The organism is Nocardioides litoris, assembly GCF_006346315.1.
Taxonomy (GTDB): Bacteria; Actinomycetota; Actinomycetes; order Propionibacteriales; family Nocardioidaceae; genus Nocardioides; species Nocardioides litoris.
On record NZ_VDMR01000001.1, the window covers coordinates 168887 to 396815 of the forward strand.

At 73.8% G+C, this 227929-nt stretch carries 218 protein-coding genes, 6 tRNA genes and 1 pseudogene (2 of these 225 cut by a window edge); 130 read left to right on the forward strand and 95 right to left on the reverse strand.

Translation table 11 applies throughout. From position 1 onward, the window contains the following. A protein-coding gene (locus tag FJQ57_RS00830; protein ID WP_139977367.1) for a TIGR03943 family putative permease subunit crosses the window boundary here: on the reverse strand, positions 1-573 show its 5' portion. The gene continues 198 nt to the left of window position 1, outside the view; the window shows 573 of its 771 coding nt (coding positions 1-573); it begins with the start codon at positions 571-573; its stop codon lies off the left edge, out of view. Further along, entirely contained in the window at positions 561-1574 is a 1014-nt protein-coding gene (locus FJQ57_RS00835; protein ID WP_139977368.1) for a permease, read from the reverse strand. Before FJQ57_RS00835 ends, FJQ57_RS00830 begins: the two co-directional genes overlap by 13 nt. An 88-nt stretch (positions 1575-1662) precedes the next feature. Here FJQ57_RS00835 and FJQ57_RS00840 point away from each other — a divergent pair, with 88 nt between their 5' ends. From FJQ57_RS00840 to FJQ57_RS00860, 5 genes are all read left to right on the forward strand, one after another. Beyond that, the gene (locus FJQ57_RS00840; RefSeq protein WP_139977369.1) at positions 1663-2088 is read left to right on the forward strand and encodes a Fur family transcriptional regulator; all 426 of its coding nucleotides are present in this window, start codon (positions 1663-1665) and stop codon (positions 2086-2088) included. A gap of 250 nt (positions 2089-2338) precedes the next feature. Then, positions 2339-3607 carry a flavin monoamine oxidase family protein gene (locus FJQ57_RS00845; protein ID WP_139977370.1) on the forward strand — a complete coding sequence of 423 codons (1269 nt, stop codon included), beginning with the start codon at positions 2339-2341 and terminating at the stop codon, positions 3605-3607. Positions 3608-3611: 4 nt separating this feature from the next. Beyond that, on the forward strand, positions 3612-4019 hold the full coding sequence (locus FJQ57_RS00850) for a DUF1772 domain-containing protein (protein ID WP_139977371.1): 408 nt from the start codon (positions 3612-3614) through the stop codon (positions 4017-4019). Between the two features lie 59 nt (positions 4020-4078). Further along, entirely contained in the window at positions 4079-5023 is a 945-nt protein-coding gene (locus FJQ57_RS23490; RefSeq protein ID WP_281284209.1) for an NAD(P)/FAD-dependent oxidoreductase, read from the forward strand. A gap of 102 nt (positions 5024-5125) precedes the next feature. After that, complete coding sequence (locus FJQ57_RS00860) at positions 5126-5563, forward strand: SRPBCC family protein (RefSeq protein ID WP_170219209.1); 438 nt, start codon at positions 5126-5128, stop codon at positions 5561-5563. Between the two features lie 11 nt (positions 5564-5574). Here the strand turns inward: FJQ57_RS00860 and FJQ57_RS00865 are convergent, their stop codons facing one another. Further along, positions 5575-6303 carry a response regulator transcription factor gene (locus FJQ57_RS00865; RefSeq protein ID WP_211348709.1) on the reverse strand — a complete coding sequence of 243 codons (729 nt, stop codon included), beginning with the start codon at positions 6301-6303 and terminating at the stop codon, positions 5575-5577. 176 nt (positions 6304-6479) lie between these two features. Between FJQ57_RS00865 and FJQ57_RS00870 the strand changes: the two genes are divergently transcribed. Then, positions 6480-7466, forward strand: coding sequence for an LLM class F420-dependent oxidoreductase (locus FJQ57_RS00870; protein ID WP_139977374.1), 987 nt, complete (start codon positions 6480-6482; stop codon positions 7464-7466). A 76-nt stretch (positions 7467-7542) separates the two neighbouring features. On the opposite strand, the gene FJQ57_RS00875 is transcribed toward FJQ57_RS00870, so the two are convergent. Next, complete coding sequence (locus FJQ57_RS00875) at positions 7543-7989, reverse strand: Hsp20/alpha crystallin family protein (RefSeq protein ID WP_281284210.1); 447 nt, start codon at positions 7987-7989, stop codon at positions 7543-7545. Positions 7990-8114: 125 nt separating this feature from the next. Here FJQ57_RS00875 and FJQ57_RS00880 point away from each other — a divergent pair, with 125 nt between their 5' ends. The 5 genes from FJQ57_RS00880 to FJQ57_RS00900 all read left to right on the forward strand — a co-directional run bounded on the left by FJQ57_RS00880 (position 8115) and on the right by FJQ57_RS00900 (position 11118). Further along, positions 8115-8429, forward strand: a complete 315-nt coding sequence (locus FJQ57_RS00880; protein WP_139977375.1) for a MerR family transcriptional regulator — start codon at positions 8115-8117, stop codon at positions 8427-8429. Between the two features lie 66 nt (positions 8430-8495). Next, positions 8496-9146, forward strand: coding sequence for a helix-turn-helix transcriptional regulator (locus FJQ57_RS23165; RefSeq protein ID WP_139977376.1), 651 nt, complete (start codon positions 8496-8498; stop codon positions 9144-9146). Between the two features lie 161 nt (positions 9147-9307). Continuing rightward, positions 9308-10033 carry an ANTAR domain-containing protein gene (locus tag FJQ57_RS00890; protein WP_170219210.1) on the forward strand — a complete coding sequence of 242 codons (726 nt, stop codon included), beginning with the start codon at positions 9308-9310 and terminating at the stop codon, positions 10031-10033. Between the two features lie 10 nt (positions 10034-10043). After that, a complete protein-coding gene (locus FJQ57_RS00895) occupies positions 10044-10451 on the forward strand; it encodes a hypothetical protein (protein WP_139977378.1) in 408 nt (135 codons plus the stop codon). Further along, positions 10444-11118: an HAD family hydrolase gene (locus FJQ57_RS00900; RefSeq protein WP_139977379.1), complete on the forward strand. Its 675-nt coding sequence runs from the start codon at positions 10444-10446 to the stop codon at positions 11116-11118. Before FJQ57_RS00895 ends, FJQ57_RS00900 begins: the two co-directional genes overlap by 8 nt. A gap of 66 nt (positions 11119-11184) precedes the next feature. Here the strand turns inward: FJQ57_RS00900 and FJQ57_RS00905 are convergent, their stop codons facing one another. Further along, positions 11185-11823: a LuxR C-terminal-related transcriptional regulator gene (locus FJQ57_RS00905; protein ID WP_139977380.1), complete on the reverse strand. Its 639-nt coding sequence runs from the start codon at positions 11821-11823 to the stop codon at positions 11185-11187. A gap of 115 nt (positions 11824-11938) precedes the next feature. Between FJQ57_RS00905 and FJQ57_RS00910 the strand changes: the two genes are divergently transcribed. Beyond that, positions 11939-12568, forward strand: coding sequence for a methyltransferase (locus FJQ57_RS00910; RefSeq protein ID WP_211348710.1), 630 nt, complete (start codon positions 11939-11941; stop codon positions 12566-12568). Between the two features lie 85 nt (positions 12569-12653). On the opposite strand, the gene FJQ57_RS00915 is transcribed toward FJQ57_RS00910, so the two are convergent. Then, positions 12654-12869 (reverse strand): CDGSH iron-sulfur domain-containing protein, encoded by a 216-nt coding sequence (locus tag FJQ57_RS00915; protein ID WP_246081527.1) that lies wholly within the window; start codon positions 12867-12869, stop codon positions 12654-12656. Beyond that, positions 12866-13831 (reverse strand): iron-containing redox enzyme family protein, encoded by a 966-nt coding sequence (locus tag FJQ57_RS00920; RefSeq protein WP_139977382.1) that lies wholly within the window; start codon positions 13829-13831, stop codon positions 12866-12868. Before FJQ57_RS00920 ends, FJQ57_RS00915 begins: the two co-directional genes overlap by 4 nt. Before the next feature lie 168 nt (positions 13832-13999). Between FJQ57_RS00920 and FJQ57_RS00925 the strand changes: the two genes are divergently transcribed. The 3 genes from FJQ57_RS00925 to fadD1 are packed head-to-tail and all read left to right on the forward strand — an operon-like array spanning position 14000 to position 17125. Then, positions 14000-14632: a helix-turn-helix transcriptional regulator gene (locus FJQ57_RS00925; protein WP_139977383.1), complete on the forward strand. Its 633-nt coding sequence runs from the start codon at positions 14000-14002 to the stop codon at positions 14630-14632. A 19-nt stretch (positions 14633-14651) separates the two neighbouring features. After that, positions 14652-15515, forward strand: a complete 864-nt coding sequence (locus tag FJQ57_RS00930; RefSeq protein ID WP_139977384.1) for an LLM class F420-dependent oxidoreductase — start codon at positions 14652-14654, stop codon at positions 15513-15515. Beyond that, complete coding sequence (gene fadD1, locus FJQ57_RS00935; protein WP_139977385.1) at positions 15512-17125, forward strand: fatty-acid--CoA ligase FadD1; 1614 nt, start codon at positions 15512-15514, stop codon at positions 17123-17125. The genes FJQ57_RS00930 and fadD1 overlap by 4 nt, the downstream gene beginning before the upstream one ends. Positions 17126-17431: 306 nt before the next feature. On the opposite strand, the gene FJQ57_RS00940 is transcribed toward fadD1, so the two are convergent. Then, positions 17432-18598 (reverse strand): PP2C family protein-serine/threonine phosphatase, encoded by a 1167-nt coding sequence (locus FJQ57_RS00940; RefSeq protein WP_170219211.1) that lies wholly within the window; start codon positions 18596-18598, stop codon positions 17432-17434. A gap of 84 nt (positions 18599-18682) precedes the next feature. On the opposite strand from FJQ57_RS00940, the gene FJQ57_RS00945 reads away from it, so the two are divergent. Beyond that, positions 18683-19204 carry a hypothetical protein gene (locus FJQ57_RS00945; RefSeq protein WP_139977387.1) on the forward strand — a complete coding sequence of 174 codons (522 nt, stop codon included), beginning with the start codon at positions 18683-18685 and terminating at the stop codon, positions 19202-19204. Here FJQ57_RS00945 and FJQ57_RS00950 read toward each other — a convergent pair. Then, positions 19156-20616, reverse strand: coding sequence for a phytoene desaturase family protein (locus tag FJQ57_RS00950; RefSeq protein ID WP_139977388.1), 1461 nt, complete (start codon positions 20614-20616; stop codon positions 19156-19158). The genes FJQ57_RS00945 and FJQ57_RS00950 overlap by 49 nt on opposite strands. A gap of 45 nt (positions 20617-20661) precedes the next feature. On the opposite strand from FJQ57_RS00950, the gene rlmC reads away from it, so the two are divergent. Next, complete coding sequence (gene rlmC / locus FJQ57_RS00955; protein WP_246081528.1) at positions 20662-21813, forward strand: 23S rRNA (uracil(747)-C(5))-methyltransferase RlmC; 1152 nt, start codon at positions 20662-20664, stop codon at positions 21811-21813. A 12-nt stretch (positions 21814-21825) separates the two neighbouring features. On the opposite strand, the gene FJQ57_RS00960 is transcribed toward rlmC, so the two are convergent. Further along, the gene (locus tag FJQ57_RS00960) at positions 21826-23304 is read right to left on the reverse strand and encodes a protein adenylyltransferase SelO (RefSeq protein ID WP_139977389.1); all 1479 of its coding nucleotides are present in this window, start codon (positions 23302-23304) and stop codon (positions 21826-21828) included. Between the two features lie 232 nt (positions 23305-23536). On the opposite strand from FJQ57_RS00960, the gene FJQ57_RS00965 reads away from it, so the two are divergent. After that, positions 23537-24940 (forward strand): DUF1800 family protein, encoded by a 1404-nt coding sequence (locus tag FJQ57_RS00965; RefSeq protein ID WP_170219212.1) that lies wholly within the window; start codon positions 23537-23539, stop codon positions 24938-24940. Positions 24941-24965: 25 nt separating this feature from the next. Here the strand turns inward: FJQ57_RS00965 and FJQ57_RS00970 are convergent, their stop codons facing one another. Beyond that, positions 24966-25760 (reverse strand): SDR family NAD(P)-dependent oxidoreductase, encoded by a 795-nt coding sequence (locus FJQ57_RS00970; RefSeq protein ID WP_246081529.1) that lies wholly within the window; start codon positions 25758-25760, stop codon positions 24966-24968. A 161-nt stretch (positions 25761-25921) separates the two neighbouring features. Between FJQ57_RS00970 and FJQ57_RS00975 the strand changes: the two genes are divergently transcribed. Next, positions 25922-27151 (forward strand): alpha-hydroxy acid oxidase, encoded by a 1230-nt coding sequence (locus FJQ57_RS00975; RefSeq protein ID WP_139977392.1) that lies wholly within the window; start codon positions 25922-25924, stop codon positions 27149-27151. Positions 27152-27318: 167 nt separating this feature from the next. Here FJQ57_RS00975 and FJQ57_RS00980 read toward each other — a convergent pair whose 3' ends face one another. Both FJQ57_RS00980 and FJQ57_RS00985 read right to left on the reverse strand, forming a co-directional pair. After that, entirely contained in the window at positions 27319-28395 is a 1077-nt protein-coding gene (locus FJQ57_RS00980) for an NADH:flavin oxidoreductase (protein WP_139977393.1), read from the reverse strand. Further along, complete coding sequence (locus tag FJQ57_RS00985; RefSeq protein WP_139977394.1) at positions 28392-29123, reverse strand: FkbM family methyltransferase; 732 nt, start codon at positions 29121-29123, stop codon at positions 28392-28394. The genes FJQ57_RS00980 and FJQ57_RS00985 overlap by 4 nt, the downstream gene beginning before the upstream one ends. Positions 29124-29225: 102 nt before the next feature. Here FJQ57_RS00985 and FJQ57_RS00990 point away from each other — a divergent pair, with 102 nt between their 5' ends. Further along, positions 29226-29648 carry an organic hydroperoxide resistance protein gene (locus FJQ57_RS00990; protein ID WP_139977395.1) on the forward strand — a complete coding sequence of 141 codons (423 nt, stop codon included), beginning with the start codon at positions 29226-29228 and terminating at the stop codon, positions 29646-29648. Between the two features lie 77 nt (positions 29649-29725). Here FJQ57_RS00990 and FJQ57_RS00995 read toward each other — a convergent pair. From FJQ57_RS00995 to FJQ57_RS01005, 3 genes are all read right to left on the reverse strand, one after another. Then, a tRNA-Phe gene (locus tag FJQ57_RS00995) sits at positions 29726-29799 on the reverse strand. A 52-nt stretch (positions 29800-29851) separates the two neighbouring features. Further along, positions 29852-31447 (reverse strand): TerD family protein, encoded by a 1596-nt coding sequence (locus tag FJQ57_RS01000; protein ID WP_139977396.1) that lies wholly within the window; start codon positions 31445-31447, stop codon positions 29852-29854. 9 nt (positions 31448-31456) lie between these two features. Continuing rightward, the gene (locus FJQ57_RS01005; protein WP_139977397.1) at positions 31457-32824 is read right to left on the reverse strand and encodes a TerD family protein; all 1368 of its coding nucleotides are present in this window, start codon (positions 32822-32824) and stop codon (positions 31457-31459) included. Positions 32825-32930: 106 nt separating this feature from the next. Here FJQ57_RS01005 and FJQ57_RS01010 point away from each other — a divergent pair. The 5 genes from FJQ57_RS01010 to FJQ57_RS23700 all read left to right on the forward strand — a co-directional run bounded on the left by FJQ57_RS01010 (position 32931) and on the right by FJQ57_RS23700 (position 34381). After that, positions 32931-33006: transfer RNA gene (locus FJQ57_RS01010), tRNA-Glu, on the forward strand. A 20-nt stretch (positions 33007-33026) separates the two neighbouring features. After that, a tRNA-Glu gene (locus FJQ57_RS01015) sits at positions 33027-33110 on the forward strand. 20 nt (positions 33111-33130) lie between these two features. Next, a tRNA-Glu gene (locus FJQ57_RS01020) sits at positions 33131-33211 on the forward strand. Between the two features lie 94 nt (positions 33212-33305). Further along, positions 33306-33379, forward strand: a tRNA-Asp gene (locus FJQ57_RS01025). Between the two features lie 180 nt (positions 33380-33559). Next, positions 33560-34381, forward strand: a complete 822-nt coding sequence (locus FJQ57_RS23700; RefSeq protein ID WP_342775348.1) for a metallopeptidase family protein — start codon at positions 33560-33562, stop codon at positions 34379-34381. Here FJQ57_RS23700 and FJQ57_RS01035 read toward each other — a convergent pair. The 3 genes from FJQ57_RS01035 to FJQ57_RS01045 are packed head-to-tail and all read right to left on the reverse strand — an operon-like array spanning position 34372 to position 36139. Next, the gene (locus tag FJQ57_RS01035) at positions 34372-34710 is read right to left on the reverse strand and encodes a fluoride efflux transporter FluC (protein WP_139977398.1); all 339 of its coding nucleotides are present in this window, start codon (positions 34708-34710) and stop codon (positions 34372-34374) included. The two genes, FJQ57_RS23700 and FJQ57_RS01035, sit on opposite strands and share 10 nt — an antisense overlap. Then, positions 34707-35102, reverse strand: a complete 396-nt coding sequence (locus FJQ57_RS01040; protein WP_211348711.1) for a fluoride efflux transporter FluC — start codon at positions 35100-35102, stop codon at positions 34707-34709. Before FJQ57_RS01040 ends, FJQ57_RS01035 begins: the two co-directional genes overlap by 4 nt. After that, the gene (locus FJQ57_RS01045; protein ID WP_211348712.1) at positions 35099-36139 is read right to left on the reverse strand and encodes an ATP-binding protein; all 1041 of its coding nucleotides are present in this window, start codon (positions 36137-36139) and stop codon (positions 35099-35101) included. Before FJQ57_RS01045 ends, FJQ57_RS01040 begins: the two co-directional genes overlap by 4 nt. A 381-nt stretch (positions 36140-36520) precedes the next feature. Between FJQ57_RS01045 and FJQ57_RS01050 the strand changes: the two genes are divergently transcribed. Further along, positions 36521-38053, forward strand: coding sequence for an NAD(P)/FAD-dependent oxidoreductase (locus tag FJQ57_RS01050; protein WP_139977400.1), 1533 nt, complete (start codon positions 36521-36523; stop codon positions 38051-38053). A gap of 150 nt (positions 38054-38203) precedes the next feature. On the opposite strand, the gene FJQ57_RS01055 is transcribed toward FJQ57_RS01050, so the two are convergent. Further along, on the reverse strand, positions 38204-38881 hold the full coding sequence (locus tag FJQ57_RS01055) for a PaaI family thioesterase (protein WP_246081530.1): 678 nt from the start codon (positions 38879-38881) through the stop codon (positions 38204-38206). Between the two features lie 91 nt (positions 38882-38972). Here FJQ57_RS01055 and FJQ57_RS01060 point away from each other — a divergent pair, with 91 nt between their 5' ends. Next, positions 38973-39539 (forward strand): GNAT family N-acetyltransferase, encoded by a 567-nt coding sequence (locus FJQ57_RS01060; RefSeq protein ID WP_139977402.1) that lies wholly within the window; start codon positions 38973-38975, stop codon positions 39537-39539. Here FJQ57_RS01060 and FJQ57_RS01065 read toward each other — a convergent pair. After that, entirely contained in the window at positions 39505-40302 is a 798-nt protein-coding gene (locus tag FJQ57_RS01065; RefSeq protein WP_139977403.1) for a hypothetical protein, read from the reverse strand. The two genes, FJQ57_RS01060 and FJQ57_RS01065, sit on opposite strands and share 35 nt — an antisense overlap. Positions 40303-40409: 107 nt before the next feature. Between FJQ57_RS01065 and FJQ57_RS01070 the strand changes: the two genes are divergently transcribed. The 4 genes from FJQ57_RS01070 (at position 40410) to FJQ57_RS01085 (ending at position 44614) form a co-directional block, all read left to right on the forward strand. Beyond that, positions 40410-41714: an acyl-CoA dehydrogenase family protein gene (locus FJQ57_RS01070; protein ID WP_246081531.1), complete on the forward strand. Its 1305-nt coding sequence runs from the start codon at positions 40410-40412 to the stop codon at positions 41712-41714. Continuing rightward, entirely contained in the window at positions 41711-42862 is a 1152-nt protein-coding gene (locus FJQ57_RS01075; protein WP_139977404.1) for a zinc-binding dehydrogenase, read from the forward strand. Before FJQ57_RS01070 ends, FJQ57_RS01075 begins: the two co-directional genes overlap by 4 nt. Before the next feature lie 96 nt (positions 42863-42958). Next, entirely contained in the window at positions 42959-43642 is a 684-nt protein-coding gene (locus FJQ57_RS01080; RefSeq protein ID WP_139977405.1) for a helix-turn-helix transcriptional regulator, read from the forward strand. A 78-nt stretch (positions 43643-43720) separates the two neighbouring features. Next, positions 43721-44614: a DICT sensory domain-containing protein gene (locus tag FJQ57_RS01085; protein ID WP_139977406.1), complete on the forward strand. Its 894-nt coding sequence runs from the start codon at positions 43721-43723 to the stop codon at positions 44612-44614. 37 nt (positions 44615-44651) lie between these two features. On the opposite strand, the gene FJQ57_RS01090 is transcribed toward FJQ57_RS01085, so the two are convergent. Beyond that, positions 44652-44724, reverse strand: a tRNA-Lys gene (locus tag FJQ57_RS01090). A 323-nt stretch (positions 44725-45047) separates the two neighbouring features. Here FJQ57_RS01090 and FJQ57_RS01095 point away from each other — a divergent pair. After that, positions 45048-45251 carry a cold-shock protein gene (locus FJQ57_RS01095; protein WP_056863399.1) on the forward strand — a complete coding sequence of 68 codons (204 nt, stop codon included), beginning with the start codon at positions 45048-45050 and terminating at the stop codon, positions 45249-45251. A gap of 257 nt (positions 45252-45508) precedes the next feature. Further along, positions 45509-45682, forward strand: a complete 174-nt coding sequence (locus tag FJQ57_RS22135; RefSeq protein WP_170219213.1) for a hypothetical protein — start codon at positions 45509-45511, stop codon at positions 45680-45682. Positions 45683-45715: 33 nt separating this feature from the next. On the opposite strand, the gene FJQ57_RS01100 is transcribed toward FJQ57_RS22135, so the two are convergent. Beyond that, a complete protein-coding gene (locus FJQ57_RS01100) occupies positions 45716-46768 on the reverse strand; it encodes a hypothetical protein (protein ID WP_139977407.1) in 1053 nt (350 codons plus the stop codon). A 49-nt stretch (positions 46769-46817) separates the two neighbouring features. Between FJQ57_RS01100 and FJQ57_RS01105 the strand changes: the two genes are divergently transcribed. From FJQ57_RS01105 to FJQ57_RS01135, 7 genes are all read left to right on the forward strand, one after another. Then, entirely contained in the window at positions 46818-47693 is an 876-nt protein-coding gene (locus FJQ57_RS01105; protein WP_139977408.1) for an NUDIX hydrolase, read from the forward strand. A gap of 181 nt (positions 47694-47874) precedes the next feature. Further along, complete coding sequence (pstS, locus tag FJQ57_RS01110) at positions 47875-49005, forward strand: phosphate ABC transporter substrate-binding protein PstS (protein WP_246081532.1); 1131 nt, start codon at positions 47875-47877, stop codon at positions 49003-49005. Between the two features lie 127 nt (positions 49006-49132). After that, the gene (pstC, locus tag FJQ57_RS01115; protein WP_139977410.1) at positions 49133-50077 is read left to right on the forward strand and encodes a phosphate ABC transporter permease subunit PstC; all 945 of its coding nucleotides are present in this window, start codon (positions 49133-49135) and stop codon (positions 50075-50077) included. Between the two features lie 5 nt (positions 50078-50082). Beyond that, on the forward strand, positions 50083-51222 hold the full coding sequence (gene pstA, locus FJQ57_RS01120) for a phosphate ABC transporter permease PstA (protein ID WP_139977411.1): 1140 nt from the start codon (positions 50083-50085) through the stop codon (positions 51220-51222). Between the two features lie 37 nt (positions 51223-51259). Beyond that, entirely contained in the window at positions 51260-52039 is a 780-nt protein-coding gene (gene pstB, locus FJQ57_RS01125; RefSeq protein WP_139977412.1) for a phosphate ABC transporter ATP-binding protein PstB, read from the forward strand. 4 nt (positions 52040-52043) lie between these two features. After that, the gene (locus FJQ57_RS01130) at positions 52044-52745 is read left to right on the forward strand and encodes a response regulator transcription factor (protein WP_139977413.1); all 702 of its coding nucleotides are present in this window, start codon (positions 52044-52046) and stop codon (positions 52743-52745) included. A 179-nt stretch (positions 52746-52924) separates the two neighbouring features. Then, positions 52925-53968, forward strand: a complete 1044-nt coding sequence (locus FJQ57_RS01135) for a hypothetical protein (protein WP_139977414.1) — start codon at positions 52925-52927, stop codon at positions 53966-53968. 122 nt (positions 53969-54090) lie between these two features. On the opposite strand, the gene FJQ57_RS01140 is transcribed toward FJQ57_RS01135, so the two are convergent. The 3 genes from FJQ57_RS01140 to FJQ57_RS01150 form a co-directional block, all read right to left on the reverse strand. Next, the gene (locus tag FJQ57_RS01140; protein WP_139977415.1) at positions 54091-55125 is read right to left on the reverse strand and encodes an inorganic phosphate transporter; all 1035 of its coding nucleotides are present in this window, start codon (positions 55123-55125) and stop codon (positions 54091-54093) included. A 4-nt stretch (positions 55126-55129) separates the two neighbouring features. Next, entirely contained in the window at positions 55130-55747 is a 618-nt protein-coding gene (locus tag FJQ57_RS01145; RefSeq protein WP_139977416.1) for a DUF47 domain-containing protein, read from the reverse strand. A 90-nt stretch (positions 55748-55837) separates the two neighbouring features. Next, a complete protein-coding gene (locus FJQ57_RS01150; protein WP_139977417.1) occupies positions 55838-58024 on the reverse strand; it encodes an RNA degradosome polyphosphate kinase in 2187 nt (728 codons plus the stop codon). Positions 58025-58094: 70 nt separating this feature from the next. Here FJQ57_RS01150 and FJQ57_RS01155 point away from each other — a divergent pair, with 70 nt between their 5' ends. Further along, a complete protein-coding gene (locus FJQ57_RS01155; protein WP_246081533.1) occupies positions 58095-59123 on the forward strand; it encodes an alpha/beta hydrolase in 1029 nt (342 codons plus the stop codon). A 3-nt stretch (positions 59124-59126) separates the two neighbouring features. Here FJQ57_RS01155 and FJQ57_RS01160 read toward each other — a convergent pair whose 3' ends face one another. The 5 genes from FJQ57_RS01160 to FJQ57_RS01190 all read right to left on the reverse strand — a co-directional run bounded on the left by FJQ57_RS01160 (position 59127) and on the right by FJQ57_RS01190 (position 64662). Then, positions 59127-60410, reverse strand: a complete 1284-nt coding sequence (locus tag FJQ57_RS01160) for an MFS transporter (RefSeq protein WP_139977418.1) — start codon at positions 60408-60410, stop codon at positions 59127-59129. A 32-nt stretch (positions 60411-60442) separates the two neighbouring features. Then, a complete protein-coding gene (locus FJQ57_RS23495) occupies positions 60443-61123 on the reverse strand; it encodes a hypothetical protein (RefSeq protein WP_139977419.1) in 681 nt (226 codons plus the stop codon). Continuing rightward, entirely contained in the window at positions 61120-63357 is a 2238-nt protein-coding gene (locus FJQ57_RS22835) for a hypothetical protein (RefSeq protein ID WP_211348713.1), read from the reverse strand. The genes FJQ57_RS23495 and FJQ57_RS22835 overlap by 4 nt, the downstream gene beginning before the upstream one ends. A gap of 79 nt (positions 63358-63436) precedes the next feature. Next, the gene (mshD, locus tag FJQ57_RS01185) at positions 63437-64300 is read right to left on the reverse strand and encodes a mycothiol synthase (protein ID WP_139977420.1); all 864 of its coding nucleotides are present in this window, start codon (positions 64298-64300) and stop codon (positions 63437-63439) included. Beyond that, positions 64300-64662 carry a DsrE family protein gene (locus tag FJQ57_RS01190; RefSeq protein ID WP_139977421.1) on the reverse strand — a complete coding sequence of 121 codons (363 nt, stop codon included), beginning with the start codon at positions 64660-64662 and terminating at the stop codon, positions 64300-64302. Before FJQ57_RS01190 ends, mshD begins: the two co-directional genes overlap by 1 nt. A 71-nt stretch (positions 64663-64733) precedes the next feature. Between FJQ57_RS01190 and ygfZ the strand changes: the two genes are divergently transcribed. Then, positions 64734-65666: a CAF17-like 4Fe-4S cluster assembly/insertion protein YgfZ gene (gene ygfZ / locus FJQ57_RS01195; protein WP_139977422.1), complete on the forward strand. Its 933-nt coding sequence runs from the start codon at positions 64734-64736 to the stop codon at positions 65664-65666. A 101-nt stretch (positions 65667-65767) separates the two neighbouring features. Here the strand turns inward: ygfZ and FJQ57_RS23735 are convergent. Together FJQ57_RS23735 and FJQ57_RS01205 are read right to left on the reverse strand one after the other, a co-directional pair. Continuing rightward, positions 65768-66292, reverse strand: a pseudogene (locus FJQ57_RS23735) (acyltransferase family protein); the annotation flags it as partial. An 85-nt stretch (positions 66293-66377) separates the two neighbouring features. Then, positions 66378-67118 carry a response regulator transcription factor gene (locus FJQ57_RS01205; protein ID WP_139977425.1) on the reverse strand — a complete coding sequence of 247 codons (741 nt, stop codon included), beginning with the start codon at positions 67116-67118 and terminating at the stop codon, positions 66378-66380. A 117-nt stretch (positions 67119-67235) separates the two neighbouring features. Between FJQ57_RS01205 and FJQ57_RS01210 the strand changes: the two genes are divergently transcribed. From FJQ57_RS01210 to FJQ57_RS01250, 10 genes are all read left to right on the forward strand, one after another. Beyond that, positions 67236-67508: a MoaD/ThiS family protein gene (locus FJQ57_RS01210; protein ID WP_139977426.1), complete on the forward strand. Its 273-nt coding sequence runs from the start codon at positions 67236-67238 to the stop codon at positions 67506-67508. Positions 67509-67660: 152 nt separating this feature from the next. Further along, complete coding sequence (locus FJQ57_RS01215; RefSeq protein ID WP_139977427.1) at positions 67661-71452, forward strand: alpha/beta hydrolase family protein; 3792 nt, start codon at positions 67661-67663, stop codon at positions 71450-71452. 183 nt (positions 71453-71635) lie between these two features. After that, positions 71636-71971 carry a TlpA family protein disulfide reductase gene (locus FJQ57_RS01220; RefSeq protein WP_246081534.1) on the forward strand — a complete coding sequence of 112 codons (336 nt, stop codon included), beginning with the start codon at positions 71636-71638 and terminating at the stop codon, positions 71969-71971. A 16-nt stretch (positions 71972-71987) separates the two neighbouring features. Continuing rightward, on the forward strand, positions 71988-72737 hold the full coding sequence (locus FJQ57_RS01225) for an ATP-binding protein (protein WP_139977429.1): 750 nt from the start codon (positions 71988-71990) through the stop codon (positions 72735-72737). 13 nt (positions 72738-72750) lie between these two features. Further along, positions 72751-73008 (forward strand): hypothetical protein, encoded by a 258-nt coding sequence (locus FJQ57_RS22145; RefSeq protein ID WP_170219214.1) that lies wholly within the window; start codon positions 72751-72753, stop codon positions 73006-73008. Continuing rightward, entirely contained in the window at positions 73005-73910 is a 906-nt protein-coding gene (locus tag FJQ57_RS01230) for a nucleotidyltransferase family protein (protein WP_170219215.1), read from the forward strand. Before FJQ57_RS22145 ends, FJQ57_RS01230 begins: the two co-directional genes overlap by 4 nt. Continuing rightward, positions 73903-74184: a hypothetical protein gene (locus FJQ57_RS01235; RefSeq protein ID WP_139977431.1), complete on the forward strand. Its 282-nt coding sequence runs from the start codon at positions 73903-73905 to the stop codon at positions 74182-74184. Before FJQ57_RS01230 ends, FJQ57_RS01235 begins: the two co-directional genes overlap by 8 nt. Positions 74185-74369: 185 nt before the next feature. Then, the gene (locus tag FJQ57_RS01240; RefSeq protein WP_139977432.1) at positions 74370-74843 is read left to right on the forward strand and encodes a DUF4395 domain-containing protein; all 474 of its coding nucleotides are present in this window, start codon (positions 74370-74372) and stop codon (positions 74841-74843) included. 25 nt (positions 74844-74868) lie between these two features. Continuing rightward, a complete protein-coding gene (locus tag FJQ57_RS01245; protein ID WP_139977433.1) occupies positions 74869-75723 on the forward strand; it encodes a sulfurtransferase in 855 nt (284 codons plus the stop codon). After that, positions 75723-76022 (forward strand): DUF1416 domain-containing protein, encoded by a 300-nt coding sequence (locus tag FJQ57_RS01250; RefSeq protein WP_139977434.1) that lies wholly within the window; start codon positions 75723-75725, stop codon positions 76020-76022. Before FJQ57_RS01245 ends, FJQ57_RS01250 begins: the two co-directional genes overlap by 1 nt. Positions 76023-76346: 324 nt before the next feature. Here the strand turns inward: FJQ57_RS01250 and FJQ57_RS01255 are convergent, their stop codons facing one another. Both FJQ57_RS01255 and dtd read right to left on the reverse strand, forming a co-directional pair. Further along, complete coding sequence (locus tag FJQ57_RS01255; RefSeq protein WP_139977435.1) at positions 76347-77516, reverse strand: nucleotide sugar dehydrogenase; 1170 nt, start codon at positions 77514-77516, stop codon at positions 76347-76349. Positions 77517-77544: 28 nt separating this feature from the next. Beyond that, entirely contained in the window at positions 77545-77970 is a 426-nt protein-coding gene (gene dtd, locus FJQ57_RS01260; RefSeq protein ID WP_139977436.1) for a D-aminoacyl-tRNA deacylase, read from the reverse strand. A gap of 25 nt (positions 77971-77995) precedes the next feature. Between dtd and FJQ57_RS01265 the strand changes: the two genes are divergently transcribed. Both FJQ57_RS01265 and FJQ57_RS01270 read left to right on the forward strand, forming a co-directional pair. Further along, on the forward strand, positions 77996-78217 hold the full coding sequence (locus FJQ57_RS01265; protein WP_139977437.1) for a hypothetical protein: 222 nt from the start codon (positions 77996-77998) through the stop codon (positions 78215-78217). A 275-nt stretch (positions 78218-78492) separates the two neighbouring features. Further along, complete coding sequence (locus FJQ57_RS01270; RefSeq protein WP_170219216.1) at positions 78493-79284, forward strand: alpha-1,2-fucosyltransferase; 792 nt, start codon at positions 78493-78495, stop codon at positions 79282-79284. A 582-nt stretch (positions 79285-79866) separates the two neighbouring features. Here FJQ57_RS01270 and FJQ57_RS01275 read toward each other — a convergent pair. Beyond that, entirely contained in the window at positions 79867-80949 is a 1083-nt protein-coding gene (locus FJQ57_RS01275) for an acyltransferase family protein (RefSeq protein WP_170219217.1), read from the reverse strand. A 152-nt stretch (positions 80950-81101) separates the two neighbouring features. Here FJQ57_RS01275 and FJQ57_RS01280 point away from each other — a divergent pair, with 152 nt between their 5' ends. From FJQ57_RS01280 to FJQ57_RS01315, 8 genes are all read left to right on the forward strand, one after another. Further along, positions 81102-81959 (forward strand): beta-keto acid cleavage family enzyme, encoded by an 858-nt coding sequence (locus tag FJQ57_RS01280; RefSeq protein WP_139977440.1) that lies wholly within the window; start codon positions 81102-81104, stop codon positions 81957-81959. 21 nt (positions 81960-81980) lie between these two features. Continuing rightward, complete coding sequence (locus FJQ57_RS01285) at positions 81981-82475, forward strand: heme-binding beta-barrel domain-containing protein (protein WP_139977441.1); 495 nt, start codon at positions 81981-81983, stop codon at positions 82473-82475. After that, a complete protein-coding gene (locus FJQ57_RS01290) occupies positions 82468-82902 on the forward strand; it encodes a Fur family transcriptional regulator (RefSeq protein WP_139977442.1) in 435 nt (144 codons plus the stop codon). The genes FJQ57_RS01285 and FJQ57_RS01290 overlap by 8 nt, the downstream gene beginning before the upstream one ends. Before the next feature lie 196 nt (positions 82903-83098). Next, the gene (locus FJQ57_RS01295) at positions 83099-84829 is read left to right on the forward strand and encodes a DUF4012 domain-containing protein (protein WP_170219218.1); all 1731 of its coding nucleotides are present in this window, start codon (positions 83099-83101) and stop codon (positions 84827-84829) included. Positions 84830-84965: 136 nt separating this feature from the next. Then, positions 84966-85394 carry an Ig-like domain repeat protein gene (locus FJQ57_RS01300; RefSeq protein ID WP_139977444.1) on the forward strand — a complete coding sequence of 143 codons (429 nt, stop codon included), beginning with the start codon at positions 84966-84968 and terminating at the stop codon, positions 85392-85394. 78 nt (positions 85395-85472) lie between these two features. Beyond that, complete coding sequence (locus tag FJQ57_RS01305) at positions 85473-87221, forward strand: DUF4012 domain-containing protein (protein WP_139977445.1); 1749 nt, start codon at positions 85473-85475, stop codon at positions 87219-87221. Positions 87222-87406: 185 nt separating this feature from the next. After that, positions 87407-87958 carry a hypothetical protein gene (locus FJQ57_RS01310; RefSeq protein ID WP_139977446.1) on the forward strand — a complete coding sequence of 184 codons (552 nt, stop codon included), beginning with the start codon at positions 87407-87409 and terminating at the stop codon, positions 87956-87958. A 263-nt stretch (positions 87959-88221) separates the two neighbouring features. Next, positions 88222-88755: a hypothetical protein gene (locus FJQ57_RS01315; protein WP_139977447.1), complete on the forward strand. Its 534-nt coding sequence runs from the start codon at positions 88222-88224 to the stop codon at positions 88753-88755. 151 nt (positions 88756-88906) lie between these two features. Here FJQ57_RS01315 and FJQ57_RS01320 read toward each other — a convergent pair whose 3' ends face one another. The 6 genes from FJQ57_RS01320 to FJQ57_RS01345 form a co-directional block, all read right to left on the reverse strand. Continuing rightward, positions 88907-90169 carry a sulfate adenylyltransferase subunit 1 gene (locus FJQ57_RS01320; RefSeq protein WP_246081535.1) on the reverse strand — a complete coding sequence of 421 codons (1263 nt, stop codon included), beginning with the start codon at positions 90167-90169 and terminating at the stop codon, positions 88907-88909. Further along, positions 90169-91083: a sulfate adenylyltransferase subunit CysD gene (cysD, locus tag FJQ57_RS01325; RefSeq protein ID WP_139977448.1), complete on the reverse strand. Its 915-nt coding sequence runs from the start codon at positions 91081-91083 to the stop codon at positions 90169-90171. The genes FJQ57_RS01320 and cysD overlap by 1 nt, the downstream gene beginning before the upstream one ends. Before the next feature lie 244 nt (positions 91084-91327). After that, the gene (locus tag FJQ57_RS01330; protein ID WP_139977449.1) at positions 91328-92758 is read right to left on the reverse strand and encodes a tyrosine-protein kinase domain-containing protein; all 1431 of its coding nucleotides are present in this window, start codon (positions 92756-92758) and stop codon (positions 91328-91330) included. A 108-nt stretch (positions 92759-92866) separates the two neighbouring features. Continuing rightward, positions 92867-93886, reverse strand: a complete 1020-nt coding sequence (locus FJQ57_RS01335) for a glycosyltransferase family 4 protein (RefSeq protein WP_139977450.1) — start codon at positions 93884-93886, stop codon at positions 92867-92869. After that, positions 93883-94737: a glycosyltransferase gene (locus FJQ57_RS01340; RefSeq protein ID WP_139977451.1), complete on the reverse strand. Its 855-nt coding sequence runs from the start codon at positions 94735-94737 to the stop codon at positions 93883-93885. Before FJQ57_RS01340 ends, FJQ57_RS01335 begins: the two co-directional genes overlap by 4 nt. Then, on the reverse strand, positions 94734-96098 hold the full coding sequence (locus tag FJQ57_RS01345; RefSeq protein WP_139977452.1) for an O-antigen ligase family protein: 1365 nt from the start codon (positions 96096-96098) through the stop codon (positions 94734-94736). The genes FJQ57_RS01340 and FJQ57_RS01345 overlap by 4 nt, the downstream gene beginning before the upstream one ends. Positions 96099-96406: 308 nt before the next feature. Here FJQ57_RS01345 and FJQ57_RS01350 point away from each other — a divergent pair, with 308 nt between their 5' ends. Then, positions 96407-97327 (forward strand): glycosyltransferase family 2 protein, encoded by a 921-nt coding sequence (locus FJQ57_RS01350; RefSeq protein WP_170219219.1) that lies wholly within the window; start codon positions 96407-96409, stop codon positions 97325-97327. A 98-nt stretch (positions 97328-97425) separates the two neighbouring features. On the opposite strand, the gene FJQ57_RS01355 is transcribed toward FJQ57_RS01350, so the two are convergent. The 4 genes from FJQ57_RS01355 to FJQ57_RS22150 all read right to left on the reverse strand — a co-directional run bounded on the left by FJQ57_RS01355 (position 97426) and on the right by FJQ57_RS22150 (position 103172). Continuing rightward, a complete protein-coding gene (locus tag FJQ57_RS01355; protein ID WP_170219220.1) occupies positions 97426-98196 on the reverse strand; it encodes an alpha-1,2-fucosyltransferase in 771 nt (256 codons plus the stop codon). A gap of 109 nt (positions 98197-98305) precedes the next feature. After that, positions 98306-100042, reverse strand: a complete 1737-nt coding sequence (locus FJQ57_RS01360) for an ABC transporter ATP-binding protein (protein WP_170219221.1) — start codon at positions 100040-100042, stop codon at positions 98306-98308. 104 nt (positions 100043-100146) lie between these two features. Continuing rightward, complete coding sequence (locus FJQ57_RS01365) at positions 100147-101892, reverse strand: glycosyltransferase family 2 protein (protein WP_170219222.1); 1746 nt, start codon at positions 101890-101892, stop codon at positions 100147-100149. Beyond that, a complete protein-coding gene (locus FJQ57_RS22150) occupies positions 101889-103172 on the reverse strand; it encodes a glycosyltransferase family 4 protein (RefSeq protein ID WP_246081661.1) in 1284 nt (427 codons plus the stop codon). The genes FJQ57_RS01365 and FJQ57_RS22150 overlap by 4 nt, the downstream gene beginning before the upstream one ends. 480 nt (positions 103173-103652) lie before the next feature. Between FJQ57_RS22150 and FJQ57_RS01375 the strand changes: the two genes are divergently transcribed. Next, a complete protein-coding gene (locus FJQ57_RS01375; RefSeq protein WP_342775375.1) occupies positions 103653-104534 on the forward strand; it encodes a glycosyltransferase family 4 protein in 882 nt (293 codons plus the stop codon). A gap of 103 nt (positions 104535-104637) precedes the next feature. On the opposite strand, the gene FJQ57_RS01380 is transcribed toward FJQ57_RS01375, so the two are convergent. Then, positions 104638-105861 carry a glycosyltransferase family 4 protein gene (locus tag FJQ57_RS01380; RefSeq protein ID WP_139977459.1) on the reverse strand — a complete coding sequence of 408 codons (1224 nt, stop codon included), beginning with the start codon at positions 105859-105861 and terminating at the stop codon, positions 104638-104640. A gap of 101 nt (positions 105862-105962) precedes the next feature. Here FJQ57_RS01380 and FJQ57_RS01385 point away from each other — a divergent pair, with 101 nt between their 5' ends. The 6 genes from FJQ57_RS01385 (at position 105963) to FJQ57_RS01410 (ending at position 114895) form a co-directional block, all read left to right on the forward strand. Further along, positions 105963-108251: a glycosyltransferase gene (locus FJQ57_RS01385; protein WP_170219224.1), complete on the forward strand. Its 2289-nt coding sequence runs from the start codon at positions 105963-105965 to the stop codon at positions 108249-108251. Further along, entirely contained in the window at positions 108248-109342 is a 1095-nt protein-coding gene (locus FJQ57_RS01390) for a glycosyltransferase (RefSeq protein ID WP_211348716.1), read from the forward strand. The genes FJQ57_RS01385 and FJQ57_RS01390 overlap by 4 nt, the downstream gene beginning before the upstream one ends. A gap of 61 nt (positions 109343-109403) precedes the next feature. Then, entirely contained in the window at positions 109404-110126 is a 723-nt protein-coding gene (locus FJQ57_RS01395) for an ABC transporter ATP-binding protein (RefSeq protein WP_139977461.1), read from the forward strand. Beyond that, positions 110123-110926: an ABC transporter permease gene (locus FJQ57_RS01400; protein ID WP_139977462.1), complete on the forward strand. Its 804-nt coding sequence runs from the start codon at positions 110123-110125 to the stop codon at positions 110924-110926. The genes FJQ57_RS01395 and FJQ57_RS01400 overlap by 4 nt, the downstream gene beginning before the upstream one ends. Positions 110927-111000: 74 nt before the next feature. Next, entirely contained in the window at positions 111001-113541 is a 2541-nt protein-coding gene (locus FJQ57_RS01405) for a non-ribosomal peptide synthetase (RefSeq protein ID WP_139977463.1), read from the forward strand. After that, positions 113531-114895, forward strand: a complete 1365-nt coding sequence (locus FJQ57_RS01410) for a wax ester/triacylglycerol synthase domain-containing protein (protein ID WP_139977464.1) — start codon at positions 113531-113533, stop codon at positions 114893-114895. The genes FJQ57_RS01405 and FJQ57_RS01410 overlap by 11 nt, the downstream gene beginning before the upstream one ends. A gap of 51 nt (positions 114896-114946) precedes the next feature. Here FJQ57_RS01410 and FJQ57_RS01415 read toward each other — a convergent pair whose 3' ends face one another. The 4 genes from FJQ57_RS01415 to cysC form a co-directional block, all read right to left on the reverse strand. After that, positions 114947-117979 carry a M1 family aminopeptidase gene (locus FJQ57_RS01415; protein ID WP_139977465.1) on the reverse strand — a complete coding sequence of 1011 codons (3033 nt, stop codon included), beginning with the start codon at positions 117977-117979 and terminating at the stop codon, positions 114947-114949. 443 nt (positions 117980-118422) lie between these two features. Beyond that, positions 118423-118821, reverse strand: coding sequence for a hypothetical protein (locus tag FJQ57_RS01420; RefSeq protein WP_139977466.1), 399 nt, complete (start codon positions 118819-118821; stop codon positions 118423-118425). Positions 118822-118873: 52 nt separating this feature from the next. Beyond that, on the reverse strand, positions 118874-119863 hold the full coding sequence (locus FJQ57_RS01425; protein ID WP_246081536.1) for a sulfite exporter TauE/SafE family protein: 990 nt from the start codon (positions 119861-119863) through the stop codon (positions 118874-118876). After that, on the reverse strand, positions 119863-121701 hold the full coding sequence (gene cysC / locus FJQ57_RS01430) for an adenylyl-sulfate kinase (RefSeq protein WP_139977467.1): 1839 nt from the start codon (positions 121699-121701) through the stop codon (positions 119863-119865). The genes FJQ57_RS01425 and cysC overlap by 1 nt, the downstream gene beginning before the upstream one ends. A 149-nt stretch (positions 121702-121850) precedes the next feature. Between cysC and FJQ57_RS01435 the strand changes: the two genes are divergently transcribed. From FJQ57_RS01435 to FJQ57_RS01465, 7 genes are all read left to right on the forward strand, one after another. After that, complete coding sequence (locus tag FJQ57_RS01435) at positions 121851-123377, forward strand: sulfatase-like hydrolase/transferase (RefSeq protein WP_139977468.1); 1527 nt, start codon at positions 121851-121853, stop codon at positions 123375-123377. A gap of 21 nt (positions 123378-123398) precedes the next feature. Beyond that, complete coding sequence (locus tag FJQ57_RS01440) at positions 123399-124337, forward strand: asparaginase (RefSeq protein WP_139977469.1); 939 nt, start codon at positions 123399-123401, stop codon at positions 124335-124337. A 185-nt stretch (positions 124338-124522) separates the two neighbouring features. Then, entirely contained in the window at positions 124523-126019 is a 1497-nt protein-coding gene (locus FJQ57_RS01445; protein WP_170219225.1) for an exopolysaccharide biosynthesis polyprenyl glycosylphosphotransferase, read from the forward strand. Between the two features lie 103 nt (positions 126020-126122). Then, positions 126123-126569 carry a helix-turn-helix domain-containing protein gene (locus FJQ57_RS01450; protein ID WP_139977471.1) on the forward strand — a complete coding sequence of 149 codons (447 nt, stop codon included), beginning with the start codon at positions 126123-126125 and terminating at the stop codon, positions 126567-126569. Between the two features lie 2 nt (positions 126570-126571). Further along, a complete protein-coding gene (locus tag FJQ57_RS22840; protein WP_139977472.1) occupies positions 126572-127105 on the forward strand; it encodes a hypothetical protein in 534 nt (177 codons plus the stop codon). A 96-nt stretch (positions 127106-127201) separates the two neighbouring features. Then, complete coding sequence (locus FJQ57_RS01460) at positions 127202-127489, forward strand: DUF2516 family protein (protein ID WP_139977473.1); 288 nt, start codon at positions 127202-127204, stop codon at positions 127487-127489. Between the two features lie 91 nt (positions 127490-127580). Then, positions 127581-127961: a phosphomannose isomerase type II C-terminal cupin domain gene (locus FJQ57_RS01465; protein ID WP_139977474.1), complete on the forward strand. Its 381-nt coding sequence runs from the start codon at positions 127581-127583 to the stop codon at positions 127959-127961. Here FJQ57_RS01465 and FJQ57_RS01470 read toward each other — a convergent pair. The 5 genes from FJQ57_RS01470 to FJQ57_RS01490 all read right to left on the reverse strand — a co-directional run bounded on the left by FJQ57_RS01470 (position 127913) and on the right by FJQ57_RS01490 (position 133871). Further along, entirely contained in the window at positions 127913-129325 is a 1413-nt protein-coding gene (locus FJQ57_RS01470; RefSeq protein ID WP_246081537.1) for a sugar nucleotide-binding protein, read from the reverse strand. The genes FJQ57_RS01465 and FJQ57_RS01470 overlap by 49 nt on opposite strands. A gap of 114 nt (positions 129326-129439) precedes the next feature. Beyond that, positions 129440-130441 carry a dTDP-glucose 4,6-dehydratase gene (gene rfbB, locus FJQ57_RS01475; protein ID WP_139977476.1) on the reverse strand — a complete coding sequence of 334 codons (1002 nt, stop codon included), beginning with the start codon at positions 130439-130441 and terminating at the stop codon, positions 129440-129442. 11 nt (positions 130442-130452) lie between these two features. Next, the gene (locus FJQ57_RS01480) at positions 130453-131400 is read right to left on the reverse strand and encodes a GDP-mannose 4,6-dehydratase (RefSeq protein ID WP_139977477.1); all 948 of its coding nucleotides are present in this window, start codon (positions 131398-131400) and stop codon (positions 130453-130455) included. After that, the gene (gene gmd, locus FJQ57_RS01485) at positions 131397-132380 is read right to left on the reverse strand and encodes a GDP-mannose 4,6-dehydratase (protein ID WP_139977478.1); all 984 of its coding nucleotides are present in this window, start codon (positions 132378-132380) and stop codon (positions 131397-131399) included. Before gmd ends, FJQ57_RS01480 begins: the two co-directional genes overlap by 4 nt. 45 nt (positions 132381-132425) lie before the next feature. After that, positions 132426-133871, reverse strand: a complete 1446-nt coding sequence (locus FJQ57_RS01490; protein WP_211348717.1) for a sugar transferase — start codon at positions 133869-133871, stop codon at positions 132426-132428. Positions 133872-134081: 210 nt separating this feature from the next. On the opposite strand from FJQ57_RS01490, the gene rfbA reads away from it, so the two are divergent. Continuing rightward, a complete protein-coding gene (gene rfbA, locus FJQ57_RS01495; protein ID WP_139977479.1) occupies positions 134082-134948 on the forward strand; it encodes a glucose-1-phosphate thymidylyltransferase RfbA in 867 nt (288 codons plus the stop codon). A 158-nt stretch (positions 134949-135106) separates the two neighbouring features. Here the strand turns inward: rfbA and FJQ57_RS01500 are convergent, their stop codons facing one another. The 3 genes from FJQ57_RS01500 to FJQ57_RS22160 all read right to left on the reverse strand — a co-directional run bounded on the left by FJQ57_RS01500 (position 135107) and on the right by FJQ57_RS22160 (position 139157). Continuing rightward, positions 135107-136564, reverse strand: a complete 1458-nt coding sequence (locus FJQ57_RS01500) for a sugar transferase (protein ID WP_139977480.1) — start codon at positions 136562-136564, stop codon at positions 135107-135109. Positions 136565-136711: 147 nt separating this feature from the next. After that, complete coding sequence (locus tag FJQ57_RS01505; RefSeq protein ID WP_139977481.1) at positions 136712-137599, reverse strand: lysophospholipid acyltransferase family protein; 888 nt, start codon at positions 137597-137599, stop codon at positions 136712-136714. Positions 137600-137654: 55 nt separating this feature from the next. Continuing rightward, complete coding sequence (locus FJQ57_RS22160) at positions 137655-139157, reverse strand: tyrosine-protein kinase domain-containing protein (protein WP_170219226.1); 1503 nt, start codon at positions 139155-139157, stop codon at positions 137655-137657. Positions 139158-139394: 237 nt separating this feature from the next. Here FJQ57_RS22160 and FJQ57_RS22165 point away from each other — a divergent pair, with 237 nt between their 5' ends. Beyond that, positions 139395-140450 (forward strand): SGNH hydrolase domain-containing protein, encoded by a 1056-nt coding sequence (locus FJQ57_RS22165; protein ID WP_170219227.1) that lies wholly within the window; start codon positions 139395-139397, stop codon positions 140448-140450. Further along, positions 140443-141603 carry an acyltransferase family protein gene (locus FJQ57_RS22170; RefSeq protein WP_170219228.1) on the forward strand — a complete coding sequence of 387 codons (1161 nt, stop codon included), beginning with the start codon at positions 140443-140445 and terminating at the stop codon, positions 141601-141603. The genes FJQ57_RS22165 and FJQ57_RS22170 overlap by 8 nt, the downstream gene beginning before the upstream one ends. Here FJQ57_RS22170 and FJQ57_RS01520 read toward each other — a convergent pair. Beyond that, on the reverse strand, positions 141536-142930 hold the full coding sequence (locus FJQ57_RS01520) for a hypothetical protein (RefSeq protein ID WP_139977483.1): 1395 nt from the start codon (positions 142928-142930) through the stop codon (positions 141536-141538). The genes FJQ57_RS22170 and FJQ57_RS01520 overlap by 68 nt on opposite strands. Positions 142931-143026: 96 nt before the next feature. Here FJQ57_RS01520 and FJQ57_RS01525 point away from each other — a divergent pair, with 96 nt between their 5' ends. The 11 genes from FJQ57_RS01525 (at position 143027) to FJQ57_RS01570 (ending at position 154362) form a co-directional block, all read left to right on the forward strand. Further along, entirely contained in the window at positions 143027-144316 is a 1290-nt protein-coding gene (locus tag FJQ57_RS01525; RefSeq protein ID WP_139977484.1) for a hypothetical protein, read from the forward strand. A gap of 134 nt (positions 144317-144450) precedes the next feature. Beyond that, on the forward strand, positions 144451-145587 hold the full coding sequence (locus tag FJQ57_RS01530) for an NAD-dependent epimerase/dehydratase family protein (protein ID WP_139977485.1): 1137 nt from the start codon (positions 144451-144453) through the stop codon (positions 145585-145587). Beyond that, a complete protein-coding gene (locus FJQ57_RS01535) occupies positions 145584-146606 on the forward strand; it encodes a WaaS/CpsH family glycosyltransferase (RefSeq protein ID WP_139977486.1) in 1023 nt (340 codons plus the stop codon). Before FJQ57_RS01530 ends, FJQ57_RS01535 begins: the two co-directional genes overlap by 4 nt. 55 nt (positions 146607-146661) lie before the next feature. Further along, complete coding sequence (locus FJQ57_RS01540; RefSeq protein ID WP_139977487.1) at positions 146662-147687, forward strand: glycosyltransferase family 4 protein; 1026 nt, start codon at positions 146662-146664, stop codon at positions 147685-147687. Then, positions 147684-148781: an acyltransferase family protein gene (locus FJQ57_RS01545; RefSeq protein ID WP_139977488.1), complete on the forward strand. Its 1098-nt coding sequence runs from the start codon at positions 147684-147686 to the stop codon at positions 148779-148781. The genes FJQ57_RS01540 and FJQ57_RS01545 overlap by 4 nt, the downstream gene beginning before the upstream one ends. An 8-nt stretch (positions 148782-148789) precedes the next feature. Continuing rightward, complete coding sequence (locus FJQ57_RS01550) at positions 148790-149992, forward strand: CDP-glycerol glycerophosphotransferase family protein (RefSeq protein WP_139977489.1); 1203 nt, start codon at positions 148790-148792, stop codon at positions 149990-149992. Between the two features lie 70 nt (positions 149993-150062). Next, entirely contained in the window at positions 150063-150203 is a 141-nt protein-coding gene (locus FJQ57_RS22175; protein WP_170219229.1) for a hypothetical protein, read from the forward strand. A 91-nt stretch (positions 150204-150294) separates the two neighbouring features. Then, complete coding sequence (gene galE / locus FJQ57_RS01555) at positions 150295-151299, forward strand: UDP-glucose 4-epimerase GalE (protein ID WP_139977490.1); 1005 nt, start codon at positions 150295-150297, stop codon at positions 151297-151299. Continuing rightward, positions 151296-152102 carry an N-acetylmuramoyl-L-alanine amidase gene (locus tag FJQ57_RS01560; protein ID WP_139977491.1) on the forward strand — a complete coding sequence of 269 codons (807 nt, stop codon included), beginning with the start codon at positions 151296-151298 and terminating at the stop codon, positions 152100-152102. The genes galE and FJQ57_RS01560 overlap by 4 nt, the downstream gene beginning before the upstream one ends. A gap of 90 nt (positions 152103-152192) precedes the next feature. Next, positions 152193-153104 (forward strand): alpha/beta hydrolase, encoded by a 912-nt coding sequence (locus tag FJQ57_RS01565; RefSeq protein ID WP_139977492.1) that lies wholly within the window; start codon positions 152193-152195, stop codon positions 153102-153104. 37 nt (positions 153105-153141) lie between these two features. Then, entirely contained in the window at positions 153142-154362 is a 1221-nt protein-coding gene (locus FJQ57_RS01570; protein WP_139977493.1) for a glycerophosphodiester phosphodiesterase family protein, read from the forward strand. Here FJQ57_RS01570 and FJQ57_RS01575 read toward each other — a convergent pair. Next, a complete protein-coding gene (locus FJQ57_RS01575; protein WP_139977494.1) occupies positions 154359-155264 on the reverse strand; it encodes a dihydropteroate synthase in 906 nt (301 codons plus the stop codon). The genes FJQ57_RS01570 and FJQ57_RS01575 overlap by 4 nt on opposite strands. Before the next feature lie 5 nt (positions 155265-155269). Then, entirely contained in the window at positions 155270-155998 is a 729-nt protein-coding gene (locus tag FJQ57_RS01580) for a dihydrofolate reductase family protein (RefSeq protein ID WP_246081662.1), read from the reverse strand. Positions 155999-156164: 166 nt separating this feature from the next. Between FJQ57_RS01580 and FJQ57_RS01585 the strand changes: the two genes are divergently transcribed. The 5 genes from FJQ57_RS01585 to FJQ57_RS01605 all read left to right on the forward strand — a co-directional run bounded on the left by FJQ57_RS01585 (position 156165) and on the right by FJQ57_RS01605 (position 163226). Beyond that, positions 156165-158807 (forward strand): reprolysin-like metallopeptidase, encoded by a 2643-nt coding sequence (locus FJQ57_RS01585; RefSeq protein ID WP_139977496.1) that lies wholly within the window; start codon positions 156165-156167, stop codon positions 158805-158807. A gap of 118 nt (positions 158808-158925) precedes the next feature. After that, a complete protein-coding gene (locus FJQ57_RS01590) occupies positions 158926-160266 on the forward strand; it encodes an MFS transporter (protein WP_139977497.1) in 1341 nt (446 codons plus the stop codon). 57 nt (positions 160267-160323) lie between these two features. Continuing rightward, the gene (locus FJQ57_RS01595; RefSeq protein ID WP_211348718.1) at positions 160324-161262 is read left to right on the forward strand and encodes an LLM class flavin-dependent oxidoreductase; all 939 of its coding nucleotides are present in this window, start codon (positions 160324-160326) and stop codon (positions 161260-161262) included. 9 nt (positions 161263-161271) lie between these two features. Next, positions 161272-162567: a glycoside hydrolase family 6 protein gene (locus FJQ57_RS01600; RefSeq protein ID WP_139977498.1), complete on the forward strand. Its 1296-nt coding sequence runs from the start codon at positions 161272-161274 to the stop codon at positions 162565-162567. Then, positions 162564-163226, forward strand: a complete 663-nt coding sequence (locus tag FJQ57_RS01605; RefSeq protein ID WP_246081538.1) for a rhomboid family intramembrane serine protease — start codon at positions 162564-162566, stop codon at positions 163224-163226. Before FJQ57_RS01600 ends, FJQ57_RS01605 begins: the two co-directional genes overlap by 4 nt. A 90-nt stretch (positions 163227-163316) precedes the next feature. Here the strand turns inward: FJQ57_RS01605 and FJQ57_RS01610 are convergent, their stop codons facing one another. From FJQ57_RS01610 to typA, 6 genes are all read right to left on the reverse strand, one after another. Continuing rightward, positions 163317-164906, reverse strand: coding sequence for a fatty acyl-CoA synthetase (locus tag FJQ57_RS01610; RefSeq protein ID WP_139977499.1), 1590 nt, complete (start codon positions 164904-164906; stop codon positions 163317-163319). Between the two features lie 23 nt (positions 164907-164929). Further along, positions 164930-165289: a hypothetical protein gene (locus FJQ57_RS01615; protein ID WP_139977500.1), complete on the reverse strand. Its 360-nt coding sequence runs from the start codon at positions 165287-165289 to the stop codon at positions 164930-164932. Positions 165290-165313: 24 nt separating this feature from the next. Further along, positions 165314-166696, reverse strand: coding sequence for an MFS transporter (locus tag FJQ57_RS01620; protein WP_139977501.1), 1383 nt, complete (start codon positions 166694-166696; stop codon positions 165314-165316). Between the two features lie 86 nt (positions 166697-166782). Next, entirely contained in the window at positions 166783-167478 is a 696-nt protein-coding gene (locus FJQ57_RS01625; RefSeq protein ID WP_139977502.1) for a DsbA family oxidoreductase, read from the reverse strand. A 6-nt stretch (positions 167479-167484) separates the two neighbouring features. Then, entirely contained in the window at positions 167485-167889 is a 405-nt protein-coding gene (locus FJQ57_RS01630; RefSeq protein ID WP_139977503.1) for a hypothetical protein, read from the reverse strand. Between the two features lie 14 nt (positions 167890-167903). Continuing rightward, positions 167904-169793 (reverse strand): translational GTPase TypA, encoded by a 1890-nt coding sequence (gene typA / locus FJQ57_RS01635; RefSeq protein WP_139977504.1) that lies wholly within the window; start codon positions 169791-169793, stop codon positions 167904-167906. Positions 169794-169966: 173 nt separating this feature from the next. Between typA and FJQ57_RS01640 the strand changes: the two genes are divergently transcribed. Beyond that, complete coding sequence (locus tag FJQ57_RS01640; RefSeq protein ID WP_139977505.1) at positions 169967-171295, forward strand: protealysin inhibitor emfourin; 1329 nt, start codon at positions 169967-169969, stop codon at positions 171293-171295. A gap of 109 nt (positions 171296-171404) precedes the next feature. Here FJQ57_RS01640 and FJQ57_RS01645 read toward each other — a convergent pair whose 3' ends face one another. Then, on the reverse strand, positions 171405-172094 hold the full coding sequence (locus FJQ57_RS01645) for an aspartate/glutamate racemase family protein (RefSeq protein WP_139977506.1): 690 nt from the start codon (positions 172092-172094) through the stop codon (positions 171405-171407). 212 nt (positions 172095-172306) lie between these two features. Then, entirely contained in the window at positions 172307-173065 is a 759-nt protein-coding gene (locus FJQ57_RS01650) for an SDR family NAD(P)-dependent oxidoreductase (RefSeq protein ID WP_139977507.1), read from the reverse strand. A gap of 59 nt (positions 173066-173124) precedes the next feature. On the opposite strand from FJQ57_RS01650, the gene FJQ57_RS01655 reads away from it, so the two are divergent. The 3 genes from FJQ57_RS01655 to FJQ57_RS01665 are packed head-to-tail and all read left to right on the forward strand — an operon-like array spanning position 173125 to position 175340. Next, entirely contained in the window at positions 173125-173541 is a 417-nt protein-coding gene (locus FJQ57_RS01655; protein WP_139977508.1) for a hypothetical protein, read from the forward strand. An 18-nt stretch (positions 173542-173559) separates the two neighbouring features. Then, complete coding sequence (gene mshA / locus FJQ57_RS01660) at positions 173560-174843, forward strand: D-inositol-3-phosphate glycosyltransferase (protein WP_139977509.1); 1284 nt, start codon at positions 173560-173562, stop codon at positions 174841-174843. After that, positions 174840-175340 carry a type III secretion system chaperone family protein gene (locus FJQ57_RS01665; protein WP_139977510.1) on the forward strand — a complete coding sequence of 167 codons (501 nt, stop codon included), beginning with the start codon at positions 174840-174842 and terminating at the stop codon, positions 175338-175340. Before mshA ends, FJQ57_RS01665 begins: the two co-directional genes overlap by 4 nt. A 31-nt stretch (positions 175341-175371) precedes the next feature. Here FJQ57_RS01665 and FJQ57_RS01670 read toward each other — a convergent pair whose 3' ends face one another. The 4 genes from FJQ57_RS01670 to FJQ57_RS01685 form a co-directional block, all read right to left on the reverse strand. Further along, entirely contained in the window at positions 175372-176691 is a 1320-nt protein-coding gene (locus FJQ57_RS01670) for an EAL domain-containing protein (RefSeq protein ID WP_139977511.1), read from the reverse strand. After that, positions 176688-177131, reverse strand: a complete 444-nt coding sequence (locus FJQ57_RS01675) for a response regulator (RefSeq protein ID WP_139977512.1) — start codon at positions 177129-177131, stop codon at positions 176688-176690. Before FJQ57_RS01675 ends, FJQ57_RS01670 begins: the two co-directional genes overlap by 4 nt. 259 nt (positions 177132-177390) lie before the next feature. Beyond that, entirely contained in the window at positions 177391-178200 is an 810-nt protein-coding gene (locus tag FJQ57_RS01680; protein WP_246081539.1) for a prepilin peptidase, read from the reverse strand. Between the two features lie 180 nt (positions 178201-178380). Next, the gene (locus FJQ57_RS01685) at positions 178381-179775 is read right to left on the reverse strand and encodes a putative bifunctional diguanylate cyclase/phosphodiesterase (RefSeq protein ID WP_170219230.1); all 1395 of its coding nucleotides are present in this window, start codon (positions 179773-179775) and stop codon (positions 178381-178383) included. A gap of 152 nt (positions 179776-179927) precedes the next feature. Between FJQ57_RS01685 and FJQ57_RS01690 the strand changes: the two genes are divergently transcribed. Together FJQ57_RS01690 and FJQ57_RS01695 are read left to right on the forward strand one after the other, a co-directional pair. Beyond that, positions 179928-180431 carry an RsiG family protein gene (locus tag FJQ57_RS01690; RefSeq protein WP_246081540.1) on the forward strand — a complete coding sequence of 168 codons (504 nt, stop codon included), beginning with the start codon at positions 179928-179930 and terminating at the stop codon, positions 180429-180431. Between the two features lie 150 nt (positions 180432-180581). Beyond that, positions 180582-181334, forward strand: a complete 753-nt coding sequence (locus tag FJQ57_RS01695) for a FliA/WhiG family RNA polymerase sigma factor (protein WP_139977514.1) — start codon at positions 180582-180584, stop codon at positions 181332-181334. 6 nt (positions 181335-181340) lie between these two features. Here FJQ57_RS01695 and FJQ57_RS22180 read toward each other — a convergent pair whose 3' ends face one another. After that, positions 181341-181781, reverse strand: a complete 441-nt coding sequence (locus FJQ57_RS22180; RefSeq protein WP_170219231.1) for a hypothetical protein — start codon at positions 181779-181781, stop codon at positions 181341-181343. 149 nt (positions 181782-181930) lie between these two features. On the opposite strand from FJQ57_RS22180, the gene FJQ57_RS22185 reads away from it, so the two are divergent. Then, on the forward strand, positions 181931-182269 hold the full coding sequence (locus FJQ57_RS22185; protein ID WP_170219232.1) for a hypothetical protein: 339 nt from the start codon (positions 181931-181933) through the stop codon (positions 182267-182269). A 30-nt stretch (positions 182270-182299) separates the two neighbouring features. Then, positions 182300-182980: a hypothetical protein gene (locus FJQ57_RS01705; RefSeq protein ID WP_139977516.1), complete on the forward strand. Its 681-nt coding sequence runs from the start codon at positions 182300-182302 to the stop codon at positions 182978-182980. 92 nt (positions 182981-183072) lie between these two features. On the opposite strand, the gene FJQ57_RS01710 is transcribed toward FJQ57_RS01705, so the two are convergent. From FJQ57_RS01710 to pilM, 4 genes are read right to left on the reverse strand one after another with little or no spacing between them, the layout of a single operon-like run. Next, positions 183073-183873: a hypothetical protein gene (locus FJQ57_RS01710; protein WP_139977517.1), complete on the reverse strand. Its 801-nt coding sequence runs from the start codon at positions 183871-183873 to the stop codon at positions 183073-183075. Between the two features lie 11 nt (positions 183874-183884). Further along, the gene (locus FJQ57_RS01715; RefSeq protein WP_139977518.1) at positions 183885-184592 is read right to left on the reverse strand and encodes a type II secretion system protein M; all 708 of its coding nucleotides are present in this window, start codon (positions 184590-184592) and stop codon (positions 183885-183887) included. 20 nt (positions 184593-184612) lie between these two features. Next, positions 184613-185521, reverse strand: coding sequence for a hypothetical protein (locus tag FJQ57_RS01720; protein ID WP_139977519.1), 909 nt, complete (start codon positions 185519-185521; stop codon positions 184613-184615). Between the two features lie 7 nt (positions 185522-185528). Then, on the reverse strand, positions 185529-186662 hold the full coding sequence (gene pilM / locus FJQ57_RS01725) for a type IV pilus assembly protein PilM (protein WP_170219233.1): 1134 nt from the start codon (positions 186660-186662) through the stop codon (positions 185529-185531). 255 nt (positions 186663-186917) lie between these two features. Between pilM and FJQ57_RS01730 the strand changes: the two genes are divergently transcribed. The 11 genes from FJQ57_RS01730 to FJQ57_RS01780 all read left to right on the forward strand — a co-directional run bounded on the left by FJQ57_RS01730 (position 186918) and on the right by FJQ57_RS01780 (position 198752). Then, the gene (locus FJQ57_RS01730) at positions 186918-188066 is read left to right on the forward strand and encodes a type IV pilus twitching motility protein PilT (RefSeq protein WP_139977521.1); all 1149 of its coding nucleotides are present in this window, start codon (positions 186918-186920) and stop codon (positions 188064-188066) included. 97 nt (positions 188067-188163) lie between these two features. Next, entirely contained in the window at positions 188164-189915 is a 1752-nt protein-coding gene (locus FJQ57_RS01735) for a GspE/PulE family protein (RefSeq protein WP_139977522.1), read from the forward strand. A 75-nt stretch (positions 189916-189990) separates the two neighbouring features. Further along, positions 189991-191742, forward strand: a complete 1752-nt coding sequence (locus FJQ57_RS01740; protein ID WP_139977523.1) for a type IV pilus twitching motility protein PilT — start codon at positions 189991-189993, stop codon at positions 191740-191742. Positions 191743-191792: 50 nt separating this feature from the next. Continuing rightward, entirely contained in the window at positions 191793-193019 is a 1227-nt protein-coding gene (locus tag FJQ57_RS01745; RefSeq protein ID WP_139977524.1) for a type II secretion system F family protein, read from the forward strand. A gap of 132 nt (positions 193020-193151) precedes the next feature. Next, on the forward strand, positions 193152-193631 hold the full coding sequence (locus FJQ57_RS01750; protein ID WP_139977525.1) for a type II secretion system protein: 480 nt from the start codon (positions 193152-193154) through the stop codon (positions 193629-193631). A gap of 204 nt (positions 193632-193835) precedes the next feature. Then, positions 193836-194285 (forward strand): prepilin-type N-terminal cleavage/methylation domain-containing protein, encoded by a 450-nt coding sequence (locus FJQ57_RS23500; RefSeq protein WP_139977526.1) that lies wholly within the window; start codon positions 193836-193838, stop codon positions 194283-194285. Positions 194286-194439: 154 nt separating this feature from the next. After that, a complete protein-coding gene (locus FJQ57_RS23505; RefSeq protein ID WP_139977527.1) occupies positions 194440-194847 on the forward strand; it encodes a prepilin-type N-terminal cleavage/methylation domain-containing protein in 408 nt (135 codons plus the stop codon). Positions 194848-194970: 123 nt separating this feature from the next. Further along, positions 194971-195366, forward strand: coding sequence for a hypothetical protein (locus FJQ57_RS01765; RefSeq protein WP_139977528.1), 396 nt, complete (start codon positions 194971-194973; stop codon positions 195364-195366). Positions 195367-195414: 48 nt separating this feature from the next. After that, positions 195415-197352: a CpaE/TadZ family protein gene (locus FJQ57_RS01770; RefSeq protein WP_139977529.1), complete on the forward strand. Its 1938-nt coding sequence runs from the start codon at positions 195415-195417 to the stop codon at positions 197350-197352. 22 nt (positions 197353-197374) lie between these two features. Then, entirely contained in the window at positions 197375-197872 is a 498-nt protein-coding gene (locus FJQ57_RS01775) for a hypothetical protein (protein WP_139977530.1), read from the forward strand. A gap of 136 nt (positions 197873-198008) precedes the next feature. Beyond that, positions 198009-198752, forward strand: a complete 744-nt coding sequence (locus FJQ57_RS01780; RefSeq protein ID WP_170219234.1) for a DUF4232 domain-containing protein — start codon at positions 198009-198011, stop codon at positions 198750-198752. 43 nt (positions 198753-198795) lie between these two features. Here the strand turns inward: FJQ57_RS01780 and FJQ57_RS01785 are convergent, their stop codons facing one another. From FJQ57_RS01785 to FJQ57_RS01815, 8 genes are all read right to left on the reverse strand, one after another. Further along, positions 198796-200205 (reverse strand): hypothetical protein, encoded by a 1410-nt coding sequence (locus tag FJQ57_RS01785; RefSeq protein ID WP_139977532.1) that lies wholly within the window; start codon positions 200203-200205, stop codon positions 198796-198798. A 7-nt stretch (positions 200206-200212) separates the two neighbouring features. Then, the gene (locus tag FJQ57_RS01790) at positions 200213-200914 is read right to left on the reverse strand and encodes a PilW family protein (protein WP_139977533.1); all 702 of its coding nucleotides are present in this window, start codon (positions 200912-200914) and stop codon (positions 200213-200215) included. Next, on the reverse strand, positions 200911-202635 hold the full coding sequence (locus tag FJQ57_RS01795; protein WP_139977534.1) for a type IV pilus modification PilV family protein: 1725 nt from the start codon (positions 202633-202635) through the stop codon (positions 200911-200913). Before FJQ57_RS01795 ends, FJQ57_RS01790 begins: the two co-directional genes overlap by 4 nt. Continuing rightward, positions 202619-203092: a GspH/FimT family pseudopilin gene (locus FJQ57_RS22190; RefSeq protein ID WP_170219235.1), complete on the reverse strand. Its 474-nt coding sequence runs from the start codon at positions 203090-203092 to the stop codon at positions 202619-202621. Before FJQ57_RS22190 ends, FJQ57_RS01795 begins: the two co-directional genes overlap by 17 nt. A gap of 43 nt (positions 203093-203135) precedes the next feature. Continuing rightward, entirely contained in the window at positions 203136-203636 is a 501-nt protein-coding gene (locus tag FJQ57_RS22195; protein WP_170219236.1) for a DUF2892 domain-containing protein, read from the reverse strand. A gap of 104 nt (positions 203637-203740) precedes the next feature. Further along, positions 203741-204214: a hypothetical protein gene (locus FJQ57_RS01805; RefSeq protein WP_139977536.1), complete on the reverse strand. Its 474-nt coding sequence runs from the start codon at positions 204212-204214 to the stop codon at positions 203741-203743. A 96-nt stretch (positions 204215-204310) separates the two neighbouring features. Further along, the gene (locus FJQ57_RS01810) at positions 204311-204661 is read right to left on the reverse strand and encodes a DUF1304 domain-containing protein (RefSeq protein WP_139977537.1); all 351 of its coding nucleotides are present in this window, start codon (positions 204659-204661) and stop codon (positions 204311-204313) included. Between the two features lie 9 nt (positions 204662-204670). Next, positions 204671-205594: a DMT family transporter gene (locus FJQ57_RS01815; RefSeq protein WP_139977538.1), complete on the reverse strand. Its 924-nt coding sequence runs from the start codon at positions 205592-205594 to the stop codon at positions 204671-204673. 93 nt (positions 205595-205687) lie between these two features. On the opposite strand from FJQ57_RS01815, the gene FJQ57_RS01820 reads away from it, so the two are divergent. After that, positions 205688-206275, forward strand: a complete 588-nt coding sequence (locus FJQ57_RS01820) for a TIGR03086 family metal-binding protein (RefSeq protein WP_170219237.1) — start codon at positions 205688-205690, stop codon at positions 206273-206275. A gap of 82 nt (positions 206276-206357) precedes the next feature. Here the strand turns inward: FJQ57_RS01820 and FJQ57_RS01825 are convergent, their stop codons facing one another. Both FJQ57_RS01825 and FJQ57_RS01830 read right to left on the reverse strand, forming a co-directional pair. Further along, the gene (locus tag FJQ57_RS01825) at positions 206358-207035 is read right to left on the reverse strand and encodes a response regulator transcription factor (protein WP_139977540.1); all 678 of its coding nucleotides are present in this window, start codon (positions 207033-207035) and stop codon (positions 206358-206360) included. After that, a complete protein-coding gene (locus FJQ57_RS01830; RefSeq protein ID WP_139977541.1) occupies positions 207032-208210 on the reverse strand; it encodes a sensor histidine kinase in 1179 nt (392 codons plus the stop codon). Before FJQ57_RS01830 ends, FJQ57_RS01825 begins: the two co-directional genes overlap by 4 nt. Before the next feature lie 121 nt (positions 208211-208331). On the opposite strand from FJQ57_RS01830, the gene phoU reads away from it, so the two are divergent. Beyond that, positions 208332-208988 (forward strand): phosphate signaling complex protein PhoU, encoded by a 657-nt coding sequence (phoU, locus tag FJQ57_RS01835; RefSeq protein WP_139977542.1) that lies wholly within the window; start codon positions 208332-208334, stop codon positions 208986-208988. A gap of 76 nt (positions 208989-209064) precedes the next feature. On the opposite strand, the gene FJQ57_RS01840 is transcribed toward phoU, so the two are convergent. The 3 genes from FJQ57_RS01840 to FJQ57_RS01850 form a co-directional block, all read right to left on the reverse strand. Further along, positions 209065-209808 (reverse strand): phosphoglyceromutase, encoded by a 744-nt coding sequence (locus FJQ57_RS01840; RefSeq protein ID WP_139977543.1) that lies wholly within the window; start codon positions 209806-209808, stop codon positions 209065-209067. Beyond that, positions 209805-210464: a copper chaperone PCu(A)C gene (locus FJQ57_RS01845; protein ID WP_139977544.1), complete on the reverse strand. Its 660-nt coding sequence runs from the start codon at positions 210462-210464 to the stop codon at positions 209805-209807. Before FJQ57_RS01845 ends, FJQ57_RS01840 begins: the two co-directional genes overlap by 4 nt. Before the next feature lie 160 nt (positions 210465-210624). Next, positions 210625-211584: a UbiA family prenyltransferase gene (locus tag FJQ57_RS01850; protein WP_139977545.1), complete on the reverse strand. Its 960-nt coding sequence runs from the start codon at positions 211582-211584 to the stop codon at positions 210625-210627. A gap of 199 nt (positions 211585-211783) precedes the next feature. Here FJQ57_RS01850 and FJQ57_RS01855 point away from each other — a divergent pair, with 199 nt between their 5' ends. Continuing rightward, positions 211784-212269 (forward strand): CarD family transcriptional regulator, encoded by a 486-nt coding sequence (locus FJQ57_RS01855; RefSeq protein ID WP_139977546.1) that lies wholly within the window; start codon positions 211784-211786, stop codon positions 212267-212269. Between the two features lie 69 nt (positions 212270-212338). After that, complete coding sequence (locus tag FJQ57_RS01860) at positions 212339-212905, forward strand: 2-C-methyl-D-erythritol 4-phosphate cytidylyltransferase (RefSeq protein WP_246081541.1); 567 nt, start codon at positions 212339-212341, stop codon at positions 212903-212905. Here FJQ57_RS01860 and FJQ57_RS01865 read toward each other — a convergent pair. Continuing rightward, complete coding sequence (locus FJQ57_RS01865) at positions 212858-213547, reverse strand: IspD/TarI family cytidylyltransferase (RefSeq protein ID WP_139977547.1); 690 nt, start codon at positions 213545-213547, stop codon at positions 212858-212860. The genes FJQ57_RS01860 and FJQ57_RS01865 overlap by 48 nt on opposite strands. Positions 213548-213627: 80 nt before the next feature. Between FJQ57_RS01865 and FJQ57_RS01870 the strand changes: the two genes are divergently transcribed. Beyond that, the gene (locus tag FJQ57_RS01870; protein ID WP_139977548.1) at positions 213628-213885 is read left to right on the forward strand and encodes a hypothetical protein; all 258 of its coding nucleotides are present in this window, start codon (positions 213628-213630) and stop codon (positions 213883-213885) included. A gap of 64 nt (positions 213886-213949) precedes the next feature. Continuing rightward, positions 213950-214312: a nitrite reductase small subunit NirD gene (gene nirD / locus FJQ57_RS01875; protein WP_139977549.1), complete on the forward strand. Its 363-nt coding sequence runs from the start codon at positions 213950-213952 to the stop codon at positions 214310-214312. Positions 214313-214331: 19 nt separating this feature from the next. Here the strand turns inward: nirD and ispF are convergent, their stop codons facing one another. Continuing rightward, positions 214332-214853: a 2-C-methyl-D-erythritol 2,4-cyclodiphosphate synthase gene (gene ispF / locus FJQ57_RS01880; RefSeq protein ID WP_281284214.1), complete on the reverse strand. Its 522-nt coding sequence runs from the start codon at positions 214851-214853 to the stop codon at positions 214332-214334. 32 nt (positions 214854-214885) lie between these two features. Between ispF and FJQ57_RS01885 the strand changes: the two genes are divergently transcribed. Further along, on the forward strand, positions 214886-216406 hold the full coding sequence (locus FJQ57_RS01885; protein WP_139977550.1) for a molybdopterin-dependent oxidoreductase: 1521 nt from the start codon (positions 214886-214888) through the stop codon (positions 216404-216406). A gap of 40 nt (positions 216407-216446) precedes the next feature. Here the strand turns inward: FJQ57_RS01885 and FJQ57_RS01890 are convergent, their stop codons facing one another. Beyond that, positions 216447-217745 carry a C39 family peptidase gene (locus tag FJQ57_RS01890; RefSeq protein WP_139977551.1) on the reverse strand — a complete coding sequence of 433 codons (1299 nt, stop codon included), beginning with the start codon at positions 217743-217745 and terminating at the stop codon, positions 216447-216449. A 103-nt stretch (positions 217746-217848) separates the two neighbouring features. Between FJQ57_RS01890 and cysS the strand changes: the two genes are divergently transcribed. The 8 genes from cysS to FJQ57_RS01930 form a co-directional block, all read left to right on the forward strand. Next, positions 217849-219255, forward strand: a complete 1407-nt coding sequence (gene cysS, locus FJQ57_RS01895) for a cysteine--tRNA ligase (protein WP_139977552.1) — start codon at positions 217849-217851, stop codon at positions 219253-219255. Next, complete coding sequence (rlmB, locus tag FJQ57_RS01900) at positions 219245-220207, forward strand: 23S rRNA (guanosine(2251)-2'-O)-methyltransferase RlmB (RefSeq protein ID WP_139977553.1); 963 nt, start codon at positions 219245-219247, stop codon at positions 220205-220207. The genes cysS and rlmB overlap by 11 nt, the downstream gene beginning before the upstream one ends. Positions 220208-220595: 388 nt before the next feature. After that, positions 220596-222110 carry an ABC transporter substrate-binding protein gene (locus tag FJQ57_RS01905; RefSeq protein ID WP_139977554.1) on the forward strand — a complete coding sequence of 505 codons (1515 nt, stop codon included), beginning with the start codon at positions 220596-220598 and terminating at the stop codon, positions 222108-222110. Positions 222111-222128: 18 nt separating this feature from the next. Continuing rightward, positions 222129-224150, forward strand: coding sequence for a branched-chain amino acid ABC transporter permease (locus tag FJQ57_RS01910; protein ID WP_139977555.1), 2022 nt, complete (start codon positions 222129-222131; stop codon positions 224148-224150). Further along, positions 224131-224937: an ABC transporter ATP-binding protein gene (locus tag FJQ57_RS01915; RefSeq protein ID WP_139977556.1), complete on the forward strand. Its 807-nt coding sequence runs from the start codon at positions 224131-224133 to the stop codon at positions 224935-224937. The genes FJQ57_RS01910 and FJQ57_RS01915 overlap by 20 nt, the downstream gene beginning before the upstream one ends. Further along, a complete protein-coding gene (locus FJQ57_RS01920) occupies positions 224934-225641 on the forward strand; it encodes an ABC transporter ATP-binding protein (protein ID WP_139977557.1) in 708 nt (235 codons plus the stop codon). Before FJQ57_RS01915 ends, FJQ57_RS01920 begins: the two co-directional genes overlap by 4 nt. Further along, positions 225638-227455 carry a hypothetical protein gene (locus FJQ57_RS01925; RefSeq protein WP_139977558.1) on the forward strand — a complete coding sequence of 606 codons (1818 nt, stop codon included), beginning with the start codon at positions 225638-225640 and terminating at the stop codon, positions 227453-227455. Before FJQ57_RS01920 ends, FJQ57_RS01925 begins: the two co-directional genes overlap by 4 nt. Then, on the forward strand, positions 227452-227929 hold the 5' portion of the coding sequence (locus FJQ57_RS01930; RefSeq protein WP_139977559.1) for a hypothetical protein. The gene runs 119 nt beyond the window's last position; only the first 478 of its 597 coding nucleotides appear in the window; it begins with the start codon at positions 227452-227454; its stop codon lies beyond the right edge, outside the window. The genes FJQ57_RS01925 and FJQ57_RS01930 overlap by 4 nt, the downstream gene beginning before the upstream one ends.

A 227929-nucleotide genomic window follows, 5' to 3' on the forward strand; every position in this document is an offset into this window, starting at 1 on the left:
CCGGGTGACGTACCAGCCGCCGTCCTGGTCGTAGGAGACGAACCCGCTCAGCTCGACCGGGCGGTCCTCGAGGGTCTGCCCGCCCTCCTGGGCGCGCCAGATGAACTCGGTGACCTCGACCGGCACGACCTCGTCGGGCGAGCCCGACAGGTCGGAGAACGACGCCGGGGTGGCCACGACGGGCGTCTCGTCGGAACGCCGCTCGGCGAGGTAGGACCCCAGCTGCGGCGGGCTGATGACGAAGGTGACGAGGCCGGGCAGGACCAGCAGCCAGGTCACGACCGGCACCGGGCCGTGGCCGTGCCCGTCGCCGCCGTCCCCGTGGCCGTCCCCGTCGCCGTGGTCGTCACCGGGGTCGTGGGGGGCCAGGACCAGCCCGACCGCCAGGAGCACGAGCACCACGCCGCTGACCAGCAGCGGCCACTTCATCCACGGCGTCACGTAGCGCAGGTAGGCGTCGCTGAGCGCGAGCCGCACGAGGACCGCGCCGAGGAAGGCCATCAGCAGGCCCTGCGTCGGGCGGGTCAGGGTGCCGCCGGCCAGGCGCCGTCGCAGCCCGTTCACAGCAGCCACCAGCCCACCCCGACGGCGGAGAGCATGGCGGTGAGGATCACGACCGGCACGAACTGCCGGGCGAACGGCACGCCGAAGGTGCCCGCCTCCATGCTGGCCAACTTGACGTCCATCGCCGGGCCGACCACGAGGAAGACGAGCTTGGCGGTGTCGGAGAACGCCGTGAGGCTGGCCGCGACGAACGCGTCGGACTCCGAGCACAGTGCGACCAGGAAGGCGAACAGCGCCAGCGTCACCACGCCGAGCACGGCCTGGCCGGCGACGGAGTCGACGATCGCGCGGGGCACGAAGGTGTTGATCGCCGCGGCCAGCATCGCGCCGATGACGAGGAAGCCGGAGGCGTGCAGGAAGTCGTGGCGCACGGTCTCGACGAACTTCTCGCGCTTGGTCATGCCCTCGCCGAACTCGGCGATGCGCTGGGCGATCGGCAGCCGGTCACCGCGCGAGAGCACCCACCAGCCGACGAGCACCGCGGTGGTCAGCGAGGCGAGGAACCGCGCCAGCACCATCTCCGGCTGGCCCGGGAACGCGACCGCCGTGGAGACCAGCACCGCCGGGTTGATCGCGGGCGCGGCGAGCAGGAACGTCATCGCCACGGCCGGCGCGACGCCGCGTCGTACGAGGCTGCCGGCGATCGGCACGGCCGCGCACTCGCACCCGGGCAGCGCGACGCCGGCAGCGCCGGCCACCGGCACGCCGAGCACGGGCCGCGTGGGCAGCACCTTCTTCAGCAGGTCGTCGGAGAGCAGCGCCGCGATGACGGCCGAGAGCAGCACGCCCACGAGCAGGAACGGCGTCGACTGCACGACGATCGCCACGAAGATCGTCGACCAGGTCGACAGCGACGGGTGGTCGAGCAGCGGCACCAGCCAGCGGCCGCCGACGAGCACCAGCAAGATGGCGACAGCGACGAGCTCGACCTGGCCGACGGCCCGCCGGCGGGGCCGCTCGGGTGGCGCGGCCGCCCGGGCGGACGACGCGGACGAGGTGGAAGGGGACACGAGGCGTTAGTGAACATCATTATCGGACGCGACGCGAGCGTCGTCGCCGTCCGTCCCCCGGCCGTGACCTGGGAGTAACGTGGACGTCGTGAACGACCAGGCCGCCACCCGCCCCGCCGGCACGCGGTCGACCCGGCAGAAGCGCGCCGTCGAGGCGGCGCTCAGCTCCTCCGGTGACTTCCGCACGGCGCAGGAGATCCACGACGCCCTGCGCCGCGACGGCGAGTCGGTCGGCCTGGCCACCGTCTACCGCACCCTGCAGACCCTCACCGACCTCGGCGAGGTCGACGTCGTCAAGACCGACGGCGGCGAGGCGGTCTACCGTCGCTGCAGCCCCACCCACCACCACCACCTCGTGTGCCGCCAGTGCGGCCGCACCGTCGAGATCGCCGGCCCCGCCGTCGAGCGGTGGGCCTCGGCGCAGGCCGCCGAGCACGGGTACGCCGACGTCTCCCACACCGTCGAGCTCTTCGGCACCTGCCCGGAGTGCCAGAAGGCCCTCACCTCCTCCTGACGCTGCGGCCCGAGACAGGACTCCGTCCTTCCTCGACCACCGTGTGCTCGCCTCCGCGGTCGACCGTGCCCCACGGTGGTGACGGTGCTCGCGCCCGACCGGGCCGCACGGTGGTCGAGGAAGGCGCCCTGGCGCCTGTCTCGAGACCACTCCCAGCCGCCGCGGTCTGGAGGCACTCCCGTGTCGCCGAGGCACCCCTCCGGCCGCCGGGGTGAGCAGGGGCGGCGCCGCGCGGTGACATCGTGCCGCCGTGGGACCTGACACCTCGACCGAGACCGACGTCGTGGTCGTCGGCGCGGGCCTGGCGGGCCTGCGCTGCGCGCTCGCCCTGCACGAGGGCGGCTACGACGTCACCGTGCTCGAGGCCGCCGACGCGGTGGGCGGGCGCATCCGCACCGACGTCGTCGACGGGTTCCGGGCCGACCGCGGGTTCCAGCTGCTCAACCCCGCCTACCCCGCCCTGGCCGGCTGCGTCGACGTCGACGCGCTGCACCTGCAGTCCTTCGCCGCCGGTGTCACCGCGCTGACCGACGACGGTCCGCGCCGCCTCGCCCACCCGCTGCGCGAGCCGCGACTCGTCCCGACCACCCTCGCGACCGGCGTACGACGACCGGGCGAGCTGGCCGCGGTGGCCCGGTGGCTGCGGCCGCTGCTCACCCCGCGGCCGCGGCGCACGCTGTCGCAGGTCCTCGACGGGCGGACGCAGCGCAGCCGCGCCGAGGCCCTCGACCGGGCCGGCGTCGACGGGCTGCTGCGCCGCGTGCTCGACCGGTTCCTGGCCGGGGTGCTGCTCGAGGACGGGGGCTCGACGGCCGACGACTACGCCCAGGTCCTGGTCTGGATGTTCGCCAAGGGCGTGCCGGGCCTGCCCCGCGACGGCATGCAGGCCCTGCCCGAGCAGCTCGCGGCCCGCCTCGCCGGCCGGGTGCGCACCGGCGCCCCGGTCGAGGCGGTCGACGGCACCACCGTGCACGCCGGCGGCACGGCCCACGCCGCCCGCGCGGTGGTCGTCGCCACCGGCGGTCCCGAGGCGGCCGGCCTGGTCGGGGTGCCGGCACCGGTGACCAAGGGCGTCGTCACCACCTGGTGGGCGGCCGACGACGCGCCCCGCACCGGCGGGCTCCTGCACGTCGACGGCCGCACCCGCGTCGGTGGCCCGGTGGTCAACTGCGCCGTCGTGTCCGACGCCGCCCCGAGCTACGCCCCGCGCGGGCGCCGCCTGCTGCAGGCCTCGGCGCTGCTCGGGCCCGACCGGGTGCCGACCGAGGCCGACGTCCGCCGCCACACCTCCGAGCTCCTCGGCGTCCCGCTCGCCGAGGCCGCGCGCTGGGAGGTGCTGGTGCGCCACGAGGTCCCGCACGCCCTCCCGGCCCAGCCGGCGCCGTACACCGCGACCAAGCCGGTCGACCTCGGCGACGGCCGGTTCGTCTGCGGCGACCACCGCGACACCGGCTCCATCCAGGGCGCCCTGGTCAGCGGCCGCCGCACCGCCGCCGCGGTGGCGGCCCGGCTGGGCTGAGGCCGTGACCGCCTTCGCGCTGGCGGCCGCGCTGCACGCGGGCTTCCAGCTCACGGTGACCGTGCTGGTCTACCCCGCGCTCGCCGAGGTGCCCGCCGACGGCTGGGCGCGCGCCCACGACCGGCACTCGCGCCGCATCGCGCCCGTCGTCGGCCTCGTGTACGCCGCCCTGCTGGTCGCCGGGGTGGTCGCGGTGCTGGAGGGGCCCGGCGTCCTGGGCTGGGTCGGGCTCGCGGCGACGGCGGTCGCCCTGGGGGTGACCGCGACCCTGGCCGCGCCGATCCACGGCCGCCTCGGGCAGCGGGGCGCCGGTGACGACCGACTGGTGCGGCGGCTGCTCGTGGTCGACCGGGTGCGCTGCGCCGGGGCGGTCGTCGGGGCCGTGGCTGCCGCGCTGGCCGTCCTGGGCTGAGCACGGCCTGACCCCTCCGGATGTCCCGCCCACGCCGTGGGTCGGCCACGATCGGGCCCGTGACCAGCAACGGGGGCAGCAACGAGGTCGTGGTGGTCGGCGCGGGCATCTCGGGGGTCGCCTGCGCCCGCGAGCTGGTGGCGGGTGGGGTGCCGGTGCGGCTGCACGACCGCGGCCGCAAGGTCGGGGGCCGGATGGCCTCGCGCCGTCTCGACGGCCGCCCGGTCGACACCGGCGCGTCGTACTTCACCGTCGGTGACGACGACTTCGCCGCTGTGGTCGACGACTGGCGCGAGCGCGGCCTGGCCACCCCCTGGACCGACACCTTCCACGTCCTGGCGCCGGGCGCGGAGCCGGAGGCCAAGTCCGGCCCGGTCCGCTGGGGCGCGCCGGGCGGCCTCCGCTCGCTGGTCGAGGACCTCGCCCGCGACCTCGACGTCCACCACGGCGAGCTCGACCGGGCGCCCGACGACGGCGCCGCGCTCGTGCTGGCCATGCCCGACCCGCAGGCCGTGCGCCTGCTGGGCGACGACCACCCCGACGTACGACGCCGCCTGGACCGGCCGTGGGAGCCGGTGCTCGCGCTGGCCGCCCGCTGGCCCGAGCGGGCGTGGTCCTTCGACGGCGCGTTCGTGCACGACGACCCGGTGCTGGAGTGGGTCGCCGACGACGGCCGCCGCCGCGGCGACGGTGCCCCGGTGCTGGTCGCCCACTCGACCCCGGCCTTCGCCGAGCCCCACCTGGCAGACCCGCAGGCCGCGGCCGGCCCGATGACCGAGGCCCTGTGCGCGCTGCTCGACCTGCCGGCGCCGACGTCGACCCACCTCCACCGCTGGTCGCTGGCCAAGCCGGCGGGCGAGCGCGAGGACCCCTTCCTGCTCGTCGAGTCCGACGGCCGGGCGGTCGGGGTGTGCGGCGACGCGTGGGGGCCGACCTCGAAGGTCGAGACGGCGTGGCTCTCGGGCCGGGCGCTCGGCCGGGCGCTGGTCGACCGCCTCGCCTAGGGACTCGTCCTGGTGCCGCCACCCCGCGGGGTGCGGACGGACCCCGTCGCTCCGCTGCACCCTCGAAGCACTGGTCCCGCCACTCGAGGAAAGGGTGACGACGTGCCCGTCGTGGAGCGCACGATCGCCGTCGACCGGCCTCCCGAGGTCGTCTTCCGGTTCCTTGCCGACTTCACCACCACCGAGGAGTGGGACCCGCCGACGGTCTCCACGGAGCGCACCGGGGGCGACGGCGGCGTGGGCACGACCTACCACAACGTGGCCAAGTTCCTCGGGCGTCGCACCGAGGTCGACTACGTGGTCACCGACTACGTCGAGGGCCGCCGGTTGTGCCTGCACGGCGCCGCCATGGGCCTGCGGATGGTCGACACCATCACGGTCGAGCCCACCACCGACGGTGGAAGCGTGGTGACCTACGAGGCCCGCTTCACGCCGGAGGCCGAGGACGACCCGGTCACGCTGCCGTCGATGGCGAGCCTGGGCGACTTCCTGGCCGAGAGCCTGCGCGACTCGCTCGAGCACCTGCCCTCGGCGGTCTGAGGGCCCGCCGGTCAGGTGGGGTCGAGGTCGCGCGACCGGTCGGCCTCGAAGCCGTGGGCATGGCCCCACAGCACGGCCTGCGTACGCCGGGTGACGCCGATCTTGCGGTAGAGCGTGCGGATGTGGGTCTTGACGGTGTTGATGCCGATGAAGGCCTGCGCGGTGATCTCCTCGTTGCTCAGGCCCCGGCAGATCAGCGCCAGCACCTCCGCCTCGCGCTGGCTCAGGCCCAGCTCGTCGCCGGGCCAGCGGCCGGCCTGGGCCAGCACCGCGTCCACCGCGGCCACCCGGCCGGTCAGGTCGGTCAGGTCGGTCAGGTCGGCCAGGTCGGCCAGGTCGGGTGGCCCGGTCTCGACCACCACCGGCTCCCCGCGGTGCACGTGCTCGAGGGCCTCGACCAGCTCGAGCGCGGTCGTGCCCTTGCCGACGAACCCGTGCGCACCCGCGGCCAGCGCCTGCTCGACCGCCCCGGCACCGGCGTCCCAGCTGAAGACGACCAGCCGCGGCGCGCCCTGCGCGAGGTCCGGGGGCAGGAGCGAGTCGGCGCTGCGCCGGGCGAAGGTGTCGAAGAGGACCACGTCGACGTCGCTGACCACCGGCAGTCCCGCGGACAGCTCGACCACGCGCACCCGGTCGGCGTATGGCGCGAGCACCGCGGCGAGCCCGGCGACGACGATCTCGTAGTCGTTGACGATGGCGACCCGGATCGGGCCGGCACCGTCCTGGGCTGCGCTGCTCACAGCCGACCAGCCTCCCAGAGCGGCCGCGGCCGGGTCGCACCGCGAGGCTCACGCCTAGGGGTGATCGTCGCCCGGGCGCGGGGGAGACATGCCGGAGGGTGGTGACCGGGGGGCGGGTCCGGAGGACCGTCGAGGGGTCGGCCCGCGTCCGGTGCGGGCCCCGGTGGAGGGAACCCATGACGCGCTTCGGCTACACGTTGATGACCGAGCAGAGCGGCCCGAAGGAGCTCGTCCGCTACGCGCGGGCGGCCGAGGACGTCGGCTTCGACCTCCTGGTCTCCAGCGACCACTACTCGCCGTGGCTGACCGAGCAGGGCCACGCGCCGTACGCCTGGACCGTGCTGGGCGCGGTGGCCCAGGTGACCGAGCGGGTCGACCTGATGACCTACGTGACCTGCCCGACGCTGCGCTACCACCCGGCCGTGGTGGCCCAGAAGGCCGCGACGCTGCAGATCCTCAGCGACAACCGGTTCACCCTCGGCCTGGGCAGCGGGGAGAACCTCAACGAGCACGTCGTCGGTGAGGGCTGGCCCGCGGTCGGCGTGCGCCAGGAGATGCTGGTCGAGGCGATCGAGATCATCCGGGCCCTGCACGCCGGCGAGCTCGTCGACTACCGCGGCGAGCACTTCGACGTCGAGTCCGGTCGGGTCTGGGACCTGCCCGAGGTCGCCGTGCCGATCGGGGTGGCGGTCTCGGGGGAGCGGTCGATCGAGCGGTTCGGCCCGCTCGCCGACCACCTCGTCGCCGTCGAGCCCGACGCCGACCTGGTGCAGGACTGGAACGCCGCCGACGGCACGCAGACCATCGGCGACGGGGCGCGGGCGATCGGGCAGATCCCGATCTGCTGGGGCCCCGATGTCGAGGAGAGCACCGCTCTGGCCCACGAGCAGTTCCGGTGGTTCGCGGGCGGGTGGAAGGTCAACGCCGACCTCCCGACGCCGGCCGGCTTCGCCGGCGCGACCCAGTTCGTGCGGCCCGAGGACGTCGCCGACCAGATCCCGTGCGGGCCCGACCTCGACGCGATCGTCGAGGCGGTCTCGGCCTTCTGGGAGGCCGGGTTCACCGACGTCGCCCTGGTGCAGATCGGCGACCGGCACCAGCAGCGGTTCCTCGACGAGGCCGCCGGGCCGCTGCTGGAGAAGCTGCGCGCCGCGTCGGCCTGACGCCACACCGACCCCGAGCGCGAGCACGACGGAGCCGGCCCCGAGACTCCCCGGGGCCGGCTCGCGGACGGTTCGGTCAGGCCTCGATGGCGGTGCGCCCACCGTCGTGGGCGCCGGCGACCTCGATCTTGCGCGGCTTCGCCTTCTCGGCCACCGGCACGAGCAGGCGCAGCACGCCCGCGTCGTACGACGCCTCGATGCGCTCGAGGTCGAGGTTGTCGCCCAGCACGAGCTGGCGGCTGAACGAGCCGCGCGTGCGCTCGGAGGCGAGCATCTGCCAGTCGCCGTTGGGCGCCAGCCGCTCGGCGCGGACGGTGAGCACGTTGCGCTCCACGTCGAGGTCGATGGTCTCGGGCGCCACGCCCGGCAGGTCGAACTCGATGACGAAGCGGTCGCCCTCGCGCCAGGCGTCCATCGGCATCACGGCCGGCCGGCTGGAGGTGCCCACGCCCGGGCCGGAGCCCAGCAGCTGCTGGGCGAGGCGGTCGAGGTCGCGGAACGGGTCGGTGGTGCGCAGCAGCACGGTGTCCTCCTGTACGTGTGTCTCGGTGGGGCCGGAGCAGGTCCACCGCCACGGTGGACGTGCTCCGTATCTGTATCAACGGTTATAGGTTGTTTGTATTCCAGGGATCAGGCATTGTCAAGCGGGTGACCGCGAGCAGCCAGGGTGTCTTCGCCATCTCCGTCGCCGCCGAGATGGTCGCGATGGAGATCCAGAACCTGCGCGTCTACGAGCGCCGGGGCCTGGTCAGCCCCGACCGCACCGCGGGGGGCACCCGGCTGTACTCCGCCGACGACATCGAGCGGTTGCACCGGGTGCGCGAGCTGCTGGCCGAGGGCCTCAACCTGGCCGGGGTGGCCCGGGTGCTGGCCCTCGAGGGCGAGGTGGCCCGGCTGCGCCGTGACAACGCCCGGCTGCGGCGGGCCGAGCGAGCCCGGCGGGAGCCCGAGCGCGCGGAGTAGGATGTCTGGACCGGGCCAGGGCCGAAACGCGACCCCGACGGCTCGGTGCACGCGAAGAGGCGACCCATGCGTCACCCCCGTCCGTCCTTCCTCTCGCTCGTCACCGGCCCCGCGGCCGCGGCCCCCACCGCGACCGTCGACGCCCCGGTCGACGACGCCCCACCGGTCCGGGTCTCCCTCGAGGTGCCCGCCCTGCTCGCCGCCGGCGTGACGGTGCTGCTGCGCCCGTACGCCGACCGCGTGCGGATCGTGCCGCGGCACGGTCCGGAGGTCCCGGACGTCGAGGTGCTCGACCCCGCCCTCGCCCGCACGGTCGACGGGAACCCCGCCGGCGCCGGGCCCGACGACCTGCCGGCCGTGCCGCGGGTCGCCCTGGTCTGGGAGAGCGGGTCGGCCGCCGTCGCCCGGGCCCGCGACCTCGGCGCGGTCGCGATGGTGCCGGTCAGCGCCGGGGCCGAGGCCCTGGTCGAGGCCCTCGAGCGGGTGCACCGGCGTGACCCGCTCGTCGACCCCGACGCCCCGGCGCCGGGCGGGCTCTCGCCGCGGGAGGCCGACGTGCTGCGCGGCATCTGCCGCGGGCAGTCCAACCTCGAGATCGCCGAGGAGCTCTACGTCTCCATCAACTCCGTCAAGACCTACGTCCGCAGCGCCTACCGGAAGATGGGCGTCAGCAGCCGGTCTCAGGCCGTCCTGTGGGGGCTCGAGCACGGCCTGTGAGGGGTCTGCCGCCCGGCGCCGGCGGCACGGCGAGTCACCCTTCGGGGTAGTGAGGTGGGCGCTGCTAACTTGTGCGGCGTTCCCGGCGGAGCCCAAACAGTGACTCGCGCCTGTCGGGGGTCCGGTCCCACGGATCCCCCGGTCCTCCGACGGAGCGGTCCTTGTCCCGACCCCTCGACGTGGTCAGCGCGCTGACGCGGGTCCTGCGCGACCTGCAGTCCCCCACCGACGTCGATGTCCGCCTGCGCGCCCTGGTGGCCGCGGCCCGTGACCTCGCCCCCCTCGTCGACCACGCCGGTCTGGTCGCACCCGGCGACGACGAGGACGGCCAGCCCGTGGTGCGCGCCGGCACCGGGCCGCTCCTGGAGCGCCTCGTCGCCGCCGAGCACGAGACCGGCGAGGGGCCCGTGCGGGCCGTGCTGGGCGGGGAGCCGGCGACCCGGCTCGACCAGCTCGGCGGCGCGACCCGCTGGCCGTCGTACGCCGCGCAGGCGGACGCCGCTGGCCTGTGCTCCCAGCTCGTGGTGCCGGTGGTGGTCGAGGAGCAGGTGGCGGCCGCGCTGGTGCTCTGCGCGACCGACGACAGCGTGCTCGACGAGCGCACCCCCGCCATCGCCGAGCTGGTGGCCGAGCTCGTGGCCCTCGTGCTGGGCCACGACCGGCGGGTGGAGAACCTCGACGCCGCGCTGTCGACGCGCACCACGATCGGCCTCGCGCTCGGCATGGTCATGCAGCGCCTGCAGATCGACCAGGACACGGCCTTCGCCTACCTGACCCGGCTCTCGGCGACCTCGGAGACCAAGCTGCGCGACGTCGCCGCGGGCATCGTGCAGCAGCACGGGGAGACCGCCCGGCGGGATGGGTCGGGGCCGACGCCCGGCGCCTAGCGTCGGGGCGGTGACCGCGACCCGCTTCGACTTCGCCTTCGCCCGGTCCTACCGGGTCCCCGCGCTCGCGCTGGGCATCACCGGGTCGACCGCCTGGGTCGAGCTCGGGACCGACGGGCTGCTGGTCCGCTACGGCCTGTGGCGGCTCCGCACCCCGCTGGCCAACCTCGGCGAGGTGCAGCGCACCGGTGGGTTCAGCTGGTTCAAGACCGTCGGGCCGCCGCACCTGTCCTTCGCCGACCGGGGCGTCAGCTTCGCGACCAACGGGGACGACGCGGTGTGCGTGCAGTTCCACGAGCCGGTGCGGGTGCTCGACCCGACCGGGCGGCTGCGGCACCCGGGCGCGACGATGACGCTGCGCGACCCCGACCGGTTCGTCGCCGAGCTCGACGACCTGCGCGGGAGCGGTCGTGGCTGAGCGCTCCCGCGTCGACGCCGTCGTCCTCGACCTCGACGGCACCCTCGTCGACTCCGTCTACGCCCACGTGCTGGCCTGGCACGCCGCCTTCCGCGACGTCGGGCTGCACGTGCCCACGGCGCGCCTGCACCGGCTGATCGGCATGGGCGGCGACCGCCTGGTCGCGGCCGCGGCGGGGGAGGCGACCGAGCACGCGCTCGGCGACGAGCTGCGCCGTCGCCACCCGGAGCGGCTGGACCAGCTCTTCGGGTCGATCGTGCCCACCGAGGGTGCCGGCGACCTCCTCCAGGCGCTGCGCGACCACGGCCTCACCGTCACCCTGGCCAGCTCCAGCGAGCGCGACCTCACCGACCGGCTCCTCGACCTCCTCGGCGCCGACCGGCACCTGCTCGACGAGCTGGTCACCGGCTCCGACGCAGAGCGCAGCAAGCCGTCCGGTGAGCTGGTCTCGGTGGCGCTGGAGTCGGTCGACGCCGACCGGGCCGTGGTCGTCGGCGACGCCACCTGGGACGTCCGCGCCGCCGCCGATGCCGGCGTCCCGTGCGTCACCGTGCTGACCGGCGGCATCGGCGAGGCCGAGCTGCTCGAGGCCGGCGCCGCGGCCGTCCACGCCTCCCCGGCCGACCTGGCCGCCCACCTCCGCGCGACCGGGTCCCTCCTGGGCTGACCAGGCCGCCGTCCGGCCGCCGCCGCGTGCCGGGTGGGTCCGGCGGCTTCAGCGCCCTCAGCGCCCTCAGCGCTCGCCGTCGACGACGACGCGGGTGCGGTCGGGGGAGAAGCCGTGCTCCATGCCCCAGAGCACGGCCTGGGTGCGGCTGCCGGCGCCGATCTTGCGGTAGAGCGTGCGGATGTAGGTCTTGACGGTGTTGATGCCGATGAAGGCGCGCTCGGCGATGTCCTGGTTGGACAGGCCCTGGCAGATCAGGGCCAGCACCTCGGACTCGCGGGCGCTCAGGCCGAGCTGGTCACCGGGCCAGCGGCCGAGCTCGTCCCCCTCGGGGCCGGGCGTCACCTGCTCGCCGGCGTGGGTGCGCTCGATGGCCTCGACGAGCTCCTCGACGGTGCTGCCCTTGGACACGTAGCCCGACGCGCCGGCCGCCAGGGCCCGCTTGACCAGCTCGGGGTCGGTGTTCCAGCTCAGCACGAGCAGCTTGGCCCGGCTGCCGTCCATGATGTCGTCGATCTCGATCGCGTCGCCCTGGACCTGGCCGTAGGAGTCGTAGAGCACCACGTCGACGTCGCTCACGACCGGCTCGCGGCTGTCGAGCTCGACGACCCGGATGCGGTCGTCGTGCCGGGCCAGGACGGCGGCGATGCCAGCGACGACGATCTCGTAGTCGTTGACGATGGCGACGCGGACGGGCGTGGACATGCGAGGCATCGTAGTGCGCCCGCGCCCACCCGTGCGGGCGGTCGCCGCGCCGTTCACCCCTGGGCAGGGATCCCCCGCGGCCTGCGGCGCGACAGGCTGGGGTGGTGATGCCGCAGTGACGCACGAGCGCCGGTCGACCCGCATCGGGGGCCTCCTCGTCGAGTACGACGACCGGGTGCTGGAGCCCCGCCCCTGGACCGAGCTGCAGGCGGCCTGGGCCGTCGAGCTGCTGGACGACGCGCCCCCGGGACCGGTGCTCGAGCTGTGCACGGGCGCGGGCCACATCGGCCTGCTGGTCGCCGCCCGCACCGAGCGCCACCTGGTGGCGGTCGATGCCGACCCGACGGCGTGCGGCTTCGCCCGGCTCAACGCCGAGGGCGCGGGTGTCGAGCACCGCGTCGAGGTGCGGGAGTCACCGCTGCAGAGCGCGGTGGCGCCGGGCGAGCGGTTCGCCCTCGTGCTCGCCGACCCGCCGTGGGTGCCGTCGGCCGACGTGGGCCGGTTCCCCGAGGACCCGCTCACCGCCATCGACGGCGGACCGGCCGGGCTCGACCTCGCCCACGCCTGCGTGGAGGCCGCGGCCCCGTGCCTCGAGCCCGGGGGCGACCTGCTGCTGCAGCTCGGCGACGCCGAGCAGGCCGACCTGGTCACCGAGCGCGCGGAGGCCTCCGGCGCCTGGGCGGCTGCCGGCCGTCGTACGGCGGCCCGCGGGCTCGTCCTGCGCCTGACCCGCCAGCCGGGCTAGTCCCTGACGATCTGGTCGTCGATCGCGCCGATCCACGACCACTTCGTCAGGGACTACCCCCGGGTCGGGGCTCGGAGGGTGCCGGTCAGCGCCAGCCGGGGAGCAGCTTGTGGGTGCCGTCGCACCAGGGCTTGCGGGCCGACTTCTCACAGCGGCAGACGGCGCTGACGGGGCGGGTGCTCTCGTGGCGCACGCCGTCCTCGGTCTCGATGACCACGTCGCCGCGCACCAGCATCGGCCCGCCGGGGCACACGACGATGTCGGCCCGCCGCTCGGGCCGGCCGGACGCCTCGGCGCTCACGCCGCGGCCCACAGGCCGAGCACGGCCTCGGCCGTGCGGCACTCGAGGTCGAGGCAGGCCCAGGCGCCGAAGCGCACCAGCTCGGCCTGGTCGGGCTCGTCCTTGGCCAGCACCAGGCACACGTCACGCAGCGCGACCTGCTCGTGCACGGCGTCGGCCTCGACGTGCTCGTCGTAGTAGGCCGTCATCTCCTCGGGGAACCCCAGGCGCCGCAGCCCCTGCGCCAGCTGGCGCGACGGGATCGAGCTGGTGGCCTCGAACGCGGCCAGGTGGCCCAGCGCGGCACCCCGCAGCCGCCGTTGCAGGCCGAACATCGACAAGGTGGTGTTCTGCTCGAGCACCTCGGGCAACGCCTCGTCGACGTAGTCGCCGTACGTCGCCGAGAGCCCGGAAGCGACCAGGCCGCGCTCGAACAGGGCGTGGTGGAGCCGGCCCGGGTCGCCGTTGCCGTACTCGTCGAACTGCACCTCGAGCAGTGCCGCCTTCGGCCCGGCACCCAGCCGCGGCACGACCCAGGTCGTCGGGTCGGCCTCCTTGAGGTGGTAGACGGTCCGCTGGCGCAGCAGCGTCTCGGTCTGCTCGCGCGAAGCGTGCTGCTGCACGTGCTTGGCCAGCGAGGGCCCGTCGTGCTGCTCGATCATGGTCTGCACGTCGTCGACGAGGTCGTCGCTGCGCGGCACGTCGGCCACGGCGTACCGCTCGCGCAGCCGGCCCTCGAGCGCGCGCTCGAGCCGGCCGCGCAGGGCGATGGTGGTGGGGTCCCACTCCCAGCGGTCGTCGACGTCGTCGAACCCGCGGTAGTGGAGCTCCTGGAGCACCCAGAGGCTGAGGGCCTCGTCGGCGGAGGAGTCGGCGGAGACGGGCCAGACCGGCGCCGGCGCGGTCCGGTCGGGGTCGGGGTCGCGGCGCAGGAGGTCGAGGAGGGCGGCGCTCAGCGCACCGCGGGCCTGGGGGAGAAGCACCTCTCGATCGTGTCCCGGTCCCGGGGGGCTGCCCGACACCTCCCGGGGTGACTGGCCCGGATCGGGGCCAGAACCACCCCGGTGGGCGTAGTCGAGCCGCCCGCCGAACGTCACCCGGACGGGTGAAAGTCGGACCACATCCCCGCAGGGTGGGTCAAGAATGGCCCCATGACGGCACGCGTCGCGGTGGTCAGCCCGCTCGAGGTCGTCTCGACCGGGCTCGCGGCGATGCTCGGCCACCACCCGAGCGAGGTCGAGGTCGTGCCGCTGGCGACCGGGCGCGACGCGGTCGACCCCGACGTGGTCCTGTACGACGCCGCCGGGCTCCACCAGGGCGACGGGGCCGACCTCGACTTCCTCGTCCGCGAGACGACCGCGGCCGTGCTGGTCGTCTCCCAGGACCTGCGTCCCGACCTCGCCTCGCGCGCCCTGGCCCGCGGGGCCGACGGGCTGCTGCCCCTCGGCGTGCACGAGGCCGAGCTGCTCGACGCGGTGCTGGGGGCCACCCGTGCGGACGGCGAGCGCGGGACCGCCGCCCCGCGCGTCGACGCCGTCGAGCACCGCCTGGGCCACGACGTCGGGCTGACGCCGCGCGAGGTCGACGTGCTGGCCCTGATCACCCAGGGCCTGTCCAACCAGGAGATCGCCGAGCGCAGCTACCTGTCGATCAACTCGGTCAAGACCTACGTCCGCAGCGCCTACCGGCGCATCGGCGTCGCCACCCGGTCTCAGGCGGTCGTGTGGTGCCTGCAGCACGGGTTCTCCGTCGACCTCGACGACAACCCTGGCCCGCGAAACTAGAACCTGTTTCAATTCGGCCATGCGCAACGGCCTCGTCCTCTTCACCTCCGACCGCGGCATCACCCCCGCCGAGCTCGCCGTGGCCGCCGAGGAGCGTGGGTTCGACACGATCTACGTGCCGGAGCACACCCACATCCCGGTGCGCCGCGACGCCGCCCACCCCACCGGCGGCGACACGCTGCCCGACGACCGCTACCTGCGCACCCTCGACCCGTGGGTCTCGCTGGCCACCGCGGCCTCGGTCACCTCGCGCATCCGGCTGGCCACCGCGGTCGCCCTGCCGGTCGAGTCCGACCCGATCACCCTGGCCAAGCAGGTCGCGACCCTCGACTTCCTCTCCGGCGGCCGGGTCACCATCGGCGCCGGCTTCGGGTGGAACACCGACGAGCTCGAGGACCACCACGTCCCGCCGGGCAAGCGGCGCACCGTGCTGCGCGAGTACGTCGAGGCGATGCGTGCGCTGTGGACGCAGGACGAGGCGGCCTACGACGGCGAGTTCGTCTCCTTCGGACCCTCGTGGGCCTACCCCAAGCCGGTGCAGGCGCACGTGCCGCTCGTCATCGGGGCCGGCGGCGGGCCGAGGACCTTCGAGTGGATCGCCCGCACCGCCGACGGCTGGATGACCACCCCGACCGAGTCCGGCATCGGCGAGAAGGCCGACGCGCTGCGGGCGGCGTGGTCGGCCGCGGGCCGCGCGGGCGAGCCGCAGGTGCAGGTGCTCATCGCACGGCGCCCCTCGCCCGAGGACCTCGCCGGCTGGGCCGAGGCCGGCGCCACCGACCTCATCTGGGGCGTGCCCGACAAGCCGGCCGAGGAGGTCGTGGCCTACCTCGACCGGCTGGCCGAGCGGCTCGGGCTCACCGCGGGCGCTGCGGTCGGGTGACCCTCCAGCAGCGCCTGCGGGAGCTCGCCGACGGGCCCGGCGCCGACCGCCTCGCCGTCCTGCGGGTCGACGAGGCCGGCCGCGACGAGGTCCGGCAGACCTGGCGCGAGCACCTCGCCGAGGCGACGGCCGAGGCGGCTGCCCTCGCCGACCTCCTCGACCCCGACCGCCCGCCCCACGTCGGGGTGCTGCTCGGCAACAGCCCGGCCATGCTGCGCTCGATGGCCGCGGCCGCGCTCGGTGGCCACGTGCTCGTCGGCCTCAACACGACCCGCCGTGCCGACGCGCTCGCCGCCGACGTACGCCGCTCCGACTGCCAGGTGTTGCTCGTCGACGCCGAGCACGCCGCCCTGCTCGACGGGCTCGACCTGCCCGCCGGCGTCCGCGTGGTCGACGTCGGCCGCGCCGACTGGGCGGCGGCCGTCTCGGCGGCGGGCCCGCTCGCGCCGCGCGAGGTGGGCGACGCCGACACGTTCATGCTCATCTTCACCTCCGGCACCAGCGGCGACCCCAAGGCGGTGCGGGTCGCGCACACGATGGTGCTGCTCTCCGGGCACACCCTCGTCGCGCGCTGCGAGGTCACCGCCGACGACACCTGCTACGTCTCGATGCCGCTGTTCCACTCCAACGCCGTCGTCGCCGGCTGGGCCGTCGCGGTCGTCGCGGGCGCGACGCTGGTGCCGGCCCGGTTCTCGGCCTCCGGCCTCATCGACGACGTACGCCGCCACGGCGCGACCTACCTCAACTACGTCGGCAAGCCGCTGGCCTACGTGCTGGCGACGCCCGAGCGGCCCGACGACGCCGACAACCAGCTGCGGGTCGCCTTCGGCAACGAGGCGAGCGACCGCGACATCGCCGAGTTCTCCCGTCGCTTCGGGTGCCGGGTGGTCGACGGGTTCGGCTCGACCGAGCTGGCCATCGTGGTGACCCGCGCGCCCGGCACCCCGCCCGGCTCGATCGGCGTGGGGCTGGAGGGGGTCGCGGTGTACGACGAGGCGACGGTCACCGAGTGCGAGCCCGCCCGCTTCGACGAGCACGGGCGGCTGCTCAACGCCGACCGCGCGATCGGGCAGCTGGTCAACACCCAGGGCGCGGGGTTCTTCTCCGGCTACTACGGCGACGACGCCGCGACCGACGCGCGGATGCGGCACGGCATGTACTGGTCGGGCGACCTGGCCTACCAGGACGCCGACGGCTGGGTCTACCTCGCCGGCCGCACCGCCGACTGGATGCGCATCGACGGCGAGAACCTCGCCGCCGCCCCCGTCGAGCGCGTCCTGCTCCGCCTGCCCGCGGTCTCCCAGGCCGCGGTGTACGCCGTCCCCGACCCCAGCGCCTCGGAGGGGAGCTGGGGCGACCAGGTGATGGCCGCCCTCGTGCTCGTCGACGGCGCCGACCTGCTGCCCGAGGAGCTCGAGGCCTTCCTCGACGCCCAGCCCGACCTGCCCCGCGTCGCCCGCCCCCGCTGGGTCCGCCTCGCCGCCTCCCTGCCCGCGACGGCCACCAACAAGGTGCTCAAGCGCGAGCTCGTCGCCCAGGGCGCCACCGCCGGCGACGGCGTGCTGTGGGCGCGGGCCGAGCGCGGCACCGCCTACGCCCTCGCCCCTTGACCCGCGGCGACGGTGTCGAGGAGGGCCGGAGCCCCGTCTCGAGACCACGCAGCCGCAGCGGGAGAGGTGGTCTCGAGACAGGCGCCAGGGCGCCTTCCTCGACCACCGTGTGGCCGGCCCCGCACACGCAGCCGGTGGAGTGGCCTCGCGACAGGCGCCGGGGCGCCTTCCTCGACCGCCGTGCGATCCGGCCTGACCCACGGTGGTCGAGGAGGGACGGAGTCCCGTCTCGAGACCACGCGACCGCAGCGTGAGAGACAGGCGCCGGGGCGCCTTCCTCGACCACCGTGTGGCCCGGTCGCGCCGTCAGGTGCTGCCGTGCCACTCCACGAGCAGGGCGGTCGCGTCGTCGGCGAGCCAGGCGTCGTCGCGGGCCAGCAGGTCGAGGCGGAGCCGGCGCAGCCGCTCGGCGAGCAGGCCGCCGACGGCGAGCTCGGTGTGCAGCACCTCCAGCCACCCCTCGGTGCCGAGCTGGGTGCCGTCGAGGTCGCGGGCCTCGGTGATGCCGTCGGTGTGCAGGGCGAGCACGTCGCCCGGCTCGAGGTACTCCTCCTGCACCTCGGGCGCGACGCCGAGCCCGGTGCCGAGCGGCGGGGCGGGGTCGCCCTCGAGCTGCGCGGCGTCCCCGTCCGCGCGGACGACGACCGGGAAGGGGTGGCCGGCGCTGACCCACGCCACCCGGCCCGTGCCGAGGTGCACCTCGACGAGCACTGCGGTGGCGAAGCGCAGGTCCTGGTCGGTGGTGCCGATCTCGCCGACGTGCCGCTCGAGCGCGGCCCACGTGCCGAGGAGGTCCTCCCCGGCCCGGCGGGCGGAGCGGTAGGCCGCGACCGCGACGGCGCTCACCACCGCCGCACCGTTGCCGTGGCCCGTCGCGTCGACCACCATCGCGCGCAGCAGGTCGCCGTCGAGGGCGTGGTCGAAGGCGTCGCCCCCCGCTGCGTAGCTCGGCTCGGCGACCGCGGCCAGCGACACCCGCTCGTCGACGTACGACGCGGGCGGGGCGAGGGAGCCCATCAGCTCGGCGCCGGCGGTCAGCTCCTGCGTCCGGCGCACGGCGTCGGCGGTGTCGTCGCTGCGGCTGTCGGCGACCAGCAGCAGGGCGACGGCGTCGGCGAACGGCCGCAGCTCGACCTCGGGCGGTGAGGCGGCCGCCACCAGCCCGAGCAGCCCGAGGCGGTGGCCGCGGTGGGTGAGTGGCGTCCAGGTCGTGACGGGCTGCCCGGGCTCGACGACGGTGCGGCCGAGGGTGAACGAGCGGCAGGCCGGCCCGTCCTCCAGCGTGAACGCCTCACGCCGCGACAGCCCCAGGGGCACCAGCTCGGTCTGCTCGAGCGTCACCAGGTACACCGCCGCGCCGCCGGCGCCCCAGACCTCGTGGGCGACCTCGCTCACCACGCGCGCGAGCTCGCCCGCGGGGCGGCGGGCCGCCCGCTCGAGCAGCAGGGCGACGGCGTGGGGAGACGTCGGCACGGAGACCATCATGGCCGGTTCCCCGGCGCGGGGTTGAGCACCCGTACCCAGGGTGCGCCGCGGTCCGCCGGGAACGTTCCGGACGTGACCGCCACGACGCCGTACGTGACCGCCCCGACCAGTCCCGCCGACCTCCCGCCGTCGCGGTGGCACGTCTGGCTGCCGGTCGCCGCCTGGCTGGTGGGCGGGACGCTGGCGGTGGCCGGCGTCGGCGCTGCCGGGTCGGCCGCGCCGGCCGAGGGCGAGGGCGGGTGGTGGCCGGTCTACGCGTTCCTCCTCGTGGCGGGGCTGCTCGCGCTGGCCGCCCTCCCGCTGCTGGTCGCCGTGGTCCTCAGCCTGCGGGCGACGCGTGACCACCGCGCGACCGGCGTGCTGGTCCTGGGCGTCGGCACCGCCGCGACCGGCACCCTCGTCGTGGGTGGGTTGCTGTGGGTCACCCCGGAGGTGTTCTGGGAGTCGACCGACGCCGGGCTCGCGCTCGCCTCGGCGTCGTACGTCGCCGCGGGGGTCGTGCTCTGGTCGCCGCTCCTCGTCGAGCTGCGGCGACGGTCGCGGGCTCAGGCCGGGGAGTCCAGGGAGGCCAGCGCCCGCTCGGCGGCTCGGTAGCCGCACATGCCGTGCACGCCCGCGCCGGGCGGCGTGGAGGAGGAGCACAGCCAGACCCCGGGCGCGCCCGTGGCGTACGGGTCGGGCGCGAGCCGCGGCCGGCCGACGAGCTGCAGGAGGTCGGTCGCGCCGCCGGCGATGTCGCCGCCGACGTAGTTGGCGTTCTCGTGCTCGTGGTCGGCCGGGGTGCGCGAGGCCGTCGCCACCACCCGCTCCCGCACGCCGGGGGCGAACCGCTCGAGCTGGTCGAGCACCACCCGCTCCCCGTCGCCCTCCCAGTGGGCGGGCACGTGGGCGTAGGCCCACACCGGGTGCAGGTCCCGCTCGGGGTCGCCCCCGGGGTCGCGGACGACGCGCGTCGGGTCGGCCACGGTCGGCTGGGCGACGAGCACGAAGGGGCGCTCGGGCATGCGGCCGGCGTACACCGCGGCCTCGGCCTCGGCGACCTCTGCCGCCGTGCCGCCGACGTGCACGGTGCCGGCGCGCCGGGAGTCCTCGTGGGTCCAGGGCACGCCGCCGCGCACGGCGAGGTCGACCTTGAACGACCCGGGACCGTAGCGCCAGCGGCGGTAGGCCCGGCGCACCCGTCGCGGCAGCCGGTCGCCGAGGATCTCCTCGGCCGCCTGCGGCCCCGTGTCGAGCAGGGTCAGGTCGGCCCGCGGAAGGTCGGCAGCGGTGCGCACCGGGCTGTCGGTGACGACCTCGCCGCCGAGCTCGCGCAGCAGCGAGGCCAGCGCGTCGGTGATGGCCCGCGACCCGCCTTCGGGCACCGGCCAGCCGTGCCGGTGGCCCGCGACGGTCAGCATCGCGCCCACCGCGGAGGTCACCGGTCGGCCCAGCGGCTGGAAGGCGTGCGCGGCCGACCCGGCGAACAGCGCGCCCGCCTGCGGGGTGGCGAAGCCCCGCGCGAGCACCGTCGCCGGCAGCGCCGCCCGCAGCCCGAACCGGGCCAGCCGCACGGGGTGGTCGGGCCAGCGCAGCAGCGGGCCGAGCACGTCGCCGGTCAGCTCGTCGAGGTCGCGCACCAGGGGCCCGAACACCGCCCGCCAGCGCCGCCCGTCGCGACCCAGCCGCCGGCAGGTCTCGTCGAGGTCGCGCACCAGCACTCCCGCCGTGCCGTCGTCGAGGGGGTGGGTCAGGTCGATCTCCGGCCACCGCCAGACGAGTCCGTGCTCGGCCAGCGGCAGGCGGGAGAAGAAGGGCGAGGCCAGCGCGAACGGGTGCACCGCCGAGCACACGTCGTGCAGCATGCCCGGCACCGTGAGCTGCTCGGTGCGGGTGCCGCCACCGATGGTCGGCGCCGCCTCGAGCACGGTGACCCGCACCCCGGCCTGCGCCAGGCGCACGGCTGCCGCGAGCCCGTTGGGGCCTGACCCCACCACCACCGCGTCGCGTCCCGCCCGTGCCGCCATGGCCTCGACGGTGCCAGACCCGCCGAGCCCACAGGGGTGAGCGCCGTGCGCCGCCGTACGCTGGCGGCCGTGCGGTGCGGGTACTTCGAGGCGGGCCGGTGCGCCTCCTGCACCCACCTCCTCCTGCCGTACGCCGACCAGCTGGCCGCCAAGGACGCCGCGGCCCGCGACGCCCTGGCCGACCACCCCCACCTGCGCTGGCACCCGCCCGTCGCGAGCCGGGAGGGGGGGTTCCGCAACAAGGCCAAGATGGTCGTCGCGGGCACCGTCGAGGAGCCGACGCTCGGCATCCTCGACACCGACGGCCGCGGCGTCGACCTCCGCGCCTGCCCGCTCTACTCGCCCGCGATGCACGCCCTGCTCCCCGCCCTGGCCGAGCTGGTGACCACCGCCCGCGTGCCGCCGTACGACGTGCCGAGCCGCCGCGGGGAGCTCAAGCACCTGCTGGTGACCGAGTCGCCCGCGGGTGACTTCCTGGTGCGGTGGGTGCTGCGGACGAGCGAGGCGCTGCCGCGGCTGCGCAAGCACCTGCCGGCGTGGCTCGCCGCGCGCCCCGAGGTCGCGGTGGTCAGCGCCAACCTGCAGCCCGAGCACAAGGCGGTGCTCGAGGGCGCGGAGGAGGTGGTGCTGACCGAGCGGTCGACGCTGCGGGTCGAGGTCGACGGCATCGGCCTGCACCTGGGCCCCCGCAGCTTCTTCCAGACCAACACCGAGGTCGCGGCCGCCCTCTACCGACAGGCGCGCGCGTGGGCCGACGAGGCGGCGCCGCGCATGGTGCTCGACCTCTACTGCGGCGTGGGCGGGTTCGCGCTCCACCTCGCCGCCCCGGGCCGCCGCGTGCACGGCGTCGAGGTGAGCGAGCAGGCCGTGGCCAGCGCCCGGACCACCGCCGCCGAGCTCGGCGTCGACGACGCCGTCACCTTCGCCGCCGGCAACGCCACCGCCGTGCCCGACCTCCTGCGCGACGACGTCGACCTCGTCGTGGTCAACCCGCCGCGGCGCGGCCTCGGCCCCGACCTCTGCGCAGCCCTCGACGCCTCGCCCGCGAGCACGCTGCTCTACTCCAGCTGCCACAGCGGCTCGTTGGCCCGCGACCTGGCCGCGCTGCCGTCGTGGCGCGCCGTCGACGCCCGGGTGCTCGACATGTTCCCGCACACCGCTCACCACGAGGTGCTGGTGCGGCTCGTGCGCGGCTGAGCCGGCCCGGCGTCAGGTCCCGCAGTAGGTCGTGTAGTCGCCGAACGAGTCGGGGGCGGGCTCGGCGTAGCGCTCCATCCCGGCCGGGGTCGACCCGTCGACGTCGTACGGCGACGTCACGGCGGCGAGCAGGGGGCCGAGCGGGCCGAGGTCGCCGGCCGTGGCCGCGTCGAGCGCCTCCTGCACCAGGTGGTTGCGGGGGATGCGCACCGGGTTGGTGCGCCGCATCAGGTCCACGTCGGGACCGAGGGCCTGCCAGCGCGCGTGCCAGGCGTCGTGTGCCGCCAAGTCGAGCACGAGGTCGCGGGCGCGACCGTCGGCGAGCGCGACGAGGAACGACGTGAGGTCGACCCGGTCGGCGCGCATGAGGTCGGTCAGCCCGGCCACGACGGCCTTGACCTCCTCGGACCCGCCGGCACCGTCGGCCCCGAGCCCGAGCTTGCGGGCCCAGCCGTCGTCCCAGGCCTCGGCGTACGCCGTGCGGAAGGTGCCCAGCGAGGCGGTCGCGAGCTCGATGGCCGCGGCCTCGTCGACGCCGTCGCCCTCGACCAGGGGGAGCAGGGCCTCGGCGAGGCGCGCGAGGTCCCACTCGGCGATGGCGGGCTGGTTGCCGTAGGCGTAGCGGCCGCCCTCGTCGATCGAGCTGAACGACGCCGCGACGTCGAACACGTCGAGGAAGGCGCAGGGCCCGTAGTCGATGGTCTCGCCGGAGATCGTCACGTTGTCGGTGTTCATCACGCCGTGCACGAACCCCAGCTGCATCCAGGCCGCGACCAGCCGGGCCTGGGCGGCGGCGACCGCCTCGAGCAGCGCGAGCGCCGGCCGGTCGGCCTTGGCGGCGTCGGGGTGGTGCCGGTCGATGGCGTGGTCGAGCAGCCGCTGCAGCACGCCGGGCGACCGGTCGCCGGAGTGCTGCGCCTCGAGCGCCCGGGCGTACTGGAACGAGCCGACCCGGAGGTGGCTGCTGGCCACCCGCACCAGCAGCGCGCCGGGCAGCGGCACCTCGCGCTGCACCTCGCGACCGGTGGCGACCACGGCCAGCGACCGCGTCGTCGGGACGCCCAGGGCGTGCATCGCCTCGCTGACGACGTGCTCCCGCAGCATCGGCCCGACGGCGGCCCGGCCGTCGCCGCCCCGGGCGAACGGCGTGCGGCCCGAGCCCTTGAGGTGCAGGTCGCGGCGCCGGCCCTCGCGGTCGGTGAGCTCGCCCAGCAGCAGCGCCCGGCCGTCGCCGAGGCGCGGGCTCCAGCCGCCGAACTGGTGGCCGGCGTACCCCTGCGCGACGGGGCGCGCGCCCTCGGGCACGAGACCCCCGACGAGGAAGCGCAGCCCGTCGGGCGAGCGCAGCCAGTCGACGTCGAGGCCGAGCTCGGCGGCCAGCGGCTCGTTGAGCACGAGCAGCTGCGGCGCGGCGACCTCCTCGGCCTGCCAGGGGAGCGCGAGCTCCGGCAGCTCGTCGGCGAACCGGTGGCCGAGTGTCGGGAGACCCATGTCTCCGAGGCTACGACCGACCCCGACGGCCGGCCGGCCACTGCCCGCCGGCGCGGGCGCTCTCGGCGTCCATGGCCCGATCGGACCATGCCCGGCCGACCCGATCGGACACAAGTTGCCAGCTCCTGGGCCCGGGGTCGCGGGGAACCCTGGGCAAGGACGCTCCGGGTCCCTAGCGTGGGGGACACGCCGATCGCACCCCCCACCGACGTCGTACCGAACGGAACCCCCGTTGAGCCAGAGCACCCTGCAGGCGGTCGCCCCCCACCGCCACGAGCCCTCCAGCGAGCACCCGGCGCCGCGCCTGCGCGCGCCCCTGCCGGCCGCCGACCAGCACCTGGTCCGCCGGTTCACCTGGGGCCACTCCGTCGACCTGGTCAACCAGGTGCGCGCCGCCGGCAGCGGCCGGGCCTGGCTCGAGCGCCAGCTCGCCCCCGACACCGTCGCCGACCCCTGGGGCACCGCCATCGACGGCTGGTTCCCGCTGCTGCGCCGTACGCCGGAGCAGCTGTTCGCCGCCCAGCGCGACGGCGCGCTCGGCCCGTGGGACGTCGAGGCCGACCTCGGCCGCTGGACCACTGCCCGCCGGGTCCACAGCACTCGGCAGGTCGAGGAGGTGGTGGTCGCGGTCTGGTCGGAGCTGTTCGACGTCTCCGGCCACCCCGACGCGACGCCGTGGCGGGTCGACCACGACCGGGTCCTGCGCCGGCACGCCCTGGGCCGCTTCAGCGACCTGCTGCACGCCGCCGCCACCCACCCGGCCTCCCGACTCGCCCTGGGCGACGGCCTGGGCCGGGCGGTCCTCGAGCGCTGGACCGCCGGGCCCGGCGCGGGCTGGACCGTGGCCGACGCCGGCGCGGTCGCCCGGGTGCTGGCCGGCTACCGGGCCACGACGTGGTGGCCCGGCTTCCGGGCCTGGTACGACAAGGCGTCGTACGACGCCGCGCCGGTGCGCGTGCTCGGCTTCCGGCACGAGGGCGGGACCGCCGACGGCCGCGCGGTGGCGCGCGCCTGCCTCGACCACCTCGCCGCCCACCCGACCACCGCGCGTCGGCTGGCCGACCTGCTGTGCCGCCGGTTTGTCTCCGAGAGCCCCAGCCCGTCGATCGTCGAGGCGGTGCTGCGGGCCTACCTGCGCCACGGCACCTCGATCCGCCACGCGATCCGCGCGATGGTCTCCCACCCCGACTTCGAGGCGGCCGCGCTGCGCCAGGAGCGCTGCCCGGGGGAGGACTGGGTGGCCACGGTCCGCGCGCTCGGCCTGCGGATGAGGCGTCCCACCGACCACGACAGCCTGGCCAGCGTCGCCCACCGCGCGAGCCTCGCCGGCCGCTCGCCCCACGAGGTCCACCACGACCTCGCCGGCCGCTGGTGGGCGGCCCACGACGTCTCGCTGCCCGCCGAGGCCACGCTGCTGCCGGCCGCGATGCCCTGCCCGCTGCAGGACCTCGTCGACCACCTCGCCCTGCGCCTGGTCGGCCAGCGCCCCGGGCTCGCGGTCAGCCGCGACGTCGCGGCCGCCCTCGGCTGGTCGCTCGACCGCACCGTGACCCGCGCCGAGGTGCTCGGCGAGTCCTGGCGGCTGCGGCTGCTGCAGGCCGCCCTGCTCGACTCCCCGCTGCACCGCCTGCGCTGAGACCTCCCGGCGGTGCCGGGGTCGGTCACATGTGGGTGCCGCCGTCGATGCGGATCTCGGTGCCGGTGACGTAGCGACCGTCGTCGCTGACCAGCATGGCCACGACGCCGGCCACGTCGTCGGGCCCGCCGAACGTGCCACGCCCCAGCACGGGCATCAGCTTGGCGAACTTGTCCCAGTCGACGTCGGCCGGCAGGTTGGCCGGCGTCTGCCCGGTGATGGGGGTCTCGACGCCCCCGGGCACGACGCTCACCGCGCGCAGCCCGCGGTCGGCGTACTCCAGGGCGAGGGCGTGGGTGAACGACATGATCGCGCCCTTGCTGGCCGAGTACGCCGCCATGTAGGGGTGGGCGAAGAAGGCCGAGGTCGAGCTGAAGTTGACCACCACGCCGCCGTGCGGCGACTCCAGCAGCGCGGGCAGCGCCTCGCGGGTCACCAGGAACGTGCCGGTGAGGTTGACGGTGAGGATCCGGTTCCACCGCTCGAGCGTGGTGGCGTGGGTGTGGTCGCCGTAGTGGATCGCTGCGGCGTTGACCAGCGCGTCGAGCCGCCCGTGCGCGGCCACGGCCGCGCCGACGGCCTCGACCACGGACCCCTCGTCGGCGATGTCGACCGGCGCCGTCCGCACCCGTCCGCCGTACGCCGCCGCGTCGGCCGCGGCCTCGGCGGCCAGCGACTCCAGCGACGCGGGCACCACGTCGAGCGCGGTCACCGCGGCGCCCTCGGCGGCCAGGCGGAGGGCGGTGGCGCGGCCGATGCCGGAGCCCGCGCCCGTGACGACGGCCGCGCGGCCGGCCAGGCGGTCGGTGAGGGTGTGCACGGCCCCCAGCATGGCGGGTCTCGTGGACGCGAGACAGGACTTCGTCCTTCCTCGACCACCGTGTGGTCGGGCCGTGTCGTCGGGCCCCGCGGTGGTCGAGGAAGGCGCCCCGGCGCCTGTCTCGAGACCACCCGCCCGCAGCCTCGTGCCAGGCTCGACCCATGACGACCTCGCGCCGCCTGCCCCGCCGGCACGACCTCGCGCCGCTCCTCCGGTTCCGCGAGCCGGTGCTCTCGGCCAAGCGCCGCCGCCTCGAGCGAGCGCTGACCATCGACGACCTGCGCACGGCCGCCCGCCGTCGTACGCCGCGGGCCGCGTTCGACTACACCGACGGCGCGGCCGACGGCGAGGTGTCGCTGGCCCGGGCCCGGCAGGCGTTCGCCGACCTGGAGTTCCGGCCGGCGGTGCTGCGCGACGTCTCGAGGGTCGACACCTCGGTCGAGGTGCTGGGGCAGCGGTCGGCGCTGCCGTTCGGGATCGCGCCGACCGGGTTCACCCGGATGATGCACACCGAGGGCGAGGTGGCCGGGGCGACGGCCGCGACCGCGGCGGGCATCCCGTTCGCGCTGTCGACGATGGGGACGACGTCGATCGAGGACGTCGCGGCGGCCGACCCGGGTGGGCGGCACTGGTTCCAGCTGTACATGTGGAAGGACCGCGACCGCTCGATGGCGCTGGTCGACCGGGCCGCGCGGGCGGGCTTCGACACCCTCCTCGTCACCGTCGACGTGCCGGTGGCCGGCGCCCGGCTGCGCGACGTGCGCAACGGCATGACGATCCCGCCGACCATCACCGCCCGGACCGTGCTCGACGCGCTGCCCCGGCCGGCGTGGTGGTTCGACCTGCTCACCACCGAGCCGCTCGCCTTCGCCAGCCTCGACTCCTGGCCGGGCACGGTGGCCGAGCTGCTGGACACGATGTTCGACCCCACCGTCACCTACGACGACCTGGCGTGGATCCGACGCCAGTGGCCGGGCCGGGTGGTGGTCAAGGGCGTGCAGACGGTCGCCGACGCCTGCCGCCTCGCCGAGGCCGGGGTCGACGCGGTGCTGCTGTCCAACCACGGCGGCCGCCAGCTCGACCGCGCGCCGGTGCCGTTCCACGTGCTGCCCGACGTGGTGCGCGAGGTCGGCGACGATGTGGAGGTCTGGCTCGACACCGGCATCACCTCCGGGCAGGACATCGTGGCCGCGATCGCCCACGGCGCCCGCTTCACCCTCGTCGGCCGGGCCTACCTCTACGGCCTCATGGCCGGCGGCCGCGATGGCGTCGACCGGGCCGTCGAGATCCTCCGCGGCCAGCTCGAGCGCACGATGCGGCTGCTCGGCGTCACCTCGCTGGCCGAGCTGACCCCCGACCACGTGGTCCGGCTGGACCGAGCCGGAGGCTGAGCTCCGCGTGGCCGGCCGGCGGCCGCGCGGGGTGGGGTGAGCCAGCGACCGTCCTCGGCACGGGATGCGTCGCCAGGTCACCGCTGCCGGGGGCCGGGCCGGGGGGAGGGGTGAGCCAGCGACCGTCTGGTGGGTGCGAAGGGTCGCCACGTCACCGCCGCCCCGGGTCAGGCGATGAGGTCGTCCCAGCCCCGGGCCAGGTAGTCCAGGAACGCCGGGCCGACGGCCTCCTCGTCGGCCAGCACGGCCCGCGGCACCGGCCGCGGCCGCACGACGAAGGCGGGGTCGGCGATCGCCCGGGCCGCGAAGTCGTGGTGCAGGATCGCGCCGGTGCCGACGGTGACCACGTCGGCGCCGCGCTCGAGGCACCAGGCGGCGTCCTCGGTCGAGACCACGCCGCCGGCCACGCCGAGCAGCGCGCCGTGGCGCGGCAGGTCGGTGAACCGGTCGATGAGCAGGCCGTCCTCGCCGGGGGTGCGCGGCGCCATCCGCACGTCCCACAGCGACATGTCCAGGGCGTCGACCAGGCCGGACGCGAGCACCTGCCGCGCGGTCTCGCGGCCCTCGTCGAGGGTGATGCCGCTGCCCTCCGGGGTCAGCCGCAGCGCCAGCTGGAAGTCGTCGCTCGTGCGCTCGCGGATGCCGCGCAGCACCTCGAGCAGGAACCGGGTGCGGTGCTCGAACGACCCGCCCCACCCGTCGTCGCGGCGGTTGTGGCGCCCGTCGAGGAACTGCCCGACCAGGTACCCGTGCGCGCCGTGCACCTGCGCGCCGTCGAACCCGGCCCGCTCGGCCCGCACCGCCGCGGACACGAAGTCCTCCACCGACTGCTCGACCTCCGCGGTGGTCATGGCCACCGCGCCCTTGTCGGGGTCGTCCCACGGGCACTGGTTGGGTCGGCCGTTCAGGGTCGCGTCGGAGCGCCGGCCGCCGTGGTGCAGCTGCACCGAGGAGCGGGTGCCGGTCGCGCGCAGGCTCTCGGCGAGCCGGGTCAGCCCGGGCAGGTGCTCGTCGGAGGCGATGCCCAGCTGGCCGCCCCACGCCCGGCCCGCCGGGGCGACGTACGTCGCGCAGGTCATGGTCAGGCCGAACCCGCCGCGCCCGCGGGCCACCAACCAGTCGTGCTCGTCGTCGGACAGCGTGCCGTCGGGGTGGCTCTGGGTGTTGGTGAGCGGGGCCAGCGAGAAGCGGTTGGGCCAGGCGGGGCCGTGCGGGAGGGTCAGCGGGTCGGCGAGCGAGGTCACCGCTCCATCGTGCCGGAGGCCGGGTCGCGCACGAGCAGCGCGTCGAGCTCGATGGCGCGCAGCGTGGGCGGGTCGAACGAGACCGGGGTCAGCCCGGCCAGCGCCCAGCCCGCGGCGGCGAGCTCGGCCAGGTGCTCGGTCATCGTCGGTACGCCGTCGTAGATCGGCACGAGCGCGACCTCGGTCAGCACCGCGACGACCGGCCCACCCGCCCGCACGAGGTCGCCCGCGCCCCGGAACGCCTCGAGGTCGTGGCCCTGCGTGTCGAGCTTGAGCAGCACGCGCCGCGCCGGCGGGTCGCCGGCGACGTCGGCCCACGCGCCGTCGAGGCGGCGCACCACCACCGTCTCCGACCGGGTCCGGCCCATCACGTCCTTCCACGCCCGGCCGAAGTCCGATGCCGGGCGCAGCGACCCCAGCTCGGTCTGCTCGTCGACCGCGTGCAGCTCGGCCTCCGCGTCGGCCGACCCGAGGGCCCACGGCCGCACGTCCCAGGCGGGGTCGGCCGCGGCCGCGTCCTCGAGCGCGGCCCGGGGCCCGGCGGCGGGCTCGAAGGAGACCACGCGACCGGCGTACCCGAGGTCGCGCAGCGCCCGACCGAACTGCCCCTGGTTGGCGCCGACGTCGAGCACCAGGTCGACCTCGAGCGCGTCGAGCAGCCAGGCCAGGTGGGCGTCGCGCGCCTCCTCCGACAGCCGGCGTTGGCGGCGCAGCGGGTCCTCGCTCATGGGAGCAGCATCCACGGTCGGCCGTCGCGCCGCAGGGGTGAGGCCGGCTGCGGTAGACCGGACGGGACGCCCGTCCTCACCGACCCCCGCAGGAGGCACCCCGTGCAGACCGTCTACACCGCCAGCGCCACCGCCGACGGCGACGGCCGCTCCGGCCACGTCCGCAGCAGCGACGGCCTGGTCGACACCGACCTCGCCGTGCCCACCGAGATGGGCGGCCCAGGCGGCGCGACCAACCCCGAGCAGCTCTTCGCCGCCGGGTACGCCGCCTGCTTCCTCTCCGCGCTCAAGGGCAGCAAGAAGGAGCACGGCGTCGACATCCGCGACGCCGCCGTGACCGCCGAGGTCGGCATCGGCCCGCGCGACGAGGGCGGCTACGGCCTCGCCGTCGTGCTGCGCGTCGAGCTCGGCGGCGTGAGCAAGGCCGACGCCGAGCGCGCCGTCGAGACCGCCCATAGCGTCTGCCCCTACAGCAACGCCACCCGCGGCAACGTCGAGGTGCGCCTCGAGGTCGAAGTCGCCTGACCGCACGCCCTGGCTCGACCCCGTCGTGGGACGAGCGACGCCCCCGCCGGGAGACCCGGCGGGGGCGTCGTGCTCGGTGGGCAGGGGCGGGGTCGAACCGCCGACCTATCACTTTTCAGGCGATCGCTCGTACCAACTGAGCTACCTGCCCGCGAACGGGGAGCAGACTACCCGAGGCCGCGGGCACCCCGAAACCGAGGTCGTCAGGGGCGCGCGTCGCGCTCGGCGACCCGCCGGTCGAGGACCGAGCGCACCCGGTCGGCGGTGAACGGGTCCTCCGGGCCCAGGTCGGGGTGAAGAACCCAGCCGACGCCGCCGAACCCGTCGACCAGGTCGCCGCCCGGCGCGGTCGGGACCCGCAGGCACGCGTCGTGGATGAGGTCGAGGACGCCGATGCCGAGGCTCTCGGGCCGCCGGCCCGACAGCAGCACCGACACCCCGTGCTCGGCGCCGGTCATCACCAGGCGGTGCACCACGACGACCGAGGACTCGTCGAGCGCGCCCGGTACGTCGGGGAGCAGGACGAGCCGGCCGGGCCGGTGCTGCGGGGGCAGGTCGTGCAGCGACCCGGCCTCGCGGGCCATGGCGACCATGCCGAGGTGCTCGGCCTGCTCCTGCAGCAGTCGGGAGGCCTCGGCGGGATCGGTGGCAGGTGGGGCCGAGAGGGGCAGGTGACCGAGCTGCGCCCGGCCGCCGATGTCGACCACCGTCAGGTGCGGGGCGCGGGGGAGGCCCACGGCGATCCGGGTGGCGAGGGCCGCCATCATCCGGGCCGCGGTGACCTCGCCGCCCTGCTCGGTGTCGATCCACACCGGCGGGAGCAGGGGCAGGGTCCGGACCATCGGCAGCCGGAAGTGCGGCGCCGCCTCGGGCGACAGCTCGCCGACCCGCACCGCCCACGTGGGCTCGGCGTCGGGGCCCTGGTGGCGCGGCTCGGTCCAGCCCGGCGCGTCCCACGGCGCCAGGGCCGGCGGCAGCGCACGGGTCATCGCGTCGACCTCGGCCCGCAGCTGGGCCAGGTCGGCGTCGTACCGCTCGCGGGCCTGGCCGAGCAGCTCGTCGCGACGGCGGGCCGCCTCGGCCCGGGCGGCGTCGGCGGCCGGGCCCTGGCGCATCCGCGGGTCGCCGACGAGCACCTCGAGGTCCTGCTCGAGCCGCCGCTCGGCGTAGGCGCGGGAGGACTCGAACGCGGCCGTCGTGCGCGAGGCGTCGTCGAGGATCATCCGCACCTGGCGCACCGGGTCGTCGAGGACGGGCGGCCCGGCGGAGGGTGCTGGCGTCGCGGCCGGCGTGGCGGGCGGCGGCGGGGGCGGGGGCGGGGGCGGCGGGGGCGCCGCCGAGGTCGGTGCGGTAGCGCCGTACGCCGCGGCGAGGGCGGGCAGGCCGCCGACGTACCCCTGGGCGAGCGCGCGGACCTTCCAGCCTCCCCCGCGGCGGTAGACCTCGACCATGACCAGCGCCCGCTCGGTCGTCAGGGCCGCCGGCGTGACCTCGTGCGCCACGGCGCCGTCGGCCGTGAGCAGCTGGGCGGTCGGGGCGGAGGTGAAGTCGGCGGCCACGACCACGACCCGCGTGACCGCGGGCTCGACGTCGGCGAGCAGCACGGTCACGCCCTCGACCGGCCCGGCGAGGTGCTCGACCCCGCCGCGCGCCGGGGTGTCGGCCCCGACCCAGGGAGCGGGGTCGACGGCCCGGCCGTCGGCGCCGAGGAGCAGCGCGGAGACGCGGCAGCCCGCGACGTACGCCGTGACGCGCGGCTCCGGCCAGGGCCGGTTCTCGCCGCTGCGCAGCGCGGGCACGAGACGGTGCTACTTGCCGACGTAGGGGCCGAGCTGCTTCATCGCGTCGATCGGCGTCTTGGCCTGGATGCCGTCACCGATGGCGGTGAACTTCCACGCCCCGCCCTCGCGAGCGATCTTGGCCAGGATCATGCCCGTGAAGGGCATGCCGCCGGCGAGCGTGTAGCGCAGCAGCTCGCCGTCCTGGTGGTCGACCAGGCGCACGAAGGCGTTCTGCACCTGCTCGAAGGTCTGGCCCTGGTAGCTGGTCACCACGAAGAACACCGTGTCGACGTGCACCGGCACCCGGGTCAGGTCGACCGCGACGACCTCGTCGTCGCCGTCGCCCTGGCCGGTGAGGTTGTCCCCCATGTGCTGGATGGACCCGTCCTTGGTGGTCAGGTTGTTGTAGAACGCGATGTCGGCCGGCTGCCCGCCCGCGAACAGCACCGCGGCGGCGTCGAGGTCGATGTCGACCTCGCGGCTGCCGAAGAACCCGCCCTTCTTGACCGGGTCCCAGCCCAGGCCCATGCGGACCATCGTGAGCTTCTGGTTGCCGTCCTTGACCAGGCTGACGCTCTGCCCCTTGGTCAGGCTGACCGGACGGCCCTTGGTCAGGTTGACCCCGCCCCCCGAGGCGGCGGGAGCGGCGGGGGCGGCGGGGGCAGCCGGCGGCGGGGGCGGCGTCGGCGTGCCCTGGGTGGGGGCCGGCGGCGGGGGCGGCGTGGGGGTCGACGGCGGCGTCGGCGGCTGGCTCGCGTACGTCGGCGCGGGCGGCGGCGGGGGAGGGGCGCTGCTCTGGGTGGGGGCCGGCGGCGGGGGCGCGGCGGCGGGAGCCGCAGGCGCGGTCGGGGCGGCGGGCGCGGCGGAAGCGGCGGGCGCGGCCGAGGCGGGCTCGTCGGTGGCGTCGATGCCGTGGTCCTGGAGCAGCGCGACCAGCCCACCGGCGTACCCCTGGCCGACGGCACGGACCTTCCACGCGCCCTGGCGGCGGTAGAGCTCCAGCGGCATCACGATGATCTCGGACGACAGGTCGGTCATGGCGAACTCGACGAGCGGCGTGCCCGAGGCGTCGGCGACCCTGGCCACGGGCTGGCCGACCTGGCCGAACGTCTTGCCGCCGTCGTCGATCGAGGTCACCAGCCGGACGATCTCGACGTCGGCCGGCACCGCGGCGAGGTCGACCACGACCTGCCAGCCGCTGCCGCCGGCCGGCGGCCGGCAGGTGACGCCGGGTCCGTCGGGGGCGTTGTAGAAGACGAAGTCGGACTCGCTGCGGACCTTGCCGCCCGGGGCGAGGAGGAGCGCGGACAGGTCGGCGTTGGCCCCCACCTCGACCGTCACGGTCACCTGGGTGGCGTCGAGGGGGGCGTTGGTGCCCTTGGTCAGCTGCTTCATCGCTCGGGTGGTCTCCGCTGGCTGGGGGGTCGGGTGCCCCGAACCTACCGACCGCCCGCCCGACCCGCGAGCGGCCAAGCGCCACTACACTCCCTCCCGTTGTCCTGCCCCCATCGTCTAGCGGCCCAGGACCCCGCCCTTTCACGGCGGTAGCACGGGTTCGAATCCCGTTGGGGGTGCCAGACCTCCTGTGCGGGCCGGGGCCCCCATCGTCTAGCGGGCAGGCCACCAGCGACCCCGCCCTTTCACGGCGGTAGCACGGGTTCGAATCCCGTTGGGGGTGCCAGACCTCCTGTGCGGGCCGGGGCCCCCATCGTCTAGCGGGCAGGCCACCAGCGACCCCGCCCTTTCACGGCGGTAGCACGGGTTCGAATCCCGTTGGGGGTGCTGGTCGGAGTACCGATTGGTCCGCTCGGCCCGCCGTGCGTTACTGTTCCACCGCTCCTCCGGGAGCGCCCAGCAACACCTGAGCACCACACCTGGCCCCGTAGCGCAGTTGGTTAGCGCGCCGCCCTGTCACGGCGGAGGCCGCGGGTTCGAGTCCCGTCGGGGTCGCACTTCCTCTCCTCACGCAACGCCCCGGACCACTGGTCCGGGGCGTTCTGCGTCCCCGGGGCGCCCCGAGCGCACAGGCCGTCTGCCAGCGCCTGCCAGCCGGCCGCAACCAAGCGGCCAGCGCGTGCGTCTTTCCTCCTGGTGGCAACCCCCATCGACGACCACCCAGAAGGAACTGCCATGAACGCCCTGACCTCCCGCACGACCCGCCGTGCTCTCGCCACCGTCGTCACCGCGGCCGCTCTCACCGGCACCGGTGCCGCCCTCGTCCCCGACGCCGCGCACGCCGCGACCACCACCCGCATCACCGTGGCGGCCTCTGACACCTCGGTGTCCTCCGGTGAGCAGCTCCGCCTGTCCGGCACGCTCTCCGAGCCGGGCATCGTCACGGTCCAGAGCCGCTCCGGCTCGACCTGGACCACGCTTCGCGGCGCGGTCGTGCACACCCGCCGCGACGGCGGCTACTCCGTCCGCGTCGTGCTCGGCCGCACCGGCTCCCGCGTCCTGCGGGTGCTCGGCAACCCCGACGCCGCCGGCTTCGCCACCAGCACGGCCAAGGTGACCGTCCGCGTCCCTGACGACCGACCCCCGCCGCGTGCCCGACGGCTCACCCCCTGCCCTGGGGCCGTCGGGCACGATGGCGTCGTGCCGATGGAGATGGACCGCGCCGCCTTCGAGGACCTCGTCGACCGCGCCCTCGACACGATCCCCGACGAGCTCGCGCAGCACGTGCGCAACGTCGTGGTGCTGGTCGAGGACGTGCCGCCCGACGGCGAGCCCCGCGACCTCCTCGGGCTGTACGACGGCGTCGCGCTGACCGAGCGCAGCTACCTCGACCCCGGCGGGCTGCCCGACCGCATCTTCGTCTTCCGGCTGCCCCTGCTCGACTACTGCGACGACGAGGCGCAGCTGGAGGAGGAGGTCCGGATCACGGTCGTCCACGAGGTCGCCCACCACTTCGGCATCGACGACGACCGCCTCCACGACCTCGGCTACGCCTGACCGACCCACCAGCCGAGCGAGGCGGCCGCCAGCGCCCCGAGCACCGTGGCCGCGGCGTACGTCGCCCCGCGGCGGGGTCCACGCTCAGCGGCCTGCACCGCGAACGACGAGTACGTCGTCAGCCCCCCGCAGAACCCCACCCCGAGCAGGGCCAGCACGTCGCCGCGCACGGCGGCGCCGGCCAGGAGCCCCAGCACGAACGAGCCGACCAGGTTGACCAGCAGGGTGCCGGCCGCCACCGTCCGTCCGGGCGCGTCGAGCCGGGTGGCCACCACGAACCGCAGCGCCGCGCCCACGCCCCCGCCGAGGGCCACGAGCAGCGGCGTCACCCGAGGTCCTCCTCCGGGACCTGCCGGCGGGTGGCCGCAGCGCCCAGCAGCACGGCGACCCAGCAGGCCGCGAGCGTGCCGAGCAGGTAGGCGAGCGCCGTGCCGGTGGAGCCGCCGGCCAGCAAGGCCCGCCCCTCCTCGGCGTACGCCGACAGCGTGGTGAACCCGCCGAGCACGCCCGGCCCGAGGGCGACCGCCCACGCGCGCGACCCTCGGGCCAGGGCCAGGGCCGGCAGCAGGGCCAGCAGCAGCGAGCCGGTGACGTTGATGGCGAAGGTCGTCCACGGGAAGCCGTCGGCGGCCGGCGCGAGCTCGCCGGCCGACCAGCGCAGCACCGCCCCCACCGCCCCGCCGGCGGCCGCGCACGCGACCAGGCGTGGGCGGGGCGTCACGAGACGATCGAGCGCCGCTCGACCGCCGACGGCACGGACTGTCCGGCCTGCGGGGCCGAGGGCTCGCGCCACGCCCGGGGCGGGTCGCCCTCGGCCTGGCGGACCAGCTCACCGAGGAACCAGGACTGGAAGGCCACCTGCCGCGGGGTGCGGGCCAGGGCCAGCATCCGCTCCTCGCGCGCGAAGGCGTCGGTCAGGTCGAGCAGCTCGACGAGCCGGGCCACGTCACGGGCGTCGGAGCGCGCCATCACGACGTCGAGGTCGGTGGTGGAGCGGCCCTCGGCGGCCGCGCGGTCGACCGTCCGGCGCACGCCGTCGTGGGTGAAGGGACGGCCGAGCTGGTGGAAGACCTCGGCGAGGTCGCGGGCGAGGGGGTAGTCGTCCTCGTTGGCCAGGGCCAGCAGCCGGACCTCGCGGCGCAGCTCGCGGAAGTGGTTGTGGAAGGAGATGTAGTCGCGGGTGGGGGTGCCGAGCAGGTGCAGCTCGACCGGGTCGACCGGCAGCTCGCCGGTCGTGACGCCGAGGTCGGGGGCGCCGGTGATGACGCCCTCGCTGCCGAGGTCGGAGAAGTCGGGGGCCGGGGTGAACCACACCGTCTTGCCGTCGGGCTCGATCTCCGCACCCCAGGCGTCGGCCGCGCGGGCGACGATGCTCAGGCCGCGCCCGAAGGTGAGCAGCATGTCCTCGACCCCGTCGAGGTCGAGGTCGTCGAGGTCGTCGAGCCCGAGCAGGTCGTGGGAGTCGTCGTCGGCCGCGCTGCCCACGGAGTGGCCGGGCAGGTCGGGCAGGGCGGGCGGCTCGACCGAACCGTCGCTCACCTCGACGCGCGGGTGCTCGCGGGTGCCGCGGACGCGCACCTGGATCGGCGGAGCACCGTGCAGCAGGGCGTTGGTGACCACCTCGGAGACCGCCATCTCCGCGCACTCCACGAGGTCGTCGCGGTCGATGTCGTGGAAGGTGTCGGTCACCCACTTGCGTGCGTCCTGCACCCCGCGCGCGCCGCTGCCCAGCGACAGCGCGGGCTTGCTGAGCGGCACGGGTGTCTCCGGGGTTCGGGCGGGTCGGGTGCGGGCGGTGCGGGCGGTGCTGGCGGTGCTGGTGGAGCGCGGGCCTGCGTGGGGTCAGGGGCTCGGCGGACGGTGCGTGGGGCACCGGTGAAGATGTGGCAACCCGTGCTGGATACCCGGGAACCCCGGGGGCAAACCAGGACGGTTGAACTTTCTCCCACCCCGTGCATGTGATGGAGCAGACGCGCGCAGGGATGGGGTGCCGCGTCGCCCACCGCGGGACGATAGGACCAGCAGCAGCCGTGTGGGAACCCGTCTCGCGGCCCGCTACCAGCCCAGCTCAGCCACAGGCCGAGCCCAGTCCAGCCCCAGCCCAGCCCTCCCTGACCTCGACGAAGGAGCACCGCCGCCATGTCGACCACCCCCACCTCCGCCGCCGGCCTCGCCGCCACCGCGGACGCACCGCCGACGTCCCCGTCGCGCCACCAGGTGGTGGTGATCGGTTCCGGGTTCGGCGGCCTCTTCGGCACCAAGGCGCTGCGTCGCTCCGACGTCGACGTCACGATGGTGGCCAAGACCACCCACCACCTCTTCCAGCCGCTGCTCTACCAGGTCGCGACCGGCATCCTGTCCGAGGGCGAGATCGCGCCGCCGACCCGCGAGGTCCTGGCCCGGCAGAAGAACGCCCGGGTGCTGCTCGGCTCGGTGACCGACATCGACCTCGACGCCCGCACGGTCACCTCCCACGTGCTGGGCCGCACCACCACGTCCCACTACGACTCGCTCATCGTCGCCGCGGGCGCCGGCCAGTCCTACTTCGGCAACGACCACTTCTCCGAGTTCGCCCCCGGCATGAAGACCGTCGACGACGCCCTGGAGCTGCGCGGCCGCATCTTCGGCGCCTTCGAGATGGCCGAGCTCGGCGCGGCGCGCGGCGACAACGTCGACCACTTCCTCACCTTCGTCGTCGTGGGTGCTGGCCCGACCGGCGTCGAGATGGCCGGCCAGATCGCCGAGCTCGCCCAGCGCACCCTCAAGCGCGACTTCGACGCCATCAACACCCGCAAGGCACGCGTCGTCCTCGTCGACGCCGCCCCGCAGGTGCTGCCGCCGTTCGGCCGCAAGCTCGGCCTGTGGACCAAGGCGCGGCTGGAGAAGCTCGGCGTCGAGGTCATGCTCGGCGCGATGGTCACCGACGTCGACGAGCGCGGCCTGGTCGTGAAGTACAAGAACGACAGCACCGAGCGCATCGAGGCCGTGACCAAGGTCTGGGCCGCCGGCGTGCAGGCCTCCTCGCTGACCAAGACGCTGAGCGAGCAGACCGGCGCCCCGCTCGACCGCGCCGGCCGCATCGGGGTCAACCCCGACCTCACGCTGCCCGGCCACCCCGAGGTCTTCGTCGTCGGCGACATGATCGCCCTCGACAACCTCCCCGGTGTCGCCCAGGTCGCCATCCAGGGCGCCAAGTACGCCGCCAAGGAGATCGACGGGCGGCTCAAGGACAAGCCCGCCCAGAAGCCGTTCAAGTACTTCGACAAGGGCTCGATGGCGACCATCAGCCGCTTCAACGCCGTGGCGACGATCGGCAAGATCCGCCTCTCCGGCTTCATCGCCTGGTTGATGTGGCTCGCCGTCCACCTCGTCTACATCACCGGCTTCAAGAACCGCGTCACCGCGGTCCTGCACTGGTTCGTCTCGTTCCTCGGCCGCGGCCGGTCCGAGCGCACCGCGACCGAGCAGCAGATCTTCGGCCGCGTCGCGCTCTCCAAGCTCCGGCGGGGCGCCACCGACCTCGTCTCCGAGCCGGGCACCCACCCGCTCGACGGCGACGAGGAGGACCACAGCACCCGCCGCCGCGCGGAGCTGGAGGACCAGGCCGCCGAGGAGGTCCGGCTCACCGACGAGAGCCGCCGCGGCGTCAAGGTGCCCGCCGGCAAGGTCTGAGCCCGCCTGGGTCCCGGGTCGGCCCGGACGGGTGCACCGACGAACCTCCGGGTTCGTCGACAGAGCGTCGCCGGTGGACCCTGGGATCCACCACTCGAGTGGTGGTTCTCGGGCGCTACCCCGGGTGACCCCGGTGACCAGCCGCCACCCTCAGTCGCCGACCTCGCTGGCAGCCCGCCGCTCGCGCTCGTCGACGAGCGCGCGGGCCCACCGCGGCAGGATGAACACGCCCTCGGCCTCGACGGTCACGCCGTCGGGGCCGACGACGTGGCCGCGGGCCCACGTCTTGTGGCCCTCGGTGCGCTCGATCCAGGCCTCGGTCCGCAGGTCGCCGAGCGGGGTCGGGCGGCGGTAGGTCAGGGTCAGGGTGCCGGTCATGCCGGGCCGGCCGCCGGCCCCCGCGGCCTCGCCGAGCACCTGGTCGAGCACCAGCGCCAGCACTCCGCCGTGCACGAGCGTGGGCGGGCCCTCGTAGGCGGCGCCGAGGTGGAAGTCGCAGGTGACGCGGCCGGGCTCGTCGGGGTCGGGCACCGGCCGGAGGGGAGGCGCGACGGGGTTGCGCAGGCCGACCACGGCGTTGCCCCAGGGACGGCCGCGGCCCTCGGCGCCGATGCGGACGCCGTACGACCCGGGGAGCTGCGAGGCCCGCAACCGGGCGGTGAGCGCCTCGACCTCGGCCTGCACGGCCCGGACCTCGTCGTCGTCGACCGTGGTGCGGACGGTGGCGTCGACCAGCTCGCGCACGGCGTCGGTGAACGGGCCGTAGAGCTCGGCCTGGCGGTCGATCTCGGCGGCGGGCAGGTCGTCGATCTCGAAGCCGGCGGGCACGCTCCGCACCCTAGAACACGTTCTCGACAAGACCAGGTCTCGATCCGGCAAACTCGGTTGCCTGGCCGCGGCGCCCTTGCTTCGATGCCGCATGGACACCGCCCTCGCCGTGCCCGACGCGCGGCTGCACGCGTCGTGGGCGGCGACGCTGCGCGACTTCGGCGAGACGTTCCCGCACGGCTCGGGCCTCGACCCGGAGGACCCACCGACCCTGGACGCGGTCGGCTGCGCCGCGTTCGCCGCCGACAAGCGGCGCTGTGCCGACCCGGCCGCCGGGCTGCCGCCGGGCATGGTCTCCTGCACCTACTTCTGGCTGCTCGAGCTCGACGAGGTGGTCGGCTTCCTCGCCGTCCGGCACCGGCTCGACGACGTCCTGCTCGAGCAGGGCGGCCACATCGGGTACTCGGTGCGGCCGGCCGCCCGGCGGCGCGGCCACGCCTCCCGCGCGCTGCGCCTGGCCCTGGCCCACGCCGGCGGGCTCGGCCTCGACCGCGTGCTGCTGACCTGCGAGGCCGACAACCGCGCGTCCCGGCGCACCATCGAGGGGGCGGGCGGGGCCTACGAGGACACCCGAGCGGGCCGGCGGCGCTACTGGATCGGCGTCGCGGGCGCGGGAGAGCCGCTCAGCGCGGTCGGTGCCGTTCCAGGGCGGCGGTGAAGCCCGCCGGGTCGACCATCGAGGAGTCGATGACGAGCGGGTCGCGGCCGAAGCGGGCCAGCAGCACCTTCCAGCCCCGCCGCCCGGGCTGACCGACCACCTCGAAGCGGGTGAAGCGGCTGGTCAGGTCGAACACCTCGCGGCTGCTGCCCCGCACCACCTCGAGCTGGCCGCTGTGGATCGCGAGCCGGGTGGGCGAGGCGCTGACCCGCACGGCGTAGAGGACCAGGGTGAGCACGAGCAGGGTGCCGGCCACCCCGAGGGTGAGCGTCGTGGGGTCGTCGTAGGCCCGCCAGCCGGCGTACGCCGTCGCGAGGAGCGACAGCAGCACCAGCACGCCGACCAGTCGGCGCAGCAGGGTGCGCGGCGCGAACACGACGTCGGTCGACTCCCCGACCGGCGGAGGACCGGACCGGACGGGCCGCGGCGCCGGCGCCTCCGGCTCGGGGCCGGTCGGCGCGGCCACGCCGAGGGCCTCGACGACCTCGCGAGCGACCTCGTTCTGGTCGGCGACGCGGGGGGCCTGCCGTGCGCGGGCGCGACGAGGGGTCGCCGTCCGCGCGGAGGACTCCAGGGGGTCGGTGGGCCGTCCCGCCCCGCTGCCCGCGGACTCGGTCGCCGAGCGGACGTCGTCGTCCGCGCGGTCGTGGGAGGGGTCGTGGGGGGCCGGGTGCGGGTCGGGCTCGCCCGCGTGGTGGGCCTGCCACCTTCCCAGGAGCTCCGCGGCACGGTCCGGCTCGTCGCCGGGCTTGCGCGCAGCCATGGCCCCCAGGGTACGCCGGTGGGTCACCACCGTCCGTCGCTTTGCCGAACTGTGACCGGGCGCCCTGCGAGACTGGCCGGACCCGTCCTCGACCCACCAGGAGCGACATGTCCTTCGGACCGTCCGGCCAGTACCCCGCCTACCCGGCCCCGAGCGAGGCCGCACTGCGGCACCACGGCGCGATGGTGGCCTTCATGCGCGAGGAGGTCTTCCCGGCCGAGGCGGCGTACGACGCCCACCGGGTGCGCGCGGGCGAGCACGACCACTCGGTGCCGCCGGTCATCGAGGAGCTCAAGGCCAAAGCCCGCGAGCGCGGCCTGTGGAACCTCTTCCTGCCGTCCGAGAGCGGGCTGACCCAGCTGGAGTACGCCCCGATCGCCGAGCTGTCCGGCTGGAGCAACGAGCTGGCCCCCGAGGCCATCAACTGCCAGGCGCCCGACACCGGCAACATGGAGCTGCTGCACCTCGTCGGCACCGAGGCGCAGCAGCGCCGGTGGCTCGACCCGCTGCTGGCCGGCGAGATCCGGTCGGCGTTCGCCATGACCGAGCCGCGGGTGGCCAGCAGCGACGCGACCAACATCGAGACCCGCATCGAGCGCGACGGCGACGAGTACGTCGTCAACGGCCGCAAGTGGTGGATCTCCGGCGCCGCCGACCCGCGCTGCCGGCTGCTCATCGTCATGGGCAAGACCGACCCCGACGCGGCCACGCACCGCCAGCAGTCGATGCTGCTCGTACCGGTCGACACCCCCGGGGTCGAGGTCCGGCGCTCGCTGCCCGTCTTCGGCCGGCAGGACCAGCACGGCCACTGCGAGGTGGAGCTGACCGACGTCCGGGTGCCGGTCGACCACCTGCTGGGCGAGGAGGGCGGCGGGTTCGCCAACGCCCAGGCCCGCCTCGGCCCCGGCCGCATCCACCACGTGATGCGGGCCCTCGGCGCGGGGGAGCGGGCCCTGGCCATGATGGTGCGCCGAGCCCAGGAGCGGCACGCCTTCGGCGGCGCGCTCGCCGACCAGAGCGCGGTGCGCGAGCGCATCGCGGAGTCGCGCATCGAGCTCGAGCAGGCCCGTGCGCTGTGCCACCACGCGGCGTTCGTGGTCGACAGCGAGGGCAACAAGGCCGCCCGCCACCTCATCGCCGCCGCCAAGGTCGCGGTGCCGCGGGCCGTGCTGTCCGTCGTCGACCGGGCCATCCAGCTGCACGGCGGCGCGGGCGTCACCGACGCGACGCCGCTGGCCATGCTCTACGGCTGGCACCGCGCGATGCGCATCTTCGACGGGCCCGACGAGGCCCACCTGACCACCCTGGCCCGGGCCGAGCTGACCCGCGAGCCGCTGTTCGACCTGCCGCCGTCGGTGTTCGACCAGATGCGCGAGGACACCCGGGTCGACGCGCTCCCGGACCCGGCGTGAGGGCGGTCGTCTGCCAGGAGGGCGCCCTCGAGGTCCGCGACGTCCCCGCACCCCGTCCGGCCCGCGGGCAGCTGGTCCTCGACGTGCTCGCCTGCGGCATCTGCGGCTCCGACCTGCACGCCCGCCACCACGCCGACGCCGCGGCCGACGCCGCGCAGGCGGCGGGGTACGACGACCTCATGCGACCCGGCGACGCCGTCGTCCTCGGCCACGAGTTCTGCGGCGAGGTCGAGGGCGGTGGCCGCCGCTGGCGCGGCCCCGTGGTCGCGATGCCGATGGTCCGCGCCGCGGGTGGCGTGCACCTGACCGGCCTGACCACCCACGCCCCCGGTGCCTACGCCGAGCAGGTGCTGGTCCAGGAGTCGCTGACCTTCGCCGTGCCCAACGGCCTCGCCCCGGACGCCGCGGCGCTCACCGAGCCGACGGCGGTCGCGCTGCACGCCGTCGACCGCGGGCAGGTGGCGCGGGGTCGCCCGGCGATCGTGGTGGGCTGCGGACCGGTGGGCCTCGGGGTCGTGGGCGTGCTCAAGGCGCGCGGAGTGCGCACCGTGGTGGCCAGCGACCCCTCCCCGGCCCGGCGTGCGCTCGCCCGGGCCCTCGGGGCCGACGTGGTGGTCGACCCGGGCGAGGAGTCGCCCTTCGACGCCGCGGTGGGGGCCGGGGCACGGTTCCTCGACGCCCAGCAGCTGTTCGGCCTGGCCGTGGGCTCGATGGAGAAGCTGCGTGCGGTGCCCCTGCTGCCGTGGCAGCACGTCTTCCGGCTGGCCGAGGCCGCCGGCGCCGGGCCGCAGGGACCGGTGGTGTTCGAGTGCGTCGGCGTGCCGGGGATCCTCGACACCCTGATCACCTCCGCGCCCCTGGCGACCCGGGTCGTGGTGGTCGGCGTGTGCATGGCCGACGATGTGATCAAGCCCTCGATCGCCATCAACAAGGAGGTCGACCTGCGCTTCGTCCTCGGCTACACCCCGGCCGAGTTCCGGGCCGCGCTGCACCTCCTCGCCGAGGGCGAGATCGACGCGAACGTGCTGGTCAGCGGGCGGGTGGGCCTCGCGGGGGTGGAGGAGGCGTTCGCCGCGCTCGCCGACCCCGAGACGCACGCCAAGGTGCTCGTGGACCCGTCGGCCCCGGGGCAGCTGGTCCGTACCTGAACAAGGAATTCCACCCGTGTGGGCGTCTGGTGTGGACAACGTGTTGAAGTTCGGCGTAGATTCTTCAACATCAAGTCCAAGAGCCCGGGAGGCACCATGAACGCCACACCCCTTCGCATCACTCTCGTCGACGACTCCGACCTGGCGGCCGCCGGCCTGCGCACCCTGCTGGAGCCCTACGCCGACCGGGTTGCCGTCATCGACAACCGCGACGCCCTCGCCTCGCCCGCTGACGTCGACGTCGTCCTCTACGAGCCGATGGGCCAGAGCAGCATGTCGCGCTCGCTGCTGCGCGACCTGCAGACCCTCGGTGCGGCGCAGGCCGCGGTCTTCAGCTGGGCGGGTCCCGACCAGCTGCCCGCTGCGCCGGCCAACCCCCACCTCGCCAAGTCCCTGACGGCCTCGCAGATCGTCGTCTCGGTCGAGCGACTCGTCGAGGGTCGCTTCGAGTCGGCCCCGGTGAGCCGTCCCACGGTCGACGCCCCGGTCGAGCCCGTCGCGGTGATCGAGGAGGCCCCGAGCGTCCGCGCCGCGGAGGCCCACCGCCTGCCCGACGTCGGTCTCACCCCGCGCGAGGCCGAGATCGTCTCGCTCATCGTCTCCGGACTCAGCAACCGCGAGATCAGCGAGTCGCTGCAGCTGAGCATCAACTCGGTCAAGACCTACATCCGCAGCGCCTACCGCAAGATGGGTGTCGAGCGTCGCACGCAGGCCGTGCTCTGGGGCCTCGACCACGGCATCGGCGCCACCCGCGAGACCGCCGAACCGCTGGTCGGCTGATCCCGGCACCCCTGCGGGTGGACGGGATCTCCACCGGTTTCTCCACACTTTGTGCAGATCTAGCGGAGCGGAGACGACGTGGTGTCGAAGAGCGGTGAGGGAGCCACCCTGAGCATCGGCGACCTCGCCGAGGCCACCGGGGTGAGCGCTGCGACGCTCCGCGTGTGGGAGGCCCGCCACGGCTTCCCGGTGCCGCACCGCCTCGAGAGCGGTCACCGGCGCTACGACGACGAGCACGTCGCGGCAGTCCGCGACGTCCAGCGACGCCGTGACGACGGCGTCCGGCTCGACGTGGCGATCGAGCAGGCCATCGCCGCGCGCGACGTGCCCGACCCGGTCGAGGTGTCGACCCCGTCGGTCTTCGCGCGACTGCGCCAGACCCACCCGGGCCTGCAGCCCCTCCGGCTGACCAAGGGCACGCTGCTCGGCCTGTCCTGGGCCATCGAGGACGAGTTCGCGGCGCGTGCGCACCGCTCCCACCTGTTCGGGGCGTTCCAGCGCACGCGCCACTACCGCTCTGCCGAGTCGCGGTGGAACGACCTGGCGCGCACGATGGGGTGCACCTTCGTGTTCGCCGACTTCCCCGCCGACGCCGAGCACGCCCCGGAACCGGGTCGGCCCATCAAGGTCCCCGTGCCGGCGCAGCACCCGATGGCCCGCGAGTGGGCCGTGGTCTGCGACAACCCCGACCTCCCCGTGGCCCTCACGGCCTGGGAGCTCCCGGGCCAGGAGGGCGTGCGTGACGCCGACCGCCTCTTCGAGTCCGTCTGGACCGTCGACCAGTCCGCCGTCCGCGAGGCCGCCCTGGTCTGCGCCCGCACCGCCGACGCCCTCGGCGTGAGCGGCGCCGCCGGCGTCGCCGACGAGCTCGGCCGGGCCGACTCGCGCGGCCAGGCCGACCTGGCCCAGGTGACCTCGCTGTTCAACCGCGTCGTCTCGTACGTCGACAGCCGGACCGTCGTCCACCCCTGACCGGCCCGCGGGTGGGCACGTGCGGCCGGCTGACGCGTAGGCCCCGTGGGACTCGAACCCACAACCCTAGGATTAAAAGTCCTCTGCTCTGCCCATTGAGCTAGGGGCCCTCGTGGCGCCGGGCCTACCCTGGCGCCCGCGCCCTGCCAGTATCGCAGGGCCTGGCGCGGCCCCCGTCACCCCGCCGACGCGCACTGTTCACCGGTCCGCGACAAAGGAAGGGCCCGCAGGGGTTTCGTCCGGGGACACGGTTGGTAGTGTCGGTCCTGCAACAGGTGCAGAGTTCCAGCTGGTCTGACGCCCGAGGGAAGTTTCGTGATCCAACGGCGTTTCTGGTTTGTGGTGTTCCCATGGGTCGGAGCGACGTGTCACCGCACCTGTTGTGGGTCGTCGATGTGGCGGCTCTCGCCCCGATACAAGGAGAATTGAGCAGATGGCTCAGGGCACCGTGAAGTGGTTCAACGCTGAGAAGGGCTTCGGCTTCATCGCGCAGGAGGACGGCGGCGACGACGTCTTCGTGCACTACTCGGCGATCCAGACGCAGGGCTACAAGTCCCTCGACGAGAACCAGAAGGTCGAGTTCGACGTCACCCAGGGTCCCAAGGGTCCCCAGGCCGAGAACGTCCGCCCGGTCTGATCCCGGCTGGTCACACGACCACACCCGAGGCCCCGTCGGCAACGGCGGGGTCTCGGCATTTTTGGCCGCGGGAAGCGGGGCCTGTGACAGTGTTTGACCACGGCCGGGCAGGGTACTGGCTGTCCACGAGTCGCACCGGCGGCTCTCGGGAGTCGCGGAACGTTCCGAACCACCCGGATTGACCATGCTCCTCCTCAGGCCCCCCGGGTAACCTGAAGGGCACGGTCATTCGGGCGATCGGGAGCAGGGAGGCCACGGTGTACGACCAGTTCGACGTGTCGTTGGAAGACGTCGACCTCCTCGGCGAGGTCGAGCTCACGACCAACTTGATCATCGCGGCCAGCGAGTCCGACGACCGCCTGCCGACCGACGAGATCGACCGCATCCTCGGGGTCGTCCCCGACCCCCCGCGGCCGCGCCGCGAGAGCTGACGGCCGGTTCGCACCGGCCGTCGCGACCAGCAGTCAGCAGGTCGCGAACAGCACGGGCCCGGTGCTCAGGTCCGAGAGCACCGTCGCGTCGTCGACGGGGTCGAGGGCCAGCGTCACCACCTCGCCCTCGGCGCTGGCCCGCCGGAGCGTGAAGCGGTCGGCGAACTCGCCGCCCTGCCCCGGGGCCGGGCCCGACGCCAGGGCCGCCCGGCTGTCGGCGTTGGCCCGCGCCTCGTCGTCGTCGTCGAAGCCGAGGGCCACCCGCACCGTGCCGTCGGAGAGCGCCCCGATGGCGAACCCGGTGACCGGGTCGACCGGTCCCGCCGCGGCCACGAGGCGGTCGGCCTCCGCCTGCGCGTCGGCGTCGGCCGAGGTCATGGCGAGCGCGCCGCACGCATCGGCGCCGGTGTAGGCCGCAGCCGAGAGCGCCGGCCCGAGCGAGGCGAGCACGTCACCCGGCACGTCGCCGGGCTCGTCGGCCCGCAGGGCCTCGAGCGCGCGGCGTACGCCGTCGGCGGTGTCGCTGGCCAGCACCGTGCCCGTCTCGTCGTCGAGCACGATGTTGCCGAGCTCGGGCGTCAGGTCGGCCGCCACGGGCGAGGTGTCGACGTTGCGGGTCCACACCCCGTCGGGCTCGTCGGGGGCCACGAACTCGACGGCTCGCAGCGCCTCGGCGACGTCGTCGGTGGTCACGCCCTCGGCGAGCCGCATGGTGAGCGACGCCGCGGACTCGGACTGGGCGTAGACCTCCCAGTCGAGGGTGGCGGGGGAGAAGCCCAGCCGCTGCTGCATCAGCGCGGCCGACTCCACCAGTGCGCTGGTGCTCGTCAGGTCGGCGTCGAAGGCGTCGTCGAGCATCGACTCCACCTGCTGCGGCGAGGAGGCGACGTCGAGGTCGGCCCCGACCTCGGCCCGGACCCCCGACCAGTCGGTCCAGAGCAGCCGGGCGCTGTCGTCGGGCGCCGAGCGGAGCGCGGCGACCAGGCGCGGGTCGTCGCCGCGGGAGCGCACGAGCACGACGGCCACGGCGACGCCGAGCAGCACCAGCACCGTGAGCCCGGCCATCCAGGCGCGCCTGCGCGTCACGTCGGGACCGTCCTTCGTCGTGTGCCGTGGTGGTGCGAGAGTAGTCGCCGTGCCCGCCCCTCCCGCCAAGGACGTGCTGGCCGCCGGCGTCGTGGCGTTCCGGCCCGGACGGCGCGTGCTGCTCGTGCACCGGCCGAAATACGACGACTGGTCGTTCCCCAAGGGCAAGCTCGACCGCGGGGAGCACCGGGTCGCGGCCGCGGTCCGCGAGGTCGCGGAGGAGACCGGTCTGCACGTGCGGCTGTGCCTGCCCCTGCCCGACCAGCGCTACCCGGTCGGCCACGGCCGCAAGACCGTCCACTACTGGACCGGCCGCGTCGTCGGCGACCCCGACGTCAGCGGCTACCGGCCCAACGACGAGATCGACGCCGTCCGCTGGGTCGAGGCCGACGAGGCGGCCGACCTGCTCACCTACGAGCGCGACCGCACGACCCTGGCCGCCGCGGTCCGCCGTCGCCGCCGCACCGGAGCGGTCGTCGTGCTGCGCCACGGCCCCGCCCGCTCCCGGCGGGCCTGGCGGCGCGACGACGCCGAGCGGCCCCTGCTGCGCCTCGGGGAGCACCAGGCCCTGCGCCTGGTCCCGCTGCTCGCGGCGTACGGCGTGACGCGGGTCCTCAGCTCCAGCAGCCGGCGCTGCGTGCAGACCGTCGAGCCGTTCGCCTCGACCACCGGCTGGGATCTCGAGACCCGGCGGCGCCTGAGCGAGGAGCACGCCTCCCGTCCCGGCGTCGCCCGGGTCGTGGACGACCTCGTGACCGGCCTCGCCGAGCACGCCGGTGCCGTGGTGTGCACCCACCGGCCCGTGCTGCCGCACGTGTTCGACGCCCTCGGCCTCGACGACCCGCACCTGGAGACCGGCGAGATGTTCGTGGCCCACCTGCGCAAGGGCCGCGTGGTCGCCAGCGAGCGGCACCTCCCGGCCTGACCGCCCGTCGTGGGCCCGGGGTGACGCGGGACACGCGCCAGCGACGGATGCTCCCGTCCCGTTCACCTGCTGTTCAGGTCGGTCGACGAGTTGCGTTACCCACCGTCCCTACCGTCCTGGTCGTCCAGTCTTCAACGAGGGGCCCACGATGCGACGGCCCCTCAGCTCTGAGAGGCATCACGTGAACCTCACTCCCACCTTCCGCCGCGCGATCGTGCCCAGCATCGCGGCGCTCGCCCTGGCCCTGTCCGCCTGCGGCGGCGACGACACCTCCGGCAGCGGTTCCGGCAGCGGCGGCGAGGGCGGGTCGGTCGACCTCGCCTCGCTGTCCGGTGAGCTGACCGCCGGTGGCGCCACCTCGCAGCAGTCGGCCCAGGAGGCCTGGCTGGTCGGCTTCCAGGAGGCCGCCCCCGGCGTGACCTACACCTACGACGCCGTCGGCTCCGGCGACGGCCGCACCAACTTCATCAACGGCGGCTACGCCTTCGCCGGCTCCGACGCCTACCTCACCGACGACGAGGGCGAGCTCGCGGGCGCCACCGAGCGCTGCGCCGGCCAGGCCCCGATCGAGATCCCCGACTACGTCTCGCCCATCGCGGTCATCTTCAACGTGCCGGGCGTCGACGACCTCAACCTCTCGCCCGAGGTCGTGGCCGGCATCTTCGCCGGTGAGATCACCAGCTGGGACGCCCCCGAGATCGCCGAGCTCAACGACGGCGTCGAGCTGCCCAGCGCCGACATCACCCCGGTGCACCGCTCCGACGAGTCGGGCACCACCGAGAACTTCACCGACTACCTCGACGCCGTCGCCGGTGACACGTGGACCGCCGGTGTCGTCGAGACCTGGCCGGGCGAGTACGGCGGCGAGGCCGGCAACGGCACCTCCGGCGTCGTCCAGGTCGTCTCCGAGAACGAGAACACCATCGGCTACGCCGACGCCAGCCAGGCCGCCGACCTCGGCCAGGCCAACATCCAGGTCGGCGAGGAGTTCGTCGCCCCGTCCGCCGACGCCGCCGCGCAGATCCTCGAGGTCTCCCCGCGCGTCGACGAGGCCTCCGACGTCAACCTCGCGGTCGACATCGACCACACCACCGAGGAGGCCGGCGTCTACCCGATCGTCCTCGTCTCCTACATCCTGGCCTGCACGCAGTACGACGACCAGGCCACCGCCGACCTGGTGAAGGGCTTCCTGGGCTACATCCTGTCCAGCGAGGGCCAGGAGGCGGCCTCGGCCGACGCCGGCAACGCCCCGCTGTCCGACTCGCTCTCGGAGCAGGCGCAGACCATCGTGGAGACCATCTCGGGTCCCTGACCCGCGACGCACCACCGCACCGCGCGGGGGTCGGGCACCGCAGCCCGGCCCCTGCGCAGGTGTGTGGAGCACCCGCTCCACCGCTCAGCCCGTTCCACCCGTCCTCGACCCGGAGGTAGCTCCGCCCGTGACCGCCACCCTCGACGAGAAGTCCACGGACTCCTCCCTCAGCGGGAAGCGACCCGGTGACGCGATCTTCCGCGGCACCACGCTCGCCGCCTCGCTGCTCGTCATCGTCTTCCTCGCCGGCGTCGCGATCTTCCTGGCCGTCAAGGGCGCCCCGGCGCTCGACGCCGGGCCGGAGAACCTCCGCGACAAGGCCAACGTCTTCGCCCTCGTCGGCGCGCTCCTCTTCGGCACCGTGCTGGCGGCCGCCATCGCGATGATCATCGTGGCGCCGCTGTCCATCGGCCTGGGCCTCGTGATCTCCCACTACGCGCCGCGCCGCCTGGCCAAGCCGGTCGGCTTCCTCGTCGACCTGCTCGCCGCCGTGCCGAGCGTGGTCTTCGGCCTGTGGGGCATCTTCGTGCTCGCCCCGCGGATGCAGCCGGTCCACGAGTTCCTCGTCGACTGGTTCGGCTGGATCCCGCTGTTCGCCGGGCCCGCGAGCGGCACCGCCCGGACGCTGCTCACCGCCTCGATCGTGCTGGCCCTGATGGCGCTGCCGATCGTCACCGCGATCATGCGCGAGGTCTTCTCCCAGACCCCGCGGGCACACCAGGAGGCCGCGCTGGCCCTGGGGGCCACGCGCTGGGAGATGATCCGGATGACGGTGCTGCCCTACGGGCGCTCCGGCATGGTGGCCGCGCTGCTCCTGGGCCTCGGGCGCGCCCTCGGCGAGACCATGGCCGTGGCCATGGTCCTCTCCACCACCGGCGTCATCACCAGCTGGAACATCGTCTCCAGCCAGAACTCCAACACCGTCGCGGCGTTCATCGCCCAGGGCTACAAGGAGGCCTCCCCGATCCGGGTGGCCGTCCTGATCTTCGCCGGCCTCGCGCTGTTCGCGCTCACGTTCCTCGTCAACTTCCTGGGCCGCGCCATCGCGACCCGGGGCACCGTGAAGGGCTGACCGCCATGTCCGACCACGACGACCTCTCCGGCCCCGACCTCGCCACGAGCTCCTCCGGCGTCCCCGTCGACGTCCTCGACGGCGACATCGTGGGCCCGCGCCCCGGTGACACCGGCGGCCAGGGCCGGCTCCCGCGGATGGCCGCCGCCCTCATCGGCGTCGGCGCGGTGGCCGTCGCCGGCCTGCTGTGGCTGCTCGGCCTCGGCCTCCTGCCGGCCGTGCTGCTCGGCTACGTCGCCTTCCTCGTCGCCTTCCCGGTCTGGAGCCTGGCCGTGGAGAACAGGCGCAAGGCCACCGACCGGCTCGTCACCGTGCTGGTGTGGACCGCCTTCGCCCTGGCGATGATCCCCCTGGGCAGCCTCATCTGGACCGTCGTGCGCCGCGGTGCCCCGGCGATCAGCGTCGGGTTCCTCACCGACGACCTCAGCGGCCGCGCCCTGATCGAGGGCACCGGCGGCATCGCGATGGCCCTGGCCGGCACCGTGCTCGTCACCGTGATCGCCGCGATCATCGCCATCCCGATCGGGGTCCTCACGGCCGTGTGGCTCGTGGAGTACGGCAAGGGCAGCCGGCTGGCCACCGTCATCACGTTCCTCGTCGACGTCATGACCGGCATCCCGTCGATCGTGGCCGGCCTGTTCGCCTTCGCCTTCTTCCAGGTCGTGCTGGGCGCCCCGCTGCCGCGCCTCGCGGTCGGCGGCGGCGTCGCCCTGGCCCTGCTGATGATCCCGACCGTCGTCCGTGCGGTCGAGGAGATGCTCAAGCTGGTCCCCGACGACCTGCGCGAGGCCTCCTACGCCCTCGGGGTGCCGAAGTGGCGCACCATCGTCAAGGTCGTGCTGCCCACCGCGGTGGCCGGCATCGTCACCGGTGTCACCCTGGCGATCGCCCGCGTCGCCGGCGAGACCGCACCGCTGCTGCTGATCGTCGGCACGGCGTACACGACCAACTGGAACCCGTTCGACGGGGCCGTGAGCACGCTGCCGACCTTCATCTACGGTTCGCTGAACCGCACCGGCGGCCAGTACGGCGCCGCGTGGACCGACGCGGTCTGGGGCGCGGCCCTCGTCCTCATCGTCATCGTCATGGCGCTCAACGTGGTGGCCCGCGTCATCGGCTCCGTGTTCGCCCCCAAGACCAAGTAACTCCGAGACCCGAGCCCCAGCACAAGGAGCACCACGCATGGCCAAGAGCATCGACGTCTCGGACGTCAACATCTACTACGGCGACTTCCTCGCGGTCGAGGGCGTCAACATGACCATCCGGGCCAAGTCGGTCACCGCCTTCATCGGCCCGTCGGGCTGCGGCAAGTCGACCGTGCTGCGCTCGCTGAACCGCATGCACGAGGTCATCCCCGGCGCCCGCGTCGAGGGCAAGATCGTCGTCGACGGGCAGGACCTCTACGCGCCCGAGGTCGACCCGGTCGCCGTGCGCCGGCAGGTCGGGATGGTCTTCCAGCGGCCCAACCCGTTCCCGACGATGTCGATCTACGAGAACGTCATCTCGGGCCTGCGCCTGAACAGCAAGCGGATGAACAAGTCGACCGCCGACGGCGTGGTCGAGAAGTCGCTGCGCGGCGCCAACCTGTGGAACGAGGTCAAGGACCGGCTCAACAAGCCGGGCGCGGGCCTGTCGGGCGGCCAGCAGCAGCGGCTGTGCATCGCCCGGGCGATCGCCGTGCAGCCCGACGTCCTGCTGATGGACGAGCCGTGCTCCGCGCTCGACCCCATCTCGACCTCGGCCATCGAGGACCTCATCCACGAGCTGAAGTCCGACTACACGATCGTCATCGTCACCCACAACATGCAGCAGGCGGCCCGTGTCTCCGACGAGACCGGCTTCTTCAACCTCAAGGCGACGGGCGAGCCGGGTCGCCTGGTCGAGTTCAACCCGACCAAGAAGATGTTCAGCAACCCCGACGAGTCGGCCACCGAGGCCTACATCTCGGGTCGCTTCGGCTGAGCCGATGTCCTCAGCCCCTCTCTGGGGGGTCGCGACGAGCCCGCAGGTGCTCGTCGTGGACCCCGCCGAGGAGGACCCGGCGCTCACCGCAGCGCTGTCCCGGCGGGGGGTCGGGGTGACCTGGGTGCGTCGTCCGGCCGACGCGCTCGTGGTCTACGGCCACCTCCTGCCCCACGCCGTCGTCGTGGCGCCCGAGACGGGCGACCCGGCGATGCCCCCGGCGCGCTTCGTCGCGACGATCCGGCGCTACGGCTCGCCGTACGTCGTCGCGGCGGTCGCCGGCGCCCCCGACCGCGAGGCCGCCGAGCTCCTCGAGGCCGGCGCCAGCACCTGGGTGTCGTGGCCGTGCTCGGCCACCGAGCTCTGGGAGCGGCTGGCCAGCGCGCCCGTGCCGCTGCGCGACCGCTCCCACCTCGTGGTCGGCCCCCTCGAGCTCGACACGGCGTCGTACCAGGTGCACGTGGCGGGCGAGCGCATCCCCGACCTCCCGCTCAAGGAGTTCGAGCTGCTCCACGCCCTGATGCTGCGCGCCCCCGACGTCGTCGACGACGACGACCTGCGGGTCGCGCTGTGGGGCGCGGCCGAGCGCGCGCCGTCGGGCAACACCATCGCCATGCACGTCGCCCGTCTCCGCGCCCGCCTCGCCCCCGCCGCCACCCTCCGCCGCATCCGTGGCCGCGGCTACGCCCTCACCGTCGACGACTGACGAATTCTCCCGGGTCGATCTCGCTGGGCCGGATCGCGATAGTCCCTGGCAAGGATCACGGGTGGGGAGGTCAAGACCCGTGATTCTTGCCAGGGACTATCGACCTCTCCCCGCATGCCCCGAGGAGGGCCTGTGGAGAACCCGTCGGCCGACGCCGGAAGTCGTCGACACTCGGCGTCGTGTTCGTCCCGGAGCCCTGGCACCCGGCGCGGCCGGGGGTGTTCCGGCCGGCCGGCATCGACGCGACGGGCCAGCGCGGCCCCACCCGGTCGCAGTCGCAGCGCAAGGCGGTCCGGCGCACGTCGTACGGCTTCTACCTGCCGGGTGACATCGACCGGACCACCGAGCAGCGCATCGTCGAGGCCGCGCACAACCGGAGCGACCCGCCGGTCGTGACCGGGTGGGCGAGCCTGCACTGGCATGGCGGTCGATGGTTCACCGGACGCGCGCCCGACGGGTCGGAGCTGCCGGTCCAGGTGGTCGTCGGCACCCGCGACTTCCGCCCCCGCCCTGGGGTGGCGTGGTCCGGCGAGAGCATCCGGCCCGACCAGCGGTCGGTCGTCGACGGGCTCCTCGTGGCCCACCCGGCCGCCGCGGTGTCGTTCCTGATGCGGTACGCCGGCTCGGAGCGCGAGGCGGTCCGCGTGGTCGACATGGCGGCGTACGACGACCTGGTCTCGCTCGAGGAGATGCAGGCGCAGCTCACCGGACAGAGCTCGTGGACCGGCGTCCCGCAGGCCCGTCGAGCGCTGGCGTGGGCGAGCGAGGGAGCCTGGTCGCCCCCGGAGGTCGACATGCGCCTGCTCTGGGGCCCGTTGTCCGGACGCGCGATGCCGGAGGCCAACGTTCCGGTCTTCGACCGTGCCACCGGTGCCCACGTCGCCACGCCGGACCTGATCGACCCCGTGCTCGGCGTGTGCGGCGAGTACGAGGGCGCGGTCCACCTCGACCGGGCCACCCGCAACCACGACGTACGCCGGGAGGGCCTGCTCCGTGCCTACGACCTCGAGCCGGTCACGATGGTCGCCGACGACCGGCACGACCAGCGTCACTTCCTCGCACGGCTCGAGGACGGCTGCGCACGAGCGCGACTGCGCAGGGGTCGGCCGCGGCGGTGGACCACCGACCCGCCGTCGTGGTGGGTGCCTACCACGACGGTCGCCCAGCGTCGCGCCCTCACTCCCGACCAGCGCCAGCGGTTCCTGCGCTACCGGGCCGGCTGACGCGCGGACAGGGCGATAGTCCCTGGCAAGGATCACGGGTCGAGCCCGCCGTACCCGTGATTCTTGCCAGGGACTATCGCCGTTCCCCCGGGTCCGGTTCCTGCGCTACCGACCGCGAGGGGTCAGAGGACCTCGAGGAAGAAGTGGGCGACGTAGTAGCAGAGGGCGGCGACGAGGGCGGCCATCGGGATGGTGAGGACCCAGGCGGTGGCGATGGAGCGGGCCATGCCCCAGCGGACGGCCTTGAAGCGCTTGGTGGCGCCGGCGCCCATCACCGCGGAGGTGATGGTGTGGGTGGTGGAGACGGGGGCGTGGAAGCCGATGGCGGCGATGTAGAGGCCGGCGGAGCCGACGGCCTCGGCGGAGAAGCCGCGGGCGGGGTCGAGGTCGATGATCTTGCGGCCGAGGGTGCGCATGATCCGCCACCCGCCGGCGTACGTGCCGGCCGCGATCGCGGTGGCCGCGGCGATGACGACCCACAGCGGCACGTCGTCGGTGGTGTGGCTGGCGGGGTAGGCGATGACGAGGGTGAGCACGATGACGCCCATCGTCTTCTGCGCGTCCTGCAGGCCGTGGCCGAGGGCGAGCCCGGCGGCCGAGACCGTCTGCAGCACCCGGAAGCTGCGGTTGATCTTGTGCGGGTTGCGCCGCCGCAGCGCCCACATGATGCCGAGCATCAGCGCGAACGAGACGCCGAAGGCCAGCACCGGCACGACGACCATCGGGATGAGGACGCGCTCGAGGATGACGTCCCACTTCACGCGTACGCCGCCCACGAGGGCCGCGCCGACGAGGCCGCCGATGAGCGCGTGGGAGGAGGACGAGGGGAGGCCGAACCACCAGGTGATGAGGTTCCAGGTGATGGCGCCGAGGAGGCCGGCCAGGACGATGACGAGGCCGTGGTTGACGCCGACGAGCAGTTGTTCGTTCTCGTCCTGGATGGTGATCGTGTCGGCCACCGTCTTGGCCACGCCCTGGCCGAGCAGGGCGCCGACGAAGTTCATGATCGCGGCCAGGACGAGGGCGATGCGCGGGGTGAGGGCGCGGGTCGAGACCGAGGTCGCGATCGCGTTGGCCGCGTCGTGGAAGCCGTTGGTGTAGTCGAACGCGAGCGCGACGACCACGACGACGATGACGATCGCCAGGGTGAGGGACACGAGGTCAGCTCTCCTTGACCGCGATCGTCTCCACGATGTTGGCCACCTTCTCGAAGGCGTCGACCGCGGCCTCGAGGGACTCCACGATGTCCTTCAGCTTGAGCACCTCGATGGTCTTGAACTCCCCGGAGAACAGCTTGGCCAGGGTGCGGCGGTGGTTCTTGTCGCCGGCGTTCTCGAGCCGGTTGATCTCGATCCAGTACTCGTCGAGCGTCTGCGGCGACTGCAGCTTGGGCATCGCGGCCGCGGTCAGCTCGGCGCAGCGCTGCAGCACCTCGACCTGCTGGGACAGCTCGGGCGGCAGCACCTTCACCTCGTACAGCAGGATCAGGTCGACCGCCTCGTCCATCTCGTCCATGACGTCGTCGAGCGCGGAGGCCAGCGCGTAGATGTCCTCCCGGTCGAACGGCGTCACGAACGTGCTGTTGACGCGGCGGATCAGGGCGTGGGTCGTCTCGTCGGCGTCGTGCTCGGCCGCGCGCATGCGGGCCGCGACGTCCTCGTTGGGCGAGGTCTCGGACAACATCTCGGCGAGCAGGGCCGCGCCGACGACGAGGTGCTGCGCCTGTTCGGTGAACAGGTCGTAGAACGCCGAGTCGACCGGACGGAACCGGAAGGCCACGTGAACTCCTGGTGAGGTGGAGGCAAACGACCTCAGACTAGGGCGTGGCGACGCCCCGGGCGCAACTCGCGCCCGACGGCCCCCCGCACCTCAGCCCGCCGTCGTACGACGACGCCGCTGGCGCTCGATGAGGGACTCCTGCAGGTGCTCCTCGCCGTGGGTGCGGTGCCAGTCGCCGCTGCTGCCGAGCTCCCAGGCGTCGGTCGTGGGGGCGAAGGCGAGGTCGAGCAGCTCGCGGACCTCCTCGACGCTGTCGGGGTGGGGCAGGCGCACCAGGACCTCGACGCGCCGGTCGAGGTTGCGGTGCATCATGTCGGCCGAGCCGATCCAGGCCTGCGGCTCCCCGCCGTTGTCGAACCAGAAGATCCGGCTGTGCTCGAGGAAGCGGCCGAGGACCGACCGGACGGTGATGTTCTCCGAGAGCCCCGGCACGCCGGGCCGCAGGGCGCAGATGCCGCGGACGAGCAGCTCGACCCGCACGCCCTCCTGGGAGGCCAGGTAGAGCGCGTCGATGACGGCCTCGTCGACCACCGAGTTGGCCTTGAGCCGGATGCCCGAGGGGCGGCCGGCGGCGTGGTGGGCGATCTCGCGGTGGATCTGGGCGACCAGGCCGGAGCGCACCGAGTCGGGGGCGACCAGCAGCTCGTCGTACGACGCGTTGCGCGACCAGCCCGAGAGGTTGTTGAACAGGTGGGCGACGTCCTCGCCGATGGCCTCGTCGGTGGTGATGAGGCCGAGGTCCTCGTAGAGCCGGGCGGTCTTGGAGTTGTAGTTGCCGGTGCCGATGTGGGTGTAGCGACGGATGCCCTCGGGCTCGTCGCGCACCACCATGGCCAGCTTGCAGTGGGTCTTGAGGCCGACCAGGCCGTAGACCACGTGGCAGCCGGCCTGCTCGAGCTTGCGGGCCCAGCGGATGTTGGCCGACTCGTCGAAGCGGGCCTTGATCTCGACGATCACCAGCACCTGCTTGCCGACCTCGGCGGCGTCGATGAGCGCATCGATGATCGGGCTGTCGCCGGAGGTGCGGTAGAGCGTCTGCTTGATGGCGAGCACGTGCGGGTCGGCCGCGGCCTGCTCGATGAACCGCTGCACCGAGGTGGCGAAGGAGTCGTAGGGGTGGTGCAGCAGCACGTCGTGGCGACGGGCGGCCTTGAACACGTCGACCGGCGCCGAGGACTCGACCTCGGCCAGCCGGGCGTGGGTGGTCGGCACGAACGCGGGGTACTTCAGCACCTCGTGGTTGAGGTCGGCGATGCCGTGCAGGCCGCGCAGGTCGAGCGGGCCGGGCAGCCGGAAGACCTCTTCGTCGCTGACGTCGAGCTCCTCCTTGAGCAGCTCGAGCACGCTGTCGGAGATCGACTCCTCGACCTCCAGGCGCACCGGCGGGCCGAAACGGCGGCGCAGCAGCTCCTTCTCCAGGGCGGCGAGGAGGTTCTCAGCGTCGTCCTCCTCGACCTCGAGGTCCTCGTTGCGGGTGACCCGGAAGGTGTGGGCCTCCAGCACCTCCATGCCGGGGAAGAGCCGCTTGAGGTGGGCGCCGATGACGTCCTCCAGGGGCACGAAGCGGGCGCCCCGGCCGGACCCGCCGGGGGAGCCGAGCGGCACGAACCGGTCGAAGATCGGCGGCACCTTGACCCGGGCGAACAGCTCCTTGCCGGTCTGCGGGTTGCGGATGACGACGGCCAGGTTGAGCGAGAGGCCGGAGATGTAGGGGAAGGGGTGCGCGGGGTCGACGGCGAGCGGGGTGAGCACCGGGAAGATCCGGTTCTTGAAGAGCTTCTTGCAGCTCTTCTGCTCCTCGGGGTCGAGGTCGTCCCAGCGGACCAGCTCGATCTCGTGCTCGGCCAGGGAGGGCACGATGGTGTCGCGGAACAGCCGCGCCTGCCGCTCGCTGAGCTCGCGCGTCGTCGTCCAGATCTGCTCGAGCACCTCGCGGGGCATCAGGCCCGACGCCGCGCGCACGGCGAGGCCGGCGGCGATGCGGCGCTTGAGGCCGGCCACCCGGACCATGAAGAACTCGTCGAGGTTGCTGGTGAAGATGGCCAAGAACCGGGCGCGCTCGAGCAGTGGGAGGTGCTCGTCCTCGGCCAGCTCGAGCACCCGCTGGTTGAAGCGCAGCCACGACAGCTCGCGGTCGAGGAACCGGTCGTCGAACTTCTCCACCGCGGCCACCAGCTCGGGGTCGGGCACGTAGGGCACGTCGACGTCGTACGACTCGTCCGGCACGCCGGTGCTGCTGGCCTGGGACGACGGGTCCGGCACCATCTCGAGCGACATGGTCGTGAGTCTTCCACCGACTGGTGAACGCCCGGTGACCATGAGGGATACCCGGCAGTAGGTTGCCCCGGTGAGCTTCCGCGACACCGTCGACGCCGCCGCGCTGCGGGCCACCATGGGCCTGCCCGAGCGCGTCCAGCGCGCCCTGGCCGGCCGCCCCGTCGTCCTCGACGGGCAGACCCTGGCCCCCGAGACCCAGCTGATGCTGCGCCTGCAGCGCGTGGCCCGGCTGCCCGGCGCCGAGACGCTCCCGATCGACCAGGGCCGCGCCGCGATCAGCCACCAGTCCGCGATCGCCGGTCGCACCCAGCCCATCGGCGAGACGCGGGGGTTGCAGGTCGCCGGCCGACCGGCCCGGCTCTACGTCCCGCGCGGGGCCGACCCGGTCACGCCGTTGCTGGTCTTCTTCCACGGTGGCGGGTTCGTCTTCGGTGACCTCGACAGCCACGACGCGACCTGCCGCCTGCTGGCCGAGCGGGCCGGCGTCCGGGTGCTGGCGATCGACTACCGGCTCGCGCCCGAGGAGCCCTTCCCGGCGGCGTACGACGACTCGCTGGCGGCGCTGCGCTGGGCCGTCGAGCACGCGGGCGAGGTGGGGGCCGACCCGGCGCGCCTCGCCGTCGGTGGCGACTCCGCCGGCGGCAACCTGGCCGCTGCGGTGGCCAACGCGGCGGCGCGCGAGGGGCTGCCGCTGGCGTTCCAGCTGCTGGTCTACCCCGCGACCGACAGCTTCGAGCGGCGCACCCGCAGCGCCGAGCTGTTCTCCGAGGGCTTCTACCTGACCCAGCGGTTCATGGACCTCGCGACCGAGTCCTACCTGCCCGACCCGTCGGTGCGCGAGGACCCGCGCGCCTCGCCCCTGCGCGACGACGTGCCGTCCGGGCTCGCGCCGGCGTACGTCGCCACGGCGGGCTTCGACCCGCTGCGCGACGAGGGCGAGGCCTACGCCCGCAAGCTGGCCGACGCCGGGGTGGCGGTGGAGCTCAAGCGCTTCCCCGACCAGATCCACGGGTTCTTCAACGTCGTCGGGGTGGGCCGGCGGTCGCGGGCCGCGGTGCTCGAGATCGGCGACGCACTGCGCCGGGGCGTGTCGGCCTGAGGGCTACTCGGGCAGCGGGCGGCCCGCCGTCTCGGGCAGCCGCAGGTAGACCAGCAGCGACCCGACGCACAGCAGGGCGACGTACCAGCCGAACAGGCTCGGGTGGCCGAGGTCGGCGAACAGCGTGCCGACGTACGGCGCGGTGCCGCCGAAGAGGGCGACGGTGAGGGAGTAGGGGAACCCGATGCCGGCCGCCCGGACGTGGCCGGGGATGAGCTCGGCGTTGACCGCGGCGCTGACCGAGGTGAAGAGGCCGACGACCACCATGCCGACCGCGCTGACCGCGAGCAGGCCGATCGGGGTGTCGGCCGCCCGCACCAGCGCGAGGCCGGGCACGACGCCGAGGGCCGCGAGGCCGGCGAAGCCCAGCAGCACGGGCTTGCGACCGACGCGGTCGGACAGCGCGCCGAGCGCGGGCTGCAGGAGCCCGAAGAAGACCAGCGCGATCGTGGTGACCAGCAGGACCTCGTCGGCGGGGAGGTCGCCGTTCTGCTGGGCGTACGTCGGCAGGTAGGTCGTCCAGGTGTAGTAGGCGATCGTGCCGGCCATGGTGACGCCGCACAGCAGCAGCGTCTGGCGCGGGTAGAGCCTTACCGCGTCCAGGAGCCCGGGCCGCTCGGAGGCCTCGGGCGCCTCGCGGGTCTCCTCGGCGCCCTTGCGGATCCACAGGCCGGCCAGCGACAGCAGGGCGCCGACGGCGAACCCGATGCGCCAGCCCCAGCCCTCGAGCTGGGTGTCGGTCAGGGCGAAGGCCAGGACGGTCGCGGTGAGCGAGGCGAGCAGCTGGCCGGCGGTGGTGGTGACGTACTGGAAGGAGGAGAACAGGCCGCGCCGGCCCGACGGGGCCGACTCGATGAGGAAGGTGGTGTTGGCGGCGAACTCGCCGCCGACCGAGAAGCCCGACAGCAGGCGGCCGAGCACCAGCACCACGGGCGCCCAGACGCCGGCCGCGTCGTGGGTCGGCGTGCAGGCGATGGCGAGGCTGCCCAGGCCCATCAGCAGGATCGTGAGGGTGAGGGTGTTCTTGCGGCCCCACCGGTCGGCGAGCGCGCCGATGAGGAGCCCGCCGATCGGGCGGAAGAAGAACCCGACCGCGAACACCGCGAACGTGCTCAGCACGTCGGAGACCTGGTCGCCGGAGTCGAAGACCTGCGCCGCGAAGAACGGCGTCAGGAACGTGTAGATGTACCAGTCGTACCACTCGACGGCGTTGCCGACGGACGCCGCGGCGACCTGTCGCCGCTGCTGCCGGGTGCCCAGCGGGCGGGTCGTGGTGTCCGAGCTCACCGGCTCGACGCTAGACCTCCGGGGTGCTGCCGCTACAGACCCGGTCGGTGCTGGCGCAGCACCCGCAGGAACTCGTCGGGGTCGGTCATCGACTCGTCGACGTCGACGGGGTCCAGGGCGCGCCGGTAGAACCGGACCCGCCAGTCCTGGCCCGGGGTGCCCTGCACGTCGACCTTGACGCCGTCGTTGCGCAGGTCGAACCGCTTGGCGTCGTCGCCGACCTTGACGACCACCACGCCGTCCTCGACCGTGACCGACCGTGGGACATAGCGGGTGCGGTACGCCGCCCAGCCCAGCACGCCGGCCAGGACCAGCAGGACGACGCCGAGGATCGAGAAGCCGCTCACCACGACGCTGAGCACGCAGACCAGGAAGGCGACGAGGGCGACGGCGCCCAGCCCGATCGGCAGCACCGACCGGTCGCTGCCGTCGAGCGCGTAGCGCGCCCCGACCCGGGGTGCGCTCGACCCGTCGAAGAGGCCGAGGTCGCTGGCGCCGGAACCTGCCGGGGCCGCGGCCGGGGAGGGCTGGTCGGCCTCGGCGGCGTGGGCGGCTTGGTCGGCCTGGGCGGCCCGGTCGGCCAGGCGCCGCTGGGCGTCGGCCAGCTGCTCGGCGAGCTGCTCGGCCATGAGCTCGGCCTCGACGGCGCGCGCCTCGAGCGCATTGCGCTCGGCCCAGAGCGCGGCCAGCTCGTCGTCGCGGTCGGCGCTCACAGGCCCGGCCGCCACTGGCGCAGGGCCTCGGTGAACCGGGGCGGGTCCACCTCGGCCGCGGTCACCCGCACCGGCTCCCCGTCGGCGGGGTGCGCCTCGACGGCCCAGCCGCGGTCGCCCGTCGCGCCGCCCGCATGCACCGTGGTGCGCTCGTCGGCGAGCGAGACCGACCGCTCGGTGCCGGCCAGGGTCACCCGCAGCACGCCGTCCGCGGACAGCTCGACGCGGCTGGTGCGACCCAGCCGGCGCTGCACGAACACCGCGGCGAGCACGCCCACCGCCCCGATCGCCGCCGCCAGCACCGGCCGGCCGCCGAGGTCACCCGCGGCGCCCAGGACGAAGATCAGGACCGCCGACCCCACCGCCACGAGCACGGCGACCCAGGCGGACAGGTTGGTCCGCCGGGCGACGTACGGCGCGTGGCGGGGTGCGTCTGGCGCGCTCGGCTCGGGCTCGGGTTCGGGCTCGGGCTCTGGCTCGGGCTCCGGCTCGGGCTCGGGCTCGGGCTCGGGCTCTGGCTGGGGTTCGGCCACCGGCTCCGGCTCGGGCTCCGGCTCGGGCTCGGGCTCCGGCTCCGGCTCGGGCTCCGGCTCGGGCTCCGGCTCGGGCTCGGGCTCGGGCTCCGGCTCGGGCTCGGGCTCGGGCGCGACGACCGGCTCGACGACCGGCTCAGGCTCGGCCGGGGGCTCGGGCTCGACGGGCTCGGGTCCCGGTGCTGGCTCGGGAATGGGCTCGGCGACGGGCAGCGGCTCCGGCTCGGCCGCTGGCTCCGGGTCGACCGCCGGGACTGTCTCGTGGGTGGACCCGGTCGCGCGGGCAGGCGCGTCCGGCTCGGCCGCGGTCCGGGCCGGGCGGGCGGAGGGCAGCTCGGGCGGCAGCGCCGCTTCCATGCGTTCCGCAGCCGCGCGGCGGACTCGCTGGAGTCGCTGCGACAGGCGAGACCGCGGGGTCGATCGTGCGGGCGGCTGCGCCACCGCGGGCTCGGCCACTGGCTCGGGCTCGGCCACGGGCTCCGGCTCGGCCACGGGCTCCGGCTCGGCCACGGGCTCCGGCTCGGCCACGGGCTCGGGCACTGGCTCGGCCACCGGCTCGGGCTCGACTACTGGCTCGGGCTCGGGGTCCGCCACCGGTTCGGGCTCCGGTTCGGGTTCCGCCACGGGCTCGGGTTCCGGCTCAGGTTCGGGCTCTGGTTCGGGCTCCGGTTCGGGCTCGGCCTCGGGCTCGGGCTCCGCGACCGGCTCGGGCTCCGCGACCGGCTCGGGCTCCGCGACCGGCTCGGGCTCGGCCACCGGGTCGGGCTCGGCCACCGGGTCGGGCTCGGCCACAGGTTCGGGCTCCGCCACAGGTTCGGGCTCCGCCACCGGTTCGGGCTCGGCTACCGGGTCGGGCTCCGCCACCGGTTCGGGCTCGGCTACCGGGTCGGGCTCGGCCACCGGTTCGGGCTCGGCGGCCGCGGGTTCCACGACGACGGGTTCGGGGAGCGGCTCGGCCTCGACGAAGGGACGGACCTCGGGCACGGCCAGGTCGACGGGAGCGTCGTCGGGGCGGGCGAGCAGCGCGGCGAGCTCGGCGTTGCGGACCTCGGCCTCGCCGCGAGCGCGCGACTGCTCCTCCAGCGCCGCCTGCGCGCGGGCCAGCTGCTCGCGGAGCACCTCGACGTCGCTGGTGGAGGACAGGGCGGCTGCAGCGGCGGTGGCCCGGGCCTCCGCGGCGTCGGCGGCGGCGGACGCGGCGGCGGCCTGGGCCTCGACCGCCGCGCGCTGCCTGGCCACCAGGGCGTGCTCGGCGTCCTCGACGTCGTAGGTCAGCTCGGCGCGCTTGGCCGGGCCGGAGCGCGGGTCGTGGGCGGCGAGCGCGGCCCGGGCCCGGACCAGGGCCTCCGCGGCCTCCCGCGCCGTCTGGGCACGCTCGGCCGCCTGCTCGTGCGCGACCCGCGCACGAGCCTCCGCGGCCGCGGCCGTGCTGGTGGCGACCTGGAGCGGGTCGCGCGGACCCGGGTCGGCGGCCGCGGCCCGAGGTGCGTGGCCTGGCTCGGGATCCGGGGCGGTGACCGGGGCGAGGCCGGGGGCGGGGGCGGGGGTCCCCGCCGCCGTCCGCAGCACGTGCTCCTCCGCCGCCTCGGCCTCGACGGCGCGGCGGGTGGTGCCCCGGTCGTCGGAGGAGGCCCGGCGCCCGAGGAGTCGCCGCCGAGGGCGGTCCCCCGGGCGCGACGAGTCGTCCGGCGGGGGCGTCATGCGGCGGATGCTATCGGCGGCGGGGCCGCGGTCCGGGCAGCCGGTCCGTGCGGTGTCGCAGCACGTCCCGGCGAGCGGGTCACCGGGCGTACTGGGCGTGGGTGTCGCGTCGGGCGTGGGTGAACCCGAGGCCGGAGTAGAGGTGCACGGCTGCGGTGTTGTCGGACTCGACGTACAGCAGCACCTCCGCCACCCCCAGGCCGGCCAGGTGGTGCAGGCCGGCCAGGGTGACGACCCGCCCGAGCCCGCGCCCCTGGGCCGCGGGCGAGACGCCCACGACGTACACCTCTCCGTGATCGGCGTCGTGCTGCTTGGTCCAGTGGAAGGCGAGCAGCCGGTCGTCGGCGTCGACGGCCATCACCAGCCCGGCGGGGTCCCACCAGGGCTCGGCCATGCGCTCGGCCAGGCCCTCGGCGTCGAGGTCGCCCTGCTCGGGGTGGGAGGCGAACGCGGCCGCGTTGACCGCGAGCACCTGCTCGGCGTCGGAGGCGTCACCGTCGCGGAAGCCGCGCACCTCGACACCGTCGGGGACCTCCACCTCCGGCAGCGGTACGGCGACCGCGCGGCGCATCACCCACAGGTCGCGCACCCGGCGCCAGCCCCCGCGCGTGGCCAGGGCGGCCGCGGCCGGGTGGTCCCCGTGCGACCAGGCCAGCACGGGACCGGCCGCGTCGACGGCCCGGTCGAGCAGCCGACCGCCGACACCTCGGCCGCGGGCGTCGGGCGCGACGGCCAGCACGAGGTCGTCGCCGCGCACCAGCGCGAACCCGCCGCCGTCGGGGGCGTCCTCGACCCACAGCGACGCCCCCGCGAGGCCGCGGTGCTCGAGGGCGAGCGAGGCCGCCTCGTCGAGCGGGTCGTGGCCGTCGGCCTCGACGCAGGCGGTGCGCACGCGGCGCACGACCTCGAGATCGGCGGAACGGTCCTCCTCGTGGGCGGCCATCAGTAGACCAGCGCCTGCACGCCGTCGCGCAGCGCGAGCTCCACGAACGCCACCGCGCCGGCGATCCGTGCCCCGGGCACGAGGTCGGCCTCGGTGAGCGAGCGGCGGGCGGCGCACTGGGTGCACACGGTGACCGTGCCGCCCGAGCGCACCGCCTCGAGGAGGTCGGCGGCGGCGGTGGCGTGGTCGAGCCCGAGGTCGGGGCACCGGTCGGCGACCCCGAACCAGACCGCCTCGCCCGTCAGCCACAGCTGCACCTCGGCCCCGGCGGCGACACCCGCGGCGGCGACGGTGAGCGCCTGGTTGGCCCGTTCGGGCGCCTCGGCGCCGCTGGTGAGCTTGACGGCGAGGGTCCGGGCCATGCCGTCACCCTAGTGAGCGCGGGCGGGAGGAAGAGGCGGGGCTCCACCGGCGTTCTGCCATCGTGGACCCCATGCGCAGCCCCCTCCTCGACCTGCCCGGAGCCGTCGCGGGCGACGGCGTCGACGCGCCCGTCGCGGCCCACTACGGCTCGTTCAACGGCGAGCAGCGCACGCTCGCGTCGGGGGAGGGGTTCGTCGACCTCTCCCACCACGACGTGCTGCGCGTCGCCGGCCCCGACCGGCTGACCTGGCTGCACTCGCTCACCACCCAGCACCTCACCGACCTCGCGCCGGGACAGGAGACCGAGGCGCTGGTCCTCAGCCCGCAGGGCCACGTGGAGCACTACTTCCGCGGCCACGACGACGGCGAGGCGCTCACCGTCTGGACCGAGCCCGGCCGTGGCGCGGCGCTGGCGGAGTTCCTGGAGCGGATGAAGTTCATGATGCGCGCGGAGGTCAGCGACCTCACCGCCGACCTCGCGCTGACCTGGCGCCCGGCCAACGGCCACCGCCTCGTGCCGCGCGCCGACCTGCCGACGTACGCCGAGGCGGCCGGCCCTGCCGCCGGCCTGTGGGCCTACGAGGCGCTGCGGATCGAGCGGGGCGAGCCGCGGTTCGGCATCGACACCGACCACCGCACCATCCCCAACGAGGTCGGCTGGATCGGTCCGGCCGTCCACCTCGACAAGGGCTGCTACCGCGGCCAGGAGACCGTCGCCCGCGTGCACACCCTCGGCCGGCCACCGCGCCGGCTGACCCTGCTCCACCTCGACGGCTCGGAGAACCGGCTGCCCGCCCAGGGCGCCGACGTGCTGCACGGCGAGAAGTCGGTCGGGTTCGTCGGCTCCAGCGCCCGCCACCACGAGCTCGGTCCCATTGCGCTGGCCCTGCTCAAGCGCAACGTGCCCACCGACCTGGAGCTCATGGTCGACGGCGTCTCAGCGGCGCAGGAGGTCGTCGTCGACCCCGAGGTCGGCCTGCACGTCCGCCCGCGCCTGCGCTGACCGCGCTGACCGCCGCAGAGCCCGCCACCCGCGGCGCACGTCGAAGAGCAGCCACGCCTCCTCGTGCCGTCGTACGACGGCGCCGGCGGGTCGGCCAGCACGGCGCCGGTGAGGAAGCAGCCGTAGTAGAAGAGGAAGTGCCAGTCGGTGTCGGCACCGCCGAGCTGCAGCCAGGCCAGCACGCCCACGCACGCCGCGGTCCGCGCCCACGCGCTGCGCAGCGGCAGCGAGAGCGCGACGTACGCCGTGAGGTAGGCCAGGAACCACAGCGGTGTCTGCGGCACCACGATCTCCACCCACCACCGGTTGGTCGGGCGGTGGGTGCCGGCCAGCAGCACGCCGTATGAGAGGAAGAACCACCCGACGTACGGCACGAGCAGCGCGCTCACCTTGCCGGCCCAATAGCGACGGGCGCCCTTGGCCAGGCCCCGGGGCAGGAACATCCCGGACAACAGCATCAGCACCGGCATCCGCACCGGCTCCAGGCCGCGGATCGCGTCGTCCAGCCAACCCGGCACCGCGACGCCGGCGCCGGTCGCGCCGTTGCGGACGTGGTAGGCGACGACGAGCAGCACGAGCGCACCGCGGGTGACGTCGACCCACGCCGTACGCCGTCCGCTCGACACCCGGCCGACGCTAGGCCGATACCAGGCCGACGCTAGGTAGGTGGCGTGCCGCGTCGGTGAGGCCCCGGCGAACGGCGGGTGAGGGCTAGGCGTCCTGGCTGTCGCGGGCCGCCGAGCGGGACGCGTCGGCCGCGGCCTCCTTCTCCTTGGCGGGGAGCACGAAGCGGTAGCCGACGTTGCGGACGGTGCCGATGAGGGTCTCGTTCTCGACGCCGAGCTTGGCACGCAGGCGGCGCACGTGGACGTCGACGGTGCGGGTGCCGCCGAAGTAGTCGTAGCCCCAGACCTCCTGCAGCAGCTGCTGGCGGCTGAACACCCGGCCCGGGTGCTGGGCCAGGAACTTCAGCAGCTCGAACTCCTTGAACGTCAGGTCGAGCGGCCGCTTGCCGATCTTGGCGGTGTACGTCGCCTCGTCGACCACGACCTCGCCGGAGCGGATCACGTGGGCGTCGGGGTCGGCGGCGTCGCGCGCGGCGGCGAGGCGACCGGTGGCCAGCCGGAGCCGCGCCTCGAGCTCGGCCGGGCCGCAGGTGTGCAGCACCACGTCGTCCATGCCCCAGTCGTGGGCCACCACGGCCAGCCCGCCCTCGGTGACCACGAGCAGCACGGGGGCGTCGCTGCCCGTCGCCCGGATGAGGCGGCACAGGTCGCGGGCGCCGGCGAGGTCCTGGCGGCCGTCGACGAGGAGGACGTCGGAGTCGGGCGCCTCGAGCAGGGCGCTGCCCTCGGCGGGCAGGATCTTGACCGAGTGGCCGAGCAGCGAGAGCGCGGGCAGCACCTCGGCCGAGGGCTGCAGGGCACTGGTCAGCAGCAGCAGGGCGCTCATGTGGTCTCCTCCGCGGGTCACGCGTGGCGAGACCGGGACACGTCGTCGGGCACCGGCCGGGTTAACTGGTCCAACAGGTTACCGAAACGCGCGGGACACACGAGGGGAATGTCGGAGATGGAGACGAACGTCATCCGGGTGCGCTACTGGGCCTCGGCCCGGGCCGCGGCCGGCACCGACGCCGAGGACGTCGCCGTCGACGGCCCCGTCACCCTCGCCGACCTGCGCGCCCGCCTCGCCGAGGCCCACCCCGGTACGACGCTCGCGCGCGTCCTCGACGTCTGCTCGGTGCTGCTCGGCGACCGGCCGGTCAAGGGGCAGGACCCCGCCACCGTCACCGTCGACCCCGGCACGACGGTGGAGTTCCTGCCGCCCTTCGCCGGCGGCTGAGGAGCCACGATCGGCCCCGGGTGACGAGTTGTGACCGGGCGGCCGACCGAAGTCCCTCCCGGTGACCGCGCAGAAACCTCGGGGTAATCGCGCGTCCCTACGGTCGCCGGGCCGGGGTCGTCCGACCCGGGTGGAATCCCGGAGGAGACCCCGTGCCCAAGCTGTGCCCGCGCGCCCTGAGCCTCGCCCTGGGTGGCGCGCTCCTCGCCGCACCCCTGGTCGGCATCGCGCCGTCCCCGGCCCGAGCGGCCGACCCCACCGTCGTCTCGGGCGACGACTGGACCGTGAGCCAGGTGGCCGGTGGCTACCAGGTCGTCGTCGACCTCGACACCCCGTTGGCCGTCCGCAGCGACGCGCCCACCGTCGTCGTGGACGGCGCCCCGGTCGGCATCGCGACCGAGGCTGCCGACGGGCGGTCGCTGTCGGTGTTCACGACCGACCCGGCCGTGCTCGACGCCACCGACGTCAGCCCCGGCTGGGCCAGCGAGGCAGAGACGGCGAGCGCCTCCCCGTCGGCCCGCACCCTCGAGGTGCCCGCGCAGCAGCGCCGGGCTCGTCGCGCGCTCGACGTCGACCCGGCCGAGCCCGGTGACTACGAGTGGACCGAGTCGATCTACCTCTTCGGTGACCAGTCCGTGCCGCTGGCCGCGATCGGTGGGATCCGCGGCGAGCTCGAGGGCAAGCTCTACCTGCCCACGACCGGCGGCCCCCGCCCGACCGTCGTGCTCCTCCACGGCCGCCACACCTCCTGCTACGGCACCGGCCCGAGCAACCCGCTGCGCTGGCCGTGCGCGGTCTCGCCCGACAGCACCGACCGCAAGTCGATCCCCAGCTACGCCGGGTACGACGGCACCGCGCGGGCGCTGGCCAGCCGCGGCTACTCGGTGGTCTCCATCTCGGCCAACGCCATCAACTCCAACGACAACCAGCTCGCCGCCGACCAGGGCGCCCAGGCCCGCGGCCAGCTCGTCCTCGACACCCTCTCCATGCTCGAGAAGGCCACCGCCGGCGACCCGGTGAGCCACTACGACGCCTGGCAGGACCGCACCCGCACCCTCGACGAGGCCCTCGCCGACGGCACCGCGTCGTACGCCGCCCGCGCGGACGGGTTCGTCGGCGGCGCGCCCGAGCTCGACACCGTCACCGCGGCCGACCTGGTCGGCAAGTTCGACCTGAGCACGATCGGCCTCATGGGCCACTCCCGCGGCGGTGAGGGCGTCACCTCGGCCGCGGTCCTCAACCAGGCGCTGGCGGAGCCGTGGGCGATCGAGTCGGTCCTGCCGCTCGCGCCGGTCGACTTCGGCCGGATGACGGTGCCGGGCGTGCCGATGAACGTGCTGCTGCCCTACTGCGACGGCGACGTGTCCAACCAGCAGGGCCAGCACCTGCTCGACGACTCCCGCTACGCCTTCGGCGACGACGTGCTCCGCGCCGGCACCTGGGTGATGGGCGCCAACCACAACTTCTACAACACGGTGTGGACCCCCGGCCGCTACGCCTACAGCGTCAGCGACGACTGGTCCGGCAGCACCGCGCGCCGCACCGAGCCGATCTGCGGCACCGACCCGACGGTCGCGGCCACCTCGATCCGGATGACCGCCGCGGAGCAGTACGCCCAGGGCACGTCGTACATGACGGCGTGGTTCCGGCTGACCCTCGGCGGCGAGACCGCCTTCCTGCCGATGTTCGACGGCACCGGCCAGGTGCCGGCCGCGCTCGGCGGCGAGGACGTGCGCACCCAGGCCACCGCGCCGTCCTCGGCCCGCTCGACCATCACGACCTTCGAGGCCCCCAGCTCGCTCGTGCGGACCTTCGGCACCGCCACGGCCACGCCGTGCGCCAGCACCGGTGGCCGGACGACGTCGCAGGTGCTCCCGCCCTGCGCCACCACCCTGGGCACCGCGCAGGTGCCGCACTGGACCCCGGCCTCCAACGGCGGCAACGTGCCGGCCTCGCCCATGACCCGGATGGCCTGGACCTCCGAGACCGGTGCGGTCCGCGTCACCGTCCCGGCCGCGCGCCGCGACGCCTCGGGCTTCGAGCGGCTCTCGGTCAAGGTCGCGGCCGACGAGACGGTCACCACCGGCACCGAGCTCACCATGACCGTCGTCGACGGCGCCGGCGCCACCTGGTCCTCGCCCGTCTCGGCGCTCAACCCGCTGGCGCTGGTCCGGCTCCCCACCTCGGCCAGCACCTCGGCCACCTCGACGCTGAAGAAGATCGTGCTGCAGCAGGTCAACGTCCCCGTCGCCACCCTGGCCGGGGCCGGCCTCGCCACGACCGACCTGCGCGAGGTGCGCTTCACCGCCGGCACGGGTGCGGACGGCACGCCGGCCGGGGCGGCGTACCTCTCCGACCTCGCGTTCGAGCGGTCCTCCGTCGGCACGGTCGACAACTCCGCCCGTCCCGTCGTCGACGTCTTCGCGCCGTCGGTCGACGAGGGCTCGGCGCCCGGGACCTACGACCTCGCGGTCTACCTCGACGGTCCGGCCACGACCCCGGTGACGGGCTACGTCTCCCTCCTCGGCTCGAGCACCAACCGGGCCGGCGCCACGATGGAGCGGGTCACCTTCGCCCCCGGCGAGACCTGCGCGGTCGTGACCGCCGCGATCCAGGGCGACACCGTCGCGAGCACGACCAACGGGTCGGTCGTCAAGGCGAGCGTCATCAACGTCTCCGGCGCCCTGCAGGGCACGCGGGCCATCGTCAGCACCACCTTCCGCGAGGACGACGGCACCGTGGCCCCCACGACCCCGGCGGGCTCGGAGGCCCCCGCGGTGCTGCCGCCGGTCGGCGTCCCGGCCGCCGACGTGTGCGCCGAGCGCGAGACAGCCCTCGCCGGTGGTGAGGTCGTCACGGCAGCGACCGCCGCCCCGGGGAGCACGACGCCCGTCAGCGCCGCCGGCTTCCGCTCCGGCGAGTCGGTGACCTTCGCGGCCGCAGGCATCGCCCCGGTCAACGTCGTCGCCGACGCGACCGGCCTGGCCAGCACCGAGCTGGCCCTGCCGGCCGACCTCGCCACGGGCCCGCTGCCCGTCACGGCCACGGGCTTCGGCACCGGCCGGGTCGCCGCGGGCACCCTGGGCGTCCGGGGCGCCAGCACCACGACGCTGACCCTCTCGCCGGAGGCGCCGACCCTGCGGACGCCGGTGACGTTGACCGCCACGGTCACCGCCGCCGACACCGCGGGCACCGTGGAGTTCCTCGACGGCACGACCTCGCTCGGCACGGCCGAGACCGTCGACGGGGTCGCCACGCTGACCGTGCCGGGCTTCGGCGGCGGGGAGCACACCCTCACCGCGGTCTTCGCCCGCACCGAGAGCACCGAGGGCTCCACCTCGGCCCCGGTCGCCTTCACCCTCGACCCGCGGGCCAGCACCGCCGTGCTGACCGTGGCGCCGGCCCGGGCCGTCTTCGGCACCCCGGTGACCGTCGACGTCGCCGTCCCCGGCGAGACCGAGGGTGACGTCGCGATGGCGATCGCCGGCCGCTACGTCACCGTTCCGCTCGACGCCACCGGGCACGCCCGGCTGCCGCTTCCGGCCTCGACCCCGGCCGGTACCTATCCGGTCGCCGCCCGGTTCACCGGCAACGCCGACGCCGCTCCCTCGGCCGTCGTCACCGGCTCCGTGGTGGTCGCCCCCAAGGCGACGACCACCGCCGTCCGGGCGGCGCGCACCGTGCGCCCGGGCCGTGCCGTCAAGGTCACGGTCGTCGTCGGGGGCAAGGTCGCCGGTGTGGCCCCGACGGGGCAGGTGACCCTGGAGGTCTCGGGCGCGATGTCCCGGACTCGGGTCAAGGCCCTGCCGGCCTCGGGCACGGTGACCTTCACCGTCACCGCACCGCGCAACGGGCGCAAGCTGGACCTGCGGGCGTCGTACGCCGCTCGCGGCAGCTACGCCCCGAGCACCTCGAAGGCCACGGTGGTGCGGATCCGCCGCTGACCCCGCCCACCACGGGAGCCCGGACCGACGCACGTCGGTCCGGGCTCCTGCGCGTGGGAACAAGCCTGCGCACCGACCCGTTCACCCGACGTGAGCACGGGTGCGTACGTCGTCGTGGCCGCCGTGGTCCTCGCCGTGGCGTTCGGCCTGTGGCGGCGGCATACCGACGGGAGGTTCGGAGCGGTGGGTGCGAACGAGTCGCAGGAGCACTCGGTCCTGGCGGGCACGCCCTGGCAGGACGACCTGGGGGAGCGGGCGACGCTGCTGCAGTTCTCGAGCGCGTTCTGCGCGCCGTGCCGCACCACCCGCGTGGTCCTGGCCGACGTCGCGACCCAGCACGACGGGGTGGCGCACGTCGAGGTCGACGCCGAGAAGCACCTCGACCTCGTGCGCACGCTGGGCATCACGCGGACCCCCACGACGATCGTGCTCGACCCCGCCGGTCGCGAGCTGGGTCGGGCCTCGGGTGCCCCGACCCGGGAGCAGGTCCTGCGTTCCCTGCCCGGCGGAGCCGCCTGAGACCTACGATCACGAGGTGATCGAGGTGCCCCTGCGGGTGATGGACACCCGTGTCGTGGCCGAGGTCTCGGGCGACGCGGCCGAGGTGTTCGCCGCCGACGTGCGCCGGGCCTGGACCCGCTGCCTCGACGACGACGACGCCCCGGGCGAGCCCGACGTCCGGGTGCCGGCGGTCCTCGACGACGAGGCCGGGCTGCTCCAGGCGATGGACGCCCTGTCGCCGGCCGTCACCGTGGCCGCGATCGGCCACCAGGCGGGGCAGGTGCTGATGCTCCACGCGGCCGGCCTGGCCGACGCCGAGGGCCGCACGGTCGCGCTGGTCGGGCCCAGCGGCACGGGCAAGACCACGGCCTCGCGCCACCTCGCCACCCGGCTGGGCTACGTCACCGACGAGACCGTGGCGGTCCGGGCCGACGGCTCGATCGCGGCCTACCCCAAGCCGCTCTCGGTGCGCCTCGACGGTGACGTCTTCAAGACCCAGGTGGCGGTCGACGACCTCGGCGCCACGCCCGAGCGGCCCCACCTGCACCGGGTGGTCGTGCTGCGGCGCGACGGCGCCGAGGAGGCGTGGGTCGAGGACGTGCCGCTGCTCGAGGCCATGGCCACCGTGGCCACCGAGACCTCCTACCTGGCCCGCATGGAGCAGCCGCTGCACCACCTGGCCGAGGTGCTGGAGGCCCGGGGCGGCCTGCGGGTCCTGCACTACCGCGACGCCGACCAGCTGGGGCCGATGGTCGACGCGCTGCTGGCCGAGGACGGGGCGTGAGCGGCCGATGCACGTGACCCGCACCCCCTGGACCGACTGGTACGTCGACGGCGACCGCTCGGCGGTGTTCGTCGACGGCGAGGTGCTCGTGCTCTCGGAGCTGGCGACCGAGGTGCTGCACCACGTCGCCCCCGACGCCGGCGCGGACCTCGCGGCCCTGGCCGAGGCGCTCACCGCCGCGTTCGGCGCGCCGCCCGACGGCGACGCCACGGCAGCCACCGAGGGCGTGGTGCGCGAGCTCGCCGACCGCGGCGTCCTGGCCGTCTCGTGACCGACGCGCCCTCGCTCACCCTCGACGAGGGCGTCGAGCTCGGCTACGCCCTCGTCCTGCGGGTCGCGGCCGACGCCGGCGTACGCGCCCTGCCCATCAAGGGGCCGGTCCTCTCCCGGCAGGGGCTGCGGGCGCACCGCTCGTCGGCCGACGTCGACGTGCTCGTCGACCCGGCTGGCCTCCCGCGGGTGCAGGCCGCCCTCGAGGCGATCGGCTGGCACGACGACGGGTTCTACGACACCCCGGGCATCGTGCCGTGGCACTCGGTCAACCACCGCCACCCGCAGTGGCCGTGCGAGGTCGACCTGCACCACTGGTTCCCGGGCTTCCTGGCCGACCCCGGCGTCGTCTTCGACGTCCTGTGGGCCCGTCGTACGACGGTCGAGCTGGCCGCCCGGTCGATCGACGCCCCCGACGTGGTGGCCCACGCCGCGATCATCGCGCTCCACCACCTGCGCGACGGCCACGACACCTACAAGCAGGGCCTGCTCGTCGACCTCGCCGCGGTCGTCGCGGGCTGGACCGACGACCGGCGTGACGACCTCGCCCGGCTTGCCGCCGCGACGGGGGCGAGCCACGCGCTGGCGCCCTTCCTGCAGCAGGTGGGCGTGCCGGTCCTCGCCGCGACCGTGCCGCTGGCCATCCCCACCCGCGACTGGGACCTGCGCTCGCAGACCCACACGACCGAGGTCTTCCCGTGGCTGGTCGGCCTCAGCCGCACGCCGTGGCACCGTCGGCCCGCTTTCGTGTGGCAGGCCTGGCGCACCGGTGACCAGGCCGTCCGCCGGGCAGGCGAGTCCGACCGCCGCGCGGTGGCCGCCGCCCGCCGGGCCCGGCTGCGCCGGGCCGCCCGGGCGATGCCGGACGCGGTGCGCGAGTACCGGAGGCTGCGCCGTGGTTGAGGTCGTGCGTCGCGCGACCGAGGTGGCGTGGGTCGAGTCCGCCGACCGGGTGGTCGTGTGCCGGCTCGACGAGCCGGGTGCCGACCCGCTGGTGCTGGCCGGGAGCGCCGCCGTGCTGTGGCTCGCGCTCGGTGACGGGCTCGCGCTGGACGCGCTCGTGGCCGAGGCCGCCGCGGCGTACGACGAGAGCCTGGACGTCGTGGGGCCCGGTGTGCGAGCGTGGGTCGACCAGGCCGTCGAGTCCCACATCGTGGACCTCGCGTCCGCGGAATGAGACCCGGGCGGGAATGAACCGCGCCGCGTCCGTACTGTTCAGGGTGTGTCGACGACCTGGCTGACCAAGCGCCGCGCGGTGGACCACTGCCGCACGCGCTCGGCGCTGTGTCGCGCCCGCTGACGCCTCAGCCCGACGCCCCGCCTCGCGGGGCCCCCGTCAGCCACTCCCGCAGGAGAGCAGTCATGTCCGCACCGACCCAGGTGCCCGCCCCGGCTCGGGGCATCGACCCGCGTGGTCCGCAGTTCACCGCCTCGGTCACCGCCGTGGTGCTCGCGGTGGTGCTGCTGGCCCCCGAGCCGGTCGCGCTGGTGCTGCTCGTCGTCCAGGCCCTGCTGTTCGGCTCGGGCGCCCTGGCCGGGGTGCAGCGCACGCCGCTCGCCTGGGTCTTCCGCACCGCCGTCCGGCCGCGGCTCGCCGCCCCCGACCACCTCGAGGACCCGGCGCCGCCGCGCTTCGCGCAGGCCGTCGGCCTGGGCTTCGCGGTCCTCGGCCTCGTCGGCCTGGTGGCCGGCGTACCGGCCCTGTTCTACGTCGCCACCGGCGCCGCGCTCGTCGCCGCCCTGCTCAACGCGGCCTTCGCGTTCTGCCTGGGCTGCGAGGTCTACCTGCTCGTCCGTCGCACCACCCACCGCGGCTCCGTCGCCGCATCCCACTGACCCCGAAGGAAAGGCACCACACCACATGAGCCGCGAAGACGCTCTCGTCACCACCCAGTGGGTCGAGGACAACCTCGACACCCCGGGCATCGTGCTCGTCGAGGTGGACGAGGACACCACCGCCTACGACAAGGGCCACATCCGGGGAGCGATCAAGCTCGACTGGACCACCGACCTGCAGGACCAGGTCCGCCGCGACTTCGTCAACAAGCAGCAGTTCGAGGAGCTCCTGTCGTCGAAAGGCATCAGCAACGACGACACCGTCGTGCTGTACGGCGGCAACAACAACTGGTTCGCCGCCTACGCCTACTGGTACTTCACCCTCTACGGCCACGCCGACGTCAAGCTGATGGACGGCGGCCGCAAGAAGTGGGAGCTCGACTCCCGCGAGCTCGTCGACGAGGTGCCCGAGCGCGAGCGCACGTCGTACACCGCGCAGGAGCAGGACACGTCCATCCGCGCGTTCCGCGACGACACCGTCAACGCGATCGGTGTCTCCAACCTCATCGACGTGCGCAGCCCCGACGAGTACGCCGGCCGCCTGCTCGCCCCGGCCCACCTGCCGCAGGAGCAGTCGCAGCGCGCGGGCCACGTGCCCACCTCGCTCAACGTGCCGTGGAGCAAGAACTGCAACGACGACGGCACCTTCAAGTCCGATGACGAGCTCAAGGCGCTCTACGACGAGGTCGGCATCGACGACTCCAAGGACACCATCGCCCTGTGCCGCATCGGCGAGCGCTCCTCGCTGACCTGGTTCGTGCTCAAGGAGTTGCTCGGCCACCAGAACGTCAAGAACTACGACGGCTCCTGGACCGAATACGGCTCCCTGGTGGGCGTCCCGATCGCTCTCGGCGACGAGCCCGGATCGGCGGATGCCTGATGTGCGGCGCGAAGGAGGGCGGCCTGTCCCTTGATGGCGTCAACGTCGCCAAGGAGGCCGTGATCCAGGGCCAGGTCACGCGTGAGGGCGAGCCCGTCGGCAACGCCTACGTGCGGCTGCTCGACAAGGCCGGCGAGTTCACCGCCGAGGTGCCCACCTCGGCCAGCGGCCACTTCCGGTTCTTCGCCGGCGAGGGCCAGTGGACCCTGCGCACCCTGGCCCCCCAGGCCAGCCCGGTCGACAAGAAGGTGCACGCCGCCGTCGGCAGCGTCGCCGAGGTGACCATTCCGATCGCCTGACCACACCGCACCCCCGTACGAGGGCCCGCCGCTCCTCGCGGCGGGCCGTCGTCGCGTCCGGTCGGACGGTGGCTGAGGTGCGAGGAGCCCTGGCGACGACCCTCGAAGCCTCCCCGACCACGACGAGGCCCGCGACCGCGGGACACGGTGAGAGCGGAACGTTCCGGGTGTACCCATTATTTGGGCACGTCGGAGACAAATACGGCTTACGGTCGCTGTGCCGCCTAGCGCCATCCCTGTCCCCCAGTAGGCGCTGCGGCGGCAGGCGTCTCGCTTCGACCGTGGGGGGAGGAGCGAGACGCCGCCCCCCGCGGGCTCGGCGCCCTAGGAGTCGGTGCCGAACAGGTCGCGCGTGTAGACCTTGGCCGCGACGTCGGCGAGCGCGTCGGTGCGCCGGTTGGTGATGATGAGGTCGGAGCGCTTCTTGAACTCGTCGAGGTCTTCGAGCACCTCGGAGTTGAAGAACAACTCGTCCTCGATGGTGGGCTCGTAGACGATGACCTCGACGCCCTTGGCCTTGAGGCGCTTCATGACGCCCTGGATGCTCGAGGCGCGGAAGTTGTCGGAGCCGGCCTTCATGATGAGCCGGTAGATCCCGACGGTGCGCGGCTGGTGGCGCAGCACGTCGGCGGCGATGAAGTCCTTGCGCGTCGTGTTGGCCTCGACGATGGCACTGATGAGGTTCTGCGGCACGTTGCGGTAGTTGGCCTGCAGCTGCTTGGTGTCCTTGGGCAGGCAGTAGCCGCCGTACCCGAAAGACGGGTTGTTGTAGTGCGTACCGATCCGCGGGTCGAGCCCGACGCCCTCGATGACCTGCCGTGAGTCCAGGCCGTGCACGGCGGCGTAGGTGTCGAGCTCGTTGAAGTAGGCGACGCGCAGGGCGAGGTAGGTGTTGGCGAACAGCTTGATCGCCTCGGCCTCGGTGGGGTCGGTCAGCAGCACCGGTACGTCGGTCTCGGCCGACCCCTGCAGCAGCAGGTCGGCGAAGGTGCGGGCGGCCTCGGTGGTGTCGCCGACGACGATGCGGTTCGGGTGGAGGTTGTCGTGGAGGGCGCGGCCCTCGCGCAGGAACTCCGGCGAGAAGACGATGGAGGCGCCCGGGTGGTCCTCGCGCAGCCGCTTCGTGAACCCGACGGGCACCGTCGACTTGATGACCACCGTCGCCGACGGCTCGACCTCCAGCGCCTCGGCCACGACGGCCTCGACGGAGGAGGTGTCGAAGTAGTTGGTGCGCTCGTCGTAGTTGGTCGGGGTGGCCACGACGACGTAGTCGGCGCCCGGATAGGCGCTGCGGGCATCGGTGGTCGCGGTGAGGTCGAGCTCCTGCGTGGCGAGGTGCTCGGACAGCTCGGCGTCCTCGATGGGCGACCGGCGCTGGGCGACGAGCCCGACACGCTCGGCGTCGAGGTCGACCGCGACCACCTCGGAGTGCTGGGCGAGCACGGCCGCGTTGGAGAGGCCCACGTAGCCCAGCCCGACGACGACGATCTTCACGCCGCACACCCTAGGCGCGCGGCGGCGTTCACTTCTCCAACAGCACGGTGAACGGCCCGTCGTTCACCGACGACACCCTCATGTCCGCCCCGAAGCGGCCCCGCGCCACCGGCGCGCCGAGGCGTTCGAGCTCGTCGCACACCGCGTCGTACGCCGGCTCGCTGACCGGGCCGGGCGCCGCGGCCTCCCACGTGGGGCGCCGGCCCTTGCGCGCGTCGCCGTACAGGGTGAACTGGCTGACGACCAGCACGGGCGCGTCGACGTCGGAGGCCGACTGCTCCTCGCGCAGGATGCGCAGTCCCCAGATCTTGCGGGCCGTCCACGCGATCTCGTCGGGGCCGTCGCCGTGGGTGACGCCGAGGTAGACCAGCAGCCCGGGCTCGTCGATCGCCCCGACGACCTCACCGTCGACGACCACCGATGCGGACGTCACCCGCTGCACCACCGCACGCACAGGGTGCAGTCTCTACCCTGGCGCCGTGCTCCGTCGTGCCGCCCTGCTCCTTGTGCTCGCCGGCGTGGCGGGGTGCGGCGGGACCGAGTCGACTGATGGAGGCGAGCCGCAAGCCGAGCATGGGCCGCGTGTGCTGTTCGCCGGCGACTTCATCGCGGAGGACTGTTACGCCTCCTCGGCCGACCGCGGCTTCGTCTCCCTCGTCACCGAGGCGCTCGACGCCACCCCGGTGCGGGCCACGCAGTGAGGCGCCCGCTCCTGGCGCATCGCAGAGCGGGACCTGACTGGAGTGCTTCCCGTTCTAGGCTGCTCAGGCCAAACTGAGGCGTGTCCAGCACGTGACCAGCCGGTCGGTCTGATGCGGGGTCTTGGGAATTGGTTGTCGCGTGGTGAAGCCAATCCCGCCCTCAAGGAGGTCCTGGCTAGCGGCCCCGCCGCAGTCACGATTCCAGCGCTTCCACCGACATCTCGTTACTGACCGCTTAGGCTGCGTGAGTGCGTGGGGTTGATCGGCTCAGAGAGGTGGCGGCGAAGCCGCTGCGTAGAGGCCCACGCTCGGTCATCTGGGCCCCAGAAGTCGGTCTGGGGTTCGGCAACGTCCTCTACCTATGGCTGGCAGCGGCTACGCGCCAGGCTTCGGGCGAAGACGTTCGGGTGCTCGCGCCCCCTGGGTTGTCATTCTGGTTGGAGCGATTTCCCGAGTTGAGAGGTTTGTCCGTCAGTCGCGACGCAGTTCGGCCTTCAGATCAACGTGAACACCTGTGGGGGTCTCGGTTTGGTGAAGACTTCGACCGCAGCGACCTGCACGGCTTCATCACTAGCTACCTCCTGCCCGGCTTGAGGAGTACGGCTCGACAGGCCGACGGATTAGTTCTCAACGTGCGGCGCGGAAACTACTATTCGGAGCCACATTTTCGGGGCACTTACTCCTTCGACATCCCGGCCTACGTGGAAATCGCCCTCGGCAGAGTCAAAGCCGAGGCGCGCCAGCAGATCCGCGTGGTCTCGGATGACATCGATTGGTGCCGGCTGAAACTCGGCAACCTTCTAGATGCCAGATCTGAAAAGGTCGAGTACGTGCCACCTGGGCAGCCTCCCCAGGCCCATTTCGACGCCGTGGCGACTTCGAGGTGCATCATCGGAACAAATTCGACGTTTTCATATTGGGGTGGATATATCAGCACAGTCCTATTCGCTGATTCCAGAATTGTGATGCCGCGTTTCCATGCCCGTTTGGCCCCCGACCCATCTGCCTATCAACTTGATCCTGCGTGGGATGTTGTCCATGATTTACCCGGGGGGTGGGACCAGTGAGTAATAGGGCCGCCGTTCCTGACGCCCGTGTGCCCTCATCGAGCTCGTCGACCACACGCTTGTAGTTATTAAATCTACTGGCGTCTATCATTCGGTCATCGAGAACTAAGCAAGTCTCGACCTTGCGACTAGCTGGGCGCAGTGCTTTGCATAGGTGATTGCCAGCGGCGCACGAACCCGTCTCAGGATGCTCCATCCGTCACAACATTGTTCCACAGTCCTGTGTTTGGGTGCGCGCGGGCGAAGCAGCCGGCCTCGATCGCCGCGCCAGTTCGCGCGGCTGGAACTTATCTACCAGTTTCGAGTTATCGCGCCAACTAGTGACTGCGGGAGCAGCGGTCAGGCTGAGCGCCGCTCGTAGATCGGGGACCTCGCCCGCCCACGTGTCCTCCGATCCATTTCTTTGTAGGCTCTTAGTCCGGCTCAGCTCATCCAGTTGTGTGGACCTGTCCTCCTTGTGAGCCACTCGAACCCACGGTCTCAGGAGCGGAGCAAGCACCACAGAAGGTCCAGCCGACACCATCAAACGTTGGCACTTCGCCCTACACCCCGTCGCGCAACCGCCTTTGGGTGTATACGTCGTCAGGGCGAGAGATTGCCCTTGGCGGGGGTGGGTCGAATAAATTGACTTCGCTTGGCGGATGGTTGCTCAACAGTGACGTACAGCAGCAAGCCAACAACGTACGAGGCCGCTAGCGCCACCGTCAGGCCTATTCCCAGGCTGATCATCCACGAGGTACCCGTCTTTTGGAACCAGTAGAAGAAAACGAGCAGGACGGGCTGGTGCATTAGGTAGAAGCTGTAACTAACCTGCCCGGCCCGTTCGGCCAATTTCCAGACAGTCCCCCGCTCACCCAGCGTCACTACCAACAGGCACAGGGATCCGCCAGCCGCGCCCCACGCCAACAGGGACGGGCCAAGAAGGTTCAGCGTCGAGAGGGTTACTCCCGCGATGACGGCTGCGAACGCAGCAGATGCCGACACGAGAGTTGATACCGATCGGCGACTGATTAGTTGTGCGCACCACATTCCAATAGCGAACTGAACTAATCGGGCCGGAAGAACCAAATGCATTGATGGGCCATCTATTGGGGCCTCAAACCAGGCGACCGCGAGTACTCCACTGATCACCACGAGCGACGACAATGAGAAACGCTGCCACCAGAGAACTAGCAATGGAAAGACGAGGTACAGCGATACCTCAAGTGCCACGCTCCAGAGCGACCCGTTCACGGTGCCCTCGACTCCGGCCCATGCCTGCAAGAACATTGCGGCAAGAGCGATGTCACCGGCGTTCGCTTGCTCGGCGACTACCCAGTGCCACGTTCCCGGACCGATTGCCAGAGCAGACGCGACTGCGAGCGCGACGTAGTACGGCGGCGCAATCCTGTAGGCCCGTCGTTTGTAGAAAGAGTGGACATCGACCGAACGCGAACTCTTGGTATAGGGAAGCGCAAGGCAGAAACCCGATACGACGATGAAAACGTCTACTCCGTGGGCCCCTGTGACGAAGAGGTTGTTCAGCATCGGCGGCATCTGCTCGGCAAACCGGCCGTATGGCGGGACGTGGCAGATGAAGACCGCGAGCGCAGCAGCGGCTCGAAGGGTATCGATCCCCGCGTAGCGCGGGCGGGGAGGGCTTCCTACCCCCGTTTGAGCGGTCACTCGCCGAATGCTAGGCGTGACTGGACGATCCGGGCCCGTTTCGGACGATGCTCAGGACGCTGTCTACAGCCAGACCAGACTCGGGCCAGCACGCACGGCGGCAAAGCCCACACTTGCTAATGAAACGCGTAACCCCTGACACCATCGGTCATATGCCCGACCGACCCACCGCTCCGCCCCCCGAGGCGCTCCTCATCACCGTCGCCCCCACCGGGGCCGAGACCAGCAAGGCCGACTGCCCCCAACTCCCCACCACCCTGGAGGAGCTCGTCGCCACCGCCCGCGAGTGCGAAGCGGCCGGCGCCGCGATGATTCATGTCCACATCCGCGACGAGGAGCACCGACCGTCCCTCGACGGCGGCCGGCTGCGCGCCACGGTCGACGCGCTGCGCTCCGAGACCGACTTCGTCGTCCAGCTCTCCACGGGCGGCAGCGTCCACGACCCGCTCGACCTGCGCCTGCAGGTCCTCGACGCAGCCCCCGACTCCTGCAGCCTGACCATGGGCACCACCAATTTCGGCGACGACGTCTTCTCCAACCCCTGGCCCTTCGTCCGCGACCTCTACCGGCTCTCCCAGGAGCGCGAGGTCGTGCCGGAGTTCGAGCTGTTCGACCTCGGCCACGTCGCGGCGCTCACCCGCCTGCTCAAGCTCGACGGCCTCCCGTACGGCGGCAAGGTGCACGTCGACCTCGTCATGGGGGTCCCCGGAGGCATGCCCGGTACGACGGACGCGCTGGTCGCCGCGGTCGCCGCCCTCCCGCCCGAGGTGACCTCGTGGGGCGCCACCGGCATCGGCCGCTCGACCCTCGCGGTCGGCCTGGCCTCGCTCAGCAAGGGCGGCCACCTGCGCGTCGGCATGGAGGACGTGCTGACGCTCGCGCGCGGCGTACCGGTCGAGAGCAACCGGCAGCTGGTCGAGCGCGCCGTCGCGATGGGGGAGCTCGCGCAGCGCCGTCCGATGACCACGGCCGAGGCGCGCGTTCTGCTGGGGGTCAGGCCGGCCGCCTGAGCGTCACTAGACTCGGCTGTCATGCCGTTCCAGATCCCCGACAACCTCCACCCCGACTGCGGACCACTGGTCTGGCTGCTGGGCACCTGGCAGGGCAACGGCCACGGCGACTACCCCACGATCGACGCCTTCCAGTACGGCCAGGAGCTGGTCTTCCAGCAGGACGGCCGCCCCTTCTTCCACTACTTCGCCCGCTCCTGGGTGATCGACGAGCAGGGCGAGAAGGTGCGCGACGCCGCCCAGGAGACCGGGTTCCTCCGTGCCGTCGGCGACGGCAAGGTCGAGCTGGTGCTCACGCACAACACCGGCGTCACCGAGGTCTGGTACGGCCTCGCCGAGGCCGGCAAGCTCGAGCTCCGCACCGCGGGCGTCAGCTTCACCGAGACGGCCAAGGAGGTCGTCTCCGGCCACCGGCTCTACGGCAACGTCGAGGGCGACCTGCTCTACGCCTACGACATGGAGGCGATGGGGCAGGAGCTGCAGCCGCACCTGTGGGCCAGGCTCCGCCGTGCCTGACCCGTCGGAGGACTGGCGTGCCCGGCTCCGCGGGCAGGGCTACCGGCTGACCCCCCAGCGCGAGCTCATCCTCGGCGCGATCGAGGAGCTCGGCCACGCGACCCCCGACGAGGTGCTCGCCCACGTCCAGGCCCGGGTCTCCTCGGTCAACGCCTCGACGGTCTACCGCACGCTCGAGGTGCTCGAGGGCCTCGGCCTGGTGCGCCACACGCACTTGAGCGACCGCGCGCCGACCTACCACTCGGTGAGTGGGCACGAGCACTTCCACGTCAAGTGCCGCGAGTGCGGCGAGGTGGTCTCGCTCGACGTCGAGGTGGCCGACGGGCTGACGCGGCGGCTCGAGGACGATCTCGGGTTCGTCGCCGACGTGGGGCACCTGACGGTGTTCGGGCGCTGCCGCGCCTGCCGCGAGGCCCAGAGCAGCTGAAGCTCCCCCCGACTGCCACCTGGGGTGACAGACTCCGGGGTCTCGGATACCCCCACCCCGTTGCTCCCGGGAGTCCTCGATGAAGCGCCTGGCCCGTCGGCCTCGACCTCGGCTGAGCCGTTCCCTGCGGCCGCTCGAGTCGCAGCGGCCCTCGGGTCGGTCCCGCAGGTCCCGCCGCCGACGCCTGCGCCGACGCGTGCTCGGTGGGGTCGTCGCCGCCGTCGTGCTGGCAGTGGCGTGGACGGCGTGGGTCCTGTGGGACACCCAGCGCGACCTCGTGGCCGCCGACCGCGACGGACGAGCGCTGCGCGCGGCCCTCGAGCGCGACGACACCCGCGCCGCCCGGGCCGCGCTGGCCTCCCTGCAGCAGAACGCCGCCGCGGCCGAGGCCCACACCGACGGCCCGTGGTGGTCGCTGCTGGCCCTCGCGCCGGCGTACGGCGACGACCTGGCGGGGGTGCGCGGAGCCGCTGCGGCCGTCGACGAGCTGGCCACCGGTGCGATGCCGCAGCTGGTCGAGGTGCAGGACCAGCTCGACTCCGTGCTGGTCGACCGGCGCGTCGACCTCGACGTGGTGGGCGGGCTGGGGGAGCGCCTGTCGGTCGCCGAGGTGTCGACGTCCCGCGCCGCCGACGACCTCGACGGCCTGTCCAGCACCGGCTACGACGCTCGCCTGCGCGGCCGGTTCGACGAGCTCGCCGGCATCGTGCGGGGCCTCGAGCGCGACGTGGCGGCCGCGTCGACGGCGGCCGACCTCGCCCCGACCCTCCTCGGCGCCGACGGCCCGCGCGACTACCTCGTCGTGTTCCAGAACAACGCCGAGGTCCGCGCCACCGGTGGCCTGTCGGGGGCCTGGGCGCGGCTGCACCTCGACGACGGTCGCCTGACCCTGCCCGAGCAGGGCTCGTCGGGTGACTTCCCGGCCGCGGACGACCCGGTCGCGCCCGTCACCGCCGAGGAGCGCGAGGTGTACGGCGACGTCCTGGTCCGCTACTTCCAGGACCCCCTCATGCAGCCCGACTTCCAGCGCGGGGCCGAGCTGTTCGACGCCTTCTGGCGCAGCCAGGACCCCGCCCGCGACCTCGACGGCGTCCTCACCGTCGACGTGGTCGGCCTGTCCTACCTGATGCGGGGCGGGCCGCCGGTCACCGTCGACGGCTACCGCGTCGAGGCGACCAACGTCGCCTCGGTCCTGATGCACCAGATCTACCTCAAGGTCCGCGACCCCGAGGCCCAGGACGACCTCTTCGCGCGGCTGGCGTCGAAGGCCTTCGACCAGGCCACCGCCGGCTCGATCGACCCCACCGATCTCGTGCAGGGCGTGTACGACGCCGTGGGGGAGCGCCGGTTGATGTTCTCCTCCCTCCGCGACGACGTGGCGGCCCGGCTCGACGGCACCCGGATCGCGGGGCAGGTGCCCGCCGACGACGGCGAGGCTCCCCGGGTGGCGGTGACCCTCAACGACGCGACCGCCTCGAAGATGTCCTACTTCCTCGACCACGACACCGAGGTCGTCGCCACCGGCTGCGGCGACGACGGCGTGCAGCAGCTGCTCACCACCGTCCGACTGAGGCAGACCGTCAGTCGCGAGACCGCGGCCGGGCTGCCGGCGTACATCACGGGTGGGGGGCAGTACGGCGTCCCCGTCGGCACCCAGCAGGTGCTGCTCCGCATCTTCTCCCCGGCCCGCGGCACCATCGGTGAGGTCACGGTCGCCGGGGTGCCCGTGCCGCGGTTCACGGTCGCGACGATCGGCTCCCGCCAGGTCATCACGCTCGTCGTCGCCGTGGACGGCAGCGCCGACGTCGAGGTCCGTGCCGCCGTCTCCGGCGGAGCCGGGCAGAGGGCCGACGGCTCTCTCGTGACCACGCCCGGCACCGTGCGCGGAACCGGTGACGGACGGTTCGAGAGTGCCTGCGCGGGCTAGACCGCAGCCCCGGTCACGCAACCTTTACCTGCCAGGGCGTGAACTCTGACCAATCGGCGTCGGTGGCCTCAGTGCGTGTGATTCACTCTCGCCTTGTAGTCGACCACCGTCTCGGACCATGTCCCCAGGAGCTCCCGTGAAGCGTCTCGTCCTTGGCCTGCTGGCCACCTTGCTCGTGGCGGCGGGCCTCGTCTCGGCGTCGTCGACCCCCGCCAGCGCCGCCTGCCCCTACACCAACTGCATCCAGACCAGCCTCAACTCGGAGGGCCCGCGGGTCATCCGCCAGGGCAAGAAGGCGACGATCAAGGTGGGTGTCCGCGCTGCGGGCAACGTCTACCCCACGGGCACCGTGCGCTTCACCGTCTACAAGAAGGGCCAGCGCGGCTCGATCTTCCAGCGCACCAAGAACGTGAGCCCGGCCGAGCGCTACGTCTCGCGCACCCGGTTCACCACCCCGCGCCTCAGCCCGGGCACCTACACCATCCGCATGCGCTACACGCCGACCGCTGGCTCGGTCTTCAAGGTGTCGACCAACAAGCGCACGCTGACCGTCCGCCGTCGCTGACCCCGTCCCACCCGCAGGCCCCGGAGCGTCCGCTCCGGGGCCTCGCCACGTCCTCACCCTGTCCTCGGGAGTCCCACCGTGCTGACCCGTCGCCGCGTCGTCGCGGCCGTCGTCCTCCTGCTGCTGGCCGCGGTGGCCTACACCATCTGGCTCCTGTACGCCGCCCAGCGCGACCTCCGCGCGGCCGAGGACGACGCCCGGGCCCTGCAGTCGGCCATCGAGGCGGGCGACACCGGTCAGGCCCGCACGGCGCTCGCGGCGCTCCAGGACTCGGCGGGGGCGGCCCGCAACGACACCGACGGCCCGTGGTGGTCCGTCATGACCCTCTTCCCGTCGGTGGGTGACGACCTCGAGGGCGTCCGGGGCGTCAGCGCGTCGCTCGACGAGATCGCCGGGACCGCCGGACCGCGCCTGCTCGACCTCGAGGACGGCCTGGCCGGGGTCGTCACCGACGGGCAGGTCGACCTCGACGCCCTCAGCGGCATCACCGACGGCGTCCTCGAGGCCGACGCCTCGGCCGGGCGTGCTCTCGGCGAGGTAGCCGACCTCGACACCAGCGGCTACTCGAGCCTCCTCCAGGGGCCCGTCGACGAGTACGTCGACCAGGTCAGCGACCTCCGCTCCACCCTCGCCGGCGCCGCGACGGCGGCCCGGGTCGCCCCGACCATGCTGGGCGCCGACGGGCCGCGCGACTACCTCGTCGTCTTCCAGAACAACGCTGAGGTCCGGTCAACCGGTGGCTTGTCCGGGGCCTGGGCCCGCATCCACACCGAGGACGGCAAGATCGGGCTGCGCGAGCAGGGCTCGGCCGGCGACTTCCCGGTGGCCGACCCGCCCCTGGTCGAGGTCTCCGCGGAGGAGGAGGCGGTCTATGGCGACGTCATCGCCCGCTACTTCCAGGACCCCGTGATGGTGCCGGACTTCCCGCGTGCGGCCCAGCTGTTCGACGCCTTCTGGCAGGAGGAGCGCCCGGGTGGGCCCGAGGTCGACCTCGACGGCGTCGTCTCGATCGACACCGTGGGGCTGTCCTACCTGCTGCGGGCCACCGACCCCATCACCAGCGACGGCTACACGCTGACCCCCGACACTGCCGTCCAGCTGCTGCTCAACCAGGTCTACCGCGACATCGACGACCCCGCCCGCCAGGACGAGGTCTTCGCCGGCGCCGCGTCCGCCGTGTTCGCTGCCGCCACCACCGGCACCACCTCGCCCCGCGAGCTCGTCCGGGCCGTCGACCAGGCGGTGGGGGAGCGCCGGCTGATGATCGCCTCCTTCGAGGACGAGGTGCAGGGCGAGCTGGCCGGCACCCGGGTGGCCGCAGAGCTGAGCGGCGACGACGGCGCCACCCCGCACGTCGACGTCACCGTCAACGATGCGACCGGCTCGAAGATGTCCTACTACCTCGACCACGACACCCAGGTCCGCGCCACCGGCTGCGAGGGCGGGGTCCAGCAGCTCGCCGGCACCATGACGCTGCGCCAGACCATCCCCGAGGCCGAGGCCGCCCAGCTGCCCCGCTACATCACCGGTGGTGGTGTCTTCGGGGTCAAGCCCGGCACCCAGCAGGTGCTGGTGCGGCTGTACGCGCCGTACGGCGGCGAGCTCGGCAAGGTCACGGTCGACGGCGTCGAAGTGCCCCGCTTCACCGTCGCGACCATCGACGACCGCCAGGTCATCACCCTGGCCATCGCCACCAACGGCTCCGCCGACGTGCCGATCGAGTTCGCCATGACCTCCGGCACCGACCAGGACGGCGCCGGCGTCGTGCAGACCACGCCGAGGGCCACCACCGGCAGCAGCGACTCCACCTTCCCTTCCGCCTGCTGAGAGCGCCACTGCTGGCAGGGCCTGAGCCGGGCGGTGGCTGAGGTGCGAGCGCAGCGAGCCTCGAAGCCCCGCGCGCTCACGTGACTGTCACACCCCCGGCGCATGTACCCCCTGGGGCATGGGTACAGTCGCGCGCGGCGCCGAACGCGGGCGCTCGCACTCTCCCCCCACGCAGAAGGTCCCCCATGACCGACATCCCGTCGCGCCCTAACAACCCCACCCACGTGACCCGCCGCTCGGTCGTCCGTACCGCCGGCGCAGCCGCCTGGACTGCGCCCGTCATCGTGGCGGCCACTGCCGTCCCCGCCGTCGCCGCCTCCGGCATCGACTTGGACATCGTCAACATGACCGGGTCGCGCAGCGTGACGGTGACCTACAACTACGGCATCCTCCAGTTCCAGGTGCAGAACAACTCGACCACGCCCTGGACCGGCGCCCTGACGGTGTCGGTCACGGTGAACGCCACGACGGGGGACGCGTCCGGTCCTGCCGTGTCGCCCAACAGCGGTGCCGGGTGGGCCCAGGCTTCGGTGAGCGAGACGGGCACCGGCTTCACCGCCACCTACACGCGGGCCTCGGCGACCCTCGCCGTCGGGGCGACGACTCCGATCCTCCGGATCTACTTCAACTCCGCGACGCTGGCGCTGATCCAGACGGGGGGCACGGGATCGGCCACCGTGACCTCGCCGGCCAGCGCGAACAACCAAGGGGCCACGAAGAACTACCCGGCGTCCTGACGGGAGGCCGGCCGCCCGCCTCCGTCCCCAGGAGGCACCGGGTCTAGACCTGTCGGCCCGATGACGGGCATCCGGTGCCTCATGGCGGCATTCTGGGCCGTCGGGGGATCGCCGAGCGCTACGGTGCGCAAGTCGGGGGCGGGTAACGACCGCAAAGTGAAATCTCGCCCGCGGGCCAGGTGGATCCCTTCATCCGACAGACCGCCCGGTCCTCCTCGCGTAGGCTCCGGAACGCAACACTGACCACTGCCTGGGGAGCCCCAATGTCGAACAACGAGCACGGCTCGAGCCGTCGGACCGTTCTGAAGGGCGCCGCCTGGGCTGCTCCCGCGATCGTGGTGGCGACTGCTGCGCCGGCGATGGCCGCGTCCGGCCCTGCCCTGGTCGTCACGACCATCAACGCGGTTCGTCCGTCGTCAAACACCACCGTCAACGTGACAGTGTCGTTCTCCAACTCAAACACTGGCGGAACCGGTAATACTTACACCGATGTGACCGTCAGCCAGCCGACTGGGAACACCAGCGCGACGCCTACCAACGTCATGGGTACTAACTGGTCCTTCGAAAGCGTGCAGGGCACTCCGACTAACCAGTTGAAGGTGTGGCGGTTCCGCAACACGGAGGGAATTCCCGGCGTGGCCACGGCCACGTCGCCGCCCGGAGTCACGTCGTCGTTCAGCTTCGCTTTCTCGACCAACAATTCGTCGGTGGCGGGAACGGTGTCGGCGGCCACAACGCCGACGAGCGGCACGGTCGCTCCGCCTTTGCCCGACGCCTACGGCGCCGTGGGCGTCTGACCTGCAAATTGACGAAGACCCCGGCCGACGGCCGGGGTCTTCGACGCTTCTGGAATCTGGTGGATGCGGGCACGGATCAGGAGCGGCTGACGCGCCTCAACAAACAAGAGCCGCGGCGTCGAAGTGCCGCGAGTCCCGTTTCCGAGGCTGGTTAGTTGCCGCTGTTGATCATCCCTGCGCCGACGGTGACACCAGTGGCCTCGTCGATCAGGATGAACGACCCCGTCGTCCGGTTCTGCGAGTACGGGTCGCACAGCAGCGGCACGGTGGTGCGCAGCTGGACGCGGCCGATCTCGTTGACCCCGAGCTCCTTGGTCTCCTGGTCGCGGTGCAGCGAGTTGACGTCCAGGCGGTACTGGATGTCCTTGACCAGGGCCCGCGCGGTGCGGGTCGTGTGCTTGATGGCCAGCTTCTGCCGCGGCTTGAGCGGCGTCGTGGTCATCCAGCAGATCATCGCGTCGATGTCCTGGCTCGGCGTGGGCGCGTTCTTGATCCGGGCGATCATGTCGCCGCGGGAGACGTCGACGTCATCCTCGAGCCGCACCGTCACGGACATCGGCGGGAACGCCTCGTCGATCTCGCGGTCGAACAGGTCGATGCCGGCGATCTTCGACGTCATGCCCGAGGGCAGGACGACGACCTCGTCGCCGGGCTTGAGGACGCCGCCGGCCACCATGCCGCCGTACCCGCGGTAGTCGTGGTGCTCGTCGGACTTGGGGCGCACGACGTACTGCACCGGGAAGCGGGCGTCGATCAGGTCCCGGTCGGAGGCGACGTGCACGTGCTCGAGGTGGTGCATGAGCGTGGGGCCGGAGTACCAGCTCATGTTGTCCGACCGGTTGACGACGTTGTCGCCGGCGAGCGCCGAGATCGGGATGACCTCGAGGTCGGGGATGTTCAGCTTGGTCGCGAACTGCGTGAACTCGGCATGGATCTTCTCGTAGACCTCCTGGGAGTAGTCGACGAGGTCCATCTTGTTGACTGCGAGCACGAGGTGCGGGACGCGGAGCAACGACAGGATCACCGCGTGCCGGCGCGACTGCTCGGTGAGGCCCTGGCGGGCGTCGACGAGCACGAGGCCGAGGTCGGCGGTCGAGGCGCCGGTGACCATGTTGCGCGTGTACTGCACGTGGCCAGGGGTGTCGGCGATGATGAACTTGCGGTTGGGCGTCGCGAAGTAGCGGTAGGCCACGTCGATCGTGATGCCCTGCTCGCGCTCGGACCGCAGCCCGTCGGTCAGCAGGGCCAGGTCGGTGTAGTCGTAGCCCTTGGACTGCGAGGTCGCCTCGACGGCCTCGAGCTGGTCCTCGAAGATCGACTTGGAGTCGAGCAGCAGCCGGCCGATGAGGGTGGACTTGCCGTCGTCGACGGAGCCGGCGGTGGCGAAGCGGAGCAGGTCCATGTTGGTGGCCATCAGAAGTAGCCCTCCTTCTTGCGGTCCTCCATGGCGGCCTCGGAGAACCGGTCGTCGCCACGGGTGGCGCCGCGCTCGGTGAGCTTGGCGACGGAAATCTCGTCGATGATCTCGGGGATGGTGGACGCGGTGGACTCGACGCACCCGGTGAGGGTGATGTCGCCGCAGGTGCGGAACCGGACCGTGCGCTCCTCGACGACCTCGCCCTCGCGGGTCGGGTTGAGCGGCGTCTCGCTCATCAGCATCCCGTCGCGCACGAACACGCGACGCTGGTGGGCGTAGTAGATGGAGGGGATCTCGATGCCCTCGCGACCGATGTAGTCCCAGACGTCGAGCTCGGTCCAGTTGCTGATCGGGAAGATCCGCATGTGCTCGCCCTCGTGCAGGCGGCCGTTGTAGAGGCTCCACAGCTCGGGACGCTGGTTCTTGGGGTCCCACTGCCCGAACTCGTCGCGGTGGGAGTAGACGCGCTCCTTGGCGCGGGCCTTCTCCTCGTCGCGGCGCCCACCACCGAAGGCGGCGGTGAAGCCGTTCTCCTCGATGGCGTTGAGCAGGGTGCCGGTCTGCATCCGGTTGCGGCTGGTCTTGCCGTCGTCGACCACGACACCGTTGGCGATCGCGTCGTCGATGCTGGCGACCACGAGCCGCACGCCGAGGCGGTTGACCCAGTTGTCGCGTGTCTCCATGACCTCGGGGAAGTCCAGACCGGTGTCGATCTGCATGATCGGGAAGGGGATCTTCGCGGGGAAGAAGGCCTTCTCCGCCAGCCGGAGCATGACGATCGAGTCCTTGCCGCCCGAGAACATCAGGACGGGCTTCTCGAACTCGGCGGCGACCTCGCGGAAGATGTGGATCGACTCCGCCTCCAGCTGGTCGAGCTGGCTCAGCCGGTAGTCGGCGTGCGTGCTGGTCATCGGTGCTGGTGGGACCTCTCGCGGGGGTGCGTCACGGACGCAGGGCAACCGTCATCGTGCCACGATCCCGAGCCGCGCGGCGAAGCGGTGAGTATGTCGACCGGCCCACAGTACTTGAGGGCGGACCGGGCTCCTGGTGCCTCGCCGAGCGCGAGACGCGAGACTGCTGAGGTGCGAGCGCAGCGAGCGTTGCGGTGGCTGAGGTGCGAGCGCAGCGAGCCTCGAAGCCCCGGCCTTGCTGTGGTCACCCGCGGCGACGCCCCTTGGCCCGCTTCGACTTGCGCGCCGCCTTCACCTTCGTCGACCCGTCGTCGGAACGCGACGTGTAGTACCCACGGTTGTAGTACTTGTTCCCGACCTTCGGTACGCGGTTGAGCACGACGCCGAGCACGCGTCCCTGGACCGCCTGGATCTGCGAGAGCGTCTCGTTCAGCTCCGCGTCGACGGTGCGGCCGTAGGTGACGACGACCAGGGCGCCGTCAGCGTGACGGGTCAGGACGGAAGCGTCCGTCACGGGGAGGACCGGGGGAGCGTCGATCACGACGACACGCTTGAGCGCCAGCTCGCGCACGACGCCGCCCATGGCGTTGGAGGCAAGGAGCTCGCTGGGGTTCGGCGGCACACTGCCGGCGGCCAGCACGACGAGCGTCTCGTAGCGCGGGTGCTGCTGGAGTGCGTCGGGGAGCTCGACCTGGTTGATGAGGACGCTCGTGAGACCGACGGCGTCGTCGAGGCCCAGGCTGGAGGCGGCCGTGGGTCGCCGGAGGTCGGCGTCGACGAGCACCACGTCCTGCCCAGAGGCGGCGATCGCCGCGGCGAGGTTCATCGCCACGGTCGACTTCCCCTCGGCGGCGTTGGGGCTGGTGACGAGGATGACCCGCGGCGGGTTGTCGACGTCCATGTAGGCGACGTTGGTGCGCAGGCGGCGGAAGGCCTCCGACGCGCTCCACCCGGACCCGGTCTCCAGGGCGGAGTCGATGACGATCGAGCGCTCCTTGGTCTCGCCGGCGAAGGCAGGCACCGTGCCCATCACCGCGGTGCTGAACCGCTTCTCCACCTCGGAGGCCAGCCGGATGCGGCGGTCGAGGCGGGCCAGCAGCAGCGCGTAGGCCACCGCCAGCATCAGGCTCAAGACCGTGCCGACAGCGACGTTGTTGCGGACGTTGGGGGAGATCGGGGCCCCGGGAAGGGCGGCGGCCTCGATGGGCACGATCTGGATCGGCGAGGTCCGCGATTCGGGACTCTCGACCTGCTCGACCTGGGCCGCGAGCGCCCTGACCCAGGCGTCAGCGAGGCGCTGGGCCTCCTGCGGCGAGGTCGACCTGGCGAGGATGCGGATGAGCACGGTGCCCTCGGGCTGCTCCACCGTGATGTTGCCGATCAGGCTCGACGGGTCGACGTCGAGGCCGAGGTCCTGGGCTGCCTTCTCGGCCGTGGCCCGGCTGGTCGCGATCGTCACGTACGACGGCGCGCGCGACTTGGCCAGCGAGTCGTTGATCGAGGCCTCGGGGGCGTTCTGCGCCGTGTCGGTGCTGACGAAGCCGTCGGCGTTGGCCTGGTAGATCTTCGGCTGCTGGAGCGTGAAGCCGACGGTCGCGCCCACGCCGAGCAGGATGATCAGCACGACACCCTTCCAACGCGCCGCCAGCGCACGAAGGATGAAGGACAGGTCCACCTGAAGGCCTCTCGGTCGCGTGAGGAGCTTCCCGGCCGTGACAGGCGGTCAACGACGCTCCGGCCGAATCCTAGGCGTGTGGGAGGCGCGGCGGACTCGATTGGCCGATCAGGACCGCCGACGCCCTGCGGCGTAGATGCCGGTCAGTCCCGCCACGTGGGCGTCGACCGACAGGTTGTCACGCACCCACGATCGCAGTCGGTCCCCCAGTGCCTCGCGGGCCAGGGGGGAGGTGGCTGCCAGGTCGGCCAGCAACCGGCCAGCTGCATCGAGGTCGCCCGCCGGGTAGAGCCACTCGGGGGCGACCCGACCCAGGTTGTCGAGATGTCCCGCCGACCCGGAGGCCACGACCGGGACGCCGGCAGCCATGGCCTCCGCCACGACCAGCCCGAAGCCCTCGTGGGGGGTCGGCGCGAACAGAATCCCCGCCGCGGCGAGCACCCGGGGCATGTCGCGGGCGAAGCCGGACACCTCGATGGCCGCACGGCACGGGCTGGCGGCGACCCGGGTGCGGAGCTCGCCCTCCTGGGTGCCCGAGCCGTGCAGGAGCAGTCGCCACCCTCGACCGGCCAGTGCCGACCGCTCGAACGCCGTCACTGCGTCCGTGGTGCGCTTCTCCGCCTCCCACCGCTGGGCGACCACGACAGTCGGCTCCGGACGTCGCGGTGGACCGGACACGGGGACGGGGTTCAGCAGCACGGCCATGGTCGGGTCACCAGAGGCGGCCCGCACGGTGTCGCTGATGGCGATCTCGCGGTCGACCCGCCTGGCCAGCTGCCGAGCCACGGCCGCCGAGGTGCGTGAGTGACCGCGAGGTGCGGCGAAGTGCCGGGTGGCGACGACCAGCGAGCGCCGACCCGCGAGCGCGCTCGCGGCCTCCGCCTTGGTCATGTGCGCGTGGACGACGTCGGTCGGGTTGCGGAGCAGGGTCGTCACGGCCGTGCGCAGGCAAGGAGCGGGGGACCACTCGACCCCCTCGTCGAGATGGCTCCGCATGGCCGTCGCGTCCCCTCCGAGGACCCGCACCCGCCAGCCTGCCCGCGCGGTCCCGTTGGCCGCGGTGACGACGTACCGCTCGACGCCGGCGAAGTTCTCGGTGACGACGACATGGGTGACGGACCCGATCACGACCCGACCTCGCGCAAGAGGCGCTCTCGGTGCCTGACCGGGCCGGTGGCGTAGATGCGCAGCCGTCGTGCCGCGTGCTCACGCCGGGCGCCCCCACTGACCCAGCGGGCGGAGTCCCCGGCGAGGCAGGCGGCGCGGTAGACGGCCCAGCCCGCTGGCCCGAACCACTTGCGCACGTAGAGCTCGTGTGCGGCGTGGAAGTAGGCATCCCGGCGTCGCGGGTCGGTGCTGGTCGCCCCGCCGACGTGCTCCGCCGTAGCGGCGGTGACCAGCTCGCAGCGCCAACCGCGCCCACGAGCTCGACGCTGCCAATCGGCTTCCTCGCTGTACAAGAAGAAGCGTTCGTCAAACGGTCCGACGTCCTCGAGGGCGGCACCCGAGATGAGCAGGGCGGCGCCGATCACGTAGTCGTCCTGCCGCATCAGCCCTCCTAGCCCCAGGGCTACGACCCACTGGCGCAAGGGTCCAGGGAACGGCCAGGCGACGCGCTGCGGCAGGCCGGAATGTGTCTGTCGCTGGGCCGGCGCCACACACGCGACGTTCGGATCCCGGCGCAGGTGCCGGGCGAGCGTCTCGACCTGATCGGGGGCAATGCGAGCGTCGGGGTTGAGGAGAAGCACGTCAGAGCGCGGCGGCACCAGGCTGAGAGCCAGGTTCACACCACCTGCGAACCCGACGTTGCCCCCCGCGTCGACGTACCTCGCGCCATGACGCGCCGCGATGTCGCTGCACTCGGGCCGGCTGGCATTGTCGATGACCAAGGTGGGCCATCTGGCGGCCACCGGGGCCAGGCAGTCGTCCAGCAGGTTGTCGGCGCCGTAGGCGACGACGACCACGGTGAGTGCAGTCACGCGGTGAGCTCCGGCGTCGGACCGGGCGGGTACGGGCGGTGGCTGCGTGGGACACGAGCCGCCTGGGCCTGCGGCCCCGCTTCGTCGCCGTCGCCGTCATCTGCTGCCAGCCACAGGGCGGCGCCGACGAGGATCCACCCCAGGACCGGGGTGCCGCGAACCCAGTACACGTCCACTGTGCCGTGCAGGATGATCGAGACCTGGACGGTGAGCGCCACCAGTACGACCGGGTGCTTGTGCCGACGGCGGATGAGCACCCAGGCGGAGCCGAGTGTCAACAGCGTGAAGCCCGTCAGGAGGACCACCCCGCCCTCAGCGGCCTCGAGGAGCACCACGTTGTGGGGGTCGAGGGTGAGTGTCTGGTCGATCGCCTCGCCAGCGACGTACAGCCCGACCCCAGTACCCAGGATGGGGGCGCTCTTGATCTTGACCACGGCGTCGTCGGCGTAGCTCTGCCGGATCTGGTTGGCGACGTCGCCGCTCGCGTCCGTGGTCACCAGGCGGTCCCGTGAGGAGGACGGGAGCGCGGAGAACGCGGCGTAGGCGACGCCGACGACGATGGGGATCACGGCGATGGCCCGCAACCGGCGGCTTGAGGAGGACAAGACGACAGCCAGGGCTAGAGCGACGACCGTGGCAAGGAGCGCGCCTCGGCTCTGCGCCGCCACCAGCCCGAGGACCAACACCGCTGCAACCGGCGCTCGGAATGGCGTCTTGCGGTTGAACATCACGATGAGGAGGGCATTCGCGATGGCCTGGCCCGCGGGGTTCTTCTGGACGCCCAACAGTTCCTCGGCGATCCCACCGTTGACAAGACCCGCCACGACGGCGACTGCCGCAAGCAGGGTTGCGGCGAGGACGTAGGACGTGAGAACGAGTTGCAGCTTGCCCATGGCGGCGAGGAACCCGCCGACCACGATCGCGGCCGCGACGAGCTCGAACCGCTGCACGATGGTGGCCACCCCCTGCACGCTCGGCAGGTTCACCCAGGCGACCAGCAGGAGCGCGAAGTACGCCGCCACATAGGGCATGACCGGGCCCAGGCGCCGGAGCCGGTGGTCTTCGCCGCCCAGCATTCCCAGGACGACGCCCCCCAAGCCGAGGAGGAAGAGCGCGTCCGAAGGGCCGACCCGGAGTCCAGCGATCGTCGTGTCGAAGTTGTCGGACTGGAAGGGGAGCAGCGCGACCGAAGCCACCAGCGGCCAGGTCGGCGCCAGTGCAGAGACCACGAGGAGGGGAACGACGGCGAGCGCCAGGGCCGAGCTCGGACGGGTTGCGCTCAACCGCCCGACGCCCACCGCCGCGAGAGACAGCATGAGCAGTCCGGCCGACGACATCACGCGCTCCCGGCGGCTGTGCATGGGTTCTCCGACTCCTCGGCTGGCACGGTCCCTGTGGCCGTGGACAGGCTAGACCGCGCATCGACCGCGCATGCGGCGAATGGCTGTTCTGTGTTGCGCAGCGGTAGTCCGGACGCGGCGGATGCAATCACGGCTGCGGTGTCGACGATGCCCCGCCTCCCGCTCGCTCTCGCGAATCGCGTGCCGGGGTAGCGCGCACCTCCTAGGCTTTGGCGCGGCGGTCTCGGGCCGGCCGACAATCAAGAAGTGCTGTTGCAGATCGGGACTCGATCGCGAAGGACGTCGTTGTGCCTCTGACCCACGCTGTCGTGGTCATCACTTACTGTCGGGCGGCCTACTTGAGGGACTGCCTTGCACACCTGGCCGGGCAATCACGTCCACCCGAGGAAGTGGTCGTGGTGGACCAGTCTCCTGACGACAGCTCACGGGAGGTGGTCGCTGACTTCCCGTTCGCAAGGTGGGTCGACAATCGTGTCAACGCCGGGCGGATGACAACCTCGCGGAACGTCGGGTTGCGGCACGTGAGTGCCGACGTCGTCAGCTTCATCGACGACGACTCGCTCCCGGAGCCGGCCTGGGCGCTCACCCTGCTCGACATTCTCGATGAGAACGGTGACCTCGGAGGGGTAGGAGGCCGCGTCGACAACGGCAATTACGAAGAGCTCACGGCCCCCGGACCGATCGGTGTCGTGACGGGACGAGGGAAGGTCGTGGGCAACTTCGGGTCCCTGCAGTCGGTGCTGGTGAGTGTCGACCACGTCGTGGGTGCCAACATGTCGTTCCGGCGGGAGCTCCTCGTCCAGCTGGGCGGATTCCGGGAGGACTATCCGGGGACTGCCATGGGGGAGGACACCGACATCGGCCTACGGGTGCGGGCGCTCGGTCATGACCTCGGGTACGCCTCCGATGCCGTGGTCAAGCACGTCTCTGCGCCCCACGTCACCGGCACGCGTTTTGATGGTCGCTACTCCTTCTACGCGGCCGCCAACTACCTCTTGCTGGTCCGCCGCGCGTTCGGCGCCCGCAGCGGGCAGTTCCGCGGGCGGCTGTGCGCCTTCACGGAGGAGTTCAGGTCTCCACGGAGCCTGAAGGGTCGGATCTTCCGGAGCATGTGCACGGCAGCCGGCACCATCTACGGCCTGTGGCTGTGTCTGCGCCTCGACGGGCTGCGGCGTCCGGACCTGGTCTTGGACGACCAGCGAGCGCAGGCACTCAAGCTCTGCAGCTGATGGGCTCGAGTCAGCCCGGAGCCCATCTGACGCCGGCGTCCGAGAACCCTGCGGTACACCCACTGGTCGATCAACGGTCGACCGGTCGGCCAGCGGGTCTAGGAGCAGACGTCCCCCGGCCCGGGTTCGGGTCTGACGGCCAGGCGGCGCCAACGAGGGTCGTGCTGCCACGGCGCACCCTGCCTGACGTGACGGGCGTGGAAGTCCGGCGCCCACACGCGGTTCGCTGCCCCATGCCGGTGTCCGGCTACGTAGGCGGCCCAGTAGGAGAACGTCGAGTTGGTGATGATCAGCTCCCGAGCACGGGCCACGGTCGCCCAGCTCACCAAGATCCCGTCGGCCGGGCCCACGTAGCGGGTGTCCGCCTGGCAGACGCCCGGCAGTCGTAGGTGCTGACGACACCAGTCCGGGTCGTCCGAGACGATGGCGATCGATGGAGGCGAGCCCCCCTCGCACAGCTCTGTCCAGGCGTTGCCGACATAGTCGACGATGTCGAAGCCGAACGTGCGACGGAACTGCGGGTTGGAGTAGTAGTCACCGCGGCGGATGTTGATCACGACCTCGTGGTTGCGCGGGCGGGGGGATGCGTGCTGCGCGACCTCGTCGAGGTCCACGTCAGACAGCCTGTCCGCGATGAAGCGCTGCAGCTCGGGTCGGGTGAAGTCCTCTCCGAAGGCCTGGAAGAACGTGACGCCCAGGTGCTCACGACGATCGGTGAACGCCAGCTGGCCCGGGGGCAGCAAGAGCTCGTTCAGCCGGGGGAATGCGTCGCGCCAGGGACCGGGTCCGAACTGGTCCAGGACCAGGTGGTCGCGACCCTCCGACTGCGCGGTGTGGGCGCGCAGCAGGAGATAGAGGACGTTGCCCATGCCGAGACCACGGTAGGACAACAACACGGTGCGATCGCGGCCCTGGACACGGGCTGCGGCCCTTCGCAGCTGCGTGCGAACGCCGGGCCGAGGCAATCCCCTCATCAGCTCACCCGAGCGAGCCGAGCTCGACGAGACGGGCGAAGCCCCGGTGCGATTCCTGGAGGTCCTGAAATGTGCCGAGACCGTCGATGCGCCCGTGCGCCATGTAGGCGATCTGGTCCGCGTGCCGAACGGTGGAGAGTCGGTGGGCTATGACCAGGACACTGACCGTGCCGTGCAGGGCCCGAATGGTTTCGTTGATGCGGTCCTCTGTCTCGTTGTCAAGAGCCGAGGTGGCCTCGTCGAGCACCAGCAGCGTGCAGTCCCGGTAGAGGGCGCGCGCGATGCCGATCCTCTGTTTCTGGCCACCTGAGAGCAGCAGTCCCCGCTCTCCGACCTGCGCCGCAAGACCGTCCGGCAGTTGAGCGACGACGTCGTCGAGCTGTGCGAGCCGGACACTCCGGCGAACCCGGTCAAGGTCGATCTCGTCGGGATCAGCCTGGAAGGCCACGTTGGCGGCGAGGCTGCCGTCGAGCAGGAAGACGTCCTGTGCCACGTACCCGATCCCGGCGCGCCACCCCGCAAGGTCATCAGCCACGTCGCGGCCGTCGGCCAGTACCCGACCCTGCGTCGGGTGGTGCAACCCGATGATCACATCCGCCAGGGTGGTCTTCCCTGCTCCGCTCCCGCCGACGAGCGCGAGTGAGGAACCATGGGGGATGGTCAGGCTCACATCGATCAAGACGTCGCGTTCGCTTCCGGGATACCGGAAGTGGACGGATTGGACGGCGATGCCCTCCGTCAACTCTCTCGCCGTTGGCGTCAAGCCGCCCAGGTGGGATGCCGACTCGGGCGGTGGGACAGCGTTGCGCAGCTCAGCGTGCACGAGCGCCAGCGGTTCGATGCCCACTCGGATGTTGGTGACGTTCGACAACAGAGCACTGACCGAGGGAAGCATCCGGAATCCGGCTGCGACGAAGAGCGCCAGCAGGCCGATCGGTCCTCCCTGGGAGTCCTCACGCGCACCGAGCAAGGCCACCACGCCGATGGCGATCACGAAGAGGATCTCCAGAAGGTAACGAGGCAGACCCGTGATGAACGTCGCCGTGCGGCCCGCGCTCGCGCCCCTCAGCTGGGCTTCCTCGTATCGGCCGACGAAGTCGCGTTGCGTCCCTCGCAGCTGCAGTTCCTTCGCCGCACCCATCGCCGTGAAAGCGGTGCGGTACCCCTCCATGGAAGCAGCCGCGAGCTGCGCGCCGGCCGCGGCGGCTCGAGGTCGGGCAAGGCGGCTGAACAGCAGGGATGCCATGGTGAAGTACGCGACGAGGACCAAGGTGGGCACGGGCGCGAGCACCGCGAGCGCCGTGAGCAGCAGCGCGACGGATGAGGCGGCAGCGAAGGACTGGACCAGACCGTTCACCGTGTAGCTGAAGACCTGCAGCACAGCGGCGTCCGCCGTCCTCAGCATCTCCGCTGAGCTGCGCCGCGCAATGTCCGCGTAGGGCGCCTCGAGCATGTGGGTCATGATTCGTGCCGAGGCCCGCACACGTTCGGACTGGACGAATCCCGTGCTCCACCACAGGAACGCCAGTGACCCCAGGTCCTTGATGATGAAGAGTGCCACGACCGCGGCGGTCAAGATGACGGCAAGCTGCCCCTCCGAGGGTTGTCCGGTCAGGGCCGCGACCACCCGAACGGCCTCCGACGTCGAACCGTCACCAGTGGTCAGTGCCACCAACGGCAGGACGAGCGCTACGGCAATGCCGTCGAGAAGGGCGATGACGACCGAGCCGACCGCAGCCACGCCCAGCTTCCTCTGGGTCCCGAGAGGAAGTAGGTCCCGAAGCTGCCGCACCGTCCCGGCGACGTTGTCAGTGGTGGCCGTCGTCCGCCGCATGGATGACGCCGTCACCTCGGCGCCCGCAGATTGCGCCCGGGAACCGGTTCGGGCGCCTGCGCCCGGTCCGACGTGGCCGCACTCCTCGCCTCGACCTCGTTCGTATGACCTGACCCTGTGCCGCCGGTTGTCGCTTCTCCATCGCGTCTCGCAGCCGTCTCCCTGTCGGGCGGGACGAGGACACCCAGCGAGATGGCCGGATCAGCCTCCAGAACGGCTCGGACCAGTTCGGTACCCACGCGGCGGTCGAGACGGGCACGGACTCGCACGCTCGCGGGTGCGGTCAGGAACGCACGGATCGCGCGACCGTCGAGGTGGAACACATTGCCTGCGAGCTGGCTCGGTGAGCCTGTCGTCCCGCCGTGAGCGGCGTTGGCGAGGTCGGGTGCCTCGAACCGCGCGTCCTCGGCCCGAGGACGTCGTGCGGAGAGATCAGCCCAGGGCCAGTCCGGCAACGGGTGGCCGACCGCTACGGCGACCCACGCGTCGTCGCGCACGTGAGCTGCGCGCATCGCCGCGACCAGCGCCCGCACGAGACGCCCCCGCCGTGTGTGCGGCCAAGGCTTCGGGGCCACCACCGTCACGTCCGCGCCCCACTGAAGCCGTGCTGGGGCCGGTGCTGGGGCCGGTGCGGGGGTCGTCAGGCTGATGACGATGTGGAGCGAGGGAAGGGTCGAACGCAGCCGCCCCACCTCGCGACGGAGCTCCGGGGTGAGCCGGGGCGTCACGATCAGGACCACGGCCTCGTGGGCGGCTCGAGTCGGGTGGCCGTGGACCGCGGATGGGGCCTCGCGTCGCCATCTCCGTCGAGCACCTCTCCTGGCCCGTCCGGCCAGAGCGCGGGCTGTCCCGACCGGGGCACGTCCCAGGGCGAACCTGGCCTCATCCACGACCGTGGCGACCTCTCGTGAACGGATGGACCGCAGTAGTGCACCAGCGGTCTCGTCCGACCACGTTGCGGCGGTTCTCCTGGCATGGGCCTTGATCAACTCAGCCTCGTGCTGGTCCGCAGCCGCCTCGAGCCGCTCGTCCAACATCCGCGCTATCGCTCGTCGCCCATCGAGGGAACCGCTCGTGGAGACGTTGGACTGGTGGCGCCGGTATGCGACCAGTTCCTCGTCGACCGCGACGAACGGTCCGACCCGGGCGAGGCGCATCATGAACTCGAGATCCTCGGCCAACGAGTAGGTCGGGTCGAAGAGACCGGACACGGGCAGAACTGCACGACGCACCGCCAGGGTGACAAACCGCGGTAGAGGGGCCAGGCCGCTGAGCAGCGCGTTGCTGCTGGACGACGCGGCCGCCCAGGGGAGACCGAAGACGCGGCCGTTCCCGTCGACGAAATGACCCGCGGTGTGGCAGGCGACGGCATCCGGCTCCCCTGCGAGTGCCTCGAGCTGCCGTTCGAGCTTGGTTGGCATCCAGACATCGTCATCGTCGTGGAAGGCCACGTACTCCGCGTCACCGGCTGCGATCCCGAGGTTCCGAGCCGCCGAGACACCGCTTCGCGTCGACGTCGTGAGGATGGTGGTGCGCGGAAGGAGGGAGGCCGTTCTTGCCAGGGATCCGGGGTCAGCCACGCCGTCGTCGACGATCCAGAGACGCCACGACTGGTAGGTCTGAGAGCGGATCCCCTCGAGCGCCAGGGAGAGGTGCGCTCCGTCTCGGTTGGTCGCGAGGACGATGTCGAACGCCGGGGCTTCTGAGGTGAGCCCGGTCGTCAGCGAGAGGTCCCGAGGGTTCAGGTTCCCGCTCACCAGGTCACGGGCTCGCGGCGGTCTGGCAGGGGCACCGGGTTCATCCCGACGCAGCCGGCGTAGAGACCCTCGTACAGCTCAGCGACTCGACTCCACGAGTAGTCGAGAACGGCGCGGCTCCCGGCCTCGGTGATGGCGTCGGCCAGATCGGCGTCCTCGATGACGCGCCGGATGGAACGGGCCAGAGCATCGATGTCGGTGGGATCGACCACGAGTCCGGTGACCCCGTCGAGGACCAGGCTGGCTGGCCCGTCACGGTCCGTGACCACGAGGGCAGCGCCAGCGAGCCAGGCTTCGAGCACCACCATGCCGAAGGACTCTCGACGGCTCGGGACGACCACGACTGCGGCGCTGGCAAGCAGGGCCTTGACCTGATCGCGGTCGATCGCCCCGGGCATCGAGACACGCGTCGCGACCCCGAGGGACGCGGCCTGGGAATGCAAGGACCCCGCCTGAGAGCCAGACCCAGCGAGGACCAGACCGACCTCGGGGGGCAGGTCAGCGGTGGCGAACGCCTCCACGAGCAGGTCGAACCCCTTGACCCGCTCGAGCCTGCCCAGGCCGACGACGGCAACCCGCTCCTCCTCGTCCATCGGCCCGGTGATCTCGACCCCGTTCGGGACGACGTCCCCCCCTTGGAGTCCGAACTCGGCGCGCAGGTGGTCCACGACGACGATCGAGCACCCGGTGACCGCGTCCGCGCGACGCAGGGCCGAACGCAGGGCCGAGCGGATCAACACCGACTTGTCGAACACGCCGTGGTCGTCGGCGAACGTCTCGCCATGGGAACTGACCACCAGCGGACACCTCAGAACTGCGGCCAGACCGGTTGCGTACACCCCGTTCGGTCCGAAGCACTGCACATGCAGGACGTCCGGTCTGAAGCGGCGTGCAGCTCGCCACCATGCCACGGCCGCGCCTGGGACGAGCCTCAGGAACCGTGCAACATCGCTGAGCGACCGCGCCGGGAGCGGCGTTGCCAGGTGTTCCACCGCTACCCCGTCGTGGGTCCTCCGCCCGAGCCCTAGTCCTCGGTCGACAGTCCAGACCTCAACGTGGTGCCCTCGCTCCGTCAGCTCCCGGGCGACGCTCCGGACGTGTTCCTCGACGCCGCCCACGTAAGGGTGGAAGGAAGAGGTCACCAGGGCCACGCGCAGTCCTCGACCGACCCAGGGGTCTTTCAGAATCTGCTCCGTGTCGGTCCCGCGCGGGTCGGACCCGCGCCCCGGGCGGAGGGCGCGCGAGGATCGAGCAGATCGTCGGCGCTGTCGCGACCGCATGGCCCCGCGGATCTGGACGGCGCTGCGGCGATCAGGCCCGAGGGAAGGGCGGCGACGGAGGATGAACCCCACGGCGGGAGCCTAGCGAGGATGCTCGAGCCACGTAGCCTTTCGCCCTCCCGACTCGATCGCCCGCGCGTCGACGCTGGGTCGTCCTGCGCGACAACGGGTCCTGTGGAGCTCCGCCACGCAGAGGACCGGGGCGTGGTCGATCGAGTCCCGCCAGGCGCTTCGAGTCATCCGCGCAATCGAGGCACGAGGCAGTCCGCCCGCCCCTAGGGTTGGCGGGTCACGCTGCCAGGAGGGTCCTTGACAACACTCACGATCGCAACCTGCGCATCCTCCGCCCCCATGGGCGCCCAGCTGTACCAGCACGAGGTCGCGTCGAGGGCCGCAGGTGCGCTGGGTCAGGGGTGGGACGTGCGCCTGTCGGTCGCCCGGTCGCTGCGATCGTCTCTGCCAGGGGATCGCAGGTTGCCCATGGCCTGGCTGAACCGAGCCTCGGCACGCCAGCGACGGGCCCTCGGTGGAGCGCTGCACGTGCGATCAGGTGTGGTGCATCGGATGGACCTGCTCGTCCCTCCCTCGCCGCGACCTGAAGTCGTGACGTTGCACGATGTCGTGGCTTGGAAGTTCGCGGACGAGTCGGCTCCCGTCGCTGCTGCCGCGGATGAGCTTCGGCGAGCTGCGGCGGTGGTCTGCGTCTCGCGCTTCACGGCCGGCGAGGCCAAGGATGTCCTCGGGCTCGAGAACACTGTTGTCGTGCCGAACGGGGTTGACCCCTCTTTCTTCGATGCGGACGTGCTGGCCGAGGATGACCGGAGACGCTGGGGTCTTGACGGTCGCTTCGTGCTCGTGAGCGGCGGGGCGTCCAAGCGGAAGAACCTGGAAGCGCTCGCTGCGGCGTGGGTCGACGTGCGTCGTGCGGACCCGTCGTTGGTGCTGGTCATGTCCGGCCCCGACCACCCCCGCCGGACCACCTTGTTCGGCTCGCTGCCCGGCGTCCGTCTGATTGGTCGAGTCTCCGGGGACCTCGTCCCGAGGCTGATGGCGTCGGCCTCGGTCGTCGTCGTGCCCTCCCGGTACGAGGGCTTCGGACTGCCCGCGTTGGAAGCCATGGCCGCCGGGGCGCCGCTGGTCGCAGCTGCAACGAGTTCTCTTCCCGAGGTTGTCGGAGGGTGCGGGACCCTCGTCGAGCCAACTCCTGCGGGTCTGAGCGCAGGCATCCTGCACGTGCTCTCGGGCGGGGAGGACATCGAGCAGAAGGCGCTCCAGGGCCGGGTACGGGCCCGCGGCTTCACCTGGGACCGCAGTGCGCGCGAGCATGCGGCCCTGTGGCGTCGGGTTGCGGATCTCAGCTAGGTGCAGGGCAGGACCCGCGATCGGGGCCGAGCGGCACCCCGGACGAGTGCCTGGCCGCCCGGGGTCGCGCCGTCGACACACCGGCACGCGAGGCTGCGTCTCGTCAACGGCCCAGTGCAGCGATGCCACGTAGGACCGGCAGCGCATGGGGACGGGTCTGCCCGAAGGGAGAGCTGGCGGGTGCGCCGAACTCAGCTCGCGCTGCCGCGCGTCCGACGGCGTTCATCGGCCGTTCGCTGACAGCGCGGTCCAACAGGTCGGCGTGCGCCCGGCCAACTGTCGCCCAGGTGCGGTCGAGTGCCAGCTCGATGCCCGCGGACCTCAGGCGTCGCCAGTCGCCGGGCGACGACAGCAGCCGATGGACTACACGGGTGAGGCCCTGCAGGTCACCCTCGGCCGCCAGGAGGCCGGCGTCGGCCGTCACCTCCGGGATAGATCCGCTCCAGTAACCTGCGACGGCGGCACCCGAGGCCTGACCCTCGACGATCATGCGACCGAACTGCTCGATCCAGCGGCTGGTGGCCACGCTCGGGACGAGCACGACGTGCAGGGTGCGGTAGAGCGCGGCGAGGTCGGGCGTGCTCAGCCACGGCACGTGCTCGAGGCGGTCGGAGACGCCCAACTCGGCCGCCAAGGCGCGCGCCCGGGGGACCTCGGGGCCGTCACCGATCAGCAGGAGCCGGGCCGGGCGGTGGTCGGCCGCTGCGGCCAGGACGTGCACCGCGTCCAGCACCCCCTTCTCGGGCACCATCCGGCCGACCAGCCCGAGGCGCAGCACCTCGTCGTCGAGTGACTGGTCGCCGGGGAAGAAGAGGTCGGGGTCGTAGCCCAGCGGCAGGACCTCGAGGTGACCGGCGAACCCCTTGCCCCGCACGACCGAGGCGGCCTGGCGGCTGCACGGGTACACCGCCTGGACCCGCCGCAGGGCCCGCTTCTCCCACTGCGCGAACGGTGGCGGGAATCGCTTGTCGAGGTTTTGCGCGGTGTACATCGCCACCGGCAGGTCGGGAGGCGCATTCCGCAACCACTGCCGCGCGACCAGGGAGACCGGTTCCTCGTGCAGGTCGAGCACGTCGGGGCGCACCCGCTCCAGCACCCGGCGTACGGCGTCGTCGTCGGCGTACCGGTGCCGGTTGATGTCGCCAGCACGGGTCACCGGGAGCTCGACGACCTCGAAGGACTCGTGGCTCAGCTCCGCCTCCGACCCGCCCTCTGTCCACGTGCTCGGGACGACGAGGACGACCTCGTGCCCGGCTGCGGCGATGGCGCGATCACGCGCGCGGTGGGCCCGGATCCGGCCGCCGTGGTAGACCCTCAGCACTCGCACGCCCGTGATTCTGCTCCATGCAGCCTCCGCCGCGGGTAGCGTTCGGGCGATCGCGGGCCTCGTCGGCCCGGCCCGGCGAGGAGGAGCGGCACCGCGTGGATGTGAGCCCACCGTCCCGCTGGCGCGACGTCGTCGTGGCGTCGCTCGAGCCGTGGGACGACGTGTGGCGACGCAACCAGTACTTCGCCGACCACCTGCTGCGCCGCAACCCAGACGTACGCATGCTGTTCCTCGAGCCGCCGATCGACGTCTTCCCCCGGGTCCACCTCGCGCGCCGGCTCCCGCTGCCCGCGGCGGTGGCGGGACACGACCGCCTGTGGACGTTCCGCCCGGTGAAGCCCCTGCCCCGCGTGCTCGGCCCGGGCGCCGACCTAGCGATGCGTCATCAGGTCCGGCGAGCCGCCGACCAGCTCGGTCTGCGTGACCCGGTGCTGTGGCTCAACGACCTCCAGCACGTCGGGCTCGCACGGGCCACCGGCTGGTCGACGGTGTACGACATCACCGACGACTGGCTCGTGGAGTCGACCGTGCCGGAACGGGTGCGTCGTCGCCGGCGCAGGCTGGAGGCCACCGCCCTCGCCACGGCTCGTGAGGTCGTGGTCTGCTCACCCGGGTTGGCGCGGAGCCGCGGCGCCGTCCGCGAGGTGCACCTGGTGCCCAACGGCGTCGACCCGGAGCTGATGACAGCGCCCCAGCCGCGGCCCGACGACCTGCCGCCCGCTCCGGCGGCGGTGTACGTGGGCACGGTCCACGAGGAGCGGTTCGACGTCGAGCTGCTCGACGAGGTGATGACCGCCCTGCCCGACCTGAATGTCGCCCTCGTGGGGCCCGACGCCCGTGGGTCCGAGGCCCGCGCGGTGCTCTCCCGGCAGCCGCGGCTGCACGCGCTCGGTCCCCGGCCGCACGACCGGGTGGCGGCGTACCTCCAGCACGCCGACCTCGTCGTCGTGCCCCACCGCGTCAACGACTTCACCGAGAGCCTCGACCCCATCAAGGCCTACGAGTCGCTTGCGGTCGGGGTGCCGACCGTGGCCACGCAGGTGGCGGGCTTCCGCGGTCTGCCCGCGCCGGTGCGGGCCGTCCCCCGCGAGGACTTCGCTGCGGCCGTGGCCGACGTCCTGCGCGACCCTCCTGGCCGGGTGCGCGCGCTGCCGACCGAGGCGACCTGGGCGGCGCGGAGCCGGGAGTTCGAGCGGGTGCTGCTGGGCGCGGGGCAGCGGCGCATCCGCGTGGTCTACGTCAACCACGTCGCGATCGCGTCCGGCGGCGAGATCGCCCTGGTGCGACTCCTCGACGCCGCGCGCGACCGGGTGGAGGCGCACGTCGTCCTCGGGGAGGACGGCCCGCTCGTCGATCGGCTGCGCGCGGCCGGCGCCACGGTCCACGTCCTCCCGATGCGGGACGACCTCCGCGAGGTCCGCAAGGACACGGTCCGCCCCCGCGGGTCGGTCGGGGCTCGGACCGTCGTCGACCTGGCGGTGTACACGTGGCGGCTGCAGCGCATGGTCCGGGAAATCGACCCGGACCTCGTGCACACCAACTCGCTGAAGGCCGCGATGTACGGCTGCCTGGCCGGGCGGCTGGCCGGCAAGCGGGTCGTGTGGCACCTGCGAGACCGCATCGATGCCGACTACCTGCCTCGGCCCGCCGTGCTCCTCGTCCGTGCGTGGGCGAACCTGCTGCCGCACGCCATCATCGCCAACTCCTCCTCGACCTTGGCCACGCTCCCGACGCGACTGCCGTCGGAGGTCATCCACTCCTCCGTGCTGTACGACCCCCTCGGTGGCGCGCCCCAGCGGGGCCTCCTCGACAACGGCATCTACCGGGTGGGGATCGTGGGCCGGCTCGCTCGGTGGAAGGGGCAGCACGTCTTCCTCGAGGCCTTCGCCCGGGCGTTCCCGCACGGCGCCGAACGGGCGGTCGTCGTGGGATCGGCGATGTTCGGCGAGGAGGAGTACGCCGACGGACTGAGGCACCAGGCCGAGCGGCTGGGGATCGCCGACCGCGTCGACTTCCGCGGGTTCCGGGACGACGTGTGGGCCGAGCTGGCCCAGCTCGACCTCCTCGTGCACTGCTCGGTGACGCCCGAGCCGTTCGGCCAGGTCGTCGTCGAGGGCATGGCCGCGGGCGTCCCCGTGGTCGCAGCCCGCGCCGGTGGGCCGGTCGAGATCATCACCACCGGCGTCGACGGCCTCCTGGTGTCGCCGGGCGACGTCGACGGCTACGCCACCGCGATGCGCCGGGTTCGCGACGACCATGACCTGGGAGAGCGGCTCGTCCGAGGTGCGGAGGCGACGGTGCAGCGCTTCAGCCCCGCTCGCTCCGTCGAGGCGCTCCTCGACGTCTACGCCGAGGTCCTCAGGCGCCAGCGGGGGCGAGGCCTCCGGTGAAGGTCGCCATCGCCCATGACTACGTCACCCAGCGCGGGGGAGCCGAGCGGGTCGTGCTCGCCATGCTGCGGGCCTTTCCGGACGCCACCCTGCACACCCTCCTCTACGACCCCGGCAGCACGTTCCCCGAGTTCCGAGGCGCGAGCATCGTGACCTCCCCGCTCAACCGGCTCCGACCGCTGCGACGCAGCCACCGCGCCTCGTTGCCACTCCTGCCCCTCGCCGCCAGCCGGATGCGGGTCGAGGCCGATGTCGTGCTGGCCTCCAGCAGCGGCTGGGCGCACGGCTTCGACGTGCCGGGTCGGCTCGTCGTCTACTGCCACGCGCCGGCCCGGTGGCTCTACCAACCCGAGGAGTACCTCGGGGACGCGCCCGCGCTCTCGCCCGCCCGGCTCGGCCTCCGGGCCCTCGCGCCCGGGCTCAGGAGGTGGGACCAGCGCAAGGCGGCCCGCGGCGACGTCTACCTGGCCAACTCGACCGTCGTGCGCGACCGCGTCCGGGCGACGTACGGACGGGAGGCGGAGGTGCTCGCCCCACCCTTCGGCGTCGACACCACTGGCCCTCGGGAGCCGGTGCCCGCGCTCGAGGGCTGGAGCGACTACCACCTCGTGGTCTCGCGACTGCTGCCGTACAAGAACGTCGACGTGGCCATGGAGGCCTTCCGTGGACTGCCCCTGGAGCGCTTGGTCGTCGTGGGCGCCGGCCCCGAGCGCGACCGGCTGCTCGCAGCGGCCCCTCCCAACGTCCGTCTCGTGCAGGACCTGTCCGACGCGCAGCTGCGGTGGGTCTACGCCGGCGCGCGCGCCCTGGTGGCACCCAGCCACGAGGACTTCGGCCTGACTCCGCTCGAGGCGGCGGCGTTCGGCAAGCCCACCATCGCCCTTCGTGCGGGCGGCTACCTGGACACCGTCGACCCCGGCCGGACCGGCATCTACTTCGACGACGTCGCAGCGGCGGACCTCCGCGCGGCGGTGGGCCAGGCCCGTACCACCACCTGGCAACGGGCCGCGATCGCCCAGCACGCCGAAAGCTTCTCCGAGGAGCGGTTCGCGCGTCGGCTCAGGCAACTCGTCGCCGCCCCCGGCGCATGAATCCCCATGCGGGTTGGAGCATTCCCCAGCGCAGGACGAGACCCCCTGACACGCTTCAGCGGTGACGGCGGGCATCGAGGTCGACGGCCTGCGCAAGCAGTTCGACCAGGTGGCGGCGCTTGATGGCGTCGACCTCGAGGTGGGCCGCGGCGAGGTCGTGACGCTGCTCGGCCAGAACGGCGCCGGCAAGTCCACGTTGCTGCGGATCCTGGGCACCACGGTGCTGCCCGACGCGGGCACGGCCCGGGTCGCCGGCCACGACGTCGTTCTCGACCGGCGCCGAGCGACCCGGTCCCTCGGCCTGGTCCTCGGGGAGGAGCGGTCCTGGTACTGGCGGCTCACCGGACGGCAGAACCTCGAGTTCTTCGCCGCCCTCCACGGCCTGCGACGGCGCACGGCCCGCGCCCGGGCGGCCGAGCTGCTGGAGCGGACGCAGCTGGCCGACGCGGCCGACCGCGCGTTCTCCGGCTACTCGTCCGGGATGCGGGCGCGGCTGTCGCTGGCCCGCGCCCTGCTGGTGGAGCCGTCCGTGCTGCTGCTCGACGAGCCGTCCCGCACCCTCGACCCGATCGTGGCCCGCGACTTCAGGACGGTCGTGACGGCCGGCGCCCGCGAGGGTGGAGCCGCGGTGCTGTGGGTGACCCACGACCTGCACGAGGCGGCCGAGGTGTCCGACCGGATGGTCATCCTCCACCGCGGCACCGTTGTCGAACACCTCCCGGGCACCACGAGCGCCGCGACTGCTGAGCAGCGGATGCTGGCGGCGCTCGGGGCGGGCCGATGAGGCCCGACCTCGTCGCGGCGTTCGTCCGCCGCGACTGGACGGTCGCCCGGTCCTACCGGCTGTCGTTCGCGATGGAGACCTTCGGGGCGCTGGTCCTGCTCTTCGTCGTCTTCCAGGTCGGCAAGCTGGTCGACCAGGTGCCGCAACCGGCTTCGGACGACCTCGACCGGGGTTTCTTCCCCTTCGTGGTCGTGGGGTCCGCGGTCCTGGCCATCACCCAGGCCGGCTTGAGCTCGTTCACCACCAAGATGCGCGAGGAGCAGACCACCGGGACCCTCGAGGTCGTGCTGGCCACGCCCAACTCGCCCTCGGTGATGATCCTGGCCAGCGGCGTCTACCAGCAGCTGCAGTCGTTGGTGCAGGCGTCGTTGCTGGTGCTCGTCGCGATGCTCGTCGGCCTACGCATCAGCGGGTCCCCGGCCGCGGCGCTGGCGACCGTGGCCGGGCTGGCCGGCCTGGTGCTGGTCTTCGCCTCCCTTGGCGTCCTCGTCGCCGCCTTCACGATCGTGTTCAAGCGGGGCAATGCCCTGGGCGGGCTCATCACGGCGATGCTCGGCCTGCTGGGCGGCGTGTACTTCCCCGTCGAGCTGCTCCCCGGCCCGCTCCGGCTCCTCGCCGGGGCGCTCCCGTTCACGTGGGGGGTGGACGCCCTTCGCGCCAGCCTGCTCTTCGGCCGCGTCGAGTGGGCCAACCTGGTGGGCGTGCTGACCGCGGCCGCCGTGCTGCTCCCGCTGTCGCTGTGGCTCTTCCGTGCTGCGGTCGACGCCGCCCGGCGAGACGGCTCCCTGGGTCACTACTGACATGCACCACATGCCCCCCACCGCTTCCACGCCCGGGCCCGACGGTCCGGCTCACCGAGCAGAGGAGCTCGCCCATGAGTGCCGTCCCGTCAGGATCGGCCCAGGTCAGGAAGCTGGCCGCGACCGATCCCGAGCGCCTCGCGTTCAGCGCCGCGGACGCGACGCTGACCTACGGCGAGCTCGACCGCCTCGCCGACGGCCTGGCGAGCACGGTGGCCCACCGGCTCGGCCAGGCTCCCGGGGTCCTGGCCCTGAGGTTCCTGCGCGCCCGCTCGGTGTGCCTCGGCAGCCTGGCCGCGAGCCGGTCCGGGCGGGTCGTCGCCCTGATCGACCCCACGACGCCCGCCGCGCAGCAGGACGCGGTGCTGGCTGACCTCGGCCCGCACCTGCTCCTCACCGACGACGGCGGCGACCAGGACGTCGACGGCGTCGCCGCCGAGGGTCTCGGCCTGCCCCGCGTCGCGCTCGAGCGCGACCCCCAGGAGCCCGCAGCGATCATCCACACCTCGGGCAGCACCGGTCTGCCGAAGGGTCTGCTCGTGACGGGCCGACAGCGCGAGGGCAACGGGGAGTGGGTCCGGACCTTCGGCACGTTCCGCGAGCGGACGCGGGTCGGCATGCTCTCGGCCGGCACCATGGGCCAGGCCTCGGAGCTGCCGCAGATGGCCTTCTCGGCCGGCTCGAGCGTGGTCGCGTACGACGTCCTGACGAGCGGTCTCGACGGCCTGGCCGACTGGCTGCGCAACGAGCGGGTCGAGGCGATCGGCCTGGTGCCGACCCTCATCCGCTACCTCCTCCCGCTCCTCGACGCCGACGCCGTGCTGCCCGACCTCCGCACGGTGGCGGTGTGGGGCGAGGCGGGCACCTGGGAGGACGTGGCCGGGCTGCAGCGCCACCTGCCGCGTGACGCCGTCATCCACAACGCCTACGGCACGACCGAGACCGGCATGATCGCCGCGCTCGAGGTCGACCAGGACACGGCGCTGGGCTCCGGTGCGCTGCCCGCCGGTCGTCCCCTGCCGGGGGTGTCGGTGGAGATCCTCGGTGCCGACGGGACCGCCGTCCCGCCGGGTGAGCCCGGGGAGCTGGTCGTGGCGAGCGACCGGGTCAGCCTGGGCCACTGGAACCGGCCCGAGCTCGACGGCGGGGTGTTCTCCACGACGGTCGACGGGGTGCGGCGCTGCCGTACCGGCGACCGCGCGGTCCTCGACGAGGAGGGCGTCCTGCACCTGCTGGGCCGACTCGACGACGTCGTCAAGGTCTCCGGGCACCGGGTGGCCCTGGGCGCGGTCGAGCGCGAGCTGCGCGCGCTGCCGGGCGTCACCGACGCCGCCGCGGCCGGGCGGGTCGACGCACACGACGCCGTCCGCATCCACGCGTTCGTCACCGCCGGGCCCGGCGCCACGTCCCCGGACACGATGCGAGCCGCGCTGGCCAAGCGGCTCCCGGGTTATGCGCTCCCCGACACGGTCGCCGTGCTGCCCGTGCTGCCCCGGCTGGCCAACGGCAAGGTGGACCGGTCCGCCCTCCCGCACGAGGTCTCGGCGGGGGTGGGCGCCGGTGGGACCGACGACACCGCCCTCGTCGCCGCGGTCCGCGAGGTCTTTGCGCAGGTGCTCTCGCTGCCCGAGGTCGAGCACGGGGACGACTTCTTCGACCTCGGCGGCGACTCGATCCGCGCGGCACGCCTGTGCCGGCTGCTCGAGGAGCGAGCGGGCGTCCCGGTCTCGACCGCCGTGCTCTTCGAGGCGTCCACGCCCGCACGGCTGGCCGAGGCGCTCGCGGCGCCGACCGACGACGTGCTGGTGGCGGTGCGACCCGAGGGCGAGCTCGCCCCGCTGTTCGTGGTGCACGACGGCGCAGGGGATGTCCTCTTCGCCGGACGCATGGCCGCCCACCTGCCGCCCGAGGTACCGATCTACGCCCTCCAGCCCCCCGTCCTGCAGGGGCCCCGCGCAGCCGAGGCGACCCTCCTCGAGCTCGTGGACCGCTACGTCGCCGACGTCGTGCGCGTCTGCCCTGAGGGGCCCTACCGGTTGTTCGGGGTGTCGATGGGCGGCGTCATCGCCTTCGAGATGGCGCGGTCCCTGGCCCGGCAGGGACGGCGCGTCGACCTCCTCGCCCTCGGCGACAGCGCGACCCCGCAGGTCGCCGCCGACACTTGGCTGCACAACCTGCCTCCGCACTGGTCCCAGGGGCCGCGCGCCGCCGTCGGGCACGTGCGCCACCACCTCGCCTACCGCGCGCGCCAGGCTCGACGTACGCGGGAGGAGCGGCAGACGATCCGGCACACGGCGCGCGAGCGGGACCGCGAGTGGGCCGCCTTCAACCGGGGCGACGGCCCCCCAGCGCCCGTGATCCGCAGCGAGGCCAACCTGCGCACCTACGGTCGGCTGCTCGCCGAGCATCCCCTGGCCGGTCAGCTCGACGGTGACGTGCTCATGTTCCGCGCCCTCCGTGCCGACGGGCCGCCCGACAACGGGTGGACCGAGCACGTCGGCGGACAGCTGCTGGTCGTCCCGCTCGCGTGCGACCACACCGAGATCGTCGAGGAGCCGCACGTCGCCGAGCTGTGTGCACGACTGACGGAGGCACTGGGCGCTCGTGTCCCGTGAACGCCCGCGCGGGATCCGGCTGCACGGAGCCGACGCCAGCCAGCTCTACCGCGAGAGCCCCGAGATCCCGCACCACACGGTCAAGGTGCTCCGCCTGCCGGACGGCGCCCGGGTCGAGCCCGACGAGCTGGTGTGGCACCTGCAGCGCCGCGTCGACGCGCAGCCGTTCTTGCGCCGTGTCCTGCGCCGCCCGCGGGTGCCGTTGGCGCACCCCTGGTGGGAGGAGGCGGCCGTTGTCGACGTACGACGACAGGTCTCCACGGTCACCCTCGACGCTGCGACGTCGGCGGACCAGCGCGCGCAGCTCGACGCCGCGGTCGGACGGCTGCTGCAGGAGCCGCTGCCCCGCGACCGCCCGCTGTGGCGGGTGAGCCTGGCCCAGGGCTCCGAGGTGTGCGCCGTCGTGGTCTCCACCCACCACGGCCTCGCCGCGGGTCCGGTCAACGACTGGCTGCTCACGATCCTCCTCGGACCCGAGCCGGCCGCCGGGACGCCGGCCGCGCAGCCGCTCGCGAGCACCCCGGCCGAGCTCGCCCGGTTGCTCGGTGTCGCGCCGCGGCTCGCGGCGCGGACGGCCCGGGCCGCCCGCACGCGTCGGACGTCGCACACCACCGGCGCCGCCGTCGCCCCGTTCGAGGGAGCGGCCTGCCCGTGGAGCACCGGGCCCACCGCGCGGCGTGCCTTCGCCAGCTCCCGGGTGTCCCTCGCTGAGGTGAGGGCGGCCGGCGCCGCCACCGGCAGCACGGTCACCGAGGTCCTGCTCGCCGCGGTCGGCGGCGCGGTGCAGGAGCACCTGCGCGTCGCGGGCCTCGCCGTCGACGGTGCCCGCGACGTCACGGCGGTGGTGCCGATGAGCCTGCGGGTGCCCGGCCCGCCGGAGCTGCAGCCGGCCAACCTGAACAGCTCCTACTTCGTCGGCCTCCAGGTGGCTGACGACGACCCCCGGCGGCGCCTGGCTGCGATCGGTCGGGCATCACGATCCGCCCGTGACGCGCGCGCCCGGACCGACCAGTCGATGGGGTACGACGTCATGGAGCTCGAGCCGCTGCGCCACGCCTTCTACCGCGCAGCCGTGGCCTTCGGACGCCACGTGCTCCACCGCCCGGCGGCCTCGCTGGTCGTCTCGTCGGTCCGAGGTGGGGCGAGCGAGCTCACGGTCAGCGGCCACCCCGTCGTCGAGGTCGCGTCCGGAGGAGCGCTGTTCCACGACTGCGGGCTCAACATCACGACCTGGACCCACGGCGACGTCGTCACCTTCGGGCTCGTCTGCGACCCGACCCATCTGCCCGGGCACGACCGGCTCGCCCGGTCGCTGCCCGAGCAGGTGCGCCGGCTCGTGGAGTCCGTGGTCTGAGGTCCCCGGGGCTTCAAGGCTCGTTGCGCTCGCACCTCAGCCGCCGAACTGTCAGCGCACCCGGGCCGTCGGGGCGCTGCGCCCGGTCACGGTGGCGTAGCCCGGCTTGGTGGCGGTGACCACCAGCCGGACTCGGTCGCCGCGGTCGGCGCGGCGGGGGACGAAGGTGCTGCGGCTCCCGCGGGCGCCGGGGACGGCCTGGCCGGCGACGTACCAGCGGTAGGTCAGCGCGACACCGGGGTCGCGGCGGCCGGGGACGGCGCGGAGGGTGCGGCCGACGACGGGCTTGCCGGCGATGCGCGGAGCCGGGCGGAGGGTCTGGCGGCCGGGGGCGACGGGGTCGGTGACGGCGCTGGTGCGGCTCACCGTGGTGTAACCGTCCTTCGAGCCGGTGACGACGACTTGGAGGACGGCACCGAGGTCCGCCGCGCCCGGGGTGTACGACGCCGCGGTGGCGCCCGCGATCGGGCGGCCGCCGCGCCGCCACTGGTAGGTGAGGGTCGCGCCCTCGGTCCAGGCGCCGGGGCGGGCGGCGAGAGGGCGGCCGACCTGCGGGGTGCCGGCCAGGGTCGGGGTGGGCGCAACCAGCGTGCCGCGGAGCACGGGCGAGCTGGGCTCGCTGGTGGCCGAGGCGGCGGCGTACCCGTCCTGGGTGCCGGTGAGCGTGACCGTCACGGTCTTGCCCAGGTCGGCGGGGCGCGGGGTGAAGGTGCCGGCCGTGGCCCCCTCGACGGCGGTGCCGGCGACCGACCACTGGTAGGTGAAGGCCGTGCCCGGGGTCCAGGTGCCGGGGCGTGCAGTGAGCGGCCGGCCGACGGCGGGGGTGCCGGCCACGCTCGGGGTGCCGGCCTGCTGGGTGCCGAGGGCCACCGGGGCCGTGGGGGCGCTGGTGCGGGTGACGTCGGTGTAGCGCGGGTGGGTGCCGGTGACCGCCACGGTCACGGTCTTGTCGACGTCGGCCGCTCGCGGCACGAAGGTCGAGGCGTTGGCGCCCTCGACGGCGGCGCCGGCGACGCTCCACTGGTAGGCGAACGTGGTGCCCTCGGCCCAGCCGTCGGTGACGGCGGTCAGGGTCTGGCCGACGGCGGGCGTGCCGGTGATCGTCGGGTCGGCGCTCGGCAAGGGCTGGGCGGTGACGCCGACGGTCGAGGTGCAGCCGGCGGGGGAGCAGAAGCCTCCGAGGGTCCGCGAGCCGGCCGTGGCCCTGAGGCTCGCCGCCGACGCGGTCGGCTTGACGGTGACCGGGAACGAGACCGACGTCGACGTCGGCAGGGTCGGGGCGGACGCGCCGGTGACGAAGGTGCCGGCGGCGAGGGTCGGCACGGTCCACACCAGGGTCGTGCCGTCGAGGGTGACCCCGGCGGGCAGGGCGGCGGCGTCGATGGTGGCGTCGTCGAGCACGTCGGCGAGGTCGACGGTGGCGACGCTCGCCGGTCCGCCCGCGGGCGAGAGGGCCACGCGGCCCATGTTGGTCGCGGTCAGCGTGTAGGTGACCGCAGAGCCCGGCGCGACGGTGCCGGAGACGGGCTGGGAGGCCAGCTTGACGTCGTACCGCTGCGGCCAGGCGGGCTTGTCGGGGTCGAGCACCCAGTCCTGGAAGAAGGCACCGAGGTCGCGGCCCGAGACGCTCTCGGCCAGGGCCTCGAAGTCGGCCAGGCCGCGGCTCTGGCCGGCGTACGTCGTCTGCCACTGCTTGACGAACCGGAAGAACGCGGGGTCACCGATGGAGAGCTTGAGCGCCTCCCACAGCTGGGCGCTGCGGGTGTAGGTCTGGTAGCCGTAGAGGACGGCGGAGTCGGGCATGTTGCCGGGCGGGGTGCGGTACTGCGCGGCGGTGCCGCTGTTCCAGGACGAGTAGTAGCGCGCGTGGTTCGAGGTCGTGCTCGTGCCGGCGATGACGTTGTTGTAGTGGCCGGGAGCCCAGGTGGCCATGCCCTCGTTGATCCAGATGTCGTTCCACACGCGTGGGGAGACGTGGTTGCCGTACCACTGGTGGGTGATCTCGTGGGTGAGCGTGTCGCCGAGGAAGGTCGCCGTCGAGGGGAAGAACGAGCGGTCCTGCGTCTCGAGCGCGTAGTTGATGCCGAGGCCCGTGACGACGTCGATGACCGCGCCGGTGCTGCCGCCGGGGTAGGGGCCGAAGACGCTCTCGAGGCCGCGGGTGATCGGGCCCTGCGCGTCACGGCGGTTGGCGATGAGGAGCTTGTCGGCCGGGGTGAGGGCGGAGTCGACGAACGTCCACTCCGGGATCGTGGAGCCGTCGCTGAGCGTGACCTCGCCCTGCGCCACGTCGTACTTGCCGATCGAGATGAGCACCAGCTCGGTCGCCATCGGCCGGGTCTGGCGCCACCGCCACGTGGTGCGGCCGGCGGCCGCGTCGACGTCCTTGTCGACCAGCTCGCCGTTGCTGGCCGCGGCGGAGGCGCCGGTGCCGGCGGCGTTGGTGATGGTGGAGGGGATGTCGATGTCGATCGTGTAGGTCGCCTTGTCGGCGGGGGTGTTGTTGCTGGGGAAGCCGGTCATGGCGCCCACCGGCTGGTTGAGGAAGGTCGCTCCGTCGTTGGTGGCGTTCCAGCCCTCGGCCGAGCCGTCGGCGTCGGTGTGCTTGGTCGGCACGCCGGCGTAGGTCACGACGGTGGTGAACTCCCCGGACACGGCCGTCGCGGGGGTGACGACGAGCTTGTGCCGGATGAGGTCCGGCTGCTCGTCGCGCGTCCAGGTGGCGGCGACGCCGTCGACCGTCACGTTCTCGACGGTGAGCTCGGGACCCTCCAGGTCGAGGGAGTACGACGACAGGGGCGCGCCGGTCGTCCTCGCGCGGATGGCTGCGGTCGCCTCGATCGTGCTGCGCGCCAGGTCGGTCGCGGGGGTCCAGGCGAGGTCGAGGTCGTAGTGCTGCACGTCGTACCCGCCGTTGCCGACGTTGGGGAAGAGCGCGTCGCCCGAGGTCTGGGCGCCGGCCACGGTCTCCTCGGCGCTGGCCGGCGCCGCCTGGGGCAGCGCGAGCGCCGCGGCCGCGACCGCCGGGACGAGCGCGACCGCGAGGCGGGAGCGGGTGGGACGGAGCGAGCGGGGGAGGGGCATGCGCGGCCTTCGGTCGGACGTGTCCCAGCGGGGCTGTCGGCTGGAGGGACGAACCTACGACGGATGGGGCTCAGGCGGGTCGGGAGTGCGCAGGGACCCGCAGAGTTTTCGCGCGCGAAACACTCCTCGGCGCCCGAGCCCGGAATGCGGGGTGGGTGACCGCCCGGCCCAGCACGACCACGTCGGTGGCAGCCGGCGCCCGACGGCGGACAGCACGAGGGGCACCTCGGGGTCGACGGAGACCACGGCATCGAGGTCGATCCCCGTGCCGCGACCGTCGAGGTGGGCGGCTCCCGGAAGGGGTCGACGATCTCCCCCCGGCGCAGGGGCGGCACCCCGACCAGGGTCGGGGTGCCCGGCCGCGTCCCCCATGACGCGGCCGTCGTCGGCCTGGACCGACGTGCTTACACCGTAAGTCGAGGGTGCTCGGCGCGCACGCGGCCCTAGCGGATGGTCCGCCTGGCGGGACGCGACCGGCGCGGCGTACCCACCACGGCGCAGGCCAGGACGCCGACCAGCAACAGCGCCAGCCACGGGAGGTCGCCGCTGTTGACGCCGTAGTTGGTGCTGAACGCGAGCACGGTCGTGCCGGACCGCGGACCGTCGCCCTTCATCAGGCTCAGGGTCGCGATCGTGAGCAGCGCGGCCAGCCCGAGCGCGGCCCAGCCGCGGCGCCGCCCGGAGAGGGCGGCCGCGGCGCACGCGGCCCCGAGCAGCCACAGGACGGCGAAGGGCCAGTCGGCCGCGCTCGTGCCGTACGTCGCCCCCGGGGCCCAGAAGACGCCGGGCGAGCCGGATCCGCCGCTGTCGGCCAGGGTCAGCGCCTGGAGGGCCAGGGCCACCAGGGCGACCAGCAGCGCCAGGGTGCGGCCGAGCGGCAGGCGGGTCAGGGCGTCACCGCGCCGACGTACGACGGGCCTTGTCGGTGCCCTCGAGCTCGGCGACGTACGGCGCGCCGTACATCGGCAGGCCCTGGCCGCGGCGCAGGACGCCCCAGACCAGCGGGACCAGGACGACCATGGCCAGGCCGGTGGCGGTGACGAAGTAGACCTGGTTGTCCTCGCCGAACGGCGTCCAGCCGGCCTTGCCCAGCAGCGCGACCGCCGACATCGTCAGCACCACGACGATGGCGCGGCGGATGAACGACTGCGGCACCCGCGGGGCGAGCTTGCTGCCGAGGATCGTGCCGGGGATCGACCCGACGAGCAGCGGGATGAGCAGCTCCCAGTCGAGGCCGTGGATGGCGATGTTGGAGATGGCGGCGGCCAGCACGAGCGGCACGGCCTGGACGAGGTCGGTGCCGACCAGCTTCACCGCCGACAGGCCGGGGTAGAGCATCAGCAGCGCGACCATGATCACCGAGCCCGAGCCGACGCTGGTGATGCCGACCAGCAGGCCGCCGAGGGCGCCGACGAGCAGGGTCGGGACCGGGCGGATGTGCGGGTCCTCGTCGCCCAGCGCGCCGCCGGAGCGGACGCGGCGCAGGTTGAGGTAGAGGCGGGCGGCGTACGTCGACGCGGCGAGGAGCAGGGCGATGCCGATGGAGAACTTCAGCACCTGGTCGAGCTGGTCGGCGTCGTCGGTGAACGCCTTGACGGCGTACGGGCCGAGCAGCGCCATCGGCACCGAGCCGAGGATCAGCCACTTGGCCAGGGTCAGGTTGGGCGAGCCCTCGCGCGAGTGCACCACCGCGCCGCCGGTCTTGTAGACCGCGGCGGCGGTCAGGTCGGCCGCCACGACGGCCGCGGCCGACTGGTGCGGGGCGAGGAACAGCAGCGCCGGGGTCATCAGGGCGCCTCCGCCCATGCCGGTCAGGCCGACGACGATGCCGACGAAGAAGCCGGCGGCCAGGATGCCGAGCGCGGTGGTGGTGAACAGGTCCATCAGTGGTCCTTCGTCAGCAGCCGGGGTACGACGGCGCCGAGGAGCTCCTCGACGTGGGCGGCGCAGGCCGCGGCCGCCTCGGGGCCGCGCTGGTAGGGGTCGGTGACGTCGAGGTCGGCCGAGGCGGAGCCGCGTCGCTCGCCGAGGCGGTGGAGCAGCTCGTCGCGGTCGAGGTCGTCGGGCAGCCGGCGCACGGCCTCGGCGAGCTGGCCGAGCGTGAAGACCTTGCGGAAGGCCCCCGGCGTCTCGTCGAGCACGAACGACCGGTGGGTCGCCTCGGCGGTGACGACGAGGTCGGCCTCCTCGACCAGGGCGCGGGTCAGCGGTCGGCTGCGGAACGCCTCGACGTCGGCGGCCGCCCCGGGGTGCCGGACGAGGAGGGCGGCGGCCATCGGCTCGTCCATCGGGCGGTCGGTGAAGCCGTGGGTGCCCGCGCTGGTGACGACGACCGAGGCGCCGTCGCCCGCGAGACGGCGGGCGGTGATCTCCATGGAGGGGCTGCGGCACAGGTTGGCGGTGCAGACCATGAGGACGCGCAGCGGCTCGGCCCGTGTGGTCTCGAGACGGCCGTGGCCGGCCTCCTCGACCACCGTGTTCGCTGCGGGGGCTTCGAGGCTCGTCGCTGGCGCTCCTCGCACCTCAGCCACCGTGAGGTCGAGGTAGCCGGCGGCGGCGAGGGCGGAGGTGACGTCGGCGAGGGCGTCGTCGATGGTGCGGCCGGTGGTGTCGACCCGCACGTCGGCGTCGGTGGGCTCCTCGTAGGGGGAGGAGATGCCGGTGAACTCGGGGATCTCGCCGCGCCGGGCCTTGGCGTAGAGGCCCTTGCGGTCGCGGCGCTCGCACTCCTCCAGCGGCGTGGCCACGTGGACGAGGAAGAACGCGCCACCGGCCTCGCGGACCATCGCCCGCACCTGCTGGCGCGTCTCGTCGAACGGCGCGATCGGGCTGCACACCGCCACCCCGCCGTGCCGGGAGATCTCCGCGGCGACCCAGCCGATGCGCCGGATGTTGGTCTCGCGGTCGGCCTTGGAGAAGCTCAGCCCGGCGGAGAGGTGGCGGCGCACCACGTCGCCGTCGAGCGTGGTCACCGTGCGGGTGCCCTGCTCGAGCAGCCGGTCCATGAGCGCGCGGGCCAGCGTCGACTTGCCGCTGCCGGACAGGCCGGTGAAGAACAGCACGAGCCCCTGCCGGTCGGGGGCGGGCAGGTCGGCCTCCAGGATGTCGTCGAGGTCGGCCAGCGGCTCGCCGGCGTCGACGAGCCCGACGACCTGGTCGCCGCCGGCGTACGTCGTGACGACCTGCACGCCGAGGTCGTGGTCGGTCGCGGGGTCGCCGTGGGAGGCCAGCGGCACCGCCACCACCGCGGCGCCGAGCGACTCGGCCACCCGCAGCGTCGCCCGCAGGAGGGCGACCGGGGAGAGCTCGGGCGTGCCGTGCCCGACGAGCGCCAGCAGCACGGTCGGCCCGAGCCCGGCCAGCTGGTCGAGCTGGGCGTCGGTGACGGGGCCGGTGACGGGCACGACGGTGCGCCCGGCGTACCGCTCGCGGACCTCGGCGGGGGAGAGGTAGAGGCGCCGGAAGGGGCCGAACTGCGCTGCGACGAGCGGCTCGACCCGCCGTGACCCGTCGGCCTCGCGGTGCACGCGCGCCAGCGGCAGACCCTCGGGGTCGACCAGCTCGACGACCGGCGCGTCGACCAGCTCCGGCGGGAGCCCGAGGGTGACGGGCGAGCCCGCCACGTCGTACGACGCCAACGGGGCCAGCGCGCCCGAGGCGAGCAGCTCGAGGTCGTCGAGCTCGCGCGCCGTGGGGTGGTGCTGCGGGACGGGACTCGACACGAGGGTCGATCATGCCAGCCCACCCGTCGCGCCTCGGGACCCGCGCGGCCTGTGGAATGCGCCGGTTCGATGTGCGTCGGGCCGCTTCGTCAGCGATCCTGAGGCCCGGACGGGTGGCGCAGGGTCCCCGGCGACTTCTTGGGGACACGATGACGACGAGCGGGCGACGACGTCTGCTGGCCACGCTGGTGGCGCTGCTGCTCCTCGCGCCCACCGCCTCGACCGCGACGGCGCCGGCCTCGGCCGACGTCGTGCGGGGGGCGGGGCAGCCGGGGCAGGCCGCGCAGGCCGCAGCGGCGGGCCGGCCCAACGTCCTGCTCATCACGACCGACGACATGCGCGCCGACGACCTGCGCGGCATGCCGCTGACCCGGCGCTTGATCGGTGCCGCGGGGCTCAGCGCGACCGGTCTCGCGCCCCACCCGCTGTGCTGCCCGGCCCGCGCGCAGATCCTCACCGGCCAGTACGCCCACCACAACGGGGTGCGCGGCAACCAGGGCGTCCACGGCCTCTACCAGGCCCTGCGCCAGCCCGACGAGACCATCGCGCGCTGGGTCGAGCGGGCCGGCTACGACACGGGCATGGTCGGCAAGTTCCTCAACGGCTACGGTTCCGGCTCCCGCCGCCCGCCCGGCTGGCAGGAGTGGCACCCGTTCGTCACCGACGTCTACCAGCCCTACGACGTCGGCATGGTCGAGGGCGACCGCGTGGTCGCCGACCCGTTCACCCACAGCAACGACGTGGTCCGCAACAAGACCATCTCCTCCCTCGACGCCCTGCGCGCCGACGGCGACGGCCGCCCGTTCTTCATGTGGTCCTCCTACGTCGCCCCGCACGGCACCTGCGAGGAGAAGAAGAACTGCTCCGACCCGCCGATCCCGGCCCGGCGCCACCTCGGCCTCGATGTCGCCGGCGGCAACCCGGCCGAGCGCAGCCGGTCCTTCGGCAACAACCGCGGCAACTACTTCGGCAGCGGGGTGTCCGGCCGGGCCAACACGCGGCCCTACCTCCGCCGGCTCGACGTCGCCCGGCAGCGCGCGCTCGCCAGCGTCGACGAGGGCATCGCGGCCACGCTGAGCCACCTCGCCCGGATCGGCGAGCTCGACGACACCTACGTCATCTTCACCTCCGACAACGGCTACCTGCTCGGCGAGCACCGCTACACCGGCAAGAACGTGCCCTACGAGCCAGCCCTGAAGGTGCCGTTCCTGGTGCGCGGCCCGGGCATCGCCGCGGGCCAGCGTCGCCCCGACCTGGTCGCGTCCCTCGTCGACCTCGCCCCCACCATCCTGCGGATGACCGGGGGCGTCGAGGGCCGCTCGGGCGCGCTCGACGGCGCCGACCTCCTGCCGGTGCTGCTCCGCCAGGCGCCGGTGCGGCGCACCGCCCAGCTCATCGACATCGGCCCGAGCTCGACGTTCAAGACCATCAACCGTCCCTGGACCCTCCGCGGCGTGCGCACCCAGCGCTACACCTACTGGGTCTGGTACACCGGCCGCCGCCCCCAGCTGTTCGACCGGCGCGCCGACCCCGCCATGGTCCGTGACGTGGCCGCCGACCCGCGCTACCGCACGGTGCGTCGCCAGCTGCAGCGCACGCTGCGTCGCCTGGTCACCTGCGCCGGGCCGCAGCAGTGCCGCCCGACGATCCCGGTCCTGGGTCCGCGCCGCCGCTGACCCAGGTCTAGGGTCGCCCGCATGCGCCCGGAGATCATCGCCGAGGTCGTGCGGTCGGGGTTCGTCGAGGGCCACCACCACGGCTCCGTCGTCGCCCTGGAGGCCGACGGCTCCACCGCCTGGTCGATCGGCGACGTCACCTCGGCCGTGCTGCCCCGGTCCTGCAACAAGCCCCTGCAGGCCCTCGCGATGGTGCGGCTCGGGCTCGACCTGCCCCCCGAGCTGCTCGCGCTCGCCTGCGCGTCCCACTCGGGCGAGGACTTCCACCTCGATGGCGTACGCCGCGTCCTCGCCTCGGCCGGGCTCGGCGAGGAGGCCCTGCAGACGCCTCCCGACTGGCCGCTGGACGACGACGCCCGCGAGGCCGCCCTGCGTGCCGGCCGCACCCGTGACGCCATCTCGATGAACTGCTCCGGCAAGCACGCCGCGATGCTCGCCACCTGCGTCCTGCGCGGCTGGGACACCGCGACCTACCGCGAGGCCGACCACCCGCTGCAGGTCGCGATCGCCGAGACGTTCGCCGAGCTCACGGGCGAGCCGGTCGAGGTCGTCGCGGTCGACGGGTGCGGAGCGCCGCTGCTCTCGACGTCGCTGACGGGGCTCGCGCGGGCCTTCCGCGCCCTCGCCGTCGCCACCGAGGGGCCCGAGCGGCGCATCGCCGAGGCGATCCGGGCCCACCCGTCGTACGTCTCGGGCACCCGCCGCGACGAGCTGGCCCTGCTGACGGCCCTGCCCGGCGCGATCGGCAAGGCCGGCGCCGAGTCCTGCTACGCCGTGGCCCTGCCCGACGGCCGCGCCTGGGCCTCCAAGACCGACGACGGGGCCCCGCGGGTGCGCCCGGTCGTCATGGCCGCGGCCCTGCGCCGCTCGGGCATCCACGACCCGGCCGTCGACGCCACGGGCCAGTGGCCGCTGCTCGGTGGCGGCGTGCCCGTCGGTGAGATCCGCGCCACGTTCTGAGCCGCTGGAACGCCGTCTTGCGGCGTTCTTGAGGGTCCCTTGCGGCAAGGCTGCAGCGACCGTCGGCGGGTGGTCACCTGCGTGTGGTGAGGTGGAGGACGTGGTCGCCGGGGGGCGGCCTCCCCACTTCAAGCGGGGTCTCGGCAACATGCACTGGGGGGTGCTCCGCCGCGATGCGCGTCGACATGCAAGCTGAGCTGGACCAGCCGGTCGTGCTCCGGGCTCCGTCTCGTCCGAGCGGGCCGGCCACGCCGCTGGCCGCCGTGGTCGAGCCGGCCGAGAGCCGGGCCGACCTGACCGAGCCGCGGGAGCCACGGCGACCGCTGCCGTCCCGGCCGCGCACGGGGCCGATCCGTCGTCGTGAGCGGGCCGCACTGGCCCTGGCCGCCGGCGACGTGGTCGTCACCGCGCTCGTCGTCGGCCTGGTCGCCGGCCTCGCGCTCGTCCCGGCGGCTGCGGTCGCCGTCGGCACCGTCGTGGTGCTGCGGCTGACCGGTGGCTACCGGCCCCGCCTGCGGCCCTCGTCCGCCGACGACCTGCGCCCCGTCGCCCTGGGCTCGCTGGCCGCCACCGTCGTCCTCGTGCCCACGGGCGGCATCGCCGGCGCCGCCGCGCTGGGCCTGCTCGGTGCCCTCGTCCCGGGCCTGCTGGCCGCCCGCGCCGCCGTCCACGTGGCGCGCCGCGCCACCCGGCGCCGCGGCCGGGGCCTCGACGCGACCGTCGTCGTCGGCCAGGGTGCAGCCGCGCGCCGCCTCGTCGCCGCCGCGGTCGACCACCCCGAGTTCGGTCTCGCGCCGGTCGGCGTCGTCGGCGTTGACCCCACCGACGTCCTCGACCCGGAGACCGGCGACCTGGGTACGCCGCGGCTCGGGTCGCTGCTCGACCTCACCGCCGTCGTCGAGTCCACCGGTGCCCGGCGCGTGCTCGTCGCCCAGGACGCCGACGACCCGACCCTCACCGACCTCCTGCTCGCCTGCCGCGACCGGGCGGGCGTCGAGGTGCTGTGGGAGCCCCGGTTCTCCGCACTGGCGCCGCGTGGTGGTCAGACCGACGCGCTGTGGGGGATCCCGCTCGTGCGCGCCCTGCCGGCCGCTCGCAGCCGCGCGCCGTGGCGGGCCAAGCGCGCCCTCGACGTCGTCGTGGCCGCGGTCCTGCTGCTCCTGCTGACCCCGCTGATGGCGGTGGCCGCGCTGGCCGTGCGCTGGGAGATGGGCCGCTCGATCATCTTCGGCCAGGTGCGGGTGGGCCTCGGCGGCCTCCCGTTCACCATCTACAAGTTCCGCACCTACCGCCAGCCCCCGTCCTCGGGATCGGCGCCGGTGTGGTCGGTGGCGGGCGACCCGTCCCTCGGACCCGTCGGCCGCTTCCTGCGGGCGACCTCCATCGACGAGCTCCCGCAGCTGGTCAACGTGCTCAGGGGCGACATGAGCCTGGTCGGCCCCCGGCCCGAGCGGCCGTTCTTCGTCGACCGGTTCAGCGTCGACGTCCCCGACTACCACCGGCGCCACCGCGTGCCCGTCGGCCTCACCGGGTGGGCCCAGGTGCACGGCCTGCGCGGCGACACCTCCATCGAGGAGCGTGCGCGGTTCGACAACGACTACATCGAGAACTGGTCGCTGCGGCTCGACCTGCAGATCCTGGTCCGCACCGTGCGGGCCGTGCTCGGCCGCCAGGGCGGCTGAGCGCCCTCACCCCTGGGGGTCCGGGTGTTCCCTCACCCGATGTGGTGAGCCACACGCTTGCTCGGGCTTGCGAAACGCTAGCCGTTGCTAGCACCATGGAGCCATGGCCAAGGGAAAGGTCGGGCTGACCGTCGAGTCGCTCGGTGACTACCTCAAGGAGCAGCGCGTCGCCTCGCGCCTCTCCGTGAGGCAGCTCGCCCAGCAGGCCGGCGTGTCGAACCCGTACCTCAGCCAGATCGAACGTGGTCTGCGCAAGCCCTCGGCCGACGTTCTGCAGCAGCTCGCCAAGGCGCTGAGGATCTCCGCGGAGCAGCTCTACATCCGCGCGGGCATCGTCAGCCCCGAGGACGGGATCGGGGGGTCGGTCGAGCTCGCCGTGCTCGGCGACGCCGGCCTGACCGAGCGACAGAAGCAGTCGTTGCTGGACGTCTACTCGTCGTTCCTCGCGGTCAACGCCCTCGAGCGGATCGCGGACGAGGAGATCACCACCGTCGCGGCCGAGCCGGCTGACGACGACCACCCCGAGCACCACGAGAAGAAGGAGCGCTGATCATGGCCAAGACCAAGATCGACTTCCGCACTGCCGTCCCGACCGCCTACCAGAAGCCGCTGTACGCCACCGTCGGCGCCGGCGACCTCGCCGTGACCGCCGTCCGCGAGTACGTCGCCGACGTGCAGCAGCGCATCACCGAGGTCCAGAAGGACGTCGAGACCCGCGTCTCCGACGTGCAGACCCGCGTGTCCGACGTCCAGAAGTCCGTCACCAAGCTGACCCCCTCGCAGGTCCGCGCCCGCGTCGAGGCCCGCGTCGCCGAGCTGCAGGACGAGGCCGTCACCACCTACGGCGACCTGGCCAAGCGCGGCGAGGCCGTCGTCAAGGGCACCAAGCTGCCCTCGACCGCGACCGCCCAGGCCGGCGAGAACGGCGTCGAGGTGAAGGTGAACACCACCAACCCGGCCGCCCGCAAGACGACCACCACCCGCAAGCCGGCCGCGAAGAAGGCCCCCGCGAAGAAGGCCCCGGCCAAGAAGGCCCCGGCTCGCAAGACCACCGCGAAGAAGGCCCCGGCCTCCACGAAGGCCTGACCTCCGCGCAGGACCCACGTCGACGGCCGTCGCCCCCCGGGGCGGCGGCCGTCCGTCGTGCCCGGGGACGGGCCGGCCGCGCACTAGGGTGGGGTCGTGGGGATCAACATCTTCGAGATCGAGGGCACGGTCCGGCTGCTCGTCCTGCTGGCCAGCCTGACCGTCTCGATCTTCGCCTTCGTCAACTCGCTGATGTACTCCGCCGAGGCCTACGACGCGGCCGGCAAGCTGACCAAGCCGGCCTGGTGCACGATCCTCGGCCTGGGCGTGCTGCTGTTCTTCGTGCCGATCGGCCTGTTCATCATCAACCTCGCCCTGCTCATCGCGGCGATCGTCTACCTGGTCGACGTGCGTCCGGCCCTGGCGGGCCTCACGCGCCGCTGATCCCGGGCGCCCGCGGCGACCTGGGCCACCGGGGGGTGAAATCCCGGGGGTTCACCCCCGTGACGGGCCCCCGGCGTCTACCGTGGCGGTCATGGTCTTGGATCGGGAAGAGCGTCCCTGGGGCTCCTGGGAGGTGCTCGACGAGGGCGTCGGCTACAAGGTGAAGCGCATCGTCGTGCACCCCGGCTGCCGCCTGAGCTACCAGACCCACGAGCACCGGGCCGAGATCTGGAACGTCGTCGCCGGTCGCGCCACCTGCATCGTCGAGGGCATGACCGTCATCGCCGAGCCCGGCGAGGCCGTGCAGGTCGCCATCGGCGAGAAGCACCGCATCACCAACATGGACACCGAGGACCTGATCATCATCGAGGTCCAGCTCGGCGCCTACTGCGGCGAGGACGACATCTGCCGCCTCGACGACGACTACGGCCGGGCGGCCGAGTCGGTCGCCGGCTCCAGCTCCGCCACGTAGCGCTCCAGGGCCACCACGGCGTCCTCGCTGGCGAACCCGGTGGCCGCCAGCTTGCCCAGGTCGAACGCGCTCAGCAGCGGCCGCGGGGCCAGCGCCTTGCCGGCGTAGTACTCCTCGGTCGTCACCCGGCCCACGTCGGCCGCGTCGCGACCGCACAGCGCGAAGACCCGCGCCGCCACGTCGGCCCACGACATCGGCTCCCCGCCGTTGCTGCAGTGGTAGACGCCGTGTGCCGCCCGCGACTCCAGCAGGTGCCGGGTGGCGCGGGCGAGCTCGGTGGTGAACGTGAGCCGGCCGACCTGGTCGTCGACGACGTTCGGGCTCACGCCGTCGCGGGCGAGGCGGGCCATCGTGCGCACGAAGTTGTGCCCGTCGCCGATGAGCCAGGACGTGCGCAGGACGTAGTGGCGCTTGGCCGTGGCCACCGCGAGGTCGCCCGCCGCCTTGGACTGGGCATAGACGCCCAGCGGCGAGAGCGGCTCGGATTCGTCGTGCGGGGCGCGGGTGCCGTCGAAGACGTACTCGGTGGAGTAGTGCACCAGCGTCAGCCGGTGCTGGTCGGCGACCCTGGCCAGGGCGGCCGGCGCGGCCGCATTGGCCGTCCACGCCGCGACCCGACCCTCGGGGGTCTCGGCCTGGTCGACGGCGGTGAAAGCTGCGGCGTTGAGGACGACGTCGTGCTCGTGCCACGGCCAGGCCGCGACCGCGTCGGGGTCGCTGACGTCGAGCTCGTCGAGGTCGACGCCGACCGCGTCGGGGAAGGCAGCCAGCAAGGCGCGTCCGAGCTGGCCCTTGCTGCCCACGACCAGCGTGGTGCGCGGCTGCATGCGCACGGCGTCGGCCAGGCGCGGGTTGGCGCGGTCCTTGTCGCTGATCTCGGCCTCGTCGAGCGGGATCGGCCAGGAGATCGCCGCGTCGGGGTCGGCGAGGTCGAGGGCCGGGTAGACCAGGCCGGGCTGCCAGTGCTGGTTGACCAGGTAGCTGTAGGCGACGCCGTCGTCGAGGGTCTGGTAGCTGTTGCCGACCCCGCGGGGGACGAAGACCGCGGTGCTGTCGTCGAGCTCGACGCTGAACGTGGCGCCGTACGACTCGCCGTCGCGCATGTCGACCCAGGCCCCGAAGGCGCGGCCGCCGGTCACGGACACGAACTTGTCCCACGGCTCGGTGTGGATGCCGCGGGTCGAGCCGCGGCGGGTGTTGTAGGAGACGTTGTTCTGCACCGGGTCGAAGTCGGGCAGCCCGAGGGCCACCATCTTCTCGCGCTGCCAGTTCTCCCGGAACCAGCCGCGCGCGTCGGCGTGGACGGCGAGGCGGACGACCAGCAGGCCCGGGATCGGGGTGGTCTCGACGGCGAGGTCAGGCATCGATGCTCCAGTCATGTGGTCTCGAGACGCGCCCCAGGGGGCGCTCCTCGACCACCGTGGGGTCGGGTTGGACGGTGGTCGAGGAAGGCGCGCCAGCGCCTGTCTCGACACCACTCACGCTTGCCCCTTCGCGGCGTACGACGCCTCGGTGGCCGCCTTGTGCGGGCCCCACCAGTCGCGGTGGTCGGCGTACCAGTCGATGGTGCGGGCCAGGCCGTCGGCGAAGTCGGGGAACGACGGGGTCCACCCGAGCTCGGTGCGCAGCTTGGTGGAGTCGATGGCGTAGCGCAGGTCGTGGCCGGCCCGGTCGGTCACGAGGTCGTAGTCGTCGGCGTCGCGGCCGAGGTGGGTGAGGATCATCCGGACGACCTCGAGGTTGTTCTTCTCGCCGTCCGCGCCGATCAGGTAGGTCTCGCCGATGCGGCCCTGCTGCAGGATCGTCCACACGGCCGAGGAGTGGTCGGCGGCGTGGATCCAGTCGCGCACGTTGGTGCCGACGCCGTAGACCTTCGGCCTGCCGCCGTCGAGGACGTTGGTGATCTGGCGCGGGATGAACTTCTCGACGTGCTGCCAGGGGCCGTAGTTGTTGGAGCAGTTGCTGATGGTCGCCCGCACGCCGAAGCTGCGCACCCAGGCGCGCACCAGGTGGTCAGAGCCTGCCTTGGCCGCGCTGTAGGGGCTGCTGGGGTTGTAGGGCGTCGCCTCGGTGAACCGCTGCGGGTCGTCGAGCTCGAGGTCGCCGTACACCTCGTCGGTGGAGATGTGGTGCAGGCGGGTGCCGTGCTTGCGGCAGGCCTCGAGGATGCAGAAGGTGCCGACGATGTTGGTCTGGATGAACGGACCGGGCTCGGACAGGCTGTTGTCGTTGTGCGACTCGGCCGCGAAGTGGACCACCGCGTCGTGCTCGCCGACCAGCTTCTCGACCGTCGGCTGGTCGGCGACGTCGCCGACGACGAGGCTCACCCGGTCGCTCGGCAGGCCCTCCAGCGACTCGCGGCTCGCCGCGTAGGTCAGCTTGTCGAGGACGGTCACCGTGGCGTCGGTGTGGTCGACGAGGTGGTGGACGAAGTTGGAGCCGATGAACCCGGCGCCACCGGTCACGAGGATGCGCTGCACGGGCCACGATCCTACGGGTCGGTGGCGGTCTCGGCCGGTTCCTGACCGAGGTCGGCGTCGACCATCCGGCCGACGAGCTCGTCGAAGGTGACGCTGGGGGACCAGCCGAGGCGGGTGCGGGCGCGGGTGGCGTCGCCGACGAGCTCGGTGGCGTCAGCGGGGCGGACGAGGGCCTGGTCGACCTCGACGAGGCGCTCCCAGTCGTGGACGCCGGCGCGGGTGAAGGCGGCGGCGACGAAGTCACGCACGGAGTGGGAGACGCCGGTGGCGACGACGTAGTCGTCGGGCTCGTCGGCGCGAGCGGCACGGACCAGGGCGTCGACGTAGTCGGGGGCCCATCCCCAGTCGCGGCGGGCGTCGAGGTTGCCGAGCACGAGGCGGTCGGCCTCGCCGCGGGCGATGGCGGCGACGGTCGAGGTGATCTTGCGGGTCACGAACCGGGCCGGGCGGCGGGGGGACTCGTGGTTGTAGAGCACCATGCTCGAGGCGTGCAGCCCGCGGCCGCGCCAGACCTCGACGGCCAGGTGCGCGAAGGCCTTGGCGGCGCCGTACGGGTTGAGGGGCCGGACGGGGGTCGACTCGTCCTGGGGGCTGGTCACCGGCTCGCCGAAGATCTCGGCGCTGGAGGCCTGGACGACGCGGGCACCGACCCGGTGGGCCGACTCGAGGAGCCCGACGGCGGCCGTGCCGTTGACGTGGGCGACGAGGTCGGGCTGCTCCCACGACTGCGCGACGGAGGAGATCGCGGCCAGGTTGTAGACGGTCGCCGGCGCGAGGTCGCGCACCAGGGCCCGCGTTGCCTCGACGTCGCCGAGGTCGCCGACGTGCCCGACCACACCGTGGGGAACGGCGTCGCCGTCGAGCACGAGGGCGTGCACCTCGACGCCGTCGGCGAGCAGGGCCTCGGCGAGGTAGCCGCCGTCCTGGCCGCCGACACCCGTGACGAGGGCGCGGCTCACTTCCAGCCGCTCCGGATGGCCTCGACGTCGGCCGTGACCATCATGGAGACCAGGTCGGTGAAGCCGACCTTGGGCTTCCAGCCCAGGGCCTGCTCGGCCTTCGACCGGTCGCCGATGAGCTGGTCGACCTCGGCGGGCCGCATGAAGCGCGGGTCGTAGCGGATGTAGCGCTCCCAGTCGTCGATGCCGACGTGGGCGAAGGCGAGCTGCACGAACTCGCGCACCGAGTGCGTCTCGCCGGTCGCGATGACGTAGTCGTCGGCCTCGTCCTGCTGCAGCATCAGCCACATGGCCTCGACGTAGTCACCGGCGAAGCCCCAGTCGCGCTCGGCGTCGAGGTTGCCCATGACCAGCTCCTCCTGCAGGCCGAGGTGGATGCGCGCGACGGCCTGGCTGACCTTGCGGGTCACGAACTCCGGCCCCCGGCGTGGCGACTCGTGGTTGAACAGGATGCCGGAGCTGGCGTGCATGCCGTAGGACTCGCGGTAGTTGATCGTCATGTAGTGGCCGAAGACCTTGGCCACGCCGTACGGCGACCGCGGCCACAGCAGGGTGCGCTCGTGCTGCGGCACGTCCTGCACCTTGCCGAACATCTCCGAGCTCGACGCCTGGTAGAAGCGCACCCGGCTCGGGTCGTCACCGGTGTGCAGCCGCACGGCCTCGAGCATGTTGAGCACGCCCTTGGCCGTCACGTCCGTCGTGAGAGCTGCCTGCTCCCACGAGTAGGCGACGAACGACACCGCACCGAGGTTGTAGACCTCGTCGGGGTCGGCGTCGCGCAGGGCCCGCAGCAGGCTGGACATGTCGGTCAGGTCGCCGTTGTGCAGGGTGACCGTCGGGAGCAGCTGCTCGACGAGGTCGCGCTTGGGGTTGTTCTGGCCGCGGATGAGGCCGTGGACGTCGTACCCCTTCGCGACGAGCAGCTCGGCGAGGTAGAGGCCGTCCTGGCCGGTGATGCCGGTGATCAGGGCAGAGGGCATGACGGCATCCTTCCAGCCGGTGCGGGTGCGAGCGGCCGCAGGCGCTCAGTAGGCGCCGCGGGAGCCGACGACGGCGCCCAGGGTGCGGACCAGGATCGAGAGGTCCTGGACCATCGACCAGTTGTCGACGTAGTAGAGGTCGAGCCGGATGGCGTCGGTCCAGCTCAGGTCGGAGCGGCCCGAGACCTGCCACAGGCCGGTCAGCCCGGGACGGACGTGCAGGCGGCGCGCCGTGTCGTCGCCGTACGACGCGACCTCGAGCGGCAGGGGCGGGCGGGGCCCGACGAGGCTCATGTCGCCGCGCAGCACGTTGACCAGCTGCGGCAGCTCGTCGATGGAGTAGCGGCGCAGCCAGCGACCCGTGCGCGTGATGCGCGGGTCCTCCTTCATCTTGAACAGCCCGCTGTCGTGCCCGGTGGCGGCGTGCAGCGCACCGAGGCGCGACTCGGCGTCGACGACCATCGTGCGGAACTTCAGGCAGGTGAACTCGCGGCCGTGCCGGCCGACGCGGGTCTGGCGGAAGAGCACCGGCCCGCCGTCCTGCACCAGCACCATCACGGCGGCGACGAGGAAGAGCGGCGAGAACGCCACCAGGAGGGCCAGGCTGCTCACCACGTCGAACGTCCGCTTGCCGATGCGGCCGGCGGCGTGGTGGTTGGGCGGGTCGATGTGCATCAGCGGCAGGCCGCCGACCGGGCGCACCCGGACGCGGTCACTGCTGGTCTCGGTGACGCCGGGGGCCACGACGAGCTGGACGTCGCGCTGCTCCAGCTCCCAGACGATCGAGCGCATGCGGCGGGTGGAGATGTCGGAGCCGCCGGCGAAGAAGACGACGTCGGCGGTGGTCATGGCGCTCACGTCGTCGGCATTGCCGACGACCGGGACGCCGGTGGCGGTCTCGATGCTCAGGTCGGTGGCCGGCGTGAGCGCCCCCATGACCTCGTACCCCAGCCACCGCTCGCGTCGCAGGACGGCCGCGACCTCGTCGACGTGCTCGGGCGAGCCCGCGATGAGGACCCGCTGGAGCAGCGCGCCGTTGTCGCGGGCGCGATGGACGAGCCGGCGCAGGACCCGACGGCCCAGCAGCACCGCGGGGATGCCGACGGCGAAGAGCAGGAAGAAGAAGCCGCGCGAGAGCGGCACCTGGCCGAGGTAGCAGGCGGCACAGACCAGCCCGGCGGCGAGCAGACCCGCGTTGACCACGCGCTTGTACTCGTCGGTGCCGGCGCCGAACACGTCGTCGCGGTAGCCGCCCACGAGCCAGGTCAGCGTCGCCCAGCCGACCACCATCAGCGGGCTGGCCATCCCGGCCCAGGTCGAGACGTCGACCGGGTCGTGGAACAAGAAGCCCTGCTGCCGTCCGACGACCGCCAGCAGCGTGGCCGCGACCATGATCGCCAGGTCGAGCCCCAGCGCGGCGTACGGGAGGAGGCCGACACCCCGGCTGCGCGGCCGGGTGGCCAGGCGCGTCACGGTGTCGGTCAGGGTCACGGGGGCCTCCAGGCCTGCGGGCTCGACGGAGGCAGGTCGAACCGGCCCCCAAGATCCGGCCTCACCCAGTGGGTGGGGCGAACAGAACGGTAGGCGCCCGGTCCGACGGATGTGAGGGAACCCTGAGGCTTTTACCTTCGGTTCACCGGCCCGAGACGCCCGCACGCCCGGAGTTACCGCGGCGCCGCGCCGTCCACCACAATGCGGCGCATGCGCGGAATCATCCTGGCCGGCGGCACGGGCTCGCGGCTGCACCCGATCACGCATGCCGTGAGCAAGCAGCTGATGCCGGTCTACGACAAGCCGATGATCTACTACCCGCTCTCGACGCTGATGCTCGCGGGCATCCGCGAGGTGCTGGTCATCACCACCCCGCACGAGGCCGAGCAGTTCCGCCGGCTCCTCGGCGACGGGTCCCAGCTCGGTGTCCAGATCACCTACGCCGTGCAGCCCAGCCCCGACGGGCTCGCCCAGGCCTTCGTCATCGGCGCCGACCACGTCGGCGACGGGTCGGTCGGTCTCGTGCTCGGCGACAACATCTTCTACGGCGCCGGGCTCGGCAGCCGGCTGCGGCGCTTCGACGACCTCGACGGCGCCGCCGTCTTCGGCTACCGCGTGGCCGATCCGACGGCGTACGGCGTGGTGGAGTTCGACGCCGACTTCAAGGCGGTCTCGCTGGAGGAGAAGCCGGCCGAGCCGCGCAGCCAGTACGCCGTACCCGGGCTCTACTTCTACGGCTCCGACGTCGTCGAGAAGGCCGCCGGGCTCACCCCGTCGGCGCGCGGCGAGCTGGAGATCACCGACCTCAACCGGCTCTACCTCGAGGAGGGGCGGCTGCAGGTCGAGGTGCTGCCGCGGGGGTCGGCCTGGCTCGACACCGGCACCTTCGACGACCTCAACGACGCCAGCAACTTCGTGCGCGCTCTCGAGGCCCGGCAGGGGACCAAGGTCGGATCGCCCGAGGAGGTCGCCTGGCGGATGGGCTACCTCAGCGACGACGAGCTGCGCGAGCGGGCCGAGCCGCTGCGCAAGAGCGGGTACGGCGCCTACCTGCTCGAGCTGCTCGAGCACGGCTGAACCGGCGCCGCGCGCGGCGCGGCTGGGGTGCCGGTGGCTTGGGTTTGAGCGGGGCGAGCCTCGAAGTCCCCGGAGTGCTTCGTGCTGGGGTTGGCGGCGTCGGCTGGTGTGGCTTCGAGGCTCGTCGCCGGGGCTCCTCGCACCCCAGCCGGCGTGGATCAGTAGGCGCCGTCGGACCGGACGACGGCGCGCAGGGTGCGCGCGAGGATCGCGAGGTCCTGGATCATCGACCAGTTGTCGACGTAGAAGACGTCGAGCCGCATGGCCTCCTCGACCGAGAGGTCGTTGCGCCCGCTGACCTGCCAGAGGCCGGTCATGCCGGGGCGGACGAGCAGGCGGCGCTGCATGTGGCCGCGGTACAGGGCGACCTCGCCGGCGACCTGCGGACGCGGGCCGACCAGGCTCATGTCACCGCGGATGACGTTGAACAGCTGGGGCAGCTCGTCGAGGGAGTACTTGCGCAGCCACCGGCCCGGGTGCGTGATGCGCGGGTCGTCCTTGACCTTGAAGAACAGTGCGCTCGCGCCCTGCGCGGCGACCAGCTCGTCCTGCAGCGCCGCGGCGTCCTCGACCATCGTGCGGAACTTCAGGCAGCCGAACGTGACCCCGTCCTTGCCGACCCGCGGGTGGGAGTAGAACACCGGGCCGCCGTCGTGGCGGCGTACGCGCCAGGCGGCGAAGGCGAGCAGGGGCGCGAAGGCGAGGACGAGCAAGGAGGCCCCCACGACGTCGAAGGTGCGCTTGGCCCACCGGGTCGCGTCGGCGGTGCGCGGCTTCTCGATGTGCAGCAGCGGTACGCCGCCGGCGGGGCGCACCTTGACCCGGCGGCCGTCGATGTCGGCCATGCCCGGGGTCACGACGACGGCGACGTCGTCGTCCTCGAGGTCGTAGACGATCTCGCGCAGCCGCTCGCTGCCGCCGACGAGGTTGTCGGCGACGAACAGCACGTGCGGCTGCACGTCGCGCACCGTGGCCAGGACGTGGTCGACGTGCCCCACCACGGGCACGCCTCCCGGGGTCAGGTGGTGGTGGTCGTTTGTGAGCGCCCCGACGACCTCGTAGCCGAGGTAGGTGTCTCGGCGCAGCACGGTGGCGATCTCGTCGACGTGGGCGGGGGTGCCGGCCAGCAGCACCCGCTCGCGCAGTGCGCCGGCCCGGCGGCTCCGCCGCACCGCGACCCGCAGGCCGACGCGTCCGGTCAGCAGCAGGGGCACCCCGACGACGAGGGCCAGCACGAAGAAGCCGCGCGAGAGGTCGTACTTGGCCAGGTAGCACCCGATGCCGACCAGGGCCGCGGTGAGCAGCCCGGCCCGGGCGACGCGCTTGAACTCGTCGGAGCCCGCGCCGAAGACGTCGCGCTGGTGGGCGCCGAGCGCGACGAGGGCGGCGAGCCACACCCCGGCGAACATCGTGGCCGTCGCGGGCAGGGACGGGGGTGCGGCGTCGGCTGGGTCGAGCACGTCGAGGACGCCCCGCAGCTCGGCGGCGACCAGGCAGGCCACTGCGAGCAGCAGGGTGTCGAGCGCGGCCGCGACCAGCGGCAGGGTGCGCAGGGCGAGGCTGCGGCGTCGGACGTCGTCGAGACGTGCGGCGCGGACGTCGGCGATGAGGGTCACGTGGGGGGTCTTCCGGTCTCCGGGTCATCCGCGCGCGATGGGTCGCGCACGGTCGCCTCCCGAGTGGCACCCGTCAACGGGAAGAACGACCTCGCCCAGGTCGGGTTACGCCCCCAGGTATGCCCGGGCAGAAACTCCCGTGCCGGTCTAGTCCGCGGCGACGCGCGGCGCCGTGCCCCACCGCAGCGTGGGGTGGTGGTAGCCCTCGGGCCAGGCCCGCACGGCGTCCTCCTGGGCGGCCAGCAGGTGGCGCACCAGGTCGTCGGGCGAGGCGAAGTCGGTGGGCTCGATCGGCTCGCCGATGCTCAGCCGCAGCTCCCCGGACGGCGAGCGGTGCGCGGTCATGACGACGACGAGGCTCCGCGTGCCGAGGGCCAGCCGGGCTGCGCCGGAGGACCCGTAGCGCTGCTGGCCGAGGAAGTCGGCCGGCATCGTGCCGGGCACGTCGGTCGCGATGGCGAGCACCTCGCCGCGGGCGAGCACGCCGGCCAGCACCCCGGCGCCGCCGGCGACGTTGACGCCGATGGTGCCGCCGTTGACGCCCGCGCGCACGTGCTGGCGCAGGAAGCCCGGCGCGTCCGGACCGCACATGTCGGGTGACAGCGCGACGTGGATCGGCCGGTCGGCGGCACTGACCGAGGCCACGGCGCCCTCGTAGTGGCCGTGGTGGAGGAAGCTGATGACCACGCCGCGGCCCTCCGCCCGGGCCGCGGCGAGGTGCTCGATCCCGTCGACGGGCTGGTGGCAGATCAGCCCGGGGTGCCAGCGCGCCTCGGAGCGGTAGGTGTCCTGGACGAGGTAGCGCTGGGCGACCGCCTCGACCTCCGCGTCGTCGGCGACGGCGCCGAGCAGCCAGCCCATCTCGCGCCGGGCGAGCGCGAGCGCGCCCCCGCGCCGCCGCTTGACCGCGGCCCGGGCCCGGACGACGGCCGGGACGAGCGGGTCGGGGACGGCGAGGCGGAGGCGCTCGGCGGGTCGGGGGTCCACGGCCTTGGCCGCGGTGATGAAGAACTCGTGCTCGGGCGCGACGGTCATGGGGGTGTCCTGCGGGGTGGGGTGGGGTGGGGTGGGGGTGGGCGGGGAAGGGTGGTCAGCCGGAGGAGGCGTGGCGCGGGGCGTGGTCGGCGGTCTCGTCGTCGAGCACCGGCGCGTCGGCGCCACCGGGGCCCGGCGTACGACGGGGGGCGGCGCTGGTGGCCGGCGCGGGGACCCGGGTGTCCCGGTCGCGCTTGTCGCGTCGGGCGCGGGGACGCTCGTCGGGCTCGTAGGTGTACTGCCGGTAGCTGCGGCCGGCCAGCGAGACCTGGTTGAGCACGACCCCGGCCAGCGGGGCGTCGACCGCGCGCAGGGCCTCGACGGCGCGACGCAGGTCCGGCCGGGTGGTGCCGCGCGAGGTGCAGACGACGATCACGGCGTCGGCGACGACCGAGGTGACCGCGGCGTCGGTGACGGCGACCAGGGGTGGGGTGTCGATGATGACGCGGTCGTGCGTCTCCAGGAGGCCGGCGACGAGCCGCTTGAAGCTGCGGGAGCCGAGCAGCTCGCTCGGGTTGGGCGGGATGGGCCCGCAGGTCAGGACGTCCATGCCGGACGCCGCCCGCTGGGTCACGTCGGCGACCGAGGCCTTGCCGGAGACGACGCTGGTCACGCCGACGTCGGGGGAGAGCTCGAGCAGCCCGGCCAGGCTCGGCCGGCGCAGGTCGGCCTCGACGAGGATCGTGCGGAGGCCGGTCTGGGCGAGCGAGGCAGCCAGGTTGGCCGCGGTGACGGTCTTGCCGTCGCCGGACAGCGCGCTGGTGACCATGAGGACCCGCGGCGGGTCGTCGGGGTCGAGGTAGGACAGGTTGGTGCGCAGCTTGCGGTAGGACTCCGCCCACACCACGTCGGAGGCACCCGCCGCGAGCACCGGCTCGGCGTCGATGTGGGTGTTGGTCGGGACGACGCCGAGGGTGCCCAGTCCGGTGGCCTGCTCGACGTCGTCCTCGTCGCGCACCGTCTGGTCGAGGGTCTCGCGGAGTGCAGCGCCCGCGATGCCGAGGGCGAGGCCGGCGAGCAGCCCGACCGCCAGGTTGATGGCCGGCACCGGGAAGGACGCCGACGCCGGCGCCACCGCTGGGCGCACCACCGTCACCTTGACCGGCGACGGGGAGTCCTCGTCGACCCGGTCGAGGGACTCGACGACCTCGATGAACTGCGCCGAGACGGCGTTGGCGATCTCGGCCGAGCGCGCGGCGGAGGGATCGGTGACGGTGATCGAGATCAGCACCGTCTGGGGGACGGCCTCCGCCTCGACCTCCTCGGCCAGCTCCTCCGGCGAGACGTCGAGGCCGAGGTCGGCGATGACCGGCTCGAGCACCTGGGGGCTGTCGGCGATGACGGGGTAGGACTTCACCCGGTTGACCGCGAACAGCTCGCCCTGGGCGAGCGCATCGGCCGAGTCGCCGGTCGAGGCCAGGGCGACGAACAGCTGCGACTCCGCCCGGTAGGACGGCGTCAGCTGGCTCGTGGCCAGGGCGGCGGCGGCCACGCCCAGCAGCACGGCGGTGACGACGACCCGCCAGCGTCGGGCGAGCGTGGTGAGGAACTCGAGCATGCGGCCACTTTCGACACGGGTGCGGCACGGTGGGGAGAGGGGGGAGCCGCGCGCGGTCACTGTAGTGCGACCGGACGGTCGATGGTGTCGAATGCGGTCACGGGCATTCCGCGGACCCCGGGCGCGAGCGCGCCCTATCCTGCCGAGGTGCCCCGACCGAGCCGGCCGGTACGACCACCCCGGTGGTCCGGTCCCCCCACCTCGAGACGGCGACCCGGCCGACGTCTGTCCAACGTCGTGCTGGTCGTCGTCGGCGTCGTCACGCTCGCCCTCGTCGTCCTCGCGCTCGACCGGGGCCCGACCGCGCCCCCGTCGTACGTCGGCGAGCCGGGCGGCGCGGCTGTCGCGCCCGACCCGGCCGAGCCTCCCGCCGCCCCGGCGTCGGACCCGACCAGCGGTGCCGCCGCGGCCCCGGCCACCGGACCGCTCGCCCGCGTCCAGGAACGGCTGCGGCGCGGGCTGGACGCGACCTCGTTCCCACCGCGGGCCACGGTGGCCGCACAGCTCGGCTCGGCCCGCTGGGCCGACGGCGTGCGCCGCGACGGCGGCTGCCTCGACGTGCCGGCCGGGAGCGACGACGAGTGCGCCTCGGGGCCGGCCGACAGCCCCGACACGGCGCTGGTGCTCGGCGACGACGCCGCCCTGTCCTACCTCCCGGCGGTCCGCGACGCCCTCGACGACCGCTTCCGGGTCCGCCAGGTCACCCTGCGCGGCTGCCCGGTCTGGGACGCCCCCGTGGTCACCACGGGCGGCAGGCCCAACCCGGCCTGCGACCGGTTCCGCGCGTGGTCGCGGGCCGAGGTGGCCCGGGTGCGGCCCGACGTGCTCGTGCTCGCCACCTCCTGGCAGGCGGGCGCCCTGCTCGACATGGCCGCGATCGGGCCGGCCTCCCCAGCCACCGCGATCATCGAGGGCTACCGCGCCGCCCTCGCCGACCTCGTCCCGGCGGCCCGGATCACCATCGTCCTCGGCGCCCCACCGGGCGGGGCCGACCTTGCGGCCTGCGCGACCGGCGCCGGAGCCACGCCCGCCTCCTGCACCACCACCCGCCCGACGACGTACGACGACGTGGTGGCGACCGAGGACGACCTGGTCACCGACGAGGGGGCCGTCTTCATCGACACCCGCGACTGGTTCTGCGTCCAGGCCCGCTGCCCGGCCCTGGCCGGTGCCGTCCCGGTGTACGCCGACGGGCTGCACGTCAGCGTCCCCTGGGCGCGCTCCCTCGGGCCGACGATGCGCGCCGCCCTCGCGGGCGCGGCTGACCGCCTCCGGGAGCGCGAGGGTGGCTGAGCGGGTCTCGCCACGGATCGCCCACGTCGACGCCCTCCGCGCCGCGGCGGTGATGCTCGTCGTCGTCATGCACGCCGGCCTCACGATCGTGCCCGGCGACGGGGGCGTCGTGGTGTTCTTCACCGTCAGCGGCTACATCATCACCTCGCTGGTGGTGCGCGAGCGCGAGCGCACCGGCGGGTTCGCGATCGGGTCGTTCTACGTGCGGCGCCTGGTCAAGCTCGTGCCGCCGCTGCTGGTCCTGGTCGTGCTGCCGAGCCTGGTCTGGGCGCTCTTCCGGCCCCTGAGCTGGTGGGCCCTGGCCGGGCAGGTCGGGTTCGTCTACAACTGGCAGAAGCTCATCGACTACCAGCGCAGCCTCGAGGTGCTCCCGGGGTCCGAGGTGGTCTGGAGCCTGGCGATCGAGGAGCAGTTCTACATCGGCTTCGCCCTGCTGTGGATCGTCCTGTGCCGGGTGTGGCGCGGCCGGTCGGCCCACGTCGCCCTGGCCGCCACCGCCGCTGCCGCGATCCTCTGGTCGTTGGCGACCCGCGTGGCCCTCGCGTGGGGGCAGCCCCGGGACCTCGACGACTGGGACGGGCAGCGGCTGCAGCACCTCTTCCGCGGCACCGACGCCCGGCTCGAGGCCATCGCCATCGGCGTGCTGGTCGCGGTCGCCCACGAGGCCCACCGCCGAGGGCGGCTGCCCTGGTTGGCCAGGGCGGGCTCCGACGTCGTGCTCGTCGGCGCTGCGGTCGCCTTCGCCCTGGCGTCGCTCGTGCTGCGCGACGGCATGGGGGAGGCGGTCCTGCGGCCCTCGGTGCAGGCCTGGGTCGCGGCCGCGGTGGTGCTCTACGGCGCCCTGCCCGGTCGCGGCGAGGCCAGCGTCGTGCGTTCGAGCTTCCACCGGGTCTGCGGCTGGCGTCCGGTCCAGGCCGTGGGCCTGGCCAGCTACAGCATCTACCTGGGGCACGGTCCGGCCATGCACGTCGTGGACGCGATCGCCGGTGACCTGCCGGCTCCGGTGCCGTTCGTCCTGCTCGTGGTCGCCGGCACGGGCGTGGGCGTGGTCACCTACCACTTGGTCGAGGTGCCCGCCCTGCGCCTCAAGCAGCGGTGGGCGCCGAGCCCGGCGACGGTCTCGTCGCCGACCCCGACGACCGCGCCGGGGTGACCGGCGCCAGCGACGGGTCCTCGGGTGGCGCAGTCGTCCACCGAGGGGCGGCGACGGCGTGGGCGCACACGGAGAGCCCGAGCAGCAGCAGCGGCTCGGAGAGGAACGACCCGGCGACGCTCTTCGTGATGACGAGCGATGTGACCACGACGGCGGCGCCGAGCGTCTCGACGCGCCGGGCCGCGCCCAGCACGAGGTAGCCCACGAGGGCCGTGAACAGCAGGGTCCCGACCAGCCCCGTGCAGCTGAGCAGCATCGGCCACAGGCTGGAGGGCTTGTTGCTGCCCAGGCCGACCCCGACGCCGTGCACGTCGAGGAAGAGCCGCAGGGAGAACTCGTCGGAGAAGGTCCGCTGGTCGAAGCTCCCGCTCTGCACCTTGTCGGTGAACAGGCCGGAGACGTAGCCGCCGATCGTGCCCCAGGACTGCAGCACCACGATGCCGCCCAGGCAGGTGGCGATGCTCGTGGTGGTCAGCCCGCGGCCGCTGCGCGAGGCGCGCACCACCACGATCCCGGCGACGACGGCGAGCACGGCGAGTCCACCCACCAGGGCGGTGCCGGACCGGGCGAAGACGATGTTGACGGCCGAGCAGACGGCCAGCGCCACCCAGAGCGTGGGCACCCACGCCGCACCGTGGTCCGCGCGCCTGCGTCCGATGGTGAGCACGACGAGGCTCAGGGCGAAGGCGGCCGTGCCGTAGTGGGCCAGCGTCGACGGCTCCGTGAAGACCCCACGGAGGCGGTACTCGGTCGTCTCGACGTAGAGGTACTGGTCGGAGTCGGTGAGGCCGGTCGGGAAGGGCAGCCCGACCTTGTCGTGGAGCAGCCGCCAGGTGCTCAGGGACATGCAGCCCAGCAGCCCCGGGAGGAACAGGGTGGTGCTGATCCGCTCGCGGGTCGCCAGGAAGCAGATCACGACCACGCCGAGCCCGAGGTAGGCCGGCTGGGCGACGTTGGACCCGGTGTAGGCCAGCGGCAGGAGGCTCACCAGCCCGCCGGCCTCGTCACGGTTGTTGAGCACCGGGATCCCTGCGAAGAGTGCCGGGCCGGCGAGCGTCACGAGGACGACCCAGGTCACGAAGGCCACGAGCAGGCCGGCACCGGGCCAGGAGAAGAGCGCGACCCGCCCACGCGCCCAGTCCCAGGCCAGGAGCGCCGACAGCACGAGCGCGACGGTGAAGAACGGCGTCAGGGCAAGGCCGGGGAGGACGAAGGCAGCCGAGATCGGCAGCACGAGCGATGCCGACAGCAGCCACGGGAAGCGGCGTCGCCAGTCCTTCAGGCACAAGGCCACCGCGACGAGCGTCACGAGGCCGAGGGGAGTCACCGCGGCATCGTAGAGGCGATCCGAGGACACCCCCCGGGGATCCGGTCTTTTCCGTGACCGCGGCACCCCGTCGCCGCTACGGTGGTCGGCGCTCCCATGGACGTCACGCCCCCCACCCCGTCCACCGCCTCCGACCCTCCGGTCGCCCCCAGGGCCGACCGCGAGCACGCCGTGGCGGTCCCCGAGGTGCCCGAGGTGCCCCGCACGTCCGGTGGTCGGCGCAGCGCGGTGCTGCTGCAGGCCGTCGCCAGCATCAGCACCCTGCTGCAGATGGTCGTCTTCGCGATGCTGCTCGGCCGCCGCGACTTCGACGACTACTCGGTCTGGATCACCGTCACCGCCTTCCTGGTCGGCCTGGGCCAGGCGGTCGGCGTGGAGCGGGTGCTGGTCGGGCGCCGCACCTTCGCGCAGGGCCTGGCCGCGGCGCGGGTGCTCGGGCTGGCCGTGGCGCTGGCCCAGCTGGCGGTGGCCGTCGCGCTCGGCAACCTGCCGCTCGCCCTGTGCTCGGTCGCGGTGCTGGCCTACGTCGGCTGGGACTTCGCCCGGTTCGCCAGCGACGTCGCCGACGCGGCGGCGTACCTCAAGCGGGACGTGGTCGTCCTGGTCCTGCAGGTCGCCGTGGTGGCGGGGCTGTCGCTCGGCGACCTCGACCGCAGCTGGCTGCCGCTGGCGTGGTGGGGCGTGGGCGCGGTGCTGTGGACCTGGTTCACCGTCACCCTCGGGTGGGCCCGCGCCGGCACCGGGTCCGGGCTGCGATCGCTGTGGGAGGACCGCCGCGAGGCCGCGCCGCTGCTGCTCGACGCCGCCCTGGCCGGGGTGCCGCTGGTGGTCGCGCTGGCGCTCGCCCGGGCCCAGGGGAGTGCCGGCGACGCCTCGGAGGCGCGCCTGGCGCTGACGCTGCTCGGTCCCGTCACCGTGCTCGGCCTCGCGGCGCGCCGCCTGGTCTACCGCCGCGCCTCGTCGGGCCGCCTCGACCAGCGGGGCAAGGTCGTCTTCGCCGTCGCGGTGCTCGTCGTGCTCACCACCTGTGCGGTGCTGCTCGCGCTGACCCGCACCCCGCTCTACGGGTGGGTGCTGCCGGGGTTCGTCGGCCTGTCCTGGGCCGCGGTCCTCGGATTCGCCACCAACCACGGCTCGCTCATGGCGGTGATGCTCCCGGCGGCGTACCTGCGTGCGGAGGGGCGCTCGACCGCGGTCGGCGTCGCCCGCCTCGTCGCGACCCTGGCCGGGCTCGGGACGGCGGTCCTCCTCATGCCCGTCGACAGCCCGGCCGACGTCGCCTGGTCCGTCGCGGCCGGCTCGCTGGCCTACATGGCCCTGATGTGGGTGCTCCTGCTGGCGCGTCCCCGACCGACCGCGGCCGGGCCGACGACGTCCATCGGCTGAACACCTCCCCAGGGATCGCCGTCTGCCCTACCATTCGGTAACCCACGGTCGATCGGGCGACCCCTCCCTGTCCCTCTTCCACCCAGCCTCGCCCTCCCTCTCCCCACCCCCCACGCACCGCCGCAGGAGCCGCCATGACGCGCGGAGTTCTGGTCACCGGTGGAGCCGGCTTCATCGGCTCCGCCCTCGTTCGACACCTCGTCGAGCGGGGGGACCACGTGACCGTCCTCGACAACCTCTCGCCCCAGGTCCACGGACCCGGTTCAGGTCGGGAGGACGAGACCGCATGCCTGCGGGAGCTCGTCCACCTGGTCGAGGGCGACGTCCGCCACCGCCCCGACTGGGACCGCGCGTACGACGGCCAGGACGTCGTCGTCCACCTCGCGGCCGAGACCGGCACCGGCCAGTCGATGTACGAGGTGGCTCGCTACAGCGAGGTCAACGTCACCGGCACCGCGCACCTGCTCGACCTGCTGGCCAACAGCGAGCACCAGGTCTCGCGGGTCGTGGTCGCCTCGTCCCGGGCGATCTACGGCGAGGGTCGCTACGTCGACGCCGACGGCGCCGTGCACCACCCGACCGGCCGCAGCCGCGCCGCGCTCGAGCAGGGCCGGTTCGAGCCGGAGGGGCCCGACGGCCGGCCCCTGACCGCCACCGCGACCGACGAGGACGCCCGCACCAGCCCCACCTCGGTGTACGGCGTCACCAAGGCCACCCAGGAGCAGCTGGTGCTCGTGGGCTGCGCGGCCCTGGGCATCGACGCGACCGCGCTGCGCTACCAGAACGTCTACGGCCCCGGTCAGTCGCTGACCAACCCCTACACCGGCATCCTGTCGATCTTCACCTCGCTCGTGCGCCGCGGCGAGCACATCAACGTCTTCGAGGACGGCCTGGAGTCGCGCGACTTCGTCTACATCGACGACGTCGTCGAGGCGACCGCCCGCGCCGTGCACACCGACCTGCCCGGCCAGCGGGTCTACAACGTCGGGACCGGCGTGCCGGTCTCGGTCCTCGAGGTGGTCGAGTCCCTCGGCACCCTCCTCGGTCGCGCCCCGGCGTACGACGTCACGGGCACGTTCCGCGCCGGCGACATCCGCCACAACTGGGCCGACACGGCCCGGCTGCAGGCCGACCTCGGCCTGGTCCCGGGCACCGGGCTGCGCCAGGGCATGGAGCACCTGCTGGCCTGGGCGACGCAGTTCGAGCCCGCACCCCCCACCCGCTACCGCGACTCGCTGGCCGAGCTGCGCGACCGGAAGCTGATGGCATGAGCACCGACCTGCCGGGCGAGGCCCTGGTCGTCACCCCGAGCTTCTTCGGCTACGAGCGGAGCATCGCCGCCGAGCTGGAGAGCCTCGGCCACCGGGTGACCCTGCTCGACGAGCGCCCCGACAACACCTCCTACACCAAGGCGGCGGCCCGGGTCGCGCCGTCGCTCATCGCCGCCCGCCTGCGCCGCCACTACCGCGACGCGGCGGCCACGCTGGCCGGCCGGCGTCTCTCGCTCGTCGTGGTCGTCAAGGCCGAGGTGGTGCCGGTGTGGTTCCTCGACCACCTGCGCCGCACCAACCCCGGCTGCGTGTTCGTCTTCTACGCCTTCGACTCCTTCGCCAACGCCCCGCGCGGCGAGCGCCTGCTCGACCGGTTCGACCACGCCTTCAGCTTCGACCGCGACGACGTGGCCCGCGTGCCGGGCCTGCGCTACAAGCCGTTGTTCTCCGCGCGCGAGTTCGTCCCGGGCGCGCCGCTCGAGCACCGGCCCGTCGACCTCGCCTTCGTCGGGACCCTGCACTCCGGCCGCTACGACGTCTGCCGCCAGCTCGCGCCGGCCGGCGAGGTCAACGACTTCTTCTTCTACTCCCCCGCCCGGTGGAACCACTCGCTCAACCGGCTCCGCGACCCCGGCGTGCGGGCCATCCCGGTCGCCGACGTGTCCTACACCAAGCGGACCCGCGCCGACGTCGCCGAGGCGTTCGCCTCGGCGCGCGCCGTCATCGACGTGCAGCGCACCGGCCAGTCGGGGCTGACGATGCGCACCTTCGAGGTGCTCGCCACCGGCGCCAAGCTCGTCACCACCAACGCCAGCATCACCGCCGAGCCCTTCCACGACCCGCGCTGGGTGCACGTGCTCCCCGAGGACCGCGCGGCCTGGGACGTCGAGGCGCTGCGGCGCTTCGTCGAGGACCCGACGCCGGTCCCGGCCGACCTGATGGCGCCGTACTCGATCCGGTCGTGGGTCCGCGAGTTCTCCGACCTGGTCTCGGGTCGGGCGCTCGACGTCGCGTCGTGAGCCGCCGGTGAGGGTCGTCGTCGACGCACTCGGGGCGCCGGCAGCGTCCGGCGGCATGCGGTCCTACGTCGAGGAGCTGGTCGTGGCCTGGCGCCAGGCCTTCCCGGACGACGAGCTGCTCCTGCTCGGCTACGACTACCTGCGCGAGCTCGAGGGACCCGGCGTCGAGGCCCGGGTCGGGCCGGAGGGCGCCTGGGCACGGGCCTGGGGGCAGTGGGTCGGCGCCGGCCGCGCCGCCCGCCGCTGGGGGGCCGACGCGCTGGTCTCCTCCAGCAGCGTGGTGAGCCCGCTCTTCCCGCGCGCCCGGCGGGTCGCCGTCGTCCACGACTGGCGGCACCGGGTCAGCCCCGGTGAGTTCGGCCGGGGCCAGCGGCTCTACCGCCGCACGTGGCGGTGGTCGCTGCAGCACGCCGGGACCGTCGTGGCCATCTCGGACAAGACCCTGCGCGAGACCCGCGCCTTCGCCCCGCGCGCCCGGGCCGTGCTGGTCCGCAGCGGCCGCGACCAGGCCCGTCGCTGGCCCCACGCCGAGCGCCCGGGCACGGCCGACGGGAAGCCGGTCGTGGTGACCTTCGGCCACTTCCCCAACAAGCGGCCCGAGCTCGTCGTGGACGCCGTGGCCCGGCTCGGCACGCCGGTCCGGCTCGTCGTCCTGGGCGCCCGGGGCGCGTACGCCGACGAGCTGGCCGCCCGGGCGCGCGCGGCCGGGCTCGACGGCGTCGAGCTGCCCGGCTTCGTCGACGCCGCGACCTACCAGGCGCTCGTGGCCACCAGTGACGTCGTCGTGCTGGCCTCCTCCGACGAGGGGTTCGGCCTGCCCGTGGCCGAGGCCGGCTGGTTCGGCGTCCCGTGCGTCGTCACCGACGACGGGGGACTGCCCGAGATCCACGGCGACCGGGTCCTGGTCGCCGCCCCCGACGCGACGGCCCTCGCCGAGCGGGTCGCCGAGGCGCTCCGCACCGGGCGGCGACCTGGCCCGTCGACCGAGGTCGAGACCTGGTCGGCCACCGTCCAGGGCATCCGGGCGGCGCTCGCGGGCGACCGGGCGGGACTGGCCGAGGCGGCGGGAGGGCCACGGTGAGCAGCACGACCGCGCCCACCCTCGCCGAGGCCTTCGACAGCCGACGCAACGTCCTCAACGCGCTGCGGCTCGTGCTCGCCGCCATGGTCGTCGTCAAGCACGCCCACGTCGTCATCACCGGCTCGCTGGACACCTCGCTGGCCCTCGGCCAGGTCTCGGGTGCGCTGCCGGTCGACGGCTTCTTCGCCCTCTCCGGGTTCCTCATCACCGGCAGCTGGCTGGCGCGGCCCGACGTCCGCGGCTTCCTGCTGGCCCGGGCCGCGCGGATCTTCCCCGCGTTCTGGGTCTGCCTCGTCATGACGGTGTGCTTCTTCGCGCCCCTCGCCCGCCTCGTCGCCACCGGCGAGCCCGGCGTGGGCTTCGGGGTGGGGGACGGGCTGCGCTACGTGCTGGGCAACAGCACGCTGGTCATGGTCGACAACAGCATCGGCGGCACGCCGACCGAGCCGCCGTACCCCGCGGAGTGGAACGCCTCCCTGTGGACGCTGAAGTGGGAGTTCCTCTGCTACCTCGGGCTGATGGTGCTGGGCCTGACGGGCGTGCTCGCGCGGCGCCGGGCGGTGCTCGGCCTCCTCGGCCTGGCCTGGGTCTCCCACCTCGCCACGCAGCTGACCTACGGCGCGCTGCCCGGGATCGTCGACGACGCCACCCGGTTCTTCCTCATGTACATGACCGGCGTCGCCCTCCACGTCTTCGCCGACCGCGTGCGCGTGACCCGGGTGCGGGCCTTCGCCGCCGTGGCCGGGGCGCTGCTGCTGGCCTGCGTCGTGCCCGGCTACCGGCTGCTCGGGGCGCCGCTGGTGGCCTACGGCCTCGTCGGCGTGGGCGTGCTGTTCACGACCGCCTGGCTGCGGCTGCGCAACGACGTGTCCTACGGCGTCTACATCTACGGCTTCCCCGTCGAGCAGGTGCTCGCCCACAGCGAGCGCGCCCGCGACCTCGGGCTGTGGTGGTTCTCCGCCGTGGCGCTGGTCCTGACGCTGCCGTTCGCGGTCGCCAGCTGGTTCCTCGTGGAGAGGCCCGTGCACCGGTGGGCCGCCCGCCGGCGGGCGCGGGTCGTCCGCGACCGGCTGCCCGCGGCCGCGCCGTCGTGAGGCGGTGGTTGACGGCGGTCCTGCTGCCGACCCTGCTGCGCGCGCTGCGCCTCGTCCTGCCCACCCGACCCGTGGCGTACGTCGTCAGCGGCTCGCCGATGGAGGGCAACGCGCTCGAGGTCGTGCGGGCCCTGGAGGCCCGGTGGGCCGGCGAGCTGCGCTGGGCGGGCGGCCCCTCGGCGGCGTACTGCCGCGCGCAGGGGCTGGAACGGGTGGAGCCGGTCGGGAGGTACGCGCGGCGCGGCCTGGGGGCCTGGCTCACCGCCGAGGTCGTGCTGCTCACCCACGGCGCCTACGGCCTGCCGCGGCGGGTGCCGCGCAAGGTGACGGTCAACCTGTGGCACGGGTCGGGCATGAAGGCGATGGCCCGCTCGCTCCTGCCCGACCGGGCGCTGGGCGGGCCGGCGTACGACCTGCTGGTGACGGGGGCGCGGGTGTGGGGCGACTACTACGCCGACCTGTGCGACCTGCGGCCCGAGGAGGTGGTGGCGTGCGGCAACCCGCGCATCGACGCGTTCACCCGGCCGGCGACGGGGGAGCGGCTGGCGGCGCTGGGGGTGGCGGGGCCGTTCGTGGTGTGGATGCCGACGTTCCGCACCTCGACCGGGCACCGCGCGGGCGCGGGGTGGTCGGACGCGGGCGACCCCGCCGCGAGCACCGCGCTGCTGGCGCAGGTCGCCGCGGATGTGGCGCGGGCGTGCGCGGCGCGCGGGGTGGCGCTGGTGCTCAAGCCGCACCCGCTCGACGCCGACCGGCCGGCCGTGCCGGGGGCCGTGGTGGTGACCGACGCGGCGCTCGAGGCCGCGGGCGTGTCGCTCTACCAGCTGCTCGGCGCGGCCCGCGGGCTGCTCACCGACGCCTCGAGCGTGTGGACCGACTTCCTCGTGCGCGACCGGCCGATCGGGTTCGTCTTCCCCGACGCCGAGGCCTACCGCGCGGGGCGCGGCGTGCACCCGGCCGACGTCATGGAGTGGCTGCCCGGGCCGCTCGTGCACGACGCCGCGGCGATCGCGCGCTGGCTCGACGACGTGCTGGCCGCCGGGGACGCCGACGCCGCGGTGCGCCGCCGGGCCGCGGAGCGCTGCGGGCTCGTCGTGCCCGACGGGTCGGCGGCCGACGCCCTGCTCGACCGGCTCGCCGCAGACCACCCGCGCCTGGCCCGGTCGATCCGGCCGACCCGGTCGCCCCGGCCCCAGGGCCGGGCCGTCTAGTCACATCGGGTCACACGGCGCCGACCGAAGGTGCCTGTCGCCGGGCGCCTGGTGGGCGCACACTGGACCCATGACGGTGCTCCTGGTCCTCCTCGGGCTGCTGGCCTGGTGCCTGGTGCCCCTGCCGCTGGCGGTCCTGGTCGGCCGGGTCCTCGCGGCCGGGCACGGCACGCGGGGGCTGCGCCGCCAGGACCTGGAGCTCTGCAGCTAGGAGCAGCCGACCCGCACGACGCGTCACCGACGGCCGGAGGGAGGTCGTCGGCGAGGCGCCGTCGCTCCGGCCGTCCCGATAGCCTGCCCCGGTGAAGGTCCTGGTCACCGGCGGCGCCGGCTACATCGGTTCGATCACCTGCAAGGCGCTCGAGGACGCGGGCCACGTGCCGGTCGTGCTCGACTCCCTGCTCAACGGGCCGCGGGTCTTCGTCAAGGACCGCATCTTCTACGAGGGCGACATCGCCGACCGCGACCTGGTCCGCCGGATCGCCGCCGAGCACCCCGACCTCCACGCCACCATCCACATGGCCGCACGGATCGTGGTGCCCGAGTCGATGGAGCAGCCCTACCTGTACTACCGCGACAACGTCGCCAAGTCGCTGGAGCTCTTCGACGAGCTCACCGCGCTCGGCCTGCACCGGGTGCTCTTCTCCTCCTCGGCCAGCCTGTACGCCGCCAAGGACGACTTCGAGGTCACCGAGGACGACGCGCTCGCGCCCGCCTCGCCGTACGCGCGGACGAAGCGGATGATCGAGGAGGTCCTCGTCGACCTCGCCGTGGCCAGCGACCTGCGGGCGGTCATCCTGCGCTACTTCAACCCGGTGGGCTCCGACCCCGACCTCGAGTCGGGCATCTACGTCAAGGAGCCCTCGCACGTCATCGGCCAGCTCGTGCTCGCCGCCCGCGGCCTGAAGCCGTCCTTCACCATCACCGGCACCGAGCACCCGACCCGCGACGGCACGGGCATCCGCGACTACATCCACGTCTGGGACCTCGCCCGGGCCCACGTGCGGGCGATCGAGCGCTTCGACGACGCGCTGGCCGCCGAGGACGCGACGTCGACGGTCATCAACGTCGGGGCGGGCGACGGCACGACCGTGCGCGAGCTGGTCGCCGCCTTCGAGCGGGTCTTCGGCTCCGAGGTGCCGATCACCGAGGCCGGGCCGCGGCCCGGCGACGCGATCGGGGCGTTCGCCAACGCCGACAAGGCCGCCCGCCTGCTCGACTGGCGCACCGAGCTGTCCCTCGACGACGCCATCGCGTCCGCACTCGCGTGGGGTGCGAAGCGCCAGGAGATCCTGGGCTACGAATGAGGTTCGTGGCCCTCGCGCTCGCCGCGGTGCTGGTCCTCGCGGCCTGCGCCGCTGGTCCTCCGAGCACGACGGGCACCGCAGCCGCCACGCCGTCCTCGACCGCCCCGACCGCGACCCCCACGCCCGGTCCGGCCCGCCCGCTGGAGGGCCGCACCGTCGTGCTCGACCCGGGCCACCAGCTGGGCAACCGGCGGTTCCCGCGCGAGATCGGCCGCCCCGTGCCCGCCGGCGGGTTCACCAAGCCCTGCAACACCACCGGCACCGCGACCGACGGCGGCTACCCCGAGGCGACGTTCACCTGGCAGGTCTCCCAGCGGGTGGCCGCCCGGCTGCGGGGCCTGGGCGCCCGGGTCGTGCTGACCCGCGACCGCAACTCCGCCCGCGCGTGGGGGCCGTGCGTCGACGTGCGCGGCCGGGCCGGCAACCGCACCGGGGCCGACCTCAAGCTGAGCATCCACGCCGACGGGTCCTACGCCGCCGGCGCGCGCGGGTTCCACGTCGTCCGGCCCCCGCGCCGCGCCCCCTGGACCGCCGACATCGCCGGCCCGTCGCGACGCCTCGCCCTCGACGTGCGCACCGCGCTGCGGCGCGCGGGCTTCGTGCCCGCCACCTACACCGCGGGCGGTGACGGCCTCGACGTCCGCCGCGACCTCGCCACCCTCAACCTCTCCGACGTCCCGACGGTCCTGGTCGAGCTCGGCAACATGCGCTCGCCCCGCGAGGCCCGCGTCATGACCACCCGGGCCGGGCGGGGCCGGTACGCCGACGCGCTGGTGGTGGCGGTGGTCTCGAACCTGCGGTGAGTGGTCTCGAGACAGGCGCCAGGGCGCCTTCCTCGACCACCGTTCGTGGGCCCAGGCCGCGCGCGAGACCACGCCGCTACCCTCGGGCCCATGCCTCTGGACCCCGGGATCGCCGCCCTGCTCGAGCTGATCGAGGCGGCGCCGTACCCGCCGATGCACGAGGGCACGCCCGAGACGGCGCGCAAGGCGTTCCGGGCGATGACCGTCGACCTGGTGACCCCCGAGACGCAGGTGCCCGTGGGGTCGGTCGAGGAGCTCACCGTCGCCGACCGGCCCGCGCGCCTCTACAAGCCGGCCACCGACGGGCCCGTGCCGACGCTGGTCTACCTGCACGGCGGCGGGTTCGTCATCGGTGACCTCGACACCCACGACCAGACCTGCCGCCGGTTGTGCGCGCGGGCCGAGGTCGCGGTGCTCTCGGTCGACTACCGCCTGGCGCCTGAGGCGCCCTACCCGGCCGCGGTCGACGACGCCCTGGCTGCGGTCGCCTGGGCCGCCGACCACCTCGCCGAGCTCGGCGGCGCCGAGGTGCTCGGGGTCGGCGGCGACTCCGCCGGCGGCAACCTGGCCGCGGTGGCCGCCCAGGAGCTCGGCGACCGCGTCGCCGCGCAGGTGCTCATCTACCCCGCGACGCACATGGGCGGCGACTACCCCTCGCGCACCGACAACGGCGAGGGCTACTTCCTCGACATGGCCACGATGCTGTGGTTCGCCGGCCACTACCTGGGCGAGGCCGCCGACCTCGACGACCCGCGCCACTCCCCGCTGCTCGGCTCCGCCGACGGCGTCGCCCGGGCCCTGGTCGTCACCGCCGAGTTCGACCCGCTCCGCGACGAGGGCGAGGCGTACGCCGACAAGCTGGCCGAGGCCGGCGTCGCCGTCGACCGGGTGCGCTACGACGGGCTCATCCACGGCTTCATCGACATGGGTCCGATGAGCCCGGCCGCGGCCGCCGCGCTCGACGACGTCGCCGACCGCGTCGGTCGCCTCCTGCGCGCCTGACCTCCGGGAGCGCCGTCGGCCCGACTACGCTCCCCCCGTGGTCGCAGGCGACGAGGGAGGCTGGTGGGTCCGGCGTGCCGTGCTGGCGGCGCTCGCCGTGCTCGGCGTGGTGACCGCCGTGTTCGCGGTGGTGGCGGTCCGCTCCGGCGACGCCCCCGCGGCCGAGGAGGCCGACCTGGGCGAGGAGGCGGTCTCGGCCTACACCTTGCTCGCCGACCCCACGGCGTCGGTGGCGCCGCTGCGCTACGGGCGGCTGCTCGTCGCGGGCCAGGAGGGTGCGCCGGTCGAGCACCTCGCCGGCACGCTGCCGTCCTTCGAGGCCGCGATGGAGGCCGGCGTCGACTACCTCGAGGCCCCGGTGGTCGCCAGCTCCGACGGCCTGCTCGTCGTCCTGCCCTCCCACGACCTGGCCGTCGGCACCGACGTGGCCAGCCGACCCGATCTCGCCGACCGGCGCACCACCAAGACCGTCGACGGCCAGGGCGTGACCAGCTGGTTCAGCGAGGACTTCACGCTGGCCGAGCTGCAGACCCTCCACGCCACCGAGCGCGACCCCGGGCTGCGGCCGCAGACCGCCGCGGAGTCCGGCACGGTGCCGTTGCTGTCCCTCGACGACCTCCTGGTGCGCCTCGACGAGGTCTCCGCCCAGCAGAGCCGCCAGATCGGCCTGGTGGTCGAGCCGCGCCAGGCGGCGTACTTCCGCTCGATCGGCATGCCGCTGGAGAAGGCCGTGGCCCAGTCGCTGCGCCTGGGACGCCTCAACATCGAGCCCGAGCTGGCGACCGTGCAGTCCGACGACCCGGCCGTGCTCCGTCGCGTCGACGCCAACCTGGGCGAGAACGTCCTGACCTCCTTCATCGTCCGTGCCGGCGACGCGGGCGCGCTCGACGCCGACCGGCTGGCCGCCCTGCCCGAGGGGGTCGACGCGGTGTCGGTCGAGGTGGCGGCCTTCGAGGGGCAGGACCCCTACGCCCTGGCCGACCGGGTCCACGACGCCGGCCTGGCGCTCGGCGTCTTCCCCATCTCCTACGAGAACGCCCGGCTCGCGCCCGGCTTCCGCAAGGGCACCGACCCGGCTGCCCCGGGCAACCTGCTCGGCCAGGTCGAGGGCCTGCAGCTGATCGGGGTCGACCTGGTGCTCACCGAGTCGCCCCAGCAGGTCCGCGAGGCCATCGCGGCCCTGGCCGAGGGGACCGGCGAGGCGCCCACCGAGGAGCCCAGCGAGACGCCCACCGAGACGCCCACCGAGACGCCCTAGACGTCGTCGGTGCGGACCGGCAGCTCCCGCATCGCCTCGAGGACGGCGACGACGTGCGGCACCTCGTGGGTGCGGTGCAGCCCGACGCCGCCGAGGTGGGCGAGCACGGCGAACATGCCCTCGGCGGTGCGGTACTGGTCCTCGAACAGCTCGAAGGCGTGCGGCAACGACTGGCAGACCGGGACGCCGAGCCGGCGGAGCCGGAACGACGCCAGCAGCACGGCGGTCTGGTGCCGGCGCCGCGCGCGCTTGTCGTCGAGGCGGAAGCCGAACCCGAGGCCGGGGTCGACCGCGGCGCTGCGCACGCCGCGGGCGCGGGCGTCGTCGAGGCGGCGGCCGAAGTCGTCGAGCATCCGCGGGAACGGGTCGGTGTCGACGTCGCTGCCGTCGAGGTCGCGGGCGTGGGGGCCGTGCACGTGGCACAGCACGACGGACGCGCCGTGCTCGGCGGCCAGGTCGAACATCGCCGCGTCCTGGTCGGACCCGGTGAGGTTGACCATGCGGGCACCGGCCTCGAGGCAGGCCGCGACCACCGGCGGCTCGTAGCTCTCCACCGAGACCACCACGCCCGCCCCGGCGAGCTCGCGCACCACGGGAACGAGCCGGCCGACCTGCTCGTCGGCGCCGACCTTGGCCGCGACCGCCTGGCTGGACTCCGCACCCACGTCGACGACGTCGGCGCCCTGGGCGGCCAGGACCTTGCCGCGGCGCACGGCCGAGGCGTGGGTCGTCGCGACGCTGTCGCGGTAGGAGGAGTCGCCGGAGAGGTTGACGACCCCCATGACCGCCGCGCGCTCGTCGGTGTCGACCTCGCGGTCGCCCACCAGCAGCGGGGCGACGGGCAGGTCGAGGTCGGCGGCGTGCTCGCCGGCGAGGGCGGCGAGGGCGGCCAGGGAGATCACCGGGCTCAGGCCTTGACGTAGCGGTTCATCAAGAAGCCGTCGGCGCTCAGCACGTGGCGCAGCTCGAAGCGCGCGACCTCGGCGAGGCCGTCGCTGGAGGAGACGTGCTCGTGGCCGGCGAAGACGGGGGAGAGGGTGATGTCGGCCTCGTCGACCAGCCCGGCCCGCACCATCGCCTCCAGCAGCTGCGGTCCGCCCTCGCACACGACCCGGCGCAGCGCGCGCCCGACCAGCTGGTCGAGGACCCACCCGGGCTGGACGTCGTCGCCCGGGGCGGTCAGCACCTCCGCCCGCGCCTCGCGAGCCCGGGCCAGTGCCTCGGCCGGCGGCTCGGCGACCGTGAGCACGAGCGGCACCTCGTCGGACCCGGTGAACACCTCGGTGTCCCACGGGAGGTCGAGGGAGGGGCTGACCATCGCCAGCCGCGGGGCCGGGCGCTGGCCGTTGCGCTCGCGGGCCTCGGCGTCGGCCTCCTGGGCCCGCATGGCGCCGTACCCCTCGGCGCGGATGGTGCCCGCACCGACGAGCACGGCGTCGGCGTGGCGGCGCACCGCGCGGAAGACGGCGCGGTCGGCGTCGCCGGAGATCGAGCCGCTCAGGCCGTCGGGCCCGGCGGGTGCGCCGTCGAGGGTGGTCACCATCATCGCGCGGACCCACGGGCCCTCGTCGGGCCACGGGTAGGCGGCCAGGACACCGTCGTCGTCGACCTCGCCGCGGTGCTCGCCCCAGATCATCTCCACGGGCCGAAACTAGCCCCCGGGGTCGCCGCGCCCTCACCCGTGGGGAGGACGGGCGGAACACTCCGGCCGGTGTCCACGCACGCCCGTACCCGCATGTCGGTGGTCGGGCCTAGGGTGCAGTGGTCCCGGCACCGGGCCGGGCCTCGGAGGGAGCCTCCCCATGCCTCTTGCCCGACCCGGCCGCACCGCGCGCCTGGCCGCCGCCGTGTCGGTGGTCGTCGCCGCCGCGCTGCTGCCGGCCTTGTCGCCGTCCGCCGCCGCGCCGCCCACCGACGGGCTCGCCGCGCGCGGCGCCGACCCCACCTACAAGCCCGTCACCGGGTTCACGCCGCGCGGCGACAAGGTCCGCGTCCACCCCGAGCGCTACTCCGCGGTGCGCGTCGACCTCGGCGCGGTCCGCTCGCGCCTCGCGGGTGCCCCGCGCGAGGGCTCCGGCGCGACGACGACGATCAGCGTGCCGACGCCGTCCGGTGCCACCCAGCAGTTCGCGGTGTTCCGCACCGAGGTCCTGGCGCCCGAGCTGGCCGCGGCCCACCCCGAGATCGCCACCTACGAGGGCCGCGCCGTCGGCGACCCGACCACCACCGTCGCCCTCGACGTGACCCCGATGGGCTTCCACGCCGCCGTCCGCGGGCCGCAGGGCCAGCGCTCGTGGTACGTCGACCCCGCCTACGACCAGCGCGGCACCACGACCCACCTCGCCTTCTGGGGCAACGCCACCCAGCGGCCCGAGGAGGCCTTCGTCGAGCGCGAGGCGCCCGAGGTCAAGCGGGCCAAGGCCCTGCGCTCCCGCTCGCCGCAGGCCCGGGCCGCGGGCACCGTCGTGGAGAAGCGCTACCGCCTCGCGCTGACCAGCGACCCGTCGTACGCCGCGTACTTCGGCACCGGCAACGTGCTGGCCGAGAAGGCGACGCTCATCAACCGGGTCAACCAGATCTACCGCCAGGACCTCGCGATCACGCTGCAGCTCGTCAACGAGACCCCGGCGCTCAACTTCGACACCGACGCCAAGGCGACCGGGGCCGGCGGGCCCTGCGGCGCCGAGCCGTGCTTCCGCACCGTGGTCGACCCGACCGCGCCCGCCGAGGAGCAGTACGGCGACCTGACCTTCTGCTCCGGCGAGACCCTCGCTCGCAACCGCCTGGTCCTCGGCCAGGTCATCGGCGCGTCAAACTACGACGTCGGCCACATCGCGCTCGGCGTCAACGGCGGTGGCGTGGCCTACCTCGGCGTCGTCGGGGCCGACTACAAGGGCGGTGGCTGCACCGGCCTGCCCGAGCCCGAGGGCGACTTCTTCGCCATCGACTACGTCGCCCATGAGCTCGGCCACCAGTTCGCCGGCAACCACACCTTCGACGGCGTGCAGAACGCCTGCTCCGGCGGCAACCGCAACGGTGGCACCTCGGTCGAGCCCGGCTCGGGCTCCTCGGTGATGGCCTACGCCGGCATCTGCCGCCAGGACGACCTGCAGCCCCACACCGACCCCTACTTCTCCTGGCAGACCCTCGACGAGGTCAACGCCTACACCGGGGCCGCGCTGGCGCCGGTGGTCGAGGTGCAGACGGTCTCCCTGACCGGGTTCGGGGCCCCCGGCTCCAGCGTCCAGCTCGGCTTCGGCGGGGCCAGCGTGTCGATCCCGGCCGACGGCTACACCAACGCAGCGGTCGAGACGGCCGTGGAGACCCTCACCGGACAGGACGTCACGATCGCGCCCTGGGGCTACGACCCCTACGGCAGCTTCGAGACCTACCCCGCCCCGATCGGCGCGGTCGGCCCGACCGGCTTCCAGGTCATCTTCGCCCCGACCGCCGCCCCCGACGCGACGGGCACCTTCACCGACGTCGCGCCGCTGACGGTCACCGGCGGCAGCACCGGCGTCTCCGGCTTCGTCGGCGAGACGGCCAAGGGCGGTGCGGCCGACAACGCCGGCACCTCGACCAAGGTCACCACCAACACCGCGCCCCGCGTGGTCTCGACCAACGCCCGCCGCACGATCCCGGTCCGCACGCCGTTCCGGCTCAGCGGCCAGGCCGCCGACCCCGACGGCGACCCGCTGACCTACCTGTGGGAGCAGGCCGACAAGGGTCTCGAGGCCACCGGCACCAGCCTGGTGAGCAACCGCAAGGTCTTCGGTCCGCTGTTCCGGGTCTTCGGCACGGCCGCCGACGTCAGCGACGCCGACGCGCTCGAGTCGCCCTCCCCGGGCCAGAACACCGCCGGCCGGTCCGGGGTGCGCAGCTTCCCCGACCTCGCCCAGGTGCTCGCCGGCAACACCAACGCCCGCACCGGCACCTGCCCCACGGTCGCGCCGCCGTCCACCGACCCCGACGTCGAGTTCGTCCCGGTCCCCAAGCCGATCGTCGACTGCTTCAGCGAGTTCCTGCCGACCCGCGGCTACCGCGGCACCCTCGGCCAGCCCACGGGCCTGCTGCACTTCCGCCTGACGGTGCGCGACGGCCGCGGCGGCGTGGCCTACCGCAACGTCGGGGTGCAGGTCGACCGCTCGGCCGGCCCGTTCCGGGTCGTCTCGCAGGCCACCCGGCGCACGTTCGGCAAGGGCCAGACCATCGGCGTGAAGTGGCGGGTCAACGGCACGCGGCGCCTCGCGCAGCGGGTCGCGATCTACCTCTCGACCGACGGCGGCACCACCTGGAACCGCACGCTGGCCAAGGCCACGCCCAACGACGGCTTCCAGCGCGTGAAGCTGCCCCGCCAGGCCCGCTCGAAGCAGGCGCGGATCGTCGTGGCCGCCCGCAACAACCTGTTCTACGACGTCAGCCGCTCCACCTTCCGGATCCGCTGACCGCACCACCGCTGGCAGCACCCTCGGCCGCGCCCCGGCCGGTGTCCACGTCGACACCGGCCGGGGCGCGTCGTCGTTGCCGGGAACAACCGACCCCGGCCCGGTGTTGGGCCCGGTCGTGACTTCCCGACCCGACGACTCCCGCCGGGTGTCCCTGCTCCTGGGCCTGCTCTTCGGGCTGGCCGGCATGGGCTCCTCCTCGGCGGCCGTGGCCGTGCCGCTCATCGCCGAGGACTTCGGTACCGGCGCCGGCACGGCGACCTGGACGATCAGCCTCTACGCCCTGATGCTCGCGGTGACGACGGCGGTGTACGGACGCGTCTCCGACCTGGTCGGCATCCGGCTCCCGCTCCTGGTCGGCACCGGCCTGATGACGGCGGGCGCGGTGCTCGCCGCCCTCGCCCCGACGTTCGAGGTGCTGCTGGTGGCCCGGCTGGTGCAGGGCGCGGGCGCGGCCGCCGTCCCCACGCTCGGGGTGGCGGTCCTCAACGGCCGGTACGCCGGCTCCACCCGCGGCCTCGCGCTCGGCCGGCTGGCCGGGGTCGCGGCCGCCGTGAGCTGCCTCGGCCCCCTGGCCGGCGGTCTGGTCGAGCACGCCTTCGGCTGGCGCGCGGTCATGGCCCTGCCCGTGCTCGGCCTCGTCGTCCTGCCGGTGCTGTGGCCGGCCCTGACCCGCGCCGGCTCGGGGGCCCGCCTCGACCTGCTGGGCGCGGTGCTCGTCGCGCTGACCGCGGCCGGGGTCGTGCTCCTCGTGCAGTCGCCGTCCACCGGTGCCGCGGTCGCGGTGGCCGGGCTGCTGCTGGTCGCGCTCGGCACGCCCGCCACGGTGTCGCGGGTGCGCCGCAGGCCCCACGGGTTCCTGCCGCTCGAGGTGGTCCGCAACGGCGTCGTCGTGCGGAGCGCGGCCGCGGCGGCCGCGGTGCCGGCGGCGTGGTTCGCGCTGCTGGTCGGCGTCCCCGCGGTGCTCGTCGGCGCCGGCTGGGAGCCCTGGCAGGTCGGCCTGCTGCTCCTGCCGAGCTCGGCCCTCGCCCTCCTCGTGCCTCGCTACGCCGGCCGCGCGATCGACCGGTTCGGCCCCGCCCGGGCCATCGCGGTCGCCGGGGTGGTCTCGACCGTCGCCCTGCTCGTCGCGGCCCTCGGCGCCGGCCTGACCTCCGGCCCCCTGCTCGGCCTCGGGGTCCTCATGGTCACCGTCGCCTTCGGGGTCGGCCAGCCCGCGATGACCGCGTCGGTGGCCGACGCCGTCGAGCCGGACGTCCGCGGGGTCGCCCTCGGGGTCGCCACCCTGGTCTTCCTCGTCGGCGGCAGCGTCGGCTCGGCCGTCATCGGCGGCCTGGGCGACGTGCTCGGCATCGACTGGGCCCTCGTGCTGCTGGCCCTGCTGCCCCTCCTGGGCCTGGCCGTGCTCGCCCGTGAGCTCACCGGCGACCGGAAGCCGGCGTACGCCCCGGTCGACTGACCGTGGACCCGTCGTGTCCCACGACGGGTCAGCGTCGCCGCTGCGACAGTGGGCGGCATGCAGCTCGGTCTGACCCTGCCCGTGATGGAGCCCGACCTCTGGGAGCGGGGTGCCTCGACCCTCGAGGCGTGGGCCCGCGCCGTCGACGAGGGACCGTGGGCCTCGCTGTGCTTCGGCGAGCGGATGGCGTTCGACAACCCCGAGACCCTGACCCTGCTCGGGGCGGTCGCAGCCTGGACCAGCCGGGTCCGGCTGGTGACCACGGTCGTGGTGCCCCAGCTGCACGACCCGGTGCTGCTGGCCAAGGCCCTGGCCACCGGCGACCAGCTCAGCGCCGGTCGGCTCGTGGTGGGTCTCGGCGTGGGTGGGCGCGGGGAGGACTACCGCGCCGTGGGGGCCGACCTGGCCGACCGCACCGTCGCCGGGCTCGACGACCGGGTGGCCACGATGCGCAGCGTGTGGCGCGGCGAGCACGACGCCGGCGCCGTACGACGCGTCGGGCCGCCGCCCGCGCAGGCCGGCGGTCCGCCGCTGCTGGTCGGGGCCCTCGGTCCGCGCACCATCCGGCACGCCGCGGCCTGGGCCGACGGGCTGGCGGGCGTCACCCTCGACCTGGACGTGGCGGCGGTGGGCCGCACCTTTGACCTGTGCCGCGAGGCGTGGGCGGCGCAGGAGCGTCCGGCGCCGCGGCTCACGACGTCGTTCTGGTGCGCGCTGGAGGAGGACGGGCATCCCGGAGGGGCGCGGGCCCAATTGCACCGCCACCTGCGGCACTACATGAACTGGCTGCCCGTCGACCTGGTCGACGCGATGGCCCCGACGACGGGCTTCGCCGGCACCGCGGCCGAGCTGGAGGCCGTGCTCGGCGCCCTCGCCGACGTCGGCGCCGACGAGGTGCACCTCATCCCGGTGGCTTCCGGCGTCGAGCAGGTGCACCGGCTGGCGCAGGTCGCCGGACGGGTCGCCGACCGGGTGTCCTCCGGGGGTGTCGTGTAGAACGGGGCGGTGCGTTCCCCGACCGCCGCCGTCCCGGGCCTGCTGGTCCTCGCCGCGCTGGCCCTCGCCGGCTGCGGCGGGTCCGGGTCCTCCACCGCCGACCCGCCCGCCCAGGCGTCGGTCGCGACCTCGCCGGCCCCGACGAGCGACCCGACGAAGGACGCCGAGGCGGGCCTGGCGCGGCTGCAGGAACGGGTGGAGGCGATCGCCCGTCAGCAGCGCCGGGAAGCCCGGCAGCAACGGCGGGAGGCCCGGCGCGAGCGCCAGGAACGGCAGGAGCGGCGGGAGGCCAAGCGCGAGCGGCGCGAGGCGAGGAACGCCGACAACCCGCTCGCCGGTCGGCCGTGGGGCGTCTACCAGGGGCCGCGGGAGATGTGGTGGGAGCCCTGGCAGCGCTCCTCCGGGGAGACCCGGGCCCTCCTCGACGAGATCGCCCTGCAGCCCAAGGCGTCCTGGTTCGGGTCGTGGATCGGCGACGCCGACATCGAGGAGGCCACCCGCGAATACGTCCGCGTCTCGCAGGCCGGCGACCCGCAGGCCCTGGTGCAGGTCGCGATGTTCCGGATGGAGCCGTGGGAGCACGAGGCCTGCGACCGGCTGCCGTCGGCGGCCGAGCAGGCGTCGTACCGGCGGTGGACCGACGCGTTCGCCCGCGGCCTGGGCGACGCGCACGCCGCGGTCGTCCTGCAGCCCGACGGCCCGTTCGCCTCCTGCGTGCCCGGCGGCATCGGGATGCCGTCGGAGCTGATCGCCTACAGCGCGAAGGTCCTCTCCGACCTGCCCCACACCAGCGTCTACATCGACGGCGGCGCCGGTGACTGGCCGGCCGAGGGCCAGGGCGGCGTCGACGCAGCGGTCGACTTCCTCGTCCCCGCCGGCATCGAGCACGCCCGCGGCATCGCCCTCAACAGCACGCACTACTCCGCGACCGAGCTCGAGGTGCGCCGCGGCGCGGCCCTGTCCGAGGAGCTCGCCGCCCGCGGCTACCCGGGCAAGAAGGTCGTCATCAACACCAGCAGCAACGGCAACCCGTTCGAGTTCGGCCGCTACACCGGACCCGACCCCGACAACGCGTTCCCGTGCACCAGCCGCGACGACGACCGCACCTGCGTCTCCCTCGGCATCCCCCCGACCACGAAGGTCGCCGACCCCCGGTGGGGCCTGCCCGACGCCGTCGCGACGCTGGCCCGCCGCTACGTCGACGGCTACCTCTGGTTCGGCCGGCCGTGGCTGTACCGGCAGAACTCGCCGTTCGAGATGGACCGCGCGCTGCAGGTCGTCCGCAGCTCGCCGTACGTCGGGTGAGCGGCCGCGTCGACGGGCCCCCGCCCGGCAAGCGGCCCCGCCCGACCTGGCTCTCGGCGGCCATGGGGTCGGTCGGGTTCGTGGTGCTGCTCTACGTCATGGAGGGCGTCGACACCGTCGCCGACAACCGCCTCGACCTGTACGGCGTCCGCCCCCGCTCCGACGAGGGGCTCGTCGGCGTGCTGCTGGCGCCGCTGCTGCACGCGGGCTGGGTGCACCTGGAGGCCAACACCGTCCCGGCCCTCGTGCTGCTCTTCCTCGTCCTGGTCACCGGCATCGCCCGCGGCGTCGCGGCCACGGCCATCATCTGGGTCGTCGGCGGCCTCGGCGTGTGGCTGGTCGCGCCGGCGAACGAGATCCACCTCGGCGCCTCGACCCTGATCTTCGGGTGGGTCGTCCACACGCTGCTGCGCGGCTTCTGGGACCGTTCCGGCCGCGAGCTGCTCATCGGCGTCCTCGTCCTCCTCGCCTACGGCGGCATCCTGGTCGGCGTCGTGCCCAGCGATTCCGGCGTCTCCTGGCAGGGGCACCTGTTCGGTGCCCTCGGCGGCGGCCTCGCGGCGTACCTGCTCGGCCGGCGCCGCGACGACGGGCCTGGTGGCCGTGGGGCTGTCGGGGCGGGTGGGACTCGCGGGGCCGGTGGCAGATTCTCCGGTTAAGCGGAGGATCTCCCACTCCTGGTGGGAAGTTCCCGACCAGAAGTGGCAGTTTCTCCGCTTAACCGGAGGTTTTGCCAGGTCGCGCGACCCTCAACCGTCGTCCCGGGCCAGGTCGGCGTGCTCGTCGCGCAGCTGCCGCTTGAGGATCTTGCCGGAGGGGTTCTTGGGCAGCGCGTCGGCGACGACGACGTACTTGGGTGTCTTGTAGCCGGCGAGGCGCCCGCGGGTGTGGACGATGACGTCGTCGGGGGCGAGGGTCTCGCCGTCCTTGGGCACGACGACGGCGACCACGGCCTCGACCCAGCGCGGGTGGGAGACGCCGAAGACGGCGACCTCGGCGACGCCGGGGACCTCGTAGACGGCCTCCTCGACCTCGCGGGAGGCGACGTTCTCGCCGCCGGTCTTGATCATGTCCTTCTTGCGGTCGACGACGTAGAGGCGGCCGCCGTCGTCGAGGTAGCCGAGGTCGCCGGAGTGGAACCAGCCGTGGCGGAACGCCTCGGCGGTCTTCTCCTCGTCCTTGTAGTAGCCCAGGGTGGCGTGCGGGGAGCGGTGCACGATCTCGCCGACCTCGCCGGGCGGCAGCGGGTCGACCGAGGAGCCCTCGGGGTCGACGATGCGGGTCTCGACGTTGAGCGACGCGCGGCCGGCCGAGCCGGCGTACGCCAGCTGCTCGTCGGGGCCTAGCGCGGTGGCGAGCGGCGACATCTCGGTCTGGCCGTAGAAGTTCCACAGCCGCACCTCGGGCAGGCGCTGCTGGATCTCCTTGAGCACCTCGACGGGCATGGGGGAGGCGCCGTAGTAGCCCTTCTCGAGCGAGGACAGGTCGGCGTCGTCGAAGCCGGGGTGGCGCAGCAGGCCGATCCACACCGTCGGCGGCGCGAAGAACTTGGTCACCCGGTGCTCCTCGATCGCCGCCAGCACCGCGGCCGGGTCGGGGCCGGGGAGGATGACCGAGGTGGTGCCGAGCCACACGTCGGGCCCGAGGAACACGTCGAGCTGCGCGCAGTGGTAGAGCGGCAGCGTGTGCAGCTCGACGTCGTCGGGGCGGTAGTCGCCGTCGAGCGCGCACGAGGCGTACTGCCACATCAGGGCCCGGCTGCTCAGCAGCGCGCCCTTGGGCCGCGACTCGGTGCCGGAGGTGTACATCAGCCGCACCGGGTCGTCGTCGCCCACGGCCACCTGCGGCGGCGTGCCGTCGTGGTCGAAGAAGGCCTGCGCGTCGACCCAGCCCTCGGGCACGTCGCCGCTGGCCAGTCGTACGACGGCCCGCACCGGCACCTCGAGCCCGTCGAGGGCCTTCGTGGCCACGGGGAGCAGGGCGTCCTCCACCACGAACGCCCGCGCCTCGCTGTGGTCGAGGATGTAGCCGACCTCGTCGGCGCCGAGCATGAAGTTGACCGGTACCAGCACGACCCCGACGCGGGCGGTGGCGAAGACCAGCACGGCGTACTGCCAGGAGTTGTGGCACAGCAGCGCCAGCTTGTCGCCCTGACGCAGCCCGGCGTCGGTGATCGCGGCCGCGGCCCGGTCGACGACCGCGTCGAGCTCGGCGAAGGTGTAGGACGTCGCGCCGTCGACGATGGCCGGCTTGTCGGGGAAGCGCTGCGCCGTGCGGCGCGGCAGGTCGCCGAGGGCGTGCTGGCGGGCGTGGGAGATCTCGGGTGTGACCTGGGTCATGCGCCCCAAACTACGAGCACGGCCTACGAGGTGGTCGGGGCCCCCGCCAGCGCCGGCGCGCGCCGGGTCGCCCGGCCGCTGCGCAGCACCAGGGCGAGGAGCAGCAGCGCGGCGCCGACGACCTCCAGGACGGAGTAGACGGTGGGCAGCGAGCTGAGGACGTAGCCCTCGAGGATCGTGGAGGAGCCGCCGAGCTCGAGCTGGGCCCGGGAGGCGGTGAGCGTGGTCGCGGGGACGAGCATCAGCACCGCGCCCAGGGCGGCGGGCCGGGCCCAGGCTCGCTCGCGCAGGTGCTGCAGCGCCCACACGGCCAGTGCGAACCACACCAGCGTCTCGAGGCCCTGCGCGGCCAGCTGCACCCAGGCCTGCGTCTGCGGCTCCATGGAGGGAGCCTACGGACCGCGGGCTCACCCCGCCGGGGTTCGCGGGTCCCGCAGGCTGGACCCGACCGCGGCGGCCAGGCACAGCCCGGCCAGGGTGAGCAGCGCGGCGGTCAGGGCGGCGCCGTCGCCGCCGTACACCCCGACGAGGACGATGCTGAGGGCGGAGCCGGCCGCGAAGCCGAGGTAGCGCAGCAGCTGGTTGAAGGCCATCGCGCTGCCGGTCTCGGTGGGCGGCACGTGCGGCACGAGCAGCCCGGCCAGGGAGGAGAACGAGAAGCCGCTGCCCAGCCCACCCACGGCCATGGCCAGCAGCAGCTGCCACAGGTGCTCGTGGTGCCAGGCGAGCAGGGCCAGGGACGCCGCGAACGACGTGCAGCCGACCGGCAGCAGCACCCGCCCGCCCCAGCGTCGCTCGACGCGGCGGGCGGCCTGGCTGCCGAGCACGCTGGCCACGGAGTAGGGCAGGAGCACCAGCCCGGCGGCGGCGACGCCCAGCCCCAGGCCGAAGCCGGCCGACCCGTCGGCCCGGACCACGACGACGGCCAGGCTGAGCAGGCCGTACATGCCGACGCCGAGCACCAGCGCGACGACGTGCGGCCCGACCACGCCGGGCCGGGCGGCCAGGCGCAGGTCGACCAGCGGCTCGGGACGGCGCAGCGTCCAGGTGACCCACGCGGCCGTGGCGACGACCCCGACGGCGGCCAGCGCGAGGACCGGCGCCGAGGTCCAGCCCCACGCCCGGCCCTGGCTGACCGCCAGGAGGAGGGACAGGGTGCCGGTGGCCAGCAGGGCCGCGCCCCCGACGTCGACCGGTTGCCCGGGCACGTCGAGGTCGGCCGGCACGTGGCGCAGGGCGCGGAGCAGGGTGAGCGTGACGAGCGCGGTGCCGAAGACGTAGGCGCCGTGCAGGCCGGCGTGCTCGGCCACCAGCGAGGTGACCGGGTAGCCGAGGCCGGCGCCGGCCACCGTCGTCACCGAGAGCAGCCCGAGCGCGCGGGCCTGGTCGACGCCCCCGTAGGCGTCGCGGGCCACGGCCAGCGCCAGCGGCACCAGCGCCAGGCCGGTGCCCTGCAGCGCCCGGCCCACCACCAGCGCGCCGAACCCGAGCGGCAGCGCGGCCAGCCCTGTGCCCAGCAGCACCACCGCCACGCCGGCCAGGATCGTCGGTCGGCGCCGCCGCCCGCTGCCCAGCCGGCCGAGCAGGGGCGTGGTGACCGCCCCGGCCAGCAGGGTGGAGGTCAGTGCCCACTGCGCAGCGCCCAGGCTGACGTCGTACGACGCGGCGATGCTCGGCACCAGCGGGGCGCCCAGGCTGCTGACGACCGCTCCCACGGTGGTGAGCAGCGCGAGCGTGGTCAGCCGGGCCCGGTCGCGGCGCCAGGAGGCGGTGCGAGCGGGAGCGGCCACCGGGCCATCCTCCCCGCGGCGCCCCCGGGTGCGGCCGGCAGGCCCGGTGCCGAGGCGCGAGCGGAACGAGCGGCCCGGGACCGGTCTCAGGTGGCGCAGACGTCGCCGTCGCAGCCGGGGGCGCCGTCCGGGCTCACCATCGTGAGCGGGGCGCGCTCGGCCCAGGCCTGCTCGAGCACCTGCGCGAAGACCTCGGTCGGCTGGGCGCCGCTGATGCCGTAGCGGCCGTCGACGACGAAGAACGGCACACCGGTCGCGCCGTGTGCCGCGGCCTGGGCGACGTCGGCCGCGACCTCGTCGGCGTGGGCGGCGGAGGACAGCACGGCCCGGGCCTCGTCGGCGTCGAGGCCGACGGAGGTCGCGACGTCGACGAGGACGTCGTGGTCACCGACGTTGCGCGCCTCGACGAAGTAGGCGTGCAGCAGTGCCTCCTCGAGCTCCCCGCGCCGCTCGCCCGCCGCGTGCAGGAGCCGGTGGGCGTCGACGGTGTTGACGTGGAGCGCCTCGCCGTGGCGGCTGAAGTCGAGGCCGACCTCGGCCGCGACCTGCTGCACCTGGGCGACCATCTGCGCGCCCGCCTCCGGGCCGCCGCCGTACCGCCGGCCGAGGAGCTCGGCGACCTTCTCGGTCGGCTCGGTCGGGGCGGTGGGGTCGAGCTGGAACGAGCGCCACACGACCTCGACCTCGTCACGGTGCTCGAAGCCCTCGAGTGCCGCCTCCAGCCGGCGCTTGCCGATGTAGCACCAGGGGCAGACGACGTCGGACCAGATCTCGATGCGCACGCGGGGTCAACCCGCGTCGGGCGCGCCGTGTTCCCGTCGTCGGTGGGCGAGCGCGGCCAGGACGAGGGAGGCCGCCACCAGCCCGACCGCCAGGGCCTGGGCCCAGGCCAGCTCGGTCGCCCACCCGCGGTCGACGATGAAGCCGGGCAGGTCGGTCCAGGCCTCGATGAGGACGTTCGAGCCGGGGTCGTCGACGGAGGCGCCGCTGGAGCGCCGGCGCACCAGCACGGCGTCGACCAGCACCGTCACCGCGACGCCGGCCCCGAGCACGCCGCCGGCCAGCCCGAGGAGGCCCCACGTGCGGCGCACGGCGAGCAGGCCGGCGCCGACCACCACGAGCCAGACGACGACCTGGGCGACGAGCGCGGGCAGGCCGGGTCCGTCGAAGCCGAGGTAGAGGGAGGACTCCACGGGTCAGCGCACCGTCAGCGGGTGCCCTTGCGGGCACGGCTGGCGGTCTTGGCCCGCTCGTTCTGGTCGAGGACGACCTTGCGGATGCGGACGGCCTCGGGGGTGACCTCGACGCACTCGTCGTCGCGGCAGAACTCCAGGCACTGCTCCAGCGAGAGCTTGCGCGGCGGGACGAGCTTCTCGAAGTTGTCGGAGGTGGCGGACCGGATGTTGGTCTGCTGCTTCTCCTTCGTGATGTTGACGTCCATGTCGTCGGCGCGGGAGTTCTCGCCGACGATCATGCCCTCGTAGACCTCGGTGGTCGGCTCGACGAACATGACGCCGCGCTCCTGCAGCGAGGTCATCGCGTACGCCGTGGCCGCGCCCTTGCGGTCGGCGACGAGCGAGCCGTTGTTGCGGGCCCGGATCTCGCCGGCCCACGGCTCGTAGCCCTCGGAGATGCCGTGGGCGATGCCGGTGCCGCGGGTGTCGGTGAGGAACTGGGTGCGGAAGCCGATCAGCCCGCGCGCCGGCACCAGGAACTCCATCCGCACCCAGCCGGTGCCGTGGTTGGTCATCTGCTCCATGCGGCCCTTGCGGGCGGCGAGCAGCTCGGTGATGGTGCCGAGGTACTCCTCCGGCGCGTCGATGGTCAGGCGCTCGAACGGCTCGTGCAGCTTGCCGTCGACCTCCTTGGTGACCACCTGCGGCTTGCCGACGGTCAGCTCGAATCCCTCGCGACGCATCTGCTCGACCAGGATGGCCAGCGCGAGCTCGCCGCGGCCCTGCACCTCCCAGGCGTCGGGACGCTCGGTGGGCAGGATGCGCAGCGACACGTTGCCGATGAGCTCGGAGTCGAGGCGGTCCTTGACCAGGCGAGCGGTCACCTTGCCGCCCTTGACCCGGCCGACCAGCGGCGAGGTGTTGGTGCCGATGGTCATGGAGATGGCCGGCTCGTCGACGTGGATGAGCGGCAGCGCGACCGGGTTCTCGGGGTCGGCCAGGGTCTCGCCGATGGTGATCTCCGGGATGCCCGCGATGGCGACGATGTCGCCCGGACCGGCGGACTCGCCCGGCTTGCGCTCCAGGCCCTCGGTGACGAGCAGCTCGGTGATCTTGACGTTCTTGACGTCGCCGTTGCGCCGCATCCACGCGACCTGCTGGCCCTTCTTGAGGGTGCCCTGGTGGACGCGCACGAGCGCGAGGCGACCGAGGAACGGCGAGGCGTCGAGGTTGGTGACGTGGGCCTGCAGGGGCGCGCCCTCGACGTACGTCGGCGCCGGGATGGTGTCGAGGATGGTCTTGAACAGCGGCTCGAGGTCGTTGCCGTCGGGCATCGAGGCGTTCTCGGGCTGGGTCAGGCTGGCGATGCCGGCCCGGCCGCTGGCGTAGACGACGGGGAAGTCGAGCGCGTCCTGGCTGTGGGAGTCGTCGAGCAGGTCCATGAACAGCTCGTAGGTCTCGTCGACGACCTCACTGATGCGCGCGTCGCCCCGGTCGGTCTTGTTGACGACCAGGATGACCGGCATGTCGGCGTTCAGCGCCTTGCGGAGCACGAAGCGGGTCTGGGGGAGCGGGCCCTCGGAGGCGTCGACGAGCAGCACGATGCCGTCGACCATCGACAGGCCGCGCTCGACCTCGCCGCCGAAGTCGGCGTGGCCGGGGGTGTCGATGATGTTGATCGTCATCGGCTTGCCCTCGGCCGCGGGCCCGGCGTAGTGCACCGCGGTGTTCTTGGCGAGGATGGTGATGCCCTTCTCGCGCTCGAGGTCGCCGGAGTCCATGACCCGCTCGGCGACGCTCTCGGCCTGGTGGGCGGTGAACGCCCCCGCCTGGCGGAGCATGGCGTCGACCAGCGTGGTCTTGCCGTGGTCGACGTGGGCCACAATGGCCACGTTGCGGATGTCGGCGCGGGTGGTGCTCATGCGGGTACGGCGTCCTGTCGGGTCGGCGGCGCGCGCAGCTCGCGCGCGGTGCGGTCGGGCGGCCCGAGGGCCTTGTCGAGTCTAGGTCCGGGGGTGCGCCGGGGCCGATTCGTGGCGGGCGTGACGGTGCTCGCCCGTTCCCTTGCGTCGGTGGTCGGGGGTAGGAAGAGGGCATGTCTCGGACCGCCTGCTTCCTCCCCCCGCACCTGCTGCGCCGCCTGGCCGAGCTCGACCCGGCCGCGGCGACCACCCTGGTCACCGACGACGCGATCCGCGCGGCCCGCGCCGCCGTCCCGCCCACGGTGCTGGCGCCCGTGCGGGCGGCCGACGCCCCGGCCTGGACCGTCCACGACGCGGGCGGCGAGCAGGAGCTGCCGGGCCGGCCGGTGCGGTCCGCGGGGGAGCGGGCCACCGGTGACGTCGCGGTCGACGAGGCCGCCGACGGGGTGGCGGCGTCGCTGGCGCTGCTGGCCGAGGTGTTCGGCCGCGACTCCTTCGACGGCGCCGGGGCGCCGGTGCTGGCCACCGTCCACTTCGGCCAGCGCTACGTCAACGCCTTCTGGGACGGCACCCAGCTCGTCTTCGGCGACGGCGACGGCGTGCTGTTCGACCGGTTCACCAAGCCCGTCGACGTCATCGGCCACGAGCTGGCCCACGCCCTCACCGAGCGCACGGCCGGCCTCGTCTACCGCGACCAGCCCGGCGCCCTCAACGAGTCGGTCTCCGACGTCTTCGCGGCCTGCCTCAAGCAGCGGCTGCTGGGCCAGACCGCGGCCGAGGCCGACTGGCTGGTCGGCGAGGGGCTGTTCCTGCCCGGCGTCCAGGCGCGGGCGCTGCGCGACATGCGCGCCCCGGGCACGGCGTACGACGACCCGCGGCTGGGGCAGGACCCCCAGGTCGGCCACCTCGACGACTACCTCGACACCACCGACGACAACGGCGGGGTCCACCTCAACTCCGGCATCCCCAACCGGGCCTTCCACCTCGCCGCGGTGGCCATCGGCGGCCGCACGTGGGAGGGCGCCGGCCCCATCTGGTACGCCGCCCTCACCGGCGGGCAGGTCGGCCCCGAGACCGACTTCGCGGGCTTCGCCGCGGCCACCGTGGCCGCCGCGGGGGAGCACGCCGAGGCGGTGCGCGGGGCGTGGGCGGGCGTCGGCGTCACCGCCGGTGCCGCGCCGGCCGGCGCAGGCTCGTCGCAGCCGGCACCGGCCCCCGCGGCGTCCCGGGTGCGGGTCCGCCGGACGGGCGGCTTCATCGGCAGCGCGGTGGAGTCGGTCGTCGACCTCGACGCGGGCGGTCTCGACGCCGAGACGGCGGGCGAGCTCCGCGAGCTCGTGGGACGCGTCGGCGCGCTCCCGGCGTCGCCGCGCAGCAACCACCCCGACGCGTTCAGCTACGAGATCGAGCTCGGCGGCCGGTCCGGTCGGCTGGCCGAGAGCGACCTCGACCCCGACCTCCGCCGCATCGTCGACCTGGTGCTGCGCAACGGACAGGTCTAGGTCGGCCCGGGGGAGGGGTGACCTGGCGACCTCCCGTGGTGCGGGAACGGTCGCTGGCTCACCGCCACCCGGAGCCGAGCCCTGGTCAGCGGGCGGCCGACCGGTTCGGTCAGCCCAGGGCGCGGTCGAGCGCGGCCTCGACGTGCAGCGTGGTGGCGGGCAGGACGGGGAGGTCGACGTCGGACTGCCCGATGAGCAGCTCGATCTCGGTGCAGCCGAGCAGCACGCCCTCGGCGCCCCGGTCCCACAGCCCGTCGATCACGTCGACGACGCGGCGGCGGGTGCGGTCGAGCACGTGGCCGTGCACCAGCTCCTCGTAGATCGCAGTGTTGATCCAGTCGTGGTCGGCCGGGTCAGGCACGACCGTCTCCAGGCCGCGGCCCGCGAAGTGCTCGGCCAGGAACCCGTCGGCCATCGACACGGTGGTGCCGACGACGCCCACGGTGCCGAGCCCGGCCGCCTTGGCCGCGTCGGCCACGACGTCACCGAGGTGCAGCAGCGGGATGTCGACCGCCTCGGCCACCTGGTCGGCGACCTTGTGGAACGTCGTGGTGCACAGCAGCAGGAAGTCGGCGCCGCCGCGCTCGACGCTGCGGGCCGCGTCGGCGAGCAGGGTGCCGATCTGGTCCCAGCGCGCCGCCTCCTCCATCGCGGTCAGCTCGGCGAAGTCGACGGTGCTCATCACCAGCTGCGGCGAGGCGAGGCCGCCCCGGCGGGCGCGCGTCCCGACGTTGAGGGCGCGGTAGTAGGCCGCGCTCGACTCCCAGCTCATGCCCCCGACGAGGCCGATCGTCTGCATGACGCGAGGTTATCGAGGACGGAGCCGGGTGCCCGACCGCGGCCGGGGAGTGGTCTCGAGACGGGCCGCCACGCGGCCCTCCTCGACCACCGTGTGGCCCGGTCGCGCCGCCGCCGGGAGGACCAGCGTGGTGGGACCCGGTAGTCCACGGTGGTCGAGGAGGGACGAAGTCCCGTCTCGAGACCACGCGACCGCAGCCGGGAGGACCAGCGTCAGCCCTGGCGGTGGACCTTGTGCTGGGCGGCCTGCGCCCGCGGCCTGATGACCATCTCGTCGACGTTGACGTGCCGGGGGCGGGTGACCATCCACCCGATCGCGTCGGCGACGTCCTCGGCGACGAGGGGCTCGGCGACGCCGGCGTACACCGCGTCGGCCTTGTCCTGGTCACCGTTGAAGCGGACCAGGGAGAACTCGTCGGTCTTGACCATGCCGGGGGCGATCTCGGTGACCCGCACGGGCTGGTCCCACAGCTCCAGGCGCAGCGTCTCGGTGACGACCTGCGTGCCGTGCTTGGCCGCGGTGTAGCCGGCGCCGCCCTCGTAGGCGATGCGACCGGCGGTGGAGCCGACGTTGCAGATGATCCCGGCCTGGTCCTCGGCGCGCAGCAGGGCGGGCAGGAGGGCGCGGGTGACCTGCACCATCCCGATGACGTTGACCTCGTACATCCGGCGCCACTCCTCGGCGTCGGCCTGGGCGACGGGCGCGGAGCCGAAGGCACCGCCCGCGTTGTTGACCAGCACCTCCAGCCGGTCGTCGAAGCGGTCGCGCACGAGCGCCGCCAGGTCGGCCACCGACGCGGCGTCGGTGACGTCGAGGGTGGCCGCCGTGCCACCGATCTCGGCGGCGAGCGCCTCCACCCGGTCGGTGCGCCGCGCGGCGCAGACGACGTGGAACCCCGCCTCGGCGAGGGTGCGGGCGGTGGCGGCGCCGATGCCGCTGCTGGCTCCGGTGACGATCGCGGTCCTGGTCATGCCGTGATCATCGCGCGGCTGGCACACTGGTCCGCCGTCGGGTCGCGCAGGAAGGATCTGTGCGCAAGGGGGTCTCGGTGCGCCAGCTCGCCCTCGGTGCTGCCCTCGTGGGCGGCATCGCCCTGGTCGCCCACCTGTACGTCGACAGCGCCGCCCTCGCCTGGGGCGGCCGCGGTCTCCTCGCGGTCGCCGTGGCCCTGGCCGGCGCCACGCTCGGCCGCCAGGCGTGGCTCCAGGCCGTCTGCGCGGCCGGCGCGGTCGCGCTCGCGGGGTCGCTGCACCTGCTGCTCATCGACCTCGGGCCGCGGATGCAGGTCGAGGCGGTGGTCGGCGGCCTGGCCACGCTGGTCGTCGGGGTGCTCGTGATGCGCCCGACCCCCGCGCGCCCGACCGCGCCTCCGTCTCCGTCCCCGTCCCCGTCCTCGGCCCCGTCCCCGGCCCCGTCCCCGGCCCGCCCGGGGAATCACCGGCACTGATCAGGCGTTGGGGCGGTCATGGGTGCAGTGGGTTCCGGCGACGACGTGCGTCGGCTGGCGATGATCAGCCTGCACACCTCGCCGCTCGACCAGCCCGGCACCGGTGACGCCGGCGGCATGAACGTCTACGTCGTCGAGCTGGCCCGCCGCCTGGCCGCGCGCGGGGTCGAGGTCGACGTCTTCACCCGCGCCACCCGCTCGAGCCAGGGCGCCGTCGTACCGCTGGCCGACGGGGTGTCGGTGCGCCACATCACCGCAGGCCCGTTCGAGGGCCTGACCAAGCACGAGCTGCCCGGCCAGCTGTGCGTCTTCGCCCGCGAGGTGCTGCGCACCGAGGCCGCGCTGCCGGTCGGCCACTACGACGCCGTCCACTCCCACTACTGGCTCTCCGGCCAGGTCGGCGCGCTGGCGCGCGACCGCTGGGGCGTGCCGCTGGTGCACAGCATGCACACCATGGCGAAGGTCAAGAACGCCGCGCTCGCCGTCGGCGACACCCCCGAGCCCGCCGCCCGCCTCATCGGCGAGGAGCAGGTGGTCGAGGCCGCCGACGTCCTGGTCGCCAACACCGACCTCGAGGCCAAGCAGCTCATCAACCTGTACGACGCCGAGCCGGCGCGCGTGGAGGTCGTGCACCCCGGGGTCGACCTGGCGGTGTTCGCCCCGCCGGCCGACGGGCCCGACGGGGCGCGGGCCGGGCTCGGCCTCGACCCCGACGCGGTCGTGCTGCTCTTCGCCGGGCGCATCCAGCCGCTCAAGGCGCCCGACGTGCTCGTGCGGGCCGTGGCCGTGCTGCTGGAGCAGGTGCCCGAGCTGCGCCCCCGCCTGGTCGTGCCGATCGTGGGTGGGCCCTCGGGCAGCGGCCTGGACCGGCCGACCGCGCTCGCGGCGCTGGCGGCCGAGCTGGGCGTCGACGACGTGGTGCGGTTCGTGCCGCCGGTGACCCAGTCCGAGCTGGCCCGCTGGTACGCCGCGGCCACGCTGGTCGCTGTGCCGTCGCACAACGAGTCCTTCGGCCTGGTCGCCGTCGAGGCCCAGGCCTGCGGCACGCCCGTGGTCGCCGCGGCGGTCGGCGGGCTCACCACCGTCGTCGGCGACGGGCGCAGCGGCCTGCTCGTCGAGGGCCACGACCCGCGCGACTGGGCCAGGGTGCTGCGCCGGGTCGTCACCGAGCCCGGCCTGCGCGACCGGCTCGCCGCCGGGGCCCGGGCCCAGGCCGCCTGCTTCTCCTGGGACGCCACCGCGGAGCAGGTGCTGGGGGTGTACCGGCGGGCCCGCAGCCGCATGCGAGAGTCCGTCGGGTGACCGCACCCGCCGAGGTCGTCCGCGCCTGGCTCGACGACAACGACATCGCCCACGACGAGGTCGCCGAGGGGGTGTTCTCGTTCGCGCTGCCGGGGGAGCGCAAGCTGCAGACCCCCGTGCGGGTCGACGTCGGCGTGCACCAGGTCGGCATCCACGCCTTCGTGTGCCGCAAGCCCGACGAGAACCACGCCGGCGTCCACCACTGGCTGCTGCAGCGCAACCTGCGCACCTACGGCGTGGGGTTCGCCGTCGACCACCTCGGTGACATCTACCTCGACGGCCGGCTGCCGATCCAGGTCGTCACGCCCGACGAGCTCGACCGGCTGCTCGGCGCCGTGCTGACCGTCGCCGACGAGTCCTTCAACACCCTGCTCGAGCTCGGCTTCGCCTCCGCCATCCGCAAGGAGTGGGAGTGGCGGCGCCTGCGCGGGGAGTCGACGGCCAACCTCGAGGCCTTCCGCGGCTGGCTGGAGACCGCCGACACCGACCCGTCGTAGTCAGCACCGGTCGGCGACGGGTCGGCGACGGTCAGGCCGAACGGACCGTCGGGCAGCCCAGGAACTCCGCGGCGGGCACCGGCCGGCCGAGGTGGTAGCCCTGGCCCTGCTGGCAGCCCATCGAGCGCAGGTGGGCGGCCTCGACCGCGGTCTCGATGCCCTCGGCGACGATGGTGACGCCGAGGGTGGAGACCAGGTCGAGGACCGAGCGCACCAGCTCGAAGCCCGACGCCTCGCGCGCGACCCCGCTGATGAGCGACCGGTCGATCTTGACGGTGTCGATCGGCAACCGGTGGAGGTGGGCGATCGTGGAGTAGCCGGTGCCGAAGTCGTCGATCCCGATGCCGACCCCGAGGCGGCGGAGCGCGAGCAGCGTCTCGCGGGCGGCCGGCTCGTCGGTCAGCGCCGCGGTCTCGGTGATCTCCAGCAACAGCGACGACGGGGCGACCCCCGAGCGGGCCAGGGCCGCCTCGACGTGGTCGACGTACGACGGCTCGCGCAGCTCCAGCGGCGAGACGTTGACGTGCATCCGGAAGCCCGGTCGCACCTGGTCGCGCCAGGCGGCGGCCTGGGCGAGGGCCCGGCCGAGCACGAGGCGACCGAGGGGGACGATCAGCCCGGTGCGCTCGGCCGCCTCGACGGTGAGGACGGGGGAGACGGCCCCGCGCAGCGGGTGGGTCCAGCGCAGCAGCGCCTCGGCCCCGACGACGTGTCCGCCGGCCAGGTCGTGCACGGGCTGGAAGTGCAGGTCGAGCTGCTGGGGGTCGACGGTGATGGCCTCGGCCAGGTCGCGCACCCGGGTCAGCTCGTCGGTGACCCCCAGGGCCGCGGCCTCGACGTGCCAGCGGGTGGCGCCCGGCGACTCGCGACCGGCCGCCACCACCGCGGCCCGCACGTCGCGCACGACCGCCCAGACCTCGTCGTCGGAGTCGCAGACCGCGGCGCCGACCGTGACCACCGGCCAGACGAGGTCGTGGGAGAGGCTGACCAGGCGGCGCAGGCCGGTGAGCAGGTCGTCGACCCGGGCCTGCACGTGGTCGCGCTCGACCACGACGGCGGCCAGGAACCCGCCGAGCGGCGAGGCGCGCAGCAGGCGCACCCGGAGGTCGTCGAACTGCAGGGCGCGCCGGGCGACCTCGGCGGTGACCATCTCGAGGGCGTGGGCCCCGTGCACGTCGGCGATCTCGGCGGCGTTGCCGAGCGAGGCGGCGAGCAGGACCAGGGCGTTGCGGCTGTCGCTGTGCCCGGCCCGCAGGTCGGCGATGGTCGAGATGAGCGTCGACGTCGTCGGCAGGGTGGCGCCGTGCTGGTCCAGCCCGATGGCGAGCGAGGCCGGGGAGGGAGAGCTCATGCGCCCAGCTCGACCCGGCCGACCGACCACGGGACACCGGTCTCGCGGATGACGCCGAGCAGCACGTCGGGGGCGACGTGCTCGGCCAGGAACGCCGCCGCACCGAGGTGGTGCACCTCGCGGATCTCCTCGTCGTCGACGCCGGCGGCGGTGTCGGCCACCACCACGACGGGCGTGCGCCGCATCCGCAGGTGGCCACGGACCGCGCGGAGCACGTCGATCCCGCTGCCCGAGGCCAGCCGCAGGTCGGTCACCACGACCGCCGGCAGCGGGTGCCGGTCGCGGTCGGCGTACGCGCCGCGGCCGAGGACATAGTCACGGGCGTCGTCGGCGTCCCGGCACGCGACGACGGGGTTGGACAGGTGGCCGCGGACGAGCGCGTCGCGCGTCGCCGCCAGACGGTCGGCGTCGTGGCCGACCACCAGGACCGGTGGATGCATGTGGGGTTGCCTCCGGGAGCACGCCGCGCATCGGGACCGCGCGGGGGGGAGCGTGTCGTTCAGGGAATTCTTATCGGAATCAAGGCGACGCGCCTAGCGATCTCGGTAAACATCAGGCAACGCTCTAGACCGGCCGGGGCATGTCGCCCGTGTGACAGTAGGGGCTGACGTCACCTCATGGGGTGCTGCTGGTCCCATCGGGCCGGGATCTGCCCGATCGGCTACCGGGGGTGACCAGGCAGGAATGCCCGATCGGCCATCAGGCCATGCCCAGCGTTGCCAGGTAGGCCTGCCCCAGGGGCACGCCCGCGACCAGCCCCAGGGCGGCGCCGCCGAGCATGAACGGCCCGTGCGGCACGTGGGCGCGCCGCGGCAGCCGACCGGCCAGGCGCAGCGGGAGCAGCACCACGGTGCCCAGCAGGAACCCGGCGAACAGGCCCACCACCGCGGCGGGCCAGCCCAGCAGCCCGAGGACCAGGCCCAGCACCGGGGCGAGGGCCACGTCACCGAAGCCCATGGCGCGCCCGCCCGAGCCGTAGTGCAGCAGGGCGTACAGGCCGGTCCAGGCCCCGACGGAGACCGCCACGGCGCGCCAGTCGACCTCGGTGGCACCGGTGGCGGCGCCCGCCGCGACCACGAGCACGACCAGGACGGTGGCGGTGCGGGTGATGGCGAAGGGCAGCCGCAGGTGCTCGAGGTCGATGAGGGCCAGGCCGATGCCGGCGCCGACCACCACGAGGGCCGCGAGGAGCACGACCGGGTCGCTGACGCGCCAGGCCGTCACCGCGAACGCGGCGCCGGTGCCGGCCTCGACGAGGGGGTAGCGCACCGCGATCGGCTCGGCGCAGTCACGGCAGCGCCCGCGCAGCAGCAGCCACGACACCACGGGCACGTTGTCGCGCGCCCGCACCGCGTGGCCGCAGCCCGGGCACGCCGACGGCGGGTGCACGACCGACAGCCCGGCCGGCACGCGGTGCACGACGACGTTGAGGAAGGAGCCCACCAGCAGCCCGAGCACCGCGGCCGTGCCGACGACGTACGCCGTGGGCAGGAGCTCCCAGGCGCTCACCGGAGGTCCCGGGACGGGAGGGCGGCGGGGGGACGGGCGGCCGTGGACGGCATGGCTCCTCCGGGGGTCGCGGGGCTGCCCCGCGGACGTCCGGGGCCACCTGCGTGATCGGCCGCGCGGGGTGGCGACTTGAGTCGGACCCGAGACGGTCAGGGCCGGTCAGGGCCGGGTCAGGGCCGGTCAGGGCCGGTCAGGGCCGGTCAGGGCCGGGTCGGGGCGGGGCCCGCGCCGCAGGCCGCGCACCCGGTCGGGAGACCACGCCTCGCGCCAGGCCGCGGTGGCTGCCAGGTCGGCAGGTGCGCCGACCCAGTACCCCTGCAGCACGTCGCAGCCGATCCGGGCGAGGGTCGCGGCGGCGGTGGCGTCCTCGACGCCCTCGGCCACGACCCGGATGCCGAGGCCGTGGGCGGCGCCCGTGAGGGCCTGGACCAGCGGCAGGGTGCGGGGGTCGTGCAGGTCGGCCACGATGCCCGGGTCGACCTTGATCTCCCGCGCGGCGGGGTTGTTCCACAAGGTGGTGAGGGAGGACCGGGCGGTGCCGAAGCCGCGGATGCTCACGCCGAAGCCGGCCCGGGCGAGCGCGGTGAAGACGGGCGAGGTCTCGGCGCCGAGGGTCGAGACGGGCTCGGTGATCTCGAGCACCAGGTCCCGCGGCTCGTGGCCCTGGGCGCCGACGGCGGCGGTGAGGTGCTCGACCAGGCCGCGCGCGAGGACGTGGCGTCGGGTGACGTTGAGCGAGAGCCGGGCGCCGGCGGCGATCCGCTGCAGGGCGGGGAGGTCGCGCAGCGCCAGGTCGATCACGCGGGCGGTGATCGGGGCCATCGTCCCGGTGCGCTCGGCCAGGGGCACGAACTCGCGCGCCGTCAGCAGGCCGAGGTCGTCGTGGTCCCAGCGCACCAGGGCCTCGAAGCCGACCGGCTCGCCGGTGCTCACCGACACCTGCGGCTGGTAGTGCAGGAGCAGGCGGTCGGCGGCGAGACCCGCCCGCAGGTCGCGGGCCAGCCGCGGCGAGGACGACGCGTGTCGTGCGTCGGGCGGCGAGCTGGCCCGCCAGCGGCCGCTGCCGGCCGCCTTGGCGGCGTACATCGCCTGGTCGGCGGCGAGCAGCAGCTCCTCCAGGGTGCTGCCGTCACGGTCGGAGCGCGCCAGGCCGACCGAGACCCCGACGCTGAGCACCAGGTCGTCGACCTCCATCGGCTCCGCGAGCGCGGCGATCACGGACTCGGCCCGGGCCGCCGCCTCGTCGGGCCCGGCCAGCGAGGGGCAGAAGGCGGCGAACTCGTCGCCCCCGAGCCGGACCACGAGGTCGCCCGGGCCGAGCTGGCCGCGCAGGCGCACGCCCACCTCGGCCAGCACCCGGTCGCCGACGTGGTGGCCCGCGACGTCGTTGAGCTCCTTGAACCCGTCGAGGTCGAGCACCAGCAGCACGACCGGGCGGCCGATCTCGGCGGCCCGGGCCAGCAGCGCCGGCCCGCGCTCCAGCAGCTCCTCGCGGCGCGGCAGCCCGGTGACCGTGTCGCGGCTGGCGACCGGGGCGCCCGGTGGCGGCACGGGGCCGAGGACGGTGCGGTTCACGGCGGACCTCTGGTGTCGGCACCGGAGCCGCGCCCGGCGGCGGGGGCCGCGGTGACCTCCGGTGTTTCCCACGACATCGGCGGAGACCGGCGCGGACTTGAGTCCACCCCACGGGTGGCCTGGAGCCCCGCGACCCTCTCTAGGGTGGCCGCGTGAGCGACGACGACCTGCCGCTGAGCGGCCAGCGCCGCACGATCAAGGACGCGGTCGCCTCCCCGCACCTGGCCTCCGTCGACCTCGCCGGGCTGCGGGCCTACCGCGAGCGGCTGCGCGCGGAGGAGGAGCGCATCTCCTACTGGCGGCGCCTGGTCCACGCCCGCATGGACCTGCTCGAGGCGGGGGCGCTCGGCGACTCGCCGATCGACGTCGACGCCCTCGGCCGGGTGCTCGGCGACACCGGCAGCGGCCACGCCCGCGCCGCGCTGCACCGCGTCCGGGCGGCCGACCCGCTGCCCGACCTGCCCGACCTCGCCGAGGTCTGGGTCACCCCCGTCGACGAGGCCGGGGTCGCCGAGGCCCGCGAGCGCCTCGGGGCGGCCGAGGCGACCCTGACGTCCTACCGGCGTGCGCTGCACGACCGGATCGACGAGGCCACGGCCGAGCTCATCGTGCGCTACCGCGCCGAGCCGACCCTCGCCCTGCAGATCCTCGTCTGAGCCGATGCCCTCAAGCCCCGGTCCGGTCCCGCCGACACCCTCGGTGGAGACCGCGTCCCCCCTCCGCGGTGTCCCGGCGCCTGCCGGTCCCGGCCCCACCAGGGTGCCGGGACCGGGCACGCCCGTCGCCGCCCGCCCCGAGGAGCTCCCGTGACCAGCGACGCCGCCTCCCACGACCACGACGCCTCCCACGTCGACGAGCTCTGGCGCCGCTACGGGGAGACCCGGTCGCCCGAGGTCCGCAACCAGCTCGTGCTGCAGTACTCCCCGCTGGTCAAGTACGTCGCCGGTCGCGTCCGCAGCGGCCTGCCCCAGACCGTTGACTCCTCCGACCTCGTCTCCGAGGGCGTCATCGGCCTGATGGACGCCATCGAGCGGTTCGAGCCCGAGCGCGGGTGGACCTTCCAGACCTACGCCGTGCCGCGCATCCGGGGCGCCATCATCGACAGCATCCGCGCCGCCGACTGGGTGCCCCGCTCGGTGCGCAGCAAGCTGCGCGAGGCCGACGCCGCCCAGGAGGCGCTGCAGGTGCGCCTGGGTCGCCCGCCGACGCCCGAGGAGGTCGCCGCCGAGATCGGCACGACCGTCCAGGCGCTGCGCGACCTGCGCGACCGGGCCTCGTCGGTCACCCACGTCGAGGAGGACGAGGTCGCCGCGCTCGACGACCTCGCGCCCGCCGTCGACGCCGCCCTCGAGGACGCCGACACCCGTCGCTCCCTGCTCGCCGCCCTGGCCACCCTGCCCGAGCGGGACCAGGTGGTGATCGCGCTCTACTTCTTCGAGGGCCTCACGCTCGGTGAGATCGGCCAGGTGCTCTCGGTGACCGAGTCCCGCGTCAGCCAGCTGCGCAGCCGGGCCACCGCCTCGCTGCGGGCCGGCCTCGCCGAGGCGCTCCGGGCCTGACGCGCCTCAGCGGCCGGCGGCCACGACCCGGCGCAGCGCGTCCGACCCGGTCACCGTCGCCACCGCGGCGCCCACCGCCGCGGCCCGGTCGCGTGCCGGCCGGTCCGTCGCCGCGGCCGCCGCCTCGACCCGTTCCGCGGCCGCGCGCAGCACCGCGGCGAGCTCGCGCGCGGGACCCGTCACCGGGTCGGGGCCGGCCGGCGCCGCGTCGTACGACGGGGTGGGCGGCGGGCCGACCGGCGCCGCCGGGGCCGCCGGGGCCGATGGGGCCGCCGCACGGCGCCGCCCGGCGTCGGCCTCGACCTCGGCCAGCAGCGCGGCGGCGCGGCGCTGCTCGCGTGCCCGGGCCTCCCGTCCGGCCCGGCGGACCCGCTGCACGCCGAACGCCGCGCAGGCGGCGACGAGCGCCAGGATCGCCGCGACGAGCACGAGGTCGGTCTGGGTCATCGGGGGCCTCCGGCGGATCGGTGGGGACGCCGCAGCGTACGACGACCGGACCCCCTCAAACTCCCGGCCCACGGCGCCGATACCTCTCGTGACATCCATCGGCACCCGTTCCTGCGCGCGCGTCGTGCCCCGCTCCCCACGAGGTCCTCATGCCCCCCACCGGCCACGCCCCGCTCCCGTCCGTCGCCGCACCCGACATCTTCGACTCGCTGGTGCGCGAGCTCGGGTTCCTGCCGGGTGAGTCCGTCGTCCCCCGGATCGTCCCGCCGACCGCCGCCGCGCCGCTCGCCCCCGTGGCGCCGGCCGCCCCCGTGGCGCCGGCCGCCCCCGTGGCGCCGGTCGTGCCCGTGGTGCCGGCGGCGCCGGTGGTCGGGCCCGTGGTGCGTCCCGTCCCCGTCGCGGCGCCCGCCCCGGTCCCCGCCCCGACCGGCGTCCCGGTCGCCCCCGCGCGGCGGCTGCCGATGATGCCGCCCGTCGTCCGCGGCTGAGCGCCCCACGACCCGACCGGAGCACCCAACGTGAACCATCCTGCGGGCCTCCTCGCGATCCCGTGGCGCTACGTCGACCTCGACCTGATCGAGCTGTGGGTCTGGGAGACCGACCACTTCGAGGCCAAGGTGACCGCCGAGCCGCACTCCTTCGCCTGGGAGGTCGGCGACCTCGTCGTCCCCGACGGCGGCGTCGCCCGGTGGCTGACCGGCGGCCGCACCATCGACTTCGCCTCCGCCGAGGTGGCGGTCCGCGAGGTCGTCGGCAAGTCTTATCCCGCGCGCTACGGCTACCGCGGGTACGCCGGCCACCTGGCCACGACCTTCGTCGTCGCCGACGGGCGGACCCTCGACCTCGGCCCCTTCCACGGCAGCCGGGCCCTGGTGACGGTGCGGATGCCCGGCGGAGCGGACCAGTCCTTCCTCGGCCGGTGCACCGTCCACCACTACGAGCTGCTGCTCGCCCTCGACTCGGGCCAGCAGGTCCGCATCCAGCCGTCCTACATCGTCGACGTGACCGGCGAGAACGGCGCGACCGCCGCCTCCGCCACGGCGTACGCCGGGGTCGGCCGCACCTACCACGGCGAGGTGGTCCACGGCTGCACCGGAGCCCCGGCCTTCCTGCCGGGCACGGTCGAGCACACCGGCACCCGGTGCCCCGTGCACGAGTCGACCGTCCCCCGCACCGCCGAGGTGCTCCGGCCCGCCTGAGCGGGACGCGGCGGCCACCCGCAGGAGCGACCAACGGCGAGAGGCCGGCCCCCTCGGGGGCCGGCCTCTCGCCGTCGTCGTGCGGGCCGGGGTCAGCCGGGCAGGGGCTGGAACCGGCGCCGCAGGCGGTCGCCCTCGACGGAGCCGAGGGCGCGGACCAGGTGGTCGCGCACGGTGCCCACGGCCCGGTCGAGGTCGGCGGGCAGGGAGCCGATGGTCTCGGTCTCGGCGGCGGCCAGGGCCCAGCGCAGCTCGACGCTGAGGAGCGCGGTGTCGCCGACGGCCAGCGCGGCGTCGATGAGGTAGGCCTCCAGGGTGGCCCAGTCGGCCTGCCAGGCCAGCGCGAGCGCGTCCTCCGGTCGTCCGTCGCGGACCAGGTCACGGGCCGCGGCCATGCAGTCGGCGGCCTCCTGGTCGCGCTCGGCGACGGCGGCCTCGGGTGCGAGGTCGCCGAGGCGCTGCCGGGCCACCTCGGCGACGTCGTGCGCCGTGGGCGCGGGGAGCGCCTCGAGGTGGGCCAGGGGCGTGAAGCGGCGCTCCATGAGCGCCAGCGCCGAGGGCTCGAACGCGCCCGCGAGCGCCCGCCGGGCGGCCCGGACCGTGGCGGCCGCCGACGCGGTGTCGCCGGGCTCGGCGTCCCGGCCGGCCGCGGCGAAGGCGCGCGCGACGGTGGCGGTGATCTCGAGCAGCTGCTGGTCGGGGTCGGGCGCGGCGAACATGACCCGCTCCCACATGACCGCCTGGACGATGCCGAGGTCGGCCGCCCAGGTCGCCGCGACCGCTCCCAGCGCGTCGCCGGCGGCGGCCTGACGCCGGGCGTGGCCGCGGTGGCGGGCGATGCCGGCCGTGGTCTCGGAGTACAGCAGCTCCGGGGTGTGGCCCACGATGGTCACGACGACCTCCGCTACGGCGCCGGGACGACGGCGCCCGTGCTGCCCGCGGGGGCAGCAGCGGCGGGGTCGGCGGCGGGGTCGGCGGGGTCGGTCGGGGCCGGCGGCGCGTCGGGGTCGACGACCGCGGGCAGCAGGAACATCGTCCCGGTCAGGTTCAGCGTGTACCCGGCCGCGGCGGCGCCGTCGGCCTCGGCCGCGGGGTCGAGGCCGGCGGTCTCGAAGAGGTAGGACCGGTCGCGGTCCTCCAGGCCGGCCATGAACTGGTAGAGCTGCTCGAGGGAGCCGGTGACCGTGGCGACGATGTCCATCGTGGCCAGGCCCGTCGCGGGGGCGGCGCCTGCCTCCGGCAGCGTGGCGCCGCCGGCCGCCGTGGCGGACCCGGCGGCCGCGGGCGGCGTCGGGGTGAGCGAGGTGACGGCGGCGTCCTCGGGGATCCCGGCCGCGCGGGCGGCGGCCCGGACGTCGGCGAACAGCTCGGCCTGCACGGCGGTCGGCGGGAAGCGCCGGGCCAGGGAGGCCGCGACCTCGCGCTGGGCGTCGAGCCCGGCCTCCTTCTCCTGCAGGTCGCGGATGGAGGCGGTCACCGTGGCGTTGCCCTGGGCGGCGGTCTCGGTCTGCGAGCGGACCTCGTCGACCTGGCTCATCCGGGGCGAGATCACCAGCAGGTAGCCGACGACGAGGACGAGCAGGACGGCAGCGCCGCCGACGAGCTTGGTCATGGCCGTCTTGTCCAGCGAGCTCACTGGTCGGTCCCCTCGACGAAGGCCGGGTCGGCGTAGCGACCGGCGTAGGCGGCGGTGGTCACCGACACCGAGGCGGTGAAGGTGATGGCGTCGGTGGCGGCGGCGCCCTCGGTGGCGGCGGCGCCCTCGGCGCCCGCGCCCCCGGTCTGGGAGTCGGAGATGAAGAGGTCGGCGAAGAGGTCTGACCGGTCCAGGCGACGTTCCCAGGCACCGAGCAGGGCCCGGGAGTCGGCGGCCCCGCTGACGGTGATGCACCCCGCGCGGCTCTCGGGCGCGGCGTACGGGTCGGGGGAGGGGCACGAACCGCTCGTCGCGGTCGGGTCGACCGGAGCGGGGGCGGTGCCGGCGGCGCCCGCGGCGCCGGCGGTCGGGAGGGGCGCGGAGTCGACGGTGGCCTCGACGGTCTGCAGCGTCACGCCGGCGGGCGCGGTGGCGAAGAGCTGGTCGACGACGTCGGAGAGCAGGACCTCGCGGGCCATCGTCTCCTGGATCGTGAGCCGGTTGGCGTCGACGGTCGTGTAGAAGGTCCGCACGGGGGTCAGCTCCGCGACCTGGCCTGCCAGCGCGGCGCCGCGCGCCTGCTCGGCGGCCAGCTCGTCCTCGGCGCTCGAGATCGCCCCGGCCTGCAGCGCCCACCCGGCGGCCACCGCCGCCACCGCCACCCCGGCCGCGACGGCGAACCGCGTCCGCAGGCGGGCCAGGTGCGCCTTCTCCATGACGGCAGGCGGGAGCAGGTTGACGCTGGGCAGGGTGGGCACCAGCGGCGGCGGGGCGTCCTCCTTGCCCTTGCCCTTGCCCTTGCCCTTGCCCTTGCCCTTGCCGGTCTCGTCGGCCGTGGCGGCCGTGCCCGTGCGCCCGGCGTCCGGGGACGCGCCGGCGTCCTTGGTGCGGGTCCTGGTCAGCATGGCCACGTCAGCTGGCTCCCATCGTGAGACCGAGGGCGGTGGCGAGCTCCTGGGGGGTGACGCCCTCGGGCACCGCCGCCCGCCGGCTCGTGGAGACGTGCTCGAGGGGGTTGCCGTGCTCGACGGGCACCCGGAGCTCGGAGGACAGGCGCTGGGCGAGCCCGCCGAGGTTGCCGCCTCCACCGGTGAGCACCACGCGGGCGAGGGTGCCGACCTCGGCCCCGCTGGTGAAGAAGAAGTCGACCGTCTGGCGGACCTCGCCGATCAGACGTGAGACCGACTCGTTGATGAGGGTCTGGGCCGGGTGCTCGTCGGTCGGTACGGCGGAGGTCGCGACCCCTCCGAACACGGTGCCGCCCACGCCGGCCCCGGCCCCGGCGCCGGCAGGCTGGAAGGTCGGCATGCCGAGCGCCACCTTGGTGCGCTCGGCCTCCTCGACCGACCACCCGAACCGCTCCGCGAGCTGGGTGGTGAGCACGTCGCCGCCCTGCCCGGTCATGATCCGCACGTAGCGGGGCTGCCCGCCCTCGTGGATCACCAGGTTGGTCACGTGCGCGCCGAGGTCGAGCAGGACCTCGGTGCCGGCGCCCGGGCGGGCGGTCGGGTGGGTGGCGCGCACCAGCGCGAACGGGCTGATCTCGGCCTGCACGGCCCGCAGCCCGGCCCCACCGAGGGCGTCGAGGAACCCGGTGAGGGTCTCGTTGGAGGCCACGACCAGCAGGACCTGCAGCATCCGCTTGGTCTGGCCGGTCGCGGGGTCGGTCACCTCCACCTCGCGGAGCGCGTGGTGGTCGACGGTGACCTCGTCGATGTCCATGGGGATGTAGTCGGCCGCCTGGTACTTCAGCGACTTGCGGAAGTCGTCGGGCGCCAGCCACTCGAGGTCCATCTGGCGCACCAGGACGTGGCTGTTGGCCAGGGAGAAGACGACCTTCTTGGAGGCCAGCTTCTCCCGGGACCACAGGTCCTTGAGCACGCCGCCGACGACGGCGGCGTCACGGACCTCGCCGCCGACCACGGCGCCGGGCGGCATCGGTGCGACCGCGATCTTCTCCACGGTCGGGCCGCCGCGGCCCGGCGTGAATTGCACGGCGCGCACCTTGGAGCCACCGAGGTCGAGACTGACCAGCGTGCGTCCCACACGTACCCCTCGAGTCGTGAGGTGCCGGGTGGGCCCGACCCCTCGTCGTCCGCCCCGGCCGGTGCCGGCGGGGGCCTTCCGCAGCAGGTATCGGGTGGCGCGGGCGCTCCCTTGACGGCTCGGCCGCTATTTCCTGGCGGGCTCTGCCCCACCCTCCAGCCGGGGCTCCGCGTGGCCGATGCTCACCGCGACACCCACACCGCCGACCGGCCCGCGATCCACGAGCGGGGGCCGGGCGTCCAGCGAAGGCCGCCGATGACCCAGACCCTGCAGCCCGACACCGACCCCCAGGTCGAGCCCGAGCCGGCGCCGCTGCGGCTGCGGCCGTTCTTCCAGGCCCTGGTGGACCACAAGGGGTCCGACCTGCACCTCAAGGCCGGGTCGGCCCCGAAGGTCCGGCTCTCGGGCGTGCTGACCCCGCTGGACCACGCCCCGCTGACGGCCGAGCAGGCCGAGGCGTGGGTGGTGGAGACGATGGACCGCGACGTGCGCCGGCGGTTCGCGGAGACCAACGAGGCCGACTACTCGATCTCGCTGCCGGGCCTGGGTCGGTTCCGCGCCAATGCCTTCCGGGCCCGCGGCACGGCCGCCCTGATCTGCCGCCGGGTCGCCGACAACCCGCTGACCCTCGACCAGCTGGGGGTGCCGCCGGTGCTGGCCGACCTGGCCCTGCACCACCGCGGCATGGTCCTGGTCACCGGTCCGACCGGGTCGGGCAAGACCACGACGCTCGGCGGGATGGTCGACCTCATCAACGCCACCCGGCCCGTGCACGTGCTGACCATCGAGGACCCCATCGAGATCATGCACACCGACAAGGTGGCCTCGGTCAACCAGCGCGAGCTGCGCCTCGACACCGCCGACTTCTCCGTGGCGCTGCGGGCGGCGATGCGCCAGGACCCCGACGTCATCCTGATCGGCGAGATGCGCGACGTGGAGACCGTGCGGGCGGCGGCCTCGGCCGCCGAGACCGGCCACTTCGTGATGTCGACGCTGCACACCAGCGACGCCGCCGAGACGGTCAACCGCATCATCGACTTCTTCCCGGCCAGCGAGCAGAAGCAGATCCGGCTCGCCCTCGCCGCGTCGCTGCGCGGCATCGTGTGCCAGCGCCTCGTGCCGCGCGCGGACGGCGCCGGGCGGGTGTGCGCGATGGAGGTGCTGGTCAACACGCCCCGCGTCGCCGAGGCCATCGCCGACCCCGACAAGACGCACTCGATCACCGACATCGTGGCCGAGGGCCGCCACCACGGCATGCAGACCTTCGACCAGCACCTCGTCGACCTGGTGATGTCGGGACAGGTCACGGTGGCCGCGGCCAAGGCGGCCTCGACCAACGCCCACGACCTGGGCGTCCAGCTCAAGCGCGCCGGGCTCGACCCGCGCGTCGTCGACGCAGCCTGACGACCCGCGCGCCCCACCCGTCGGGGGCATCCAGTCGGGGGCCGGCCGAGCCGATACCCCCACGAGCCCCTACGAGCAGCCCACCTCGGAGCACCCCATGACGACGTACGCCACCCTCGGCCAGCCGGCCGTCCCACCCGGACCGCCCGGCCCCCCGGGCAGCGGTCGGAGCGCGAGCGTCCTCCACCTGCTGGAGAAGGGCACCGTCACCCCCGAGCAGGTCGCCGAGGCCGAGCTGGCCGCCGAGGACGGCCGGCAGCCGTTGCTCAACGTGCTGGTCGCCACCGGCGCGGTCAGCAAGGTCGACGCCGTCCGGGCGCACACCGAGGTGCTGGGCCTGGAGTTCGTCGAGCTCGTCGACCGGGTCGTCGACGGTGGGGCGCAGACGCGCCTGGCCGGCGACACCTGCCGCCGCCTCAACGTCATCCCCATCGGGTGGGACGGCCCACGGCTGCTGGTGGCCGCCTCCGCCTCGGCCGCCCGCGACCTCAACCTCAAGGACGACCTCCAGCGGATGGCGGGCGTCGAGATCACGTTCGCGGTCGCCATGAAGGAGGACATCGCGGCCAAGGTCAACCGGACCTACCGGCCCGACGGCGAGCTCGACCAGCTGGCCTCCGACCTCACCGACACCGAGGACACCAGCGACAGCGAGCTCACCGCCCTCGGCGACGTGACCGCCGAGGCGCCCGTCGTCCGGTTCGTCAACCTGCTCATCATGCAGGGGATCGCCGACGGGGCCTCCGACATCCACCTCGACCCCGGCGAGCACAGCCTGCGCGTGCGCTACCGCATCGACGGCGTGCTCAAGGACGCCCACACCGCCCCGAAGAACATCCAGGCCGCCGTCATCTCCCGGCTCAAGATCACCGCCGGCATCGACATCGCCGAGACCCGCAAGCCGCAGGACGGCCGGCTCTCGGTGACCCACGAGGGCAAGAAGATCGACCTGCGCGTCGCCTGCCTGCCGACGGTCTTCGGCGAGAAGGTCGTCATGCGCATCCTGGACAACTCCACCGCGCAGATGAGCCTGGACGACCTCGGCTTCTCGCCCGACAACTTCGCCCGCTTCGCCGAGTCCTACAGCAAGCCCTACGGGATGATCCTGGTGACCGGGCCGACCGGGTCGGGCAAGTCGACCACGCTCTACGCCACCGTCAACATCGTCTCCGACCCGCAGGTCAACGTCATCACGGTGGAGAACCCGGTCGAGTACCGGCTGCCCGGCATCAACCAGGTGCAGACCAACGACAAGGCCGGGATGACCTTCGCCGCGGCCCTGAAGTCGATCCTGCGGTCCGACCCCGACGTCGTGCTGATCGGTGAGATCCGCGACCACGAGACCGCCCAGATCGCCGTCGAGGCCGCACTCACCGGCCACCTCGTGCTGACGACGCTGCACACCAACGACGCCCCCAGCGCCATCACCCGGCTCGTCGAGATGGGCATCGAGCCCTTCCTCGTCGGCTCGGCGCTCGACTGCGTGCTGGCCCAGCGGCTGTGCCGCAAGCTGTGCACCAAGTGCTGCGAGTCCTACGTCCCGACCGCCGAGGAGCTGCGCTCGTTGCGCGACTTCCCCTGGGCCGAGGGCGACCCGCTGCCCACGCTGCTCAAGCCCGTGGGGTGCAACTCCTGCTCGCTGACCGGCTACAAGGGCCGGATGGCGCTGCACGAGGTCATGTCGGTCTCGGAGAACGTCGAGCGGCTCGCCGTGCAGCGCCTGCCGTCCGACGAGGTGATGAAGCTGGCCCGCAGCGAGGGCATGAAGACCCTCCTCGAGGACGGGTGGGCCAAGGTCCTGCAGGGCCACACCTCCATCCCCGAGATCCTCCGCGTCGTCGCGACCTGACCCGCCGTCCCGGGTCAAGGCGCGCCCCTCCGCGGCCGATGACCTCTGTGCTGCACCCGTGAGCGAGGAGCCCCCATGACCGAGCCGTTCGAGTTCGAGCCGGCGCCGTACGACGACCCGGCGGCCGGGTCCCTCAGCCTGCCCGTCGCGCCCGCGGGTCTGCCCGTCGCGCCCGCGGGTCTGCCCGTCGCGCCTGCGGGTCTGCCCGTCGCGCCTGCGGGTCTGCCCGTCGCGCCGGCCGGCCTGCCGCTGGCACCTGCCCCGGCCGCCGGCCTGCCCCTGGCTCCGGCCGCCGGGCTCCCGGTGACCCCGGTGGCGGCCGCGCCCGCTCCGGAGCCGGCCCCCCTGCCGGTCCCGCCGGTCGCGCCGGTCGCGCCGGTCGCGGTGGCCCCCGTGCCGGGCGGCCCGGCGCACGCGGCCCCGGTCGCGGTCACCCCCACCACGGTGCTCCCGGTCGTGCCCGCCCAGCCCTCGACGTCCGCACCCGTGGTCAGCCCGGTCGTCCCGGTCGCCTCCGTGGCCGCCCCGGCCGCGGTCACCGAGGCCGCTCCCGTCTCGCCCGTGGCGCCCGCCGTCCACGTGGCGCCGGTCCAGCCGGTCCCGACCACGGCCGGCGGCCACGGCGCACCGGTGCTGGCCCCCGCCGCGGCGACCCCCGGCGTACGCGCCGTGGACCGCGCCGAGGAGGCCGAGCAGCAGATCGCCCTCGACCAGGTCCTCGGCTTCATGGTCGACGCCGGCGGCTCCGACCTGCACCTGTCCGCCGGCGCGCCCCCGACCATCCGGGTGCGGGGCGAGATGCAGCGGGTGCCGGGGTACGAGCCGCTGACCGGGGAGCAGATCCAGACCGCCGTCTTCGGCGTCATGACGAGCAAGCACCAGAAGGCGTTCGAGGAGCGCTGGGAGCTCGACTTCGCCTACACCGTGCCGGGCAAGGCCCGCTTCCGTGTCAACGTGCTCCGCCAGCGCGGCAGCGTCGGCGCCGTCATGCGCACGATCCCGTGGGAGATCAAGTCCCTCGAGCAGCTCGCGCTGCCCAGCACGATCGGCGACTTCGCCCAGCTCGAGCGCGGGCTGGTGCTGGTCACCGGGCCGACCGGGTCGGGCAAGAGCACCACCCTCGCCGCCGTCATCGACAAGGCCAACCGCACCCGGTCGGGCCACATCATGACGATCGAGGACCCGGTCGAGTTCCTGCACCAGCACCAGGGCTGCATCGTCAACCAGCGCGAGGTCGGCGACGACACCCACTCCTTCGCCGACGCCCTCAAGCACGTGCTGCGCCAGGACCCCGACATCATCCTGGTCGGCGAGATGCGCGACCTGGAGACCATCTCGGTCGCGCTCACCGCCGCCGAGACCGGCCACCTCGTCTTCGGCACGCTGCACACGCAGTCGGCCGCGGAGACCATCACCCGCGTCATCGACGTCTTCCCGCCCGAGCAGCAGCAGCAGGTGCGGACCCAGCTCGCCGGCACCCTCCAGGGAGTCGTGTGCCAGACGCTGTGCCGCACGGCCGACGGCCGCGGTCGGCAGGCGGCGGTGGAGATCATGATGGCCACGCCGGCGATCCGCTCCCAGATCCGCGAGGACAAGCTCGCGCAGATCCCCGGCACCCTCCAGGCCGGGGCCAAGCACGGCATGCAGACGCTCAACCAGGACCTCGCCCGCCTCGTGCGCTCGGGCCGGATCACCTACCAGGCCGGCCTCGACAAGTGCTCCGACAAGGAGGACTTCATCGGCCTGGTCGGCGGCTCCGAGGCCGACGTCGACAAGCACATCGCCCGCCAGCAGTTCGCCACCGGCGGCTTCGGCGGCCTGTCGTGACCGTCTGACCGCCCCGCCGTACGACGACCCCGCCCGACCCAGGAGCCCTGATGGCCGCAGCCACGCTGACCAAGTTCGAGTTCACCGCCAAGGACAAGTCCGGCAAGCTCGTCGAGGGCAAGGTCGACGCCGAGAACGAGGCGGTCCTGCGCGAGAAGCTGCTCGCGATGGGGGCCCTGCCCCTCGACATCCGCGTGGTCAACGCGGGCATGCAGAAGGAGATCACCCTCGGGCTGCCCAAGCGGGTCAAGCTCAAGGACCTCGCGGTCTTCTCCCGGCAGTTCGCCACGATGCTCTCGGCCGGCCTGCCGCTGATCCGCTGCCTGTCGATCCTGGCCGAGCAGACCGAGAACGACGAGCTCGCCCGGGTCCTGCGCCTGGTCAAGACCGACATCGAGGAGGGCAACCCGCTCTCGCGCGCCCTCGAGCGGCACCCCAAGGCGTTCCCGCCGCTCATGGTCAACATGGTCAAGGCCGGCGAGGTCGGCGGCTTCCTCGACCAGACGATGCTGCAGATCGCCGAGGCCTTCGAGGCCGACGTGAAGCTGCGCGGCAAGATCAAGGCCGCGCTGACCTACCCGGTCGTCATCTTCATCCTCGCGATCTTGATGTGCGTCGGCATGCTGCTGTTCATCGTCCCCGTCTTCGAGAAGATGTTCTCCAGCCTCGGCGGCGAGCTGCCCCTGCCGACCCGGGTGCTCGTGGCGCTCTCGGCCGGGCTCAAGACCGGCGCCCCGTTCATCGCCGTCGGCATGGTCGGCGCCCTGGTGTGGTGGCGCAAGAACGCCCACAAGCCGGCCGTGCGCAACGTCGTCGACCCGCTCAAGCTGCGGCTCCCCGTCTTCGGCAACCTCTTCCAGAAGGTCGCCATCGCCCGGTTCACCCGCAACTTCGGCACCCTGCTGCGCTCCGGCGTACCCCTGCTCCAGGCGCTGGACATCGTCGCCGAGACCACCGGTTCGGTGGTGATCTCACGAGCGCTGCGCGACGTCCAGGACTCGGTGCGCCAGGGCGAGTCGATCCACAAGCCGCTCGCCGAGCACGAGGTGTTCCCACCGATGGTGGTGCAGATGGTCGCCGTCGGCGAGGACACCGGTGCCATCGACGAGATGCTCGGCAAGATCGCGGAGTTCTACGACGAGGAGGTCGAGTCGACCACCGAGCAGCTCACCGCGCTGATCGAGCCGCTGATGATCGCGTTCCTCGGCGGCGTCGTGGGGTCGATGATCATCGCCCTCTACATGCCGATCTTCAAGGTCTTCGACCTCATCTCCTGACGTGCGCGCGCCGGTGCCCGCCGGCCGGTCCAGACCGGCGGCACCGGACCGGCATCTTCGGTCAAGACCCATCGTCGACGGGTCGATGACTCCTGTGCACGAGCCGACCTCTCCCCCCGAAGGACACCGTCCATGACCACCAAGATCCGCCGGTCGCTCGACGAGCGCGACCAGGGCTTCACGCTCATCGAGCTCCTCGTCGTCATCATCATCGTCGGCATCCTGGCCGCCATCGCCATCCCGGTCTTCCTCAACCAGCGCGAGAAGGGCGTCGACGCCGGGATGCGTTCCGACGTGCGCAACCTGTCCAACGCGCTGGAGGCCTACACCGTCGACAACCCGCTGTCGGACACCTTCGAGCCGGCTGGCACCACGCTGGCCCAGAACATCGCCGAGTCGGGGTTCAAGAAGTCCCCCGGCAACACCGTGCAGCTCGTGGGCAGCCCGCGCGACGGCTACTGCGTGCGGGCCTCCAACGCCGGCAGCTCGGGAGGCGCGACGACCTACGTCTGGTACGACTCGAAGAACGGGGGCTTGATGGCGGGCGCGCCGACGGCCACGCGACCCGCGTCCTTCGCCACGTGCAACGGGACCTTCGTCACCGTCCCGTGATGCCCAGTCGACGGACTCCCAGCGGCCCCGACCTCCCGGTCGGGGCCGCTGGCGTTCGTGGGCCAGGAAGCCCGGAAAACAAGGCAGAACGGGCCTCAAGTGCCTGTCGTCGCCGTCCGATGCAGAACACGTCAAGGCAACAACAGCGGTCGGGTCCCCGGTCGCGAGCCCCCCACCGCACGTCCCGAGAAAGAGCCACCGACCATGACCACGAAGATCCGCAAGTCCCTCGACGAGCGCGACAAGGGCTTCACCCTCATCGAGCTCCTCGTCGTCATCATCATCATCGGCATCCTGGCCGCCATCGCCATCCCGGTCTTCCTGAACCAGCGGAAGAAGGGCGTCGACGCCTCGATGAAGTCGGACGCCAAGAACGCTGCCACGGCCGTCGAGACCTGGATGACCGACAACCCGACGCTGGCGACCCCGTCGATCACCCTCGCGAAGGGTGCGGCGGGCGCCGACAACACCGCGCTGGCCGGCTTCAAGTCCAGCACCGGCAACGTCGTCAAGCTCAAGCCCATCGGCACCGAGGTCGGCAGCTACTGCATCGACGTCCAGAACGACGGCTCGACCGACTCGGCGAAGTTCATCGTCTACAACTCCAAGACCGGTGGCCTCGTCGCCGGCCTGCAGGCGGCTGGCTGCGCCTGATCGTTGGCCGATTAGTAGCACATGCCCCGCGGATGTTCGCGGGGCATGTGCCTTTTTGTCCCCGGGACTCAAGTCCGGGCCCACCAGAACCGAACGTCTACTTGTCAGGCCCCCGGCCAGTACGGGAGCCCCCCACCCACTGACGGAGGTCATCGTGAACAGCAAGATCCGCAAGTCCCTCGACAAGCGCGACCAGGGTTTCACCCTGATCGAGCTCCTCGTCGTCATCATCATCATCGGCATCCTCGCCGCCATCGCCATCCCGGTCTTCCTGAACCAGCGCAAGAAGGGCGTCGACGCCTCGCTGAAGAGCGACCTGAAGAACGCCGCCACCCAGCTCGAGTCGCTCACGACTGACGGCGCGTGGACCGGTACTGCTGGTGGAGACGTCGTCACCACTGCCGCCGACTTCAAGTCGAGCACGGGCAACTCGATCAAGTTCGGCCCCGGCGCCGCGAGCTCGACGGCCGGATACTGCCTGGTCGGCACCAACACCGGTGCGAGCAAGTCCTTCTACTACAACAGCGCGACCGGCGGCCTGACGGACACGCCCTGCGCCTGATCCCCACGCTCCACCGCGAGGCGGCACCCCGACGACGGGGTGCCGCCTCCGGCCCTTTCCGCCTTCAGTCCCCAGCCTTCGTTGCCGATACCTCGGTCGAACCAGCCACGAACAGGAGCCACCATGATCGCCACCACCGTCGCCGGCGGCCGCACCAAGGCGGCCGTGTGGCTCGCGCTGGGCGTCCTCGTCGCGCTGGCGCTGCTCGACGTGGGGTCGGTGGTCCTGACCCGGATGCGGGTCGACGACGACCTGAAGTCGGCCGGGTTCGCCGGGGCCACCGCGATCCAGAACCAGCCTGTCTCCACCGCCTCCGCGCAGGCGGCGTACGGCGCCGCCGCGGCCCAGCTCAACGCGGGCGAGTCGATCGTGCGCGAGTCCTTCGCCGTCCGCGCCGACGGCGGCATCACGCTCACCGTCCGCCGCACCGCGCCGACGGTGGTGATGAAGCACCTGTCCTTCCTCGACGGGTTCACCCAGGTCGAGGACACCTACGAGCAGGCGCGCATCGGCTACTAGCCACCCCGCCTGACCCCACCCGCCTGACCCCGCTCCCGGAGGCACCCCATGGACAACCCCAAGGTCATCGTCGTGGCCGAGCCCGAGGTCCACGACCTGCTCGCGCGCAGCGGCGTGCAGTGGGACGTCCAGCACCCGGTCGCCTCGGTCGCCCAGCTGTGGGACGACCTGGGCGCCGGCCGCCTCGACCAGCGGTCCGTCGCGATCGTGTTCAGCGACCGCGCCCCGGGCGGCCCCGGCGACCTCGAGCGCGCCGTGGCCACGATGGCGGCCCACGCCGCGACCTTCGTCGTCGCCTGGGACGCAGCCGGTGCCCCGGCCCTGCTCGCCCGCGTGCGCGACACGGCCACCGCGCAGGGCGGCGACGCCGACGCCCCCGTCCACCTGCTGCCCACGACCGACGGCCGCAGCCTGCTCGACGGCCTGCGCCGGGTGCTGGCCGACGCCGCGCCCCCGCGGCGCACCGCCTTCCCCGCCGAGTACGCCGGCGCCGTGGACGGCCCGATCGGGTCCTCGGCCCCCGCGGCCGTCGCGGCGGCTCCGGCGACGCGCGAGCCCACCGCGCCCGCGCCCACGCCGATCGCGCTCGCACCCGTGGTCCCGGTCGACCTGCCCGCCGACGGGCCGACGGAGGGTCGGGCACGCGCGGCCGACCCGCTGACGGACCCGCTCACGGACCCCCTGACGGACCCGGTGCCGGCCCCCTCGCCCGCACCGGTCGCCGTCGCCCCCGCCGAGGACCGGGCCCCCGAGAGCGAGCCGGCCGGGGCGCCCGAGTCGAGCTGGGTGCGCTACGCGCCGGCGCAGTTCCCGACGCCGTACCAGGAGCAGGCGCCCGAGCACGAGCCGCTGCCCGGCCAGGTCACCATGGCCGTGACCTCGTCCAAGGGCGGGTCGGGCAAGTCGACGATCGCCATGCTCATCGCCGCCCAGATCGCCCACTCCTCCCGCAAGGCCTTCGAGCAGGGCCTGGTCGACCGGCCGCAGCGCGTGGTCCTGGTCGACATGGACACCCGCGACGGCCAGGTCGCCTCCCTCGTCGGGCAGTACATCCCGACCGCCCTCAACATCCGGGTCTCGCCCAGCTGGGACGAGGAGACGGTGCTGGCCAACCTCGTGCACGACGACCGGCTCGGCATCGACGCCCTGCTCGCGCCGGTCCGGCCGCGCACGGCCGACGACGTCGGACCCGACTTCTACCGGCACGTCATCCGCACGCTGCAGCGGACCCACGACGTGGTCGTCATGGACACCTCGGTCAACTACCTCGACCCGCTGATCTCGACGGTCTGCCTGCCCGAGGCCACCGCGATCCTCTTCGTCACCACCTTGGCCACCACGTCGGTCCAGGGCATGGCCCGGGCGCTGCAGGAGATCACCCAGACCGCCGACCACGGCGGCATGGGCATCCCGCGCACCAAGATCGGCGTCGTGGTCAACCAGGCCGTCGAGGAGGTCGGCATGGAGCGTGACCAGGTGCTGCAGGCGGCCCTCAAGGTCCCCATGGTGGGCTCGATCCCGCTCGCCACCCGCGACGTCCTGACCTGCACCAACTTCAACCGCATGCACCGGCTCCTCGAGCACCCCAGCCTCGGCCCGGCGTACTTCAAGCTCGCCGAGGCCTGCCTGCCGGGCGTCCCGCTCCTGCCCGTCGTCGACGAGGCCCCCAGGCCGGCGGGGCGGCGCATCGCGACCGTCGCCGCTGACGCCGGCGACGCGCTGGCCCGGGCTGCCGTGCCCGTGCCCTCGGCCTCCGTCGCCCCCGTGACGTACGTCGACCCCGCGCCGGCCGACACCACGGCCCCGGCCGCCGACGCCCAGCCCACGCTGGTCGTCGCCGCGGTCGGCGGTGTTGGCGCCGTCGCCCCCGCGGAGCCCTACCTGGCGCCTGTCGAGCCGGTGGCCGACCTGGACGACCCCACGCCGCACCACCGCAGCCACCGCGAGGACGCGCCGCGCCGCCGCTCGCTCTTCGCCCGCCGCTGACCCCACCCCTCCTGGAGCACCCGTGAGCACCCCCGACGCCCCCCACCCCGACGGTCCGGGCCCCGACCAGGCGCGGGACGCGGCCGCGGTCGCCGTCGCGCTCGGCGGGCTCGGCCACGGGCTCTTCGCGTGGCTGCAGCCCGGCGACCTCGACGTCGTCCGGTCGCTCCGCCCGCCCGCCGAGCCCCTGCCACCGGTCGGTGAGCGGCACCTCGTGGCCGTGGCCGAGCCGCCCGCCGCGCTGCTGGAGGAGCCCGTGCCCGACCCCGACCGGGTGCTGGCCGAGCTGATGTCGAGCCTCGGCCCGGCGGCGCCGGCCGAGGACATCGACGCGATCGACACCGACGTCCCCGACGTACCCGCCGCGCCCGACGTCCCCGCCGCGCCCGACGTCCCCGCCGCCCCCGTCCTGGTCGAGCAGCCGCGCGAGGCGTTCGACGCGACGGGCACCATCCCCGCCTACGCCACCTCGCGCGACACCATCGCCATGCTCGAGGAGATCGCCTTCCTCGACGAGTGAGGTCGGCGTCGCGCGGTCCGTGCGGCTGGCGCGACGACGACAGCTCCCGACGCCGGAGGCGTGCTCGTCGAGACCGGCACCTCCGGCTCGCAGACCGCTGCGCCGCTGCCGGAGGCGTTCCTGCGAGGGTGTGCCGGTGACCGAGTCCGAGGTCGACCTCTCGCCGGGTCCCGCGCCGCCGTCGTTCCCGGAGCCCCGTGCGCTCGTCGGGCCCCTCGTCGGGCTGCTCCTCGGGACCCTGTCGGCGTGCGGGGTCGCGCCGTCCGACGGGACCGCCGAGGAGCGGGCGACGACGCCCACCTGGCCGGACCTGCCGCCGACCCCCGAGCCCGACCCCGCCGAGGACCCCCAGGACGGACCGCAGGTCCCCGACGACCGGCTCGACGACCGTCGGCTGCTGGCCCTGCTCCGCACGCGCGCAGCGTCCGCGGCCACGCCCGAGACGTGCGGCCGGGTCGACCTGCGGGCCGGGCTGGAGGGCCTCGACGCGGCGTCGGGGCACCGCTTCACCTCGCTCGTGGTGCGCAACGTCTCCTCGCGCACGTGCGCCGTCGAGGGGCGTCCGGGCGTGGGTGGGCGCGGGCTCTCGGGACGCACCCTGCGCCTGCACGTGTCCGAGGGGCTCGACAGCTCCGGCCACCGTGGACCGGTGGACCTGGCCCCGGGCGAGGAGGCCGCCTCGCTGGTGGAGTGGACCGGCGAGCTGGCCGGCGCGGAGACCGACCGGGTCTCGATGCTGGTCTTCCAGGTGGCGCGCGGCCAGGCGCCGCTGACCGTGCCCGGCCGGATCGCCGGTGACCCAGCCGAGGCCGAGCCGATCGACATCGGCCCGCGCAGCACGGTCAAGGTGGCCCGGTTCGCGCCCTGGGCCAGGTCCTGAGCATCCATCGTCGCCGGGGCCGCCGGCGTCCAGGGGGGAGGGCCTACCGGTCGATCTCGCGGTAGTTGAAGGTCTCGACGTCGAGGAGGGCGGGGGACTGGTTGGCCAGGAAGCAGTCGTCCATGTAGAGGTCGGCGGTGCCGGTGAGGTCGAGCTCGTTGGCGTAGAGCGACCCGGTGAACTTGGCCGTGCCGTTGGCCTTCATGACCTTGCCGTAGGGGCTGCCCGAGACCAGGTAGACCGACCCGAACATGTTCTGGTTGCCGTTGAGCCGCGCGTTGCCGCCCTCGATGATGATGACGAGGGAGCGCTTGTCGGTGCAGGTGGCGTCCTGCTCCACGGCTCGGCTCCAGCCCACGAGGTCCTTGAGGTCGACGACGCCCCCGGGGTTGCTGGAGGCCAGGTCGAAGTACATGACCGCGGCCTGCTCGTCGGGCGAGCTCCAGCCGCTGGCGCTGGTCCAGTAGTTGCCCTGGCTCGTGGCGATGGTGCGCAGCTGGTCGAGCTGGGACTGCGTGAACGGCGGCTTGCGGAGGCCGAACATGTCCAGCAGCGCCTTCTCGCTGGCGATCTTGGAGGTCTGCGGGAAGTTGTAGGCGATGTGGTGGGGGTCGTTGAACTGCGGCAGGTTGCCGAACTGCTGGCGCGCGTAGTTGAAGCAGGCCGTGCCGTTGAGCGGACCGCCGTTCATGTCCATGTCGTAGCGCGACTGCGAGAAGGAGGTGTTGCAGAAGCCGGCGTTGCCGCTCCTGGTCTCGTGCAGCGGCTTCTTGGTGCCCGGGCAGTACTGGCCCGACCCGGAGTCGTCGTTGACCGCCTGGCTGGAGTAGATCGCGGCCGGCACGCCGTAGGCCTTGTCGATGCCCTCGAAGCTGATCTTCGAGCGCTTGTAGATGCACCCGGTCGAGATGATCGACTCGTGGTGCACGCCGGCGTTGCCGCCCCCGATCACGGCGTCGGCCATGATCCCGAGCGGCACCTTGAACGGCGTGATCGACACGTCCATCGAGACCGACCGGGTGGCCGGACCACCGGCGTTGCCGGTGGCGTGGATGCGGTAGATGCCGGGCTTGTTGGCCGGGTACGGCGCGATGGGCTCGATCCACACCGTGTAGTACTGGCCCGTCCTCCCACCGATCGTGACCCGCTTGGGCGCCGCCCGGTTGCCGTAGGGCTCGGCGGTGCAGGTCGGCGAGCAGCCGTTGATCGTCCCGATCCCGGCCGAGCGCAGGTAGGCGACGCCCTGGGCCAGCCCGGCGTCGGCGGCGTCGACCGAGGCGCCCGCCTGGCTCGAGGTGCGTGCGGTGCCGAGGTTGCTGACGGTGATCGAGGCGATCGACAGCGAGGCGACCACCAGGAACGCCGTCAGGACGATCACGGTGAGGAGCGCGACGCCCTCGTCGGGGCGCTCGCTCCGTGCGGAGCTGGCGCGGTTCCAGCGGTACGACGGCATGGGGTCCTCAGCTCTGGGCCTGGTTCCGCAGACCGACCTCGGTCTGGTAGGTCTGCTGGTGCTTGCCGTCGAGCACGGTGAGGGTGACCGTCACCAGGTCGATCTTGGCCAGCTCGGGGGCGTCGAGGACGCCGTTGCGGTTGCCCACGCCGGGCGTCGCGTCGATCTCGGTCCAGCGGGTGGTCCCGTCGCCGTTGGCGTCGTACTGCCACAGCGACGACCGGTAGTCCAACGAGAACGCGGTGACGTCGTCGGCCAGGATCGGCTGGGTCACGGCGTTGCCGGCGGCGTCGTTGGCGGTCAGGGTCAGCCGGTCGACGTCGGGCAGGTAGCGGTAGGTCAGCACCTCGGGGTCGGCGGTCGCCACGTCGAGGTTGCGGTTGCCGTTGAAGTCGACGCCGAAGGTCATCGCGACCTCACCGGCGCTCGTGGCCGGGATGGTCACCGCGGTGATCTCGCTGGCCTGGCGCAGCTCGCGCACCATGCGCTCAGTGGCCACCCGCGCCTGCTCGTTGATGGCCGTGAGGGCGCGGGTGTCCCCCAGGGCGCGGCTGACGGTCAGCGAGCCGGCGATGACGAGCACGAGGAGGGTGAGGAAGATGCCGGTGGCGACGATCAGCTCGACCAGCGTGAAGCCGGCGTCCTCGGGCTCGTCGGCGCCCGGCTGGTCCGGCCGGTCGGGCGTGACCGGGTACGGCGTCGTCGTCACCGGTAGTCACCCGCCTTGCACGACAGGGCGCCGGCCTGGAGCGAGATCACCGAGGTCTCGCCGCTGCCCGTGCCGCTGGAGCGGGTCGGGACGGTGTCGATCGAGACGATGCCGCGCAGTGCGGCCTCGGCGTCGCGGCCCGAGGCCGTGCGGACGACGTCGGCGGAGCCCAGCGACCGCCAGGACGAGATGTAGTCGGAGAGCCGCAGGCCGTCGCGGACGACGGTGGTCAGCGGGATGCTCTCCAGCCCGGAGGCGGCCCCGGTCGTCTCGGTGACCACCAGCGGGGTGCTGTAGCCACTGGGGGTCATCCACTGCACTGTCGCGCGGAACGTCGCCGCGGCTGTCGGCACCACCGTGCTGCTCGTGGTCACGGTGCACTGCACGCGGGCCTGCTCGATGCTGATCCGCACGACGCCGCCGGGGGCGAAGTCGGTGGGGAAGAGCTTGATGGTGCTCGACTGGCTGGTCGCGCAGGCGTCGACGGTCGCTCCGGCCCCCTTGGTGGCGTTGAGGTAGCCGGTCGAGCGGAGCACGGCCGGGTCGCTGCTGCCGCCGAAGGCGCACCCGCTGACGCGCGACTTGTCGGTCAGGCTGCTGTCGAGGGACACCATCGGCTGGTTGGGCGCGAGCCGCAGCCCGCTGACGGGGCTGGTGGTGTTGCTGAAGGAGACGCCGTTCGAGGAGGTGCCCTGCGGGAAGCCCGACTGCACCGGAGCGGTGGCGGTGCCGGCGCGGGGGAGCCCGTCGGAGGCCAGGGCGCTGGTGCCGACCGTCTGGGAGCCGCCGAAGCAGACGAGGTCGCAGGTGCCGTCGAGGCGGCTCGCCACCGCCGGGACGGTGCCCGCGGAGGCGTCCGGCGGGGCCACGGCGTTGGTGGAGGCGGCGGTGGCCTGGGCCCCGAGGCTGGTGGAGGCGACCCCGGCGTTGGCGAACGCGGAGACGCGTGAGCCGGTGAACAGCTCGCCGGCGAGGTTGACCACCCCCACGTCGCTGGTGAGCGTCGTGGTGTCGTCGACCATCGACGACAGCCGCAGGGCGGTCACCTTGGCCTCGGAGACGATCAGCGGCGAGACGGGCCGCACGCGGTCGACCTGGGAGTACACGCTGGTGTAGCGGTCGCCCCGCTTGGTGTCGTAGTGGACCGTGACGGTGATGGCCACCTGCATGGCGGGCGGGATGTCGCGCCCCGCCACCTGCGAGTCGTACGTCGTGCGCGGCGTGACCGGCGCCGGCGTCGAGTCCGAGGTGAGGAACTGGGTGTCGACCACCATGGCGAAGGCGCCCAGCCCCGGCGCGACGATGGGGTTGACGACCTTGCGGTAGAACGCGCCGGCGGGCTCGTAGCCGCAGCGCGCCGCCGAGCCGGCGGCGACGTACCCCGTCCACGCGACCTTCGGGAACGCGGCCGGGGCGCTGCTGCACACGGGGCTGGTCGTCGGGGCCACGGTGTTGCGGTAGTAGGTGTCGAGGACGTCGATGTAGTCGCCGGCCGCGCGGCCGACGTAGAAGGGCAGGTTGCGCATCTTCTCCACCTGCGCCTGGGCGACCCCCTTGGCCTGGGTCACGTCGCGGGCCGTCGAGGTGGCCTTGATGCCGGCGATGACCTGCGGCAGCACCGCGGTCGTGACCACCAGGAACAGGCCCAGGGCGACCATCACCTCGATGAGGGTGAAGCCGCCGTCGCGTCGCGTGCTGCAGGGCTCAGGAGATCGAGACACGGCCGGTGAGCCCTTCCACGGTCAGGGTGTAGACCTTGCTGGCCCCCCGGCGCGCGATCCGCACCGATCCCGGGTACGCCGTGCCCGAGGGCTTGAAGGTGATCGCCGGGCTCGTGCTGCCGTCGGGGGCGGAGAAGCTGGCCGAGGCGAGGTCGACCCGCCCGTCGGCGACCTTGACCGGACCGTTGATCCGCTGGGTGGCGGTGCCGCAGGCGTAGCGCGACAGCGTGTAGGTCTCGGCGCCGGTGTCGAAGGACAGGCACATCGAGACGCCCTCGGTCACCGCCCGCACCTGGGCGTTGCGGATCGTCGAGGCGACGGCGTCGGCGGTGCCGCGCTGGCCCTCGGCCGAGACCAGGCCCCGGAACCCCGCGACCGCCATCGCCGAGAGCACCCCGAACAGCGCGATGGCGACCATCACCTCGATCAGGGTGAAGCCGCGGTCGGCCCTGGTCACGGCGTGCCTCTCGTCGGGTGGTCGGTCGGGGCGGGTGGGTGCCTCAGAGGAGGCCGGCGTCGGCGAGCACCTCGCGGGCCCCCGGCGCGACCCTCGGGTCGCGGGCCAGGACGACGCGTAGCGCCTCGCGCACCGGCTCCTGGTCGAGCAGCCGCTCGGGGACCCGGGCCGCGCTGCCGCCACCGCGCACCAGCAGGGCGCGGTCGGACTGGAACGCACGGAAACCGATCTCCTCGACCGCGCCGAGGTCGACGGCGGAGTCGCCGAGGGTGTTGCGGGCCTGCACGACCAGGCGCTGCCGGGAGACGGTGGCGACCACGAGCGAGTGCGCCTTGCGGTAGCGGCCGACGCGGTAGAGCTGGTACGCCGACGCGGCACCGACGGGGGCCGCGGTCCACCACCAGCCACCGCCCCACACCGCGACGGCGAGGCCGACCAGGGCCAGCGCGGCGACCATGCGGATCTCGCTGCCCCGCCACGGCCAGGTGCTGCGGACCTCGACGCCGTCGTCGGTGAGGCTGGTGTGCTGCTGGTCCTGGGTCACGGCTCGCTCCTCGTCGGGGCCGCGCCCGGGTGCTGGGCGGCGGCGTGCTCGCGAGGAGCATCGGCCGCCCGGGAGGCCCGCTGAAGGGCCGGTCGGGACGCGCGTCAGGACCGGTCGGCCGGCCGGTCCCAGGCCATCCGGTCGCTGTCGTCGACCAGCCCGATGCGTCCGGCGTCGGTCAGCCGGGTGGGCCGGGGTGCGGGGACGACGGTCTCGGGCCGGGCCAGCGAACCCGCGTCCGCGCGCCAGCCGATGGCCGGGTCGCTGCCGTCGTCGGGGAGCTTGATCCGGCGTCCCGCCGCGGGGCGCGAGGCCCACGGGCTGCGGCGCGCCGGGGTCGGGACGGTGGCCGGCGGGTCGTCGAGGTCGGAGAGGTCATCGAGGTCGGCCAGCGGGACCTGGGGGACCGGCGGCGGCGGCGGCGCGGTCGTCGAGGCGCCGAGCGTGGCGGCGAGCGCCTCGTCGAGCGAGGGCGGGCCGCCCGCCAGGGCCGTGCGGGCCTGCTCGCTCGTCCGCCGGCGCACCAGCGCCACCAGGGCGGCCGCGAGGGCCAGGCCGGTCACGGCCAGCACGAGCATGGGAGGGACCTTCCGGGACGAGGGGTCTGCACCCTCGTCATCGGCACGCGCGGCCCCCGGCCTGAGGGGGTCCCGCGACCCGCTCCGAGCGGCCCCTCAGGCCGCCAGCACCGCGCCCGCGGCGAGCAGCGCGGGCAGCGCCTGCACGACCGCGATCTTCGGCGAGACCGTCACCGCGCCGAACACCCCGGCCACGACCACGCAGCCGAGGAAGAACAGCCGCACGTCGGTCTCGCCCGAGACCAGGCCCCACACCAGGCCCGCGACGAGGAACCCGTTGTAGAGGCCCTGGTTGGCCGCCATGGCCTTGGTCGCCCGCGCGTGGGCGGGCTCCAGGGCGAACGCCTTCATGCCGGCCGGCTCGTCCCACAAGAACATCTCCAGCACCAGGAAGAGCAGGTGGAGGGCCGCCACGAGCGCGACCAGGACCCCGGCGACGACGGACACGGGCGCAGCCTAGGCCGGTGGCAGCGGACGCGGCTTGCGGCGGGCGATGGACACGCCGACCAGGGCGAGCGCGCCGCCGACGTAGGCCAGGGCGGGCGGGGTCTCGCCGAGGAAGACCAGGCTCAGCACGATCGTGATCGGCGGCACGAGGTACGTCGTCACGCCGAGGCTCGAGGCCGTCATGTGCTGCAGCGCGAAGGCGTAGGTGGTGAAGGCGATCGCGGTCGGGAAGATGCCGAGGTAGACCAGCCACCACACCGACGACGCCGGGGCGTCGCCGACCTCGGCCACCAGCCCGCCGGCGTACGGCAGGCAGGCGATCGCGCCGATGGTGCAGGCCAGCCACGTCACGTGCACCGCGGGCAGGGCCGCGACGAGCGGCTTCTGCAGGATGACGCTCACGGCGTACACCACCGCCGCGAGCAGGCACAGGGCCACGCCGAGCAGGTCGCGGTCGCCGTCGGGCGAGCCCGACAGGCCGATCACGGCCACGCCGGCGAAGGCGAGGGCGAGGCCGCCCGCGAGCTGGCGGGTGAAGCGCTCGGAGAGGAACACCGCCGCCAGCACGGCGATCAGCACGGGGGAGACCTGGATGAGCATGGCGGCCGTGCCGGCGTCGACGCGCTGCTCGCCCTCGTTGAGCGCGACGTTGTAGACGCCGAACCACAGCACGCCGATGGTCACCAACGAGACCCACTGCCGCCCGGTGGGGCGCGGCACGCCCCGGGCCAGCGCGAAGCCGGCCAGCGCCAGCGACCCCACGACCAGGCGCCCCAGGGACAGCGGGCCGGGGGAGAGGTCGTCGGCCAGGTGCCGGATCGCCACGAACGCCGAGGCCCACAGCAGGAGGGTCACCCCGACGGCCGCCAGGGGCAGCCAGGCCGGCGGCCCGTCGACCGGGGCGTCCGCGGAGGTCGGGGTGGTCGCGGTCATGCCCCAAGGCTAGGGACGGTGATGACGCGCGCCCAAGCGGGTTTCGGACGTGGCGCGACGAGTTCCTGCCAGCCGGGCTGGGACGATGGCCCCATGACGGTCCTCCACGCGGCCCAGGACGGGGTCGGTGCGCTGCTGCGCCGCCTCTCCACCGCCCACTGGTCGCTGCCCACCCCGTGCGACGGGATGGACGTCGCCGCCCTCGCCCGCCACCTCGTGGTCGGCGAGCGCGCCTTCGTCCGCGCCCTCGGCGGCGAGACCTACGACCTCGAGGCGCTCACCGCCGAGGCTGAGCCGCTGACCACCGCCGACCTCCCCGGGGCGTGGGCCGGTGCCTGCGCGGCCCTTCGCGCGGCGTACGACGCGTGCCCGCCCGACCGGTTCGTGCCGACGCCGCTGGGCGACCTGCCGCGCGACGGCGTCGCGGGCGTCCGGACGCTCGAGGCGGTCGGCCACGGCTGGGACCTCTCCCGCGCGACCGGGCTGCCGGTGCGTCTCGGCACCGCCGACGACCTCGCCGCGCTCGTGCCCGTCGCCGACCGGCTCCGGGTCGCCCTCGACGCCGCCCGCCCCGGCAGCGACGCCTACGGCACGCCGTACGTCGTCGGGCCCGACGCGAGCGCGCTCGACCAGGTCGCCGCCCGCCTCGGCCGCGACCCCGGCTGGGAGCCACCCGCCTGACCGTCCGACGGTCGAGGAGGGACCCAGGGGCGGCCCCACGGTGGTCGAGGAGGGACGGAGTCCCGTCTCGAGACCACGACCCTCAGAGGTCGAGCTTGTACCCCAGCCCACGCACGGTGACGAGGTACTTCGGCTCGCTCGGGTCGGGCTCGAGCTTGGCCCGCAGGCGCTTGACGTGCACGTCGAGGGTCTTGGTGTCACCGACGTAGTCGGAGCCCCAGACCCGGTCGATGAGCTGGCCGCGGGTGAGCACCCGGCCGGGGTTGCGCAGGAACATCTCGAGCAGCTCGAACTCCTTGAGCGGCAGCCGCTGCTCGTGGCCGTCGACGGTGACGACGTGCCGCTCGACGTCCATGCGCACCGGGCCGGCCTCGAGGGTGTCGGGCAGCAGGTCCGGGTCCTGGCCGCGGCGCAGCACCGCGCGGATGCGGGCGACGAGCTCTCGGGGGGAGTACGGCTTGGTGACGTAGTCGTCGGCGCCGAGCTCGAGCCCGACCACCTTGTCGACCTCGTCGTCCTTGGCGCTGACCATGATCACCGGCACGTTGGAGGTCTGCCGGATCGTCCGGCACACCTCGGTGCCGGGGATGCCGGGGAGCATGAGGTCGAGCAGGACGATGTCGGCGCCGTTGCGGTCGAACTCGGTGAGCGCGGTGTGCCCGTCGGCCGCGATGGCGACCTCGAAGCCCTCCTTGCGCAGCATGTAGGACAGGGCCTCGCTGTAGGACTCCTCGTCCTCGACGACGAGTACGCGGGTCATGCTGGGTCCTCCTGGGTGCTGGCCGGCGCCTCGTGCGTCGGCTCGGGGGTCTCGGGGCGGGGCTCGGCGCGGGGCAGGGTGAGGGTGAACGTCGACCCCTGGCCCTCCACCGACCACACCTTGACCTCGCCGCCGTGGCTGGCGGCGACGTGCTTGACGATGGACAGGCCGAGCCCGGTGCCGCCGGTGGAGCGGTGGCGGGCCGGGTCGACGCGGTAGAACCGCTCGAAGATGCGGTCGATCTCGACCTGGGGGATGCCGATGCCCTGGTCGACGACGCTGATGGCGACGTACGGGTCCTCGACGCGCGTCGTGACCAAGACGGTGGAGTCACGGCCGGAGTAGTGCACGGCGTTGGCGACCAGGTTGGCCACCGCCATCGTCACCTGCTCCTCGTTGCCCGCGACCTTGAGGCCCTGCTCGCCGCCGACGACGACCGAGATGCCCTTGGCGGCCGCGTCGATCGCGATGGTGTCGACGGCGAGCCCGATGGCCTCGTCGACCGCCACCGGGATGGGGGACTCCAGCGGCTCGTCGCCCTGCAGCCGCGAGAGCTCGATGACCTGCTGGACCAGCACGGTGAGGCGCTCGCTCTCGACCACCATCCGGTCGGAGAACCGGCGCACGGCCTCGGGGTCCTCGGCCGCCTCGCGCACGGCGTCGGCCAGCAGCATGATGGCGCCGACCGGGGTCTTGAGCTCGTGGCTGACGTTGGCCACGAAGTCGCGGCGCACGGCTTCGACGCGGCGCTCGCGGGTGCGGTCCTCGACGAGCGCGAGCACCAGCCGCGACCCGAGCGGGGCCACCCGCACCGTCACGTGGCGGCTCGGCGCCTGCTCGCGCGGCATCACCAGCTCGGTCTCGCGGATCTGCCCGTCGCGGCGCACGTCGCCGACCAGCGCGGCCAGCTCGGGCGTCACCAGCGACGTGCCGCGCACCAGGCCCATGGCGTACGCCGGCGCGCTCGCCTTGAGCACGACGTCGGAGTCGTCGACGATGACGGCGCTGCTGCGCAGGACCGACAGGACGGCCGCGACCGGCGCCGGCACGGCCGGCTCCTCGATGACACGGGTCGCGTGCTGCTGGCGGTCGGAGACATGCCAGGCGAGCACCGCGGCGGCGGCGACGACGGCGCCGAGCAGCGCCGCGAGCAGCGCCTGCGTCGTCGGGTCCACCCGTCGATGGTACGGGCGCGGCCGGGTGCCCCCGGCCGCACGAGACGTGACTTCCGTCTGTTCACCGGGCGTTCACCCGTTCCGCCCGGGCCGGTCCCGGCGCCGACCTAGGGTCGGTCCCATGCGCGATCAGTTCAGCGAGCAGCTGCAGGCGGTGTTCGACGACCTCGCCGCGATCTGCCGGCAGGTCGAGACCGCGGTCACCCACGCCACCCAGGCCCTGATGACCGGCGACGTCACCGTCGCCGAGCAGGTCATCTCCGCCGACGCCGAGATCGACCGGGCCCGGGAGAGGGTCGAGGAGAACGCCTTCGACCTGCTCTCCCTCCAGCAGCCGGTGGCCGGTGACCTGCGGGTCGTCGTCGCCGCCCTGCGCATGGTCAGCGAGCTCGAGCGGATGGGCGACCTCTCCGTCCACGTCGCCAAGATCGCCCGGCTGCGGGTCCCCGAGGTCGCGGTGCCCGACAGCGCCCGCCCCACGGTGGAGAAGATGGCCGCGACCGCCGAGGACATGGTCCGCCGCGTCGCCCAGATCATCACCGGCCGCGACGTCGCCGCCGCCATCGAGCTCGGCCGCGACGACGAGGTCATGGACGGCCTGCGCCGCGCCAGCTTCGCCGAGCTGCTCTCCGACGACTGGGCGCACGGCGTCGAGGCGGCCGTCGACATCGCGCTCCTCGGCCGCTACTACGAGCGCATCGCCGACCACGCCGTCTCCGTGGCCAACCGGGTCGTCTTCGTCGTCACCGGCGAGAGCCCGCACGCCGTCACCGGCTGACCGACCACCGGCCCCGACGCACGAGACGGCCCGGCCCCCGCGGGGTCGGGCCGTCTCGTCGTACGGCGTTGGCTGGCTACTTGCCCTGGTCGGCCACGGCCGCCGCGGCCTCGGCCGCGGCGTCGGGGTCGAGGTAGCGCCCGCCCCGGGTGACGGGGGCGAGGTCGTCGTCGAGCTCGTAGAGCAGCGGCATGCCGGTCGGGATGTTGAGCCCGGCGATGTCGTCGTCGCTGATGCCGTCGAGGTGCTTGACCAGCGCGCGCAGGCTGTTGCCGTGGGCGGCGACCAGGACGGTCGCGCCGCTGCGCAGGTCGGGGACGATGGCCGACTCCCAGTAGGGCAGGAAGCGGGCGATGACGTCCTTGAGGCACTCCGAGCGCGGCATCTCCTCGCCGAGGCCGGCGTACCGCGGGTCGCCGGCCTGGCTGTAGGGGTCGTCGTCGGCCAGCGGCGGCGGCGGGACGTCGAACGAGCGGCGCCACAGCATGAACTGCTCCTCGCCGAACTCCTCGCGCACCTGCTTCTTGTCCTTGCCCTGCAGTGCGCCGTAGTGGCGCTCGTTGAGGCGCCAGGAGCGGCGGACCGGGATCCAGTGCCGGTCGCAGGCGTCGAGCGCGAGGTGGGCGGTGCTGATGGCCCGGCGCTGCAGCGAGGTGTGCACCAGGTCGGGCAGCAGGCCGGCCTCGACCAGCTGCCGGCCGCCGGCGACGGCCTCGGCGCGACCCTGCTCGGTCAGGTCGACGTCGACCCAGCCGGTGAAGAGGTTCTTGGCGTTCCAGTCGCTCTGGCCGTGGCGCAGGAGGACGAGCGTGGAGGTCACTGGCCACCCTCCTCGGCACCGTCGGCGGGCTCCTCGGTCTCGGAGCCCTCGGGGATCGGCGAGGCGTACTCGCAGGAGTACTTGCCGGGCAGGCCGTCGGTGTCGTCGACCTCGGCGTTCTCGTCGCCGGGGATGTCGGAGGGCTCCCCGCCGGGCAGCGTGATGTCGGGCAGGACCTCGGGGGAGTACTGGCGGCACGGCGTCACGACCGGGATGGTCAGCGTGGTCACCTGGCCGTTGGAGAACTCCAGGGTCACCGGCACGAAGTCACCCGCGGTGAAGTCGCCCTCCACGGCCACGGCGTCCTCGCCGAAGAGGTTGAGCATGCCGCTCGCGGGCAGCTCCAGGCCGACCTCCGGGTCGGCGGGCTGCACCTGGTCGGTCGGCTGCAGGCCGTCGAAGGTGATCTCCTCGGTCGTCGACTTGTTGACCAGGTTGGCCGCGAACACCCCGGCGTCGTCCTCGCCCGCGATGATCACCGACCCCAGCACGTCGACGGTGCCGGCGCGGTCGTTGACCCCGGCGCCGATCGTGTTGACGCGGTCGGTCTGGTACTCGAAGCCGCAACCGCCGAGCAGGGGTGCCGCGAGCAGCGCACCGACCGCGAGGAGCGGCAGCCGGGAGGGGCGGGAGGGCCGGGAGCTCGAGTGGAGCATGGGTGTGACCTCGCGGGACGACGGGACGGGACGCGGTGGGGGCCCCGCACGCGACGGGGCTCCGGCAGGCACCGGGGCCAGCCTAGTCGGGAGCGGCCCCGCCCGGACGGGCGGTCCCGGGGCCGGCGGGGTGCCGTCGGTCACGGCCACCCGCGGTCCGTCAGGCGCGCAGGCCGGTGCTGCCGCCCACCACGACGATCGCGGCCAGCACCACCACGACGTACGCCGCCGCGACGGCCAGCAGGCGGGAGGCGCCGAGCCTGCGGCCCAGCACGAGGGGCAGGTAGGTCCACCCGTCGGCGTCGTCGGCCACGAGCCCCCAGATCGAGCGGACGACGTGGACCCCCACCCCCAGCAGGGCGAAGAGGACCACCATCACCGGCTCGGGCGGGGCGCCCTCGGCGGCACCACCCCAGCCGCCGTGCGAGAGGTAGGGCACCCACAGCGCGAACTGCGCGGCCCAGGACAGGAACGAGAGCGTGCCGCGGCGCAGCACGACGTTGCCCACCAGGCCCGCAGCGAGCGAGCCGAGGAACCAGGCGCCGGCCGTGACGCCGGTGCTGATGGACAGCGGCACGAGCAGCAGCAGCGCCAGCACGACGGCGTACCAGGTGCTGCCGGGCTGGAGGCGGCCGTCGGCCACCGGCTTGCGGGGGGTCCGGTGGCGACGGTCGCGGTCGCGGTCGACGACGTCGTTGTGCCAGCCCAGGACGGCCTGGCCGACCAGTCCGGTCGCGGCGACGACGGCCGCCTCGCGCAGCGGCCGGTCGGTGGCCAGCGCGGTGAGGCCGAGGAACACGCCGACGGCGAGCGCCTGACGAGGGTGGGCGGCCTGCAGCAGGGCGTAGGTCTGGGACTCGCGCACGACCCGGGGGAGCCGGGACGGGCGGGCCGCGGGGGCGGTGGCGCCGGGGTCGGCCGGCCCGACCTCGACGACCTCGGCGACCTCGGCGACCTCGGTGGCCGTGGTCGTGCCGCCCGCCGTCCTCGCCTCGACCGCGGTGTCCTCGGACGTCTCCGCGGTGGCCGGGGGAGCGGTGGCCGGACGGCCCTCGACGGTGTCGTGCTCGGGCTCGGGCGCGGGGGTCCCGCGCTTGCCTGGACGCCGGATGCCAACCATGCCCAGCAGTATCGACCACGACCCGGCGAGGGGGGTCGCGAACCCGTCGAGAGGCCCCTCGTGAGACCTGGGCCACCACACAACTCGGCGTCTGTCAACCCCGACCGGAGCGGCCACTGGGCCTCTGACCTGCACAAACGCTGTCTGGGCCCCCCGCGGGCCGTGTTACGATAGGGGCCTAGGAAGGGGTCAACCACATATGACTTTCACCGTCGGCGAAACGGTCGTCTATCCCAATCACGGGGCCGCCGTCATCGAGGACATCGAGACGCGCAAGATCAAGGGGGAGGACCGGCAGTACCTCGTCCTTCGGATCGTGGCCCAGCAAGACCTGGTCGTACGCGTCCCCGCGTGCAACCTCGACCTCGTCGGGGTCCGCGACGTCGTCGACAAGGAGGGCCTCGACCGCGTGTTCGACGTCCTGCGTGCCGAGCACGTCGAGGAGCCGACCAACTGGTCGCGTCGCTACAAGGCCAACCTCGAGAAGCTGCACAGCGGCGACGTCATGAAGGTCGCCGAGGTCGTGCGCGACCTGTGGCGCCGCGAGCGTGACCGCGGCCTGTCGGCCGGCGAGAAGCGCATGCTGGCCAAGGCCCGCCAGATCCTCGTCTCCGAGCTCGCGCTCGCCGAGCACACCAACGAGGACAAGGCCGAGACCATCCTCGACGAGGTCCTGGCCTCCTGATCGAGTTCCGTCACGACGACCCCGGCTCCGGCCGGGGTCGTCGCGGTTTCAGGTCCTAGGCTGGCCCGCGTGCACGACGACGAGCTCGACGAACCCCCGGACGCCCTCGGCGCGGTGCTGACCGACGACCGCGGGTCGCTGCCGTTCCTGCTGGTGCACGGCGAGGCGCTCGCCGCCGCCGCCGCGTGGGCGCTCGGCGAGGCGGGAGTGACCCTCGTCGACCTGACCGTGTCGTGGGAGTCGCTGCGCGAGGCCGGGGAGCCGCTCGTCCTGCACGACAGCCTGTGCCCGCTCACCCCGCCGACGTTCATCGCCGCCTGCGTCGGCCAGGCGGTCGCCGACGACGTCGTGGTGGTCGGCACCCGGCCGGTGACCGACACGGTCAAGCTGGTCGACGACGGGTACGTCGGCGCGACGGTCGACCGCGACGGCCTCCGCCACGTGTGCTCCCCGGTCGTGCTCCCGGCCCGGGTCGTGGCGGCGCTGCCCGCGCTCGCGTCGAACGACCTGGCGGCGCTGGTCACCGCCCTGCGGGCCGAGGGGATCGCGGTCGTGGAGGTCGAGGCGCCCGAGACGGCGGCGCGGGTCTCAGGACCCGACGACGTCCGCGTCCTGGAGGCGCTCGGCGAGCGCTAGGTCGTGCGGCCAGGTCACCTTGAGGTTGACCGGCGAGCTGGTCACGGCCACCACCCGCACCTCCGGGCGGTAGCGCTCGAGGCACGCCGCGGTGTCGGTGCCCCCGAACCCGTCGCGCGCCGCGGCGTCGTAGGCCGCGAGGAGGGGGCCGGCCGCGAAGGCCTGCGGGGTCTGCACGCCGACCCCGTCGCGCAGCACGCCGTCGGGCCCGAGCAGCGGCGGCAGCGGCACGACCGGGATCGCCCCTCCGTGCTCGCGGGCGACGGCCAGCACGGCGGAGAACAGCGCGGGCGAGGCCAGTGGGCGCGCGCCGTCGTGGACCGCGACCACGTCGACCTCGCCGGACTCGACGTCGGCGCGGAGGGCCTCGAGGGCGGCCTGCTCGGACTCGTGCCGGCTCGCCCCGCCGACGACGACCCGCACCTCGCGGTCGCCGAGGTGCGGTGCCAGCGCGGCGCCGACGGCGTCCTGCTCCCCGTCGCGGACCACCACGACCAGCCGGGACACCTCGGCCAGGCCGAGGGCGGTGCGCACCGACCAGGCCAGGACCGGCAGGCCGGCCAGCGGCAGCAGCACCTTGTTGACCCCGGCCCCGACCCGGGTCCCCGACCCCGCGCCCAGGACCACCACCGCCGCCGACATGGCCGCGAGTGTGCCAGTCGGCTCCCGCGGCCGTGCGCCAGCACTGTTGAACGCGTTCAGAAATGTGGCACGATGCGGGGGTGCCACCCCGTCGCCCCGCCCCGGCCGTCGAGCCGCTCGGCTACCTCGCCGCCGGTCTCGGGGTCCTGACGCTGCTCCTGGGCCTGTCCTACCTGCTCACGCCGCTCGCGCTGCCCCCCGCCCTGCTCGGCACGTTCCTGGGGCTGCTGTGCCGCGGGATGGAGGAAGCCCGCACCCTCGGCAACCTGGCCCTCGCGCTGTGCGCGCTGGGCGTGGGTGCCGGTCTGCTGCTGGTCTTCTCCGGTGCCTACGGCTGAGGATTTACACGGCTGTCACACGGCGAAACCCGCCCGTGCGCGGCGCCGACCTAGCGTCCCGGACATGACGCCTCGGTCGTCCTCTCGGGAGGAGTGGCACCCCGTCTGCCGGATCGCGGACCTCGAGGTCGACCGCGGGGTCGCGGCCCTGGTGCACGGGCAGTCGGTCGCGATCTTCCGCTCCGCCGCCGACGAGGTCTACGCGCTCGGCAACCACGACCCCTTCGCCAAGGCCTCGATGATCGCCCGCGGCATCGTCGGGGTGCGCCACGGCGTGCCGTTCGTGGCCTCGCCGTTGCACAAGCACGCCTTCGACCTGCGCACCGGGCGCTGCCTGGAGGACGCCCACGTCGGCGTCCCGGCGTACGACGTCAAGGTGGTCGACGGGGTCGTGCTGGTCGGCCACCGCAAGGCTGCCGCGGCCTGACCCGGCCGGCCGCGGCGGATCAGCGGGCGAGGGGGACGACGAGGGCGGTGGCGATGGCGGCCGCGCCCTCCCCGCGGCCGGTGAGGCCGAGGCCGTCGGTGGTGGTGGCGGCGACGGAGACCGGGGCGCCCACGGCGGCGGACAGGGCGGCCTCGGCCTCGGCGCGGCGAGCACCCAGGCGGGGGCGGACGGCGACGACCTGGACGGCGACGTTGCCCACGGCCCACCCGGCCTCGCGAACCCGGCGTGCGGTCTCGGCCAGCAGCGCGACCCCGGCCGCGCCGGCCCACTCCGGCTCGGAGGTGCCGAAGTTGGACCCGAGGTCGCCGAGGCCGGCGGCGGAGAGGAGGGCGTCGCAGGCCGCGTGGGCGGCGACGTCGGCGTCGGAGTGCCCCTCCAGCCCCTGGGGCTCGTCGGGGAAGGCGAGGCCGGCCAGGTGCATCGGCACCCCGTCGGCGTACCGGTGGACGTCGACGCCGATCCCCGTGCGGGGCAGGCCGGGCGGGAGCCCGGGCGGGGGCGGGGGAGCCGCGGAGGTCACCGCCCGATCATGCCTGAGCAACAATGGCCGCCATGAAGAGGTCTGGGGTCGCCTGGGCGCTGGCCGGGGTGGTCGCCGGACTGGCCGGCATCGCGGTCGACTACGCGCTGGCGTCGCTGTGGAACCAGCAGCACGCGCTGGCCGCCGTCGCCGGGCTCGTCCGCGACACCGTGCCCGGCCCGCTGGAGAACTGGGGCCGGGAGAACAACGGCAAGGCCATCACGATCCCGATCGGCCTCGCGCTCGTGGTGGTCCTCTTCGCCGTCGTCGGCCGGGCCACGCGCCGGTTCTGGTGGGCCCCCGTCGCCGGGTACGGCGTCGTCGCGCTGCTCGGCACCCTCGCGGTCCTCGACGCGACCGCCGGCCAGCTGCCGCAGCTGGTCGCCCTGGGTGCCGGGTACGCCGTCTCGGTCGTCGCCATGACCACGACCGGCGAGCGGCTGCGACGCGTGCAGGACCTCGACGACGAGCAGGCGGTGACCCCGCTCGGCCGCACCCGCCGTCGTGACTTCCTCACCATCGTCGGGGTGGTCGCCGCGGTCGCGGGCGTCTCGACCGTCGTCGGACGGTTCGCCGGCCGGGGCCGCCGCGCGGTGCAGGACGAGCGGGCCATCGCCCGGCTCCCCGTGACCTCCCCCTCCGTGCCGCAGGGCGCCCGGGTCGACGCCCGCGGCGTGCGGCCGTGGATGACGCCCGTCGAGGAGTTCTACCTCATCGACACCTCGTTCTCCCGGCCCCGCGTGCTCGCCCGCGACTGGCAGCTGCGCATCCACGGCCTGGTCGACGCGGAGATCACCCTGACCTTCGACGACCTGCTGCAGCGCGAGGTCACCGAGGACTGGATCACCCTCAACTGCGTCTCCAACGAGGTCGGCGGCGGCCTCATCGGCAACGCGTGGTGGAGCGGCGTCCGGCTCGCCCCGCTCCTCGCCGAGGCGGGTGTGCAGGACGGCGCCGACTGCGTCCTGCAGACCTCGGTCGACGGCTGGGACTGCAGCACCCCGCTGGCCGCGCTCACCGACGACCGCAACGCGATGCTGGCCGTCGCGATGAACGGCGAGGCCCTGACCATCGAGCACGGCTACCCGGTCCGCACCATCGTCCCCGGCCTCTACGGCTACGTCTCCGGCACCAAGTGGGTCGTCGACATGGAGGTGACCCGGTTCGCCGACGTCGAGGCCTACTGGACCCAGCGGGGCTGGGGCGAGATGGGTCCGGTCAAGATCGCCTCGCGCGTCGACGTGCCGGCAGAGGGGGCCGAGCTGCCGGCCGGCGAGGTCGTCGTGGCGGGCTCGGCGTGGATGCAGCACACCGGGATCGAGGGCGTCGAGGTGCAGGTCGACGGCGGTCCGTGGACCGCGGCCGAGCTCGGCACCGTGCCCGACGCCGACACGTGGGTGCAGTGGCGCGCCACCGCCGACCTCGCCGCGGGGGAGCACACGGTGACCGTCCGCGCGGTCCAGGCCGGCGGCGAGGTGCAGACCAGCGCCGTCGCCGACGTCCTGCCCGACGGGGCGACCGGGCTGCACTCGGTCACCTTCACCACCTCGTGATCGGCGCCTGACCACCGCGTGACCGGCGCCTGACCGGCGGTCACCAGGTGCCGGGGGAGCCCTTCGGCAGCGGGTGCGCGCTGTCGCGGATGACGTAGACCAGGCCGCCCGAGCGGGTCAGCCACGCCTTCTCCAGCTGCGCCCGGTCGTAGGTGCGGCGCACGCCGGACCGGGTCGTGGCCGCCGGGTCGTTGACCACGACGTCGCCCGTCGCGGTGAACCCGACGATGACGAGCAGGTGGCCCGCGGTGGAGGAGATCGGGGCGCCGTCGAGCTCCCCGCGGGCGAAGGTGACCGAGGCGACCAGCGGGATGCCGGCCTTGATGAACCGCTCGGCCTCGCGCAGCGACCGCAACCGGGTCACGAACGCCTTGCCGGCCAGCGGCGCGGCGTACGCGGTGTTGAAGGGCCAGTTGCCGGTGCCGCGGTAGGCGTGGTCGTAGGTCTGGCGGGCGGCGTAGTCGACGAAGGGGTCGGTGTGCCCCTGCGGCACCCAGTTGTACGACGCCGGGCGCGGCAGCCTGCCGTAGTAGCCGAGCACCATCGAGGTCGACGTGGGCGAGCACCACGCCTCGCCACCGCTGCCCCACTGCGGGTAGTGGCCGCGGTGGATCATCTGGGAGTACCGCGGCACGTCGAGCACGACGCCGCGGGCCACGCCCGGCGCCGAGACCGGCGGGGCCGTCGCGGGCAGGGCGGAGGCGACGGCGCCGACGGCGTCGATGGACGGACGGGCGGTGGTGCCGGCCTTGCGGGCCAGGACGACCCGCACCTGCCAGGAGCGGAGCCCGGGCGCGCTCCAGGTGTCGGTGTCGACCGAGGTGCCGTCGTCGGACTGGCCGCTCTGGGTCGTCCGCTTGGTGAAGCTGTCCCACAGCGCCCAGCGCGCCATCAGGTCCCACGAGGTCGTGCGGCCCGCGGCGTCGCGGCCGCGCACCCGCACCTCGATGAAGCTGTCCTTCGGCGTGGTGGCCGACCACGACGGGATGAGCTGGGTGAACGCGAAGCCCGGCGTGACCCACGGGGAGTCCCAGCGGGAGGTCTCGTAGCGCGTACCGCCCTGGGTCTTGGTGCCGGTCGCGCGGCCGAAGGTCGCTCGCCCGCCGGCCACGGTGGCGCCGATCGAGCGGCCCGTGGCGAGCTCGGCGGTGGAGTCCCACTGCCGGAACGCGATCGGACGGCTCGCCGCGGCCACGGCCTCGAGGTCGTCGCCGTCGGCGGGACGCGAGGACGTCGGGCCGGTCGTCACCGCGGCAACGTAGCCCAGCCCCAGCGCGGCCGGGGCGAGGGCACCCAGGAGCGTGCGGCGGGACAGGGACCGGGAGGGGGGAAGGCTCACCGAGCCACGGTACGTCACATCCGCACCATCCGTCACAGGGTCCGCCGGGGTGGCCGGACCGCTCCGATCTGACGGGACCGGCCGCGGTCAATAGACTCCGACGGTGGCACTCAGGCTCTACGACACCGCGACGCGCGAGGTCCGCGACTTCGTCCCCCTCGAGGAGGGGAAGGCGGGCATCTACGTCTGCGGCCTGACCGTGCAGTCCGAGCCCCACGTCGGCCACGTGCGCTCGGCGGTCAACTTCGACGTGCTGCGGCGCTGGCTCGCCCACACCGGGTACGACGTCACCTTCATCCGCAACGTCACCGACATCGACGACAAGATCCTGGCCAAGGCGGCCGAGCAGGGCCGGCCCTGGTTCAACCTGGCCTACGCCATGCACGGCGAGCTGACCCGCGCGCTGGCCTCGATCAACGTGCTGCCGCCGACCTACGAGCCCGGCGCGACCGGCCACGTGCCGGAGATGCTCGAGATGATCGAGCGGCTCGTCGAGCGCGGCCACGCCTACGCCGCCGAGGACGGCTCGGGCGACGTCTACTTCGACGTGCGGTCGTGGCCGTCGTACGGCGAGCTGACCGGGCAGGCCGTCGACGACATGGAGCCCGCCGAGGACGCCGACCCGCGCGGCAAGCGCGACCCCCGCGACTTCGCCCTGTGGAAGGGCTGGAAGAAGGACAGCGAGCCCGAGACGGCGGCCTGGCCCTCGCCGTACGGTCCTGGTCGGCCGGGGTGGCACATCGAGTGCTCGGCCATGGCCGGCAAGTACCTCGGCCCCGCCTTCGACATCCACGGCGGCGGCGTCGACCTGCGCTTCCCCCACCACGAGAACGAGCAGGCGCAGTCGCGCGCCGCCGGGCACCCGTTCGCGTCGTACTGGCTGCACAACGCGTGGATCACCACCGCCGGCGAGAAGATGAGCAAGTCGCTCGGCAACTCCCTGCAGGTGCCCAAGGTGCTCGAGCGCGTCCGCGGCGTCGAGCTGCGGTTCTACATGGTCAGCGCCCACTACCGCAGCCACGTCGAGTTCAGCTTCGAGGCGCTCGACGAGGCGGCGGTCGGGTTCCGGCGCATCGAGACCTTCCTCGACCGGGCCGCGGCCGACGGGCCCGTCGCGGTCGGCGAGGTGCCCGCGGCGTTCGCCGCCGCGATGGACGACGACCTCGGCACGCCCGCGGCGGTGGCGGTGCTCTTCGACACCGTGCGCGAGGGCAACCGCACCGACGACGCGGCCGAGCGGGCGACGTCCGCCGGGCAGGTGCGGGCCATGCTCGGCGTGCTCGGCCTCGACCCGGCCGACCCCGCCTGGGGCCCGCAGGTCGCCGACGACGCGGCGCTGGTCGCCGCCGTCGACGCCCTCGTCGCCGGGCTGCTCGAGCAGCGGGCGGAGGCACGCGCGGCCAAGGACTTCGCGCGCGCCGACGCCATCCGAGACCAGATCAAGGCGGCCGGCATCGTGGTGGAGGACACCCCTGCCGGCCCGAGGTGGAGCGTGGACGATGGCCGGTAACTCCCAGCGACGCGGCTCGGTCCGCAAGACCGCCAAGAAGCCCGCCGCGGGCTCCGGCGGGCGGGTCAAGCGCGGTCTCGAGGGCAAGGGGCCGACCCCCAAGGCCAAGGACCGCGAGTACCACAAGGCGCACCAGGCCGACGCGGCCAAGAAGCGTGCGTCGGCGCGGACGTCCAAGGGCGGCCCGCGCCGCAAGGGCACCGACGCCGAGTGGATCGCCGGGCGCAACCCGGTCGTCGAGGCGCTGCGCGAGGGCGTCCCGATCAGCGCGCTGTACGTCGCCGAGGGCGCCGAGCGCGACGGTCGGCTCCGCGAGGCCTTCCGGCTGGCCCAGGACAAGGGCATCAGCCTGCTCGAGGTCAGCAAGGGCGAGCTCGACCGCAACACCAACGGCGCGGTCCACCAGGGCCTCGCCGCCCGCATCCCGCCGTACGAGTACGCCGACCCGTTCGACCTCGTCGACCTCGCGGCCCAGAACGCCGAGAAGCCGCTCATCGTCGTCCTCGACTCCATCACCGACCCGCGCAACCTCGGCGCGATCATCCGCAGCGCGTCGGGCCTCGGCGCCCACGGCGTCGTCATCCCGGAGCGGCGCGCCGCCGGCATGACCGCCTCGGCCTGGAAGACCAGCGCCGGCGCCGCGGCCCGCATCCCGGTCGCCCAGACGGTCAACCTCACGCGCCAGCTCAAGGAGTACCAGGACGAGGGCATGACCGTCGTCGGCCTCGCCGCCGACGGCGACCTCAGCCTCCCCGAGCTCGTCGCCGACGCCGACCTCGCCCGCGGCCCCCTCGTCGTGGTCGTCGGCGCGGAGGGCGACGGCCTCGGCCGCCTGGTCTCCGAGACCTGCGACCACCTCGTCTCGATCCCGATGGTCAGCTCGCTGGAGTCCCTCAACGCCGGCGTTGCCGCCTCCATCTGCCTCTACGCGATCAGCCAGGCCCGCGCCTGACGGCGACCGCACGCCGTTGACGAGGCTGCGCCAGCTCGTCCGGGACGACACGGTGGTCGAGGAGGTTGCGCTGGCAACCGTCTCGAGACCATGAGACCGCAGCCGGTCGACGGTCTCGAGACAGGCGCCCGGGCGCCTTCCTCGGCCACCGTGCGGCCCGGTCACGGAGGGTGAGGGCACGGTGGTCGAGGAGGTTGCGCTGGCAACCGTCTCGAGACCACGTCGCCGCACGCGAGGCGTCCCGGGCTCAGACGGCTCACCCCTGCGGACGGGATCGGGGATGAGACGCGACATTTGTCCGTGACCCCCGTCACCTTTAGCCTCGGGTCTCGTTACGAAACTAGTACCTGTTCTAGTTTTCGCGAGAACGCCATCCTCCGGAGGTCCCGTGGTCACCCCGCAGCGTCGCACCCACGCCCCGCTCGTCCTGCTCGTCGCGCTGGTGCTCGTGCTCACCGCATGCGGTTCCAACCTCGACCCCGACCAGGTGGCCGAGGCCCAGGGGGGTGCGGGCGGGACGGGCTCGGGTGGGTCCGGCCTGGCCGCCAACGGCGGTGACCCCGCGGCCGTCGACGGCTCCGGGGGGACGGTCACCGACCCCGGCACCACCGGCGGCGCGGGCACCACCGGCGGCACGACCGGGACGACCGGCACGTCCGGCACGAGCGGCGGCGGGGCCACGACCGACGGCGGCGGGGGCACGGCCCCGGCCGGCGGTGGTGGCGGCGAGGCGCCGACCAAGCCGCCGGTGGACACCAAGGGCATCGACTGCAGCGGGTTCAAGAACGGGCCCGGCGTCACCGACTCGACCATCACCATCGGCAACTCCTCCGACATCGGCGGCCCGGTGCCGGGGCTGTTCGCCACGGCCCGCGACGCCACCGCGGCGTTCACGGCCTACTTCAACGCCTCCGTGCCCGACGGCATCTGCGGGCGCAAGCTCGCGCTGAAGATGTACGACTCCCGTGCCGACGCCGCGGCCGACCAGCAGAACTACGCCGCGGCCTGCAACGAGGTCTTCGCCATGGTCGGCTCGCAGTCGGCGTTCGACCTCGGCGGCGCCAAGACCGCCCAGGGCTGCGGCCTGCCCGACATCCGCGCCGGCGCGGTGACCTTCGAGCGCAACGCCTGCACGACCTGCTTCGCGGCCCAGTCGGTCAACACCAACTTCTTCGAGAACGCCGTGCCCGACTTCATCAAGAAGACCTACCCCGGCGCGGAGAAGAAGGCCGCGATGTTCTACACCGACGCCGGCGCCGCCGCCCAGAACGGCCAGTCGCAGGTGCGGGCGATGGAGGCCCGCGGCATGGACTTCAAGATCGTCCAGGGCATCGGGATCACCGAGTTCAACTACGCGCCGTACGTCGCCCGGCTCAAGAGCGAGGGCATCGAGGCCGTCTTCTTCATCACCGAGTACAGCTACTCGCTGAAGATGCGGCAGGCCATGCAGCAGCAGGGCTACACGCCGCGGGTCTACATGCGCGACCCCACCGACTACAACCCGCAGTTCGTCCAGAAGGGCGGCTCCGCGGTCGACGGCACGATCGTCTACACCAACTACGTCCCCTACGAGGAGAAGAACGCCGAGTCCGACCTGTACGAGCAGTGGCTCAACCAGGTCAAGCCCGGCACCCCGCCGCTGTTCTTCGGCACCTTCGCCTGGTCGGCCGCCCGCCTGTTCGTCGAGCTCGCGGCCAAGCTCGGGGGCAAGCTGACGCGGGAGTCGCTCGTCGCCGAGCTGCGCAAGGTGGACGACTGGACCGCCCAGGGCATGCACGCCCCGCAGCCGGTCGGGTCGAAGGGCACCGGCGAGTGCTGGCGGTTCATCCAGCTCAAGGGCGGCCGCTGGAACCCGGTCGGCGGCACCAAGTTCACCTGCGCCGGCCTGACGCGGGCCAGCTGAGCGCGCCGGAGCCGACCTGTGGAGACCTTCCTCGCCCTCGCCATCCCCGGGCTGTTCACCGGGGCGGCGTACGCCATCGCCGCCAGCGGCCTGGTGCTGACCTACACCACGACCCGGGTGTTCAACATCGCCCACGGCGCGTTCGGCATGGTGCTGTCGTTCGTGTTCTGGGACCTCTCGGTCCGCCAGGGCTGGGACCCGCTCCTCGCGCTGGTCGTGGTCATCCTCGTCATCGCACCGCTCATCGGGTTCGTCGTGCAGCGGCTCATCACCCGGGGCCTCGGCAACGCCCCGGTCAGCGTCTCGCTCGTCGTGACCGTCGGCATGTTCGTCGGCCTGGTCGGCCTGGCCCAGCAGCGCTGGCCCGAGGACCGGGTCGAGGTCGACGCGCCGCGCTTCGTCGAGCCGTTCTGGCTGACCTTCGCCGACGGCGACGGGGTGCCGGGGTGGCAGATCGGCGGCACCACGATCACCGGCCACCAGCTCATCACCATCCTGGCCTCGATCGCCGTCGCGGCCGCCCTCTACCTGCTGCTGACCCGCACCCGCATCGGCACCGCCATGCGGGCCTCGGTCGACAACCCCGACCTGCTCCGGCTCTTCGGCGGCAAGCCCGACGACGCCGCCGCGCTGGCCTGGATGATCGGCATGTCGCTGGCCGCGCTGACCGGCATCCTCATGGTCTCCGTCGTCGGCCTGAGCTACGTCGACCTCACCCTGCTCGTCGTCAACGCCTACGCCGCGGCGCTGGTCGGCCGGCTCAAGAGCCTGCCCATGACGTTCGTCGGCGCCATGGTGATCGGCGTCGTCGAGGCGCTCGTCGCGGGCTACTCCGTCGACAACGAGCTGCTGGCCACGATCAAGCCCGCCGTCGTCCCGCTGGTGCTGTTCGTGGTGATCGTGGCCATGCCGCAGGCCCAGCTGCGCATCGGCCAGGTCAAGGGCATGGTCTCCGCGCCGGTCCCGACCGTCCCCCGGATGGGGGTCTCCGCGGGCGCCGTCCTGCTCGTGACCGCGATGGTCGTGGCCACGGGCAGCGAGGTGACGCTGCTGCGGCTCGGCACAGCGGCGACGTTCGCGATCGTGATGCTCTCCCTCGTCCTGCTCACCGGGTACGGCGGCCACGTCTCGCTCGCGCAGCTGACCTTCGCCGGTGTTGGGGCCCTGGCCTACGCCAAGCTCGGCGAGCCCAACCTGCTCGGGCTCGGCGTCGCCGTCCTCGTCGCAGCCGCGGTCGGCGCGCTCGTGGCCCTCCCGGTGCTCCGGCTCACCGGCCTCTACCTCGCGCTGGCCACGCTGGCCTTCGCCGTCGTGATGGAGAAGATCGTGTTCAAGAACGACACGATCGGCTTCGGGACCGGCGGCGCGGTCGAGGCCCAGCGGCTCTCGATCCTCGGCTACCGGTTCGAGTCCACCGGCTCCTACGTCTTCGTCATGGTCGCGTTGTTCCTGCTCGTGGGCGTCGCGGTGCTGCTGGTCCGGCGCGGCGTCGTCGGCCGGATGCTCATCGCGATGCGCGACAGCCCGGCCGCGTGCGGCACGCTCGGCCTCGACCTGCGGTGGTTCCGGGTCGGGCTGTTCGCCGCCTCCGCCGGCATCGCCGGCCTGGCCGGCGCCCTCCTCGCCGGCCTGCGCGGGGTCATCGGCGACACCGACTTCGTCTTCTTCAACAGCCTGCCCCTGCTGCTGCTCGCGGTCGTCTTCGGCATCACCTCGGTCACCGGCGCCACCCTCGGCGGCATCGGGCTGATGCTGCTGCCGGTGCTGCAGGCCGAGTCCGTGGGCGGGGTGCCGCTGGGTGGCGTGATGTTCATGGTCATCGGCCTCGGCGCCGTGCTCGCCGGGCGCGACCCCAACGGCTTGTCCAGCTACCTCTTCCGCGGCGGCCGCTGGGTCGAGCAGCGGCTGCGCACCCGGCTCTCCGCGAGCCTGCCGCAGCTGCCGCCGGCCGGGGCGGACGACGTACACGAGGACGCCGAAGAGCCGGTCGCGGCTCCCGCACGAGTGGAGGTGGGTCCCGGTGTCCCTGCTCGAGGTTGACGACGTCGTCGTCCAGTTCGGGGGCGTGACCGCGGTCGACCACGCCTCGTTCACCGCCGAGGCCGGCCAGGTCACCGGCCTCATCGGCCCCAACGGCGCCGGCAAGACCACCTGCTTCAACGTCATCAGCGGCCTGCAGCGACCCACGCAGGGCCACGTGCGGCTCGACGGACGCGACATCACCCGGATGCCGGTGCACCGCCGCTCCAAGCGCGGCATGGGCCGGACCTTCCAGCGGCTGGAGGCGTTCGGCTCGCTGACCGTGCGCGAGAACGTCCAGGTCGCCCTCGACATCCACCGCGGCCTCGCCGGCCGGCTCCGCACGGTGGGCCGGCCCGCCCGCCGGCAGCGCGCCGACATCGACGCGCTGCTGGAGCGGGTCGGCGTCGCGGCGTACGCCGACGACCGGGCCGACTCGGTGCCGACCGGTGCCGCGCGGCTGCTCGAGCTGGCCCGCTGCCTGGCCGCGGAGCCGACGCTGCTGCTGCTCGACGAGCCGTCCTCGGGCCTCGACGAGACCGAGACCGACGACTTCGGCGACCTGCTCCGCGAGCTGGCCGCCGAGGGCACCGCCATCGTCATGGTCGAGCACGACATGGACCTCGTGATGGGCGTGTGCGACACGATCCGCGTCCTCGACTTCGGCGAGGTCATCGCGATCGGCGACCCCGCCGCGATCCGCAGCGACCCGCGGGTGCAGCAGGCCTACCTCGGCTACAGCGACGAGACCGCGCCCGCCGACGGTGTCGACGAGACCCCCACCACGGTGCTGGAGGTGACGCGGTGAGCGTCCCGATCCTCGAGGTCTGCGACCTCACCGCCGCCTACGGCCGCATCGAGGTGCTCCGCGGCGTCGACCTGACCGTGCCCCGCGGCGCGGTCGTCGCGCTGCTCGGCCCCAACGGCGCCGGCAAGTCGACGCTGGTCCAGTGCATCTCCGGGCAGAAGGAGCCCACCGGCGGTGACATCCACCTGGCCGGCGTCAACGTCCGGCGGGCCGCGCCCGAGGACCTCGCCCGGGTCGGGCTGTGCACCGTGCCCGAGGGCCGCTCGGTCTTCCCCAACCTCACGGTGGAGGAGAACCTCCAGCTCATGTCGTACGCCGGCGTGCCGGCCGCGGCCGTCTTCGAGACCGCCTACACCTACTTCCCCCGCCTGGCCGAGCGTCGCAAGCAGCTCGCCGGCACCATGTCGGGCGGCGAGCAGCAGATGCTCGCCATGTCGCGGGCCCTGGCCTCCGACCCGGCCCTGCTGCTGCTCGACGAGCTCTCGATGGGCCTGGCCCCGCTCATCGTCGAGGAGCTCTACGACACCGTCGCCCGGATCGCCGAGACCGGCGTCTCGATCCTGTGCATCGAGCAGTTCGCCCGCACCGCGCTGCGGGTCTCCGACTACGCCGCCGTCATGGTCGGCGGGCGGGTCGTCGCCACCGGCGAGCCCGACGAGGTCCTCGAGTCCATGTCCGACGTCATCCTGGGAGGTGCCGCATGAGCGCGCACGCCGACCGCCCCCACCGGTCCCCGGCCGGGCGCCACCGCCTGCCGGCGGCACCCCGCTCCGGTCGGCCCGGCCCGACCGTCGCCGGCGAGCGGCTGGCCGCGCACCGGCGCACCACCGGGCGGCTGCTCGCCGGGTCGATCGCCCTCGCGCTGACCGGGGCCACGCTCGCCCTGGCCGCGCCCGGGCAGGCCGCCCCCGACGAGAAGCCGAAGGGCGGGGCCGGCTTCGCGGGCTACAGCGCCAGCGCCTCGGCCAGTCCGGTCAAGGTCGAGATCTACGAGCCGACCATCCCGCTGCCCGCGAGCCCGCAGGCCGAGCTGTCGATCGGCTACACCTCGGTCCTCGCCGACTCCTCCAGCACCGCCGCCCGGTCGTCGTACCTCTGGCCCGGCGGGCCGGTCGGCGAGGGCTTCAAGACCATCGCCGACCAGCTCGGCCTGCCGCCGCAGATCGGTCAGACCGGCTACCCGATCCAGGTCAACGCGATCTTCCCCGGCGGCCCCGCGACCGACGCCGACGAGCCGGCGCCCGGCGCGGTCCAGCGCGCCACGGCCTCGGAGAAGACCACCCGGGCCGACACGGGGTTCTCCGCCGACGGCGACGTCGGCGGGGACGACGCGCCAGCCGAGGGTGAGGGCGGCGGCGGGCCGCTGCCCGGGCTCCCGGGCCTGCCCGGGCTCCCGGGACTCCCGGGCCTCTCGGGACTCCCGGGCCTCTCCGCGCTGCCCGGCCTCGCCGGCCTGGCCGGCGGCTCGTCCGGCGCGTCGGCACCCGAGGCCGCCGCACCGGCGGCCGCGCCGGCGCTGCCCGAGCCGCTCTCGACGCTCGTCGACCTCGGTGGCGCGAGCTCGACCTCCCGCTCCGACCTCGTCGACGCCACCGGCAAGGACCCGAAGAAGGTCACCAGCCGCGCCCGCTCGATCCTCGGTAACGCCTCGCTGCTGGGCGGGCTGCTGAGGGTCGAGGGCGTCCGCACCGTGGCCGACACCTCCTCCGACGGCGCCGAGGCCACCGCGACCGGCTCGGCGACGTACGGCGAGCTGACGGCGTTCGGCCAGACCTTCGCCTTCGGCCCCGACGGGTTCACCGCCACCTCCGCGCCGCCCGTCAAGCTGCCCGGCCTGCCCGACAACGGCGCCGCGCTGCTCGCGCGGCTCGGCGTCACGGTGAGCGTGCCCGAGCCCGTCCGCGAGGTGGAGGGCGCGGCCGCCACGAGCACCTCGCCCGGGCTCGTCGTCGAGATCGACGTGACGGCCCTGCGCAAGCAGCTCGGACCCGTGCTCGGCGTGCTCGACACCGTCGTCGGGACCCTGCCCGACCAGCTCGGCCAGCTCAAGAGCCTGGTGCAGGCCGTCTCCCTGCTCTCGCCGCGCATCGTCCTCCAGCTCGGCGCCGCCACCGCGACCGTGCAGACCTCGCAGGGCGTCCCGCCGCCGACCACCGAGCCGCCCGCCGACGATCCCGCGCCCGCCGACGACGACAAGGGCGGAGCCGCAGCCGGAGCCGGTGCGGGCACCGGCGCCGGCGCACCCCCTGCCTCGAGCCCCGTCTCCGACCCCGTGGCCGCGGCCCCCGCGTCGGGCTCGCCGACGACCGAGGCGGTCCAGCCGCTGTCCTCCGAACCCGTCCCGGGGCTCCCGCCGCTGTTCTCCATCCCCGGCCTGCTGCTGTACGGCGGCCTCCTCGGCGCCGCCGTCGCCGGCTTCTTCACCCGCCGGCTCGGCCTGATGGCCCTCGGCGGCGTCGGCTCCTGCGCCCACGGCCTCGACTCCGGACTGCCCGACCTGCGAAAGGTGCGCCCATGACCACCACCCCGACCTCGCCGGCCCCCGAGCGCGCCAGCGGCTCCCGGATGGGCGCCGCCGCCCCGCTGCCCCGCGCCGGCGGGCGCAGCGGCGGTGCCGGCGGCGCCGGCGGCAACGGCGTCGCACCCGTGCGCGGCAGCGCGGCGCTGCTGCAGACCGTGCTGTTCTGGGCCGGCGCCATCTTGATGCCGCTCGGCATCGTGGTGATCCTGCTCGGCTACTACGGCGTCGCCAACTCCGTCTACGACTACGAGCGCGAGGCCTACCAGGTCTCCGGCGGCTTCCTCGGCCTCGGCCTGACCTTCCTCGGGGGCTTCCTGTACTTCGGCGCCTGGCTGGCCAAGATCGCCGCCGACAACAACGCCGCCTCCCGCCGCCTCGCCGACACCCTCCTCGTCCTCGCCGACGTCACCTCCAAGGCCGCCGCCACCATGGACCCCGTGGGCGACGTCGACAGCCTCCCCGTCACCGCCG

Coding starts and splice junctions, on each gene's coding strand:
- FJQ57_RS00870 (WP_139977374.1), top strand. CDS start 6,480: ATGACGCGCTTCGGCTACACGTTGATGACCGAGCAGAGCGGCCCGAAG.
- FJQ57_RS23165 (WP_139977376.1), top strand. CDS start 8,496: ATGCGTCACCCCCGTCCGTCCTTCCTCTCGCTCGTCACCGGCCCCGCG.
- FJQ57_RS00905 (WP_139977380.1), bottom strand. CDS start 11,823: ATGTCCACGCCCGTCCGCGTCGCCATCGTCAACGACTACGAGATCGTC.
- FJQ57_RS00925 (WP_139977383.1), top strand. CDS start 14,000: ATGACGGCACGCGTCGCGGTGGTCAGCCCGCTCGAGGTCGTCTCGACC.
- FJQ57_RS00930 (WP_139977384.1), top strand. CDS start 14,652: ATGCGCAACGGCCTCGTCCTCTTCACCTCCGACCGCGGCATCACCCCC.
- FJQ57_RS00950 (WP_139977388.1), bottom strand. CDS start 20,616: ATGGCGGCACGGGCGGGACGCGACGCGGTGGTGGTGGGGTCAGGCCCC.
- FJQ57_RS00960 (WP_139977389.1), bottom strand. CDS start 23,304: ATGGGTCTCCCGACACTCGGCCACCGGTTCGCCGACGAGCTGCCGGAG.
- FJQ57_RS00975 (WP_139977392.1), top strand. CDS start 25,922: ATGACGACCTCGCGCCGCCTGCCCCGCCGGCACGACCTCGCGCCGCTC.
- FJQ57_RS00985 (WP_139977394.1), bottom strand. CDS start 29,123: ATGAGCGAGGACCCGCTGCGCCGCCAACGCCGGCTGTCGGAGGAGGCG.
- FJQ57_RS01005 (WP_139977397.1), bottom strand. CDS start 32,824: ATGAAGCAGCTGACCAAGGGCACCAACGCCCCCCTCGACGCCACCCAG.
- FJQ57_RS23700 (WP_342775348.1), top strand. CDS start 33,560: ATGAACGCCCTGACCTCCCGCACGACCCGCCGTGCTCTCGCCACCGTC.
- FJQ57_RS01050 (WP_139977400.1), top strand. CDS start 36,521: ATGTCGACCACCCCCACCTCCGCCGCCGGCCTCGCCGCCACCGCGGAC.
- FJQ57_RS01060 (WP_139977402.1), top strand. CDS start 38,973: ATGGACACCGCCCTCGCCGTGCCCGACGCGCGGCTGCACGCGTCGTGG.
- FJQ57_RS01065 (WP_139977403.1), bottom strand. CDS start 40,302: ATGGCTGCGCGCAAGCCCGGCGACGAGCCGGACCGTGCCGCGGAGCTC.
- FJQ57_RS01070 (WP_246081531.1), top strand. CDS start 40,410: ATGTCCTTCGGACCGTCCGGCCAGTACCCCGCCTACCCGGCCCCGAGC.
- FJQ57_RS01080 (WP_139977405.1), top strand. CDS start 42,959: ATGAACGCCACACCCCTTCGCATCACTCTCGTCGACGACTCCGACCTG.
- FJQ57_RS01095 (WP_056863399.1), top strand. CDS start 45,048: ATGGCTCAGGGCACCGTGAAGTGGTTCAACGCTGAGAAGGGCTTCGGC.
- pstA (WP_139977411.1), top strand. CDS start 50,083: ATGTCCGACCACGACGACCTCTCCGGCCCCGACCTCGCCACGAGCTCC.
- pstB (WP_139977412.1), top strand. CDS start 51,260: ATGGCCAAGAGCATCGACGTCTCGGACGTCAACATCTACTACGGCGAC.
- FJQ57_RS01130 (WP_139977413.1), top strand. CDS start 52,044: ATGTCCTCAGCCCCTCTCTGGGGGGTCGCGACGAGCCCGCAGGTGCTC.
- FJQ57_RS01150 (WP_139977417.1), bottom strand. CDS start 58,024: ATGTCGCTCGAGATGGTGCCGGACCCGTCGTCCCAGGCCAGCAGCACC.
- FJQ57_RS22835 (WP_211348713.1), bottom strand. CDS start 63,357: ATGACGCCCCCGCCGGACGACTCGTCGCGCCCGGGGGACCGCCCTCGG.
- mshD (WP_139977420.1), bottom strand. CDS start 64,300: ATGGCCGCCCACGAGGAGGACCGTTCCGCCGATCTCGAGGTCGTGCGC.
- FJQ57_RS01190 (WP_139977421.1), bottom strand. CDS start 64,662: ATGGCCCGGACCCTCGCCGTCAAGCTCACCAGCGGCGCCGAGGCGCCC.
- ygfZ (WP_139977422.1), top strand. CDS start 64,734: ATGCGCAGCCCCCTCCTCGACCTGCCCGGAGCCGTCGCGGGCGACGGC.
- FJQ57_RS01205 (WP_139977425.1), bottom strand. CDS start 67,118: ATGAGCGCCCTGCTGCTGCTGACCAGTGCCCTGCAGCCCTCGGCCGAG.
- FJQ57_RS01210 (WP_139977426.1), top strand. CDS start 67,236: ATGGAGACGAACGTCATCCGGGTGCGCTACTGGGCCTCGGCCCGGGCC.
- FJQ57_RS01240 (WP_139977432.1), top strand. CDS start 74,370: ATGTCCGCACCGACCCAGGTGCCCGCCCCGGCTCGGGGCATCGACCCG.
- FJQ57_RS01245 (WP_139977433.1), top strand. CDS start 74,869: ATGAGCCGCGAAGACGCTCTCGTCACCACCCAGTGGGTCGAGGACAAC.
- FJQ57_RS01250 (WP_139977434.1), top strand. CDS start 75,723: ATGTGCGGCGCGAAGGAGGGCGGCCTGTCCCTTGATGGCGTCAACGTC.
- FJQ57_RS01280 (WP_139977440.1), top strand. CDS start 81,102: ATGCCCGACCGACCCACCGCTCCGCCCCCCGAGGCGCTCCTCATCACC.
- FJQ57_RS01285 (WP_139977441.1), top strand. CDS start 81,981: ATGCCGTTCCAGATCCCCGACAACCTCCACCCCGACTGCGGACCACTG.
- FJQ57_RS01310 (WP_139977446.1), top strand. CDS start 87,407: ATGACCGACATCCCGTCGCGCCCTAACAACCCCACCCACGTGACCCGC.
- FJQ57_RS01315 (WP_139977447.1), top strand. CDS start 88,222: ATGTCGAACAACGAGCACGGCTCGAGCCGTCGGACCGTTCTGAAGGGC.
- FJQ57_RS01320 (WP_246081535.1), bottom strand. CDS start 90,169: ATGGCCACCAACATGGACCTGCTCCGCTTCGCCACCGCCGGCTCCGTC.
- cysD (WP_139977448.1), bottom strand. CDS start 91,083: ATGACCAGCACGCACGCCGACTACCGGCTGAGCCAGCTCGACCAGCTG.
- FJQ57_RS01345 (WP_139977452.1), bottom strand. CDS start 96,098: ATGCACAGCCGCCGGGAGCGCGTGATGTCGTCGGCCGGACTGCTCATG.
- FJQ57_RS01355 (WP_170219220.1), bottom strand. CDS start 98,196: ATGGGCAACGTCCTCTATCTCCTGCTGCGCGCCCACACCGCGCAGTCG.
- FJQ57_RS22150 (WP_246081661.1), bottom strand. CDS start 103,172: ATGCGGTCGCGACAGCGCCGACGATCTGCTCGATCCTCGCGCGCCCTC.
- FJQ57_RS01375 (WP_342775375.1), top strand. CDS start 103,653: ATGGCCTGGCTGAACCGAGCCTCGGCACGCCAGCGACGGGCCCTCGGT.
- FJQ57_RS01400 (WP_139977462.1), top strand. CDS start 110,123: ATGAGGCCCGACCTCGTCGCGGCGTTCGTCCGCCGCGACTGGACGGTC.
- FJQ57_RS01405 (WP_139977463.1), top strand. CDS start 111,001: ATGAGTGCCGTCCCGTCAGGATCGGCCCAGGTCAGGAAGCTGGCCGCG.
- FJQ57_RS01415 (WP_139977465.1), bottom strand. CDS start 117,979: ATGCCCCTCCCCCGCTCGCTCCGTCCCACCCGCTCCCGCCTCGCGGTC.
- FJQ57_RS01425 (WP_246081536.1), bottom strand. CDS start 119,863: ATGGACCTGTTCACCACCACCGCGCTCGGCATCCTGGCCGCCGGCTTC.
- FJQ57_RS01435 (WP_139977468.1), top strand. CDS start 121,851: ATGACGACGAGCGGGCGACGACGTCTGCTGGCCACGCTGGTGGCGCTG.
- FJQ57_RS01440 (WP_139977469.1), top strand. CDS start 123,399: ATGCGCCCGGAGATCATCGCCGAGGTCGTGCGGTCGGGGTTCGTCGAG.
- FJQ57_RS01445 (WP_170219225.1), top strand. CDS start 124,523: ATGCAAGCTGAGCTGGACCAGCCGGTCGTGCTCCGGGCTCCGTCTCGT.
- FJQ57_RS01450 (WP_139977471.1), top strand. CDS start 126,123: ATGGCCAAGGGAAAGGTCGGGCTGACCGTCGAGTCGCTCGGTGACTAC.
- FJQ57_RS22840 (WP_139977472.1), top strand. CDS start 126,572: ATGGCCAAGACCAAGATCGACTTCCGCACTGCCGTCCCGACCGCCTAC.
- FJQ57_RS01465 (WP_139977474.1), top strand. CDS start 127,581: ATGGTCTTGGATCGGGAAGAGCGTCCCTGGGGCTCCTGGGAGGTGCTC.
- FJQ57_RS01470 (WP_246081537.1), bottom strand. CDS start 129,325: ATGCCTGACCTCGCCGTCGAGACCACCCCGATCCCGGGCCTGCTGGTC.
- gmd (WP_139977478.1), bottom strand. CDS start 132,380: ATGCCCTCTGCCCTGATCACCGGCATCACCGGCCAGGACGGCCTCTAC.
- rfbA (WP_139977479.1), top strand. CDS start 134,082: ATGCGCGGAATCATCCTGGCCGGCGGCACGGGCTCGCGGCTGCACCCG.
- FJQ57_RS01505 (WP_139977481.1), bottom strand. CDS start 137,599: ATGACCGTCGCGCCCGAGCACGAGTTCTTCATCACCGCGGCCAAGGCC.
- FJQ57_RS22160 (WP_170219226.1), bottom strand. CDS start 139,157: ATGCTCGAGTTCCTCACCACGCTCGCCCGACGCTGGCGGGTCGTCGTC.
- FJQ57_RS01525 (WP_139977484.1), top strand. CDS start 143,027: ATGGACGTCACGCCCCCCACCCCGTCCACCGCCTCCGACCCTCCGGTC.
- FJQ57_RS01530 (WP_139977485.1), top strand. CDS start 144,451: ATGACGCGCGGAGTTCTGGTCACCGGTGGAGCCGGCTTCATCGGCTCC.
- FJQ57_RS01535 (WP_139977486.1), top strand. CDS start 145,584: ATGAGCACCGACCTGCCGGGCGAGGCCCTGGTCGTCACCCCGAGCTTC.
- FJQ57_RS01540 (WP_139977487.1), top strand. CDS start 146,662: ATGCGGTCCTACGTCGAGGAGCTGGTCGTGGCCTGGCGCCAGGCCTTC.
- FJQ57_RS22175 (WP_170219229.1), top strand. CDS start 150,063: ATGACGGTGCTCCTGGTCCTCCTCGGGCTGCTGGCCTGGTGCCTGGTG.
- FJQ57_RS01560 (WP_139977491.1), top strand. CDS start 151,296: ATGAGGTTCGTGGCCCTCGCGCTCGCCGCGGTGCTGGTCCTCGCGGCC.
- FJQ57_RS01565 (WP_139977492.1), top strand. CDS start 152,193: ATGCCTCTGGACCCCGGGATCGCCGCCCTGCTCGAGCTGATCGAGGCG.
- FJQ57_RS01580 (WP_246081662.1), bottom strand. CDS start 155,998: ATGATCTGGGGCGAGCACCGCGGCGAGGTCGACGACGACGGTGTCCTG.
- FJQ57_RS01585 (WP_139977496.1), top strand. CDS start 156,165: ATGCCTCTTGCCCGACCCGGCCGCACCGCGCGCCTGGCCGCCGCCGTG.
- FJQ57_RS01595 (WP_211348718.1), top strand. CDS start 160,324: ATGCAGCTCGGTCTGACCCTGCCCGTGATGGAGCCCGACCTCTGGGAG.
- FJQ57_RS01610 (WP_139977499.1), bottom strand. CDS start 164,906: ATGACCCAGGTCACACCCGAGATCTCCCACGCCCGCCAGCACGCCCTC.
- FJQ57_RS01615 (WP_139977500.1), bottom strand. CDS start 165,289: ATGGAGCCGCAGACGCAGGCCTGGGTGCAGCTGGCCGCGCAGGGCCTC.
- typA (WP_139977504.1), bottom strand. CDS start 169,793: ATGAGCACCACCCGCGCCGACATCCGCAACGTGGCCATTGTGGCCCAC.
- FJQ57_RS01640 (WP_139977505.1), top strand. CDS start 169,967: ATGTCTCGGACCGCCTGCTTCCTCCCCCCGCACCTGCTGCGCCGCCTG.
- FJQ57_RS01645 (WP_139977506.1), bottom strand. CDS start 172,094: ATGCAGACGATCGGCCTCGTCGGGGGCATGAGCTGGGAGTCGAGCGCG.
- FJQ57_RS01650 (WP_139977507.1), bottom strand. CDS start 173,065: ATGACCAGGACCGCGATCGTCACCGGAGCCAGCAGCGGCATCGGCGCC.
- mshA (WP_139977509.1), top strand. CDS start 173,560: ATGGGTGCAGTGGGTTCCGGCGACGACGTGCGTCGGCTGGCGATGATC.
- FJQ57_RS01670 (WP_139977511.1), bottom strand. CDS start 176,691: ATGAGCTCTCCCTCCCCGGCCTCGCTCGCCATCGGGCTGGACCAGCAC.
- FJQ57_RS01675 (WP_139977512.1), bottom strand. CDS start 177,131: ATGCATCCACCGGTCCTGGTGGTCGGCCACGACGCCGACCGTCTGGCG.
- FJQ57_RS22180 (WP_170219231.1), bottom strand. CDS start 181,781: ATGACCCAGACCGACCTCGTGCTCGTCGCGGCGATCCTGGCGCTCGTC.
- FJQ57_RS22185 (WP_170219232.1), top strand. CDS start 181,931: ATGCCCCCCACCGGCCACGCCCCGCTCCCGTCCGTCGCCGCACCCGAC.
- FJQ57_RS01715 (WP_139977518.1), bottom strand. CDS start 184,592: ATGACCAAGCTCGTCGGCGGCGCTGCCGTCCTGCTCGTCCTCGTCGTC.
- FJQ57_RS01720 (WP_139977519.1), bottom strand. CDS start 185,521: ATGCTGACCAGGACCCGCACCAAGGACGCCGGCGCGTCCCCGGACGCC.
- FJQ57_RS01730 (WP_139977521.1), top strand. CDS start 186,918: ATGACCCAGACCCTGCAGCCCGACACCGACCCCCAGGTCGAGCCCGAG.
- FJQ57_RS01735 (WP_139977522.1), top strand. CDS start 188,164: ATGACGACGTACGCCACCCTCGGCCAGCCGGCCGTCCCACCCGGACCG.
- FJQ57_RS01740 (WP_139977523.1), top strand. CDS start 189,991: ATGACCGAGCCGTTCGAGTTCGAGCCGGCGCCGTACGACGACCCGGCG.
- FJQ57_RS01745 (WP_139977524.1), top strand. CDS start 191,793: ATGGCCGCAGCCACGCTGACCAAGTTCGAGTTCACCGCCAAGGACAAG.
- FJQ57_RS01750 (WP_139977525.1), top strand. CDS start 193,152: ATGACCACCAAGATCCGCCGGTCGCTCGACGAGCGCGACCAGGGCTTC.
- FJQ57_RS23500 (WP_139977526.1), top strand. CDS start 193,836: ATGACCACGAAGATCCGCAAGTCCCTCGACGAGCGCGACAAGGGCTTC.
- FJQ57_RS01765 (WP_139977528.1), top strand. CDS start 194,971: ATGATCGCCACCACCGTCGCCGGCGGCCGCACCAAGGCGGCCGTGTGG.
- FJQ57_RS01770 (WP_139977529.1), top strand. CDS start 195,415: ATGGACAACCCCAAGGTCATCGTCGTGGCCGAGCCCGAGGTCCACGAC.
- FJQ57_RS01785 (WP_139977532.1), bottom strand. CDS start 200,205: ATGCCGTCGTACCGCTGGAACCGCGCCAGCTCCGCACGGAGCGAGCGC.
- FJQ57_RS01805 (WP_139977536.1), bottom strand. CDS start 204,214: ATGCTCGTGCTGGCCGTGACCGGCCTGGCCCTCGCGGCCGCCCTGGTG.
- FJQ57_RS01815 (WP_139977538.1), bottom strand. CDS start 205,594: ATGACCGCGACCACCCCGACCTCCGCGGACGCCCCGGTCGACGGGCCG.
- FJQ57_RS01820 (WP_170219237.1), top strand. CDS start 205,688: ATGACGGTCCTCCACGCGGCCCAGGACGGGGTCGGTGCGCTGCTGCGC.
- FJQ57_RS01825 (WP_139977540.1), bottom strand. CDS start 207,035: ATGACCCGCGTACTCGTCGTCGAGGACGAGGAGTCCTACAGCGAGGCC.
- phoU (WP_139977542.1), top strand. CDS start 208,332: ATGCGCGATCAGTTCAGCGAGCAGCTGCAGGCGGTGTTCGACGACCTC.
- FJQ57_RS01845 (WP_139977544.1), bottom strand. CDS start 210,464: ATGCTCCACTCGAGCTCCCGGCCCTCCCGCCCCTCCCGGCTGCCGCTC.
- FJQ57_RS01850 (WP_139977545.1), bottom strand. CDS start 211,584: ATGGTTGGCATCCGGCGTCCAGGCAAGCGCGGGACCCCCGCGCCCGAG.
- FJQ57_RS01855 (WP_139977546.1), top strand. CDS start 211,784: ATGACTTTCACCGTCGGCGAAACGGTCGTCTATCCCAATCACGGGGCC.
- FJQ57_RS01865 (WP_139977547.1), bottom strand. CDS start 213,547: ATGTCGGCGGCGGTGGTGGTCCTGGGCGCGGGGTCGGGGACCCGGGTC.
- nirD (WP_139977549.1), top strand. CDS start 213,950: ATGACGCCTCGGTCGTCCTCTCGGGAGGAGTGGCACCCCGTCTGCCGG.
- FJQ57_RS01885 (WP_139977550.1), top strand. CDS start 214,886: ATGAAGAGGTCTGGGGTCGCCTGGGCGCTGGCCGGGGTGGTCGCCGGA.
- rlmB (WP_139977553.1), top strand. CDS start 219,245: ATGGCCGGTAACTCCCAGCGACGCGGCTCGGTCCGCAAGACCGCCAAG.
- FJQ57_RS01925 (WP_139977558.1), top strand. CDS start 225,638: ATGAGCGCGCACGCCGACCGCCCCCACCGGTCCCCGGCCGGGCGCCAC.